178 protein-coding genes and 2 tRNA genes (1 of these 180 cut by a window edge) are annotated in these 210799 nt (G+C 33.9%); 124 read left to right on the top strand and 56 right to left on the bottom strand.

The window, feature by feature from the left end; genetic code table 11:
* Positions 1 to 163: 163 nt before the first annotated feature.
* Positions 164 to 1342: an acyl-CoA dehydrogenase family protein gene (locus tag ACYQ5R_RS04635; protein WP_460189744.1), complete on the bottom strand. Its 1179-nt coding sequence runs from the start codon at positions 1340 to 1342 to the stop codon at positions 164 to 166.
* Positions 1343 to 1452: 110 nt separating this feature from the next.
* Here ACYQ5R_RS04635 and rnpA point away from each other — a divergent pair, with 110 nt between their 5' ends.
* The 33 genes from rnpA (at position 1453) to ACYQ5R_RS04470 (ending at position 36444) form a co-directional block, all read left to right on the top strand.
* Positions 1453 to 1875: a ribonuclease P protein component gene (rnpA, locus tag ACYQ5R_RS04630; protein WP_460189751.1), complete on the top strand. Its 423-nt coding sequence runs from the start codon at positions 1453 to 1455 to the stop codon at positions 1873 to 1875.
* Positions 1875 to 2894 (top strand): dTDP-glucose 4,6-dehydratase, encoded by a 1020-nt coding sequence (gene rfbB, locus ACYQ5R_RS04625; RefSeq protein ID WP_460189743.1) that lies wholly within the window; start codon positions 1875 to 1877, stop codon positions 2892 to 2894. The genes rnpA and rfbB overlap by 1 nt, the downstream gene beginning before the upstream one ends.
* Complete coding sequence (gene rfbA / locus ACYQ5R_RS04620; RefSeq protein ID WP_460189742.1) at positions 2891 to 3754, top strand: glucose-1-phosphate thymidylyltransferase RfbA; 864 nt, start codon at positions 2891 to 2893, stop codon at positions 3752 to 3754. Before rfbB ends, rfbA begins: the two co-directional genes overlap by 4 nt.
* Before the next feature lies 1 nt (position 3755).
* Complete coding sequence (gene rfbC, locus ACYQ5R_RS04615) at positions 3756 to 4301, top strand: dTDP-4-dehydrorhamnose 3,5-epimerase (RefSeq protein WP_460189741.1); 546 nt, start codon at positions 3756 to 3758, stop codon at positions 4299 to 4301.
* Positions 4298 to 5167: a dTDP-4-dehydrorhamnose reductase gene (rfbD, locus tag ACYQ5R_RS04610; protein WP_460189740.1), complete on the top strand. Its 870-nt coding sequence runs from the start codon at positions 4298 to 4300 to the stop codon at positions 5165 to 5167. Before rfbC ends, rfbD begins: the two co-directional genes overlap by 4 nt.
* Positions 5168 to 5198: 31 nt before the next feature.
* Positions 5199 to 6848 carry a S41 family peptidase gene (locus ACYQ5R_RS04605; RefSeq protein WP_460189739.1) on the top strand — a complete coding sequence of 550 codons (1650 nt, stop codon included), beginning with the start codon at positions 5199 to 5201 and terminating at the stop codon, positions 6846 to 6848.
* A 46-nt stretch (positions 6849 to 6894) separates the two neighbouring features.
* A complete protein-coding gene (locus tag ACYQ5R_RS04600; protein ID WP_460189738.1) occupies positions 6895 to 8568 on the top strand; it encodes a DUF6909 family protein in 1674 nt (557 codons plus the stop codon).
* 39 nt (positions 8569 to 8607) lie between these two features.
* Positions 8608 to 9702, top strand: coding sequence for a hypothetical protein (locus ACYQ5R_RS04595; protein WP_460189737.1), 1095 nt, complete (start codon positions 8608 to 8610; stop codon positions 9700 to 9702).
* Between the two features lie 9 nt (positions 9703 to 9711).
* Positions 9712 to 10827, top strand: coding sequence for a GDP-mannose 4,6-dehydratase (gene gmd, locus ACYQ5R_RS04590; protein ID WP_460189736.1), 1116 nt, complete (start codon positions 9712 to 9714; stop codon positions 10825 to 10827).
* A gap of 5 nt (positions 10828 to 10832) precedes the next feature.
* Positions 10833 to 11882 (top strand): GDP-L-fucose synthase family protein, encoded by a 1050-nt coding sequence (locus ACYQ5R_RS04585; protein WP_460189735.1) that lies wholly within the window; start codon positions 10833 to 10835, stop codon positions 11880 to 11882.
* Positions 11866 to 12672, top strand: coding sequence for a 3'(2'),5'-bisphosphate nucleotidase CysQ (gene cysQ / locus ACYQ5R_RS04580; RefSeq protein ID WP_460189734.1), 807 nt, complete (start codon positions 11866 to 11868; stop codon positions 12670 to 12672). The genes ACYQ5R_RS04585 and cysQ overlap by 17 nt, the downstream gene beginning before the upstream one ends.
* Positions 12673 to 12809: 137 nt before the next feature.
* The gene (locus ACYQ5R_RS04575; RefSeq protein ID WP_460189733.1) at positions 12810 to 13052 is read left to right on the top strand and encodes a DUF2061 domain-containing protein; all 243 of its coding nucleotides are present in this window, start codon (positions 12810 to 12812) and stop codon (positions 13050 to 13052) included.
* Positions 13045 to 13644 (top strand): adenylyl-sulfate kinase, encoded by a 600-nt coding sequence (gene cysC / locus ACYQ5R_RS04570; RefSeq protein ID WP_460189732.1) that lies wholly within the window; start codon positions 13045 to 13047, stop codon positions 13642 to 13644. The genes ACYQ5R_RS04575 and cysC overlap by 8 nt, the downstream gene beginning before the upstream one ends.
* Entirely contained in the window at positions 13637 to 14542 is a 906-nt protein-coding gene (cysD, locus tag ACYQ5R_RS04565) for a sulfate adenylyltransferase subunit CysD (protein ID WP_460189731.1), read from the top strand. Before cysC ends, cysD begins: the two co-directional genes overlap by 8 nt.
* Positions 14543 to 14593: 51 nt before the next feature.
* Entirely contained in the window at positions 14594 to 15847 is a 1254-nt protein-coding gene (locus tag ACYQ5R_RS04560) for a sulfate adenylyltransferase subunit 1 (protein WP_460189730.1), read from the top strand.
* Between the two features lie 194 nt (positions 15848 to 16041).
* Positions 16042 to 16674: a hypothetical protein gene (locus ACYQ5R_RS04555; RefSeq protein WP_460189729.1), complete on the top strand. Its 633-nt coding sequence runs from the start codon at positions 16042 to 16044 to the stop codon at positions 16672 to 16674.
* 35 nt (positions 16675 to 16709) lie between these two features.
* Positions 16710 to 17960: an oligosaccharide flippase family protein gene (locus ACYQ5R_RS04550; protein WP_460189728.1), complete on the top strand. Its 1251-nt coding sequence runs from the start codon at positions 16710 to 16712 to the stop codon at positions 17958 to 17960.
* A gap of 332 nt (positions 17961 to 18292) precedes the next feature.
* Positions 18293 to 19564 (top strand): O-antigen ligase family protein, encoded by a 1272-nt coding sequence (locus ACYQ5R_RS04545; RefSeq protein WP_460189727.1) that lies wholly within the window; start codon positions 18293 to 18295, stop codon positions 19562 to 19564.
* A complete protein-coding gene (locus ACYQ5R_RS04540; protein WP_460189726.1) occupies positions 19545 to 20795 on the top strand; it encodes an O-antigen ligase family protein in 1251 nt (416 codons plus the stop codon). The genes ACYQ5R_RS04545 and ACYQ5R_RS04540 overlap by 20 nt, the downstream gene beginning before the upstream one ends.
* Before the next feature lie 317 nt (positions 20796 to 21112).
* Complete coding sequence (locus ACYQ5R_RS04535; protein ID WP_460189725.1) at positions 21113 to 22105, top strand: FAD-binding oxidoreductase; 993 nt, start codon at positions 21113 to 21115, stop codon at positions 22103 to 22105.
* A gap of 5 nt (positions 22106 to 22110) precedes the next feature.
* Positions 22111 to 22887, top strand: coding sequence for a glucose-1-phosphate cytidylyltransferase (gene rfbF / locus ACYQ5R_RS04530; RefSeq protein WP_460189724.1), 777 nt, complete (start codon positions 22111 to 22113; stop codon positions 22885 to 22887).
* Positions 22875 to 23948 carry a CDP-glucose 4,6-dehydratase gene (rfbG, locus tag ACYQ5R_RS04525; protein ID WP_460189723.1) on the top strand — a complete coding sequence of 358 codons (1074 nt, stop codon included), beginning with the start codon at positions 22875 to 22877 and terminating at the stop codon, positions 23946 to 23948. Before rfbF ends, rfbG begins: the two co-directional genes overlap by 13 nt.
* Positions 23949 to 23951: 3 nt before the next feature.
* A complete protein-coding gene (rfbH, locus tag ACYQ5R_RS04520) occupies positions 23952 to 25277 on the top strand; it encodes a lipopolysaccharide biosynthesis protein RfbH (protein ID WP_460189722.1) in 1326 nt (441 codons plus the stop codon).
* Between the two features lie 9 nt (positions 25278 to 25286).
* On the top strand, positions 25287 to 26162 hold the full coding sequence (locus tag ACYQ5R_RS04515; RefSeq protein WP_460189721.1) for an NAD-dependent epimerase/dehydratase family protein: 876 nt from the start codon (positions 25287 to 25289) through the stop codon (positions 26160 to 26162).
* 91 nt (positions 26163 to 26253) lie between these two features.
* On the top strand, positions 26254 to 27297 hold the full coding sequence (locus tag ACYQ5R_RS04510; RefSeq protein WP_460189720.1) for a glycosyltransferase: 1044 nt from the start codon (positions 26254 to 26256) through the stop codon (positions 27295 to 27297).
* Positions 27294 to 28202 carry a glycosyltransferase family 2 protein gene (locus ACYQ5R_RS04505; protein ID WP_460189719.1) on the top strand — a complete coding sequence of 303 codons (909 nt, stop codon included), beginning with the start codon at positions 27294 to 27296 and terminating at the stop codon, positions 28200 to 28202. Before ACYQ5R_RS04510 ends, ACYQ5R_RS04505 begins: the two co-directional genes overlap by 4 nt.
* Positions 28203 to 28560: 358 nt before the next feature.
* Positions 28561 to 29100 carry a WcaF family extracellular polysaccharide biosynthesis acetyltransferase gene (locus ACYQ5R_RS04500; RefSeq protein ID WP_460189718.1) on the top strand — a complete coding sequence of 180 codons (540 nt, stop codon included), beginning with the start codon at positions 28561 to 28563 and terminating at the stop codon, positions 29098 to 29100.
* A 3-nt stretch (positions 29101 to 29103) separates the two neighbouring features.
* Positions 29104 to 30279, top strand: a complete 1176-nt coding sequence (locus ACYQ5R_RS04495; RefSeq protein ID WP_460189717.1) for a glycosyltransferase — start codon at positions 29104 to 29106, stop codon at positions 30277 to 30279.
* Positions 30280 to 30297: 18 nt separating this feature from the next.
* A complete protein-coding gene (locus ACYQ5R_RS04490; RefSeq protein ID WP_460189716.1) occupies positions 30298 to 31296 on the top strand; it encodes an NAD-dependent epimerase/dehydratase family protein in 999 nt (332 codons plus the stop codon).
* Positions 31297 to 31304: 8 nt separating this feature from the next.
* Entirely contained in the window at positions 31305 to 32663 is a 1359-nt protein-coding gene (locus tag ACYQ5R_RS04485) for an undecaprenyl-phosphate glucose phosphotransferase (RefSeq protein WP_460189715.1), read from the top strand.
* A complete protein-coding gene (purD, locus tag ACYQ5R_RS04480) occupies positions 32664 to 33947 on the top strand; it encodes a phosphoribosylamine--glycine ligase (RefSeq protein WP_460189714.1) in 1284 nt (427 codons plus the stop codon).
* Complete coding sequence (locus ACYQ5R_RS04475; RefSeq protein ID WP_460189713.1) at positions 33947 to 35278, top strand: UDP-glucose dehydrogenase family protein; 1332 nt, start codon at positions 33947 to 33949, stop codon at positions 35276 to 35278. The genes purD and ACYQ5R_RS04475 overlap by 1 nt, the downstream gene beginning before the upstream one ends.
* Positions 35279 to 35622: 344 nt before the next feature.
* The gene (locus ACYQ5R_RS04470; protein ID WP_460189712.1) at positions 35623 to 36444 is read left to right on the top strand and encodes a glycosyltransferase; all 822 of its coding nucleotides are present in this window, start codon (positions 35623 to 35625) and stop codon (positions 36442 to 36444) included.
* Here ACYQ5R_RS04470 and ACYQ5R_RS04465 read toward each other — a convergent pair.
* Entirely contained in the window at positions 36418 to 37458 is a 1041-nt protein-coding gene (locus ACYQ5R_RS04465; protein WP_460189711.1) for a sensor histidine kinase, read from the bottom strand. The genes ACYQ5R_RS04470 and ACYQ5R_RS04465 overlap by 27 nt on opposite strands.
* Before the next feature lie 25 nt (positions 37459 to 37483).
* On the bottom strand, positions 37484 to 38167 hold the full coding sequence (locus ACYQ5R_RS04460) for a response regulator transcription factor (RefSeq protein WP_460189710.1): 684 nt from the start codon (positions 38165 to 38167) through the stop codon (positions 37484 to 37486).
* Positions 38168 to 38406: 239 nt separating this feature from the next.
* On the opposite strand from ACYQ5R_RS04460, the gene ACYQ5R_RS04455 reads away from it, so the two are divergent.
* Both ACYQ5R_RS04455 and ACYQ5R_RS04450 read left to right on the top strand, forming a co-directional pair.
* Complete coding sequence (locus tag ACYQ5R_RS04455; protein ID WP_460189709.1) at positions 38407 to 40143, top strand: T9SS type A sorting domain-containing protein; 1737 nt, start codon at positions 38407 to 38409, stop codon at positions 40141 to 40143.
* Positions 40144 to 40212: 69 nt separating this feature from the next.
* Complete coding sequence (locus ACYQ5R_RS04450) at positions 40213 to 40923, top strand: 3'-5' exonuclease (protein WP_460189708.1); 711 nt, start codon at positions 40213 to 40215, stop codon at positions 40921 to 40923.
* A 1-nt stretch (position 40924) separates the two neighbouring features.
* On the opposite strand, the gene ACYQ5R_RS04445 is transcribed toward ACYQ5R_RS04450, so the two are convergent.
* The gene (locus ACYQ5R_RS04445) at positions 40925 to 42784 is read right to left on the bottom strand and encodes an ABC-F family ATP-binding cassette domain-containing protein (protein WP_460189707.1); all 1860 of its coding nucleotides are present in this window, start codon (positions 42782 to 42784) and stop codon (positions 40925 to 40927) included.
* Between the two features lie 78 nt (positions 42785 to 42862).
* On the opposite strand from ACYQ5R_RS04445, the gene ACYQ5R_RS04440 reads away from it, so the two are divergent.
* The 5 genes from ACYQ5R_RS04440 to ACYQ5R_RS04420 all read left to right on the top strand — a co-directional run bounded on the left by ACYQ5R_RS04440 (position 42863) and on the right by ACYQ5R_RS04420 (position 48597).
* Positions 42863 to 44548, top strand: coding sequence for an ABC transporter ATP-binding protein (locus tag ACYQ5R_RS04440; protein WP_460189706.1), 1686 nt, complete (start codon positions 42863 to 42865; stop codon positions 44546 to 44548).
* Positions 44549 to 44618: 70 nt separating this feature from the next.
* The gene (locus tag ACYQ5R_RS04435; RefSeq protein WP_460189705.1) at positions 44619 to 45635 is read left to right on the top strand and encodes a sugar phosphate nucleotidyltransferase; all 1017 of its coding nucleotides are present in this window, start codon (positions 44619 to 44621) and stop codon (positions 45633 to 45635) included.
* A gap of 1 nt (position 45636) precedes the next feature.
* On the top strand, positions 45637 to 46611 hold the full coding sequence (locus ACYQ5R_RS04430; protein ID WP_460189704.1) for a tetratricopeptide repeat protein: 975 nt from the start codon (positions 45637 to 45639) through the stop codon (positions 46609 to 46611).
* Positions 46611 to 47381, top strand: coding sequence for a DUF4292 domain-containing protein (locus tag ACYQ5R_RS04425; protein WP_460189703.1), 771 nt, complete (start codon positions 46611 to 46613; stop codon positions 47379 to 47381). The genes ACYQ5R_RS04430 and ACYQ5R_RS04425 overlap by 1 nt, the downstream gene beginning before the upstream one ends.
* Before the next feature lies 1 nt (position 47382).
* A complete protein-coding gene (locus ACYQ5R_RS04420; protein ID WP_460189702.1) occupies positions 47383 to 48597 on the top strand; it encodes a murein hydrolase activator EnvC family protein in 1215 nt (404 codons plus the stop codon).
* Here the strand turns inward: ACYQ5R_RS04420 and ACYQ5R_RS04415 are convergent.
* Together ACYQ5R_RS04415 and ACYQ5R_RS04410 are read right to left on the bottom strand one after the other, a co-directional pair.
* Entirely contained in the window at positions 48594 to 49103 is a 510-nt protein-coding gene (locus tag ACYQ5R_RS04415; protein ID WP_460189701.1) for an acyl-CoA thioesterase, read from the bottom strand. The genes ACYQ5R_RS04420 and ACYQ5R_RS04415 overlap by 4 nt on opposite strands.
* Positions 49104 to 49233: 130 nt before the next feature.
* Positions 49234 to 50160, bottom strand: coding sequence for an HU domain-containing protein (locus ACYQ5R_RS04410; protein ID WP_460189700.1), 927 nt, complete (start codon positions 50158 to 50160; stop codon positions 49234 to 49236).
* Positions 50161 to 50278: 118 nt separating this feature from the next.
* Here ACYQ5R_RS04410 and dprA point away from each other — a divergent pair, with 118 nt between their 5' ends.
* The 7 genes from dprA to ACYQ5R_RS04375 all read left to right on the top strand — a co-directional run bounded on the left by dprA (position 50279) and on the right by ACYQ5R_RS04375 (position 60825).
* Entirely contained in the window at positions 50279 to 51385 is a 1107-nt protein-coding gene (dprA, locus tag ACYQ5R_RS04405; RefSeq protein WP_460189699.1) for a DNA-processing protein DprA, read from the top strand.
* 68 nt (positions 51386 to 51453) lie between these two features.
* Entirely contained in the window at positions 51454 to 52194 is a 741-nt protein-coding gene (locus tag ACYQ5R_RS04400; RefSeq protein ID WP_460189698.1) for a TerB family tellurite resistance protein, read from the top strand.
* Positions 52195 to 52262: 68 nt separating this feature from the next.
* Complete coding sequence (gene ileS / locus ACYQ5R_RS04395) at positions 52263 to 55664, top strand: isoleucine--tRNA ligase (RefSeq protein WP_460189697.1); 3402 nt, start codon at positions 52263 to 52265, stop codon at positions 55662 to 55664.
* A gap of 4 nt (positions 55665 to 55668) precedes the next feature.
* Positions 55669 to 56049, top strand: coding sequence for a TraR/DksA family transcriptional regulator (locus ACYQ5R_RS04390; protein ID WP_460189696.1), 381 nt, complete (start codon positions 55669 to 55671; stop codon positions 56047 to 56049).
* Between the two features lie 27 nt (positions 56050 to 56076).
* Positions 56077 to 56757 (top strand): lipoprotein signal peptidase, encoded by a 681-nt coding sequence (locus ACYQ5R_RS04385; protein WP_460189695.1) that lies wholly within the window; start codon positions 56077 to 56079, stop codon positions 56755 to 56757.
* A gap of 60 nt (positions 56758 to 56817) precedes the next feature.
* Positions 56818 to 58608: an excinuclease ABC subunit UvrC gene (gene uvrC / locus ACYQ5R_RS04380; RefSeq protein ID WP_460189694.1), complete on the top strand. Its 1791-nt coding sequence runs from the start codon at positions 56818 to 56820 to the stop codon at positions 58606 to 58608.
* Positions 58609 to 60825, top strand: a complete 2217-nt coding sequence (locus ACYQ5R_RS04375; protein WP_460189693.1) for a patatin-like phospholipase family protein — start codon at positions 58609 to 58611, stop codon at positions 60823 to 60825.
* 57 nt (positions 60826 to 60882) lie between these two features.
* Here the strand turns inward: ACYQ5R_RS04375 and ACYQ5R_RS04370 are convergent, their stop codons facing one another.
* Positions 60883 to 62421 (bottom strand): Rne/Rng family ribonuclease, encoded by a 1539-nt coding sequence (locus tag ACYQ5R_RS04370; RefSeq protein WP_460189692.1) that lies wholly within the window; start codon positions 62419 to 62421, stop codon positions 60883 to 60885.
* 268 nt (positions 62422 to 62689) lie between these two features.
* On the bottom strand, positions 62690 to 62980 hold the full coding sequence (locus ACYQ5R_RS04365; RefSeq protein WP_460189691.1) for an HU family DNA-binding protein: 291 nt from the start codon (positions 62978 to 62980) through the stop codon (positions 62690 to 62692).
* A gap of 144 nt (positions 62981 to 63124) precedes the next feature.
* On the opposite strand from ACYQ5R_RS04365, the gene mutY reads away from it, so the two are divergent.
* The 4 genes from mutY (at position 63125) to gldD (ending at position 66588) form a co-directional block, all read left to right on the top strand.
* The gene (mutY, locus tag ACYQ5R_RS04360; RefSeq protein ID WP_460189690.1) at positions 63125 to 64189 is read left to right on the top strand and encodes an A/G-specific adenine glycosylase; all 1065 of its coding nucleotides are present in this window, start codon (positions 63125 to 63127) and stop codon (positions 64187 to 64189) included.
* A 62-nt stretch (positions 64190 to 64251) separates the two neighbouring features.
* The gene (locus ACYQ5R_RS04355; RefSeq protein WP_460189689.1) at positions 64252 to 64692 is read left to right on the top strand and encodes a single-stranded DNA-binding protein; all 441 of its coding nucleotides are present in this window, start codon (positions 64252 to 64254) and stop codon (positions 64690 to 64692) included.
* A gap of 19 nt (positions 64693 to 64711) precedes the next feature.
* Complete coding sequence (gene gldE, locus ACYQ5R_RS04350) at positions 64712 to 66028, top strand: gliding motility-associated protein GldE (protein ID WP_460189688.1); 1317 nt, start codon at positions 64712 to 64714, stop codon at positions 66026 to 66028.
* 5 nt (positions 66029 to 66033) lie between these two features.
* The gene (gene gldD / locus ACYQ5R_RS04345) at positions 66034 to 66588 is read left to right on the top strand and encodes a gliding motility lipoprotein GldD (RefSeq protein WP_460189687.1); all 555 of its coding nucleotides are present in this window, start codon (positions 66034 to 66036) and stop codon (positions 66586 to 66588) included.
* Here gldD and ACYQ5R_RS04340 read toward each other — a convergent pair.
* Together ACYQ5R_RS04340 and ACYQ5R_RS04335 are read right to left on the bottom strand one after the other, a co-directional pair.
* Positions 66572 to 67600, bottom strand: a complete 1029-nt coding sequence (locus tag ACYQ5R_RS04340; protein WP_460189686.1) for a COX15/CtaA family protein — start codon at positions 67598 to 67600, stop codon at positions 66572 to 66574. The genes gldD and ACYQ5R_RS04340 overlap by 17 nt on opposite strands.
* A gap of 3 nt (positions 67601 to 67603) precedes the next feature.
* Positions 67604 to 68008 carry a heavy-metal-associated domain-containing protein gene (locus ACYQ5R_RS04335; RefSeq protein ID WP_460189685.1) on the bottom strand — a complete coding sequence of 135 codons (405 nt, stop codon included), beginning with the start codon at positions 68006 to 68008 and terminating at the stop codon, positions 67604 to 67606.
* Between the two features lie 91 nt (positions 68009 to 68099).
* Between ACYQ5R_RS04335 and ACYQ5R_RS04330 the strand changes: the two genes are divergently transcribed.
* Complete coding sequence (locus tag ACYQ5R_RS04330) at positions 68100 to 68984, top strand: DMT family transporter (RefSeq protein WP_460189684.1); 885 nt, start codon at positions 68100 to 68102, stop codon at positions 68982 to 68984.
* 33 nt (positions 68985 to 69017) lie between these two features.
* Here ACYQ5R_RS04330 and ACYQ5R_RS04325 read toward each other — a convergent pair whose 3' ends face one another.
* On the bottom strand, positions 69018 to 71096 hold the full coding sequence (locus ACYQ5R_RS04325) for a M16 family metallopeptidase (protein ID WP_460189683.1): 2079 nt from the start codon (positions 71094 to 71096) through the stop codon (positions 69018 to 69020).
* Position 71097: 1 nt separating this feature from the next.
* Complete coding sequence (locus tag ACYQ5R_RS04320) at positions 71098 to 72414, bottom strand: M16 family metallopeptidase (RefSeq protein ID WP_460189682.1); 1317 nt, start codon at positions 72412 to 72414, stop codon at positions 71098 to 71100.
* Between the two features lie 196 nt (positions 72415 to 72610).
* On the opposite strand from ACYQ5R_RS04320, the gene rplU reads away from it, so the two are divergent.
* The 9 genes from rplU (at position 72611) to ACYQ5R_RS04275 (ending at position 79822) form a co-directional block, all read left to right on the top strand.
* Positions 72611 to 73111 (top strand): 50S ribosomal protein L21, encoded by a 501-nt coding sequence (gene rplU / locus ACYQ5R_RS04315; protein ID WP_460189681.1) that lies wholly within the window; start codon positions 72611 to 72613, stop codon positions 73109 to 73111.
* 21 nt (positions 73112 to 73132) lie between these two features.
* Positions 73133 to 73393, top strand: coding sequence for a 50S ribosomal protein L27 (gene rpmA / locus ACYQ5R_RS04310; RefSeq protein WP_460189680.1), 261 nt, complete (start codon positions 73133 to 73135; stop codon positions 73391 to 73393).
* Positions 73394 to 73470: 77 nt separating this feature from the next.
* Entirely contained in the window at positions 73471 to 74706 is a 1236-nt protein-coding gene (locus ACYQ5R_RS04305) for a 3-deoxy-D-manno-octulosonic acid transferase (protein WP_460189679.1), read from the top strand.
* A 1-nt stretch (position 74707) separates the two neighbouring features.
* Positions 74708 to 75697, top strand: coding sequence for a GTP 3',8-cyclase MoaA (moaA, locus tag ACYQ5R_RS04300; protein ID WP_460189678.1), 990 nt, complete (start codon positions 74708 to 74710; stop codon positions 75695 to 75697).
* Between the two features lie 21 nt (positions 75698 to 75718).
* Positions 75719 to 76930, top strand: a complete 1212-nt coding sequence (locus ACYQ5R_RS04295; RefSeq protein ID WP_460189677.1) for a molybdopterin molybdotransferase MoeA — start codon at positions 75719 to 75721, stop codon at positions 76928 to 76930.
* Between the two features lie 16 nt (positions 76931 to 76946).
* On the top strand, positions 76947 to 77423 hold the full coding sequence (gene moaC / locus ACYQ5R_RS04290) for a cyclic pyranopterin monophosphate synthase MoaC (RefSeq protein ID WP_460189676.1): 477 nt from the start codon (positions 76947 to 76949) through the stop codon (positions 77421 to 77423).
* Positions 77416 to 78546 (top strand): molybdenum cofactor guanylyltransferase, encoded by a 1131-nt coding sequence (mobA, locus tag ACYQ5R_RS04285; RefSeq protein ID WP_460189675.1) that lies wholly within the window; start codon positions 77416 to 77418, stop codon positions 78544 to 78546. Before moaC ends, mobA begins: the two co-directional genes overlap by 8 nt.
* 11 nt (positions 78547 to 78557) lie before the next feature.
* Complete coding sequence (locus ACYQ5R_RS04280) at positions 78558 to 78746, top strand: hypothetical protein (RefSeq protein WP_460189674.1); 189 nt, start codon at positions 78558 to 78560, stop codon at positions 78744 to 78746.
* Positions 78746 to 79822: a HesA/MoeB/ThiF family protein gene (locus ACYQ5R_RS04275; RefSeq protein WP_460189673.1), complete on the top strand. Its 1077-nt coding sequence runs from the start codon at positions 78746 to 78748 to the stop codon at positions 79820 to 79822. The genes ACYQ5R_RS04280 and ACYQ5R_RS04275 overlap by 1 nt, the downstream gene beginning before the upstream one ends.
* Here the strand turns inward: ACYQ5R_RS04275 and rluF are convergent.
* Together rluF and ACYQ5R_RS04265 are read right to left on the bottom strand one after the other, a co-directional pair.
* The gene (gene rluF / locus ACYQ5R_RS04270; protein ID WP_460189672.1) at positions 79819 to 80541 is read right to left on the bottom strand and encodes a 23S rRNA pseudouridine(2604) synthase RluF; all 723 of its coding nucleotides are present in this window, start codon (positions 80539 to 80541) and stop codon (positions 79819 to 79821) included. The genes ACYQ5R_RS04275 and rluF overlap by 4 nt on opposite strands.
* Positions 80542 to 80543: 2 nt before the next feature.
* On the bottom strand, positions 80544 to 80969 hold the full coding sequence (locus tag ACYQ5R_RS04265) for a molybdenum cofactor biosynthesis protein MoaE (RefSeq protein WP_460189671.1): 426 nt from the start codon (positions 80967 to 80969) through the stop codon (positions 80544 to 80546).
* 84 nt (positions 80970 to 81053) lie between these two features.
* Here ACYQ5R_RS04265 and ACYQ5R_RS04260 point away from each other — a divergent pair, with 84 nt between their 5' ends.
* Positions 81054 to 81332: a DUF3817 domain-containing protein gene (locus ACYQ5R_RS04260; RefSeq protein ID WP_460189670.1), complete on the top strand. Its 279-nt coding sequence runs from the start codon at positions 81054 to 81056 to the stop codon at positions 81330 to 81332.
* 8 nt (positions 81333 to 81340) lie between these two features.
* On the opposite strand, the gene ACYQ5R_RS04255 is transcribed toward ACYQ5R_RS04260, so the two are convergent.
* Positions 81341 to 81580, bottom strand: coding sequence for a MoaD/ThiS family protein (locus ACYQ5R_RS04255; RefSeq protein ID WP_460189669.1), 240 nt, complete (start codon positions 81578 to 81580; stop codon positions 81341 to 81343).
* Positions 81581 to 81632: 52 nt separating this feature from the next.
* Between ACYQ5R_RS04255 and queG the strand changes: the two genes are divergently transcribed.
* From queG to ACYQ5R_RS04190, 13 genes are all read left to right on the top strand, one after another.
* The gene (gene queG, locus ACYQ5R_RS04250) at positions 81633 to 82565 is read left to right on the top strand and encodes a tRNA epoxyqueuosine(34) reductase QueG (RefSeq protein WP_460189668.1); all 933 of its coding nucleotides are present in this window, start codon (positions 81633 to 81635) and stop codon (positions 82563 to 82565) included.
* A 125-nt stretch (positions 82566 to 82690) separates the two neighbouring features.
* Positions 82691 to 84970, top strand: a complete 2280-nt coding sequence (locus tag ACYQ5R_RS04245; protein WP_460189667.1) for an NADP-dependent malic enzyme — start codon at positions 82691 to 82693, stop codon at positions 84968 to 84970.
* Between the two features lies 1 nt (position 84971).
* Complete coding sequence (gene ruvA, locus ACYQ5R_RS04240; protein ID WP_460189666.1) at positions 84972 to 85553, top strand: Holliday junction branch migration protein RuvA; 582 nt, start codon at positions 84972 to 84974, stop codon at positions 85551 to 85553.
* Positions 85554 to 85557: 4 nt separating this feature from the next.
* Positions 85558 to 92634: a T9SS outer membrane translocon Sov/SprA gene (gene sov, locus ACYQ5R_RS04235; protein ID WP_460189665.1), complete on the top strand. Its 7077-nt coding sequence runs from the start codon at positions 85558 to 85560 to the stop codon at positions 92632 to 92634.
* A 61-nt stretch (positions 92635 to 92695) separates the two neighbouring features.
* On the top strand, positions 92696 to 93076 hold the full coding sequence (gene gcvH / locus ACYQ5R_RS04230; protein ID WP_460189664.1) for a glycine cleavage system protein GcvH: 381 nt from the start codon (positions 92696 to 92698) through the stop codon (positions 93074 to 93076).
* The gene (locus ACYQ5R_RS04225) at positions 93042 to 93428 is read left to right on the top strand and encodes a VanZ family protein (RefSeq protein ID WP_460189663.1); all 387 of its coding nucleotides are present in this window, start codon (positions 93042 to 93044) and stop codon (positions 93426 to 93428) included. The genes gcvH and ACYQ5R_RS04225 overlap by 35 nt, the downstream gene beginning before the upstream one ends.
* Before the next feature lie 63 nt (positions 93429 to 93491).
* Positions 93492 to 94217: an energy transducer TonB gene (locus tag ACYQ5R_RS04220; protein WP_460189662.1), complete on the top strand. Its 726-nt coding sequence runs from the start codon at positions 93492 to 93494 to the stop codon at positions 94215 to 94217.
* A 105-nt stretch (positions 94218 to 94322) separates the two neighbouring features.
* A complete protein-coding gene (locus tag ACYQ5R_RS04215; RefSeq protein WP_460189661.1) occupies positions 94323 to 95075 on the top strand; it encodes an energy transducer TonB in 753 nt (250 codons plus the stop codon).
* Positions 95076 to 95208: 133 nt separating this feature from the next.
* A complete protein-coding gene (gene deoC / locus ACYQ5R_RS04210) occupies positions 95209 to 96105 on the top strand; it encodes a deoxyribose-phosphate aldolase (protein WP_460189660.1) in 897 nt (298 codons plus the stop codon).
* Between the two features lie 3 nt (positions 96106 to 96108).
* Entirely contained in the window at positions 96109 to 97566 is a 1458-nt protein-coding gene (locus ACYQ5R_RS04205) for an aldehyde dehydrogenase family protein (protein ID WP_460189659.1), read from the top strand.
* Positions 97567 to 97571: 5 nt separating this feature from the next.
* The gene (locus tag ACYQ5R_RS04200; RefSeq protein WP_460189658.1) at positions 97572 to 98432 is read left to right on the top strand and encodes an aldehyde dehydrogenase family protein; all 861 of its coding nucleotides are present in this window, start codon (positions 97572 to 97574) and stop codon (positions 98430 to 98432) included.
* Positions 98433 to 98446: 14 nt separating this feature from the next.
* Positions 98447 to 99025 carry an acyltransferase gene (locus tag ACYQ5R_RS04195; RefSeq protein ID WP_460189657.1) on the top strand — a complete coding sequence of 193 codons (579 nt, stop codon included), beginning with the start codon at positions 98447 to 98449 and terminating at the stop codon, positions 99023 to 99025.
* A 22-nt stretch (positions 99026 to 99047) separates the two neighbouring features.
* Positions 99048 to 101126 carry a gliding motility protein RemB gene (locus ACYQ5R_RS04190; RefSeq protein ID WP_460189656.1) on the top strand — a complete coding sequence of 693 codons (2079 nt, stop codon included), beginning with the start codon at positions 99048 to 99050 and terminating at the stop codon, positions 101124 to 101126.
* 13 nt (positions 101127 to 101139) lie between these two features.
* Here ACYQ5R_RS04190 and ACYQ5R_RS04185 read toward each other — a convergent pair whose 3' ends face one another.
* From ACYQ5R_RS04185 to ACYQ5R_RS04160, 6 genes are all read right to left on the bottom strand, one after another.
* Entirely contained in the window at positions 101140 to 102051 is a 912-nt protein-coding gene (locus ACYQ5R_RS04185) for a transporter (RefSeq protein ID WP_460189655.1), read from the bottom strand.
* A gap of 350 nt (positions 102052 to 102401) precedes the next feature.
* Positions 102402 to 102587, bottom strand: coding sequence for a hypothetical protein (locus ACYQ5R_RS04180; protein ID WP_460189654.1), 186 nt, complete (start codon positions 102585 to 102587; stop codon positions 102402 to 102404).
* Positions 102588 to 102983: 396 nt separating this feature from the next.
* Positions 102984 to 103595: a lipid-binding SYLF domain-containing protein gene (locus ACYQ5R_RS04175; RefSeq protein ID WP_460189653.1), complete on the bottom strand. Its 612-nt coding sequence runs from the start codon at positions 103593 to 103595 to the stop codon at positions 102984 to 102986.
* Positions 103596 to 104081: 486 nt separating this feature from the next.
* A complete protein-coding gene (locus ACYQ5R_RS04170; protein WP_460189652.1) occupies positions 104082 to 104261 on the bottom strand; it encodes a DUF1214 domain-containing protein in 180 nt (59 codons plus the stop codon).
* A 36-nt stretch (positions 104262 to 104297) separates the two neighbouring features.
* Positions 104298 to 104621, bottom strand: coding sequence for a cupin domain-containing protein (locus ACYQ5R_RS04165; protein WP_460189651.1), 324 nt, complete (start codon positions 104619 to 104621; stop codon positions 104298 to 104300).
* 20 nt (positions 104622 to 104641) lie between these two features.
* A complete protein-coding gene (locus ACYQ5R_RS04160) occupies positions 104642 to 105742 on the bottom strand; it encodes a hypothetical protein (RefSeq protein WP_460189650.1) in 1101 nt (366 codons plus the stop codon).
* A 159-nt stretch (positions 105743 to 105901) separates the two neighbouring features.
* Between ACYQ5R_RS04160 and ACYQ5R_RS04155 the strand changes: the two genes are divergently transcribed.
* From ACYQ5R_RS04155 to manA, 3 genes are all read left to right on the top strand, one after another.
* Positions 105902 to 106948 (top strand): XdhC family protein, encoded by a 1047-nt coding sequence (locus ACYQ5R_RS04155; protein ID WP_460189649.1) that lies wholly within the window; start codon positions 105902 to 105904, stop codon positions 106946 to 106948.
* Positions 106938 to 107537, top strand: a complete 600-nt coding sequence (locus tag ACYQ5R_RS04150; RefSeq protein WP_460189648.1) for a nucleotidyltransferase family protein — start codon at positions 106938 to 106940, stop codon at positions 107535 to 107537. The genes ACYQ5R_RS04155 and ACYQ5R_RS04150 overlap by 11 nt, the downstream gene beginning before the upstream one ends.
* Before the next feature lie 128 nt (positions 107538 to 107665).
* Positions 107666 to 108868: a mannose-6-phosphate isomerase, class I gene (gene manA, locus ACYQ5R_RS04145; protein WP_460189647.1), complete on the top strand. Its 1203-nt coding sequence runs from the start codon at positions 107666 to 107668 to the stop codon at positions 108866 to 108868.
* A gap of 62 nt (positions 108869 to 108930) precedes the next feature.
* On the opposite strand, the gene ACYQ5R_RS04140 is transcribed toward manA, so the two are convergent.
* Positions 108931 to 109015: transfer RNA gene (locus ACYQ5R_RS04140), tRNA-Leu, on the bottom strand.
* A 31-nt stretch (positions 109016 to 109046) separates the two neighbouring features.
* Positions 109047 to 109118: transfer RNA gene (locus ACYQ5R_RS04135), tRNA-Gly, on the bottom strand.
* A gap of 232 nt (positions 109119 to 109350) precedes the next feature.
* Here ACYQ5R_RS04135 and cyoE point away from each other — a divergent pair.
* The 10 genes from cyoE (at position 109351) to tsaB (ending at position 116681) form a co-directional block, all read left to right on the top strand.
* The gene (gene cyoE, locus ACYQ5R_RS04130) at positions 109351 to 110250 is read left to right on the top strand and encodes a heme o synthase (protein ID WP_460189646.1); all 900 of its coding nucleotides are present in this window, start codon (positions 109351 to 109353) and stop codon (positions 110248 to 110250) included.
* Between the two features lies 1 nt (position 110251).
* Positions 110252 to 110833 carry a cytochrome c oxidase subunit 3 gene (locus tag ACYQ5R_RS04125; protein WP_460189645.1) on the top strand — a complete coding sequence of 194 codons (582 nt, stop codon included), beginning with the start codon at positions 110252 to 110254 and terminating at the stop codon, positions 110831 to 110833.
* 54 nt (positions 110834 to 110887) lie between these two features.
* Positions 110888 to 111880, top strand: coding sequence for a cytochrome c oxidase subunit 3 (locus ACYQ5R_RS04120; protein ID WP_460189644.1), 993 nt, complete (start codon positions 110888 to 110890; stop codon positions 111878 to 111880).
* A gap of 20 nt (positions 111881 to 111900) precedes the next feature.
* A complete protein-coding gene (locus ACYQ5R_RS04115) occupies positions 111901 to 112257 on the top strand; it encodes a cytochrome C oxidase subunit IV family protein (protein ID WP_460189643.1) in 357 nt (118 codons plus the stop codon).
* Positions 112258 to 112316: 59 nt separating this feature from the next.
* Positions 112317 to 112955: a hypothetical protein gene (locus tag ACYQ5R_RS04110; protein WP_460189642.1), complete on the top strand. Its 639-nt coding sequence runs from the start codon at positions 112317 to 112319 to the stop codon at positions 112953 to 112955.
* A 1-nt stretch (position 112956) separates the two neighbouring features.
* A complete protein-coding gene (locus ACYQ5R_RS04105) occupies positions 112957 to 113685 on the top strand; it encodes an SCO family protein (protein WP_460189641.1) in 729 nt (242 codons plus the stop codon).
* Entirely contained in the window at positions 113678 to 114193 is a 516-nt protein-coding gene (locus tag ACYQ5R_RS04100; RefSeq protein WP_460189640.1) for a DUF420 domain-containing protein, read from the top strand. The genes ACYQ5R_RS04105 and ACYQ5R_RS04100 overlap by 8 nt, the downstream gene beginning before the upstream one ends.
* Before the next feature lie 2 nt (positions 114194 to 114195).
* Positions 114196 to 114411: a hypothetical protein gene (locus tag ACYQ5R_RS04095; protein WP_460189639.1), complete on the top strand. Its 216-nt coding sequence runs from the start codon at positions 114196 to 114198 to the stop codon at positions 114409 to 114411.
* Between the two features lie 100 nt (positions 114412 to 114511).
* Positions 114512 to 115912, top strand: a complete 1401-nt coding sequence (locus tag ACYQ5R_RS04090) for a TolC family protein (protein ID WP_460189638.1) — start codon at positions 114512 to 114514, stop codon at positions 115910 to 115912.
* Between the two features lie 97 nt (positions 115913 to 116009).
* Entirely contained in the window at positions 116010 to 116681 is a 672-nt protein-coding gene (gene tsaB, locus ACYQ5R_RS04085) for a tRNA (adenosine(37)-N6)-threonylcarbamoyltransferase complex dimerization subunit type 1 TsaB (RefSeq protein ID WP_460189637.1), read from the top strand.
* A gap of 1 nt (position 116682) precedes the next feature.
* Here the strand turns inward: tsaB and ACYQ5R_RS04080 are convergent, their stop codons facing one another.
* The 3 genes from ACYQ5R_RS04080 to ACYQ5R_RS04070 form a co-directional block, all read right to left on the bottom strand.
* Positions 116683 to 117282 carry a peroxiredoxin-like family protein gene (locus tag ACYQ5R_RS04080; RefSeq protein ID WP_460189636.1) on the bottom strand — a complete coding sequence of 200 codons (600 nt, stop codon included), beginning with the start codon at positions 117280 to 117282 and terminating at the stop codon, positions 116683 to 116685.
* Between the two features lie 79 nt (positions 117283 to 117361).
* Positions 117362 to 117715, bottom strand: coding sequence for a DUF1304 domain-containing protein (locus tag ACYQ5R_RS04075; RefSeq protein WP_460189635.1), 354 nt, complete (start codon positions 117713 to 117715; stop codon positions 117362 to 117364).
* Positions 117716 to 117717: 2 nt separating this feature from the next.
* Positions 117718 to 119835: a thioredoxin domain-containing protein gene (locus tag ACYQ5R_RS04070; RefSeq protein WP_460189634.1), complete on the bottom strand. Its 2118-nt coding sequence runs from the start codon at positions 119833 to 119835 to the stop codon at positions 117718 to 117720.
* 165 nt (positions 119836 to 120000) lie between these two features.
* Here ACYQ5R_RS04070 and ACYQ5R_RS04065 point away from each other — a divergent pair, with 165 nt between their 5' ends.
* Positions 120001 to 120717, top strand: coding sequence for a DUF2490 domain-containing protein (locus ACYQ5R_RS04065; protein ID WP_460189633.1), 717 nt, complete (start codon positions 120001 to 120003; stop codon positions 120715 to 120717).
* Between the two features lie 47 nt (positions 120718 to 120764).
* On the opposite strand, the gene ACYQ5R_RS04060 is transcribed toward ACYQ5R_RS04065, so the two are convergent.
* Positions 120765 to 121952, bottom strand: a complete 1188-nt coding sequence (locus ACYQ5R_RS04060; protein WP_460189632.1) for a pyridoxal phosphate-dependent aminotransferase — start codon at positions 121950 to 121952, stop codon at positions 120765 to 120767.
* Positions 121953 to 121962: 10 nt separating this feature from the next.
* Positions 121963 to 123051 carry a fatty acid desaturase family protein gene (locus ACYQ5R_RS04055; RefSeq protein WP_460189631.1) on the bottom strand — a complete coding sequence of 363 codons (1089 nt, stop codon included), beginning with the start codon at positions 123049 to 123051 and terminating at the stop codon, positions 121963 to 121965.
* 303 nt (positions 123052 to 123354) lie between these two features.
* Between ACYQ5R_RS04055 and rsmG the strand changes: the two genes are divergently transcribed.
* Entirely contained in the window at positions 123355 to 123984 is a 630-nt protein-coding gene (gene rsmG / locus ACYQ5R_RS04050) for a 16S rRNA (guanine(527)-N(7))-methyltransferase RsmG (RefSeq protein ID WP_460189630.1), read from the top strand.
* Here the strand turns inward: rsmG and ACYQ5R_RS04045 are convergent.
* Genes ACYQ5R_RS04045 through pruA form a run of 3 tightly spaced genes read right to left on the bottom strand, consistent with a single transcriptional unit; the run spans position 123981 to position 127359 of the window.
* Positions 123981 to 124814 carry an FKBP-type peptidyl-prolyl cis-trans isomerase gene (locus ACYQ5R_RS04045; protein WP_460189629.1) on the bottom strand — a complete coding sequence of 278 codons (834 nt, stop codon included), beginning with the start codon at positions 124812 to 124814 and terminating at the stop codon, positions 123981 to 123983. The two genes, rsmG and ACYQ5R_RS04045, sit on opposite strands and share 4 nt — an antisense overlap.
* A gap of 38 nt (positions 124815 to 124852) precedes the next feature.
* Positions 124853 to 125677 carry a polysaccharide deacetylase family protein gene (locus tag ACYQ5R_RS04040; protein ID WP_460189628.1) on the bottom strand — a complete coding sequence of 275 codons (825 nt, stop codon included), beginning with the start codon at positions 125675 to 125677 and terminating at the stop codon, positions 124853 to 124855.
* Between the two features lie 56 nt (positions 125678 to 125733).
* Complete coding sequence (pruA, locus tag ACYQ5R_RS04035; protein WP_460189627.1) at positions 125734 to 127359, bottom strand: L-glutamate gamma-semialdehyde dehydrogenase; 1626 nt, start codon at positions 127357 to 127359, stop codon at positions 125734 to 125736.
* Between the two features lie 134 nt (positions 127360 to 127493).
* On the opposite strand from pruA, the gene ACYQ5R_RS04030 reads away from it, so the two are divergent.
* On the top strand, positions 127494 to 128174 hold the full coding sequence (locus ACYQ5R_RS04030; protein WP_460189626.1) for an NRDE family protein: 681 nt from the start codon (positions 127494 to 127496) through the stop codon (positions 128172 to 128174).
* Here ACYQ5R_RS04030 and ACYQ5R_RS04025 read toward each other — a convergent pair whose 3' ends face one another.
* The 9 genes from ACYQ5R_RS04025 to ACYQ5R_RS03985 form a co-directional block, all read right to left on the bottom strand.
* Entirely contained in the window at positions 128175 to 129299 is a 1125-nt protein-coding gene (locus ACYQ5R_RS04025) for a DUF3667 domain-containing protein (RefSeq protein ID WP_460189625.1), read from the bottom strand. It lies immediately after the preceding gene.
* Between the two features lie 56 nt (positions 129300 to 129355).
* Positions 129356 to 129742, bottom strand: coding sequence for a Co2+/Mg2+ efflux protein ApaG (apaG, locus tag ACYQ5R_RS04020; RefSeq protein WP_460189624.1), 387 nt, complete (start codon positions 129740 to 129742; stop codon positions 129356 to 129358).
* 65 nt (positions 129743 to 129807) lie between these two features.
* Positions 129808 to 131058 carry a type IX secretion system plug protein gene (locus ACYQ5R_RS04015; RefSeq protein WP_460189623.1) on the bottom strand — a complete coding sequence of 417 codons (1251 nt, stop codon included), beginning with the start codon at positions 131056 to 131058 and terminating at the stop codon, positions 129808 to 129810.
* Positions 131059 to 131098: 40 nt separating this feature from the next.
* Positions 131099 to 133885: a TonB-dependent receptor gene (locus ACYQ5R_RS04010; RefSeq protein WP_460189622.1), complete on the bottom strand. Its 2787-nt coding sequence runs from the start codon at positions 133883 to 133885 to the stop codon at positions 131099 to 131101.
* Between the two features lie 87 nt (positions 133886 to 133972).
* Positions 133973 to 134395: a DoxX family protein gene (locus ACYQ5R_RS04005; protein WP_460189621.1), complete on the bottom strand. Its 423-nt coding sequence runs from the start codon at positions 134393 to 134395 to the stop codon at positions 133973 to 133975.
* Between the two features lie 95 nt (positions 134396 to 134490).
* Positions 134491 to 135261: an endonuclease/exonuclease/phosphatase family protein gene (locus ACYQ5R_RS04000; RefSeq protein ID WP_460189620.1), complete on the bottom strand. Its 771-nt coding sequence runs from the start codon at positions 135259 to 135261 to the stop codon at positions 134491 to 134493.
* A gap of 101 nt (positions 135262 to 135362) precedes the next feature.
* Complete coding sequence (locus ACYQ5R_RS03995) at positions 135363 to 136151, bottom strand: glycoside hydrolase family 16 protein (RefSeq protein WP_460189619.1); 789 nt, start codon at positions 136149 to 136151, stop codon at positions 135363 to 135365.
* A complete protein-coding gene (locus ACYQ5R_RS03990; protein WP_460189618.1) occupies positions 136148 to 137983 on the bottom strand; it encodes a SulP family inorganic anion transporter in 1836 nt (611 codons plus the stop codon). Before ACYQ5R_RS03990 ends, ACYQ5R_RS03995 begins: the two co-directional genes overlap by 4 nt.
* A gap of 58 nt (positions 137984 to 138041) precedes the next feature.
* On the bottom strand, positions 138042 to 139793 hold the full coding sequence (locus tag ACYQ5R_RS03985; RefSeq protein ID WP_460189617.1) for a serine hydrolase: 1752 nt from the start codon (positions 139791 to 139793) through the stop codon (positions 138042 to 138044).
* A 290-nt stretch (positions 139794 to 140083) separates the two neighbouring features.
* Here ACYQ5R_RS03985 and ACYQ5R_RS03980 point away from each other — a divergent pair, with 290 nt between their 5' ends.
* From ACYQ5R_RS03980 to nqrF, 6 genes are read left to right on the top strand one after another with little or no spacing between them, the layout of a single operon-like run.
* Entirely contained in the window at positions 140084 to 141436 is a 1353-nt protein-coding gene (locus tag ACYQ5R_RS03980; protein WP_460189616.1) for a Na(+)-translocating NADH-quinone reductase subunit A, read from the top strand.
* A 35-nt stretch (positions 141437 to 141471) separates the two neighbouring features.
* Positions 141472 to 142680, top strand: a complete 1209-nt coding sequence (locus ACYQ5R_RS03975) for an NADH:ubiquinone reductase (Na(+)-transporting) subunit B (RefSeq protein WP_460189615.1) — start codon at positions 141472 to 141474, stop codon at positions 142678 to 142680.
* Positions 142681 to 142682: 2 nt separating this feature from the next.
* Positions 142683 to 143432 carry a Na(+)-translocating NADH-quinone reductase subunit C gene (locus ACYQ5R_RS03970; RefSeq protein WP_460189614.1) on the top strand — a complete coding sequence of 250 codons (750 nt, stop codon included), beginning with the start codon at positions 142683 to 142685 and terminating at the stop codon, positions 143430 to 143432.
* A gap of 2 nt (positions 143433 to 143434) precedes the next feature.
* Positions 143435 to 144082, top strand: a complete 648-nt coding sequence (locus ACYQ5R_RS03965; RefSeq protein ID WP_460189613.1) for an NADH:ubiquinone reductase (Na(+)-transporting) subunit D — start codon at positions 143435 to 143437, stop codon at positions 144080 to 144082.
* 44 nt (positions 144083 to 144126) lie between these two features.
* On the top strand, positions 144127 to 144831 hold the full coding sequence (gene nqrE / locus ACYQ5R_RS03960; RefSeq protein WP_460189612.1) for an NADH:ubiquinone reductase (Na(+)-transporting) subunit E: 705 nt from the start codon (positions 144127 to 144129) through the stop codon (positions 144829 to 144831).
* 4 nt (positions 144832 to 144835) lie between these two features.
* A complete protein-coding gene (gene nqrF / locus ACYQ5R_RS03955) occupies positions 144836 to 146146 on the top strand; it encodes an NADH:ubiquinone reductase (Na(+)-transporting) subunit F (RefSeq protein ID WP_460189611.1) in 1311 nt (436 codons plus the stop codon).
* Positions 146147 to 146240: 94 nt separating this feature from the next.
* Here nqrF and ACYQ5R_RS03950 read toward each other — a convergent pair whose 3' ends face one another.
* The gene (locus ACYQ5R_RS03950) at positions 146241 to 146525 is read right to left on the bottom strand and encodes a T9SS type A sorting domain-containing protein (RefSeq protein WP_460189750.1); all 285 of its coding nucleotides are present in this window, start codon (positions 146523 to 146525) and stop codon (positions 146241 to 146243) included.
* A 392-nt stretch (positions 146526 to 146917) separates the two neighbouring features.
* Here ACYQ5R_RS03950 and ACYQ5R_RS03945 point away from each other — a divergent pair, with 392 nt between their 5' ends.
* The 14 genes from ACYQ5R_RS03945 to ACYQ5R_RS03880 all read left to right on the top strand — a co-directional run bounded on the left by ACYQ5R_RS03945 (position 146918) and on the right by ACYQ5R_RS03880 (position 175965).
* Complete coding sequence (locus ACYQ5R_RS03945) at positions 146918 to 148273, top strand: DEAD/DEAH box helicase (RefSeq protein WP_460189610.1); 1356 nt, start codon at positions 146918 to 146920, stop codon at positions 148271 to 148273.
* Positions 148274 to 148651, top strand: coding sequence for a Na(+)-translocating NADH-quinone reductase subunit F (locus ACYQ5R_RS03940; protein WP_460189609.1), 378 nt, complete (start codon positions 148274 to 148276; stop codon positions 148649 to 148651). It begins immediately after the preceding gene.
* Between the two features lie 58 nt (positions 148652 to 148709).
* Positions 148710 to 151526, top strand: coding sequence for a helix-turn-helix and ligand-binding sensor domain-containing protein (locus ACYQ5R_RS03935; RefSeq protein ID WP_460189608.1), 2817 nt, complete (start codon positions 148710 to 148712; stop codon positions 151524 to 151526).
* Between the two features lie 225 nt (positions 151527 to 151751).
* Entirely contained in the window at positions 151752 to 154796 is a 3045-nt protein-coding gene (locus tag ACYQ5R_RS03930) for a SusC/RagA family TonB-linked outer membrane protein (RefSeq protein ID WP_460189607.1), read from the top strand.
* Positions 154797 to 154806: 10 nt separating this feature from the next.
* On the top strand, positions 154807 to 156270 hold the full coding sequence (locus ACYQ5R_RS03925; protein WP_460189606.1) for a RagB/SusD family nutrient uptake outer membrane protein: 1464 nt from the start codon (positions 154807 to 154809) through the stop codon (positions 156268 to 156270).
* A gap of 20 nt (positions 156271 to 156290) precedes the next feature.
* Positions 156291 to 158852 (top strand): hypothetical protein, encoded by a 2562-nt coding sequence (locus tag ACYQ5R_RS03920; protein ID WP_460189605.1) that lies wholly within the window; start codon positions 156291 to 156293, stop codon positions 158850 to 158852.
* A 4-nt stretch (positions 158853 to 158856) separates the two neighbouring features.
* Positions 158857 to 160575, top strand: coding sequence for a family 16 glycosylhydrolase (locus ACYQ5R_RS03915; RefSeq protein WP_460189604.1), 1719 nt, complete (start codon positions 158857 to 158859; stop codon positions 160573 to 160575).
* Positions 160576 to 160702: 127 nt separating this feature from the next.
* Positions 160703 to 162823 carry a T9SS type A sorting domain-containing protein gene (locus ACYQ5R_RS03910; RefSeq protein WP_460189603.1) on the top strand — a complete coding sequence of 707 codons (2121 nt, stop codon included), beginning with the start codon at positions 160703 to 160705 and terminating at the stop codon, positions 162821 to 162823.
* 120 nt (positions 162824 to 162943) lie between these two features.
* Positions 162944 to 166402, top strand: a complete 3459-nt coding sequence (locus tag ACYQ5R_RS03905) for a hypothetical protein (RefSeq protein ID WP_460189602.1) — start codon at positions 162944 to 162946, stop codon at positions 166400 to 166402.
* A gap of 18 nt (positions 166403 to 166420) precedes the next feature.
* Positions 166421 to 167695 (top strand): glycosyl hydrolase family 17 protein, encoded by a 1275-nt coding sequence (locus tag ACYQ5R_RS03900; RefSeq protein ID WP_460189601.1) that lies wholly within the window; start codon positions 166421 to 166423, stop codon positions 167693 to 167695.
* Positions 167696 to 167712: 17 nt separating this feature from the next.
* Complete coding sequence (locus ACYQ5R_RS03895) at positions 167713 to 168723, top strand: glycoside hydrolase family 2 TIM barrel-domain containing protein (protein WP_460189600.1); 1011 nt, start codon at positions 167713 to 167715, stop codon at positions 168721 to 168723.
* A 92-nt stretch (positions 168724 to 168815) separates the two neighbouring features.
* Positions 168816 to 170243 carry an MFS transporter gene (locus ACYQ5R_RS03890; protein WP_460189599.1) on the top strand — a complete coding sequence of 476 codons (1428 nt, stop codon included), beginning with the start codon at positions 168816 to 168818 and terminating at the stop codon, positions 170241 to 170243.
* Between the two features lie 3 nt (positions 170244 to 170246).
* Positions 170247 to 171131: a glycoside hydrolase family 17 protein gene (locus ACYQ5R_RS03885; protein WP_460189598.1), complete on the top strand. Its 885-nt coding sequence runs from the start codon at positions 170247 to 170249 to the stop codon at positions 171129 to 171131.
* Positions 171132 to 171192: 61 nt separating this feature from the next.
* The gene (locus ACYQ5R_RS03880) at positions 171193 to 175965 is read left to right on the top strand and encodes a glycosyl hydrolase (protein WP_460189597.1); all 4773 of its coding nucleotides are present in this window, start codon (positions 171193 to 171195) and stop codon (positions 175963 to 175965) included.
* 55 nt (positions 175966 to 176020) lie between these two features.
* Here the strand turns inward: ACYQ5R_RS03880 and rseP are convergent, their stop codons facing one another.
* Positions 176021 to 177349: an RIP metalloprotease RseP gene (gene rseP / locus ACYQ5R_RS03875; RefSeq protein ID WP_460189596.1), complete on the bottom strand. Its 1329-nt coding sequence runs from the start codon at positions 177347 to 177349 to the stop codon at positions 176021 to 176023.
* Positions 177350 to 177523: 174 nt separating this feature from the next.
* Between rseP and ACYQ5R_RS03870 the strand changes: the two genes are divergently transcribed.
* From ACYQ5R_RS03870 to ACYQ5R_RS03855, 4 genes are all read left to right on the top strand, one after another.
* Entirely contained in the window at positions 177524 to 178198 is a 675-nt protein-coding gene (locus ACYQ5R_RS03870) for an SCO family protein (RefSeq protein WP_460189595.1), read from the top strand.
* A gap of 65 nt (positions 178199 to 178263) precedes the next feature.
* Positions 178264 to 178488, top strand: coding sequence for a FeoA family protein (locus ACYQ5R_RS03865; protein WP_460189594.1), 225 nt, complete (start codon positions 178264 to 178266; stop codon positions 178486 to 178488).
* Between the two features lie 4 nt (positions 178489 to 178492).
* A complete protein-coding gene (feoB, locus tag ACYQ5R_RS03860; RefSeq protein ID WP_460189593.1) occupies positions 178493 to 180601 on the top strand; it encodes a ferrous iron transport protein B in 2109 nt (702 codons plus the stop codon).
* A 41-nt stretch (positions 180602 to 180642) separates the two neighbouring features.
* A complete protein-coding gene (locus tag ACYQ5R_RS03855) occupies positions 180643 to 180765 on the top strand; it encodes a FeoB-associated Cys-rich membrane protein (RefSeq protein ID WP_460189592.1) in 123 nt (40 codons plus the stop codon).
* An 82-nt stretch (positions 180766 to 180847) separates the two neighbouring features.
* Here the strand turns inward: ACYQ5R_RS03855 and ACYQ5R_RS03850 are convergent, their stop codons facing one another.
* From ACYQ5R_RS03850 to ACYQ5R_RS03805, 10 genes are all read right to left on the bottom strand, one after another.
* On the bottom strand, positions 180848 to 182869 hold the full coding sequence (locus tag ACYQ5R_RS03850; RefSeq protein ID WP_460189591.1) for a S9 family peptidase: 2022 nt from the start codon (positions 182867 to 182869) through the stop codon (positions 180848 to 180850).
* A gap of 81 nt (positions 182870 to 182950) precedes the next feature.
* Complete coding sequence (locus ACYQ5R_RS03845) at positions 182951 to 184015, bottom strand: nuclease-related domain-containing protein (RefSeq protein WP_460189590.1); 1065 nt, start codon at positions 184013 to 184015, stop codon at positions 182951 to 182953.
* 37 nt (positions 184016 to 184052) lie between these two features.
* Positions 184053 to 184598, bottom strand: a complete 546-nt coding sequence (locus ACYQ5R_RS03840) for a DUF922 domain-containing protein (RefSeq protein WP_460189589.1) — start codon at positions 184596 to 184598, stop codon at positions 184053 to 184055.
* An 88-nt stretch (positions 184599 to 184686) separates the two neighbouring features.
* Entirely contained in the window at positions 184687 to 185241 is a 555-nt protein-coding gene (locus tag ACYQ5R_RS03835; protein WP_460189588.1) for a hypothetical protein, read from the bottom strand.
* 140 nt (positions 185242 to 185381) lie between these two features.
* Positions 185382 to 186116 (bottom strand): subclass B1 metallo-beta-lactamase, encoded by a 735-nt coding sequence (bla, locus tag ACYQ5R_RS03830; RefSeq protein ID WP_460189587.1) that lies wholly within the window; start codon positions 186114 to 186116, stop codon positions 185382 to 185384.
* Positions 186117 to 186125: 9 nt separating this feature from the next.
* Positions 186126 to 186668: a hypothetical protein gene (locus ACYQ5R_RS03825; RefSeq protein WP_460189586.1), complete on the bottom strand. Its 543-nt coding sequence runs from the start codon at positions 186666 to 186668 to the stop codon at positions 186126 to 186128.
* 70 nt (positions 186669 to 186738) lie between these two features.
* Positions 186739 to 187563 (bottom strand): ZIP family metal transporter, encoded by an 825-nt coding sequence (locus ACYQ5R_RS03820; protein ID WP_460189585.1) that lies wholly within the window; start codon positions 187561 to 187563, stop codon positions 186739 to 186741.
* Positions 187557 to 188024 (bottom strand): thioredoxin family protein, encoded by a 468-nt coding sequence (locus tag ACYQ5R_RS03815; RefSeq protein WP_460189584.1) that lies wholly within the window; start codon positions 188022 to 188024, stop codon positions 187557 to 187559. Before ACYQ5R_RS03815 ends, ACYQ5R_RS03820 begins: the two co-directional genes overlap by 7 nt.
* Position 188025: 1 nt before the next feature.
* Entirely contained in the window at positions 188026 to 190278 is a 2253-nt protein-coding gene (locus ACYQ5R_RS03810; RefSeq protein WP_460189583.1) for a TonB-dependent receptor, read from the bottom strand.
* A complete protein-coding gene (locus tag ACYQ5R_RS03805) occupies positions 190265 to 190924 on the bottom strand; it encodes a metal-dependent transcriptional regulator (RefSeq protein WP_460189582.1) in 660 nt (219 codons plus the stop codon). Before ACYQ5R_RS03805 ends, ACYQ5R_RS03810 begins: the two co-directional genes overlap by 14 nt.
* A gap of 137 nt (positions 190925 to 191061) precedes the next feature.
* Between ACYQ5R_RS03805 and ACYQ5R_RS03800 the strand changes: the two genes are divergently transcribed.
* The 5 genes from ACYQ5R_RS03800 to ACYQ5R_RS03780 all read left to right on the top strand — a co-directional run bounded on the left by ACYQ5R_RS03800 (position 191062) and on the right by ACYQ5R_RS03780 (position 197693).
* Positions 191062 to 191994, top strand: coding sequence for a ketopantoate reductase family protein (locus ACYQ5R_RS03800; RefSeq protein WP_460189581.1), 933 nt, complete (start codon positions 191062 to 191064; stop codon positions 191992 to 191994).
* A gap of 71 nt (positions 191995 to 192065) precedes the next feature.
* Positions 192066 to 195140: a leucine--tRNA ligase gene (locus tag ACYQ5R_RS03795; RefSeq protein WP_460189580.1), complete on the top strand. Its 3075-nt coding sequence runs from the start codon at positions 192066 to 192068 to the stop codon at positions 195138 to 195140.
* Positions 195140 to 195397, top strand: a complete 258-nt coding sequence (locus tag ACYQ5R_RS03790; RefSeq protein WP_460189579.1) for a SemiSWEET family sugar transporter — start codon at positions 195140 to 195142, stop codon at positions 195395 to 195397. Before ACYQ5R_RS03795 ends, ACYQ5R_RS03790 begins: the two co-directional genes overlap by 1 nt.
* A gap of 107 nt (positions 195398 to 195504) precedes the next feature.
* Entirely contained in the window at positions 195505 to 196899 is a 1395-nt protein-coding gene (locus ACYQ5R_RS03785; protein WP_460189578.1) for a sensor histidine kinase, read from the top strand.
* A 20-nt stretch (positions 196900 to 196919) separates the two neighbouring features.
* Positions 196920 to 197693, top strand: a complete 774-nt coding sequence (locus ACYQ5R_RS03780) for an enoyl-CoA hydratase/isomerase family protein (protein ID WP_460189577.1) — start codon at positions 196920 to 196922, stop codon at positions 197691 to 197693.
* Positions 197694 to 197707: 14 nt separating this feature from the next.
* Here ACYQ5R_RS03780 and ACYQ5R_RS03775 read toward each other — a convergent pair whose 3' ends face one another.
* The 4 genes from ACYQ5R_RS03775 to mfd form a co-directional block, all read right to left on the bottom strand.
* Positions 197708 to 198373, bottom strand: coding sequence for an HD domain-containing protein (locus tag ACYQ5R_RS03775; RefSeq protein ID WP_460189576.1), 666 nt, complete (start codon positions 198371 to 198373; stop codon positions 197708 to 197710).
* A gap of 97 nt (positions 198374 to 198470) precedes the next feature.
* Entirely contained in the window at positions 198471 to 198881 is a 411-nt protein-coding gene (locus ACYQ5R_RS03770) for a BrxA/BrxB family bacilliredoxin (RefSeq protein ID WP_460189575.1), read from the bottom strand.
* A gap of 54 nt (positions 198882 to 198935) precedes the next feature.
* The gene (locus ACYQ5R_RS03765; protein WP_460189574.1) at positions 198936 to 199796 is read right to left on the bottom strand and encodes a DMT family transporter; all 861 of its coding nucleotides are present in this window, start codon (positions 199794 to 199796) and stop codon (positions 198936 to 198938) included.
* Entirely contained in the window at positions 199796 to 203158 is a 3363-nt protein-coding gene (gene mfd, locus ACYQ5R_RS03760) for a transcription-repair coupling factor (RefSeq protein WP_460189573.1), read from the bottom strand. Before mfd ends, ACYQ5R_RS03765 begins: the two co-directional genes overlap by 1 nt.
* 54 nt (positions 203159 to 203212) lie before the next feature.
* On the opposite strand from mfd, the gene ACYQ5R_RS03755 reads away from it, so the two are divergent.
* The 4 genes from ACYQ5R_RS03755 to ACYQ5R_RS03740 form a co-directional block, all read left to right on the top strand.
* Positions 203213 to 203668 (top strand): tellurite resistance TerB family protein, encoded by a 456-nt coding sequence (locus ACYQ5R_RS03755; RefSeq protein ID WP_460189572.1) that lies wholly within the window; start codon positions 203213 to 203215, stop codon positions 203666 to 203668.
* 69 nt (positions 203669 to 203737) lie between these two features.
* Entirely contained in the window at positions 203738 to 206905 is a 3168-nt protein-coding gene (locus ACYQ5R_RS03750; protein ID WP_460189571.1) for a UvrD-helicase domain-containing protein, read from the top strand.
* Between the two features lie 170 nt (positions 206906 to 207075).
* Positions 207076 to 208446 carry an OmpA family protein gene (locus ACYQ5R_RS03745; protein WP_460189570.1) on the top strand — a complete coding sequence of 457 codons (1371 nt, stop codon included), beginning with the start codon at positions 207076 to 207078 and terminating at the stop codon, positions 208444 to 208446.
* Between the two features lie 74 nt (positions 208447 to 208520).
* A protein-coding gene (locus ACYQ5R_RS03740; RefSeq protein WP_460189569.1) for a PD-(D/E)XK nuclease family protein crosses the window boundary here: on the top strand, positions 208521 to 210799 show its 5' portion. It continues 451 nt past the right edge of the window; 2279 of the gene's 2730 nt are visible here — the first part of the coding sequence; it begins with the start codon at positions 208521 to 208523; its stop codon lies beyond the right edge, outside the window.

Below are 210799 nucleotides of genomic sequence, written 5' to 3'. Positions count from 1 at the left end.
GTGGGATATAGAAGATGGTTATAAGTCTGAAATACATCTAGACGTGCGCAATTTGGAAACGGCTATTTATGTAGCAAGAGTACAGACAGATAAGGGCAAGCTCACTAAAAAGCTACTTATCGAATAAAAGAAAAACCCGTGTCAGCAGCGGGTTTTTCTGTTTTTATTTAAAGGCATTTTCTCCAGTAATATCTAGTCCTGTAATGAGTAGGTGTATATCGTGTGTTCCTTCATAGGTGACGACGCTTTCTAAATTCATCATGTGTCTCATGATAGCGTATTCACCAGAAATACCCATGGCACCTAAAATTTGTCTTGATTCGCGAGCAATATTTAACGCCATAGCCACATTATTTCTCTTAGCCATTGATATTTGAGCAGAGGTTGCTTTTCCCTCTTCTCTTAAAACACCTAATCTCCATGCTAAAAGTTGCGCCTTAGTAATTTCGGTAATCATCTCTGCCAACTTTTTTTGTTGTAGTTGAAATGCAGCCAATGGTTTTCCAAATTGAGTACGTTCTTTAGCATAGCGTAAAGCAGTGTCGTAGCAATCCATAGCAGCCCCTATAGCACCCCAAGCTATACCAAACCTAGCAGAATCTAAGCAACCTAAAGGAGCGCCTAGACCATCTTTATTTGGTAAAATATTTCCTTTGTTTATCCTAACATTATCAAAAATTAATTCGCCAGTAGCTGAGGCTCTTAAAGACCATTTGTTATGGGTTTCTGGTGTAGTAAATCCTTCCATCCCTCTTTCAACAATCAGTCCTTTAATTCTTCCTTCTTCATTCTTTGCCCAAACAACAGCGATATCTGCAAATGGAGCATTTGAAATCCACATTTTTGCACCATTCAAAATATAATGATCTCCTTTGTCAACAATTCTAGTTTCCATTCCACCTGGATTTGAGCCATGATTAGGCTCTGTCAATCCAAAACATCCAATCATTTCTCCGCTCGCTAATTTTGGTAGATACTTTTTCTTTTGTTCTTCAGACCCATATTTAAAAATTGGATACATCACTAAAGAAGACTGCACAGAAGCTGTAGATCTTACACCCGAATCACCACGTTCTAGTTCTTGCATAATTAATCCATAGGATATTTGATCTAAACCTGCTCCTCCATAATTTTCTGGAATATAAGGCCCGAAAGCACCAATTTCTGCTAATCCATTTAAAATTTGATTTGGAAAAGTTGCTGTTTGAGCGGATTTTTCGATAATTGGAGAAATTTCTCTTTTCACCCAATCGCGTGCCGCATCTCTTACCAATTTGTGTTCTTCGGTCAAAAGATCATCAAGCTGGTAGTAATCAGGAGCTTGAAATAAATCTTGTGTCATAGTGAATTAATTTAGATTTGTCAAATGTACAAATAACAAGCGCTAAATTTTAATATTTAGCATAAAAAGAATTATAAAAAAGGAGTTATTTGAAGTATCTTAAATTTTTTATGATTAGTGAGTTTATGGGTTTGAAATTAAATTCTGTATTTCACTTGGGAATAGTATCTTTGTTGTACATGAATTTTAGATTTCCTTCCATACAAAAGCTAAAGAGCAAAAAACATATTTCGAATCTCTTTGAATCAGGAATAACTCTGAAGGAATTTCCTTTAAGAATGAAGTATATTGAGGCAGAAACAGAGGTTTCTAAAGTCGTTATTTCTGTTCCAAAACGTTTGGTAAAGAAGGCCGTAGATCGAAATAGAATTAAGAGGCAAATAAGAGAATCATACCGACTAAATCAGTACTTATTAAGTATGGAAACTAAGCTACATTTAATGTTTATTTTTACGAACTCGAAAGAAGTACCGTTTGAAACTATAGATAAAAAAATGAAAAAGCTTTTATCAGAAATAATGATTGAAATTTAATGAATACAAAGACCATCTTAATTACTGGTGGAGCAGGATTTATTGGATCCAACTTCATTCCATATTTTTTAGAGACAAACCAAAATTACAAGGTTGTCAATATTGACAGTTTAACATATGCTGGTGATCTTGCAAATTTGAAGGAAATACAGCACCATGATAGATACCATTTTATTCAAGGAGATATTTGCAATAGAAAGTTAATTGAGTCAATTTTTGCAGAGTATAATATATCAGATGTTATTCACTTTGCTGCTGAATCTCATGTAGATAATTCTATTGAAAAACCAGATGCGTTTATTCAAACAAATGTTTTTGGCACTTTTACATTGCTGGATGTAGCCAGAGGTTTTTGGATGGATGGCCCAAACACTTTTAAGCAAGGATTAGAAAACAATAGACTTCATCATATTTCAACAGATGAAGTTTATGGTACTTTAGGAGATACTGGGTTGTTCGAAGAAAGTACTCCTTACGCTCCAAATAGTCCTTACAGTGCCTCAAAAGCTTCTTCAGATTTTATTGTTAGAAGTTATTTTCATACCTATGGAATGAATGTAGTTACCACAAATTGTTCTAACAATTATGGGCCAAAACAACACGATGAAAAATTAATACCTACAATTATAAGAAAGGCCTTAAAGCAAGAATCAATTCCAATTTATGGTGACGGTCAGAATATTAGAGATTGGCTATATGTATTAGATCACTGTAAAGGGATTAACTTGGTTTTTGAGAAAGGAACTTCCGGAGAAACCTATAATATTGGAGGTAAAAACGAACGTAATAATCTGTATATTGCAAATACGATATGTGAATTGTTAGACGAACTAAAACCAAATTCTAATTCATATAAATCACTAATTAGCTTTGTTAAAGATCGCCCCGGACATGATTTTAGATACGCTATTGATGCCTCAAAAATTGAAAATGAATTAGGTTGGAATGCAGATGAAAACTTTGAATCGGGAATTAGAAAGACGGTAGAATGGTACCTTCAAAAATATAACGAAGAATGAAAGGAATCATATTAGCAGGTGGGTCCGGAACAAGACTTCACCCTTTAACGCTTGCAGTTAGTAAACAGTTGATGCCTGTGTACGACAAGCCAATGATATACTATCCATTATCAACTTTAATTTGGGCAGGAATCAGTGAAATATTAATTATTTCGACCCCTCATGATTTACCATTGTTTCAAAAGTTATTAGGAGATGGTAAGAAGTATGGGTGTAGGTTTGAGTATGCAGTTCAAGAAAAGCCTAATGGTTTGGCTGAAGCATTTGTAATTGGTAAAGAATTTATTGATAATGATAAAGTCGCTTTGATTTTAGGAGATAATATTTTTTATGGTACAGGTTTATCAGAATTATTAGAATCGAGTAACAATCCTGATGGTGGAATTATTTATGCCTATCATGTTCACGACCCTGAACGTTATGGGGTAGTTGAGTTTGATGATAATAAAACGGCTATCTCCATTGAAGAAAAACCAGAGAACCCAAAATCTAATTATGCGGTTCCCGGAATTTACTTTTATGATAATGATGTGGTGAAGATTGCTCAAAACATCCAGCCTAGTGAACGAGGAGAATTAGAGATAACAGATGTTAATCGTGTTTATTTAGAGCAAGGTAAATTGCAAGTTCAAATATTGGATAAAGGAACCGCATGGTTAGACACAGGTACTATAAACTCTTTGATGCAAGCGGCACAATTTGTTCAAGTAATTGAAGAGCGTCAAGGTCTCAAAATTGGTGCAATAGAAGAAGTGGCTTACCGAAAAGGCTTTATAAATAAAACTCAATTTGAAAAGTTGATTCAACCGTTGTTAAAGAGCGGTTATGGCAAACAGTTATTAAGTGTTTTAAATGAATAGCATGCAGGTAGAAAAAACTAATTTATTAAACTGTTTAGTGTTATTGCCAAATGTATTTAAAGATAAAAGAGGCTATTTTTTGGAGAGCTTTAATGAGAAAAAATTTAAAGAGTCAACAGGTTTAAAAGTAAATTTCGTTCAAGACAACGAGTCTTTTTCTTCTAAAGGTGTTCTTAGAGGATTACATTTTCAAAAAGGAGCATTTGCTCAAGCTAAATTGGTCCGAGTAATTAAAGGTGAGGTTTTAGATATTGCGGTTGATATTCGGCCTAAATCTCCCACCTTTGGTGAGCATTTTTCTATAGTTTTATCAGAAAAAAATAAAAAGCAATTATTTATTCCTCGAGGGTTTGCCCATGGATTTTTGGTATTAAGTGATACTGCTATTTTCAGTTATAAATGTGATAATTATTATAAAAAGTCATCTGAGGGCGGAATTATTTACAATGACCCTACCTTAAATATAGATTGGCAATTTCCTGAAGAAGATTTAATTATTTCTGAGAAAGACAAATTACTCCCGACTTTAAACGTGGCATTATTATGAAACGTATTTTAGTAACAGGTGCAAGTGGTCAGTTAGGTAAATGTATTCAAAATATATCAAATGAATTCAAGGATTTAAATTTTTTATTTACTGATAGAGAGGAACTTGACATTACTAATATAGCAGGACTTAAAAAGGTTGTAGAGAATAATAGAATTTCCCATATAATTAATTGTGCAGCTTATACAGCTGTTGACTTGGCGGAAAGTAACGAGAAAGCCGCTGTTAAAATTAACAGTGAAGCGCTCGCAGTTTTGGCGAAGGTGAGTTCGGAAAATGATGTTGAATTATTTCATATCTCCACAGACTTCGTATTTGATGGAGCAAAAGTATCACCTTATTTAGAATCTGACACACCAAATCCATTGGGAGTTTACGGTTCGAGTAAATTAAGAGGCGAGTTGGCTATTACAAAAAGATGGCATAAACACTTTATCATCAGAACTTCTTGGTTGTATTCAGAATTTGGAAATAACTTTATGAAAACCATGTTGCGTCTTGGATTTGAAAGAGAAGAATTAGGAGTTGTTTCAGATCAATTTGGAGCTCCTACCTATGCAAAAACATTGGCAAAAGTGATTCTTACGATAATTGTTAATAATAATTCGGATTACGGATTATTTCATTTTTCTAATAAAGGAGAAACATCTTGGTATGGATTTGCAAAATCTATTTTCGAGCTTTCAAATATTAATATTCATCTAAGCCCCATTAAAACTGAAGAATATCCAACGCCTGCTAAAAGGCCTGCATACAGTGTTTTAAATACTGAAAAAATCCAAAGTTTTATGGATTTTGAAATTCCGCATTGGCATGAAGATTTAAAACTAGCTTTGAACAATTTAGAAAGGATTAACACAAATTGATAACGGCAACACATTAAAATATGTACCTTAGATGCATAACATCAAAGTTGCAAATATGAGACGATTTAAAAAAATAGCTGGTGCAGTTTTGTTGACCGTTTTTATTGGTTCATCCATTGCCTATAAATCTGATTTTTTCGAAATAGCCAAACAGATAGAAATCTATACAACTCTTTTTAAAGAATTGAATCTCTACTATATAGATGAGCTTGATCCTGCAGAAGTTATGGACAATGCTATTGAGCATACTTTAAACAATTTAGATCCTTACACAAAATTTTACGACGAACAAGGTGTAATAGATGCTCGTATTGTGGCAGAGGGTCAATATGGTGGAATTGGGGCGTCGGTAAGATATAGAGAAGGAAATTTGATTGTAGATCAGATTTTAAAAGATTATGCGGCCGACGAAGCAGGGTTAAAAGTTGGAGATGTAATAGTTGCTATTGATAATGTAGAATTAATAGCTCTAGAAGAAGATTTTGTAAGAAGTTTGTTGAGAGGTTTACCAGACTCTGAGGTAAATTTGGAAATAAATAGAAATGGCTCTAGTATTTCTAAAACCATAAAGAGGGAAACTGTAGAAATAAATCCAGTACCATTTTACACGATGATAGATGATGAAGTGGGTTATATGGCTTTTATAAAGTTTAATAGAAAAGCTTCAGATCAAGTAAAGAATGCTTATGAAGCCTTGAAATCTCAGGGTATGAAACAGCTAATTATTGATGTTCGTCATAACCCTGGAGGCTTATTAAATGAAGCCGTTGAAATTGTTAATTTCTTTATTCCAAAAAATCAAGTGGTTGTTACTACTCGAGCAAAGATTGATAAATGGAGCTCAACTTTTAAAACTAAAAATAAACCATTGGACACAGAAATCCCTTTGGCGATTTTAATTGACGATCGTTCGGCATCAGCCTCAGAAATTTTGGCTGGTGCACTTCAGGATTATGATAGGGCAGTAATTGTTGGACAACGATCTTTTGGAAAAGGTTTAGTACAACGAAGCCGTAAACTTTCTTATGGGACACAATTAAAACTGACCATTTCAAAGTATTATACGCCTAGTGGCAGGTGCATTCAAGAACTTGATTACACGAATAGAGTTGGCGATAGCATTCCAAAATTTTCAGATGGTATTGTAAATGAATTTACTACTCAAAATGGCCGCAAAGTATATGATGGCGGAGGAGTGTCTCCTGATGTTGAAGTATCTGTAAATAAAAAATCTGAAGCAACGCAAGAACTTTTAAGGTCTTTCGGTCTCTTTGATTTTGCGACACAATTTTGCCTTGATAAAGAGACAATTGATGAAGCTTCGAAATTTAAATTACCAGAAAAAACATTTAAAGAGTTGCAAGACTTCTTAGAAATGTACCCAGAAAGTTTTGAATTGAATTCGGAAGAATTATTCGATAAAGCAATTTCTGAAGCCCAACAAGAATCGTTAGAACTGTCAAATGCTTATGATGATTTTATGAAGGTTTTGAATAAACAAAAAATCAATCAATTACAGAGTAATAAAGCTGAAATTTTGGATGCCTTAGAGGCTGAAATAGTCAGCAGGTACTACTATAAAGAAGGTGAGTACGAGCAAAAAGTATCCTTTGACAATTCTATTAAGAAAGCAGTTGAGCTATTGCATAATTCTCAAGAATATTTGGCACTCTTAAATTAGCCCAGTATTTATGGAATAAAATGTATCTTTGAGCGTTAAAAAACGTATGAAGAGCAAAAAGATAGAAGGGCGTACTAGAGCCCAAGAATCATCAGCCGCAATAGAAAGACTTTATATAGCCATGCGCCATTTGTTTAGTAGAGGGTTCTACAAACCGATGGGTATTTCAGGAGCGACTTTAAGAAAATCGCTTTTACAACTTCGTCCTGAAATTTATGGATCTATAGCAGAAGAGAAAATAGAACTTAATGGTTTAACGTATGTTATAGATAGATTGCCAATTGGCATTGAAGAATGTAGGTACATCAATTTAACTGCAGATGAGGGATATTCAAACTCTCATTTTGAATGTATCATACCACCTAAGAGAAGACGAAATTGTTATCGTATCGATAAAGATCAAATGAACATAGAGGTTACTCGAGGTCGCTCAGAGATTTATGATATGTTAACTCATTTGACATTTCTTTATATTGAATCTCATAAAATTATGAGTCGAGTTTTAATTAACAATACCAAAACTATTAGAGAGTGGAATGCGCTTGCGGACGTTGTTGTTCAGAATATGAAACAAAGTAGCGAAGAAAAGGAAGTACTCATAGCCCACCTTGGCAATATTTTAGGTAGAACTTTTGAAGAGGTTTCAGAAACCTATAAATACTTTAGCTCGGAGCAAAATCCAGATCGGTTTTTTCAAATAATTTACTGGTTAGGTCACCTTGCAATTAATGAGGTGACAAAAGCTCAAAAGAGAGAAATTACGTTTAGTCCACTTTTAAGAGAAAGAATTGGGCACCATTTATATGGAGATATTTGGGCTGAGAATATCAAGTCAGAATTAGAAAAACACAGTTTATTAGACAGGTCAATTCATATTATTAGTGCCAATATGCACAGTGTCATGAATTCTATTTATGCTCCAGTTGTATTGAAAGCTCAAATAACTGAAGACACTATTGAGTTATTTGAAACGTTGAGCGCAGATGCTTCTGAAGCCCAGCGAAAAAAAGTGAAAAACTATGCTTCTAAAAATGGTTTAATCTATATAAAGGACGAGTCAGGAACGAACATAAATGTACAAGTAATTGATACAGTCAAAATTGATTTAAAGCAAACAGATTATGTTTTAAAAAACAGTGATGAAGCTCCAGTGATTATTGTTATGGATTATGCCTTTGGTGAGCAGGCATATGAAACGATGGACGAATTGTTAAAACCATATGTATGTCAAAAAGGGAATAAGCATCATTTAGATGTTGTTTCTGTATCCATTATGGGTAAGGCGGGAATATTAGAAGGAGGAAAAGGAGATGTAATGATTCCATCATCTCATATTTTTGAAGGCACTGCAGACAATTACCCTTTTGAAAATGAATTAAAAAAAGAGGATTTAGAAGGATTGGGAGTTGATGTTTACGAAGGAGCCATGATTTCTGTTCTAGGCACATCACTTCAAAACAAAGATATCTTAAAGTTTTTCCATGAATCTACCTGGAGTGTGATAGGTTTAGAGATGGAAGGAGCGCATTATCAAAAAGCTATTCAGGCTGCCTCTAAAATCCGAGGTAATATTCGCCCCGATGTTAAGGTGCGATATGCTTATTACGCATCTGATAACCCTTTAGAGACAGGAAGCACATTAGCCTCTGGTGGTTTAGGAACCACAGGAGTACGACCAACCTACGTAATAACTCAAAAAATATTAGAACAAATCTTTTAAAAAACATATTTTTGCCCAATTCTGAAAAACTAGAAACTTATGAGCGATAAGAAACAAGACTCCCTCGAACAAGAATTTAAAAGCCCTATTACCGTAAAAGAAGAGGAGGTTGATTTAGGGAAATTATTTTCAGTCATTGGAAATGCCTTAAACAAAATATTTAAATTAATTGGTAAGATAATAAAAGGCATTTTTCACTTTTTTATTTTAATCTTAATTTATTTAAAAGAGCATTTTGTTAAGCTTATAATTGCTATGTTATTAGGTGGAAGCATAGGGTTTGTGCTTGATTATTTAACTCCAGATAAATATACTTATGATATGATTATTGAGCCTAATTATGGTTCGGTTTATCAAATATCAGAAAAAATTGAATATTATAATGTTTTAATTTACGAAGAAGACTCTATAGCATTAAGTAAAGAATTTAATATCTCCTATAAAGAAGCGAATAGTTTAGTGAGTTTTGATCTAATACCATATGAAACAAAAAAAGATCAAATATTAGCTTATGATCAATTTATTAAAACGACGGATACACTAACTCAACAGCATTTTACATTTAGAGATTTTGTTGGTGACGGACCATCAGAATTCGATTCTAAGAAATATGTTTTCAGAATTATTAGTGAAATGAATAATCTTTCATTATTTGGTGATTTAATTATAAAAGACATTGAAAGTAATACGACGCTTTTGAAAAAGAAAAGAATTGCTCTTAATACTTTAAAATTAGATTCACTTGCAGCCGTAAATTCTTTGAAAAAAATAGACGAATTAAGGGAGCTTTACGAAAAAGTTACGTTGCTTGAAGTCGAAAAAGAATCTACGCCGAGTAGTGGAACTTATGTAGATTTTTCAAAAGGAAATGAAATGAAGAATAATGACATCACATTATTTAATATTTCAAAAGATTTAAATGGTAGATTGATTGAAATTGAAAGAGAAAAAGAAACAAAAGGTGAAATAGTTAATGTTATAACTCCATTTAATCCCGTTGGTACAAATAGAGGTACTTTAGCGAATTCATTTATGGTTATTTTGGCGAGTATATTTGGCGGCGCTGTTTTGGCATTTTTTCTTATAGTAAGATTAAACCAATACCTCATACACTATAAAAACCGAATTTTATAATTTACTTTTATGCAAAAAATAGCCCTTATTACAGGAGTTACAGGACAAGATGGAGCTTATTTAAGCGAATTTTTATTAAAAAAGGGATATAAAGTACATGGTTTAAAAAGAAGGTCATCTCTGTTTAATACGGATAGAATAGATCACTTATACCAAGATCCACATGTAGAAAATCAAAATTTTTTCTTGCATTATGGAGATTTAACAGATAGTACAAATCTTATTAGAATAATTCAAGAGGTTCAGCCAGATGAAATTTATAATTTGGCAGCAATGAGCCATGTTCACGTTTCATTTGACACGCCTGAATATACAGCCAATGCTGATGGTATTGGGACGTTGAGAATTTTAGAAGCAATTAGAATTTTGGGGCTAGAAAAGAAAACCAGAATATATCAGGCTTCCACTTCAGAACTTTATGGTTTGGTTCAAGAAGTGCCACAAACAGAGACAACACCATTCTACCCAAGAAGTCCGTATGCGGTTGCTAAAATGTATGCATATTGGATTACTGTAAATTACAGAGAAGCATATGATATGTATGCCTGTAATGGAATATTGTTTAATCATGAATCTCCAATTAGAGGAGAAACTTTTGTTACAAGAAAAATTACAAGAGCGACTTCTAAAATTGCGCTAGGATTACAAGATAAGATATACTTAGGAAATTTAGATGCAAAGAGAGATTGGGGGCATGCTAAGGATTATGTGCGAATGATGTGGATGATTTTACAAGCAGATACACCAGAGGATTGGGTAATTGCTACTGGAAAAACAACCACAGTACGTGATTTTGTTAGAATGTGTTTTGAGCATGTTGGTGTAGAATTAGAATTTAAAGGAAAGGATGTAGAAGAAAAAGGGTTTGTTAAATCTTGTTCAAATCCAGAATTCCAACTTGAAATAGGTAAAGAAGTAGTTGCAGTAGATGAGCGTTACTATAGGCCAACAGAAGTTGAATTATTGATAGGTGATGCAACAAAGGCAAGAGAAAAATTAGGATGGGTGCCAAAATATGATTTAGCTGGCCTGGTTGAAGACATGATGACTAGTGATCTTCATTTAATGAAGAAGAAACAGTACCTGCAAGAAGGAGGATATCGTATCAAAAACTATTTTGAATAATATTCATGAATAAAGATGCGAAAATTTACATTGCTGGTCACGGAGGATTGGTGGGCAGCGCAATTGTAAATAATTTAAGATCTAAAGGGTATACTAATTTAGTAACCCGTACTCATAAAGAACTTGATTTAGTTAATCAAGTGGCAGTAGCTGATTTTTTTGAATTAGAGAAACCAGAATATGTAATTTTAGCTGCAGCTAAAGTAGGTGGTATTGTTGCAAATAATACCTTTAGAGCGGAGTTTATTTATGACAATTTGATGATTCAGAATAATGTAATTCATGAATCATATTTAAAGAAGGTTAAAAAACTATTGTTTTTAGGTAGTACTTGTATATATCCTAAGCAAGCACCTCAGCCAATGCCAGAAAACAGTTTGTTAACAGATGTATTAGAATACACAAATGAGCCTTATGCGATTGCAAAAATTGCCGGTATAAAAATGTGTGAAAGTTATAATTTACAATATGGCACTAATTTTATATCTGTTATGCCAACAAATCTATACGGCCCTAATGATAATTTTGATTTAGAAAAATCGCATGTTTTGCCTGCTCTGATTAGAAAAATTCATTTAGCTAAACTTTTAAAAGAGGAGGATTATAATGCGGTAATTGAAGATTTAGGAAAATCAAATTTGGAAGAATCTCTTGATTATTTAGATGATTATGGAGTCTCTAAGGATAGTGTTGAAATTTGGGGATCTGGAAATCCAAAAAGAGAGTTCCTATGGTCAGAAGATATGGCAGACGCCTGTATTTTTATGATGGAGCAGCGCAATTTTAAAGATACATATTTAAAAGGGCAAAAAGAAATTAGAAATACACATGTAAATATTGGCACTGGTGTAGAAATTTCAATAAAAGAATTGGCTGAAACAATTCGAGATGTTATTGGATTTACAGGAGCTCTTAAATTTAATGCCGATAAACCAGATGGGACCATGCGCAAACTTACAGATGTAAGTAAATTGCATAACTTAGGATGGAGTCATAAAATTAATCTTCAAGAAGGAATTAAAAAGATGTATAATTGGTATGTTGAAAACCGATAGTGATTTAAAAATTGCCATAAAGGCATCTTTGCATGCTGGTAAAGAGATTATGGCTGTTTATGATAGCGGTGATTTTAACATAGAATTTAAAGGAGATAATTCTCCTCTTACAATTGCTGATAAAAGAGCAAACGAAATAATTGTTGCAGAGCTTCAAAAAACAGGCATGCCGATTATAAGTGAAGAGAATAAACAAACTACGTATTCAGAACGTAAAATATGGAGTCAATGTTGGATTGTTGACCCTTTAGATGGGACTAAAGAATTTATTAAGAGGAACGGAGAGTTTACCGTAAACATTGCCTTAGTTGAAGAAGGAATGCCTATTTTAGGTGTGATTTACGCTCCGGTATTAGGCGAGTTGTTCTTTGGAGATGTTAAGAGAAAAAAGGCGTATAAAATTTTAATTCAGCCAGAAGAAAAAATAGATTACGATTTGCTAATTCAACGAGCCATAGAAATTAAACCCACCAAATCGTCAAATACAACCGTAAGAATAGTAGGTAGTAGATCTCATATGAATCAAGATACCCTTGATTTTATAGTAGGTATTGAAAATGAAGGGAAAAAAACTGAAGTTGTCTCAATAGGAAGTTCACTTAAATTATGTTTGTTGGCGGAGGGTAGAGCAGATATTTATCCAAGATTTGCGCCTACTATGGAATGGGATACCGCTGCAGGCCACGCTATTTGTAAAGCAGTAGGCTTAGAAGTAGTAAATCCAGAAAACAACAATCCATTAACTTACAACAAAGATAACCTTTTAAACCCCTATTTTATTTGTAAATAAAGGTGCGAAGAACTCTAGTAAAGTTAAAATCACCAATTAAACCCTATAAAACCGATAGGATAAAAAGAAAATATCGTTTTTATAGTAATTTTCTCAATTTGTTTTCTATTTTTGACCACTCTATTACTAGAATTATAATGAAAGATATAGCAAAGAAAAGACATATAGCTAAAACAATTACTTGGCGATTAATAGCATCTTTAACTACATTTGTGGTAGCAATGATTTTTTTTAGAGACGACCCACTTGCTACTCAAAAAGCAACTGGTGTTGCTATTACAGAATCTATCATAAAAATGATTTTATACTATTTTCATGAACGAGCATGGTATAAATCAAATTTTGGTTTAAAGAATAGAGAGGCAAAAAATAATGAATGAAAACCTATTTCTATCTAAGTTTGAGGTAACAAGAAAAGCAAAGAATAATTTAAACAATCACGCATCTTTTGTTGTATGGTTTACAGGATTATCTGGATCTGGTAAATCTACAATTGCGAATGAGGTAGAAAAGGTTTTGTTTGATTTAGGAATTAGATCAGCACTTTTAGATGGAGACAATATAAGAATAGGTATAAATAAAGATTTATGCTTTACGAATGAAGATAGAGAAGAAAATCTAAGAAGGGTGGCTGAAGTTTCGAAACTTTTTGTAGATGCAGGAGTTGTAGTTTTGGCGGCATTTGTTTCTCCTACAGAACTTATAAGAACAGAGGTTAAGAATATAATAGGTAAAGATGATGTTGTAGAGGTTTACATTAATACAGATCTCAATATTTGTAAAGAACGAGATGTTAAAGGATTATATGCCAAGGCAGCAAAAGGAGAAATTAAAAATTTTACAGGAATCTCTGCCCCATTTGAACCTCCTGTAAATCCAGATTTAGAAATTTGTACAGAGAAAAATACAATTAAGGATGCTGCAATGGAAATTGTTACATTTTTAAAACCCAAATTAAAGAAGTATGACTAAATATTATTTAAATTATTTAGATGAATTAGAAAGCGAAGCGATTTTTGTTTTGCGAGAAGTATGGGCTCAATTTCAGAACCCTGTCATTTTATTTTCAGGAGGTAAAGATTCTATTGTTGTAACGCATTTAGCTAGAAAGGCATTTTTTCCTTCAAAGATTCCTTTTTCATTAATGCATGTAGACACGGGGCATAATTTTCCTGAGACCATTAAATTTAGAGATGATTTGATTAAGGATTTGGGAGTGAACCTAATTGTAGGTTCTGTTCAAGAATCTATAGACCAGGGCAGAGTAGCAGAAGAGAAAGGTAAGAATGCAACAAGAAATGCACTTCAGATAACAACATTGTTAGATGCCATAGAAGAGCATCGTGTGGATTGCGCCATTGGTGGAGGAAGACGTGATGAAGAGAAGGCAAGAGCTAAAGAAAGATTCTTTTCACACAGAGACGATTTTGGGCAATGGGATCCAAAAAATCAACGTCCGGAGTTATGGAATATTTTTAACGGAAATCATTTTGAAGGAGAACATTTTAGAGCTTTTCCAATTAGTAATTGGACCGAAATGGATGTGTGGAATTACATTAAAAGAGAAAATATTCAAATCCCTTCTTTATATTATGCCCATGAGCGCGAAGTCGTTTGGCGTCAAAATTCATGGATACCAAACTCTGAGTTTTTAAAGCTTGAAGAAAACGAAGAAGTTGTAACTAAAAAGATTCGATTTAGAACTTTGGGTGATATTACAATTACTGGTGGTATAGAATCTGATGCTGATACAGTTGAAAAAATAGCGCTAGAAGTTTCCGCTATGCGACAAACAGAACGCGGAAATAGAAGTGACGATAAGCGATCAGAATCCGCCATGGAGGACAGAAAACGCCAAGGGTATTTCTAAAATAAGTATTAATCTTCAGTCTGAATATTTCAGCTTCATATAAAAAGAAACATGTTAGATAATAATCAATTATTACGATTCACTACAGCCGGTAGTGTAGATGATGGAAAGAGCACCTTAATCGGGAGATTGCTGTATGATTCAAAATCAATTTTTGAAGATCAATTAGAAGCAATTGAAAATACAAGTAAAAAGAAAGGTCATGACGGCGTAGATTTAGCACTTTTTACTGATGGCTTGCGAGATGAAAGGGAGCAAGGTATCACAATAGATGTTGCTTATCGTTATTTTACAACACCAAAAAGAAAGTTTATAATTGCGGATACTCCTGGTCATATTCAGTATACAAGAAATATGGTTACAGGGGCTTCTACGGCCAATGTAGCTACTATCTTAATTGATGCTAGGCATGGTGTTATTGAGCAAACAAAAAGACATGCATTTATAGCTTCTTTATTGAATATTCCGCATATCATAGTTTGTGTTAACAAAATGGATCTTGTTGACTATTCTGAAGAAATTTTTAACAATATTGTTGCTGATTTTGAGGAGATTTCATCTAAAATGTTAGTGAAAGATGTTCGATTTATTCCAATGAGTGCTCTATTAGGAGACAATGTTGTTAATAGATCTGAAAACATGTCTTGGTATCAAGGTGCACCGATGCTTCATACACTAGAAACAATGCATATTAGTAGCGATATTAATAAAATAGACGCACGATTCCCTGTACAAACAGTCTTAAGACCACAGAGCGAAAGCCATAGGGATTATAGAGGTTATGCTGGTAGGGTTGCTAGTGGTATTTTAAGACCAGGAGACGACGTTACAGTAATGCCATCTGGATTTACATCGAAAATAAAATCCATTGATACTTTAAATGGTAATGTAGAAGAAGCATTTGCACCAATGTCTGTTTCTATTACTTTAGAAGATGATATTGATGTGAGTAGAGGAGACATGATTGTAAGATCTAATAACACTCCTGAAGCGTCTCAAGATCTTGAGGTAATGTTATGTTGGTTAAATAATACTAAAGCACGCTCAAGGGCTAAATACACAATCAAGCATACTTCAAACGACCAAAAGGCGATGATTAAAGAAGTTGTTCATAAAATAAACATTGAAACTCTTGAAAGAGATTCCGATGATAAAGAGTTGAATATGAATGATATTGCCAAGGTTAAGATTAGAACAACAAAACCTTTAATGATTGATTCATATCGAGAAAACAGAACAACAGGAAGCATCATTTTAGTTGACGATGCAACTAATGAAACTGTGGCTGCAGGTATGATAGTTTAATTGCTAGAAAATGCTACCTCGATGAAAAATAAAACTATATTTGCCCTTTAAATATTTATTTGTAATTCATTTAAAATGGAAATTTTAATATATTCTCTCTTTTGGGTACTTTTATGGATTTAAAGCCGTTTTAAATAGAATTTAGCAATAAATAAAGTATATCTAATAACCTATCATAATTTAAACAATAGATAATGAAAAAAGTATTTTTAATTGGATTAGTTGGATTATTATGTTACTCGTGTTCAAGTAAAGCTAAAGATGAGACTAAAGTAAATAACAATTCGGTCAATGAAGTATTACAAGAATTACCTGCACCACCTTTTGAAAAATGGAAGTTTAAAAACTTATCTTATGAATTGAGTGATGATTATTATCAAGGTAAAAAGGTTATAAAGGTATTCAGAAATGATTTGACTAAACCTTATGGAACAGTAGCCTTTCCTAATGTGAAATTGGATTATGCTGGAGGAAAATATAGAATTTCAATCATAGTTAAAAAGGCTAATCATAGTAATGAATTTGCATTTCGTATTCAAGAATTATACCCTGTTAGGACTGATGTAGTTTTCGATTTAGATTCAATATCAGTAAAGGATATGTATAAGGTAGAAGATATTACAGATTTTGAGGAAGCTGAAATTGAGGATGTTGGAGAAGGGTTTTATAGATGCTCTTTTACGTCTGAGATATTTGCAAGTTATTTAAATCTCCAAATTGGACCTTGTATTACAAGTAATCATATTAAATCTTGGGAGGCAATACACAAAAAAAAGGCAGAAATATTCGTTGTGCCAGAAACGTTAAAGATAGAAGAGGTTAAATAGGGTTTTAAAAATATAGTACTCTATTAATTTTAATGATGAAACTATTGAATGAATTCAATTCAGAAAAAAAAGTAATCGCTGGTAATTTCCTTTCGTTGGTAATATTGCAAATAGCAAATTATGTTATACCCTTAATAATATTACCTTTTTTAGTAAGAAAACTTGGTACTGGAAATTTTGGATTAGTCATATTTGCTCAATCTCTAATGACATTTTACATTGTTTTCGTAGATTTTGGTTTTGATATTAGTGGTACAAGAAGAATTTCTATTTCAAAATCGGACAAATCAAGACTATCTGATATCTTTATTAATATACTTTTTGCTAAAATATTTTTATTAGTATTTGGTTTGATGTCACTTATTATTTTGGTTGAATTTATTCCAAAATTAAATGAAGACAGTACAGTTTATTATTATAGTTTTGGAGTTGTTATAGGTCAAGCAATTTTTCCAACATGGTTTTTTCAGGGAATTGAAAGGATGGGAATTATTACTGTATTTAACATTTTAGCGAAGACAATATTCGCAATTTTAATATTTCTATTGATTAACGATGAATCAGATTATTTGTTGGTTCCAATATTGAACTCTTTTGGTTTTGTTATTTCAGGCTTATTTGGCTTAGTTTTTAGTGCGAGGTATATTAAAATTGTAAAACCTAATTTAAATTCAATATTGTTTCATCTAAAAGAAAGTTTTAGTTTATTTATTGCTAAATTTTCTACATTATTTTATACCTCTTCAAATATATTTATTTTAGGGTTGTTTGCCTCTAATGAAGTTGTAGGTATTTATGGAAGTATCGAAAAATTAATTGTGGCAGTTAAAAATGGTTACTCCCCATTGTATCAAGCTATTTTTCCTTGGTTGTCAAAGCAAAATAATAAAAGAAATAGTACTAATAGATTGTTCCCATTAATTTTAACATCATCTTTAATTATTGCAATAATATTATTTGTTTTTTCAGAGGAAATATTGGAATTGATTTATGGTGATGTCTTAATAGTGAGAAATGCCTATATCTTACAAATATTGAGTTTTGTAGTAGTTTTGTCAGCAACGAATATGTTAATTACTAGTTTGTATTTCCCTGCACGTAGATTATATAATCTAAGAATGAAAATTTTTGCTATCTGTGGTGTTATTAGTTTGTTTTCATCCTTAATTTTAGTTTATAAATTTTCAGTTACAGGTCTTTCAATTTCATTCACTTTAATAGAATTTTTAATCTTAATAATGGCTGGAAGATATTATTTGAATGAGAATATTATAGAAAATGAATAAGTACAAATTTATCATGTTTGAAATCGAAATTGTGGTAAAGGTTATTTACATCAGGAATTAGATGATAAATCCAACGGAAAGCATGTAAAATAGGTGTGAGTAATTGGAAATGATTGTTTGTAAATTATTTTCCATTGAAGTAGTTGAAGAAGGCTACTTTGATTATGTTTGTGAAGTTTGAGTAACGTGGTTTCACGGATATACTTACAAGTGAAAAAGCAATAATAAATAATTACAATAAAGTTCATTAAAGAAGTTTTATTTAATTAAAATTTTGACTAAAGGATTAAAATTACATGTAGATTTGATACATCGGAAGAAATAAAAATTAAATGATTGCTGTAGTTATTATTTTCACAATACTGTTTTTGGGGTTTAAAAGACCGATTTATGCTATTGGTTTGTTACTTCAAATAAATATTATTAGATCTTTAAATGAACTGAATATTAGTGATCCTTGTTTGAGATGTTCTTATGAGTCTAGTTTTCTTTTGGGAGCACTTACTCCTTTAATGTCTTTTCTTGTAATAATTTTTGGATATTTTTTGAAAGGAAAGAGAAAAATTAAATTTATAAATTCTGAGTTTGATGTTTTTTTCTACATAACTATTTTTTATTCATTTGTAATTTCTTTTTTTTCCTTAGATATTTATAAATCGTTGGATTTTTCATTACGTTATTTAATATTGGGAAGTAGTTTTTACTTTATTTCAAAATTGATTCTTATAAACGCTAAGAAACCAGAGGAAGAAATTTACTCTTTAATGCGGATAACACTTAGATTGTCTATATTTTTCGGTAGTTTGGCCAGTATCTATTTCATAAAATATTATGGTCAAATATGGCGATTGACTCTACCCGGAGTTATCCCTATCCCGTTTAGCCAGTTATTAGGTTTTGGAGCTTTAATTTCCTTTGTAATTTTTATTTCTAATGGTAGATTTATGAATATTAAGTCAAAAAAAAGGTTAAAATTCAATTATTTGATTTTGCCTCTTTTAATTTTAATGTTAATGGCTACTAATACTAGAGGTGTAATGCTGGCATTATTTACAAGTGTATTTTCCTATGTATTCTTAGCTAAAATAAAAATTAGAAAACGAACTCTTTTCTTTATCGGAGGGTTAATGATTTGTGCTTTAATAGTCGCTATAAATTATATTGATTTCGAAGTTTTATTTAGTAGAATATTATTTAAGGGAACAAATAGTTCGGTAAGTGATCGATATATTGCTTATTTTGACACTATTAAGATTTTCATTAGAAACCCATTTGGAATTGGTCCCAATGTTTTTGATCAATATTCAATCTTACCCTACCCTCATAATTTTTTCTTAGAAAACATGTCTAGTTTTGGACTAGTTGGTTTATTTCTAGATTTATTTATGATATTGATGTTTGTTTATATGTTACTTACAACCTTAAAATATAGAAAAAATGATTTGATAATTGTTTTTCTTTTTTCATTAAATGTCTACTTTTTTGTCGAAACAATGTTTAGTTTTACTTTATGGATGCATAAAGGGTTATACTTGAGTTTAGGTCTTTTCATGGGGTATTTATATAGGTTAAAATCTAATTATTATGAATCAAAACCCTATTAATCAGTTGAGAAAATTCAGAATCAAATTGTTGAATGTGGGTTTTGTTATTTTTGGACTTTACCCTCTCATTCCAGGTAAATTTGAAAGTTTACTTGTTATTTTATTCATTATGATATCTTTTGTTGGGTTTGTTTTAGGGACTGATAAAACAATAAAAGTTAATTTTAAACATTTATTGATAGTATTGAGTCCTTTCTTATTATTAGTATTAAGCCTATTCTATTCAAGTGATTTGGATTTAGGGTTGAAAAAGATTGGAACAATGTCAAGCATGATTTTATTTCCGTTAATTTTTATTTTATTTTATTCGAATTTAGACCGTCGAGTGATAAAAGAAAAGTTGAATTTATTTGGAATGACCTTTGTTTTTTCTAATTTTTTTTATGTTTTAATATCAATTTATTTTTTGTTAAAATTTAGACACCCAAATTATTCTTTTTTTGATTCGAATTTTATAAGACTTGGAGTTTCTGACATTCCATTCATAGGAGAACATTCTATTTATTTGTCAGTTTTTATGTTTGTAGGAATTTTGTTTGGAATAAAACTTTTTAAAGAGTATAGTTATAATAAATTTCTGAGGTATTCGATTCTTGTAGCAATTTTATTCGAGGCTTTATTTTTGATTGCATTGATGAGTAAAGGCGTGATTTTGGCAAGTGCAATAACCTTTTTTATGATTGCTTCAAAAGGAGTAAAAATTAAGTTTGTTTCAACTTTATCTTTTGGTTTGATATTATTTGTTTTTATTACGCCTAAAGAAAATAATAGGTTTTATGAATTGTTTAATAAAGGGACTTATGTCACTTTGAATGAATTGAACTCAACTAGTACAAGACTAAATATTTATAATTGTTCATTAAATTCTGCTTTACAGGCTCCAATTATTGGTTATGGTATTGGTGATGTTCAGAATGTATTAGATTATTGTTATTTGGGCTTGAAATTGAATTTTGCCAAAGGCTTGTATAACACTCATAATCAATATTTATATTTTACTCTTTCAACTGGTTTTATTGGTTTAGTAGTTTTTTTATTATGGATAGCATACTCTTTTAGGTCTGCTGTATTTCTTAAGAATCAAGTTTTGTTTTACGTCATGTTTTTTTATTCGATAGTTTTTCTATTTGAAAATTTACTTAATAGACAATCAGGTGTAATATTATTTTCTTTTTTAACAAACCTTTTATTTATGGTAAATTCATATAGTATTAGTCAGCTTAAAAGATGAATTTGAATTGTTGAGATACAATAAAGGATGAGTTATTTAAATTTCAATAACGTGAAGTGGGGAAATATGTCCATTATAATAAAGAAAGTTTAATGAATTTCTTATTAAGGCAAGATTAATCTTTACGGGAACAGGTTAAAATTAGTTGGGACATAGAATTTATAATCTTATTTTAAATTATTAGTGATTGAAAATATTTGTTTCCTTCCTAATAAATGTCAATGACAAACATTTTAATAAAAGTAGGTAATTAGGTATATTTGCACCTTAATTGATTAAAAATTGAGTTTCATAGCGATTCAAAAACGTAATTATAATTGAAGAACTTTACAATTAAATTAAGAAATGATAAATCCTTCAAATGTAGCGATGACACTTCAATACTTCAAGCATCAATTGACGCAGGACTTACTTTAGAGCATAGTTGTAAATCAGGGAGATGTAGAAGTTGTGTTGTTAAACTATTAAAAGGTAAAACATTGGATATGCAAGATGATTTAATTCTGTCACAGGAAGAAAAGAATCAAGGAAAAATATTAAGTTGTATAACCAGTCCTTTAACTGATTTGAAACTTGATATTGAAGAAATTGGAAACACTTTTTTTGAGAAAGTCAGGACATTACCCGTTAAAATACATAAAATTGAAAAACTAACACTTGATGTTATAAAAGTTACACTTCGTTTTCCCCCAAAAGTTGAATTCGGTTTCTCTTCGGGACAATATGTTAATATTATAAAAGGTAGTATTAAAAGAAGTTATTCTATTGCAAATTTTAGAAGATCTGATGAAAAATTGGAATTTTATATTAAAAAGTACCCCAATGGTTTAATGAGCAAATATTGGTTTGAAGAGGCAAATGAGAATGATTTGTTGAGAATTGAAGGGCCGCTAGGTACTTTTACGATGAGAGATTCTAATTTTGAAAATGTTATTTTTTTAGCCACAGGAACAGGTGTTGCTCCAATAAAATCGATTCTTGAACAATTGAATGAACATTCTGAAAAATATAAGACAAAAAAAATACTACTCATTTGGGGCGGGAGACTGAAAGAAGATTTATTTTGGTTGCCAGAGTTTAAAAAACTAAATTTTAAATTCATACCGGTTTTATCTCAAGAAAATATTGAATCAAATTGCAAAAAGGTTTATGTTCAGGATAAACTTTTAAAACAAAAGATTGCATTAGAAGAAGCTCAGGTATATGCTTGTGGCTCCATAAAAATGATAGAATCATCGAGATCATTGTTGTTAAAAAATTCCTTATCTGAAGATCAATTTTATTCAGACGCGTTTGTGAGTTCAAATTAAACTATATGAAAGCAGTTATTTTGGCCGGTGGGCTTGGTACACGTTTAAGTGAAGAAACAGTTTCGAAACCAAAACCAATGGTAGAAATTGGCGGAAAACCTATTTTATGGCATATAATGAAAACTTATTCATATTATGGAATTAATGATTTTATAATTTGTTGCGGATATAAAGGATATCTTATTAAAGAGTATTTTGCCAATTACTTTAAACACCAATCAGATATTACTTTTTACATGAAAGATAATAAAATGATTGCGCATGAGAAAAGAGTTGAACCATGGACTGTTACATTAATTGACACAGGCGATAACTCAATGACAGGAGGACGGTTGAAAAGAGTGCATCCATATTTAAAAGATGAAGAAGCATTTTGTTTGACTTATGGAGATGGTGTAGCAAATATAGATATTCAATTATTATTAGATTTTCATAAATCTCACGGAAAAGACGCAACTCTCACTGCAACTTTTCCTCCTGGAAGATTTGGTGCGCTGGATATTGTTGATGCCGAGGTTCGTAGGTTTCAGGAAAAACCCAGGGGAGATGGAGCATTAATCAATGGTGGTTACTTTGTTTTATCACCTAAAGTAATAGAAAGAATATCTGGAGATGAAACTATTTGGGAGCAAGAACCATTAAAAGGTTTGGCAGCTGACAACCAGTTAATGGCTTATAAACATTCTGGATTTTGGCAACCGATGGATACTTTAAGGGACAAAAATTATTTACAAGAGTTATGGGAATTGAATAAAGCACCTTGGAAAGTATGGGAAAAGTAAAGGGAACAGTTGACCCAGAATTCTGGAAAAATAAAAATGTGTTTTTAACTGGCCATACTGGATTCAAAGGTAGTTGGTTGTCGTTATGGTTGCAATCAATGGGTGCTAAAGTAATGGGCTATGCTTTAGCTCCACCTACATCGCCCTCTTTATTTAATGTTGCAAATGTAAAGGACAATATGCAATCAAAGATTGGAGATATACGAGATTTGAACAGCTTAAAAGAAAGTATGATTCAATTCGATCCTGATATTTTGATCCATATGGCTGCTCAACCTTTAGTAAGATTATCATATTTTGAACCGATTGAGACCTATTCAACCAATGTAATGGGTACTGTAAATGTGTTGGAGTTAGCTAGAAGCTGCTCAAATTTGAGGGCTATTATTTCAGTTACAACTGATAAATGCTATGAAAATAAAGAATGGGAATGGGGATACCGAGAAAATGAGCCAATGGGTGGTCATGACCCCTATAGCAATAGCAAAGGTTGTGCAGAATTGGTAACTGCGGCATATAGAAATTCATTTTTCAACACTAATAATTCCGCTTCGTTGGCTTCGGCTAGGGCTGGAAATGTAATTGGAGGTGGAGATTGGGCAGAAGATAGATTAATTCCAGATATTTTAAGGGCATTTGAACAATCTGAATCGGTTGTAATTCGAAATCCTTTAGCAACAAGACCATGGCAGCATGTGCTGGAGCCGTTATCTGGTTATTTAGTTTTGGCTCAACATTTATATGAAAATGGAGATAAATATGCGGAGGCTTGGAATTTTGGGCCTAAAGATGAGGACTGTAAACCGGTTAATTGGATATTGGACACTATGGTAAAAGAATGGGGGCAGGGAGCAAATTGGAAACTTGATTTAAACAATAATCCTCATGAGGCAAGTTATCTTAAATTGGACTGTTCTAAGGCTGCTTCAAGATTGAACTGGCACCCTAGAAAGTCATTGGACTCAACATTAAAATCAATAATTCAGTGGCATCAGGACTGGCAAAATGGCAAGGATATGCAAAGTAGATGTTTGAAAGAAATAGCAGATTATATTAATTAAATTATGGATAATAAAGAAATATTGACTAATCTAAGAGCGGAAATAGCAGGATTAGTAAAAAAATACACACAAGAAATATATAAACATAAAGAATTTGTTCCGGGTGAGACAGTAATTCCTCCAGCAGGTAAGGTCTTAGGAAATGAAGAAATTCAAAACATGGTTGACGCGTCATTAGATGGGTGGCTAACAACAGGTAGGTTTAATGACCAATTTGAAAAGAAATTAGCTGATTTTCTTAACATTAAACATTGTATTTCGGTAAACTCTGGATCATCAGCGAATTTAGTAGCCTTCAGCACTTTAACTTCATCTAAATTAGGGGAGCGAGCAATAAAAAAAGGGGATGAAGTTATTGGTGTTGCAGCAGGTTTTCCAACAACAGTAAATCCTATTGTTCAATTTGGTGCAATTCCAGTATTTGTTGATGTTGATAAATATACACATAATATTAATGCAGACTTAATTGAAGCAGCTATTTCTCCTAAGACTAAGGCAATTATGTTAGCTCATACTTTAGGGAATCCTTTTAATTTAGAGAAAGTTAGAGAATTGTGTGATAAGCATGACTTATGGTTAATAGAAGATTGTTGTGATGCATTAGGCGCAACGTATAATGATAAATTGGTAGGTACATTTGGAGATATTGGAACCTTAAGTTTTTACCCAGCGCATCATATCACTATGGGAGAAGGAGGAGCTGTATTTACTAATAATTCTCAATTAAAATTAATAGCGGAGTCTTATAGAGACTGGGGAAGAGATTGTTATTGTGCTCCAGGGTGCGATAATACCTGTGGTTGTCGTTTTGAGCAGCAACACGGAGATTTACCTTATGGGTATGATCATAAATATGTTTATTCTCATTTGGGATATAATCTTAAAATTACTGATTTACAAGCAGCTTGTGGCTTAGCTCAAATTGATAAAGCAAATTTATTTATTAAGAAACGAAGAGAAAATTTTCAAATACTTTATGATAGATTGAGTAACCTAACAGATTTTTTACAATTACCATTACCAACTGAAAATAGTAACCCATCTTGGTTTGGGTTTGCAATTACTTTAAAAGAGACCTGTGGTGTAAATAGAGTTGATTTGCTTAAATTTTTAGATCAGAACAATATTGGTTCTCGGTTGTTGTTTGCTGGAAATTTAACTAAGCAACCTTATTTTAAAGATATAGAATATAGAGTTGTTGGTAATTTAATTAATACCGATGTAACAATGAATAATACTTTTTGGATTGGATTATATCCTGCATTGGGAAAAGAGCATTTTGATTTTATTGGGGAAAAGTTAGAAGAATTTTTCGGATTGAATTTTTAATATTGATTCGTGAGAAAAACGGTTTTAATAACAGGGATTAATGGTTTTTTGGGAAGTCAGTTAGCCAAAAAATTTAGTGAAAAGTATAGAGTTATAGGACTAGAATTTAAGTTAGATAACTTATTTAGAATTTCAAATGAAAGTTATAAGATTTATTCTTCGGATGTTGAGCATAGTTTAATTTTTAAAGAAAATGAAATTTATTGTATTATTCATGCTGCTACCGTTTACAATAGAATTGGAGAATCGATTAAAGATGTATTAAGAACAAATATATTTTTACCAATTAATCTTTTTGAAGAAGCAAATAATCATGGAGTTAAACTTTTTATTAATACTGATAGTTTTTTCAACAACCCTAGTTATAATTATTCATATTTGAGAGAGTATACATTATCAAAACGTCATGCAATTGATTGGCTTCAATTATTGGAATCTTCAAAATGTAAATTAGTAAATATGATTATTTTTCATATGTACGGCCCATTTGATTCAAGCAGTAAATTTGTAACATCTATAATAAATAAGCTTAAAAATAATGAGAAAAAAATTGAGACCACTTTAGGAGAACAGACTAGAGATTTTGTTTTTATAGATGATGTAGTGGATGCTTATGATTTTGTTTTAGAATCAATCGAGTTTCTTCCAGATTCGAATATGGAATTTGAGGTTGGTCTAGGAAAAGAAATAGCAATTAAAGACTTTATAATGACCATTAAGAATATTACTAAAAGTGAATCAAGAATTGATTTTGGAGCAATCCCTTATAGAGATAATGAAATTATGACTTCTAAAGCGGATAACTTGGAATTGATCAATTTAGGTTGGACTCCAAAATACTCAATAGATGATGGAATAAGAAGGATTTTAGAGGTGGAATTATGAATTAGCAATCAAAATGAGAGAAAAGTTTAGCAACAGTGTTGCGTGTATTTTTAATTATCCTTCACATTACAGGGAAAACATTTTTTTAAAAATGGAGAAAGAATTGAACTGTGATTTTTATTTTGGAAATATTGAAGAAGGAAGAATTAAAAGAATAGATGAAAAATTATTTACGAATTCTGTTGTTGATTTAAAGACATGGGTGTTTTTTGGAAAGTTAAATTGGATTGAAGGAATGATTCCAATTTTATTAAAAAAAAAATATAGAGTTTTTATACTTACTGGTGATGTATTTTGTCTTTCTAACTGGTTTTTTTTATTTATAAATATTGTCTTAAGAAAGGAAATTTATCTTTGGGGGCATGGTTGGTATGGAAGAGAGGGTGCTTTAAAATCAAAGATAAAAAGAGTATTTTTTAATTTAAGTACTGGAATTTTTCTGTATGGAAATTACGCGAAGAATTTAATGCTTAAGGAAAATATAAAATTAGAAAAGTTACATGTCATTTATAACTCCCTTGATTATGAAAAACAAAAGGAGATTCGAGAATCTTTGCGACCGTCCTTAGTATTTCAAAACCATTTCAATAATGTAGATCCGGTCGTTATATTTACTGGTCGTCTTACGAGTGTGAAAAAAATCGATTTATTAATTGAGGCTCATTATTTATTGCAATTGGACGGTAAAGAGTTTAATGTGTTAATACTCGGCGACGGTCCCAAAATGGATTATCTTAAAAATTTAGTATCGTCTAAAGGTCTCGAGGACAAATATTGGTTTTATGGGGCTTGTTATGATGAATATAGAATAGGTGAATTTTATTTTAATTCGACGGTATGTGTTTCACCTGGTAATGTCGGTTTGACAGCAATTCATTCCATGTCCTATGGTTGTCCTGTTATATCTCACAATAATTTTTCTAATCAAATGCCGGAATTCGAAATTATTAAGGAGGGTAGGAACGGACTTTTTTACGAACAAGATAATATCTTTGACTTAAGCAGATGTCTATTGAAATTTATTGAAAATTCATGGAATAAAGAAGAGTCCCGAAGAGAGTGTTTTAAAGTTATTGATGAATATTACAATTCAAATTTTCAATTAGAATTATTAAAGAAAGTTTTGAAAAGATGACAGCAAAGAAGCAACTTACAATTTGTATCCCCACATATAATAGGTTAGAATTTATTAAGAAGCAGCTTGAGTTTTTTTATAATGAATTTAAAGATGATAATCTTTTATTAAATCGCGTAAATATTATTATTGGTGATAATGCATCTACCGATCAAACCGCGGATTTTCTATCAAATTATAAACGTGAAAGGGATTTTTTCGATTTGGTTATAAATCCAAACAATTTGGGCATAGTAGGAAATATAAATAATTTACTTGAATTAGCGGAAACTGAATATGTTTGGTTCGTAAGTGATGATGATGAATTAAGGAAAGGGGTGGTTCGAAATATTTTTGAAATAATCGATGAGAATAAGAATCTGAATTTCATTTTTTTAAATTTCCTATTTTTTGGTAATAGAATTTTTTCGGGAAAGACAGGATTAAGGGTGGATTCCAAAGAAGCGGTTAATGAAGTTTTTAGAGAATATTACGGTTCCTTAATTTTAATTACGGCTTGTATTTATAAGAAGTCCAATTTGTTAGAGTTGAGAGAAAATGAAATGAAAAAATGGTTGTCAGCGCCTTTACTATATTCATTTTATTCAAGTAGTAAAGGCCCTGTTTATTTAACAAAAAAGAACTGGATTAATTACAGAGATGGGCAAGCCAGTTATGCCAGTTTTAAAAGGGTTTCTCGTTTAAAGTTTGAAGAATTTGTGCCAATTTTGGAGTCGCTACCAAAATATGGATATGATAGAAAAGAAAATATTAAAACGATTAAATTATTTTTTGAAAAACAGTCGCACGCACATTTTTTATATAATTTTTTAAATTTTACAAATTCTTTGAAATTATATAAATATTATGGTTTTAAAGCTTTTTTACAATTTCCTTTTAATGTGTTAGATTATCTAAGAAAATAGTTGTTTATTAGAAATAATTCAAAATCATTTGTTGCTCAAAAATATTTTAAAATGATAGACAATACTGTGAAAATTATAGACATATGAATTCATAAAACTGAAATTAAAATTTTTTATGAATCCTCAATTTTGGAAATCATCGACTATCCTAAAGTTAAACGAATTTTTAATTCAGAAAATCATATTGAATTTATAATGGTATCTCAATAATATTTTAACCGTAGAATCAAATGATTTAGAAGTTGTATTTGCGTTTGTGAAGCAATGTCCATACTTTAGCTTCTAAATAAAATGATATTAATATCTAGGTAATTTTAAGATAATATATTATTAATATACTCAAAATATATAAGGCAAAGTGATACAAGATTTAAGTCTATATAGAACTCCTGAAGGATTTAGAGGTCGATCGAAGTTTAGGGTTCAACTTTGGTGGTTAGTTCAAGGAACTTTGTTTAAACTATCTCCACAATTTCTTTACAATTGGCGAAGGTTTTTACTGCGGTTATTTGGAGCCAAAATTGGTCGAAAAGCAATCATTAGACCAAGTGTAGAAATAACCTATCCTTGGAAGGTAAATATTGGAGATTATAGTTGGATAGGAGATGGAGTGGTATTGTATTCATTGGGAGAAATAATTATTGGTAAGAATACAGTAGTTTCTCAAAAATCATACCTATGCACAGGTACTCATGATTATACTAAAATAGAATTTCCAATACTTTCTAGGAAAATAATAATTGAAGATGAGTGTTGGTTGGCAACTGATGTTTATGTTTCACCTGGAGTTCATATTGGAAAAGGAACAATTGTTGGGGCGAGAAGTAGCGTTTTCTCCGATCTTCCATCAGGAAAAGTGTGCTTAGGATCACCTGCTAAAATAATAAAAAATAGATAAGGAATGGTATCAGAAAATGTAGCCAAGAACTATTTTGTTTTATCACCATTTTTTTTTCCGGAACCAATATCAACAGGGAAATTTAATACAGATATGGTTCTTGCTTTAAGAGAAAAGGGTCATAGAATTACAGTAATATGTTCCCACCCTTTGTATCCATCTTGGAAACCAGTTAAAAGCACAAAAGAAATAGAGGGAATAAGGATAATAAGAGGTGGATCTTGGATCAAATACCCTGAAAGGCAGGTTTTTAGAAGAGTGGTTTTGGAGGTTTGGTTCAGTATTTTTGCAATTACCAAAATTATAAAATATAGAAAAGAAATTGATGTTCTAATACCTATTTTCCCTCCTAGTTTAGCCTTTTATTTTATTAGATTGTTTTTAAAAACCCAGACTACATCTATTGGAATTGTTCATGATTTGCAAGAAGTATATTCCAATAAATTAAAAGGAATTTTTAGTAGGATAATTGGCGCATTGATAAATTTTATAGAAGGTGCTAATTTGAGGTATTGCCATAAAGTTATTTTCTTGTCAAAGGAAATGATGATGAAGGCTAAAGATAATTATAAATTAGATTTGAGGAAATGTGAAGTACAGTACCCGTTTGTTTCGATAAATCAAAATGTAATTACTGATTGTTTGGGTGATTTAATTGATAAGAATGATATAAATATTGTTTATTCTGGAGCATTAGGAGATAAGCAAAATCCTAAAGGATTGAAAGCACTTTTCGACTATATTTCTAAATTGAAACCACAATGGAACTTTTTTATATTTTCTCAAGGAAATGTTTTAGAAGATTTAAAAAATGAGAACAAGAATAATAAGATAAAGTTTTTTCAATTAGTTGATAGGGAAAATATTGAAGAATTATATGATAAAAGTACTGTTCAAATTATTCCTCAGTTAGAGGGAACATCTAAGGGGTCTTTGCCTTCTAAACTTCCTAATATTTTAGCTTCTAGTTGTAAGGTATTAGTAATTACTGATGAAGACAGTGAGCTCAAACAATTTTTTGAAGAAAATGACTTGAAAAAGGTAGTAACTACATGGGATTATTCTGTTATTTTTGCAGCAATAATTGAATTAATTGAGAACCAAGCAAACGATTTAGAAACATTGAAAGAACTTACATCTAAATATTTTAGCTTGAACTCACTTATTAATAAACTATAATTTTTTAAATTAACCTTTGTGAAAGTTGCAATTATTTTTGGAGGTGCTGGTTATATAGGATCTTTTCTTGTAAAAAGATTTATTGAAATTAAAAGATTTGATAAGATTTATGTTTTTGACTTAAATATTAAGCCTTTTTTTGACATTCAATTTAAAGAAGGAAGGCTAGAATTCTTAAAAGGAGATGTCCGCAATCCTATTGAAATTAGTATTAATGAAAAAATTGATTTGGATGCAAGTTGGATATTTAATTTGGCAGCAGTGCATAGAGAACCCGGACATGAATTTAATGAGTATTTTGACACTAATATTGCAGGAGCGACAAATATTAATGAGTTTGCCATAAGTAATGGTTTTAAAAACATATTTTTTACAAGTAGTATTGCTCCGTATGGGAAATCATTGGAAGCTAGAAATGAAACTTCAAATTTATATCCTGAAACTGCTTATGGCATTTCAAAAGCGCTGTGCGAAAAGATTCATGAAAAATGGTTGGCAGGAGATAGTTCAAGAAAACTTATTATCGTTCGCCCAAGTGTAATTTTTGGGCCAGGGGATCCTGGAAATGTTTTTAGGATGATTAAGGGGATAAAAAGAGGTTCTTTTGTTTTACCCAATGGTGGAAATGTTGTTAAAGGCTATGGTTACATCTACGGCCTTCTGGACAGTATAAATTTTACAATGAGCAAGGAAGAGAATTTTATTATATATAATTATGCCGAAAACCCATTGCAAAACTTAAGAGGCATGGTAGATATAGTTAAGGATGAACTAAAATACAGAAAGCCAACCTTTAGTATTCCTGTAAGATTTTTATCTTTTGTCGCATTTTTTATTCAAATTATTTTTAAACTTCTAGGTAAGAAGACAGATATTCATCCAGTTAGGGTTAGAAAAGCAGGATTTCCTACGTATATTGTCCCTAAATATTTGATTGACAATAATTTTGAATTCAAATATGATTTTAGATCGGCTTTAAAACACTGGACTGATGAGAGTCCTAAAGATTTTGAATAGTTTGATTTTTGAAATATAGATATTCTACATACTTAAAGCCACTCTCAATAATTATTGATGTAATTGTTTTAAATGCTATTGCATTAATATATTCTAGAGAACTATTTTTTGATTATTCATATTTACTTTATATTAATTTTGGGTGGTTGATAATTTCTGGTTATACCAAATTTTATCAAGTATATAGATACACCAAACTAACTAGGGTTGTATCTAAATTATTAGTACAATTCGGTCTATTCTTTTTTATTTATTTCTCATACTTTACTTTATTCAAAGAAGGTAGTTCTGTCGGAAATCAGTTTTACTTTTTATCTATCTCTTTTGCGTTAATAACCTTTTTTAAATTAATCAAGGTTTATGTTCTTAGAAGATATCGCGTTTTTGGTGGAAATTATCGAGAGGTTGTAATTTTAGGAGGAAGTAGTGCGGTAAACTCTTTAAAAGAACTCTTCAAAGAAAGGCGTTATTTAGGATATCGTTTTAAAGGTTTTTTTTCAAATAAAGAAAAGCACAAATCAAAAGCAGAGTATCTCGGTACTATTATGGATAGTTTTGAATATGTAATGGAAAATTCAATTGATGAAATATATTGTTCCATAGAAGACTTTAAAAGAAAAGACTTAAATACCATTATTGAATTTGGAGAGAAACACAATATCAGTGTAAAACTTATTCCATCAACAATGGGCATGTTTCGTAATGGTATGGAAGTACAGTATTACGATTATGTTCCTGTACTTTCATTTAAAAAACTTCCTTTTGACGACCCTATAATCAAATATTCTAAAAGAGCTTTCGATGTATTGTTTTCGTCTTTTATTATTTTTTTTGTGCTGTCTTGGTTGAGTATTTTGTTATACATTATAATTAAATTGGAATCTAAAGGTCCTCTTATATTCAAACAAAATAGAGATGGGTTAAATGGTTCGCAATTTTTGTGTTATAAATTTAGATCTATGGCAGTAAATAAAGAGGCAGATAATAAGCAAGCAACTAAAGGTGATATTCGTGTTACAAAGGTTGGTAAGTTTATTCGTAAAACAAGTATCGATGAGCTACCTCAATTTATTAATGTATTTATGGGAGATATGAGCGTTGTAGGACCTAGACCTCATATGACGAGTCAATCGATTAAATATGCACAAGTGGTAGATAAATACTTCGTTAGAAACCTTGTAAAGCCTGGTGTAACAGGCTTAGCGCAAGTAAGAGGTTTAAGAGGAGAAATAGAAACCGACAACGATATGGAACACCGGGTAAGAATGGACATATTTTATATCAATAATTGGTCGTTTGTTTTAGATATTAAGATAATTTTGCAAACAGTTTTAAATGCCGTTAAAGGCGAAGAAAAAGCATATTAAATGAAGAACGTTTTAATCATAGGGTCTGGAGGTAGAGAACATGCTATGGCTTGGAAAATTGCGCAGAGCCCATTGTTAAATAACCTGTTTATAGCTCCGGGAAATGCGGGAACAGCTGAAGTTGGAACGAATATTTCTGTAGGGGTTTCTGATTTTGAAGGAATAAAGAAGACTGTTGTCAATAATAAAATTGATTTAGTTCTCGTAGGTCCAGAGGTACCTCTGGTAGAAGGAATTCACGATTTCTTTTTGGCAGACGAACAATTAAAACATGTTTTAGTTATTGGTCCAGAGAAATATGCTGCTCAATTAGAAGGTAGTAAAGAGTTTGCGAAAGAATTTATGAAACGTCATAACATTCCAACGGCGGCTTACGAAAGCTTTACAAAAGACAATCTTGAAGATGGATTTACATTTTTAGAGTCGTTAAAACCTCCTTATGTATTAAAAGCAGATGGTTTAGCAGCAGGTAAAGGCGTATTGATTTTAGAAGATCTTCAAGAAGCAAAAAATGAATTGCAAGATATGCTAACCAACAATAAATTTGGTGAGGCTAGTAATACCGTTGTGATTGAGGAGTTTTTAGACGGAATAGAAATGAGCTGCTTTGTGTTAACAGATGGTAATGCTTATGTTCAGTTACCTAGCGCCAAAGATTATAAAAGAATTGGCGAAGGAGATACAGGACTAAACACGGGTGGTATGGGAGCTGTTTCTCCAGTGCCATTTGCATCTGATGAATTCATGCAAAAGATTACGGATAGAGTTATTGAACCAACTATTAACGGATTTAAAAAAGACGGTATTCCATATAAGGGTTTTGTGTTTTTTGGTTTGATTAAAGTAGAAGACGAACCAATGGTAATAGAGTATAATTGCCGAATGGGGGATCCGGAAACAGAAGTTGTGATGCCAAGATTGAAGTCTGATCTTTTAGAATTGTTAATTGCATGTGTTAACAATACATTAAGTGATGTTAAGGCTGAGTTTGATGAACGATCGTCTACTACCGTAATGTTAGTTTCTGGAGGATACCCAGAACCTTATGAAAAAGGAAAAGTAATTACAGGTACAGAAAACGTATCTGATTCGCTTGTTTTTCATGCAGGTACTTCCATAAAAGATAACAGTGTTATTACTAGCGGAGGCAGAGTAATTGCGGTTACGTCTTATGGTCAAGATTTTGAAAAAGCTTTAAAGAAGTCATATAAAAATATAAAGAAAATATCATTTGAAAATATGAAATTTAGGAATGATATAGGCTTTGATCTAATAAATAATTAATGAGAATAACATTAGTTGGAACCGGATATGTCGGTTTGGTATCAGGAACATGTTTTGCTGAAATGGGGAACCATGTTACTTGTGTTGATATTGATAATCATAAAATAGAAAAATTAAAAAATGGAGTAATCCCAATATTTGAACCTGGATTGGAATCTATGGTTTTATCAAATATTGAAAGAGAAAACTTATTTTTTAGTACAGATTTAAATTCTTGCTTAAATTCTTCTGAGGCTGTTTTCATAGCGGTTGGCACCCCGATGGGAGAGGACGGATCAGCTGATTTAAAATATGTACTTACTGTTGCAAAACAAATTGGTCAACTGATGGATAAGCCAATGGTTGTTGTTGATAAATCAACTGTTCCAGTTGGTACGGCCGATAAAGTAAGAGAAACAATTCAAAAGGAATTAGACTCAAGAAATCTAGATTTTACTTTTGATGTTGTGTCAAACCCTGAATTTTTGAAAGAAGGAGCTGCCATCAACGATTTTATGAAACCTGACCGAGTCGTTATTGGTGCTGATAGCGAAAGAGCTTTAAACACTATGCAAAAATTATACGCACCATTTTTGCGTACCAACGATAGGTTTATTGGAATGGATATCCGTTCTGCTGAAATGACTAAGTATGCTGCCAATGCTATGTTAGCTACAAAAATCTCTTTTATGAATGAGATTGCAAATATTTGCGAGCTGGTTGGTGCTGATGTTAATTTTGTTCGAAAAGGAATCGGTTCTGACAATAGAATCGGTTATAGTTTTATTTATCCAGGGAGTGGTTACGGAGGCTCTTGTTTTCCTAAAGATGTTAAGGCATTGACAAAAATCGCAAGTGAAAACAAGTATGATGCTAATTTAATAGCTTCTGTAGAAAAGGTGAATGACCGTCAGAAATTAGTGATTGCTAATAAGATTGTAAAACGATTTGGTGAAGATTTATCGGTCTTAACATTTGCCCTTTGGGGATTAGCATTTAAACCAGGAACTGATGATATGAGAGAAGCACCTGCAATTTATGTGGTTAAGGAGCTTGTTTCTAGAGGGGCTAAAGTAATTGCTTACGACCCAAAAGCCATGCATGAGGCTGAAACGTTTTATTTAAAAGATGTAAAGGGAATTAGCTATGTAAATTCAAAATATGAAGTTTTAAATAATGCTTCAGCTTTGATTCTTTTAACTGAATGGAAAGAGTTTAGATCTCCAGATTTTGGGGTGATTAGGTCTAAACTTTTAAATCCGATCATATTTGATGGTAGAAATCAATACAATGTATTTGATTTGGAATCTCAAGGATTTGAATATTACCAGATAGGTAAAAAAAGAGGATAGTTTTAATTAACAAACAATCTCATTTTTAGCATATTTTTCTGCTTTAGATAAATTAGTTTGATATGCCATTCCGAGTTTGATAAAGTATATATCAAACTGACAATTTATTCTTTATTAATTCAGAGAATCAAAATACAAAAAACATACTCATCGCCCCATTAAATTGGGGTTTAGGTCATGCTACTCGGTGTATACCCCTTATACAAAAATTACTAAAAGAAGGGTTTAATCCTATTATTGCTAGTGATGGTAGTGCTTTAGATTTACTGAAAAAAGAATTCCCAAATCTTACGTTTGAAAAGCTCCCTAGTTATCAAATTAAATACCCAAAGAACGGAGCTTTTATGTTGCCATATTTGTTGTGGCAATCACCTAAAGTATTAAGAGCAATAAATTCTGAGAGAAAACGGGTTTCTGAGTTTCACGCTAAGTATAATTTTGCCGGAATTATTTCAGACAATCGATACGGTGTTTATCACCCAGATACGCCTTCTGTTTTTGTATCCCATCAACTGGAATTACCAAACAAAATAGCCTCTAAAATACAATCAAGATATATCCATCAATTTCATGAAATTTGGATACCTGATGTAAAAGAAAAAGTTCTAAGTGGAAATTTATCTAATTGCCGATATAATACTAATGTCAAGTTCTTAGGGGTATTAAGTAGATTTCAGAAAAAACAACTCGAGCAAAATATTGAAGTGCTAGTTGTTCTTTCTGGTTTGGAACCTTTACGCACACAAATGGAAGACAAATTACTACAAGAACTGTCAAAATTTAAAGGTTCGGTTACACTTGTTAGGGGTGTAGTAGAAAGCAAACAGTCAAATGAAGTTTACAATAGAATAACACGTATTAATTATTGTACAACAGAACAGTTAGATGAATTAGTAAATCATGCCAATTTGGTAATTGCTAGATCGGGGTATTCAACAATTCTTGATCTTGCAAAATTAGAAAAAAGAGCATTTTTTATTCCTACCAAAGGACAACCAGAACAGCAATACTTGGCAAAACATTTAGAAGAGATAAATATTGCGCCTTATTGCCAATTAAAAGATTTTAAAGTTGAACTTTTTAAAGAGTTAAAAAATTATACTGGATTTAAAAAATTAAATACTGCACTACCAGAAGAGTTATTTCACCTTTTTGAGCGTGAATGAAAACTCAGATCCTTTTCCATAAGTACTTTTTACAAGTATGGTTTCGTCATGGGCCTCAACTATATGCTTTACAATAGAAAGCCCCAATCCAGAGCCCCCTTGTTCTCTAGACCTACTCTGATCAACTCGATAAAATCGTTCGAATAATCGCGAAAGGTACTCTTTCTTAATTCCTTCGCCATTATCTGATACTTTTACCAACACTTTTTGATTTCCATAAGATTCAATACTTACCACAGTGGTGCCTCCAACTTTTCCGTATTTAATCGAATTAACTAAGAGATTTATAAGTACCTGCTCCATGCGAATAACATCTCCATACACCAAGATAGGGATGTCATATTTTTTATTAAAAGTAAGTGCAACGCGTTGTTTACGGGCTTTCATTTCTAACAAATCAAAAACGCCATTAATCAGCTCAATAATATTAAACTGTTGGATATTTAAAGACATTTCGTTAGACTCTAGTTTAGAAATCATATCTAAGTCTTTTACAATCGACACAAGTCTTTCAACACTTTTGTTTGCTCTATCTAGGTATTTTACACTAATCTCTTTGTCGTCTATGGCGCCATCAATGAGCGTTAATAAGTAACCTTGAACAGTAAATAGCGGTGTTTTTAATTCGTGAGAAACGTTACCTAAGAATTCTCTTCTATACGATTCTCGTTCGTTAAGGTTTGCAATCTCCACTTGTTTTTCTTCAGCAAATCGCTTAACCTCTTTAGAAAGCGTTTCCATATCCGTAGTTATAGTAGCTTTCGTTAGATCTTTAGAATCTAATAAAGAAACATTGTCGTATATACTTTTTATTCGTTTGTAAATAAAACGCTCAACACGTATTTGAACTACAATAAAAGAAAATATAAAACCTAAAAAGGCTGTAATAAGAATTATATTTGTCGGGACTTCTTGTTGAAGGATGTATTCTAATGAATATAATGCAAAAACAAAGAAAAGCGCAATGAATATAGAACACCGAAAAGCAAAAGAATAGGTCTTTTTGAACTTCATTGCCTAAAGTTTAATCTAAAATATTTTAATCAGATACAAATTTGTATCCCACTCCTTTAACTGTTTTAAAATAGGCATCACCTATTTTTTCACGAAGCTTTCTAATGTGCACGTCTATGGTTCTACCGCCAACCACAACTTCGCTACCCCAAACCTGATCTAAAATAACTTCACGTTTAAATACTTTACCCGGTTTTGAAGCTAATAAAGAAAACAGTTCAAATTCTTTTCTTGGTAAGAAAATATCTTTACCATTTTTAGTAACAATATATTCGTCTCTATTAATGGTAATAGAGCCTACAGCCATTTTTTCTACTGGGCCATCTGTTTTTAATCTGCGTAAAAGCGATTTTACCTTGCCTACCAATACCTTTGGTTTTACGGGTTTGGTAATATAATCATCAGCACCGGCATCAAATCCAGCAACTTGAGAGTAGTCTTCACCACGAGCCGTAAAAAATGCAATAAGCACTTCATCCATACCATTAATAGCTCTAATTTTTTCGCAAGCCTCTATACCATCCATTTCAGGCATCATAACATCTAATAAAATTAAATGTGGCCTCCATTTTTCTGCCTTTTCTATAGCTTCAACACCATTACTGGCAGTATCAATATGATAGCCCTCATTGCTTAAGTTAAAACCAACAATTTCTAAAATATCTGGTTCGTCATCAACCAATAAAATTTTAATGTCTTTTTTCTTCATGTGTATAGATGAAAATAAGTTCAGAGTATCAAAGATACATAAAGAAATCAAACGGTTGTTAAAGTAACTTTCACTTAACAATCATTTAATATAGCCATCCCTTCTCATTACTTTATTTTAACTGTATCGCTAATACCATTATCATATTGTTAAAATTAGCCCTTAAAAATAAAGATAATCAAAGATATGTCGTATATTTGGAAACCCAAACAAAAATTGTTAACTAAAAATTTTTTTACATGAAAAAACTTTACTTTTTATTTTCTTTTTTATTTGTTGCCGGAATTTCATTCGGGCAAGAATTATTATTAAACGGAGATTTTGAATCTTGGGATAATCCAAACAGCCCTACTAGCTGGACAAAAGCTGAAAGTGTTGATCAAGAATCTGCAGTAGCAAATGTAAATGGTGGCGCTTATTCGGCTAAACATACTGGTGGAACTTCAGATTTAACTCAAGAAGTTTCTGGGATTATTCCAGGAAACTCATACACTTTAACGTTATGGTATAAAGTTGATCCAGGATTTGGTGACGGTACTGATGCAAGAATATGGAGTTACTGGTTAAATGGTGCTTCTACTGTTACTGATGCAGCGACTGATGCTATTTTACGTGGTCCGAATAATAACTATTTTGATAATAATGGAAATATTTGGACAGAATATACGGCAACAATTAATGCTCCAGCAGGTGTAAATGGTTTTCGTTTTGAAGTACGTACTTATGGAACAGCTGTCGTATACTGGGATGATTTTTCTTTCTTTGCTGAAGCAGCCTCACCAGACCCAGGATTAACAATTAGTGCACCAACAGAAGGAGAAGAAATATTAACGGACGAAGTAGATGTTAGCTATATTGTGAGTAATTTTGATGTTCAAGATGGTACAGGTGATGGTAGAATTAGATATACTTTAGACTCAGATCCTGCAGTATTAGTATCAAACACAGACCCAATTTCATTAACTGGTTTAAGTGACGGAGCTCATACTATGTATATGGAGCTTGTTGACAATTCAAACAATGTGCTTTCACCCGAAGTAAATGCAACAGTTAATTTTACTGTAAATAATATTGTACAAACTTTGCCATTTCTTGAACCATTTAATTATACTGCGGGACAAACTCTAGGTGATCAAAATATTTGGGTAGATAATTTCTCAGGGACAAGTCCGGATATTGCTTCAGGTAGTTTAAATTATTCTACATTAATGGGTTCGGGAAATTCGGTATCATTTATTGGTTCTGGTGCAGATCCAACAGTCGATTATACGCCAACATCTTCTGGTAAAATTTATGCTTCTTTTATTATGGATGTAACCGATTTGTCTTCTGTTACAGGGAACGGTTATTTTGCCATTTTAAGAGCAGATGATGGGCAATATAGATGTAGGCTGTTTACAGAATATATTGACGCTGATACTTATAATATAGGAGTAAGTGCAAGTAGCACTCTTACAGTCTCAACAGGTCCATTTAACGATAATACTAGTATTTTTGTTGTTATGAGCTATGATTTAGATAATGATATAGTAAGTGCTTGGGTGAACCCTGCTTTTGGAGGCGCAGAACCAAGTGCGGATATCTCCGAAGCATCTGGAACTTCTGGTGTTACATTGTCTCAGTTTATGATAAGACAAGCAAGCGCTACTCAAACACCTGGTATTACACTTGACGAACTAAGAATTGGAACCTCATGGGCTGATGTCGCCGGAGCCACACTTTCAGTGCCAAGTAATAACCAAATAGAAGGCTTTGCAATGTACCCTAATCCAGTATCTAATGGGTATTTAACCATCCGTTCTAATAGCAATGCAGAAAAGTCTATTCAAGTGTTTGATGTAATAGGCAAACAAGTATTTACTACAACAACTAGAGGATCTGAGGCATTGGATGTTTCAAATATATCTAAAGGAGTTTATATTTTAAAAGTAAGTGAAGAAGGGAAAACTGCTACGAGAAAGCTGATTATCGAATAAGCTTAAAGATATTTATATATAAATTTAAACTCCCCCAAATTTGGGGGAGTTTTGTTTTTACATACAGCTATGAAATTAGATTTTAAAAAAATCCTGTTTTTAGATATTGAAACGGTACCTGAGGTAGCACAGTACGATATGTTATCGGATGAAAAGAAAGAATTATTTACTTTAAAAACGGCTTATCAACGTCAAGAAGAAGATAGCCCTGAATCGTTTTATGAACGCGCAGGTATTTGGGCTGAATTTGGTAAAATTGTTTGTATTTCAATTGGTTATTTTTCAAAATTCGATGCAGAGAGGTCTTTTCGTGTGACTTCATTTTATGGAGAAAATGAGAAAGAAATACTCTTGAGTTTCGAATCACTTTTAGAAAAGCATTTTGCAAATCCACAAGTGGTACTCTGTGCTCACAATGGTAAAGAATTCGATTTTCCTTATATCGCAAGAAGAATGATTGTTCATCAAATAGCGTTGCCTGAGAAGTTAAATCTATTTGGTAAGAAGCCATGGGAGGTACCCCATCTTGACACCATGGAACTCTGGAAATTTGGAGACTACAAACATTATACATCTCTTAAGTTGTTAACTCATATTTTGGGTATTCCATCACCAAAAGATGATATTGACGGAAGCAAAGTGGCTGACGTATTTTATGTTGAAAAAGACCTCGAACGAATCGTTCATTATTGTGAAAAAGATACGGTGGCGGTGGCCCAGTTATTATTACGTCTTTTCAATCATGAGTTGTTAAAAGAAACTGAAATTGTAAGTGTTTAATTTACGCTTCCATCTTCATACTCAATTCAAGCCAACGTTCTTCTTTAGTTGCGATATCTTGAATTATAGTCTGCAATTTTTGTGACACGGTTTGAATGTCCTCTTGAGCAACTGTACCTTCTACAAACATATTTTCAAGCTTTGATTTTTCTTGTTCTAAATCAGCAATTTCTTTTTCTATTGATTGAAATTCACGCTTTTCATTATAAGATAATTTTACCTTACTTGTGTTTTGACGTTGGGGTTTTTCTGTCTTTTCTTTGGGCTGTTCAATAGCTGGCGCAGAATCTTCATAAGCACGGTAATCAGTGTAATTTCCTGGGAAAGAATAAATAGAACCACCACCTTCAAATACAAAAAGTGAATCCACTATTTTGTCCATAAAATAACGATCGTGTGAAACAACAATTAAATTTCCAGGAAAATCAAGTAAGAAGTTTTCGAGTACATTTAAAGTAACAATATCTAAATCATTTGTAGGCTCATCAAGAATTAAAAAGTTCGGATTTTGAATCAAAACGGTACATAAGTACAATCGTTTCTGCTCACCACCAGATAATTTCTCTACAAAATCATATTGCTTTTTACGGTCAAATAAAAAGCGCTCTAACAATTGTCCCGCAGATATTTTGTGTCCTTTGGCTAAAGGAATATAATCTCCGTATTCTTTGATAACTTCAATGACCTTTTGACTTTCTTTAATTTGAATTCCTTTTTGAGAATAATACCCAAATTTTACAGTATCTCCCACAACTAACTTACCAGCATCAATAGGAATTTTACCGGTTAATATGTTGAGAAATGTAGACTTACCTGTTCCGTTTTTACCTACAATACCAATTCGTTCACCTTTTTTAAAAACATAGTCAAAACCACTGGCAATTTTTAATGAGTCAAAAGCTTTTGAAATTTTATGCAGCTCTACAATTTTATTGCCGAGACGCTCCATGTTAATTTCTAATTGCACTTGATGATCTGACCTACGTTGGTGGGCTTTTTTCTTTATTTCAAAGAAATCATCAATGCGAGATTTAGATTTAGTAGTGCGGGCCTTTGGTTGTCTTCGCATCCAATCTAATTCCTTTTTGTAAAGAATTTTGGTTTTATGCAATTCTGTTTGTTCGCGTAATTCACGTGCTTCTTTTTGCTCTAAGAAATAAGAGTAGTTCCCCTTGTATTTATAAAGCTGACCATTATCTAGTTCAAGAATATCATCACAAATACGTTCTAAAAAGTACCGATCATGCGTTACCATAAACAAAGTAATTTTTTCGCGTTGTAAATAATGCTCTAACCATTCAATCATTTCTAAATCTAGATGATTGGTTGGCTCATCTAGAATAAGCAAATCAGGTTTGTGAATAAGCGTAATGGCAAGGGCGAGTCGTTTGCGTTGCCCACCTGAGAGTACTTTAATAGACTGCTTTAAATCGTCAAATTTTAACTTTGAAAGAATTTGTTTGTATTGCGTTTCAAAATCCCAAGCTTGGTGCTGTTCCATTTGCTCAAAGGCCTTTTGGTATGCTTTTTCGTCATTGGGATTTTCTAAAGCTTTTTCGTAGGCTTCAATTACTTTTAAAATTGGATTGTCTGAATCAAAAATGGCTTCTTCAATGGAACTATCGGTTGGTAAATCATCTGTTTGAGCCAAATACGCCACTCGCAATCCTTTGCGTTTAGAAACAGTACCATTATCTGGTTGATCAATACCTGCAAGAATATTTAATATAGATGTTTTACCGGTTCCGTTTTTTGCAACAAATGCAATTTTTTGATCTTTATTAATTCCGAAAGAGATATTTTGAAATAAACTTCGTTCACCGTAACTCTTTGATATACTTTCTACAGTTAAATAATTCACTAGTACTATTTTTTGCAAAGGTCGTAAAAGAAATTGTCTTTTCTAACCTGAGTTAAATGTGTACCTTTGGTCAGCTTCATGAATCCTTTACTAGACATACAAAATCTCAATATTTCTTTTACTTCTGAAAATGAACACAATCAGGTAATTCATAATGTATCTTATTATTTAAATGAGAATGAAATATTAGGAATTGTGGGAGAGTCAGGTAGTGGAAAATCTGTAACCTCTATGGCAGTTATGGGATTGTTGCCTGAAAAAACTGCAAAAATTGAAGGCGAAATTTTATTTCAAAATCAAGATTTAAAAAGCTTAAGTAATAAAGCTTTTCAAGCTTTAAGAGGAAATCATATTGCGATGATTTTTCAAGAACCGATGACTTCCTTAAATCCGAGTTTGACATGTGGATTTCAGGTTATGGAGATTTTACAGCAACATACAGATTTGTCTCAAAAAGAAATCAATGAAGAAGTGATTTCTCTTTTCGAAAAAGTAAAATTACCCAGGCCAAAAGAAATTTTTAATCAATATCCGCATCAAATATCTGGTGGCCAAAAGCAACGCGTTATGATTGCTATGGCAATAGCATGTAAACCTCAAATTTTGATTGCTGATGAGCCTACTACTGCGCTAGATGTAACAGTTCAAAAAGAAATTATTGAGCTTCTTAAAGAATTACAGAAAGAAACGGGAATGAGCGTTGTTTTTATTTCTCATGATTTAGGCTTGGTTTCTGAAATTGCAAATCGTGTAGTGGTTATGTTTAAAGGTAAAGTGGTTGAAACAGGAAGCGCTAAAGAGGTGTTTTTAAATCCTCAAGAAGAATATACCAAAGCCCTTATTTATAGCAAACCATCTTTAAAAGAGCGCTTAAAAAAATTACCAACAGTTGCTGATTTTGTGAATAAGCAGGTAAAAAAAGAGATTTTATCAGCAGCAGATAGAAAAAAACGTCACGAAATTATATATAGTCAAAACCCAATTTTAGAGGTTAAAAATTTAAAGACGTATTATAAAAGCAAGAAGCCTTTGTTTGGTAAAGCAGCAAGTGATGTAAAGGCTGTGGATGATGTTTCATTTAAGATTTACGAAGGAGAAACAGTTGGATTGGTGGGAGAATCTGGATGTGGTAAATCCACGCTTGGTAGAACCATTCTCGGGTTGGAGCAGATTACAGATGGAGAGTTATGGTATAAAGGTAGCCCTATCTACAATATGACATCTTCAGAAAGAAAAGCATTAGGAAAAGAGATTCAATTAATCTTTCAAGATCCTTATTCTTCTTTAAACCCAAGAATACCTGTCGGAAAAGCCATATTAGAGCCTATGAAGGTTCATGGAATTTTGAATTCAGATAAAGAACGAAAGATTTATGTGCTTGAATTGCTGGAAAAGGTTGGTTTAGAAAAAGAACACTTTTACAGATATCCTCATGAATTTTCTGGAGGTCAAAGGCAACGAATAGGAATTGCACGTACTATTGCTCTAAAACCTAAATTAATTATTTGTGATGAGTCAGTTTCGGCATTAGACGTTTCTGTTCAAGCCCAGGTTTTAAACTTGTTGAATGATTTAAAAGAGACTTTTCAATTCACATATATTTTTATTTCACACGACTTGTCTGTAGTAAAATTTATGAGTGATCAACTACTTGTAATGCATCAAGGAAAGTTGGTTGAACAAGGAGATGCAGATAAGATTTACAAATCGCCAAAACAGGAGTATACAAGAAAACTAATTGAAGCAATTCCAACGGGAATTTAACGTTTCTAAACCTATTAGAATTGTATATTTGTGGCAAAATGAAAAAGAAAATCAAACTAAAAACAAAAGAATGAAAATTATAGTGCCTATGGCGGGAATTGGCTCACGCCTTCGTCCGCATACATTAACTACTCCAAAGCCTTTAACTTTAATTGCCGGAAAACCAATTGTACAAAGATTGGTAGAAGACATAGCAAAAGTTGTAAATCAGGAAATTGAAGAAATTGCCTTTATTATTGGTCCTGCAGCCAAAGGGTTTCCTAGCAATACAAAAGACAATTTATTAACTATTGCGGCTAACTTAAACGCTAAAGGAAGTGTATATGTGCAAGAAGAAGCTTTGGGAACAGCACACGCAATACAATGTGCAAAAGATGCATTAGACGGACCTTGTGTTGTTGCATTTGCCGACACTTTGTTTAGAGCAGACTTTACTTTAGATGCAGAAGCTGATGGCGCAATTTGGGTGAAACAAGTTGAAGACCCAAGCGCTTTTGGCGTAGTAAATTTAAAAGATGGATACATTACTGAGTTTGTAGAAAAACCAACAGAATTTGTTTCTGATTTAGCCATTATTGGAATATACTATTTTAAAGATGGTAGAATTTTAAGAGATGAAATTCAGTACTTGTTAGATAATGATATTAAAGAAAAAGGAGAATATCAATTAACGAATGCTTTAGAAAACATGAAGCAGAAAGGATTGAAATTTGTTCCTGGAAAGGTAGATGCATGGATGGATTGTGGTAACAAAAATGTGACCGTAGAAACCAATAGTCGTATTTTGGATTTCGCACAAGAAGATGGAGAAAATCTGACCTCTGATGATGTAAAATTGGAAAACGCTGAAATTATTCAACCTTGTTTTATCGGAAAGAATGTGGTGCTTAAAAATGCTACTATTGGGCCTAATGTATCTTTAGGAGAAGGAAGTGTAGTTGAAAATGCAACAATTAAAAACTCTTTGATACAAACCAACACTAAAATTAGCAATGCAAATTTAGACAATGCAATGATTGGTCATCATGCCGTTTATAATGGAGAGTATACATCTGTTAGTATCGGAGATTATTCTCAACTTATATAATATGATAAAACGAAGTTCGCAATATATAGGGTTAATTTTTCTGTTGAGCACTTCGTTTATTTGCTTTTCTCAAGATGACGGTCTTCAAATTGTTGAAGATGTAGACGATATTCAAATTAAGTTTGAAAATCATTATTTCGAGGCTCTAAAATATAAGGCTATCGGAAACTATTCTAGAGCAGTAACAGAACTAGAAACTTGCCAGCAGTTGATACCTAATGATGTTGCGGTGGATTTTGAATTTTCGAAGAATTATTTGCAGCTAGGTAAATTTAATGAAGCTGCTTTATATGTCGAAAAAGCACTTCGTAAAGACAGTCTTAACATTTGGTATTTAAAACACGCAAAAGGTATTTATGTAAAGCAATACCGTTATCCAGAGGCTATTGCGGCCCAACAAAAGATTATTACTCTAGACCCTAGAGACAAACCAGAATTGGTTTTGCTATATGTTATTTCTGGCGATAGGGATAGCGCTCAAATGTTATTGGATGAATTGAAGGCTTCGGGCATTTGGAATAGTAGACTAGAAAACTATCAAAAAACCATTGCAAATTATACCAAGAGAAATTCTAATGCCGTAAATGCAGACAAACATATACCTAAGAGTTTAAATGATTTAAAGAAAGATTTTACAGACACTAAATCTTTCAATTCATTAAAAGCTTTGATGCAATTATATTTTGAGAATGGGGAATTTGAGAGTTTACTTGATTTGTCAAACGAAGGCTTGGAGTTATACCCTGCGCAGCCAATCGTCTATTTATTAAACGGCACAGCTTTGAATGAAATTAAGAAATATAATAATGCAATTAACGTTTTAATGACAGGGCTAGACTTTATCATAGAAGACATTCCGCTTGAAATTAAGTTTTATAAAGAATTAAAAGTTGCTTATGTTGCAAGTAATGATGGTGCGAATGTTGAAAAATGTGATAAACGAATTAAAGAACTAGAAAAGCAGCAAACAAATTAATGAAAAGAGTAGTTGTATTTACATTAGTTATACTTGCGATTGTAGGGTGTAAATCTAATAAAGTGACTGTACCTGGCACTGCAGTTGCAATGTCTACAAAAAAGGTAATTAAAAACCATCAAGAAAATCATTTTGATGCAGAATTCATGTCTGCAAAACTAAAAGCAGTTTACGATGATGGTAAAACGAAACAAACAATAAGTGTTAAGTTTAGAATGCAAACTGATTCAGCCATTTGGATGAGTGGTACTGTGATGGGATATCCAGTTGCAAAGTTGCTTATAACTCCGGAAAGTGTTCAGTTTTATGAAAAATTGGACAAATCTTATTTTGAAGGAGATTTTGAGTTGTTGAGTAATTTTTTAGGTACAGATGTGAGTTTTAATTTAATGCAAAACCTATTACTCGGTCACTCAGTAAAGCCTTTAAAGAGTGCTAAATTTAGTGCGGTTGTAGATGATGCTAGTTATAAATTATCACCGAAAGAACAGGAAGCATTGTTTGATGTTTTCTTCTGGGTGTATCCCAATCATTTTCGACTAAAGAAACAGCAGATTAGTCAGCCAACTGAGCAGAAAAGATTGACCATAGAGTATGGAGATTATCAAAAAGTAGAAGAGCACTTGATACCAAAAGATGTAAGAATAACTGCGATTGAACAAACAGATAGAACTTTGTTAACTCTTGAATATAGAGGCGTCGAATTAAACAAAAAACAAACATTTCCATATAAAGTACCGCAAGGGTATAAACCTATTTCTTTTGAATAAAATGAAACTAACGAAACCCCAAAAATACTTTCATATCCTATTGTTATTATTTGTAGGAACAGTTGGTTATTCTCAAACCAAAGCAGAATTGGAGGCAGAACGTAAGGCTATTCAAAAAGAAATTACCACAATACGTGCTATTTTAAAAAGAACTGAAACGGAAGAACAGAATCAGTTAGATGTTTTAAACGATTTAAATATTCAAATTGCAACTCAAGAAAAATTACTTGCAGCATTTAAAAGAGAGTCAGCCGCTTTAAACTCTGAAATTAATACGAATGAAAAAGCAATAGAAAAGCTTGAAAAAGAACTACAAACTTTAAAGAACGATTACGCCGATATGATTTATCGTTCCTATAAAAGTAAATCACAGCAGAGTAGATTAATGTTTGTATTGTCTTCAGATAATTTTTACCAAGCGTATCAGCGTGTACAGTATATGAAGCAGTATACTGACTTTAGAAAAGCTCAAGGAGAACAAATTGAAATTAAGGCACAAGATTTAGAAAAGAAGAACGATACACTTCGGGTTCAGAAGCAAGAGAAAACAGTACTTCAAGACGAGGCAGAAGAGGAGAAAAAAGTACTAGACGTTGAAAAACAAAAGCAAGAAAAAATTATTACTGATATTCGTAAAAATGAGAAAAAGTACAAGCGAGATATAAAGAAAAAACAAGCAGAGCAACGTAAAATAAATGCACAGATTGAAAAAATAATTCGAGATGAAATTGCAAAATCAAATAAGGGATCTGGGAAGAAATCATCAACTTCATTTAAATTATCACCAGAGGCAAAAGAATTAGCTGTAAAGTTTGAGTCTAACCAAGGAAAACTTCCGTGGCCGGTAGAGCGAGGAGTTGTTTCTAGAAGATTCGGTAAACAAAAGCATCCAACTTTAAGCGGAATTTTTATAGAAAGTAATGGAGTTCGAATTACAACTTCTGAAGGTTCTGAAGCTAGAGCTGTATTTAATGGCAAGGTTTTAAGAATTCAATCTGTAAGTGGTAAAAAAGCCGTTTATGTGCAGCACGGAAATTACATTACCATTTATAACAATCTCGAGAAAGTATTTGTAAAACCGGGTTATGAGGTAGATACCAAACAATCAATAGGAACAGTTTATACAGATAAAGTAACGAAGAAAACGGTTCTAAAATTCCAATTATGGAAAAATATTACAAGGTTAAATCCTGCTTTATGGATTTATAAGCTTTAAGAGAATAAAGCTTTTAGTTCTGTAGCATCGTTTGGTTGCATTTTTCCAGAAAGCACTAAACTTAGTTGTTTTCTCCTTAATGCCCCTTCAAAACGCTCTTTTTCTAACTTTGTTTCTGGTATAACTTCAGGTACTTTTACAGGAGTACCAGTTCTATCAACTGCCACAAATGTGTATATACCCTCGTTTACTTTTGTACGCTCACCGGTTTCTCTATCTTCAATCCAAACATCTACATAAATTTCCATAGAAGACCTGAAGGAGCGAGACACCTTAGCCTCAATAGTAACAACACTCCCCACTGGCACAGCTTTATTAAATGCAACATGATTTACAGAGGCGGTAACAACAATTCTTCGAGAATGTCTTTGAGCGGCAATACTACATGCGCGATCCATACGAGCCAATAATTCTCCTCCAAATAAATTGTTTAGAGCATTAGTCTCTCCAGGCAAAACAATATCGGTCAATACTGCTAATGATTCTTTTGGATATTTCGCACGCATAGTTTTTATTTTTTCGCAAAGATACATGCTTTAGATGAACCTGTAATGAAGAATATTTATAAAAGCACAGAAATATTATAAAACAAAAAAGGGCGCATGGCGCCCTCAAAAAAATAATACTCCAAAGAGCTTAAAATGGTTTCACTAATAACCAAGCATCTTTAGAATCGGTTGCTTTAATTGTTTTTAAAGCCTTAATGGCTTCTGCTCGTGTGTCAAAACTTGCATAAGCAACTTGGGTCAACTCCCATTTATTTTTGCCAAGAATTTCGGCATCAAAACCTTTTTCATGTAATTGAGCTACTTTTTTTAATGCATTAGCAGGCTCTCTAAAAGCACCAGCAATTACATGATAATTTTTAATCTCTTTATCAACATTTAATGTAATAGTTGGCAATGGTTTATCTATAACAAAAGTAGCTTGTTGAATTTTTTGCTCAACCATTTCTTGTTCTTGCTGTTCAGCAGCAAGTTGATTATTGTACTGATTTACGTTGTATTCGTTCCATCCAAAGCTGCCTAAGCTAAACACTATAGCTGCTGTGGCTGCATATTTTAATAAAATTGGAGTACGCTTTTTACTGTTTGTGCTAACAACTAATTCGGTATTTAAAACGGCAGATTTTTGTTTGTATACTTCTCGTTTAATTGTTGTTGAACTGTAACCGCTTAAACCAAATGCACTTGTTAAGTAGTTTTCTGTGGTATTTGGTTCAAATAGCAATTGTCCTTCCTCATTTTTAAATAGGCTACCTATTTTAGGTAGGTCTATTCCATCTTCTTTTAGTTGTTGATTCCATATTTCTACAACCGCTTTAATTTTGTCTACAGCCTGTGCAAACGGTATTTGCTCAGCTGTGGCAATATAGTTAGCTAAAAGACCATCATTATTTGTTAAATGCCTATTAAAACTAATTTTTTTAGTAGGAGGATAAAACGTATGTGTATATTGATTCATAGTTGCAGAAACTTCATTGGTCACAAAACCGCCGAATTGAGGTACTATTACACAATCATATCTGTAAAGTAAGTCACTTATGTAGGTTGTTATAATCATTAATTCAAAGATAGAAAATAGCAAGAGCTGTTTTAAAAAGAAATGAATGAGTTATTAACAATTATAGTAACAATTTAATAGTGAATTAATTACGTAAATTAGTGTCAAATTTAATGCTATGAATGAGAGGGAATTACTCGCAGCCTTAGCTTTGCAAAAAGCCAAAGGTATTGGAGATATACTTTCTAAAAAATTAATTGTCCAATGTGGCGGTGCTGAGGCTGTTTTCAAAACAAAGCCTAGTGTACTTTCTAAAATCTCACAGGTTGGCACTCAAACTTTGCGATTCCTTCAAGATACGTCTCTTTTTCATATAGCTGAAAAAGAATTAAAAAAAGCGCAAAGCGAGAACTTGTCGTTGCTCTATTTTCTAAATGAAAATTATCCTGAGAAATTAAAACATTGTATAGATGGACCATTGATCTTATTTCAAGATGGAGCGGTTAATCTCAACAATAATCGAATTATAAGCATTGTTGGTACTAGACAAATGACCTTGTATGGTAGAGACATTATTCAAAAGTTGGTTTCAGAATTAAAAGAGTACAATCCTATAATTATAAGTGGTTTTGCCTATGGAGTAGATATTACAGCTCAAAAAGCTGCTTTAGAAAATAAGTTACAAACCATTGGAGTATTGGCACACGGATTTGGTCAAATTTATCCAAAAGCACATAAAAAATATGTACATCAAATAAATGAACAAGGCGGATTTTTATCAGAGTTTTGGTTTGATGATCCTCCAAATAGAGAACATTTCTTACAGCGAAATAGAGTAGTTGCAGGAATATCAGACGCAACTATTATTATAGAGTCTGGAGAAAAAGGAGGCTCTTTAGTAACAGCGGATATCGCCAATTCATACAATAGAGATGTGTTTGCTGTTCCCGGGAAAATAACAGATGGTTTAAGTGCTGGTTGTAATGCACTTATTAGTTCAAATAAAGCGGCACTTTTAACTTCAGCAAATGACATTGTAAGAGCACTTAATTGGGATATTCCAAATAAAGAATCTAATCTTAAGCAGCCAACATTATTTTTAGATTTAACTTCAGAGGAACAAGCCGTCTTTGATCATTTATTAATCAACGGGAAACAACATATAGATACTTTATCCCTTAAGCTTCAAATGCCGATATTTAAGCTATCTTCAACGCTTTTTAATTTAGAAATGAAAGGAGTAGTGAGAGCGCTTCAAGGCAAGCTTTTCGAAGCTTCAAATTAACAAACTTTTGACACTCTTAGTCTTGTTATTTTAGCTAAATTTGGTTTCTTTTTAATTTTTGAAATAGAATGGCGAATTTTTCGAAATGGCTTGGTGCTGCATTGGGTTGGTCTGTTGGTGGTCCAATAGGTGGAATTATAGGGTTTGTTGTGGGTAATTTTATAGATGGATTTAGTGCTTCAGATGTTAAAAATGCACGAGAGTTTCAAGAAGGTGCACGTTCAACACAATCTGGAGATTTCGAAATTAGTTTATTGATTTTATCTGCAGTTGTTATAAAAGCAGACGGTAAGATTGATCAACGAGAACTTAAGTATGTACGAAGTCATTTTGTACAGATGTACGGATACGAGAGAGCACAACACGCTTTTAAGTTGTTTAATGGCATCATTAAAAACAACAAAATTTCTACAAGGCAAGTTTGTATTCAAATTAGACAGCATATGACACATGCTACGAGATTACAATTGATACATTTCTTGTTTGGTATTGCAAAGGCAGATGGCCATGTGAATAAGGATGAAGTTGAAATGATTCATAAAATCGCGAATTATCTGTTTATCAATCAGAATGATTTTGAGTCGATCAAAGCGATGTTCTATGACGGTATAGGCAATGCTTACAAAATTTTAGAGATTGAAAAAACAGCTTCTGATGCTGATGTGAAAAAAGCATACAGGCGCATGGTTAAAAAACATCATCCAGATAAATTACAGCATTTAGGAGAGGAGCACGTAAAAGGTGCTGAAGATAAATTTAGACAAATACAAAAGGCATACGAAAGTATTCAGAAAGAACGAGGATTATAGGAGACTTAACCCTCTCAAATTCATACAAATTTCTTAATTTCGCAGCCTAATTCTTTTGAAGGTAAGAAATGAGTAAAAAATTCAGAGAGTATAAGGGATTGAACCTGCCAAAAGTAGCAGAAGAAACATTGTCGTTTTGGGAAGAAAATAACGTGTTTGAAAAGAGTATTTCTATACGTGATGGAGCTGCCCCTTTTGTGTTTTTTGAAGGACCTCCTTCAGCCAACGGTTTACCAGGAATTCATCACGTTATGGGGCGTACGATTAAGGATATTTTTTGTCGTTACAAAACATTGCAAGGGTTTCAAGTAAAGCGCAAGGCGGGTTGGGATACCCACGGTCTACCAATTGAGTTGGGTGTTGAAAAAGAATTAGGAATTACCAAAGAAGATATTGGCACTAAAATTTCGGTTGAGGAATATAACGAGGCTTGTAGAAAAGCCGTAATGCGTTATACTGATGTTTGGGAAAATTTGACCAAAACTATGGGGCATTGGGTAGATATGAATGACCCTTATGTGACCTATGAACCAAAATATATGGAGTCTGTTTGGTGGTTATTAAAACAGCTTTATACAAAAAACTTATTGTATAAGGGATATACAATTCAGCCGTATTCGCCAAAAGCAGGTACTGGTTTAAGTTCGCATGAGATCAATCAACCAGGTGCTTATCAAGATGTGACTGACACTACAATTGTAGCGCAATTTAAAATGGTTGATGGACAAACGTTACCATTTAACATACAACCTTCTGAAGTACATTTTTTAGCTTGGACAACTACTCCATGGACATTGCCAAGTAACACTGCTTTAACAGTGGGGCCAAAAATTGAGTATGTTTTGGTTCGTACTTTTAATCAATACACACACAAAGAAGTTTATTTAGTATTGGCTAAAGCTTTGGTAGGAAAACAGTTTTCTAAAAAATATTTTGAAGTTACTGATGACACTGAATTTGAGGCTTATGAAGCCGGTGCCAAGAAAATTCCATTTAGAATTCTTGATACTTGTTTAGGTTCAGATTTAGTAGGAAAAAGGTATGAACAGTTATTACCGTATACATTGCCTTATGAAAATGCGAATAATGCATTTATAGTAATTGCTGGTGATTTTGTAACTACAGAAGATGGTACTGGTATTGTTCATACAGCGCCAACTTTTGGTGCAGATGATGCTTTGGTTGCCAAACAAGCAACACCACCTGTACCTCCAATGTTAGTGTTAGACGACAACGACAACCCAGTTCCATTGGTTGATTTACAAGGGAGATTTACAAAACACGTGGGTGATCTTGCAGGTAAATATGTGAAGAATGAATACTATACAGATGATGAAGTTCCTAATAAATCAGTAGATGTTGAAATTGCCATTAAACTAAAAGAAGAGAATAAAGCATTTCATGTAGAAAAATACAAGCACAGTTATCCGCATTGCTGGAGAACAGATAAACCAGTGTTGTATTATCCTTTAGATTCTTGGTTTGTTCGTGTTACAGAGAAACGCGAGAGAATGTTTGACTTGAATGAAGAAATCAACTGGAAACCAGCTTCAACTGGTGAGGGTAGATTTGGGAATTGGTTAAAAAATGCCAACGACTGGAACCTTTCGCGCTCAAGATATTGGGGAATTCCTTTGCCTATTTGGAGAACTGAAGATGGCACAGAAGAAATTATTGTTGGTTCTGTAGAAGAATTAAAAGCTGAAATGGCAAAAGCTATGGATGCAGGTTTTTTAGAAAAAGATATTTATGCTGATTTTGTTGTAGGCGACATGAGTGACGCTAACTACGCAAAATTAGATTTACATAAGAATATAGTAGATCAAATCACTTTGGTTTCGGCTTCAGGTAAACCTATGAAGCGCGAATCTGATTTGATTGATGTTTGGTTTGATTCTGGATCAATGCCTTATGCACAGTGGCACTATCCTTTTGAAAACAAAGAGTTAATTGATGCCAATGATTTCTATCCTGCAGATTTTATTGCAGAAGGAGTTGACCAAACAAGAGGATGGTTCTATACGCTGCATGCAATAGCAACCATGGTTTTTGATACAAAGGCTTACAAAAATGTAGTTTCTAATGGACTAGTTTTAGACAAACATGGTAAAAAAATGTCTAAGCGTTTAGGTAATGCTGTAGATCCATTTGAAACCATGAAAAAATATGGTCCAGATGCTACGCGTTGGTACATGATTTCAAATGCAAACCCATGGGATAACTTAAAGTTTGATGTGGAAGGGATTGATGAGGTACGCCGTAAGTTTTTTGGAACATTATACAATACTTACTCGTTCTTTAGCTTATATGCAAATATTGATGGGTTCAGTTATGAAGAGGCTGATATTGATATTACAGATAGACCAGAGATTGATAGATGGATTCTTTCTGAATTAAATACATTGGTTAAAGGAGTTGAAGAAGCATTTAACGATTATGAGCCCACTAAAGCTGCTCGTAAAATTCAAAACTATGTAACTGAGAATTTAAGTAACTGGTTTGTTAGATTGAGTAGAAGACGTTTTTGGAAAGGAGATTATCAACAAGATAAAATTTCTGCCTATCAAACGTTATACACCTGTATGGAAACTGTTGCAATTTTAGGGGCTCCTATTGCGCCTTTCTTCATGGACAACTTATATAAAGATTTAACAGCTGCAACAGGTAGAGGAGTATCATCTGTGCATTTGGCAGATTTTCCTAAATACAATGCTATTTTGGTAGATATTGATTTAGAGCGAAAAATGCAAAAAGCTCAGAAAATATCTTCTATGATTTTATCATTACGTAAAAAGGAGATGATTAAAGTACGCCAACCTTTACAGCGTATTATGATACCTGTATTAGATAGTCAAGATAGAGAAGATATTTTAGCTGTTGAAAATTTAATTATTTCTGAAGTAAACGTCAAAGAAATTGAGTTGCTAGACGATGCATCAGGAATTTTAATTAAGAATATAAAACCGAACTTTAAAGTCCTCGGACCAAAGTATGGAAAAGACATGCGATTGGTAGGGGCAGCCATTCAAAAACTAAACCAAGATGATATTATTAACATCGAAAAGAATGGTGAAATTGAATTGCAACTTGAAGATAAAGTTGTTATTTTAACTATTGATGAAGTTGAAATTTCATCACAAGATATAGAAGGTTGGCTGGTTGCAAATCAAGGGGCTTTAACAGTAGCGCTTGATGTAACTATTACCGATACTTTGCGTAAAGAAGGGAATGCCAGAGAGTTGATTAATAGGGTTCAAAACTTGCGTAAAGATTCTGGATTAGATGTTACCGACAAAATTGTTTTAAGTATCGAAAATAATAGTATATTAGAACAGGCGGTGGCAGCTAATGAACACTATATTAAAAACGAAACCTTAACGGCTGATTTAAAGTTTGTTGAGCGTTTAGATAATGGAATAGCCATTGCTTTTGATGATGTAGAAACGAATATACTAATTGAAAAAATTTAAGGAAATGACTACAAATCCCCAAAAATACTCGGACAAAGACCTAGCGGAGTTTAAAGAAATTATCTTAAAAAAGATTGAACGAGCGCAGGAAGATTTAGATTTATTAAGAGGAGCTTTTAAGAATGATAGAAGTAACGGTACAGAAGATACTTCACCTACGTTTAAAGCTTTTGAAGAAGGTTCTGAAACAATGAGTAAAGAAGCTAATGTACAATTGGCTATTAGACAAGAGAAATTTATTAGAGATCTTAAAAACGCATTGCTTAGAATTGAAAACAAAACGTATGGTATTTGTAGAGTTACCGGTAATTTAATTCAAAAAGAGCGATTAAAATTAGTGCCGCATGCAACATTGAGCATAGAGGCAAAAAAAATGCAGAAATAATCTGCCCTCAATCTATAGCTATATTTCATGAAGCGATCACTTAAATGGTCTTTTCTAGTAATACTTGTTGTGTTACTCATAGATCAAATTTCGAAAATCTATGTGAAAACTCACTTTTATTATGGAGAAACTGTGCATATACTTGGTCTAGATTGGGCCCGCATTCAGTTTGTAGAAAACAACGGAATGGCTTGGGGTACTGAGTTTGGAGGTAAGGCAGGTAAATTAGCCCTAACTCTATTTCGATTGGTTGCAATTTCTGCTATTGGTTATTGGCTCGTGAGTTCTGCAAAAAAAGGAGCTCCAAAATTATTGCTATTTGCATCTGCTTTAATTTTTGCTGGGGCACTTGGTAATATTATTGATTCTGTTTTTTACGGTGTATTGTTTGATACATCAAATCCTTATACTCAAAACCTAGCTGTGCTGTTTGCAGAGAACAATTACGAATCTCTTTTCTATGGGAAGGTTGTAGATATGTTTTATTTCCCAATCATTCAGAATGGGATATTTCCGGAGTGGTTCCCTTTTGTAGGAGGAGAAACTTTTACATTTTTTAATGCAATTTTTAATGTAGCTGATTTTGCTATATCTTGTGGCGTAGGGATCTTGATTGTTTTTAATAAACAAGTTTTTCCAAAAGAGACTAAAAAATCTAATGTTACAGAAGAAGAGTTAAAGGAGAACCAATCTTCTATACTCGAATAGCATCCATATTGTTCTCTTTTTCTTTTTTTAGCTTTCCGAAATAATAGGTATTTTCGTTAGGTGCAAGCATCTTTAGAAATACAAATTAAAACACTACCTAATACACCCGGTGTATACCAATATTATGATAAGAACGATGTGATCTTATATGTGGGCAAAGCGAAAAATCTTAAAAAGCGAGTTAGCTCGTATTTTACTAAGAATTATACCTATGGAAAAACGAAAGTACTGGTTTCTAAAATCGCAAGAATAGAACATATTGTTGTTAATTCTGAAACCGATGCGCTGCTCCTTGAGAATAACCTAATAAAGAAATACCAACCTAGGTATAACGTCATGCTTAAAGATGACAAAACATATCCTTGGATTTGTATTAAAAAAGAGCGATTTCCACGAATTTTTTTAACAAGAAATGTTATAAAAGATGGCTCAGAATATTTTGGGCCATATACTTCTGTTAGAACTGCGAAGGCATTATTAGATTTAATTAAAGAGTTGTACCCTTTAAGAACATGCAACTACTTTTTGAGCGAAGTAAACATTGAATCAGGCAAGTATAAAAAGTGTTTAGAGTTTCATATTGGTAATTGTAAGGCACCTTGCGAAGGACTTCAAACAGAATTAGATTATAATAAATCTATTAAAGAAATTAAGCAATTAATAAAAGGAAATTTTAAAACTTCACTCAAAACATTTTCTGAACTCATGCAACTATATGCTGGTAATTTAGAATTCGAGCAAGCTCAAAAAATAAAGGAAAAATTAGATTATTTGTCGAATTATCAAGCCAAATCTACCGTTGTAAATCCGTCCATATCTAATGTAGATGTGTTTTCTATAGTTACTGATGAAAGCTATGGTTACATCAACTTTTTAAAAATCAATAATGGTTCTATAATTCAATCACATACAGCGGAAATCAAAAAGAAATTAGATGAGTCAGACAAGGAGTTGTTAGAATTAGCTATAGTTGAAATTAGATCTAGATTTAATTCTACCTCTAAAGAATTGTTTACGCCGTTTGAGGTAGAGGTTGGAGAAGGTGTGAAAGTCACAGTACCCAAATTAGGAGACAAGAAGCATATTGTAGACCTTTCTACTCGAAATGCAAAGTACTACCGTCAAGAACAGTTTAAACAAATTAAAATAGTTGATCCTGATAGACATGTTAATCGCATTATGGCACAAATGAAAACGGACTTGAGGTTATCTGAAGAACCAAGGCATATTGAGTGTTTTGATAATTCTAATATCCAAGGTACTAATCCTGTAGCTGCATGTGTAGTGTTTAGAAATGGAAAGCCTAGTAAAAAGGAGTATCGTAACTTTAATATTAAAACGGTTGAAGGGCCAGATGATTTTGCCTCAATGGAAGAAGTAGTTTTTAGACGATATAAGCGACTTTTTGAAGAAGGTGAAGAGTTGCCCCAATTAGTAGTTATTGATGGAGGTAAAGGGCAACTTTCTTCAGCATTAAAAAGTTTAGACATACTTGGGTTGAGAAATAAAATCGCAATTATTGGGATTGCGAAAAGATTAGAAGAAATATATTATCCAAATGATTCTATTCCATTATATTTGGATAAGAAATCGGAATCGTTGAAAATAATTCAACATATGCGTAATGAAGCACACCGATTTGGGATTACACATCATCGTAATAAACGCAGTAAAGCGGCAATTCAAACAGAGTTAGAGCAGATACCTGGTATTGGGCAGCAGACCATTGTAACATTATTACAACATTTTCGTTCTACTAAACGTGTTATAGATGCTCCTTATGAGGAATTAGTTGAAGTTGTTGGAGAATCCCGCGCAAAAAAATTGTTTAACTATTACCATTCTTCTTAAATGAAACAAGCAGTGTTTGCGTTGTTAATTCTGTGTTCCCTACATCTTGTAGGGCAACAAACTGCGAATACTACTGATGATTTAAAAGTTGGGCTAGTTCTATCTGGAGGTGGAGCTAAGGGATTTGCTCATGTTGGGGTATTAAAAGTTTTAGAGGAAGCAGGAGTTCGAGTAGATTATATAGGTGGTACAAGTATGGGGGCAATGATTGGATCTCTATATGCCTCCGGTTATTCTGCTCACGAAATTGACTCCATAATCAAATCAATAGATATCAATAAGGTTGTTAGCGACGAATCACCGCGGAAGTCAAAACCGTTTTACGAAAAAGAAAGTGGAGAAAAACACGCACTTACATTGCCTGTAAAAGATGGCAAATTAACGTTGCCTAAAGCTTTATCAAAAGGTCAAAACTTGTTGAATTTATTGTCTAGTTTGTTTGAGCATGTCGATACGATTTCAGACTTTAATCAATTACCAATACCGTTTTTATGTATTGCAACAGATATTGAAACAGGAAAAAAAATAGTTTTAAATGAAGGGTTTTTACCTAAAGCAGTTCAAGCATCAGGAGCTTTTCCAACATTGTTAGATCCAGTTGAAATTGGAGATAAATTATTGGTTGATGGAGGGATTGTAAATAATTTTCCAGTTGACGAAGTAAAGAAAATGGGTGCTGATGTTATAATTGGTGTTGAATTGGGCAATGATTTATCTACCAGGGAAGAATTAGAAACAGGAGTTGATATCTTAAACCAAATAGTAAGTTTTCAAATATATTCTATTTATGAAGAAAATATTGAGCTCACAGATGTTCATATTTCTCCAAATATGAAAGGGTACTCGGTTACTACATTTGATAAATACGATGAAATTTATAAAATTGGAGAAGAAGCCGCAAGAATGCAGTTTACCGCACTCGAAGAAATTGCCGAACAGCAGACATATAAAAGACCAATAGTAAATAAGACTCCAAAATCGGATAAAATTATTCTGCGCTCCATAAAAATGGAGGGAAACCAAGATTATACGCGAACTTATATAAAAGGTAAAATGGGGTTACAACAAAATGATACTATTTCTAAATCTGAGTTTTATGAGGGAATAAATAACTTATTTGCAACAGGTAACTTTACAGATATTCAGTACCAAATTTTAGATCACGAAGAAAGTGGTTCAGTTGTGCAATTAAAACTGAAGCAAAATGAAGTAAATACTTTTGTAAAACTAGCAGGACATTACGATGATTTGTACAAAACAGCTGTGTTGATTAATTTAACAACAAAGCACTTGTTAATCAAAAATGATGTTTTGTCAGTAGATTTGATTTTAGGGGATAATATTCGGTACAATTTTGATTATTTTATTGATAATGGCTCCAATTGGAGTTTTGGATTTAAATCGAGATTTAACCGATTTAATACCGATGTAAATTTAGAGTTTGTTCCAGACATTAATATGGTCGATTTGAAATATCGTGATTTTACTAATCAACTTTATGTACAGAATGTGTTGAATAGAAAATTTGCGATAGGTATAGGAGCGGAGCACAAGCAAATAAAATCTTATACAGAAACATTTATACGGGGTCAAAATAGTGAAGATGAAGACAGGAGTTATTTTGATAAATCAGACTATCTGAATTTTATTTCTTATGTAAAATTTGATACCAAAGACAAAAAGCATTTTCCTAAGCAAGGAGCATATTTAGCTGCAGATTTTAGATGGTATTTATTTTCAAGTGATTATTTAGGAAATTTTGAATCGTTTTCTCAATTAAAAGGTAAACTGAGTTATACCCATACGTTTTTTAACAAGTTAACAGCAGAATATATTAGTGAAGCGGGAACTACCATTGGAGAAAATAATAATCCAATATTAGATTACCATTTAGGTGGTTATGGTGAGAATTTTATCAATACGTTTATTTCTTTTTATGGGTATGATTATGCTTCTTTATCAGATAGTGGCTTTTTAAGATCTACGTTAAATGTGAGATATGAGTTATTTAAAGACAACTACTTAATGGTAGGAGCAAATGCAGGAAGAGTGGATAGTGATTTATTTAACGAAGGAAAGATTTTTGAAGACACCAAATTAGGATATAGTTTTGGGTATGGTGTCGATTCCTTTTTAGGACCAATAGAATTGAATTTTACATTTTCTCCTGATACTGAGGAGAGTTTTTGGTTCTTTAATTTTGGATTCTGGTTCTAAAAAAAAGTCCCACCACAATCTGTAGTAGGACTTTCATCTTTGATATTTTACAATGCCTTACTTGTTGGCGCCATTTTTAATTTCAAAATGGTACTCTAAGTATTGGTAAGCATCTCTAGGTAAAATTTTGATCCACTTTTTGTATTTCAAAAACCATCGAACTTGTATTGATGGGTACCCTTGTTTTAGGTACGATGCAATAAAAGGATGTACGCTTAATGCTATTTTTCCTTTTGCATTTTGATTTAATACTTTGTCTAATTCGTTTTGAATTTTGTCTACTAAAACAATTGGTGCTTCAACCTCTCCATTTTTATTTGGGTTGGGCTCTCTTGTTTTAATAATTAATTCCGGACGTACACGCTGTCTTGTAATTTGTACCAATCCAAATTTACTAGGAGGTAGAATTTTATGTTTTGTACGGTCAAATGCCATTTCTTTACGCAAATGCTCAAACAGTTTTTGTCTGTCTTCAACACGATGCATATCAATAAAATCTACTACAATAATTCCTCCCATATCACGCAATTGCAATTGTCTTGCAATTTCAGAAGCAGCAATTAAGTTTACTTCTAATGCAGTGTCTGCTTGTGACTTGGCTTTATTCGATCGGTTACCACTATTTACATCAATAACGTGTAACGCTTCTGTGTGCTCAATAACCAAATAAGCGCCCTTACTCATTGATACTGTTTTACCAAATGAGGTTTTAATTTGTCGCTCTATCCCGAATTTTTCAAAGACGGGAACATTGGATTTGTGCAATTTAACAATTGATTCTTTTTCGGGAGCAATTTCTTGAAGGTAGTCTTTAATCTCTACCATTAATTGCTCGTCATCTACAATTATATTTGTAAAAGAATCGTTAAATACATCTCGAAGAATAGATGATGCTCTGTTTAACTCACTTAAAACTTTTGTAGGGGTGCCTGAACGTTTTATCTGTTTACACATGGCCACCCAGCGCTCTAATGAATTTTGTAAATCTCTGTCTAGTTCAGCAACTTTTTTTTCTTTTGCTACTGTTCTAACAATTACTCCAAAATTCTTAGGCTTAATACTTTTAATCAATCGTTTTAGTCTATCTTTTTCGCTGTTGTCACTAATTTTTTGTGATACAGAAATACGATTTGAAAAAGGTACTAAAACCAAATATCTACCTGCAATAGATAACTCTGCATTAAGGCGAGGGCCTTTTGTAGAAATAGGTTCTTTTACTATCTGAACCAGAATATTTTGTCCAGTTTTAAGTACATCGTTAATCTTTCCATCTTTATCAATGTCCTTCTCGATTTGGAAATTTTTTAAAGTGAAATCTTTTTGTTTACCTGTGCTTACACCTTTAATGAATTTCAATAAAGATTTTAATTGCGCACCTAAATCATGGTAATGTAAAAAACCATCTTTCTGATAGCCTACATTAACAAAGGCAGCATTTAAACCGGTTAACGTTTTTCCTGTTTTGGCTAAAAAGATATCGCCAACAGAAATTTTGTTGTCATTGGTTTCTTTATTTAACTCCATTAATTTGCCATCTTTTAATAAGGCAAAATCAATATCAGAGGAACTAGATCTAATAATTAATTCTGTTTTCACTCCGAATTGTTTTTAAAACCCAAAATTGGGTATGGTTAAATAATGTTACACAGGGTGTTTAACCCTAAGAAACTCTCACTATGTAAGGTTTCTCTTTCAAAGAACGTTTGTGTTTTCAAAAGAAAAAGTAAGATTTAATCTTACTTTTTCTTTTTGTGTCTGTTTGCTCTAGCTCTTTTCTTACGCTTATGCGTCGAGATCTTAGCTCTTTTTCTTTTTTTACCGCTTGGCATAATTTATACGATATTAAATTAGAATTAACTGTAAATTACTTTACAGTAACTTTGCTTTTTACTCCTTCTACAAAAACTTTTGCAGGTTTAAAAGCAGGAATGTTGTGAGCAGGAATCTTAATAGTTGTGTTCTTAGAAATATTTCTTCCTGTTTTCTCAGCTCTTTGTTTGATAATGAAACTTCCAAAACCTCTTAAGTAAACATTCTCTCCTCCTTCTAAAGAGTCTTTCACTTCTTCCATGAACGCCTCAACAGCTGCTAATACATCACCTTTTTCAATACCAGATTTGTCAGCAATTTTTGATACGATATCTGCTTTTGTCATTTTTAATAGGGTTTTTAAAATTAAGACTGCAAATATAGAACATAATATCTTTAACCCAAAAGGTAATTGGTTAAAATTTAGGCGTATAAATGTAAAGTAGATGTATATTAATTACTGTATTTTAGTTGTTAGTAAATATCTTTTATGAAATTCTCCAAAACACTGATAGCGTGGTATTTAAAAAACAAAAGAGAACTGCCTTGGCGCCAAACAAACAACCCATATTTTATTTGGCTTTCTGAAATCATACTTCAACAAACAAGAGTTGACCAAGGATTGGATTATTATTTAAGATTTATTAAGGCGTATCCAACAGTTTTTTTGCTGGCAAATGCTAAAGAAAATGAGGTTTTAAAACTATGGCAAGGACTCGGATATTATTCGCGAGCAAGAAACCTGCATGCTTCAGCAAAGTATATAGTAGATGAATGCGAAGGCAAATTTCCGAATACCTATAATGATATTATTAAATTAAAAGGTGTTGGAGATTATACAGCTTCTGCCATAGCCTCAATTGCTTTTAATGAACCAACCGCAGTTGTAGATGGTAACGTATACAGAGTATTGTCGAGGTATTTTGGCGTAGAAACACCTATTAATAGTACAAATGGAATAAAGGAGTTTAAGTTATTGGCTCAAGAGGTTCTAAATCATAAAGATCCTGCAACACACAATCAAGCTATTATGGAATATGGTGCGCGTATCTGCACTCCTCAAAAGCCGAATTGTAGTACCTGTAAGTTAAGCGATAGTTGTATAGCTTATGCTAAGAATCAAATTTCTCAATTGCCTATTAAATTGAAGAAGCTAAAAATTAGAAAAAGACACTTTAATTATATTGTATTACAGACAAACGATGGCGATACAATAATTAAGGAAAGAACAGGAAAAGGAATTTGGCAAAATCTATATGAGTTTCCATTAATTGAAGCAGAATCTACCCTAAGTATAAAAGAATTGTTGAACCATAAAGAGTTTGAGGTATTAATAGGTGATGCAACCTCTTCGATAAAACAATTTAATTCAACACCAATAGTTCACAAATTGTCGCATCAACATTTATATACTACATTTTGGTTGGTAAAATGTAAGCAATTAGACACCGCAACTACTTCTTGGAAAAAAGTAGAGGATTATCCGGTGCCAATATTAATTCACAATTTTATTCAAGAACTAAAAGCAAGTGAATTTTTTAGTACATTTGGCTAAGACTCCTTTACGTATAAATAAAATGTAATAGATTTTTAATCAACTCAAAAGCAAATCTAAATATGGCTGGAACATTAAACAAAGTAATGCTAATTGGGCATTTGGGAGATGAGGTTAAAACGCATTATTTTGATGATAAAAATTGTATTGGTCGTTTTCCTTTAGCAACGAATGAAACATATACCAACAGGCAGACTGGAGAAAAAGTAACTACCACAGAATGGCATAATATAGTAGTAAGAAATAAACTTGCAGAGAATTGTGAAAAATACCTTACCAAGGGAGACAAAATATACTGCGAAGGAAGAATCAAAACACGCCAATGGGAAGGTGAAGGTGGTGTAAAAAGGTACACTACAGAAATTCATGTTATAGATTTAACATTTTTAACCAACAGGGCCAACCCAGCTGAGGGCTCAAATCCTTCTATTTCGCCTAGTCAAACTCAAAACCCTCAAATTTCTGAACCAACAACAGAAGAGGATGATGATTTACCATTTTAGTTAACCAAATTTATAGCCGTTGGACCTAAAACCCTCGAACTTAACAACCACTTTTGACGAATTTCTGATTATTCAATTAATTACCATTTTGGTTTTATTGGTTTTTTCCGCATTTGTTTCTGGTGCTGAAATCGCGTTTTTCTCGCTTTCGCAGACTCAGGTAGATGAGGCTTCAAATGCCAAATCGAAAAAACAAAATATGGTGGCAAAATTGTTGGATACTCCACAGCAATTGTTGGCAACAATCTTAATTTCTAATAACTTCATCAACATTTTAATTGTTTTACTATTTGCCTATGCAGGAGAACAGTTATTTAAATCACTTACCTACAGTTTAGATTTGTTTTTATTCAAACTGCCAGTTCGTTTTGTTTTAGAAGTAGGATTTGTAACATTTCTAATTTTGTTATTTGGTGAAGTTTTACCAAAAGTATATGCCAATAGAAATGCATTGAAATTTGCTTCTTTTATGGTATACCCTCTTTCGGTACTTTCAATTATTACAAAGCCATTAAGTGCTCCTTTACTCGGATTAACAAATATAATTGAACGAAAATTAGGGCAGAAGAATAGTAACTTTTCTGTTGAGAAATTATCACAAGCTTTAGAGCTAACTTCAGATGATGCAACTACTGAAGACGAACAAAAGATTTTAGAGGGAATTGTGAATTTTGGTAATACCGAGACAATTCAAATCATGAAACCACGAATAGATGTGTTTGCTATTTCTGACGATGAATCTTACGAAAATGTACTGAGAGAAGTAGTTAAGAACGGCTATTCTAGGAATCCTGTTTATCACGAAAATATAGACAATATTGTTGGTGTATTATACGCAAAGGATTTATTGCCACATTTAAATAGTAAAAATTTCAAGTGGCAAAATTTACTTCGCGAAACCATATTTGTTCCTGAAAATAAAAAGTTAGACGATTTATTAAGAGAGTTTCAAGAAAAGAAAATTCATTTAGCAGTTGTTGTTGATGAATATGGTGGTACCAGTGGAGTTGTAACTCTAGAAGACATTATTGAAGAGATTGTAGGGGATATTACAGACGAGTTTGATGATGATGACTTATCTTATTCTAAGATAGATGAAAACAATTATGTTTTTGAAGGAAAAACATCGATAAAAGATTTCTCTAAGGTGATTGATGTGAGTGAAGATTTGTTTGAAGAGCAAAAGGGAGAAACTGAAACCTTAGCGGGATTTATTTTAGAAATTTCGCGTAAGTTTCCTAAGAGGGGAGAAGTAATAAATTTTGAACACCTTACGTTTAAAATAGAAGCAATGGATAAAAGAAGAGTAAAACAGGTAAAGGTTACCATTAATTAAAAGGGATGAAGTTTAGTTTTTTTTGGAGTGTAATTGCAGTTCTTTTAATTGGTTGTCAACATGATCCGTTGCCTAAACCAAGGGCTGAATTAAAACTAGAGTATCCAATGGCAAAATACAACAAGGTACTTTCTGCGTGCCCTTATACATTTGAGATTTCAAGAGAAGCCGTTATTACCTTTGAAAATAATTGCGAAGCTCAAATTAAGTATCCCGATTTAAAGGCAACTGTTTTTTTAACTTACAGACAAATTCAAAACGGTTTACCTACGGCACTGCAAGAGGTTGAAAGGTTAACCTATGAACATGCGATTAAAGCAGATGCTATTGATGCTAGACCTTTTGAGAATGACAAAAAAAGTGTTTATGGTAAATTGGTTTATGTTGAAGGAAACGTAGCCTCAAATGTACAGTTTCATGTAACAGATAGTATTGAGAATTTATTGTATGGTGCTTTGTATTTTGAAGTACAACCAAATTATGACTCTATTTTACCTGCTGTAAAATATATTGAAAACGATATAAGAAATTTAATGGAATCTGTTACTTGGCAAGAGTAGTTGTATTCCTATTTTCAACAATTAAATAATACTGAATACTAAATAAGAATACACCCATCAATAAATGTACAGTTTGCGTTCCAATAGGAAAATCTACATAATACATTAATATACCACTAACAGCTTCAAGTACTAATAAATAAAGTATCCACTTTAATTTTTTTAATGGTGCACCAATTTTTCTTGCATAGTAAAATAACCAACTATTTACCAAAATAATTGCAATGGTAAAAGATCTATGAATATAGAATTGTAAATCTGGAGCAAGCAAACTCAATCGCTTATTGTCAAAGCCCAAAAGTTTTACCTGCTCATCTACATACTGTCTAACTTGGGTTCCCAGGGCAATTTGAATTAAAGTAAAAACTGCAGCTACCCAAAGTACATTAACAAATAATTTGTTGGGAGGTCTTGTTTGCGGTTTTTTGTGTGTTATATAATGTAGCTGTAACATGATCGCTACAATGATTAAACCTGCAACCATATGAGCTGTAATAATTGCCGGATTTAAAACAGAATCAACAACTGTTTTTCCTAACCATGCTTCAAATAGCATTAAAAAGAAAGCAATAAAAGATAGAATTGTAATTGTTTTGTTTTCTTTCCTATATTTTATTGCTCCAACAATTAAAAATAAAAAGAAAAATCCAGCAACTACTGTTGCTAATCTATTGATATACTCTGTCCAAGTGTGGAAAACATTAAAAGTGGCGTAGTCGTGTTTGGTATAAGCCTTCCAATTGGTAGCGTCAAATTTTAAGTTGGAAGTAAAGGTTGCTTTGGCTACTAGTAAAGCTTCGTTTTTAATAATAACAACACCTTCTTCATATTCATGATTTGGGTGCCATAGTAATTGCCCTTCGGTAATAGGAGGAATGTAATAACCAAAACATTTTGGCCAATCAGGGCATCCCATTCCAGACCCTGTCATACGAACAACAGATCCTGCTAAGAAAATCACATAAAGTGATATTAGGCATAGTGTAACAATTTTTGGAAATCGTTTTTTCATAGACTAATCAGTAACCTCTTCTTCAAATGTGGCCACTTCTTTAATAGTAGTTACCTTGTACAATTCACCTCCGGCAATACCATTAATGTGAGCCTCTATTTCTGAGGTGCTAATTTGGTCGTTATTAAATGTAAACCTTCCAATACCCTCTTCAAAACTTACATCTGCAAAAGTCAGCCCTGGTAATTTGTAGGTTTTAGATTCAATCAATTTTGCACATCCAATTTCACAAGTCATTCCCTCAATAGCGACCTCAATATTTACTGATTTAGCAACATTGTTGCTTGTGTTTATTTCTGAATTCTTAGATTGAACAGAATTTTCATTTGATTGATTATTCGTTGTTTTTGAGCAAGAAACACTTAATAAAACAACACTGATAAAAAAGGTAATTTGAACTAATTTCATATACATGAATTTGATGGCACAAAATTACTGACTACTTAAGACTTATCCGAATATTTTAACCGACTTTTGCAAGGTTGTTAAAAAGGGATGAATGCGATACAATCAGCTTAAATGGATTTTTTTATTTACGCTTTCAATTATTTGGGGGAGCTCATTTATTTTAATCAAAAAAGGGTTGATAGGTTTAACCCCGTTACAATTAGGTTCTCTAAGAGTAGTTTTTACAGCACTGGTTTTATTTATAGTTGGGTTTAAAAAACTTAAATCGATTAAAAAGGAAAACTGGAAATGGATTGTTCTATCGGGATTTATAGGCACCTTTTTTCCCGCTTTTTTGTTTGCATTTGCTGAAACTGAAGTGGATAGTGGTGTGACTTCAATTTTAAACAGCCTCACACCATTGAATGCAGTAATTATTGGTGGAATTGTATTTAAGATTATTGCTACTAAAAGGCAAGTTGTAGGCGTTTTAATTGGGTTTTTAGGTACGGCTTTACTAATTGTTCAAGGAGCACAATTAAATCCAGAACAAAATTATCTGTATGCCGGTTTTGTGGTTGCTGCCACTTTAATGTATGCAGTTAATGTAAATCTAATTAAAAAGTATTTGCAACACGAAAAGCCCTTGGCTATAGCAACTGGAAATTTTGTTGCGATTATAATTCCGGCCTTACTTGTTTTAATCGCAACAGGGTTTTTTAAACCTTCAAATTTTCAAGAAACAGATTTTTTAAACTCTTTAGGTTTTGTATTTCTATTAGCGGTGTTTGGCACTGCATTGGCTAAGGTTTTGTTTAATAAATTAATTCAAATTTCATCGCCTATTTTTGCTTCTTCTGTAACCTATGTTATGACAATTGTAGCTGTTTTATGGGGTGTGCTAGATGGTGAGAAACTTGGCTTTATGCAGGTATTGGGAGGTTGCATTATTCTTGTTGGGGTTTATTTGGCAAATAAAAAACCGACAACCAAGTAGGTTGCCGGTTTGATACATTATTTTTTAAACGTATTATTGAAAATCTTCATCTGAAACTCCTGAGTTAATCAAGGCTTCTTTTAAACTCATTTCAACTGTTTGCGGTCCAAACGATGCAGATCTTTTATTCGCAAAAAGAATTCCATCTACTTCTTTGTAGTCAGAGTAAGAAGCTTCAGAAGTTTGTTGTTGTCCTCCCATATCAATTACAGATACTTCCTTCACTTTTAAACCAGAAGCAGTATCGTAAAATACTTTGTTAGACATGCTGTTTCCTTTCCACTCAATAACATAAGCGTCGTTTCCATTTACCTTTTCTATTCCAACTAAAGTTGCACTATCACTTTTTAAAAGAGCTAATTCATAAAAAGTTCCCATAGTAGCTTTTGTATCGTCTAAGAATGATGGCGGTAACGGGATTTTTTGACCACCTTGTTTCATAAACATTTCTTCTTGAGTTGCAACTACTCCCATCATAGCATTACCGTTTACTAATGTAGATTGTGCATACTTATCAGAAACTCTTGTTTCAACAACAGCAATAGTTCCCATTGGCATAGTACCTTCGTAATTTGTAATAACAGATTCAACCGCTGCAATTTTATCGGCACCACCAATAGCATTTATATACCCTTCTAAAACTGTTTTAACTGTTACTCCATCTGGAATTGGAATATTAATTTCTGGTTTTTCAGTTGGGTTTGCATAAGCGTCATAATAATTAATTGGAACTCCAACTTTTTCGAGGTTTTCAAGAGTCTCACTTGCTTTACCTACAATAACAATACGTGCATTGTTGTCGGGAAAATAAGTTTTTGCTACCCTGTTTACGTCCTCAACGGTTACTTTATTTATGTTTTCTAAATACGTTGCATAAAAATCATCTGGTAGATTGTTTCGCTTTATGTTTAATGCATAGTTTGCAATAGTTTGTGGTCTTTCTAAAGACATCACAAAATTTCCAACATATTTAGCTTTTGCATCTTTTAAAGTTTGTGGATCTACGAGCTCAGTGCGAATTCGTTTTATTTCGTTCAAAAATTCTACAACAGCACTATCCGTAACTTCATTTCTTACCTTAGCACTTGCAGAAAAACGAGCAACTCCATAGCGATTTGCTCCTAAGCGAGAATAGGCACCATAAGTATAGCCTTTGTCTTCTCTTAGGTTTTTAAATAAATAGCCTTCTCCACCTCCACCTAGGATGTTGTTTGCCATTAAAACGGCAAAGTAATCGTTATCATTTTGTTTTAAATTAACATTGCTTGTAACAGTAATGTTTGATTGAGTTGCATTTGGCAAGTCGATAAAATCAATTTCCGTTATGTCCACATTTGGAGTTAATTGAGGGTCTTCAATCTCCAATAATTCGGATGACTCCCAACTTCCAAAGAATTTTTTCAGTTGTTTCTTTGCTGTTTTTACGTTAATATCTCCAATAACAACAATTGTGGCATTATTTGGTGCAAAACGAATTTTATATAAATCTAAAACATCTTGAAATGAAATGTTATTAATTGTTTCTTCAGTAATATACTCGCCATAAACATGATCTTTACCATAAGATAGTGCAGAACCAACTCTACTTGCTATAGCATCAAGACTTTTTTCATTACTTTTTAAATTTTCAATTAATTTATCCTTTTCTTTAATAAACTCTTCTTCAGTAAGAAGAGGATTAATAGTGGCATCAGCCATTAATTCTACAATTCGATCTGAATATTTAACTAGTCCACTGCCAAAACCTCCACTTGAGCTAAAACTAATGTTGGCTCCTAAAAAATCTACTTCTTCGTTAAAAGCATCCTTAGAGATTGAAGTTGTACCGTTTCCAAGCATAGCAGATAAAATACTTAAAACGCCTGCCTTTTCACCTTCTAAATAAGGTTTGTTGTCAATGCTTAATTGATACGAAACTCTTGGTAATTTGTTGTTTTCTACAACCATAACTGAGATGCCATTTTTTAATTTGAACTCATCAGGCTTCTCTAGATTTATTGTAGGTTCTGGTCCTGCTTTAGGCATCTTGGTTCGATCTAATTGAGCATGAGCCCCAAGAGAAATTAAAGCTATACCTACAAATGCAATTAATTTATATTGTAAAGTCTTCATCTTATTCTTCATCTTTTTTAGGTAAATATTGTATTTCAACACGTTGATTTGGGCTTAAATATTTTTTCGCTACATCTCTAATTTCTTCTCGAGTAATAGATCTGTATAAATCTAGTTGAGTGTTTATTAAGTTTACATCATCATAAAGCAGATAATAGGTAGCTAAAGAACTGGCAATACCTTCAACACTTGCATTTGAATTTACGAATCGATTTTCAAATTGATTAAGCAGTTTTTGGTAATCGCGTTCAGAAATTAAATCAGTTTGAATTTTAGCAATTTCTTCATCCATTTCTGAAAGTAAAGTTTCTAATGATACCTCTCCTTGAGGCAATGCAAACAAGGCAAAAATATTGTAGTCCACCTGTCCTAAATTAACTGCTGCTACTTGTAATGCTTGTTTATTATCATCAACCATTTTTTTATAAAGTACCGAGCTTTTTCCTCCACTTAAGTAAGTAGAAATCATATCTAGTACAAATGCATCTCTTGTAGATTGACCAGGTAGTCTATATGCTGCTAGAATAGCAGGAATTTGGATAAAAGAATCATACGCAGTAACTTTTTTAGTTTCTGTGATTGGAGTTTCTTTAGGAAAATCTCTTACAACTTCTGATCTAGATTTAACCTCACTAAAATATTGTTCTATCAACTTCTTGGTTTTAGAAACATCAATATCTCCAGCAACAATTAGCACGGCATTATTTGGCGCATAGTATTTGTCAAAATATGCATTAAACTCATCTAAAGTTGCAGCATCAAGATCTTTCATATACCCAATATTTGGGTCTTTATAAGGATGAACTTCAAATAAATTCGAACCAATTACTTCAAGTAATTTTCCGTAAGGGGCATCGTAGCTCTGTCTTTTTTCTTCTTTTACTACTTCATTTTGAGTATCTACACCAACTTGATCTATTACAGGATGCAACATGCGTTCAGATTCTAACCAAAGCCCTAATTCTAATTTGTTAGAAGGAAAAATTTCATAGTAGTATGTGCGATCCTGAGATGTATTAGCATTAAAAGTACCACCGTTTGCAGGAATAATTTTCATAAATTCACCGCGATCAATATTTTCTGAACCTTCAAAAAGAAGATGTTCGAAAAAATGAGCAAAACCAGTTCGATTTAATTCTCTGTCTTTTCCACCTACATCGTACATAACGGAGGTTATAACTACTGGAGCTGAATTGTCTTGATGTAAAATTACATGCAAGCCATTATCGAGATCAAACTCTTCAAATTTGACTTGTTGAGCATTTGCAAATGGGATAAATGCAAATAAAAGCGCAGAAAGCGCGAGATAGTTTTTCATAATTCTTTGGATTATTATTTAGCAATTCATTAGAACGTAAAAATACCAATTTGTTACAGTTTTTTTTGAGAAAATTTTAAAATTCACAAAGACAACATTTTTGATCTGTTAATAGTTTGTTGATAAGTAAAAAAGCCTTATATTTGCACCCGCCTAAATAAGGGCGAAGTAATAAGCGAAATTTAAATTTTAGATTATGTACGCAATTGTAGAGATAGCAGGGCAGCAATTTAAAGTAGCAAAAGATCAAAAAGTTTTCGTGCACCGTTTACAAGGTGAGGCAGGGTCAAAAGTAACTTTTGACAATGTTTTATTAGTAGACGACGGTAAGGTAACTATTGGCGCCCCGGCTATAGATGGTGCAGCAGTAACTGCAACTATCTTAAATCACTTAAAAGGTGATAAAGTAATCGTTTTTAAGAAAAAACGTAGAAAAGGATATAAAGTTAAAAATGGTCACAGACAAGCTTTAACTCAAATCCAAATTGAAAGTATTGCAGCTTCTGGAACTAAAAAAGCAACTGCTAAAAAAGCAGCTCCAAAAAAAGAAGAGGCAAAAGTTGAAGCTCCAAAAGCTGAAGCAGCTGTAGATTTAAGTTCTATGACTGTTGCAGAGTTAAAAGCTTTAGCGAAAGAAAAAGGAATTACAGGAATTTCTTCAATGAAAAAAGCTGATTTAATCGCAGCATTAAGTTAAACCTATTAAAATCGAAATAAAATGGCACACAAGAAAGGAGTCGGAAGTTCGAAAAACGGTAGAGAATCAGAATCGAAACGATTAGGCGTTAAGATTTTTGGAGGACAAGCTGCAATGGCTGGTAACATTATTGTTCGTCAGAGAGGAACAGCTCACAACCCAGGTGAAAACGTATATATGGGTAAAGACCATACGTTACACGCTAAAGTTGATGGCCTTGTAAAATTCCAAAAGAAAAAAGACAACAAATCGTACGTTTCAATAGTACCATTTGAGGCTTAAGAAACGACTTTAAAATAGTTTAAACTCCCAAGTATTTACTTGGGAGTTTTTTATGCGCTTTTGTTACCTTTGTTATAATGTATACACTTTATAATATTGGAATAACCATTGCAGGTTTTGTTCTAAAAATCATCGCTTTATTCAATAAAAAAATATCCTTGTTTGTTAAGGGTAGAAAAGGTGTATTAAAACAGTTGCAACAAGAAATTAAACCTTCTGATAAGGTTATATGGATGCACTGTGCTTCTTTAGGTGAATTTGAGCAGGGTCGACCTATTATTGAAGAGCTTAAAGATGCTTATCCTGCATATAAGTTGGTATTAACTTTTTATTCACCGTCTGGTTATGAAGTTCGTAAAGATTATCAAAACGCAGATGCAATCACCTATTTACCCTTAGATACCAATTCTAAAGTACAGGCCTTTCTAGATATTGTTCATCCGGACATGGCAATTTTTGTAAAGTATGAGTTTTGGCCAAATATGTTGAGAGCTTTAAAGCAGCGTTCTATTCATACCATTTTAGTTTCAGGAATCTTTAGAAAAGAACAGTCATTTTTTAAGAAACAATCATGGATGCGCAAAGCATTGTATTCGTTTGATCACTTTTTTGTTCAAAACGAAATCTCAAAATCGCTATTAGAAGGCATTGAGTTTACTAACGTTACTTTGGCAGGAGATACGAGGTTTGATAGAGTTGCGCAAATTTTAGAACAAGATAATTCGCTTGAATTTTTAGATAAATTTAAAGGAAGTAGTACATTGATTGTTGTTGGTAGTTCATGGGAGCCTGAAGAAAAAATGGTTGCAAACTTTCTAAAACAACACCATAACAAAGATGTTAAGGCCTTGATTGCGCCGCACAATATCAACTCAGATAAAATAAAGCAATTAAAAGAGCTGTTTTCGGATGGGGTTGTGTTATATTCAACTAGAGAAAATGAGAGTTTGGAGAAGGCTAAAGTATTTATTGCTGACACCATAGGAATACTCACCAAAATTTACAGTTATGCTGATATTGCGATTGTAGGAGGTGCTTTTGAAACAGGATTGCATAACATATTAGAACCTGCTACCTTTGGAGTTCCTGTATTAATCGGTCCTCATTATGAGAAATTTCAGGAGGCAATAGATTTAGTTGGCCTTAAAGGCGCCTACTCGGTTGAAAACGAAAAAGTATTTTTAACCCAATTAAATTCTTTAATAGAAGATAGATCTTTAAGGCTAGAAACAGGTAAAATAGCAGGTGCTTTTGTACAAGAAAATACAGGAGCAACCGAAATGATATTAAAATATATAAAGTCATATTTATAGAATGACACAGTTGGTAGACAGTTTTGGTAGACGCATAAATTACTTGCGATTGGCGGTAACAGACCGTTGCAATTTGCGATGCCAATATTGTATGCCTGCTCACGGAATTGATATTGTTGAGCGCAAAGAATTGTTGACCTATAAGGAAATGTACCGTATTACACGCGTGCTTTCAGAATTGGGTGTTGACAAGGTGCGTTTAACGGGTGGCGAACCATTTGTAAGAAAGGATTTTATGAGATTTCTTGAAATGCTTGATTACAATGATTTATTAAATGAAATTAACATTACAACAAATGGTGCTTTAATCAGAAAACATATCGATCGGATTAGTCAATTCAAGGTCAAGTCAATTAATTTGAGTTTAGACTCTCTTAATAAAGAGAATTTTGCAAAAATTACGAGACGTGATGTATTTGAAGAGGTCTATGAAACTTTGCAAGAACTCTTAGCGAGTGATTTAAAGATTAAATTGAATATGGTAGTGCAATCAGGTATAAATACTCATGAGATTGTTGATTTTGTTAAGCTTGCAGAAAAAAATAAGCTCTCTGTCAGATTTATTGAAGAGATGCCTTTTAATGGTGTTGGTCAAAAGCAGGTTGAAGAACATTGGAATTTTAACCGAATCTATCAAGAAATAGATACTGCTTTTGAAGACATTGTAAAACTAGATGACGGTATCTCATCAACATCTAAAAACTATACGATAATTGGTTATAAAGGCTCTTTCGGAATTATTCCGGCATTTACTAGAACCATTTGTCATGATTGCAACAGAATACGAATCACAGCTACCGGATTGTTTAAAAATTGTTTGTTTGATGATGGTGTTTTTAATCTACGAGACTTTTTGAGAAAAGGAGCAAGTGATAAAGATTTAAAAGAATTGTTTATTGAAACAATAGCTAAAAAGCCAAAAGATGGTTTTGTAGCAGAGGCACTTCGTGAAGGCAATGTATCAGAAAGCATGTCAACAATAGGAGGCTAATTCAATTTTGAATTTATTACAATGAATTTGATAAGTACGCAAGAAGCATTAAAAACCATACTAGACCATTCTCAAAATTATGGTGTAGAGAAAATTCCTTTTTTTGAGGCTTCGGGTAGGGTTTTAAAAGAAGAGGTTTATGCTGATAGAGATTTCCCGCCTTTTAACAGAGTCGCGATGGATGGTGTTGCTGTACAAACATCTCAATTTGAATCAGGAAGAAGAACTTTTGCAATAGAAGGTGTGCAACCTGCCGGTAGCCCACAACTTTCATTGTCAAATGAAGAGCACTGTATAGAAGTTATGACCGGTGCTGTTTTACCAGAAAATGTAGACGCTGTTATACCCTATGAATTAACGACAATTTCTAATGGCGTTGCTACTTTAAATATTGAAGAACTAACGCACTTTCAAAATATACATCCAAAAGGAAAAGATCAACAAAAAGATGCCGTAATTTTAAGAGAAAACACGGTATTATCTCCAGCTGAAATAGGAGTGCTAACTACAGTGGGTATTTCTGAAGTTACTGTAGCTAAAGTACCTAAAGTAATGATAGTTTCTACTGGGGATGAATTGGTAGATGTAAATGAAACACCTGCTGAGTATCAAATTCGAAGATCAAACGTTTATACGTTGCAAGCTATGTTAAAAGAGCAACACATACATGCAGATACAGCCCATATTGCAGATGACAAGCAAGCGCTTAAAAAGGCAATTTCTAGAATGTTAGATTCTTATGATGTATTGTTGTTTAGTGGTGCCGTGAGTAAAGGGAAATTTGACTTTATTCCAGAAATTTTAGATGAATTAGGTGTAGAAAAGTTATTCCACAAATTAGCTCAGAGACCTGGTAAACCTTTTTGGTTCGGTCAAAAGGTTGGTGAAGAAAATTCAAAAGTAGTTTTTGCTTTTCCTGGGAATCCTGTATCTACATTTGTAAGTTGTTTAAAATATTTTATGCCGTGGTATAGAAAATCGTTAGGATTAACTTTTATGAGCAAGTTTGCAGTATTGAACGAGACAATTTCATTTAAAAAACCACTGACGTATTTTTTACAAGTTGAAATTAAAAATGAGGCCGGTGTTTTAAAAGCCAATCCTGTTCAAGGAAATGGATCTGGAGATTTGGCTAATTTGGTATTGAGTAACGCTTTTATACAATTACCAGCCGATAAAACAGAGTTTAAAAAAGGAGAAGTGTATCCAATTATTCCTTTTCGAAGTTTTTAATGATTAGTTTTGAGTTATGAGCGACTTTTCACATATAAATAAAGACAATCAACCTAAAATGGTAAATGTTGGTGACAAAAAAGTTACCAAAAGAAAAGCCACTGCCAGTGCGCACATGTTTTTAGGTAAAGAAATTTTGCACCATTTTAAGAGTGACGATATCAGCACTAAAAAAGGACCTGTATTTCAAACGGCAATCATAGCAGGAATTCAAGCTGTAAAGAAAACGTCAGATATAATTCCAATGTGTCATCCATTGTTAATTAACGGAGTTGACATTAGCATTTCTGTAGTGAATGAAACAGATATAGAAATTCAATGTGAAGTTAGTATAGAGGGTAAGACAGGGGTTGAGATGGAGGCACTCACAGGTGCTTCGGTGGCTGCTTTAACCATCTATGATATGTGCAAAGCCATTTCACAAAAAATGGTGATTAAAGAGATTAAGTTGTTGGAAAAAACAGGAGGAAAATCAGATATTAAAAATGACTAAACATCAAAAACACGCAAATATAACTCGCAGAAATAATGGTAACTATGCACCGCATGAATTAGCTTTTGTCGGGGTTAAATGCAGTGTTATTAAAAACTTGGTTCACACCATTGCCGAAGAACTTAAAGGAAAAAGCAAATTAGCTTACTTAGATGCAAGTCACGCAGATGTTGTAAAAACTCCTGCAGTCTCGAGCTTTACTTATCATGAAAAAGGGGAGTTGGTATTGCACAGTTCAGACACACTAGATCCCTACAATAGTAAAATAGCATTGTCATCATTTGATTTGGTGTGTATTAATGGCAATCATTATCAAGGCAATCAACAGGTGCTGTTTTTAGATAAAGAGAAAGAAGCTTCAGTTAAAAAACGTCTATCGCAGTTAACGAACGTTAAGTTTGTAATTAAAGTTCAAGAAGACGCGCCTTATTTTGATTTTTTAGAAGCGGAGATTCCAAATATTCAGAAGTTGCCATGTTTTCATTTAGATGATATAAAAGCAATAGTTTCTGAGGTTGATAAAATTGTAGAAAGCACGGCCCCTGAATTACAAGGATTGGTTCTAGCAGGAGGTCAGAGTACCAGAATGGGAACCGATAAAGGTTTACTAGAGTATTATGGAAAGCCACAAAGAACCTATTTATACGAGGCAATGAAATCGCTATTTCCAATAAAAGACGAAGGTCAGTTGGGAACGTATTATTCTGTAAGACAGCATCAGGATATCGAAGGGAATCACATCATAGATAAATTTAAAGGCCTCGGTCCGTTTGGAGGTATTTGTTCAGCATTTCAAGAAAATCCAAATACAGCTTGGTTGGTTGTAGCTACAGATGTTCCTTTTGTTACAAAAGAAATTATGGAGTTACTTATTTCAAAAAGAAATCCATCTAAAATTGCGACTACATTTAAGGGTAAGTCCAAACAATTTCCGGAGCCATTAATTACAATTTGGGAACCAAAGGCATATCCAGTTTTATTGAGTTATTTAGCCCAAGGATATTCGTGTCCAAGAAAAGTACTTATAAATTCTGATGTAGAAATTGTTGAGATAGATGATGCAATTATTAGAAATATAAACACTCCTGAAGAATTGAAGGAAGTGAAAAATGAATTGAATTAAAGAGAAAAGTTATGTTAACGTTTGGTGTTTTATTTTTTGCAATAGGTTTTGTCTTGGTGGTATTTAACACTATTGATTTTAAATTTGTAAGAGATCAAGAAAAGAGTAAAGGACAAGCCATCGCTGGTTTTATTATAGGATTGATAGGGTTGTTTTTAGGAATTTGGGCAGTTATAAGAATGATGTCAGATGATATATAATGCAGATTAAAAAATCACATTTATACCAAAGACAAACTACATTAAAAGAGTTTGGTGAAATTGGGCAACAAAAACTTGCCGATGCTAAAGTAACGATTATTGGTTGCGGTGGATTGGGTGGTAGTGTTGCTGTACACTTGGCTACTAGTGGTGTTGGAAATTTAATTTTGGCGGATTTTGATGTGGTGTCTGTTAGCAATTTGCATAGACAAGTGTTTTACAAAATTGAAGACGTTGGAAAACCAAAAGTACAAGTGCTTAAGTCTTACTTAGAGCAGATCAATCCTTTTGTTGAAGTGATTGCTAAGGAGCAAGCAGCATCAAAAGAAACAATTTTTGAACTTATTGAAGGGGTAGATATTGTTGTTGATTGTACTGATATTCTCCCAATAAAATACTTAATTAATGATGCGTGTATTATAAAAGATACGCATTTAGTATATGGTTCTCTTTATAAGTTTGACGGATATGTGGCTAGCTTTTCTGGTAATACAACCAACCTTAGAGATGCGTTTCCTGAAATCCCAAAAGAGCACATTCCAAATTGTGCGGAATTAGGCACCTTAAATCCAATAGTTGGAATTATTGGATTAATGCAAGCGAATGAGGTAATAAAAAAACTTACTGGCCTCGGTAAAACAATTGAAAACGAACTTTTGATTTACAATGCGCTTAACAACACACAATTTAAAATGAAATTGCAGTCTAAGTTTTCAAAAGAAAAGATTGCAAGATTGTTTCAAGAAGAAAGTTATCTAGAAGCCTATTGTGATACTACCACTGAATTAGAAATTTCTCAAGAAGCGTTTGAAGAAGTTTTAGACAACGCAGAAAAGAAATTTGAGCTGATTTCTGTTATAGAAGATACATCACAACAATTACCTTTTGAGGTGGATGACCAGATTCCATTATCAACTTTTGATACTTGGTTAAAAGAAGGAGCAGACGCTTCTAAAGACTATATTTTTATTTGTAATAGAGGCGTTTCAAGTCTTATTGCAACTCAAAAATTTAAAGAAGTATATCCAACTGCAGAAGCCAAAAGTTTGGCGGGAGGTATTTTAGAATACGCTTAATTATGAGTTTTCTTAGAACCTACAACTAATCGATTAATTTCTTTTAATTCTTTACCTGTTAGATCTCGATATTCTCCAACCGGGACATCTAAAGAAACATTCATGATTCTTACACGTTTCAATTTTGTAACTCGATAACCTAGATATTCACACATCCTTCTGATCTGTCTATTCAAACCTTGTGTAAGAACAATTTTAAAGCGACGCTCGCCCAATTGCTCTACTTTACATTTTCTAGTAACAGTATCTAAAATTGGGACACCATTACTCATTTTTTGAACAAAAGATGCGTCAATCGATTTATCTACAGAAACGATATATTCTTTTTCATGTCCGTTTCTAGCGCGTAAAATTTTGTTTACTATATCACCGTCGTTGGTTAAAAATATGAGTCCCTCACTGGGTTTATCTAATCTACCTATTGGAAAAATACGTGTTGGGTAATTTATAAAATCAATGATATTATTTTTTTCGCGTTTTGTATCTGTGGTGCAAACTATGCCTCTAGGTTTATTAAATGCAATATAAACAGGTTTGTTTGAAGGTTGGGAAATTAGTTTTCCATCAACACGAACCTCGTCCATTTCGGTAATTTTAGTTCCTAACTCAGGAGCCTTTCCGTTTATAGTTATTCTGCCTTGTTCTAATAATTTATCTGCCGCCCTTCTTGAGCAGTAACCTACTTCGCTCAAGTATTTATTTATACGTGTTTCTTTCATAATTAGGGAGTTGCATTTACCCAAACCTCACCATCAACAAAATGTTCTTTCTTCCAAATAGGCACAGTTTCCTTTAAGGTATCAATAGCAAATTGACATGCTGCAAAAGCAGCTTTTCTATGCGGTGCAGATACAGCAATAATTACCGGTATCGCACCAATTTCAAGCTCTCCTTCTGCATGGTGAATTGCAATTGCATGAATGTCGAATTGATCAAGTGCTTTTTGCGCAATTTTTTCCATTTCTTTTATAGCCATAGGCTTGTATGTCGAAAAATCTAACAGTGTCACCTCTTTAAGTTGTGTACTATTTCTAACAGTTCCAACAAAGAGCGCAATACCACCACAACTAGGGTCTTGAACAAAGTCGTAACAGTTTTGCAAATTCAGTTTTTCTGATTGAATTAATACAGAGATATTTTTTGACATGAAAGAGGATATATTGCTTGTACAAAATTAACCAAATTAATTTTGGCAGCTGTATATTTGCATTCTAAATAAAACAGGTTAAGCATGCATCAAGTATTTAGAATAGTCGCATTTTTAGAAGGGGTTTCATACATTTTATTGCTCTTTATTGCAACACCGTTAAAGCACTTAGCAGACGATCCCACCTATGTAAAAATGTTAGGCATGCCACACGGAATGCTTTTTATAGGTTACATTATATTGGCTTTTTTGATACGTTCAGATTACGCATGGAACAACAGACAGTTTTCGGTGATTTTAATCGCATCACTTATTCCTTTCGGAACATTTTATGTAGATAGAAAATATCTTAAGAAGAAATAATTCAAGATTTATCCGCCACTAACAGGGGGTATTAGAGCAACAGTGTCGTTTTCACTTAGTTGAACTGCATTCTCTGCATAGTTTTCATTTACAGCAATAGCGTAATTTTTAAATGATTGTAATTTAGGAAAACGCATTTCTAAAGCATTTCTTAAATCTCCAACAGTTTGGCCTTGTTCAAGTTCAAAACTATTGATGGCACCTAAAATATCTGATGTAATTCCAAAAGCTAATAAACGTACTTGCATTGCTTAAATTTTCAGTAAAAATAAGCTTTTTGAGTATATTTGAACCATCTAAATGACGAGTTTAAAAGGTACATATACGCAAAGAATAAAGAAGGAAGCAAAACGATTGGGTTTTGCCACTTGCGGTATGGCCAAAGCAGCCTTTTTAGAAGATGAAGCTAGCAATTTAGAGGTATGGTTAAAGAATGGCTATCACGGTGAAATGCGTTATATGGAGAATCATTTTGACAAACGATTAGATCCTCGCTTATTGGTTCCCGGGGCTAAAACGGTTATTTCTTTAGCCTATAATTACTTTCCTGAAGAGGTTCAAAATGAGGGAACCTATAAAGTTGCTAAATACGCTTATGGTCAAGATTATCATCATGTCGTAAAGGGTAAGCTTAAGCATTTAATGAGCTTCATTCAAGAAGAGATTGGTGAAGTTGGAGGTAGAGCATTTGTTGATTCAGCTCCTGTTATGGAGCGCTCTTGGGCAGAACGAGCAGGATTGGGGTGGAATGGAAAACATGCTTTGCTCATTCAGAAAGAATTGGGCTCCTACTTTTTTTTGGCAGAATTAATAATCGATTTAGAATTAGAGTACGATCACCCGTTTCAAACCGACCACTGTGGAACCTGCACACGTTGTATAGATGCATGCCCAACAGAAGCAATATTACCAAACAACACCATAGATGGTAGTAAGTGTATTTCGTATTTTACTATTGAGTTAAAAGAATCTATTCCTTCAAGTGTAAAAGGCATGTTTCAAGATTGGATGTTTGGTTGTGATATTTGTCAAGACGTTTGTCCTTGGAATCGCTTTTCTTCACCACACCAAGAACCACTTTTTAATCCGCATCCTGATTTATTGCAAATGACCAAATCTGATTGGGAAGAAATTACTGAAGATGTTTTTAGAACTGTATTTAAAAAATCGGCAGTTAAAAGAACAAAATACACTGGTTTACAGCGTAATATATCGTTTATTAAAACTACATAAATAAGTTCTTAAACTCAGCTTATCACAAGACTTATCACCCCTGAAAAAAAGTTCAAAAAAGGTGCTTATTTTACAGGCTTCAAACAGATTAATTATATCTTTGTTAGTTATTAATTATTCCTACTATGTCAAACGAAAGACTACGAAGAGAAGCGTTATTATATCATGCAAAACCGAAGCCTGGGAAAATTGAGGTTGTACCAACAAAAAAATATGCCTCTCAAAGAGACTTAGCGCTAGCTTACTCTCCAGGTGTTGCAGAGCCTTGCTTAGAGATACATAAAGACATAAAAAATGTGTATAGATATACTTCCAAAGGAAATTTGGTTGCGGTTATTTCTAATGGTACTGCAGTATTAGGTTTAGGTAATATTGGTCCTGAAGCGAGCAAGCCTGTAATGGAAGGAAAGGGTCTTTTATTCAAAATTTTTGCAGATATAGATGTTTTTGATATCGAGGTAGATGCGACAGATGTAGACAAATTTGTCGAAACTGTTAAGGCCATAGCTCCTACGTTTGGCGGAATTAACTTAGAAGATATAAAGGCTCCAGAAGCTTTTGAAATAGAACGCAGGTTAAAGGAAGAATTAGATATTCCTGTGATGCACGACGATCAGCATGGTACTGCAATTATTTCTGCAGCTGCATTAAAAAATGCGGTTGAATTAGCCGATAAGAAAATAGACGAAGCTCAGATTGTAGTTAATGGAGCTGGAGCAGCCGCCATTTCTTGTGCCAGATTGTATTTAGCATTAGGGGCTAAGAAAGAAAATGTTGTGATGTGCGATAGTAAAGGCGTAATCAGGAAAGACAGAGAAAACCTTACTGAAGAAAAATCTGAATTTGCAACCTCTAAAGATGTAAATACTTTAGAAGAGGCCGTTAAAGGTTCTGATGTTTTTATTGGGCTTTCTATTGGAAATGTTTTCTCACCAGAAATGTTGTTGAGCATGACCGACAATCCTATTGTATTTGCCATGGCGAATCCAGAACCAGAAATTAATTACGATCTAGCTGTGAAAACCAGAGAAGATGTAATTATGGCTACGGGTAGGTCTGATCATCCTAATCAGGTGAACAATGTACTTGGTTTCCCATTTATTTTTAGAGGAGCTTTAGATGTTCGTGCAACTAAGATTAATGAAGAAATGAAAATGGCAGCGGTTCATGCCTTAGCAGATTTAGCTAAGCACCCTGTTCCGGAGCAAGTAAATATTGCCTATGATGAGGTCAGTTTGAGTTTTGGAAGAAATTACATTATTCCGAAGCCATTTGACCCTCGCTTAATTTATGAGATTCCACCAGCTATCGCAAAGGCAGCAATTGATTCTGGTGTGGCAACAGAGCCAATCCAAAATTGGGATAGATATCGCGATGAGTTGATGGAGCGACTTGGCACAGGTAACAAGATTATTAGAATGTTACACAATAGGGCGAAGTCCGATCCAAAGAAAGTTGTATTTGCAGAGGCAGACCATTTAGATGTGTTAAAAGCCGCTCAAATAGTATATGATGAGGGTATAGGACAACCAATTTTGCTGGGGAATAAAGAGATTATTTTAGAATTAATGCAGGAAATTGATTTTACTGCAGATGTACCAATCATTGATCCAAAATTAAGAGAGCAAGAAGAGAAATTAAACGAGTACGCTCAAGAGTTCTGGCAAACAAGACATAGAAAAGGGATAAAACTACTTGATGCTCAAAAATTGTTGCGCCAGCGTAATTATTATGCCGCTATGATGGTTAATTCAGGTGATGCAGATGCTCTAGTAACAGGTTATTCTAGAAATTATGCGTCTGTTGTAAAACCAATGTTGGAATTGATTGGTAAAGACAAAGGAGTTACTACTGTTGCGGCAACCAATTTAATGCTTACCAAAAGAGGGCCAATGTTTTTGTCAGATACTACTATTAATATCAATCCAAATGCAAAAGACTTAGCAAAGATTTGTCAGTTAACAGGCATGTTGGTTAAGATGTTTGGTATGACGCCTAATATTGCGATGTTATCGTTCTCAAACTTTGGTGCTTCAAAGGCTGAAGATGCGATTAAGATCAACAAAGCCGTAGATTATATTCACAAAACCTATCCTGAAGTAATTGTTGATGGTGAGATTCAGGCCAATTTTGCCTTGAATCCAGAGATGCTTAAAAAAGCATTCCCATTTTCTAAATTGGTAGATAAGAAAGTAAATGTCTTGATTTTCCCTAATTTAGACGCTGCCAATATTAGTTATAAAACAATGAAAGAGTTGTACGACGCAGAATCTATAGGTCCAATTATGCTTGGTCTTAAGAAACCTGCACATATTGTACAATTAGGAGCAAGTGTTGATGAAATGGTGAACATGGCAGCAGTAGCTGTGGTTGATGCTCAAAATAAAGCTAAGCGCAAAGACTAAAATGATAACACATATTAAAGGTAGACTTGTTGAAAAGAATCCTACGTACGTGATTGTTGAATGCAATGGCTTGGGCTATTACTTACATATTTCTTTAAACACATTTTCTAAACTTCTAGACGAAGAAGCTGTTTTTTTATATACGCATTTGGCTATTAAAGAAGATAGTCATACCCTGTATGGATTTGCGGATAAGGTAGAGCGAGAAATTTTTAGATTATTAATTTCGGTTTCAGGTGTTGGAACCAGTATTGCCAGAACCATGTTGTCTTCTATGACTTCTGAAGAAATTCAGCATGCAATAGCAGGTGCCGATGCTGTAAAAATTCAGTCAGTTAAAGGGATTGGTGCGAAAACCGCTCAAAAAGTTGTAATCGATTTAAAAGATAAAATAATTAAGACTTACGGAATTGACGAAGTTTCTGCAATTCAAAACAATACTAATAAGGAAGAAGCGTTATCAGCATTAGAGGTTTTAGGCTTTGCTCGTAAGCAGTCAGATAAGGTGTTAGAGCGTATTTTGAAACAAGATGCGAGTTTAACGGTGGAAGAGCTTATAAAGCAGGCGCTAAAAAATTTATAGTTTTTTGAGAAAAACGATACAAATATATCAACTTACTATTGTCGTATTTTTTTGTTTGGGTGTGGGGTTAAGTGCATTTGCACAAACTCCTGTGCCTCCCTCAATTCCTATTGATTCTATTCAAGTTGCTCAAGATTCTGTACCACAATTACCGTATCGATTTACCAATACGCAAAGTGGAAGTTTAAAGTTAAACAACCCTTCAACCATAACTGTTGAGTATGACCCTCAATTAAAAAGATATATCATAAGAGAAAAAATTGGTGATTACTATTTAGGAGATCCAGTTTATTTAACCTTTAATGAGTATATGGAATATCGATTGCAACAAGATATTCTATCAAATTATAAAGATAAATTAAAGGCGGTTGACGGTAGAACAGCTGATGCTAAAGACGCTCAGAGAGATTTATTGCCAACATATTATGTGAACTCAAATTTCTTTGAAAGTATTTTTGGAGGGAATACAATTGATGTAAACCCTACCGGTAATATTCAGGTAAAATTGGGTGTCTTACATCAAAATATTCAGAATCCTCAAATTTCTGAAAGAAATAGAAAGAGTACAACTTTTGATTTTGATCAACAGATTACAGCGAGTATCAACGCTAAAATTGGTACAAGATTGGCAGTTACTGCTAATTATGACACCCAGTCTACATTTGATTTTGAAAATCAGGTAAAATTGGAGTATACCCCTACTGAAGATGATATTATTAGAAAAATTGAAGTGGGTAATGTGAGTATGCCCATTCGAAATTCTTTGGTAACTGGTGCTCAGAATTTATTCGGTTTCAAAACAGAATTGCAATTTGGTGCCACTACTGTTACTGGAGTCTATGCAGAACAAAAATCGCAAACGCGTACCGTTGCTGCCGAAGGAGGAGCATCAATTAATGAGTTCGAGTTAAAGGCAACAGATTATGATGCAAATCGACACTTCTTTCTATCTCAAAAATTCAGAGATCAATACGATAGAAGCTTAGAAACATTTCCATTAATTAGTAGTCAGATTAATATTGTAAAAATGGAAGTTTGGGTTACAAACCGTCAAGCTTCTACGGCAGATTTTAGAAATATTGTTGCTTTAGCAGATTTGGCCGAAGGAGATGTTACCAATATTGGAGGTGGAAATATTAATCCAAACCCAGGGATGCCTCAAGATCCCTCGAATGGAGCAAACGATTTAGATGCATTGCTTACAGAAGACGGTCCTATTCGTGAAATTTCAACAATTAATTCAGCCTTAGCACCTTATTTAGTCACGCAGGGACGTGATTATTCAATTCTAGAAAACGCAAGAAAATTACAGCCTAATGAATACGAGTTTCATCCGCAATTAGGATACATTTCATTAAACAGAAGATTGGCAGATTCAGATGTGTTAGCGGTGGCTTATGAATATACAATTAGCGGGAGTGATCAGGTTTATAAAGTTGGAGAATTATCTACAGATGGTGTTTTAGCACCAAAGAATTTAGTAGTAAAATTATTGCGTAGTGAGATTATCAATACCGATATTCCTTTGTGGGACTTGATGATGAAAAATATCTATGCTTTAGGTGCCTATCAAATGACAAAAGATGGATTCCGTTTTGAATTATTGTATAGAGATGATGAAACAGGAGTTCCTATTAATGTGCTACAAAATGCAGAATCACCAGGTGTTGCCGATCGTACTTTATTAAATCTATTCGATTTAGACCGTTTAGACCAAAATGATTTTGAAGTGCCTGAGGGAGATGGTTATTTTGATTACATCGAAGGACAAACGGTGAATTCCCTCAACGGATATGTTATATTTCCAACAGCTGAACCTTTTGGAGAAACCTTAGCAGGGGATTTAGTAGACCCAGATGACGACATATTTATTTTTGAAGAATTATATGAGTATACCCAATCGGAGGCTCGAAATAATTTTCAGAATAAAGACAAATACTTTTTAAAAGGATATACGAAATCTGAAGCAGCTCAAGGTATAGCATTAGGTGCTTACAATATTCCTCAGGGTTCTGTAACTGTTACAACAGGAGGTAGAGTACTTGTTGAAGGGGTAGATTATGTAGTAGATTATCAAATAGGTAGAGTTCAAATAATTAATCCGGCTTTAGAGTCTTCTAATGCTCCAATTGAAGTTTCTGTAGAAAACAATACAGTATTCAATTTGCAAACCAGACGTTTTATGGGGGTTGATGTTGAGCATAAAGTATCTGAAAATTTTATTGCAGGAGCTACAATTTTAAATTTAAGAGAGCGTCCTTTAACTCAGAAATCTACAATTGGTTCTGAACCAATTAACAATACCATTTTTGGATTAAGAGGAGATTATGGTAGTGAAGTTAAGAAATTTACGAAATGGGTAAATAAGCTGCCAAATATTGATACTGATGTTGCATCAAATGTTTCTGTAAGAGGTGATTTTGCATATTTATTGCCAGGTGCTCCAAAACAAACAGAATTGAGTGGAGAACCTACTTTTTACATTGATGATTTTGAAGGAGCTCAAATACCGTTAGAATTAAAAACTCCTCAGCAATGGTATTTGTCAAGTGCGCCAATTGGCTTTGGTGGAGAGTTGGATGGCACAATTGATTATGGTAAAGATCGTGCTAAGTTGGCATGGTATATTATTGACCAAGTGTTTTATGGAAGCTCTACTTTGCAACCAGAGAATATTGATGATGTAGAGTTATCTCGAGCTGAGGTAAGAAGGGTAAGATACCAAGAACTATTTCCAGAAGAAGACAGAGACATAACGCAGACCTCAGTTATTAGAACTTTAGATTTGGCGTATTATCCATCTGAAAGAGGGAGTTATAATTACGATACAGATAATGTTGGAGGCGATGGTAAATTTATCAATCCAGAAGATCGTTGGGGTGGTATTACAAGACCTTTAACTGTTAATAATTTTGAACAAGCGAATATTGAGTACATTCAGTTTTGGATGCAGGATCCATACACGCAATATTCTATTAATCAAGAAGAAGGATTGCCATCAGGAGTTGATCCATCTGACCCATTTAATCAAGTAGGAGACCTTTATTTTAATCTAGGTAACATTTCTGAAGATGTTTTAAAAGACGGAAGAAAGTTATATGAAAACGGATTGCCTAGTGAAGGAGGAACGGAAAACACAGATCCATCCATATGGGGTAAAGTACCAAATTCGCAGTCGTTATTATATAGTTTCGATACAGACGATACAGCTCGTTTGAATCAAGATATTGGTATTGACGGTTTAAATGATGAGGAAGAAACTGCAATGTTCGGTACTACTTTTGGTCCAGACCCTTCATCTGATAACTACCGTTATTTTAGAGGTTCGCAATACGATGCCGACGATGCAACAATTTTGACGAGATATAAAGCCTTTAACAATACGCAAGGTAATTCTCCTACCGCAAGTTTATCCGAAGAATCTTTCCCAACATCTGCAACAAACTATCCAGATGTAGAAGATATTAATAAAGATCAAACAATGAATACGGTAGAGAGTTATTACCAATACCGTGTTTCTATGAACGCTGCTAATTTAGTTGTTGGTAGAAATAATATTGTTGATGAGAAGAATGTTTCTGTACAACTAGAAGATGGAAGCACTAAAGAGTTTAGATGGTTACAGTTTAGAATTCCTGTTAACGCACCTGATGATGTTATAAACGATATGAGCGGATTTAATTCAATTCGTTTCATGCGTATGTTTATGACCAATTTTAGAATGCCGGTGGTATTGCGTTTTGCAGAATTAGAAATGGTAAGAGGTGAGTGGAGAAAATACACTAGAGTTATTGATGAAACCAATAATCCAGCACCGCCGCCGCTAGATCCTGCAGAATTAGAAAACTTTGTTTCAGGAGTTGTAAATATTCAAGAAAATGAGGCTCGTGAGCCTATTCCATATGTATTGCCTCCAGGTATTCAACGAGAGCAGTTGCAAGGTAGTACAAGAATTCAGCAGCAAAATGAGCAATCATTGTCGATGAAAGTTGAAGATTTAGATCCGGGAGAAACAAGAGCAGTATATAAAAACGTAAGTACAGATTTACGTATGTACAAAAAACTAAAAATGTTTGTGCATATAGAAGAAATGGAAAAGTCTGTAGTGAATGATGATGATTTTGAAGCTATTATTCGATTGGGGAGTGATTTAAATGACAACTATTACCAAATAGAAATGCCATTGAAAGTGACTCCATGGGGTTCTACATCACCAGAAGATATATGGCCAAATGATTTTAATGTTATTCTAGAACAATTAGGACAATTAAAGTTACTGCGATTTGAAGATGGCACCTACGACGCCACAGATATTTATCCTGCATACGGAGAGCAATCTCCTATTGAAGGATTAGATGGGTATATGATTCGCGTTAAGGGTAATCCTAATTTATCTAATATTCGCACCATGATGTTGGGTACTAAGAATGTTTCTGATGTTAGAAAAAGTGCAGAATTGTGGTTTAACGAAATGCGGACCGCCGAATTTGACAATGAAGGTGGTTGGGCTGCGGTTATCGCTGCTGATGCAAACTTTGCAGATTTTGCAGATGTTTCGGTAACAGGTAGAATGGAAACTATAGGTTTTGGTAGTATAGAACAAACAGTTAACGAGCGAGCACAAGAGGAGTCAAAACTTTATGATGTTGTTACTAATGTAAATGCTGGACAATTACTGCCTAAAGATTGGGGCGTAAAAGTTCCTGTAAATTATAGTATTTCTGAAGAGTTTCACGACCCTAAATACGATCCGCAATATCAAGATGTATTATTTGAAGATGCCATAGATGTTAATCCCAATAGCGAAGCTTCTAGAGATTATACAAAGCGAACAAGTGTTAACTTAATTAATGTTAGAAAAGAACGTACAAACCCCGAGAAAAAGCAGCGCTTTTATGATGTTGAGAATTTCTCAGTCTCTTATGCCTATAATGAAACACAACATAGAGATTATAATGTTAAGAAATTTGTTGACCAAAATGTTAGGGCATCGGCAAATTATAACTATTCATTTCAACCTTGGAGCATTGAGCCTTTTCAGAATTGGGGCTTTATAACTAAGAGTAAATACTTGCAGTTTATAAAAGATTTCAATTTCAATTTATTGCCGTCAAATATTTCGGTCAACTCAAATATTATTAGAAGTTATAATGAGCAAACTTCTCGAACATTAATCGAAGGATTGCCAGAATTACCAACGTTAAAACAGAACAATTTTATGTTTGACTGGGACTATACCATTGGTTACAATCTTACAAAATCTTTACAGTTTACCTTTAGAGCATTAAATAATTATGTGTACGACGATTTTGATAATTCTGAAGATATTTCGTTATACTCGAACTTCTTCAATTTAGGTAGACCAAATCATTACCATCAAACATTAAATTTAACCTATCAAATACCAATTGATAAGTTACCTTATTTAGATTTTATTTCTTCTGATTACGCTTATTCTGCTGATTACGATTGGCAAGCAGCGTCTCAGTCGTATGTAGAGCGAATTGGTAATGTCGTGCAGAATGCAAATACACATAACCTTAGTGCAACAGCAGATTTTAATCGTTTATATAGAAATATTGGTTTAACCAAAGTAAGTACAAAGCGGGTGATTCCTGCTAAGGAAAAGAAAACGGGAGAAAAAGATGAAGAAGGAAATCATATAATGGAGACGATTCCTGCAAAGACCAAAAAAGGGAATAAAGCAGGAAAAGCGGCTATGGATTTTCTAATGATGGTAAAAAGAGCGCGTGTTACTTATACGGAGAGAAACGGAATTTTAATGGGCGGATTTATTCCAGAAACAGGATTTTTAGGTCGCGATAATTTTAGTGGTGGCGCAGCACCAACATTTGGTTTTGTTTTTGGTAGTCAAATTGATATTAGAAATCAGGCATTGCAAAACGGCTGGTTAATTACAAGAAACATTAACTACCAAGACGGTACTGAAGACGATTTATATTACAACCACACTTATTCACAAAACCATTATAATAAGTTTGATGTATTTGTAAACTTAAAACCATTTAGAGATTTAGAAATAGAGCTTTCGGCCAACAAGGCCTTCACAAAAAACATTATTCAACAGTTAGATGCTGTAAATGATTTAAGTACTGGAGAAACAAAGTTTCAAGAAAATCCAATTTCAGAAGTTGGAAACTTTAGTATGAGTTTTAATATGATTAAAACTGCTTTCGGAGATGATGCAGATGTATTATTTCAGGAGTTTAAAAATAATCGAGCAGTGATTTCTCAAAGGTTAGCAGATAATTCTGGAGCAGATATTAGTGGATTTGGTGAGAATAGCCAACAAGTAGTGTTACCCGCCTTTGTTGCAGCATATTCTGGTAAAGATGCGGGTAGTGTGAATTTAAACGCCTTTAGAGATACTCCTATGCCTAACTGGACATTAACCTATAAAGGTTTAATGCGTTTTAAATGGTTTAAAAAGAATTTCCAAAGCTTTACGGTTTCTCATGGTTATAGATCGCTTTATTCTATAAACAATTATTCCAACAACTTGCTGTATAATGAAAACGATCCTTATGGAGAAACAGATATCGCAGGCAACTATTTTAATGAGCAATTATATTCTGCGGTAAATGTGATAGAAGAGTTTTCACCTTTGGTGAAGGTAGATTTTAAAATGCGCAACTCATTGTCTTTAAAAGCTGAAATTAGAAAAGACAGAATGCTTAATCTAAATTTCAATAATAACACACTTACGGAAATTGAAGGACAAGAATTTATAGTAGGAGCTGGTTATCGCTTTAAAAATGTAAAATTGAGATTCAAGTTTGATCAAAAAAATCAAACAGTTAATGGAGATGTTAACTTAAGACTCGACTTTAGTTTAAGAGACAATTTAACCTTAATTAGAGATATAGACGAAGATAACGAACAGGTAACAGGAGGTCAAAAATTATTCTCATTAAAGTTTTTGGCAGATTATGCCCTCAGCAGAAATTTAACCGCTTCATTTTATTACGACCAAAATTCGTCGAGGTATGCCATTTCTACCTCTTTCCCAAGAAACTCTTTTAACACAGGGATTATGGTTCAGTACAATTTAGGAAACTAATTTTTTTTGTGCACACCATTTACTTTTTCGTTAAATTTGTGTGCAAACAAATTATACTGTTATGAACATACCTGCTGATTTAAAATACACTAAAGATCACGAATGGATTCGCATTGAAGGCGATGTAGCAATTATTGGAATTACTGATTTTGCCCAAGGCGAATTAGGAGACATTGTATATGTTGATGTAGATACACTTGACGAAACCGTTGAAAAAGATGAAGTGTTCGGGACCGTTGAGGCCGTAAAAACTGTTTCAGATTTATTTATGCCTTTATCAGGTGAGGTAATTGAGTTTAACGAAGAATTAGAAGACACACCAGAAGTTGTTAATTCAGATCCTTATGGGGGCGGTTGGATGATTAAAATTCAAATTGCTGATACTTCACAAATTGATGGTTTACTAGATGCTGAAGCCTATAAAGAAATTATTGGAGCGTAATGCATATGTTGTTGCGTTATTCCTAACCTTATTAATCACCTACTTAAGCTTATCGTCTTTGTCAGACCTGCCGGTAAAGATTAGTACATCTGACAAAATATTACATGGCTTTGCCTATTTTGCGTTGAGTTTAAGTTGGTTTTTTGCAATTAAAAATGCCCACTTTTCTTTTAAATACAAAATTGTTATTGCTCTATCTGTAATTTTTTATGGCGTAATTATTGAAGTATTTCAGGAGCAATTAACTGAAAATAGAATGATGGATTTTTTTGATGTAATTGCAAATACCATAGGTGTTTTAATAGCATTTTCGTCATTCAATTTTCTTTTAAAAGTATACAAAACTATTTAACATTAAATAGTTGCATAAGTCGTTTTATAATTATTAAATTAGCACACTGTAAATTTTTTGAGTATGGAAATTAAGAAAAGTCCTAAGGCAAATTTAGAGGGGTATACTAAAGTATTCTTTCAGTTAGGCTTGGTATTAACCTTGTTAACTGTTTATTTAGCCATTGAGCACAAAACCTATGAAAGAGACCTTTCTGGTTTGGAAGTTGTTGCTTCTGAACATGAAGATGAAGAAGAAATGGAAGAGTTTGTAATTGAGCAAATTACAACGCCACCGCCTCCACCACCACCAGCTCCAGAAGTTATTGAGGTTGTAGAAGATGAGGAGGAAGTAGAAGAAACAATTATTGAATCTACAGAAACAGACGAAAATGAAAGTGTTGAAGTAGAAGAAATTATTGATGTAGAGGAAGAAGAAGAAATTGATGAAGACATCCCTTTTGCCATTATTGAAGATGTTCCAATTTATCCTGGTTGTGAAAAAGAAAGAACTAAAGAAGGTAAAAAGGCATGTTTAAATAAAGCAATGCAAAAGCACGTAGCTAGAAAATTTAACGGTGAATTGGCTAGTGATTTAGGCTTGCCGCCAGGAAAACAAAAAATCTATATTCAATTTAAGATTACAAAAACTGGTACAATCGAAATTTTGGGGGCAAGAGCACCACACAAGCGTTTAGAAAAAGAAGCGAAACGTGTAGTAAGCTTATTACCAAAGATGACACCAGGTAAACAAAGAGGTCGTGCCGTAAACGTAACGTATATGTTACCGATTTCTTTTAACGTAGAGTAAGATTATTCAAAATAAAACATAAGTAAAGCGTCCGCAATTTGCGGACGCTTTTTTTTGGTATGTTTCTTGTATTCTTTAGGCTATTAATCTCTTAACTTTAATAGTATGAAAAACAAAAAGCATTCCGACAGGTTACAAAAAAGTTCTGGGCTGTTTATGCAGCTTGGTTTAGTGCTAACACTACTCACAGTATATGCACTTTTTGAACACAAAACGGAAAAAAACCAAAGTACAGTTTTGATCACCGTCTCTTCTGAACACGACACTGAGTTTATAATGAAGGATTATAAGATAGAAGAAAATAAAGTTGAACAAACTCAAGATCCTCAGCCAAGAAAAGAACAAGCTAAGCTGTATGATGAAATTGAAGAAATTGATAATGACGAAAAAGAAAAAGCAGAAAACGAAATTTTAACCAAACCCGAATCAAAAGAATCACCAGATATAGAAAGGCAATTGGTTGATGTGGGTGATGAACCAGAGGAGTTTGATGATGATACACACTTAATTAATACTGTACAGGAAGTTCCAATTTTTCCCGGATGTGAAAAAAAGAAGAGCAAAGTAGATAGGAGAGCCTGCTTTGAACAAAAAGTAGGGCGTTTTATCAATAGACGTTTTGATACAAGTATTGCAGAATCTTTATCCTTACGAGAAGGTAAGCAAAGGATATATGTTCAATTCTTAATCAATAAAAATGGACAGATAGAAGTAATAGATGCAAGAGCTCCACACAAACGACTTGAATCGGAAGGGAAACGAGTGGTAGATCAATTACCTCAGATGACTCCGGGTAAACAAAATGGTAAACCCGTAAAAGTATCTTATATGGTTCCTATTACATTTGAAATACAATAAATAGTAAAATTTTTGAGTCCCGCTTCGGCGGTTTTTTTTAAGACATAAACTTATAAACATTAGGTGGCTAAGTAATTTGAATTCAAAAAAGAACAAAGAATAATTTGTACATTTGATTCTCGAAAAAAAATAAATGCTACCAAATCTATCAAATTTACCAACTTATGATACTGTGGGTGTTCAAGAGCGTGTAAGTCGTTTTTGTAAACGCAGTATAAAAAAGTCGGCCAAAATAGAAGGACTTAAATTGGCTTTGAGTATGATTGATTTAACGACGCTCGAAGGAAAAGATACTACCGCTAAAGTGCAACAATTGTGTTATAAGGCAATGCACCCGCATGATACTTTAAAAGACATTCCAACTGTAGCTGCAATTTGTGTGTACCCTAATTATGTTGGAGTAGCCAAAAAAGCACTAGAAGGGAGTGTAATACAAGTGGCATCTGTTGCCACAGTATTTCCAAGCGGGCAATCTAAACTACAGGTAAAGCTAGACGATACCAAATATGCTGTTGATTTAGGAGCAGATGAGATTGATATGGTAATTTCTAGAGGTGCATTTTTATCTGGAGATTATCAATTTGTTTTTGACGAAATCGCAGCGGTAAAAGAAGTTTGTGGTAAGGCGCATCTTAAAGTGATTTTAGAAACTGGTGAATTAGAAACATTAGATAATGTCCGATTGGCAAGTGAATTGGCAATGTATGCTGGTGCAGATTTTATTAAGACTTCTACAGGAAAAGTACAACCAGCTGCAACTATGCCTGTATCTTATGTAATGCTAGATGCAATTAAGGATTTTTACTTAAAAACAGGTAAGATGATTGGAATGAAGCCTGCAGGAGGTATTTCAACATCTAAAATTGCATTACAATACCTTGTTATGTTAAATGAGGTGCTAGGAGAAAAATGGATGAATAAGGAATATTTTCGATTCGGAGCGAGTAGTTTGGCAAATGATGTTTTGATGCAATTAGTGAAAGCTGAAACTGGAGCCTATCAATCTGCTAACTACTTTTCAAAAGATTAACCTATGAGTGAAAAAGATATTTTTAAAGCGAGTTGGAGTTATGCTCCTGCACCTGAAAGTACGGATCATATACAGTTAAAAAAGCAATATGAATTGTATATTGATGGGGCCTTTGTGGCTCCAACAAAAGCAAAGTATTTTAAAACTACCAATCCGGCAACTGGAGAGGTTATCGCAAAGGTTGGTAATGCCGATAAATCTGACGTTAATGCAGCTGTAAAAGCTGCAAATAAGGCTTTTAAAAGCTGGTCAAAATTGTCTGGTAAAGAAAGAGGAAAATATATTTTTAGGATAGCCAGATTGATTCAAGAACGCGCAAAAGAGTTTGCGATTATTGAAAGTTTAGATGGTGGTAAGCCAATTCGAGAATCTCGAGACATTGACATACCATTGGCAGCGAATCACTTTTTTTATTATGCAGGTTGGGCAGACAAATTACAATACGCTTTTCCAAATAGATTGATTAAACCTGTTGGAGTAGCTGGTCAAATTATTCCATGGAACTTTCCATTATTAATGGCGGCTTGGAAAATTGCTCCAGCGCTAGCCACAGGAAATACGGTGGTATTAAAACCTGCTGAAACAACACCTCTAACAGCTTTAAAACTTGCAGAAATTATTCAAGAAAGTGGTTTACCTAAAGGTGTTGTAAATATTGTTACAGGAGCTGGTGATACTGGAGCACATATTGTGGAACACCCAGATGTGCAAAAAATTGCCTTTACAGGATCTACAGTTGTGGGCAAGTATATTAAAAAGGCAATCGCTCATACAGATAAGAAACTTACATTAGAACTAGGAGGTAAAGGAGCTAATATTATTTTTGAAGATGCAGCTATAGATCAGGCAGTAGAAGGTATTGTAAATGCTATTTTCTTTAATCAAGGACATGTATGTTGTGCAGGTTCTAGATTATTTATTCAAGAGTCTGTTGCCACTCAAGTAATTAATAAATTGAAGCACCGTATGGAGTCTTTAATTGTAGGAGATCCGCTTGATAAGAATACTGATATTGGTGCTATTAATTCAGAAAAGCAACTTAAGACCATTCAAGATTATATTCAGTTAGGTCAAGAAGAAGGAGGCGCGATATATCAGTCTAGCTGTGCATTACCGGAAAAAGGGAATTGGTGTCCACCAACCTTATTTTTAAATGTTTCGCAGTCGCATAGAGTTACTCAAGAAGAAATATTTGGCCCTGTTTTAACAGTACAAACTTTTAGAACAGTTGATGAAGTTATAGAAAAAGCCAATAATACGCCTTATGGTTTATCTGCTGGAGTTTGGACACAAAAAGGTGCTAAAATATTTGATGTATCTCAACGCTTAAATGCTGGTGTTGTTTGGGCTAATACCTTTAATAAATTTGATCCAGCTTCTCCATTTGGTGGGTATAAAGAAAGTGGAATGGGTAGAGAAGGCGGACTTCACGGATTAAAACCATATGTTTCATTTGAATAAAAGTTATGAGCAGAATAAACGTTTTAAAAACTTATAAACTCTATATAGGAGGTAAATTTCCAAGAACAGAATCTGGTAGGTATTATGCAGTAACAAATGATTCAGGTGAATTAGTCGCAAATATGTGTTTGTCTTCTAGAAAAGATTTTAGAAATGCAGTTGTAATCGCAAGAAAAGCACAGTTAGGTTGGGCAAAAGTTACTGCACTTAATAAAGGTCAAATCTTATATCGAATTGCAGAAATGCTAGAAGGGAGAAGTGCTCAGTTTGTAGCAGAGTTAATGCAACAAGGAGCTTCTAAAAAAGATGCCGAAGCCGAGGTTATAGAGGCAATAGATAGATTGGTGTATTATGCAGGTTGGAGTGATAAGTACCAACAAGTATTAAGTGCTGTTAACCCTGTTGCAAGTAGTCATTTTAGTTTTTCAAGACTTGAACCGGTTGGTGTGGTTGCAATAATGGCTCCGCAAGAGCAAAGTTTATTAGGTTTAGTTTCAGTTATTGCACCGGCAATAGTGGGAGGAAATAGTATTGTAGTACTTGCGTCTGAAACGCTACCATTAAACGCAGTTTCATTTGCAGAAGTTTTGCATTCTTCTGATGTTCCTGCAGGTGTTGTTAATATACTGACTGGTAAAACCGATGAGCTAATTGAGCACATGGCTTCACATATGGATGTTAACGCTATAGTTTATGCAGGTAGAAATGAGGATTACATCGCTCAAATTAATACCTTAGCAGCAGCTAACTTAAAACGGGTTATCATTCATAAGAAACACAATTGGTCTAATGAAAATTGTGCTTCTCCTTATATGATTGAAAAAACGCAGGAGGTAAAAACCACTTGGCATCCGACTAAAGTTTAGGTAATATTCAATTTATGGAACAACATTATTTCGCACACCCCACAGCTGTTATTGATGAAGGTTGCACTATTGGTGAGGGCACTAAAATTTGGCACTTTAGTCATATCATGAGTAATTGCGTAATCGGCGAAAAGTGTTCTATGGGCCAGAATGTTGTAATTTCTCCAAAAGTTGTCTTAGGGAATAATGTTAAGATTCAAAATAATGTATCTGTTTATACAGGTGTCTTATGCGAAGACGATGTTTTTTTGGGTCCTTCTATGGTTTTTACAAATGTGATTAACCCCAGAAGTGCAGTTGTTAGAAAAGAGGAGTTTAAAACTACCTTGATTAAAAAAGGTGCGAGCATTGGTGCCAATGCAACAATTATTTGTGGTATTACAATAGGGCAGTATGCTATGATAGGAGCAGGGGCTGTAGTGACCAAATCTGTTGTTCCGTATGCTTTGGTAGTAGGTAATCCTTCTAGACAAGTTGGATGGATGAGTGAATACGGCCATAAGTTAAAATTCGATGAAAAAGGCATTGCTATGTGTAAAGAATCGAACCAGAAATATCAACTTAAAAACAATAAAGTCACGCAAATTTCGTGATAGTTACAGTAATTCAACGTACATGAATAAACAAACTCTACTAACCCCAATATTACTTTTTTTCAGTATTGCATTCTTTGCACAAATGGAAAAATATCCTATTTTCCCTGGTTGTGAAGATACACCTTCAGACTCGCTAGAGATTTGTTTTAGAAAGCAATTAACTTCCGCAGTTATTCAAGAATTTAAAATGCCAGAAGAGGTGATTTCAGATAATTTTAAAGAAGAGGTTAGTGTGGTTTTTTATGTATCTAAAGAAGGAGTAATAGAAGTGCTGCATATCAACTCTTCTTATAAATCGATAGAATCGGAGGCAAAGAGAGTTTTTAAAACATTACCTGAGATTGTTCCCGCTAAATATAACAATGAAGAAATTGATATGCATTTTGTATTGCCTCTTAATTTTCCTTTAGGTGAGAGCACTTCTCAAGAACCAGAAACTAAAAAGGTGGCTGTAGCGGTAAATTACGCGGTTGAACAGGAAAATGAAGAAGATTGGATAAAACCAGACTCTCTTGAATTGTTAGAGCATCATAGTACGTTAAACGTACCTTATACACATCAACAATATGCGGTATTTGATTATTATTACAATTTAGCAGATAATTCGCATACCGCATCAAAGCCATTTATTTATACTGAGGTTGAGAATTTTGTTGATTTAGATGCAAAAAAATCTGATTTAATGCAAAAGAGAACAACCTGGTTTGGTAGAAAGTTTTGGAATGAGCATATGGTACAGGTACAAGGTAAAAAGTATTGGTTTACTATTGACCCGATAGTTGATTTACAAATGGGTAAAGACAATTCTGATGAGGTAGACTTTACTTATAATAACACCCGGGGTATTCAAATTCAAGGAGCTATTGGTAAGAAGTTTTCCTTTTACACCACTTTTTTCGAAAGTCAAGGTAGGTTTGCAAATTATGTAAATCAATATGCTGAAGCTCTTAAGCCTTCTGGAGGTAACCCTGCAATCATTCCTGGTAGAGGAATCGCAAAAGAATTTAAAGAAGATGGGTACGATTATCCAGTGGCTGAAGCATATATGTCTTTTTCACCTAGTAAGGTCTTTAACTTTCAGTTTGGACACGGTAAGAATTTTATTGGAGATGGATATAGATCTTTATTTTTATCGAACAATGCATCGCCATCGCCATTTTTTAAAATAAACACGACTTTTTGGAAAATTAAATACACTAACAACTGGATGTGGTTGCGCGATGTGAGACCAGAGGTTACTGAAGATGGCGTATACAAACCAAAATATATGGCAACGCATTATTTGAGCTGGAACATAACAAAACGATTGAATATTGGCCTATTTGAATCTGTTCTTTGGGAGGACTCAAACGGACGTGGATTTGACATAAATTACCTAAATCCGATTATATTTTACCGAGCCATTGAATTTTCTACCGGATCAAGAGGAGGTAATGCCATAATAGGTTTAAGTGGTAAGTATAAATTTAGTGATAGAGTTTCTGTCTATACTCAATTATTGATAGATGAGTTTACAACTGGAGAGATTGCAAAAGGTGATGGCTATTGGGGTAATAAAAATGGATTTCAAGTTGGTTTAAAATACCACCATGCTTTTGGTGTTCAGAACTTACATTTACAAACAGAATACAACTCCGTAAGACCTTTTACGTATTCTCATAATACACCATTATTAAATTATGGCCATAGCAATCAAAGTATGGCTCATCAATGGGGGGCAAACTTTTGGGAGATTTCTACAATTGCCCATTATGAACTACAGCGTTGGTATGGAAATGCAAAATTAATATTTGGTTCAAAAGGATTTGATATAGAGGGAGATCCAACTAATTATGGGGGTAATATTTATCGTGATTACGATGAACGTAACGGGGATTATGGTCATGAAATAGGACAAGGAAATACTACAAATAGATTTATTGGCGATCTGCAAGTGGGTTATTTGTTAAACCCAGCCACCAACTTAAAACTATTTGGTAACTTCACCTATAGGAGTTCTCAACCCGATATAATATCTGCTAATTTTGAATCGAATAATACAGTTTGGTTTTCGTTAGGAATGCGAACCGATTTATTTGATTGGAACTTTGAATTTTAAGACTACAGCTTAGTTACTTTCTGTCGAACCATATCAAAGAATAGGATACCAAAAAAGTCGAAAAATTGGCTCCTCTGCTTGTATATAATCCATTAGTTAACGATGTGTTTAAAGAACTTTGCTTTCCGATTTTATAAGAAGCTGTAAGCGCGTATTTAGAATTTTCTTGATGATTGTTTTGTGCAACATCATCTATAATCGTTTCTCCCCATGCAATTTGCCCGATGGAAGCAGACATCCACAATTTGGGGTTGAATATATAAGCGAAATGAAGTTGAGCGCTAAGCAAAGGTTCTTGTTTTAATGTGCTCCCGTTATTAAAGTTTTTGTTATTTGTGAAAAACCAAGATCCTATGTGCGCTTCAAGAATAATTTTTTGAGAAATATTATATGAGCTTGCAATTTTAAATTGAAAACTCCATCGATTGGCTCCAAAATTTATGAGCTTGGTTTCGTCGTAAGTTCCTATAGGAGCTCTAATTTTAAGTGCTGCCCCAAGTTTAAATTTAGCTGGTTCTCGAATTGCAAATTCCCTTTTAGTTAGTGCTTTTTCTCCCACTAAAATCATAGACAATCGTGCAGAGAGATCACCAAGTCCATTTTTGTATACACTAGTGTCTTTCTCATAAATAAAGGCCTGCAGATTTCCAAAAGAGTAGGGAATAGAAGTATCTATCTTTGCAGGTTTGTTCAAAATTTTAAAACTTCTTCCGTAAAACCCTGCAACAGTATTTAGTTTTGTATTTAGATTTTCAACTTCTTGAGAGTTTAAGAGAATATCTCCTGAAGAAAATCCATAAACAAGTCCACTAAAATTAGTCCCTAGGGGTGCTGATGACAGAAATCGGGGCTCTAAATCTTGCGTAAAAACCTTTGTTACATATATAAAAAAAGCGAAATAAAGTATCGTCTTTTTTCGAATCATGTTCAGTTATATTAATAGTACCTACTAATCTAAATTAATAAATTTCAAGGAGAATTGAGATACTGAATAAACTAAGATTTTATTAATGAATGGTTTAATAGTAAATAATCAGAATAGATTTAATAAAAAAGCCACTCCTAAGAATGGCTTTTTTATTTGTGGATCGGTTATTTTGTGCCGTTTAATTTATCGGACACAATATATTTTACTCCTGGCATAGTAGCTTATAAAGCTAGAACTTTATCTGGATATAACGTTACATCAAGAGAAACATTCATTCTTACAGCAACTGCCCCTCCTTCACCACCTTTAACTGTTTAAGCAGTTGCATTAGCTTGTCCATCTGTAGATCATCCTACTTTCAAAAAGTAATGGTAAGCTTCTTTATCTTCAAAAATAAATACTGCATGGCATTTCTTCAATGCTATTCCAGCACCAACTCTGTATGATATAATTTTTAGATATAACTCTTGTCCTGTAGTATTGTTATGAGCAACTCCTCCACCGTTTCTAGAAGCTAATACAAATAGATTCACTCCTCTATTACTGAAAGTAGCATAGCCATGTGTATTAGCTATTTTAGATTTTGATTCTGGGTAAGCTTATACATTTCTTGAACTGCTACACTTTGGTTTTTTTGAAAAGCTTTGCGCGTTTTTCAATTTTTTTATTTTTTTCGTCCTCGTTAGTTTCTCCTGCATGAGCGGTTAAAGTAAATCCTAATGATAATACAATTACTAATAATCCGCCTAATACTGTTTTGATGTTAATTAAATTTTCATGATTTTAATTTAATTTCTAGAATTTTTGTTTGTTGTTGTTTAATACTACAAATGTATTTCAGCCTCTAAGAAAATTGTAGGATACAAAATGTCGGGAATAAAAACCCTCCAAATATGGAGGGGTGTAACAATTAAATGAAATAAATCGAACTAGTTGCCATTTAATTCATCTGATACTATATATTTTACTCCTTGCACAGTAGCCTGTAATGCAAGACCTTTATCTGCAATTTGATATAAGGTAACTCCTCTAGATACATTCATTCCAACGGCTGCAGAACCTCCTTCTCCTTCTTTACCGGTATCTGCGGTGGCATCAGCTTGTCCATCTGCAGACCATCCTACTTCTAAAAAATAATCGTAGGCCGCTTTATCATCAAACAAAAATACTGCATAGTATTTTTTAAATCCTATACCTACCCCTGCTCCAATAGATATCATTTTAACATAATGTTCTTTGCCTGTTGATTTATTGTGAGCTACGCCACCTCCATTTCCAGATGACAGTAATAAAAGATTAACACCTGTATTTCCAAATGCCGCATATCCATAGGCATTCTTCATTTTGGATTGGGAATTAGGATAAGCTTTATACATTTCTTGAATAGCAGTAGATTTATTTTTTTGAAAAGCTTCACGTTGTTTTTCAATTTTATTTTGCTTTTTTGCTTCCTTTGAATCTTGAGCATAATTTGAAGACATACCCACAGTTAAAAAAAGGACTAATACTAAACTAAGCATGAGAATTGGACTTTTTTTCATAATGTAGAATTTTAATTGAACAATTTTTTTGAGGATCTTAAAATACAATTTTTTAAGAAACATTACTAAGAGGATCTAACTGTAAAATAACAGGTCCATTCTTCTGGACCTCAGCCTAAATCCATTGTACCTTATCTTTATTCTAATAACCTAAATATCCAAACCCTGCTAACAAAGAGTCGTTGGAAGTAAAACCAGTACCTCTAACAATCATATCTAGTTGTTCTGAGGGATCTTTTTAGGTATAAAAGATATTAATCTACCTGTTAGCCCAATTCCAACTGCTGGTTTAGTAATGGGTATTGCAATCGGAAGCGCTTTGTTTCCTTGACTTGTTGTATCTACACGTTTTACATTAGGGTTGTTTTGTGGCGCAGGGATACTATCGTTTTGAGTATTTATATAAAAAACCTATACTAACGCTGCTATTAAGGTTACTATAGGTTTTTTGATCATGCTCTGTTTTTAAGAGCAAAAATATATGATTTATTCTACTAATTCTGCATCTGAAGGATACCACGCTCCATCAAACCAATCTTCTAATGGGTCGTAAAGTCTAAATATAGTATTCCAACCTTTTCCAGGTACAGTTTGAATCCAATTGTTATCCATACCTTCTGGAGCTTCAGGACCAATATAGATATCCCAACAGTATTTATTATTCATTTTAATTTATCTCAAAGTTAATAAGGAGGTCACATTTTAAACACCACTTGTTGTGTTGTTCTTGTGCAAAGACAATCGTACAATACTTTTTTCTTTTGCTAAGAGATTATGCACAACATGAGGGTCTTGTGAAATCAAATCACCTTTGGTTAGGGTATAAACTCGTGTACCAATACCAAATTCTGTACAACCATCAAATACTTCAACCTTGAAAGGAAAAGCAGTTTTATGATCTTTCCTTATTTGATTTTTATCGAAAATAATGCGTAATTCTTTATGGTTTTTTGAATCGAATAATACCGTTATTATAGATTTTGATTTTCCAAATTGTACATTCTTAGTTGAAGATACAGTATTCATATATTAAAAGATAGGTTGTTTTATCTCCAAGAGGTGCCTGCTGTTACATAAAATGCCCACTCTTCTGGACCTCTTGCAACATCAACACCTAATCGCAAGCCAAATATTCTTGCGATTAAATATCTAAACCCCCCTCCAGCATTCCAAACAAATTCATCAGCATTAAAATTGTCGTAAGATTCAAAAGCAGTCCCACCTCCTGCAAAAGCAAGTACAGACCAGCGATTATTTAAATTATAATGATGTTCGGTTTCGAACAACGCGGTAGCGGAACCTTGGTAGCGCAATGCCGGTACACCTCTTAAGTCAACAAAAGGCTGTGCGTAAAAAGGTATATTTCCCGTAGCCCAATTAGATTCTAACCTAAAAGCCGCCATCCATTTCTCGTTAACAGTTTTGTAATGGTGCGTATGAAAATTTATAGTCCCCCAATTGCGGTCGCTCCCTAAAAACTGAAGATTTTGATCGTAGCTCAAATGAATTTTTGTACCTGCATTTGGGGACATAAAATTGTTTAGGTTGTCAAATTCTGTTATTAGAGAAACCCCGCTATTCCATAAATCAAAATCAATAGGATCAATAATGTTATTACCTTCAAAAATCGGAACATTGGTTTTTGTTAATTGATATTTACCTCCTATAAAAAAGGGACTTCCATTAATTCGAAATAGTATTTTCTGCATAAAAAAGAAACTATTGATTTCAAAGTCAAAAGCTTTGTTATTCCCAAATCCGTAGTATTCTAAATTGGCGTCCGCATATCCTGCAAAGCCTTGATAACGTTGGGAATCTTTTTTCCAAAAACCTATGTATCCTCCGCCAGCTAACCAAGTACCATTTGAGGTAATACCTGCTGCACCAATTATTAAGTCAGGTCTATCCCTAGGATCTTCTTTAGTAACAAAATAAACTCCGGCTAGTACACCACCATAACCAACAGCTGGTTCTGTTATTGGAGAAACTATAGGCAACACACCATTGTGATTAATTAAAAACTCACTCGCATCAAAAGCACCATCTAGAGTGTCTTTAAATCTTTTGACTTTGGTGTCGTCTTTCTGAGCAAAAGTACCTAATGATATTAGAATACAAATAGCAAAGCATATTGGTTTAATTCTCATAGCGTTGTACATAGGTTTAGGTCTTACGAAAATACGATTGCAAAGATTATAAAACAAACAAGCGTTAAAATGTATGAAACTTTCATGGCAAATTTCTTTTTTGACATTTGTTAAGTTATATTTGAAATGAACAAAGAAGTTTAAGCGATTAATTGATTTATGACTCACGAGTTTAAAAAAATTATTCAAGCTATAAAATTGGCGAATAAAGCGAATCAGAAAACTGTTTTAGCTACTGTAGTTGCTGTAGATGGATCTTCATATAGAGGTGCTGGAGTAAGAATGCTAGTATTGGAGTCCGGTAATATAGTTGGCGCAATTAGCGGTGGCTGTGTAGAGAAAGAAGTTGTACTACAAGCGGAATCAGTTTTGCGATCTGGTACTTCTAAAATCATGACATATGATGGTAGATTTAGGTTGGGTTGCGAAGGCACGTTATATGTTCTTTTAGAACTTGTGGATTTGAATATGAATCAATTGAACGAAATTGGCGATTTGCTTGATAATAGGATACCCTTTGATATATCTTCTAAATATTATTTAGAAGAGGGAGAAAAGCTTATGGGAAGCAATTTGATATTCAATGGAAAGACAATTAATTTATCGGAAAGTGCTAGTCTTAAACTATCAAACGCTATAAATTTTTCAGAAACTTTATATCCTTGTTTTAGACTGTTTATAGTGGGAACTGAACATGACGCCGCTAGTTTGAGTAAAGCTTCTAGTCAACTAGGGTGGGAGGTTACAGTAATTGCGGCTCCTGACTCACAGAAGTCTTTATCACAATTTCCTGGAGCAAAGTATCTAGAGAAATTAGGAAGTGAGGCATTTTCTAAATTGGTTTTTGATTCCCAAACTGCGGTTGTTTTAATGAGTCATAATTTTGCAAAAGATGTTTTGTATCTAAAAGCATTAAAAGATAAAGAACCTATGTATATCGGGTTATTAGGTCCTGCAAAGAGAAGAAACCAAATGCTAGATGCCTTTATAGAATATCACGTTGAGGTATCAGATGAATTTTTAGATACTATCTACGGACCTGCTGGTTTAGATATAGGGGCCGAAACACCAGAAGAAATTGCTGTTTCAATAATTTCTGAAATTGTGGCTGTTTCACGGAATATAAAGGCACTCCATTTACAAGATAAGAAAGGAGCAATTCACGATAGAGGAGACAGAACGTTGAAATCTATAAATGAAAAGTAAAATTGCTGTTTTAATTTTAGCTGCTGGCGCATCCACAAGAATGGGTTCACCAAAGCAATTACTTCCTTGGGGTAACACTACACTTTTGGGCAATGCAATAAGGCAATTTAAAAATTTACATGTTCATTGTTTCGTGGTGTTAGGAGCAAATAATAAAGAGATTTCAAATAGTCTATCAGGTTTAGATGTTTCTGTAATTATCAATAAAAATTGGGAAGACGGTATTGGGAGATCTATAAGTTATGGATTAAAAGAAATTTTATCAAAAGATAGCTTTAGTCATATACTTATTGCTTTGGGAGATCAACCATTAATTGGGTCCCAGCAAATACAAGTTTTGATAGATCAGTCTGAATTGTATGCTAATAAAATTATTGCTAATCAATATTCATCTGGATTTGGTGTACCTGCGATTTTTCCAAATCAATATTTTGAAGAATTAATCAAATTAACTGGGGATACAGGTGCTAAAAAGTTGTTGATGCACTTTCAAAATAATGTGGTAGGAGTTGATTCTGATATTGAATTGATTGATGTTGACACATTAGAGGAATACAATTCATTAATAAAAAAGTATTTTTCCAAATAGTGTTTTACCAATTTAATTAAGCAATTAATAAAGAATTAATTGGTTGAACTTGTCTGCTAATTGCTTTTGCGTTTATTTTACAACCTGATTACAACGATTAAATAAGTGCGCATCAACTAAACTTTTATATGTCAAAAATATTTCCATTAAAAGGAGTTATTCAAAACTATGCTTGGGGCGGAACAAAGTACATTCCTGCATTGTTAAAAAAAGAAGTCACAGATGAAAAATGTGCCGAGTATTGGTTGGGCGCGCATGATAAGGCCCCATCTCAATTAAAAACTTTAAAAGGAGACGAGGCATTAAATGACTATTTGAATAAAGATTTAATAGCAAGTTTGGGTGAAAATATCACAAATAAATTTGGGAGACTTCCATTTTTGTTTAAAGTCCTAGATGTACATGATATGTTATCAATTCAGGTACATCCTACCAAAGTTGAGGCAGAAAAAGGGTTCAAGCATGAGAATGAATTAGGAATCCCTTTGACCGCATCAAATAGAAATTACAAAGATGACAATCACAAACCTGAAATTATGGTAGCGCTGAGTGAGTTTTGGTTGTTACATGGATTTCAACCAAAAGTTAAATTGAAAAACATGTTGACTTCAGTTCCTGAGTTTGCTCATTTGATTTCAGTTTTTGAAGAGGGCGGATATTTTGGGTTGTATAAAGAAGTGATGCAAGAGTCACAGGAAAAGACGAATAGTGTTTTGCAACCTTTAGTTAATAGAATTTTGCCATTATATAAAGAAGATATTTTGTCAAAAGAGAGTCCAGATTATTGGGCTGCAAAGGCTTTTCAGCAGTTCTGTAAAGATGGGGTTTTAGATAAAGGGATTTACTCTATTTATTTTTTCAATATTGTGAAAGTCGAAAAAGGAGAAGCAGTTTTTCAAGATGCTGGAATTCCTCATGCGTATTTGGAGGGGCAGAATATGGAGTTAATGGCCAATTCAGATAATGTTTTAAGAGGAGGGCTTACACCGAAGTATATAGATGTTCCTGAATTGTTAAAACATGTGACCTTTGAACCTACGGAACCGAATATATTAAATGGAATACTCCAAGAAAATGGATTAGAGCGCATATACAAATCTACAGCTCCTGATTTTGAATTGAGCCAAATACAAATTTTAAATAATGATATGTATGCTCATAATGCAACCACAGCAGAAATTTTAATAGTGATAGAGGGTCATGTCACTGTAAAAGAAGAAACATCCGAAATACTTCTAGAAAAAGGGGGCGCTATTTTTATTAAGTACAATAGTTTCTATGAAATAACTAGTTCAAATAATGCTATTATTTATAAAGCAACTGCACCTTAGAATCTTTAAAAACTGAGTAAAAACAAAAAACCTCCAAAATCTTAACGATTAAGGAGGCTTTGTACTGAAGGCGGGACTTGAACCCGCACGCCCAAAATGAGCACAGGATTTTAAGTCCGGCGTGTCTACCAATTCCACCACTTCAGCATTGGACTTATATCTAATCTCTTAGGTATAGAGCGAAAGACGGGATTTGAACCCGCGACCCTCACCTTGGCAAGGTGATGCTCTACCCCTGAGCTACTTTCGCAGTTATTTTAATGAACTCCATTTGTTACTCAAACGGGTGGCAAATTTAAAACATTTTATACAATTGCAAAGTATTTTCTAAAAAAATATTCAACTTTTTATAAGAGCGATTTTTAGTGTCTTGTTTTTGGTTCTTTTTCAAGGGTTTATAAAGGCTTAAGTATTTAAAAAATGTGATGGTTATTAACAACAAATCAAATATCTTTGCAGCGATTTAAAAACAAGATTTAAAATTGAGCGTAAATAGTATAACAGAACAAGCTAAAACTACCTCTTTTATAGGTGATTTTAAGCAGCTTACAAAGGTTGGACTTTCAGTAAGTGTGGTGTTCTCTTCAATAGCAGGATATTTATTAGCTGCTGATACTATTGATTATTCAATTTTAGGGTTGTTAACCATAGGGGGTTACTTTATGGTTGGTGCGTCTAACGCGTTTAATCAAGTAATAGAAAAAGATACTGATGCCCTAATGAAACGAACTATGAACAGGCCATTACCAACAGGTAGAATGTCTGTTAATTTTGCGTTGACCATTGCATTTACTTTTACAATTCTAGGAATTGCAATATTGTATTATATCAATCCCAAGTGTGCATTGTTTGGTGCAGTTTCAATCTTTTTATACACTTGCGCCTATACGCCTCTTAAGCCTTTGACACCATTATCAGTTTTTGTTGGTGCCATACCTGGTGCCATTCCATTTATGTTGGGTTGGGTTGCAGCTACAAATGATTTTTCTATAGAACCGGGCACCTTGTTTTTAATTCAATTCTTTTGGCAGTTCCCTCATTTTTGGGCCATTGGTTGGTTGGGGTACGATGAGTACAAAAAAGCAGGTTTTAATATGCTGCCTATGGGAAAGAAAGATAAAGGAGCAGTTAAACAAATACTTTTATATACTGTTGTAATGATTCTTGTGTCAATAATTCCAGTTTTAAAATTGACTGGTGATTTTTGGATATACCCTATTACCGCTGTCGTTATTGCATTACTTGGTAGTGTTATGCTTTACTATGGTATAAAATTGTATTCAGATTCGTCTAATAAGGTAGCAAGACAATTAATGCTGTCCAGTGTATTATATATTACCCTGGTACAAATTATTTACGTAGTCGATAAATTTTTACATTAAAATGGAACAGACATTAGATCAAGAATTAATAACAGCTAAACGTAAATCTGCAAAACCGATGTTGTGGATATCTATGGTGAGTATGACCATGATGTTTATTGGTTTGACTAGTGCGTATTTAGTAAGTAGTAAAAGAGAAGATTGGGTCTCTTTTGATATGCCATCTTCTTTATACCTCAGCACGCTTTGTATTGTGTTAAGTAGTATGACTTATTTATTGGCTAAAAGAGCTATTTTAAAAGATAATAGAAATGCAACAAGTGCATTACTTTTGGCAACTTTAGTTTTAGGAGTTGCTTTTGTATATTTTCAATTCCAAGGTTTCTTTCAATTAAGAGAAGCAGGCTTATATTTAGCTGGATCCGGTAGTCAAGTTTCGGCTTCCCTCTTAATGGTTATCTCATTTGCACATTTATTGCACGTATTTGCTGGGTTTATAGTACTATTTGTAGTTATTTATAATCATTATAAAAAACGCTACAATGCCACGGAAACACTTGGTTTAGAGCTAGGTGGCATCTTCTGGCATTTTGTAGATGTATTATGGGTGCTACTCTTTTTATTTTTCTATTTTATAAAGTGATAGAAAACACGTAAATTTGGCCATTCAAAAAACTAAATAAATTTTATACTTTCTATGGGAGCAACTGCTGTAAGTTCTGATCACCATTCTTGGGATGACGACAAGACCGAAAAAAAACCTTTCGCGGTGAGCTATGGTAAAATGATGATGTGGTTCTTCATCTTGTCAGATGCATTGACTTTCTCTGGATTTATTGTAGCATACGGCGCAATGCGTTTCAAGTTTTTAGATACTTGGCCAATTGCCGATGAGGTGTTTACACACGTTCCATTTTTCCACGGAGAATACCCAATGTACTATGTAGCATTTATGACATTTGTACTTATTTTCTCTTCTGTAACTATGGTATTGGCTGTAGATGCAGGTCATAAAATGCAAAAGAACAAAGTAATTTGGTATATGTTTGCAACCATTATTGGTGGTTTAATCTTCGTTGGGTCTCAGGCTTGGGAGTGGAAAACATTTATTAAAGGTTCTTATGGAGCTGTACAAATGCACGATGGTAAAATCTTGCAATTTGTAAATGCCGAAACGGGCAAGCAAATTGCAATTGGTAGTGAAGACTTCCCCATTGAAAGACACCATTCTGACAGAACACAGCACCAACGTGATAACGGACTATGGTTTACAAGTGAAGGTTCGTTACCAGCATATACTGTTGCAGAAGTGCAAGAGGCATTTGCAAATAACTCTAATGTAACTATTAGAACTGAGCAAATGGATTTCTCAACTAAAAAGAAACAAATTCTATCTCGTGCAGAAGCTACAAGTTATTTAGCAGAAGGTAAGCAGGTAGTGGTTGGAGCAAATTTAAAAGCGAATGAATATGGGAATACATTGTTTGCAGATTTTTTCTTCTTCATTACAGGTTTCCACGGTTTCCACGTATTATCAGGAATTGTAATTAACATCATTATATTCTTTAACGTTATCATCGGTACATACGAGAGACGTAAGAGTTATGAAATGGTAGAAAAAGTTGGATTGTATTGGCACTTTGTAGATTTAGTGTGGGTATTTGTATTTACATTCTTCTACTTAGTTTAATAAAATAATAGCATTTAAAGATGGCACACGATAACGCAGAACATCACGATCACGTAGCATTAATTTGGAAAGTATTTGGTTTCTTATCTTTAGTTACCATTGTTGAGGTATGGTTAGGTATTGTAAAACCTGCTTCCTTACACTTAACTTCTTTCTTAGGAACAAGTCCGTTAAACTGGATATTCATCATTCTAACATTGGTAAAGGCATATGGAATTACATGGTACTTTATGCACATGAAAGATGAGAAAAAATGGTTACGTCGTTCAGTAGTTTGGACAGGTATTTTCTTAATCTGTTACTTAACTACTTTGTGTTTGATTGAGGGGAGTTACTTAAACGAAGTAATGACTCCTTATTTAAAATGGGACTATTAGTCTTTTAGACAAATAATATATAAGGTGGATTTATCCACCTTTTTTTTGATACACACTATATGGAAAGGAAGAAGATTTTAGTTTTGGTTGCACTATTTATTGTGCCATTGGTATTTTATATTTTCTTATCTCAGGGTATATATCATTATGCAAACTTACCTATTCTCACAAAAAAAGTAGTGAATATAAAAGGCAATACAACTTTTGAAGATCACTATTCTGTTGTTTGTTTTTTAGGGAAAGATATAGAAAACACCAAAGGAAAATTGTTCAACCTTAATGAAGTAATTTACAAGAATTACCATAAGAGTATGTTTTTTCAAACGGTGGTTATAGTGCCAGAAGAAGCTGCTTCTCAAATACCGGATTTAGAAAAAAGATTAGGCATGTATTCCGATGCTAGTAAATGGAAGTTTGTTGTCACATCTAAAGAAGATATTGTAACTGTATTTAATAGTTTCGATTCGCCGTATACGCTTGATGCTTCGTATGCATCAGACTATGCATTTATAGTAGATCGAGAACTTCGACTAAGAGGAAGAAAAGACGATGAAGATACAGCGGATGGTAAGCTTTATGGTTACGACCTGAATTCTGTGGCAATTCTTAAAAATAAAATGCGTGATGATATTGAAATAATCTACTATCAACTTAAGAAATCATTAGAGAAAGAAAAGAGAAGACAAAGAGAGATTTAAGATGAAGAATAAATCATATATAGGTATTGCATTTATAGTATTGATCTTTGGTATTTATACGGTGCCAAAAGTAATAGATAGATTTACTACAGATGATTTGGATGCTGTGGATAAGTCATCAATAAAAGATAAAGGATTAAGAAAACACGATATTAAGGAAAGTAAATCGAGAAAAGGTACTCCTTTATTCGCGTATACTCAAGTGCCTCCTTTTGAATTTATAAATCAACACGGTAAGACCATAACAAATGAGTCATATAATGGTAAGGTGTATGTAGTAGAATTTTTCTTTACTACTTGCCCTACAATTTGTCCAATAATGAATCGCAAAATGGTAAAGATTCAAAATGCTTTTGAAGGCAATGATGGAGTAGGTTTTGCCTCGATAAGTATCAATCCTAAATATGATACTCCAGAAGTATTAACAGAATATGCAGAAAAGTACGGAATTACCAGTCCGAATTGGCATATGTTAACTGGTAAAACTCAAAATACGGTATATACATTGGCGAATGATGGATTTAAGTTATATGCTGGTGAAGCAGGAGAAGAGGTTGGTGGATTTGAGCATTCAGGTCTCTTCGCCTTAATTGATCAAAACGGAACTATCAGATCACGAGTTGATGAGAATGGCAATCCTATATTATATTATCGTGCCTTAGATGAACACAATATGGGAGATCAGATTAATGAATTAATAGAAGATATAAATGTGTTATTAGATGAGTAAATTTGCATTAGAGAAAAAGTACAACCGCCTAATTTGGGTGTTATCAATAGTTATTCCTGTAGCAGTAGCTGCCTTATTTAGAATTAAGATAGAGGTTGAGTTGCCTGTGTTTTTACCACCAATTTATGCTACAATTAATGCAGTTACGGCCGTATTGTTAGTTTGGGCAGTTGTGGCAATAAAAAAAGGAAATAGAATTTTACATGAACGTATAATTAAATTGGCCATTACTTGTTCCGTATTTTTTTTAGTAATGTATGTGTTGCATCATATGACTTCTGACTCTACTTCTTATGAAGGTGATTATAGAACTCTTTATTTAGTTATTTTAATCAGCCATATTTTTCTGTCTGTAGGTGTTATTCCATTTGTTTTGGTTACCTATGTTAGAGGTTTATTAGGAAAATTTGAAGCTCATAAAAAAATTGCGAAGTTTACCTTCCCACTTTGGTTGTATGTAGCAGTAACAGGGGTTATTGTATATGTAATGATTTCGCCATATTACTAATAATGAAGAAGATTTCAGCGCTTGTAATAGTAGTTTTTTGTGGTGCTTTAAACAGTGCTGCTCAATGTGCTATGTGTAAGGCTGTAGTAGAGACTGGAGATGCAGAAGTGGCCGAAGGATTGAACAATGGCATTATGTATTTAATGGCATTTCCTTATATCTTAATTGGTGTACTTTTGTACTTTATATACCGCTACAAATTTAAATCCAAAAATTAACATTTTAATAAGAAGCGAATTTTGTAACATATTGTAGTTTTGTTCGTCATATCTGTACATTATTTTAAAAAATGTCGGACTAAGCAAACTTTTTAGCTCTATGAAAACAAAACTATTTGGAGTAGCAGCATTTATGTTCCTCTCCATTTTATCAACCAATGCGCAATCAAATAATTGGACACTTGTTGATTGTGTGAACCATGCATTAGAAAACAATATTCAAGTAAAACAATCAGAGTTAGATACGCTTATAGCTATTGAAGATATTCGCTCAAGAAAAATGAATTATTTTAATGGAGTGAATGCATCTGCATCTCAAAACTATAACTTTGGTACCTATATCGGTCAGTTTGGTACGCAGATTTCTAGTGATACAAGAGGTAATTCATTTGGATTAAATACTGGTTTTACACTATTTAATGGATTCCAGAATTTAAATCTAAAGAAACAAGCTGATTTAGGTCTTGAATCTAGTCGTTTACAATTAGAAATTTTACAGGATAATATTTCAATTCAGGTAGCAAATAGCTATTTGAATGTTTTATTCAATAAAGAAACGATGCGAATTGCCGAAGAGCAAATTGCCATAACTAAAGCTCAAGTTGAACAAACGGAAGAATTAGTAAATTCTGGGGTTCAGGCTAGAGCAACTTTATATGATATTCAAGCGCAATTGGCAAGTGATCAAGAATCATATGTAAATGCACAGAATAATTTAGAATTATCGTTATTGAGTTTAGCGCAATTGTTACAACTATCTCCTGTAGGATTTGATATTGCAGATGTGACTGTTGAGGTTCCAACCAAAGAATTAAAGTATAAAAACTCAGACGAGATTTTTGAGTATGCTGTTATTGATAGACCAGAAATAAGAAATGCTGAGTTAGATATTGAGAATTCAGAATTAGGTATCGATATCGCAAAAGGTAATTATTATCCTACATTAAGTTTTGGTGCAGGTTTGGGGACTTCTTATCAGCATCGTCAGGGGCAGAGTGATGAAATCATAATAGATGACCCTTTAAACCCTGGAAATCCAATTTTAATTGATAATAGTTTTTGGACTCAATTAGATAATAACTTAGGTTATAATTTAGGCTTTTCTTTAAACATCCCTATTTTTAATGGTTTTAGAACCAAAGCAAATGTAAATAGGGCTATTGTTAATCAAAAGAAAGCAGAATATAGATTAGAGCAGCAAAAACTAGATTTAAGAACGAATGTAGAGCAAGCATTTACTGATGCGAAAGCTGCTTTAAATCAATTTCAAGCCTCAGAAGCATCTGTTACAGCTCAAGAAGAAGCATTCAATAATGCACAACAGAGTTATGATTTAGGAGCAATGACTTTGTTTGAATATGAGCAGGTGAGAAACAGATATGTCAATGCACAATCAAATTTATTAAGAGCAAAATATAACTTTGTTTTTAGAACAAAACTTTTAGAATTTTATTACGGTATTCCAATTGTATCTGCATCACAAGGAATCACGTTTAATTAATCTCATATAGAAAAGGAAAGTTTGAGGCGTTCAGCACAATTGCGTGCTGAGCGCTTCTTTTTTTATAGCTATATTTGTGCCTTCAAAATCTTTAGAGTTGGGACTAATTTTAAATATAGAAACTGCTACAAAAAATTGCTCTGTTTCTCTTGCAGACAAAGGAAAACTATTAGCCTTAAAAGAACTAAACGATGGGAATTATTCGCATGCAGAGAAATTGCATGTGTTTATAAAAGATGTTTTAGAACAAGCTAATACGTCTTTCTCCAATCTTGATGCCATCGCCGTTAGTAAAGGTCCAGGTTCTTACACTGGGTTGAGAATCGGTGTTTCTGCGGCAAAGGGATTGTGTTTTGCTTTAGATATCCCGTTAATTGCTGCGCAAACTCTTGAAACCCTTGCAAAACAATTACAACCAAAAACAGATTATATTGTTCCAATGCTAGATGCTCGAAGATTAGAGGTGTATAGTGCAGTGTACAATTCTAAATTTGAATTGATTAGAGCGATTGAGGCGCAAGTATTAGGTGCTACTTCTTTTGATGAGTATTTAAATAAAGGTTCTATTAGTTTTATTGGTGATGGCGTTTCTAAAACCAAGGATATAATAAGAAATGAGAACGCCAATTATATTGAAGGTTGCTTACCATCAGCAAAAGAAATGGCACAACATTCATACGATAAATATTGTGCCAAGCAATTTGAAAATTCCGCCTATTTTGAACCTTTTTATTTAAAAGACTTTGTTGTAACTACCAAAAAAAAGTAGTTTACTTTAATACGGATTTTAACTCACTAATTAATTCTTCTTCACTGATTCTTTTTTTGAAATCAGGATTGACGTAGTCGTATAAAATCCTACCATTGGTGTCTAGAATGTAGGCTGCCGGCACAGGTATTATATGACTGTTTTTATTGTCAGAATGTTTTAAAAGCATTTTATTGTAGCGCTCAGGAGCTTCTATTGCAATCCCAAATGCTTGTATCGCTTCTGTAGAGCTATCAGATAGCAGAGTATAATTTAATTCTTTCTTGTCTATTGACTTTTTAAGCATTTCAGGAGAATCAGCACTCACTCCAATAATTTGAAAACCTAAATTTTTAATTTGTTCTTCTGCTTCCGCTAGGGCCGCCAAATGCGCCGTACAAAACGGGCACCAACCGCCGCGATAAAACACAAGAACAGTGCGTTGATTGATGATTATTTTACTTAGTTCTACTTCATCACCGTTAATAGTTCTTAGAGAGACATTGGGAATGAATTCACCAGATTTTAAAGGTTTAATATCGTTTGCTGAAGTTGCAACTTGACTAAAACTTTGTTGACCAACAAGGAATAAGAATAGCAAAACAAATGTAAATTTTTTCATTAATCGTATTTTGTAATTAACTGAAGTGATAGTCTGTATTCTATATAAAACTTACAAAATGTGCTGTAGTTTCTTGAAGTTAGAATAAGAAAAGACTTAGTAAAGCAGCTAAAGCAGGGACACCTTGTATGTAGAATAAACGAATTTTTCTGGTAGAATATGACCCATATAAACCTGCAATTATAACACAACTTAAAAAGAAAATGGCAATAGAAGTATCTTTTAATAAGATTCCCCAAATCAATCCAGCGGCTAAAAAGCCATTATACAACCCTTGATTGGCTGCAAGCACTTTACTTTTTTCGGCAAAATCCTTTTTTAGTCCAAAAGTTTTTAATCCTTTAGGTTTGGTCCATAAAAACATTTCGAGTACTAAAAAGTAAAGGTGTAAAAAAGCAACAAGAGCAATTAGAAAAATAGATGCAATATGCATATTTAAAAAGTTCGTTTAACTTGTTGAAGTGCTTTATTGACCTCTTTTTCTGGCAATCTACAAGCACCATCTACACAAATATAAACAAACGTATCTGCTTCATTATAACGTCCCTGCATTAATGGTATAGAGCTTTCTCCTACAGAGCCCGCAATTAATTTATTGGGAATATACGATTTGTTTACTTCCTTAAGTTTAGTTTGGGCATCTTTACCTGCAATGGCAATTTCGTAATAATGACTCGAATAATCAGCCATTAATTGCAGCCAATTTGAGTGACTTGTAGGAAACTTTAGAATATCATTTTGCACATTAATTAGCATTTGTTTGCTAGTTTTTAAATAGTGTTTACTATTAAAATAATGACTCAATTTTGCCAAATTTCTAGCCATGATAGAATTAGAAGCTGGAATTACGTTATCTGTTACTTCCATTTTTCTTGCGATTAGACTATCATCTTCATCAGAAGTAAAAAAGAACATACCGCTTTGGTCATCAAAAAAGTGATCAAAACTATAATCTGCCAATTGTTTCGCTGTTTTTAACCATTGCTCATCTAGGGTAACTTCGTACATACTAATAAATGCATCTATTACTGCGGCATAATCTTCTAAATATCCATTGATGGAACTTTTGCCATCTTTATAACTGTGATTCAATCCTCCATCTTCTCTTAGCTGATTTGCCACTAAAAATCGCGCATTAGTTAAAGCAGTTTCTAAATAGGCTTCATTTTCAAATACGCGATATGCATCAATATATCCTTTAAGCATAAGTCCATTCCAAGAGGTTAAGGTTTTATTGTCCAATCTTGGTCGATCTCTTTCTTCTCGAGCTTGAAATAAAACTTTTTTCCAAGTTGCAACCTTTGCTTTTACTTCATCTACAGTTAAATTGTGCTTTGATGCAAATTCTTCATCTGATTTAGTTCTTATCAGCACATAGTTATGGTGCTCCCAGTGACCGTATTCGTTAATATTATAATAATCGGACAACAAGTTATACTCTGTCGGAAGTAATGTTTGCAATTTACTTTCTGTCCATATATAAAATGCACCTTCTTCTAACTCTCCTTCAGGCGTTGTGCTATCTGCATCTAAAGATGAATAAAAAGCGCCTTCATTATTGGTAAGTTCTCTTTCAACAAAGGCCAAAGTTTCTTCTACAATTTCTTTATATAAAGGATCTTTAGTAACTAAATAAGCATCAGAATACAAGCTTACCAATTGCGCGTTATCATATAACATTTTTTCAAAATGCGGAACATGCCATTTTGCATCTACAGAGTAACGTGAAAATCCTCCACCAACTTGATCGTAAATTCCACCATATGCCATTTTTGTTAAGGTAAAGTTGGCAAAATTTAGAGCATCTTCATTTGCTCCCTGCACACCATAACGCAATAAGAAATGTGCGTTAGTTGGCATAGGAAATTTTGGTGCCCCTTGAGTTCCGCCCATATAAGTATCCATATACTGTTCCCATTTTACTACAGCATTATGTATGCTATCTGTTTCAAATATGGCCTCATTGGTATTAAGTGTTATCAACTCTGATTTTTGAACACCTTCGGTTAATTTTTCTGCATATTCAATGGCTTTATCCGGATCGTTTTTGTATAAATCTGATAACTGTGATAAGGCGCTTACCCATTTATCTGTTGGAAAATAAGTACCTCCCCAAATAGGGCGGCCATCAGGTAATGTTATACAGTTTAAAGGCCATCCTCCAGAACCCGTCATTAATTGAACAGCATTCATATACACTTGATCTATATCTGGTCTTTCTTCTCTATCAACTTTAATATTGATAAAATTTTCATTCATAATTTTTGCCACAGAGTCGTTTTCAAAACTTTCTTCTTCCATAACATGGCACCAATGGCATGCCGCATAACCAACTGAAATAATGATGAGTTTATTTTCTTTTTTGGCAAGTTCTAATGTTTCTTTATTCCAAGGTTTCCAATCAACAGGATTATGTGCATGCTGTAATAAATACGGACTGGTTTCGTTAATTAAATCATTAGTGTATTTGTGATTGCCCATATCTTGATTGGTTTTAGAACAGCTTGATAAAACTAGTAAAGAAGTAAGAAGTATACCGAGTAATCGAGGCATAAAATTAGGTTTTGTCAAATATAATGAAACTTACATGTACCTATCTATTTTTTAGATGGATTAACATAAAATAACTATGAATATCATTAGAATTTTGAAGCCATCATTTTTTGTCTATTTTTAGGGACTAACCAACGATTTATGAAGCGGATTTTTTTAATTTTTATGCTGGTTTCATCGACTTTGTTCGCCCAAGATTTTGAGCTTGAAGAGCAAGGTGTACATTTTATACAAAACACAAAATTTAGGGTACACGACAATTGGTCTTTAGACAACATGTTTCAATTTAGACGGGTTGATTTTATTGAAAACACGCAATTGTTTTTTGTAAGGCCTAGTGCAAATTATTTATTCGGAAATGGTTTTACATTAGGTGCAGGCTATTGGTTTTTAAAATTTCATAATGCGGGAGAAAATGGTCCTTTAATTACACAAAATGAACATCGTATCTACGAACATTTGACATATAAACATAATACTACCAAGTTAAATTTTGCGCATCGAATTATTTTTGAGCAGCGCCACAAACAAAAAATAGAATTAAGTACAGACCCTCCAATTACCTTTGGGCGATCATACAGACAACGGTTGCGTTACCGTATTTTGTTCAGTTTTAACCTCTTTAGTTTCTCCAATGAAAAACCTGTAAAATTTAGAATATTTGAAGAAGTAAGATTTCGATTTAAAGGTGGATTTAGTGAAGCAGAATTTGATCAGAATAATTTATACGGTCAGTTAGGATATAGCTTCTTTAAAAATTCTATGCTTTGGAGTGGTTGGGGAGTTGATTATTTTAAACTTTCGGATCATAGCTCTTTAAAAAACAATGTGCTATGGTTTCGATTGGATTATAAAGTAGATCTACGAAAGAAAAAGGCATAAATAAGCACCTCAATTGAGGTGCTGTAAATTTTTAAAAGAGGCATTATTTAACTTAATGCTTCTTTAATATTAGCTATTGCAGTTCTAATATTTTCTTCAGAGGCTGCATAAGAAATTCTAATACAATCAGGAGCGCCAAAAGCCTCGCCTGTTACAGTTGCAACATTGGCTTCTTCTAATAAGTACAAAGCAAAATCTGTAGCATTCGCAATAGTTTTACCTTTTAAAGTCTTGCCGAAGAATGAAGAAACATCAGGAAAAATATAAAATGCGCCATCTGGTACGTTTAATTTAATACCATCTATCTCTCCTAATAATTCCAAAATCATATCTCTACGTTTATGGAATTCTTTCACCATATATTGTATTTCAGAAACTGGTGCTAAAAGCGCAGTAATTGCTGCACGTTGTGCAATACAATTTGTACCGGATGTGATTTGACCTTGCATTTTAGTACAAGCCTTGGCAATCCATTCAGGAGCGCCAATATATCCAATTCTCCAACCAGTCATGGCAAAAGCTTTTGCTAAACCATTAACGGTAATTGTACGGTCGTACATAGATTCGATTTTAGCAAAGCTAAAGTTTTGTGCACCGTAATTAATGTGTTCATAAATCTCATCAGACAACACAAAAATATTTGGGTATTTTTCTAAAACAGCAGCCAAAGCACGGTATTCAGCTTCTGTGTAGATAGTACCACTTGGATTGTTTGGTGAGTTAAAGAAAATCATTTTCGTTTTGGGCGTGATAGCTGCGTCTAATTGCTCCGGAGTAATTTTAAAGTCAGTATCTATACTCGAGGGAATCTCAACAAAAGAAGCACCACACAAAGTTGCTATTGCAGAATAACTCACCCAATACGGAGCGGGTAATAATACTTCATCTCCAGGATTTAATAATACTTGAGCAACATTGGCAATAGATTGTTTTGCACCTGTAGATACAACAATTTGATTTGGGTTGTATTGTAAGCCGTTGTCACGTTCAAATTTAGTACAAATAGCCTCTTTTAATTCTCCATAACCATCTACTGGTGTATATGAGTTATAATTCTCTTGAATTGCTTTAATAGCGGCGTCTTTGATAAATTCTGGTGTATTAAAGTCTGGTTCTCCTAAACTAAGACCTATAATATCTTTTCCTTGTTGTTTTAATTCTCTGGCTTTAGCAGCCATTGCTAAAGTAGCCGATACTGGTAAACTTTGGATTCTGTCTGATAAGTGTGTTGACATGGTTTATTAATTATGCTAGTTGCGGTTTTCTGCCTAATATATCTAATTGCCTGTAGTGTTCTGCAATCGCTTTCCAAGTAGTTTTGTACTCATTATATGGTAAGCTAAATTCTTGCGCAGTCTCTTTTACGATTTTAGCCAGTTTTTTATAATGTATATGACTAATATGCGCGAATAGATGATGTTCGACTTGATGATTTAATCCACCTGTAAAAAATTCAGCTAACCAGCTTTTAGGAGCAAAGTTACATGTTGTATACAATTGGTGAATTGCCCATGTATTTTTCATATTACCATTTTTATCTGGTAATGGCATTTCTGTATTTGGCATTACATGAGCTAATTGAAAAATTACACTTAATATAATTCCTGCTGTATAGTGCATAATAAAGAAACCAATTAGTACTTGGTACCAAGCGAAGCCAACTGAAAGAGGTAATACAATCCAAAGTGAGTAATAAATTATTTTACCGATAACAAGCTTTGTCCATTGCGTTGCTGGATTAGGGAACTTACCATACGATAATTTTCTTTTAAGATACTGATACGTTTGTTTGAAATCAGTGGTGATTGCCCAGTTTAGGGTTAATAATCCGTATAAAAAGAACGAATAATATTTTTGATATTTATGAATTCTCAACCATTTTGCATGCTTTGAAAATCGAATGATTCTACCAGCTTCAATATCTTCATCGTGTCCTTGAATGTTGGTATATGTATGATGTAAAACGTTGTGTTGTACTTTCCAGTTATAGTCATTCCCAGCTAAAATGTAGATACTAGATCCCATTAACTTGTTGACCCATTTTTTACTTGAAAATGATTCGTGATTGGCATCGTGCATTACATTCATACCAACTCCTGCCATACCAACACCAGTAATAACCATTCCTAAAATTTGAGCCCAAGCTGGTAAATCAATGGTAAGGATTAATACTGGTGGCACTAATAATAAAGAAAACATTACGATCGCTTTTAAATAAAGCTTCCAATTTCCTGTGCGTTTAATGTTGTTATCTTTAAAATAATCATTAACACGTTTATTAAGGGTTCTGAAAAATTTGGCTTTGTCTACTCTCGAAAATTTTACTGTCGTCATCTAATCACTATTTATTCGTTACAAAACTACATTAAAAACTGCTAGAACCTACTTGAATCGTTCATTTTTTACAGTTAATTATATCTTAATTTGATTTGTTGTTAAATTATTAACGAAAGCTATTTAAAAGTATTTTAAATAACAGGTTTTTCAATGAATTTGGATATTCATCGTATTTGTTTTTGGTCGTTTTAAGCCCTTTTGATGCCGAAAAAGTCAATTATTATTAAATACTAGGAGAATATAGAATAATTTAATTCCCCCTCTAGAACTATGTTAAAAGTCTTAAATTTGCAACGAATTATGGAGCAAATAACGAGGTACTTTAATGATTTAACTGATACTCAGAAGGAACAATTTGAGCAGTTACAATCTTTGTATGAGCATTGGAATGCTCAAATAAATGTGATATCAAGAAAAGATATTGATGAACTTTATTTAAGACATGTATTACATTCTTTGGGGATTTCGAAAGTGCAACCATTTTTATCAGGGTCGCATGTTTTAGATATAGGTACCGGAGGAGGTTTTCCTGGGATTCCATTGGCGATTATGTTTCCTGAAACGAAGTTTTATTTAGTAGATTCTATCGGAAAAAAAATTAAAGTAGTTAATGAAGTGGCTACTGCTTTAAATTTGCAAAATGTTGAAGCTACGCACATGCGAGCTGAAAAAGTAAAAGGGCAATTTGATTTTATTGTAAGTAGAGCTGTTACTCGTATGGATGATTTTTACAAATGGACCAGAGGTAAAATTAAAAAGCAATCAAACCACGAGCTTAAAAACGGAATTCTATACTTAAAGGGAGGAGATTTAACAGAAGAATTACAAAAATTCCCCAAAGCAACTTTATATGATTTACAAAATTACTTTGAGGATGAATTTTTTGAAACTAAGAAAGTGGTACATATACCACTTAAGTTTAAGCCTTAATTAATAGCTAATAATTCTATATCAAAAATTAATACAGAACCTCCAGGAATACCATTGTAGTCGTAAATACCATACCCTAGATGCGATGGGATTATTAAGGTGCCTTTTCCATTTTCTTTAAAATACTGAATACCCTCTTGCCAACCTGCAATTACTTGGCTTAGGTTAAATGTTACACCTTCATCTCCACTTTGATCAAATATTTCACCATCTGTAAAATACGCAGTGTATTTTACGGTAACATTAGATGTAGATGTAGGATTTTCTCCTTGACCTTCCTCATCAATTATATAATACAAGCCAGTATCAGATCTAATAGCATCAGTAATTTGTTCACTTTCTAAATATGCTATTATTTCTTCTTCATTCTCAACTTCATAATCTACAAGCTCTACTTCAAAAACAACTACAGCACCGGGTGGAACACTACCACTACCTCGACTACCATAAGCTAGATGTGCAGGAATAAATAATAGACCGCTACCACCTTCGTTAAAATATTGAATGCCTTCTGCAAATCCAGAAATAACATTAACTAGATTAAATGAAATAATTTCATCATAAGAATCGTCAATTTCTGTACCATCTAAAAGGTATGCTTTGTATCTAACAGATACATCAGAATTATAAGTTGGTTGGTCTCCTGTACCTTGCTCTGTTATTATATAGTGTAAACCAGAGTTGGTTCTTGTGGCTGTTAAATTGTGCTGTTCTAAATACTCTTGTATTTGTTGTTCATTTTCTGCAGAATAATCTATTACTTCTGTAGTATCATCAGAATTACATGAAACAAAAAGAAAGAGCGATAAGGCGAATAAAAAATATTTCATTTTAGGGTTGAATTAATTAAAGGCAGCAAATATAGAATTTATTTCGATTGAATTTGTTTCCAATTTGTTAATTGAATCCCGTTTTTATCGATACTATTCTTACAACTTTCACTAGAAAAGAAGTCGCTGTCTATTTGACGCCACTCTGCACCAAAGTTTGGATGATCAACACAAATGCCTTGCATTTCATCACCATCAAAAGCTGGGTGAATGAGAACAATAGAAGTACCAGGTTTTAAATATTGAATAGATTTATCATAAAAATTGGCTAATCCACCTTTTTCAAAATCGTTCCAATCTCCCATGATAAAATGATCTATGCAAAAATCGGTTTCTAAAATATATTCACTCATATTTGGAGTGAAATGATTTATTAGTGCTTTGTTTAAGAAAATAGGGAGGTTGTATTTTTTACCTAAATCTCTGTAGACTTGCAATAACTCAGGACTTAACCCTAGTGTAAACATATGCGAATCTATATGAGTAAGTTGCACTCCGAGGTTTAATAAATAATCTATTTGAGCTTCACATTCTAATCGCACCTCATCAATTTTACAACGCTCTAAAAACAGATGTCTTTTTTTATGGAAAAATCCGTTTTCATCAACCAAACTGGGCACTACAGATTTACTTAGTATCGGACCAAACTTATAAGTATTCCACTCGCAAGTTAAGGTAAGATGCACACCACAATCGTATTGTGTATTTGCAATTGCAAATTGAGCCATTTCATAAGACCAGGCACAAGGGGCCATAATACTGTAAGAAGTAATGCATCCGTTTTTTAATCCGTTAATGGTGGCAAGATTTTCAGCATGAGATAATCCCGCGTCATCAGCATGAATAATGAGTTGCTTTTTCATGTATTAAAAATAAAAAAAGCCGCTCAATTGAGCGGCTTTCAAATTTATTTATCAATTTATCCTAAAAACGGATATCTGTAATCTGTTGGAGGTACTAAAGCCTCTTTCATAGTTCTAGGTGATACCCAACGTAACAAATTCCAGATAGAACCTGCTTTATCGTTAGTACCTGAACCACGACCACCACCAAATGGTTGTTGTCCAACAACTGCTCCAGTTGGTTTATCATTAATGTAGAAATTACCAGCTGCATTTTCTAATGCTTTAGTTGCAGTTTCAATAGCATATCTATCTTGACTGAATATTGCACCAGTTAATGCATATTCTGAGGTGCTATCTACCAATGCTAACGTATCTTCCCATGCGGCATCTTCATAAACATAAATAGTTAATACAGGACCAAATAACTCTGTACACATGGTTGTGTACTTCGGATCGTCTGCAACTATAACAGTTGGTTCAATAAAGTATCCTTTAGATTTATCATAGTTACCACCCACAATAATCTCAGCATTACTATCTGATTTTGCACCATCGATAAACGATGCTAATTTATCAAAAGAACCTTCGTGAATAACTGCGTTTATAAAGTTAGAAGGATCTTCTGGACTTCCCATTTTAAACGATTTTACGTCTGCAACAAGATGTTCTTTTACTTCGGCCCAAATACTTTGAGGTATATAAGCTCTTGAAGCTGCACTACATTTTTGACCTTGGTATTCAAAGGCACCTCTTGAAAGTGCTGTTGCCACTTGAACAGGGTGCGCGCTTGGGTGTGCCCAAACAAAATCTTTACCACCAGTTTCTCCAACAATTCTTGGGTACGAACGGTAGTTGTTGATATTATTTCCTATTTGTTTCCATAAATGACGGAATACATTTGTAGAGCCTGTAAAATGTAATCCAGAAAAGTCTTTATGACCTAAAACAGTATCACTAATCATAACTGGATCTCCGTATACCACATTTACAACACCATCAGGTAAACCAGCCTCTTTAAATAAATCTACAATTACCTTTGCAGAGTATATTTGACTGTCAGAAGGTTTCCATACAACTACATTCCCTAACATTGCTGGAGCCGCAAATAAATTGGCAGCAATGGCTGTAAAGTTAAATGGAGTTACTGCGTAAATAAAACCTTCTAAAGGGCGGTATGACATTTGATTCCAAATTCCTTTAGTTGAAATAGGTTGAGATTGGTAAATCTCTGTCATAAACTCTACGTTAAAGTTCAAGAAATCAATTAACTCACAAGCGGCATCAATTTCTGCTTGGAATACATTTTTACCTTGTGCCAACATGGTTGCAGCATTCATTTTTGCTCTATAAGGCCCTGAAAGTAATTCTGCGGCTTTTAAGAAAATAGCAGCGCGTTGTTCCCAAGGCATCCCTGTCCAGGCAGATCTTGCTTCTAATGCTTTTTCAATAGCTTGCTCCACGTGTTGCTTTTCAGCTTTGTGATACGTACCAATGATGTGTTGATGATCATGCGGAGGCGCCATAGTTGCAGTGTCCCCAGTTCTAATTTCTTCAGACCCAATGTACATTGGAACATCTACTGTTTCATTGTACATTTTTTTATAAGTTGCTAAAAGTAAGTCTCTCTCAGGTGTTCCTGGTGCATACGAATTAACCGGTTCGTTTACTGCTTTTGGAACTTGGAAAAATGCATTCGCCATGTCGTAAATATTTTAGTATTTTTGGACTGCAAATTTATGAAATTCTTAGTCAGATTCTCATTAACTATGGTACTTATTTATCAATTTTGCATTCATAGTTAACTAAAACGACCTCAAACTATTATTTTACTAAAATGTGTACTGTTTCTTTTCTCCCTTTATCGAACAATAATTTCATTCTAACATCAAATAGAGATGTGCCATTTTCTCGCAAAAGAGCTGACGCACCTCAAATGTATATAGAAGACGAAGTTGAATTGATATACCCTAAAGATGGTGACGCTGGAGGAACATGGATAGGAAGTAGTTCTAAAGACGTACTTATTTGTTTAATGAATGGCGGTTTTAGAAACCATATGCCAGCAAGTTCTTACAGAAAAAGTAGAGGACTGGTGGTAAAAGATTTGCTGAAATCTGATGAAATTGCTCATACTTTAACTTCGTATAATTTGGATGGGATTGAACCCTTTACATTGGTGGTTGTAGATTATAGTGACGAGCTGACTTTGTACGAATTTGTTTGGACAGGAAGTAAGCGACACCTATTTAATATTCCATTAATTCCACATATATGGTCGTCATCAACACTATATGATGATGCCACAAAAAAGTTGAGAGAATCGTGGTTTCAAGAATGGTTGAGTAAGCAAACCAATTTTAATAGATCATCTATTAAAGAGTTTCACAAAACTGCAGGTAACGGTGATTCAACAACTGATGTTTTAATGAAACGAAATGGGGGAGGTACAGTGAGTATTACATCTGTGCAAATGCAAGATACTACTATTGATTTTGAATACGAAGCTATTGTTTAGCTATTCCAACACAAAAGCAAACACCGACATAATAAATAATGCAATTCCCGCAAGATTGGCATACACAAAGTTGAGTAAGAAGAATTTTATAATTGTTTTAATTCTTCCTTGTTTGTAAAACTTTCTGAGAGCTTTATACAAATACAAAAGAAAAAGTAATAATAAAATCCACAACGACTTTGTATTAACTACAAAATCTGTTAGAATATATAAGGTCATTAATAGAAAGAAAACGGTTTGCGTATGAAACACAAAAACCAAATGTTCCATATAATTCATGCGCTTTCTATAATACAACATCATAAATGACAGAGTAAATAATGGCAAGAAAATAAACAAGCCAATGGACAGGTATGAAACCAATTTTTTAACAAAAGATTTTCCACGATCTTCTTCCATTTGTTTTAGATTTTGTCTAATTTTTACCAATTGCTCAAAATAGAAGGTATTCCAGAATGTCAATGGGTAATTAATTTCTGCGAGCGCTACAGAGGCATTTGTTTGATCAGGATTGAGATAAACATATGCATTAAAATCATTCATTCTATCAGAGAAGGATAGTTTTTTGATAGAATCATTCAAGCTTTTGTATTGATAAGATGAATCCACGAATCTATCTGTAAAACTCAATCCATTGTCAAGGTTGGTTTTTACTTTTTGATTGACTGAATCAATTTCTTTAGTATTTAATTCTGGGATTTCTTTTTTAAGTTCTGTAGTTGCAGAATCGTTTACAGCGGCTGTTTCAGGGGTGTTTGGCGGAGGTGTAAAACTCGCTTCATCTTTATTTGTTAAACCGAGGATTATAAAAAATATAATAGAAACATGTAAATACATTTGAAACGGATTTACATAACGTTTTCTTTTACCTTCAATATAATCTGAAGTTACTTTTCCTGGTGTAAGTAGTAAAGGAATAAAAGTTGTCCAGAATCTAGAATCGTAATTAAAAAATCCAGAGATTACTTGTCCAAGAAAACTACCAAAAGATAATTTTTCTACGTTTTTTTGTCCGCAATAAGAGCAGAAGTTATCATCAATATCTAAGGGTTTACCGCAATTTAAACAATTGGGTAAAATATAGTTTGAAGGTACTTTCTTTTTAAATAGGCGAATCTTTTTCACGCTACTTTGGCTTGGTTGAAGTCACTAAAATAAACAATACTGATACAAATAGAAAATTAGTTTAAGGCACCCGATACCATTAACTGAAACGTTGGTATATGTACTTTAAAGGTTTTAGTAGTAGTAAAGTTGACCATTTCGTAAAAACCGTTCATGGCACCAATATGCGATGTTAATAAACAATTAGAGCTATATTGATGCTTACCACCAGGTTTTAAAATTGGTTTTTGACCAACCACACCGTTTCCGTCTACAACCTCTGTATTGTTTAAAGAATCAAAAATATTCCAATGACGTCTTAATAATTGTACAGAATCGTTACTTTGATTTTCAATGGTAATCTTATAAGAAAAGGCATAGTGCAAACGCTCATGGTAATATGTAGTTCCCATGAATTTAGTCTCAACCGAAATTTTAATACCGTTTGTAACTTGTGAAACCATTGCTATAACTAGGGTTAAACCTCGACAAAGATAAAGATTTTTTTAAACTTGTGATTGGCAGGTAGTTAATTGAGGATATCTCTAGAATTTGCATTTCCAATTCCAATTACTCTATCAAATCTACCTCCAATTTGTCTATAATACACTAAAACACTATAATCGTTCTCAGTTTGATAAAAAGAACCATCAACTAAATGATTATTTATTAGTTGATTATCATCAAGAGTAACAAATTGATAATTGTTAAACCCTTGTTTCATTAATATTTTTGCCTCAAATAAATTAGTGTCTGGATTATACACCATTCTATTTTCTTCGTCATTTCGCCAATTGTTATAAGCTCCATTTACATAAATCTCTTGATCTTTAATTTCAGGAGTGGCTTGTAACGAGATAAATACCCAAGTATAATCTGCATCAATCCAAGGTTCACCACCTCCATCAATATTTCTGATTACGAATTGTCCATTGATATCTTGTTCAAAACTGTAGGTGTCAAAATTTCTAGGAATGTTGGTGTATAATATTGAGTGATATAAATGCGGGCCAGATTCAACCGAGGCTACATACAAATTACTAAATCGAGCTGCTTTTGTATCAAAAAACCAAAATTCATTTCCAGCCCAAAAACTTGATTCGTCTACATATTTGTAAAGCAATTGATTGCCCCTCATAAATTGAGGTTTTAAGTTATTTATTGCAGTTTCCCAGTTGTTGTTTTGCATTAAAACTGTTCTAATTTCTAAATTGGGGTTATTAACTCTAAAATTAGGGTGATGAATGCTGAATTGTATATTTTGATGCGTATCTAATGTTGCAATATTTTTACTTCTATGAACAGAAACTCCAACGTTTACCATGGATTCGTAAAGTACAAATCTACGGGTAAAGACGGTATTTTCATTTTCATCAAAAATGGACAACAAATAGTTTCCACTTAATAATAATTGTGTGCTCTCGTTGGGAAAACTAACAGAATAGTGCGTATAAAACTGCAAGGTATTAAACGAAGTTTCTTCGTTTCTAATACGATCATTATCATAGCCTTTTATATATTCTCTTGTAGATAATCCTGAGGGTTGCCAGTTGAAATCAAAGTGCTCTATTTTGTAATAGTAGTATTTCTGATCTGCCTCTAAATCGTCAAAAGAAAGTAGAAATCGCTCGCGAAGCTTAAATATATTGCTATAGTTTTCTCCATCTGCAGATCGTAATGCAATTGTTTTAATGTAGTTTGGTTCAACCACATCGTAATTTATTTGAGTATAACCAACCCAAACAAATAGACAAAAGAACATTGCATAAAACTTCTTCATACCTTGTTAACGCTAATAATTAGATTTAGGTGTAATGATACTAAAAATTATAACGCAAGGTGGCATGAATCATTCTTGCTTGAATTGGCGTTACTATAAAATCGCCATCAGGATTTGCTTCTATGTATTCTTTAGTAGCAGCATCTTTACTTCCACCAAAGAAATTAGGTCCGTAAAAATTCATCAATCCTTCTGAATTGAATATGTTTTTAACTTGTAACCCTACATTAAAATGGTTAGATAATTGATATGAAGCACCTGCATTAAATACACTGTATGATGGTAATTGAAATGAATTAGCCACATTACCTTCTCGTGCTCCCATAAACCTCCAATTGGCATAAAAAGCGGCCTTCTTAAGGTGGTATTCAGGTGTAATATCTAACATAAATGATGGATTAAACGGCAGTTTATTACCGTTGTATGAAATAATTTCATCGTCACTTGGGTCAATAGTTTCATTAGCATTATATACTGCAAAATCTAATGCTTTTGCAGATTGAATAGTTGCATTTGCTTTGATACTGAAATTATTTGTTGGATGATATACACTCTCTAATTCTAAACCAAAAGTTTCTGTACTGTTAAACTGCATCGGGGTGTAGAATATTTGATTGTTATCTGAATCAAACACGAAATTACTGAACCCAACATCTTGTAATTGACTGTAAAATAATGTTGGAATTGCAGTGAATGATTTACTCGCAAATTTAACACCTAATTCTGCTTGGTAAATTTGCTGCACTGGGCCCTCTTCATTAATTGGAACGTTTGCAAAGTTACTAAAGTAATAATCTAATTCAGGAGCTTTTGCTCCTTTAGAGAAACGTGCAAAAGCATTTAATTTGTCAGAAACCTTGTAGTTTGCACCTAGTGAAAAAGAAATCGTAGTGTAGTTATAGTCAAAATTATCTCTACTAAAAGGAGTCAAAATACCATTGTCATAACCTGTTAGCGGGTTGCCATCATACCCACCGTCTTGAGTAAATGGAACTGGATTATATTTACCACCATCGTGATTGATGCTGTTAATTCTTATACCACCGTCTACCAACCATTGCTCATTAATTTTCCATTGATCTTGAATAAAAAAATGAAGTTGGTTTACAGTAGCGTCTGCTTGTTCAAAAAATAATCCGCCATAGTTGCTATATCCATGCTCGTCTGACAGCTGAATGATATCTGAACCAGGATTTTCAATTGTAACCGTTAAACTTTTTGGTAATGCCTCATATGTGGCATAACCAAAACTTGCTCTTGTAACAGCATCTATTTTTGATTTAGCAGCAAAAATACCTGCCGTAATTTGGTGTTTATCTAAATCGCCAGAAAACGTAAGCTGATTCATGAATTCATCATTAGAGTCATCCTTATACCAAGCTGAAATACCTAAAATAGCATCATATGGTAACTTTCCCTCAGTTAAGTAATTAAAACTTGGAGGATTTCCAAAAATTCCGGAGTTATCAACTCGTGCAACTTCATTACCAGTGTCTGTATTTCTAAATACAATTTGCCCGATAGGAAAGCCATCGTAACCCGCAATAAAATAAGGTAAGAAACCATTTAAGTCTAATTTGGCACTGGATAAACTCGTATTCCAAAGTGCTGACTTAGCCGAATATTTAAAATTGTTTTCTAATCTCCATTTATTAGAAATATCAAATTTAGCTAAGGCACCAATGGTAAAATCTTTTGTTTGAATTCCTTTAGCAGGATCAAAAGTGTAAGTACCTCCTAATCCATCTGGAATTTCTTGCACTTGATTAGGTAGTAATTGCGTAGTAGTACGAAAATCTTGACCATAAGACTCAGTTGGATTATCCCAATTATGAGCAGTAACACCAGTGGCTCTATTTACATTATCATTTAAGTATTTACCATACAATTCTACATTTCCTGAATCGAATTTATAAGATAACCTATAAGTTATTTGACCACCATTGCCAAAATTGTAATCGACATCTCTACTCCCTTGATCATAACGATGAGTAATACCAAACTGATATCCTAAACGGTCTGTTATCGGCCCACTTACGCAGGCATCTATTTTATTATACACATTACCATTGTAATGAAATCCTGTATTCATCATGGCTTCGCCTTGAAAGTAAGAACTTACGGGTTTAGAAATAAAATTGAAAACTCCTCCTGGAGTATTCATTCCAGTAATAGCTGCACTACCACCTCTAACAGTTTCTACCTTTGTTAGCGTATTGTCTATTCTATGGAATAAGTCGGGTGAAAAAGACGCAAATTGGACAGCAGTTACAGGCAATCCGTTTTCGTGTAAACCAACATAATACCACCCTAAATCATCTTCTGCAGAAACAGAAACACCTCTAGTATATACTCTCGTAAATACTTCTCCAGCTGATGCATCAACATACATTCCCGGTACTCTCTCTAAAAGGGCAGCCGTACCATTTGTAGAAAATCGAGTGATTTCGGTACCATCCATAGTACTAATAGGTACACTTAAATCTTTATTGGTAACAGGTATATGGGTGCCAGTAACAACAACTTCTTCTAGGTTTAAGAAATCATAAACCAAGGTAACAGTAATTGGGATGTTAGAGGCAGTTATATTTAATTCTTGAGATTTATAACCTAAATGAGAAACTACAATAGTTACAACTTCTTGGGTGTCTATTTGTAATTGAAATTCTCCATTTTTATCAGAAATGGTGGCAGAATTTGAATCTACCAATTTAATATGAGCGCCAGCAATAATTTGCTGATCTGTATTTATAATTGTACCAGAAATGTTTTGAGCAAAATTTGATAGCCCTACAAAAAGAGCTAAAGTAACTACAAGGTTTTTCATTTATGTTAAGTCATTTTTCAATCGCTCAAAAATAGAGTAATTCCAAGGAAATAAAAACAACTTTAACCAATAGAATTTTGAGTGCGATTACATTTGCATTTTTAAGTCATAATCTACAGAATGTTTTCCTGATCCATATAAGATAAAGAAGATAGAAACAACCAATACAATTGCAGCTTCAATAAAACTTTGAGTACTAAACACACCAAAGAAATTAATGGCAACTGCACCTACAAAAATGGGTAATTGGACAACTAAAGACAATCTTGTCATTAATCCAAAAACAAGTAAGATACCACCAACAAAATGAAACATACCTACATAATGAACCATCCACATTATCATTCCGAAATCGTCTAATCCAACCAATAAACTTTCGAGGTAACTTGAATCGCGAATAAACGCAATTCCTTTAAAAATAAGAAACACACCTAAGCCAATACGCAATAAATCGATGGGGTAGTAGGTGTGAGAGTTGGCCCATTTGTTTAATCTTTTGATAGTGCCCATAACAATGCATTTTAAGTTAATAAACAACAGGATTTTTGTAAAATACAAATTACTTATTTTAAAAACAAGTTACTGACATTTAGTTTATTAACAATTTATTTGTCGTGGAGCATAATTTTGGTTAACACAGCAAAATGGTCAGAAAGAAACTTGTTCTGTATTTTATCGCTTAAAACTTCGTACGAAACTATTTCGATATTTTTTGCAGGGTCTGCTAAAATGTAATCTATTCGGTTTATTGCGGGAGTTGTTGTATCAAAGCCATTAAAAGTGCCAAAGGACCCTTTCGGTGTTTCCATGCTAGCCTCATAGGTGTCGATTAATTTTTGGTTAAATAGATCTATAACTTCATTCTGAGGAGTAACATTTAAATCTCCAATTACAAATACAGGATAATCATCATCATTTAATTCTTCAATCTTGTTGAGAATGATTGAAGTGCTTTTCAATCTAGACTGTTGCCCTATATGATCAAAATGTGTATTAAATACCCAAAAGAACTTGTTTGTTTCTTTATTTTTAAATAAACCATATGTGCAAATTCTTGGATAAGCTGCATCCCAACTCTTTGATGGTTTTTCTGGTGTAGTAGACAACCAGAATGTGTTTTCTTTAAGAAGTTCGACTTCTTTTGAATTAAAGTAAATGGCACTGTATTCACCTAAATTTCCGCCATCACGACCGAAACCAATACGTTTATAATTGTTAAGTTTTTTACTTAAAAACTCGACTTGATGTGGCATTCCTTCTTGAATACCGAGAATGGTAGGGTTTACTTCTGCTATTTGTGTTGCTAATGCTTCTTTTCTTTTGGGCCATGCATTCTCACCATCAGACGGTGTGTCTAACCTTATGTTATAGCTCATTAATTTGATTGTTGTTTCTTGCCCACTTACAGGAAATATAGTCAGTGCTGAAAAAAGAAAAAATAGTATTTGGTTCGAAATACCTGACATAAAGATTAAATTTATTGATATACCCTTATATAATCTATTATAAACTCTTGTGGGAAAACAGAATTGTTTATATCATAACCTCCAAATTTACCTCCAACTGCAGTATTAATTACAAAATAAAATGGCTTGTCAAAAGGCCAAATCTCTTCTGTTTTTTCTGATGGATTGAAAGTGTATAGGTGCTTTTTATCTACAAAAAATGAAATACTATCCACAGTCCAATTTATTTCATAAACATGAAACCCATCTTCTATAGCAGGAATTTCCGAGTTTTGAGTGTTGATTGTGTTTCCAAAACTATCTGCCGTATGGAGAGAGAAAAATACATTGTTAGGTTTTCTTCCAACGTATTCAACAATATCGATTTCTCCACACTTTGGCCAACCAACTTGATCTATATTGCCACCTAGCATCCATAGTGCAGGCCACAAACCCTTGCCTTGAGGCAATTTTGCTTTAATTTCTACTCTGCCATAAGTAAATTCAAATTTATCTTTTGAGTTAATTCTTGTAGAAGTATAAATAGAATCTTCCTTTCTAGTAGTTATTGTTAAAAAACCATTTTTTACAGAGTGATTGCTGTTTGTATAAATTTGAGATTCATTATTGCCCCAACCACATAAATGTGGGCATCCATCACCAATGTCAAAACTCCAATTTTCAGAATTGAGCACTGTTGTATCAAAATTTTCTTCCCAAATAAGTTGCTCTGTTTTTACATTACAAGAGGCACATATAACCAATAGTAAAGTTGGAATTACCCGTGTTAGATTTTTATATCGGTTGTATACTAAGGTCATATTGATTTTTTAATCCAATCTTTACAAGTTTCCATTGTTTCGAATATTAATTCGTTAGCTACAATATCAGGAATTAGATCGATTTTTTGCATTAAAAATTTGGGTTGTTTATGTAATCCAACAATACATATTTTTATATTTGTTTGAGCAAAATCAGCTAAAACATCTTCCATAGCATAAAGTCCTGATTGGTCTAAATATTTCATTTTTTCCAATCTAATTACGAGTATTTTGGCAGTTTCAGGAACCTGTTTTGCTAGTTGTTGAAACTCACTAGTAGATCCAAAAAATAGTGGGCCATTAACGTGTTTTATAAAAATCTGCTCTTTGATAGCTGTTGAAATATCTTTTTCATCATCCCAAATAGGCTCTTCATTGGTTGAAGTTATTGTAGATTCACTCGCTGTGAGATCACCCATTTTTTTCATAAAAATTAATGCAGAAATAATGAGTCCGATACCTACAGCATACACTAAATTCCATATTGAAGATAATATCATAACAACAATCATAACTACAACTTCACCCGATGGCATATGTGGTATGGCTTTTAAGCCTTTGTAATCCATTACTCCAATACCTACTGTAACCAATATACCAGCTAATACTGCGGCAGGAATAGTAGATGCAATTGGACCTAATGCTAATAAAACTAATAATAAAAGCACTCCAGCCATCATTCCTGATAATCGAGTTTTACCTCCTGCATTGATATTCACAACAGTTCGAATAGTAGCTCCAGCTCCTGGAATGCCTCCAAATAAACCTGCAATTCCATTTCCAACGCCTTGACCTACCAGTTCTTTGTTAGGATTGTGTTTGGTTTTGGTCATATTATCAGCTACAACAGAAGTTAGAAGAGAATCAATTCCTCCAAGGAGTGCTAAGGTGATTGCTGTAAAAATGTATGGTGCAATTAAAGAAAAATCAAATTGTGTAAAGACTTCTAAATGAGGAAGTGGAATCCCGCTAGGTATTGCATCAATTTTATCGTATTCAAAGTCAAATCCTACAGCAATTCCAGTCATAATAACAAGTGCAACCAAGGTGCTTGGTATGGCTGTTGTTATCCGCTTAAAACCATAAATTATAATGATGGTTCCCAAGGCCAATAGTAATTCTAACAGTTCAATTTTTTTTAGAGCGCGAGGCAATATTTTTATCGTACCTAAAACGCCTCCGGCAGAATTTCTAGCTAAGGATGTAGCTTCCTGTTGAATTTGAGCTTCAGTGATTTTATTCGCTCTTTTAATCGTTTCTTCAAAGTGATCTAAAACTAGTAAACCTTCTCCCGCTTCATCTTGTAAAATATCTTCTAGTAAATGTTCTTGAGCAAGTGGTTTAAAAGAGTCTATATATGCTTGGTCTTCATCTGCGTAATACCCTATAACTGGTAGTATCTGGGTTATAAGAATTATCAAGCCAATAGCTGTCATAAACCCAGAAACTACAGGGTAGGGAATGTATTTTATGTATTTACCAAGACCTGAAAAGCCTAAAAGTATTTGAAAAATTCCGGCTAAAATAAATACTGTTAAAATAGCGGGCAACGCTCGGTTAACATCACCATCATTGACTGCAATTAATCCTGCAATCATCACCATACTTACTGCAGTCATAGGTGCGGTTGGTCCAGATATTTGGGTATTTGTGCCGCCAAACATTGCTGCAAAAAAACTGATAAAAATGGCACCGTATAATCCGGCTGAAGGACCTAGACCAGAGCTAACTCCAAAAGCCAATGCTAATGGCAAAGCAACAATACCGGCAGTAATACCACCAAATAAATCGCCTTTAAAATTTGAGAAATCAAAGTTGAAAAAGTCTTTCATAAAAGTTGATTTTAGGAACGTCTACTAAAATACTCTTTTTTTGAAGGTAATAATATTTTTACTCTATTTTCTTAGCGTTATGATTACCACCTTGATGCAATGTCAAGCTTTCTACAATTCCCTCTTGATTGATGTTAAATGTGATTTGAGCATTTACTATTTTACTGTAGAATTTAGTTTCAGATGAAGCGTAGATTTCGCTTATACCTTGTCCAGTTGCTTGAATGAATAATTGTGATTCTTTTTTGGTTATTGTTAAAATAAAATTTGGCATTAATTCGTATTTACCAACATAGCTTTCTAGAACATTTTCTGGAATAATAATTTCTTTTTCAAATTGAGAAATATCGGCACCTAATTTTTTAAGCATATCAACACCGTTCTTATTATCAGGGTTCATTTTGACAGATTTCTCGTAATTTAAAATAGCTTTTTCATTTTCGCCATTCATCATATATGCTTCTCCAAGACTGTCAAAAGTGTTAAAAGACTCAGGATACTTTTGTGTGTTAAATTCAAATATAGTAATTGCGTTGGCAATTTGATTTGCATTTAATAGTTCGTACCCAAATCCGTTAATAGTATCTTCGCTTAATTGATATGAATTTGTATTTGCCAATGATTGCAAATCTGAAACTGAAAAACTTTTATTCTGATCCGTATATTTTTCAGCAATTGCCATTGTATAGTCTTTCTTTGGTAATTCGTATGGTTGTTTGTATAAAATGGCCATTATCTTTTGAGAGATTTCATTTAATGGTTTGCCCCCTGTATTATTCAGTAAAACAATTAAATGTTCTTCTCTAATATCTCTTAAAATAATAGTGTTGAAACCATTTATTCCGCCACCGTGTGTAGTTACCTCGGTTGAGATATCTGAATCGCCTATTTTCATTTCTCCTACCGCAAATCCATAAGCGTAATCTAAATTGCCGAAGGCTTTAATGTATGGAGCGAAATAGGTTTCCATGTTTTCTTTGGAGAGTAATTCGTTTCCATAAAGAGCGCGATCCCATTTATACAAGTCTTCTGCAGAGGCATACATAGATCCTGCAGCGTAAGGCAAGCTCATATCTAGGTAATTTGAGTTGCGAAAATTGTTGCCATTTTGATCGTATCCTGTGGCTCTATTTTTTAATATTGTATTGTGGTGATCGTAACCAGTATCATGCATTTTAAGGGGCTCGAGAATTAATTCGTGAAGATTTGATTCGTAACTTTTTCCTGATACTTTTTCTATAATTACACCAAGTAGAAAGTAGGCAGAATTGCTATAATTGAATTTTTCTCCTGGTTCAAATTCTAAAGGTAAATCTTTAAAAATTTCTATAAACTCATCTGGTGTTTTTGGATCACGACTTTTGGTTGAAAAAAAATCAGGAAATGATGTGTAATTTGGAATTCCAGAGGTGTGAGTCAATAGATGATGTGTGGTAATAATATCTCCAGACTTTTTCGGGTAATCAGGCAAATAGGTTGAAATTGGTTTTTGTACATCCAACTTTCCTTGTTCTACCAATTGCATAATTAGCATTCCAGTAAATTGTTTTGTTATTGAGCCAAGTCTGTGTTTGGTATCTGAGGCATTTTGTACATCCCATTCCATGTTGGCATATCCAAATCCGCCTTTGTAAATAACTTTGCCTTTTTTAGCAATAAGTGCAGAACCGTTAAATTGTTTGTATTCTGTGTATTGCTGTAAGAGGTTTTCAATTTTTTTAACATCAGATTGAGCGTGTAAATCTGATGCAGTTAACATTGTTGCGCTAAGAATAAAAAGCGCGAGGTAGTAGTTTAGTTTGGTTTTCATATTGCGATTTGTTTAGAGGTAAGACGATTTACATTGAGAAAAGTTTCAATAAAATTAATCAAATATTTAACCAAGTGAAAAAAAAGGTATTGATATAAGAAAAATTAGAGATTTTAACCAGAAATACCAGAGGTGAATGTTTTGTATAAAAATCTAGTTTTTAAGTTATTTAGAAAGAATATAAATAATAAATTATAGGGTTGATATATTGAGAGAAATTATATCAAAAGTGGGAAATTGGTTAAATTTGCATCGCTTTTTATTAAGAAAATTAATTTCAAATTAAAAATATGTCAACAGACATCCGAATCAAGAAAGGGTTAGACATTAAGTTGAAAGGTGAAGCAGAACAAATTACTACGAATGCTGTAGCCAGTAATGTGTATACATTGCTACCCGAAGATTTCCACGGAGTGACTCCTAAACTTGTTGCCAAAGCAGGAACAAAGGTAAAAGCAGGTGAAACTGTGTTTTACAATAAAGAAAATGAAGCAATGAAATTTGTTTCTCCTGTTAGTGGTGAAGTTACTGAGATTGTGCGTGGAGAGAAAAGACGAATAATGGCGATTAAAATAACCGCCGATAAAGATCAATCATATTTAGAAAGTAAATCTGTTGATGTTGCAAAAGCTGACGCTACTGCTATTAAAGAAGCTTTATTAGCTGCTGGTTGTTGGCCGTTTATCAAGCAACGTCCTTATGAAGTTATTGCAAATCCAGAAGGTTCACCAAAAGCTATTTTTGTTTCAGCGTATGCAAGTGCACCTTTAGCTGCAGATTACGATTACGTATTAGCAGGTAAAGAGGCCGAGTTACAAGCTGCCATAACTGCTTTAGGAAAATTGACTGATGGAGCTGTGCATGTTTCTGTAGGTAAATCTTCTAACTCGCCTATGGCTGGATTAGATGGTGTTACTTTACACAAGGTTTCAGGGCCGCATCCAGTTGGAAATGTTGGTACTCAAATTGCTCAGATTGATCCTATAAACAAAGGAGAGGTAGTTTGGACAGTATCTCCTCAAGATTTAGTGATTATTGGAGAGTTTTTATTAACAGGTAAATTTAATGCAGAGCGTGTAATTGCGTTAGCCGGATCAGTTGTGAAAAAGCCAAAATATTACAGAACCAAAATAGGAGCAGAAGTGTCAACTTTTGTTTATGATGCTGGTTTGAATAGCGATAACTTCAGAATTGTTTCTGGTAATGTGTTAACGGGTCGTAAAGTAAAACCAGATGGTTTCTTAGGGTTTTATAACAGTACAGTAACTGTGATACCTGAGGGAGATGACTATGAATTATTTGGATGGAATAAGCCCATCTTTAATAAGATTTCTACTACTCGAGCATTAACATTCTCTTGGCTAAATAAAAACAAAGAGTATGATTTAGATACCAATACCAATGGAGAGCATCGTGCATTTGTATTAACAGGTAAATATGAAGAAGTTTTTCCTCTAGATATTTATCCATTACAAATACTAAAAGCTTGTATGTATCAAGATTTAGATGAGATGGAAGCATTAGGTATGTATGAGGTTGCTCCTGAAGATTTTGCCTTAACTGAGTTTGTGTGTGTTTCTAAACAACCACACCAAGAGATTATTAGAAAAGGATTAGACTTAATGATTAAAGAAATTGGATAATTATTCATTTCGATGAAATGAAAAATATATAAGTCATGGGATTAAAACAAAATTTACATAATCTAAAAGAGAAATATAAAGGTACTAAGATGGCGCCGTTGTTTAACGGATTCCACACCTTTTTATATACCCCTAATGAAACTACACATAGTGGTGGTCATATACGTGGGGCAGATGATTTAAAAAGAACAATGAACACGGTTATTATGGCCTTGGTTCCTTGTTTGATTTTCGGAATGTTTAATGCAGGTTACCAACACCATTTAGCTACTGGCGAGGTTGGTCATGTTTCTGGAGGTTTCTTTAGTCCTGAATTCTGGACTTTATCTAACTTCTGGATTGGATTTGCAAAAGTAATTCCTTTAGTAATCGTTTCCTATGTTGTTGGTTTAGCAATAGAGTTTTTATTTGCTATTAAAAAAGGACATGAGATTGAAGAAGGTTACCTAGTTACCGGTATGTTAGTGCCACTTATTGTACCAATTGATATTCCGTTATGGATGTTAGCAGTTGCTGTTGCATTTGGAGTTGTAGTAGGTAAAGAAGTATTTGGAGGTACTGGTATGAATATCTTAAATCCAGCATTATTAATTAGAGCATTTTTATTCTTTGCTTATCCAACTTGGATGTCTGGAGATAAAGTGTGGGTGGCTGAAGCTGTTGAAAGAGCAGGAACTGCAGATGCCATTTCTGGAGAAACAGTTTTAGGTAGTTTAGCACAAGGGCAAGAATTTGCTTACAGTGTATCTGACATGTTCTACGGATTTATTCCGGGTTCTGTTGGAGAAACGTCTACTTTATTAATACTTTTTGGAGCACTTTTCTTGATTTTCTCTAAAATTGGATCTTGGAGAATTATGCTTTCAGCAGTTGTTGGAGCATTGGTAATGGGATTCATCTTTAATCAAGTAACTGCAGCAGGAATTATTGGAGAAAGTAGCAAATTCTACGCTTTGATGAATACAGAATTTTGGCATCACCTAGTATTAGGAGGATTTGCTTTTGGAGCAGTTTATATGGCAACAGATCCTGTAACAGCTTCTCAAACAATTAAAGGTAAATGGATTTACGGTTTCTTAATTGGGTTTATTTCAATCCTAATCCGTGTATTCAATCCTGCATATCCAGAAGGTGTAATGCTAGCAATCTTATTAATGAACGTATTTGCGCCAACTATTGACCATTATGTGGTTCAAGGAAATGTAAAACGAAGAATGAAACGTTTAAAAGCTAAAACTGCATAACAATGGAAAATAGAACAGATAAAAATTCATATACCGTCATATTTGCTACTGCAATGGTAGTGGTAGTGGGTGCTATTCTTGCTTTTTTGGCTACTGCTTTGAAACCGCAAATAGACTTAAATAAGAAATTTGAAAAGCAACAAAATATCCTATACGCCATGGGTGTGAATGAAAACGATGAAAAGAGCGTTTCATTTATTCCTACTGATAGAGTAGAAGGAGAGTTTGGAAAATATATTACAAAGCAATTGGTTTTTCAAGGTAGTGAAACTACAGAAGACGATGAGGCTTATTTAATAGATCTTAAAAAAGAAGCTGCTTTAGCTAAGAACGATTCTTATGAAAGAAGATTACCCTTATTTATTGGTGAAAAAGATGGAAAGACGTTTTACATCGTGCCAATGAGAGGTAAAGGTTTGTGGGATGCTGTTTGGGGTTATATTGCCTTAGATGAGAGTATGATTTCTCAAGGAGTTTTTTTCGATCATAAAGGAGAAACACCAGGTTTAGGGGCTAACATTAACCAACGCTTTTTTATGGATGACTTTACAGGAGAGCACATTTTAGATGAGAATGGAAATTTTGCAGGAATTGCAATTTCTAAATCAAATGCAGATCCAAAGAATGAGCGTAAAACTGATAATGCTGTAGATGCAATTGCAGGAGCAACTATTACTGGTGACGGCGTTGCAGCAATGATCAGAAAAGATTTACAAATGTATTTACCATACTTAAAACAAATAAATAACTAATTATGGGACTATTATCAAAAAAAGACGTAAAGTTAATTACAGATCCATTAGCAGATAATAACCCAATTACTATTCAGGTATTAGGTATTTGCTCTGCATTGGCAATTACAGCTGAGTTAAAGGCTTCTATTGTAATGTCTATAGCGGTATTGTTTGTATTAGGAGTTGGTAACGTGGTAGTATCTTTAATGCGAAATATCATTCCTTCAAAAATTAGAATTATTGTACAGTTAATTGTAGTTGCAACTTTGGTAATTATAGTTGACTTGGTATTAAAAGCATTTGCTTACGAATTAAGTAAAACCTTATCGGTTTTCGTAGGTTTAATTATTACCAACTGTATTATTATGGGGCGTTTTGAAGCATTTGCTTTGGGTAACGGACCATGGAAATCTTTCTTAGATGGTATTGGTAATGCAGCTGGTTATGCAGTAATCTTAATTATTGTAGGATTCTTTAGAGAGCTTTTAGGTTCTGGTACTTTATTGGGTATTCCAGTATTAGGAGACCCGATTGAAAAGACAGGATTGTATGCTACAGGATATGAGAATAATGGTTTTATGTTATTAGCGCCAATGGCCTTAATAACTGTTGGTATCATTATTTGGGTGCAACGTAACAGAAACAAAGCATTAATAGAAGATCATTAAAATTAGTGAGTAGTTCATTTACTACAAACTGAATACAATAACATATGGAACATTTAGAATTATTTTTCAAATCAATATTTATAGATAACATGGTGTTTGCTACGTTCTTAGGAATGTGCTCTTACCTTGCAGTATCTAAAAAAGTTTCTACAGCTGTAGGTTTAGGAGCAGCAGTAATCTTCGTAATGGCTATTACAGTACCATTAAACTGGTTATTAGACCAGTACTTATTAAAAGACGGTGCGTTGGTTTGGTTAGGAGAAGAGTATGCCTCTTTTGACTTGAGTTTCTTATCATTTATCATGTTTATTGCAACCATTGCGACCATGGTACAACTGGTAGAAATAGTAGTAGAAAAGTTTTCGCCATCATTATATAACTCATTGGGTATTTTCTTACCGTTAATTGCTGTAAACTGTGCCATTTTAGGTGGTTCGTTATTTATGCAATCTCGTGAGATTGAAACATTAGGCTTAGCATTTAACTACGGAGTTAGTTCTGGTATCGGTTGGTTCTTGGCAATTTTAGCTATTGCGGCTATCCGTGAAAAAATCCGTTACTCAAATGTACCTGGTCCATTAAGAGGTTTAGGTATTACCTTTATCATTACAGGTTTAATGGCTATTGGTTTTATGAGTTTTGGGGGTATGTTAACTGGAGGCGATGAAGCTCCTGCAGAAAGTGCAGAAGTTACAGAAGTTGCTCAAGCAGTTGAAGAAATAGACAGTAATACTAAAGTAATAGAATAACAAGATGATATTAGCAGCAAGTACAACAGGAACAATAGCTGTAACAGTAATTGCATTTTTACTGATTACAATTGCATTGGTAGCGCTTTTACTTTTTGTAAAGCAAAAATTATCACCATCTGGTCCAGTTAAGATTTTAATTAACGGTGAGCGTGAAGTTGAAGTAGCATCTGGTGGTTCTTTACTTTCAACATTAGGGAACCAAAAAATATTTTTACCATCAGCCTGTGGAGGTGGTGGTACTTGTATTCAGTGTGAGTGTCATGTAACAAAAGGTGGAGGTGAAGCTTTACCAACAGAAACACCGCATTTCTCAAGAAAAGATCTACAACACGGTGCTCGTTTAGCATGTCAGGTGAAAGTAAAGCAAGACATGGAAATTTCTATTCCAGAAGAAATCTTTGGAATTAAGAAATGGGATGCTGTAGTTGTTAGAAACTATAACGTCGCATCTTTTATCAAGGAGTTTGTTGTTGAAATTCCAGAAGATATGGGATATAAAGCTGGTGGTTATATTCAAATTGAAATACCAAAGTGTGAAGTAAAATATTCTGATATAGATATTACTGCGCATCCAGAGGAACACGAAACTCCAGATAAGTTTAAGGCAGAATGGGATAAGTTTAACTTATGGCCATTAGTGATGAAAAATAATGAAACTGTAGAGAGAGCATATTCAATGGCTTCTTTCCCTGCAGAGGGTAGAGAAATTATGTTGAATGTGCGTATTGCTACGCCACCTTGGGATAGAGCTAAGAATGGTTGGATGGATGTAAATCCAGGTGTTGCATCTTCTTACATCTTTAATCTTAAAAAAGGTGATAAGTGTACCATTTCTGGTCCTTATGGAGAGTTCTTTATTAATGAGTCTGATGCCGAAATGTTATACGTTGGGGGTGGTGCAGGTATGGCACCAATGCGTTCGCACTTATACCACTTGTTTAAAACATTAAAAACTGGTAGAACTGTTACGTATTGGTATGGAGGTCGTTCTAAGCGAGAGTTGTTCTATTTAGAGCATTTCTACGAGTTAGAAAGAGAGTTCCCTAACTTTAAGTTTTACTTAGCATTGTCTGAACCATTGGAGGAAGATAACTGGAAAGTAAAGAAAGATATTAATGATAAAGAAGGTGATGGTTTTGTTGGGTTTATCCACAATTGTGTAATCGAGAATTACTTAAATCATCACGATGCACCAGAAGATATTGAATTATACTTCTGTGGACCTCCATTAATGAATAACGCTGTTCAAAAAATGGGCGAGGACTTTGGTATTCCAGATGAAAACATCCGATTTGACGACTTTGGAGGCTAATAAGAAATTATTCCTAATAGTATAGGAGTCTAAATACTATGAGCCCAACATTTTATGTTGGGCTTTTTTATTTTAAAATGTAGATGGACGTCTATTAACGTTTAATCACTCTTTTTACCACAGAGCCATTTTGTAAACGAATGTTCACCATATAAATGGCGGTATCTAAAGTACTCAGGTCTACATTAATTTCTTCTTGTATATCATTAATTTTTAAATACTGTACAGTTCTTCCAGCTAAATCAAATACTGTTATATTTTCAATTTCTGTTTGGTAAGAATTCTTTACAGTAAGAATAGACTCAAACGGATTTGAGCTAACAGAGACACCGCTTGATAGGTATTGACTATCAGTTGAAAGTCCAGCGCTAAATGAAATATCATCTATTGCCTTGTCTTTAGCTCACCAACTCCCTATAATCCCAATAATTCTCAATTTAATAGAACTTATGAATCCGTTCAAAGAATTCAATTTGTAGTAAGCCAAATTGTATTTTGATTTCAAGTATTAATTTGCAGTGCAATTAAAATACCTAATACTACAAGTATAATTTCACCTAATACATAACACAAATACCTCCCTACTTTGTTTTTAGAAGCGAGAGTTCTCATAATTTTTCTAAAAAAGATATCACAATAGATTGATAGTTAGTTTATTGTTTTTTAAAGGGAGTTGTTTTTTTCTTTAGTATTCAATTTAAGATGCTTAAACCTAAAGATGTGATGACATTATCTACATAAATAAGCCTTATCTTTGCAAAAAATTACTGCATGAGCACCTTTCAAGATTTAAACCTCAGTAAACAACTTCACTACGGACTTGAAGACCTTGGTTTTGAGCATCCAACTCCAATACAAGAAAAATCATTTTCAGTAGTTCTTTCTGGTTCAGATATGGTGGGTATCGCACAAACTGGTACTGGTAAAACCTATGCCTACATGTTGCCTTTGTTGCGAGATTTAAAATTTTCTAAGCAGCTTAATCCAAGAATTCTAGTACTAGTTCCAACACGCGAATTAGTTGTTCAGGTTGTAAAAGATATTGAAGCGTTGGCTAAATATATCAATGTACGTGTATTGGGTATATATGGCGGAGTAAATATGAATACGCAAAAACAAGAAGTCGCGCAAGGTTGGGATATTATTGTGGCTACTCCAGGTAGAGTGTATGATTTGGTGTTGAGTGGTGCTCTAAAATTTAAATCTATTCAAAAATTAGTGATTGATGAGGTTGATGTAATGCTTGATTTGGGGTTTAGATATCAATTGCTTAATATTTTTGAGTTGTTGCCTCAAAAACGTCAGAATATCATGTTTTCTGCGACAATGACTGATGATGTAGATGCTTTGATTAACGATTATTTTACAGGTCCCAAAAAGATTTCTATTGCGGTTAGTGGTACGCCTTTAGAAAATATAGAACAGCAAGCTTTTAATGTTCCTAATTTTTATACCAAAGTAAATCTCTTAAACCATTTGGTTAAAGATAACAATGTCTATTCAAAGGTGTTGGTATTTGCACCAAATAAACGTCAAGCAGATAAGATTCATGAATTGCTAAATGAGCAGTATTACGGCCAAGTAGGAATAATTCACGGTAACAAAACACAAAATTTTAGACTGAATGCTATTGCACAATTTGAAAATGGTACACATCGCTTGTTAGTAAGCACTGATGTTATGGCCAGAGGATTGGATATAGAAAGCATATCTCACGTAATTAATTTTGACACACCTAATTTTCCAGAAAACTATATGCACCGAATTGGTAGAACGGGTAGAGCCGATAAAAAGGGGAATTCAATTCTATTTTCTACTGAAGATGAGCAAGAAGCGAAACTTGCAATTGAGAAATTAATGGACACAGAGATTCCAATTCAAGGGCTCCCATCAGAAGTTGAAATTTCTAAACAGCTAACCAAAGAGGAGCAGCCTGTAATAAAAGAGCATTATAATCCGACCAAAAGAACTCAAAATGATGAGCGAGGAGAGGCTTTTCATGAGAAGAAGAAGAAGAATCTAAAGGTAAATTTAGGAGGTTCGTATAAAAGAGAAATCTCAAAGAAATATAAAAAGCCAAAAACCAGAGGCGATAAGAATGCCAATAGACGTAAAAAAAGACGTTAAATGAGTAGACCTTTATCAAAGCAGGAATTGCATTATTTGGCAATGAATATTGTGGGTAAAGACCTTGAAAAAAGAGGTTTTGAATTTATTGCAATTGAGAGTGGTTTAAAAAAGAACCCTCAGTTTGTATGTATTGATAAAAACAATCAACGCTATTTTGTGATTGCTAAGGCAATACTTTTACCCAACAATCCGAATAATTATGATGTTATATGGATGGAGACATTTAAAACACATGCTCAGAAGCATAATGCAAAAGTATTATATGCAGGTGTTGGATTGGGTAACCCCGATGGAGATGATAAGCCTATAATTAAGGATCAGGAATATTTAATGCAATACGAAGGTATTCAGTTTTTAGATGTCCAACAGAATTGATTGAGGATTCTGTTGTAGATAATCAATATTCGTTAAATTAGCATACAGCTATTTAATTTTGAATAAAAGAACCCAGTTTTTAATATCCAGTTTTCTCTTAATCGCTTTTTGCGTTTCTTCGCAAGAATTGCCTCCTATTCAAAATTATTCTACAACAAGTTTAGATGGTGGGAGTCAAAATTGGAGCATTACACAAGATTCTCTGCAACATATTTTTGTAGCCAATAATGCGGGTCTCCTTAAATATAATGGTGTTGATTGGAAGTTGTTACCAGCACCAAATGGAGCACCTCTAAAATCTTTAAACTATCTAAATGGTTTACTTTATTCTGGTATGTATAAGCAGTTTGGTTATTGGAAACCAAATGAATATGGTCTTTATGAATATACATCACTCAGTGACTCCTTAAATATTGCATTGAAAGCAGATGAAGAATTTTGGAATATTGTTGGAGTCAAAAATTGGGTGTTGTTTCAATCTTTAGATAGAATTTATATTTATAATACTCAAAATCAAAAATTTGAAATCATTGAGCAAGAAGGTATCTCTAAAATTTATCAGATAGAAGAAGAAATATATTTTCACGCGGTAGGATTTGGTTTATTTACAATTAAAAATGGTAAAGCTGAGTTGCTGAATGATCAACCAGAAATTAAGCACAAACCCATATTAGGAGTTTTTAAAATCGATAAGCATTTGGTTTTGGTTGATGAAGATGCTGATTTTTATAGCCTACAGAATGGAGTTGTAGATAAGTTGTTGCAATTCGATTCATTCAAGACCGAAGGGGTAAAGGTGTACAACTCTATTATGTCTAAAGATGGTTCTTTTTTATTGGGTACAGTTTCTAACGGATTTATAAGAATTGCCCAAGATGGCACCTTGCTTGAAAATATAACCAAAGAAGATGGATTGAATAATAATACCATTCTTTCAGTTTTTGAAGATGACCATCTAAATATTTGGTTGGGGTTAGACAATGGTGTTAGCTTGTTGAATCAAGGATTCCCAATGAGAATTTTCGAAGATTTAGATGGAGATCTAGGAGCCACCTACACTTCACTGCTGTTTGAAGGATATCAATACATTGGTACCAATCAAGGGCTGTATTTTAGAAATGTCCAAAGTAAAGATAGTTTTAGTTTTGTTGAAGGTACAGAAGGGCAAGTCTGGAAGCTAGTGTCAATAGATGGCACTCTTTTTTGTGGACATAATGAAGGAACTTTTATTATAGATAAAAATAAGGCTGAACAAATTTCTACAAAACCGGGAACTTGGGATATCAAACCAATACCAGGAGAACAACATAAACTTATTCAAGGTAATTACAAAGGCTTTAGCATATTAGAGAAAAATGCTGCCGGTAATTGGTATTACAGAAATAATATTGAAGGGATAGAGATATCTACTCGATTTTTTGAATTTAGTTCCACTCGTTCATTATATCTAAATAATGAAAGTTACGGAATGTTTAAAGTTGAACTTAGTAGTGACTTGAAATCAGCTGAGTCTGAGTTTATACGTAATTTTGGTTACGGATCAAGTTTAGTGAGATATAAAAATTCGATTTATTATACGACCAATGAAAATCAACGAATTCACCTGATAAAAGAGAATGGTGAGCTCGAAATAGATAGTGTTTTATCCAATATTTTTTATAATTCTGATACTGGATTAAAGGGGCCATTGGTCTTAGAAACGATTACAAAAACTATTTGGGGAATTACAGACAATAGCATAATTGCCGTAAGAAAAGGGAATTTTGATGATTCGTGGAATTATCAAAATTTTTATGTTTCTCCTGAATTTCGTAAACAATTGGGAGTTACAGGTTTTGAGAATGTATCATACTTAGGGAATGATTTATTCTTAATAGGTACTACTAATGGTTACCTTACATTAAATCTTAGCGGGTCGATCGATTTGAATTATCCAATTCAATTAAACCAAATTGAAAAATCCTTTAGAGATGGTCGAACAGAAAAAGTTGCATTTAAGAATAAAGATGAAATACAACTTAAATCCAATGAAAATAATTTAAATTTTGGGTTCAATGCACCAAATTATTACAACCTAATAGATACGCAATACCAATATAAACTAAATGGTTATTATGATGAATGGAGTCCTTGGGCATCAGATAGCGAGGTGTCATTCAGTAATCTAAATTCTGGTAATTACACCTTAATGGTGCGTTCTAAAGTAGGTAATTCAATTTCATCAAATATTCTTCAAGTTAATTTTAAAATTGCCACTCCTTGGTATGCTACATTATTTATGATAACAGTTTATCTATTATCGGGAGTTATTTTGCTATTAATAGCACATAGAAAGTATACGAATTATTATAGAGAGCAGAGAGATTTGGCAATCAAACGAACCTACCGAAAACTAAGAATAGAAAACTTAGAGCGCGAAAAAGAATTAATGCAGTTTAAGAATGAGAATTTAAGATTAGATGTTGCTAGTAAAACTAAGGAGCTAAGTATTTCAACACATAGTTTGGTTAAGAAGAATGAACTGTTAAGTGATTTAAAATCTCAATTAAAAAAGGTAAATAGTAAAAAAGATGTAGGTGAAATAATTGATTTTATTGATTCTTATTTGAATGATTCAGACGATTGGGAACAATTTGAAAGAGCCTTTAATAATTCAGATAAAGAGTTTTTTATAAAGATCAAAGAGAGACATCCAGATCTTACTCCCAATGATTTAAAGATTTGTGCCTATTTAAGAATTAACCTCACCTCAAAAGAAATAGCACCACTTTTAAATATATCAATTAAGAGTGTTGAAGTTAAACGATATCGTTTGCGTAAAAAACTTGAATTAAATAAAAACACCAATCTGGTCACCTATATTTTGAGTATATAGACCACTACAATTTGTATTTTTACCCAAACATAACCTATACATATTAAATATTTTATAAAACTCACTTTATTTTTATAAAATACATAAAACATTGAAAATCAATAATTAAAAAATAGTTTTAAGTGGTAGGAAGTGGTATGTAGAATTTTTGTAGGGTATCATTTAAATGTAAAAACCACAACACAAAAGTAAATTTACACCTTAACAAAACTAATTATGTTAAGGATGGGAAAAAAAATTCTAAACCTTCTTGTTTGCTTTTTTTCAGTGGCCCTAATGGCCCAGAATTTAACAATACAAGGTACGGTAATTGATCAAGGGTCTAAAGAGCCTTTACCAGGTGTTAATGTTATTGTATTAAATACCAATCTCGGAGCTAGTACAGATTTCGATGGTAACTTTATTATTGATGGAGTTGCAGTAAATGCAATTCTTGAAATTAGTTCAATAGGTTATGAAACACAAACTGTTCAAGTTGTAGATGAAAGTCCAATGCAAATTGAGTTGGTCGAATCTGCTCAAACTTTAAATGAAGTCGTGGTTATTGGTTATGGTTCTCAAAAGAAAAGAGAAGTAACCGGTGCTGTTTCTGTAGTTGGTTCAGAAACATTAGACGAAATTAAACCAATAAAAGTTGAACAAGCACTTCAAGGTACAGTATCGGGTGTGAACGTAACCTCGCAGTCTGGAGCACCAGGTGCAGGTTTTGATATTCGAATTCGTGGTATTTCTACAAATGGTGCTAACGGTCCTTTGGTAATTATAGATGGTTATCAAGGAGACTTGAGTATCTTAAATCCAAACGACATAGAATCGATTACAGTATTGAAAGATGCGCAAGCAGCTATTTATGGTACGATCGGAGCTAATGGGGTGGTACTTGTAACTACTAAAAGAGGAAGGTACAATGCGAAGACAAAAGTATCTTATAATGTGTATACCGGTTTTCAAGAAAGTAGTAAAAAGTTAAGCTTATTAAATGCGACCGAATATGGCTTACTATTAAATGAAAGTTATGCAGCAGGAGGCCAAGATTTACCATATGATGATGTTTCTAATTTAGGTCAAGGAACAAATTGGCAAGACGAGGTATTAAATTCTGGTGTTCCAATTGTGAGTCATGACTTAAGTGTTTCAGGTGGTGGAGATAAAGTTTCTTATACTTTAAGTGGTTCGCATCTATACCAGCAAGGGATTATTGCTCCGAAAAAGTCAGACTTTAGAAGAAATACGGCGAGATTAGCAATGAATGCTGATTTGTATGAGAATTTGAAACTGTCTACTAATATTATTTACACCTACATAAATCGTGGATCTATTGCTGAGAGTGGTTTGGGTTCTGTGCTTTTTAATGCGTTAAACGCACCTCCAACTTTAAGTACTGTTGACGAAAATGGTGACTATACTTTAGTGCCAAGCACAACAGGATTGGGTATAGAAATCATTAACCCTTTAGCGCAGATTGCAAATACTTACAATGATTATGATTTAAACAAGTGGAACGGAAACGTTTCGTTAGATTATCAAGTTATTGATCAGATTAAATTAACAGGACGTGTAGGATTTAATACGGCGAATAGCCGAGGAAAAGATTTTGCCAAAGAAGTAAACTATGGAGGTAAAGTATTTGATGTAACTAGAAGCGCAGTTAATCAAAATGCAATAAACGATAACGATTATACATTTGACTTTTTCGCAAATTATAAAAATACATTTAACGAAAAGCATACGTTAGATGCTACTCTAGGTACTACTGTTTATAAACAATGGGGAAGCGGTTTATTTGCAACTGGTTTTGATGTGCCAAACAACAGTTGGGAGTTTGCAGATATTAGTCTAGCTCAGGGAATCGCAGAGTCTAGAGCTGTAGGGTCTTATGCATACGATGAGAGAAGATTATCTTTTTTTGGAAGAGTACAATACGATTTCGAAGGAAAGTATTTATTCTCTGCAATGATTAGACGCGACCTCTCTTCGAGATTCGGTCCAGATAATAGAGTCGGATGGTTTCCATCTGCAACTGCGGGGTGGGTAGTTTCTGATGAAGAATTCTTTGGAGAATCTAAGACGATAAACTTTTTTAAGTTAAGAGCGAGTTACGGGGTGTTAGGAAACGATCAGATTCCAAATAACGGATATATTGGAACCTTAAGTGGTGAAGGAACTTATGTGTTTGATGGTGTTTTGGTGAATGGTACCGCAATTGGTCAGTTACCTAACGAAAGTTTACAGTGGGAGGAAGCAAAGAAATTTGATGTAGGTATCGATTTAAAATTATTTGACAATCAAGTAGACGTTACGGCAGATTATTTTATTAACACAAGAGATAATTTATTAATTGCCAATATTCCAGTTTCTGGTATTTCTGGTGTTTATGCTCCTGGTGGTGCATCTCCAACGGTGAATGCTGGTGGAGTGCGTAATAAAGGTTTTGAATTTGCCATTGGTTACAAAAACACAGTATCAGAAGATTTTGATTTTTCTATAAACTATAACATTACAACTTTAAATAATGAAGTTTTAGAAGTTAACAATAGTACAGGTTTTATTGAAGGGGGTTCTTTTGGAGTCGGACAACCTGCACCTTCTAGAATGGAAGTTGGACAGCCAATAGGATATTTCTACGGATATAAAACAGATGGGATTTTTCAAAACCAAGCCGAAGTCGATGCACATCCATCTCAAATTGATTTAGGAGCAGAAGCTGTACCTGGAGATATCCGTTATGTTGATTTAAATAACGACGGTGTTATTAATTCTGACGATCGCACAAATATTGGAGACCCGATTGCAGATGTTACAATGGGTCTTAATTTAAGTTTTAATTATAAAAACATAGACTTTGTTGCATATACCTATGCTTCAATAGGTAATGATATGGTAAGAAATTACGAAAGAACATTGTCTGATGTAAATAGATTAAACTATGTGTTAGACAGATGGAGAGGTGAAGGTACGAGTAATTCCGTACCAAGAGTTACTACTGGCGCTACTTCTAATAATGTATTTTCAGATTACTATGTAGAAGATGCTTCATTTGTTAGAATCCAAAATGTTCAAATTGGATATTCAGTTCCTCCAAAATATTTAGAAAAAGCAGGTATTAGTAAGTTAAGACTATATGCAGGAGGAACCAACTTATACACATTTACAGACTATAAAGGTTATGACCCAGGAGCGTCTTCAGGAGCGCCTATAGGAGGTGGGATTGACTATGGATTTTACCCATTACCAAGAACGTATATCCTAGGACTTAACTTAAACTTTTAAAAGAACTACGATGAAAAATTTTATAAAAAATATTCTGGCAATTTCAATGCTTGTAGCGGTTACTTCTGCTTGTCAAGATGATTTTGTAGATAGAGATCCGGTTTATTCAATAGATTCAGAAAATTATTTTAATAACGAAGACGAATATTACAATGCCTTAGTTGCTGCATATGATTTATTACAGTCTACTTATGTGAATCAATTGTTAGGAGAAATTGCTTCTGATAATACATTATGTGGTGGAGAAAGCGCTACTGATGTTATAGGTTATCAGCAAGTAGATGATATGATTCATACACCTATAAACAATGATTTAAGAAATATTTGGAATTTCATGTTTGCTGGTGTTAATAGAGCGAGCTACATTTTAGAATTTCAAGATAAAACAGATTTTGAAGGGAAAGAGGTAATATTAGCTGAAGCCAAATTCTTACGTGCGTATTACAATTTTGAGTTGGTAAAATGGTTTGGTCCTATTCCAATAAAAGTTGATCAAAGATTTGCCTTAGACGATGAAAAGTCAATTCCGCGCTCTCCAGTTTCTGAGGTATATGCCTTTATTGAATCAGATCTTCAGTATGCAATTGCAAATTTATCTTATGATGCTCCACAAGTTGGAAGGGCAACCAAAGGATCTGCGCAAGCTTTATTAGGGAAGGTTTATTTATATCAAGAAAAATTTAACGAAGCAGCTACTACTTTAGAGAGTTTAATAACAAGCGGCCCTTATGATTTGGTTGCAGATTATGATGATTTATTCGAGGAGTCAGGCGAAAATGGTGTTGAATCTGTATTCGAAGTGCAATATACAGATGTAGAAGGTGCTGGTTTCGGATGTTTACAATGTAGCGAAGGTAATGTTGCTGTTGGATTTAGCGGTATAAGAAATTACTCTGGACCATTATTTTCTTCTGGATTTAGTTTTAACGTTCCTACAGCAGAAGCTTATGCTGCATTCGAGAGTGGAGATATTAGAAGAGATGTTGCCATTTTGGATATTGTTGCTTGGGCAAATCAAACTGGCGCTACTTATGGTGAAGGATTTGAACATACAGGATATTTTAACCGTAAATATATACCGAGAATAAGAAGCGCAAATGCAGCGCAAGATTTAAATCTTACAAATCCAAATAACTACAGAGCAATTCGATTTGCAGATGTGTTATTAATGGCGGCAGAAGCATTGAATAGAGGAGGTATAAGTGACGCTAGAGCTCAAACTTACCTCAATAGAGTAAGACAAAGAGCACAATTGTCAGATGTTGCGTTTACAGGCAGTAATTTAACTGAAGCAATATACCAAGAACGTAGAGTTGAATTGGTAGGAGAAGGACACCGATTTTTTGATTTGGTACGTATCGGAAGAGGTACGGTAATAGATGGTTTTACACCTAATAAACATGAGTTATTTCCTGTTCCCCTTGAAGAAATAGAATTTTCAAATGGTAATTGGGATCAAAACCCTGGATACTAAAAACTATGAAACTTAATCCTATGAAAACAATAAAATATAGCATCTTAATGTGCCTAATACTTCTTTTAGGCGCTGGTTGTGAAAACGAAATGAACGATCCAGATTTTATCAATGAAATCGCTGCACCTTCAAATGTGTCTGCATTGGTAACAATCACTCAAGATAATACTGGATTGGTAACAATTACTCCTTTGGGAGAAGGCGCAACTAGTTACACGGTAGATTTTGGTGATGGATCAGCAATGTCAGATAAATTTTCACCAGGAAACGCAATAGACCATACATATACAGAGGGTTCTTATGATATAATAATTACTGCTTATGGAGTAAATGGTTTAACAACAGAAGCAATGCAAACTATTGACGTTTCCTTTAGAGCACCAGAGAACTTAGAAGTAGTAATTGAAAATGATGCAGGAGTTTCAAGACAAGTAAATGTAACTGCTATTGCAGATTTTGCAATGACCTTTGAAGTCTATCCAGGTGTTAATCCAGATGAAACTCCAATTGAAACAAATATTGGAGAAACCGCTTCATACATTTATGAAGAGGCTGGAACATATACAATTAGAGTGGTAGCAAAAGGAGGTGCAATAGAAACTACAGAATACACAGAAGAGTTTGAGGTTACTGAAATTCTTCAACCATTAGAATCAGCTCCAGCGCCACCATTTAGAAACGATGTAGACTATATCTCTATTTATGGAGATACTTATACAAATGTAGCTGGAGTCAATGCATTTCCAGATTGGGGTCAAGGTGGTCAAGGTAGTTCTTGGGCAGAATTTGATTTAAATGGTGATAAAATGTTGCAATACATCAACATTAGTTACCAAGGTATTGAGTTTGGTGAAGAGGTTGATTTAACAGCAATGGAATCATTACACTTAGATATTTGGACAACGGATGTAACAACTTTAGAGGTATCATTAATTAAACCTGGTCCAGATGAAAGACCATTTAATGTTCAATTAACCGCAGATCAGTGGAACAGTGTAGATATTCCATTATCAGAATACACAGATCAAGGATTGACCTTAGAAGATATATTCCAAATGAAGTTTGTTGGAACACCTTGGGCAGAAGGTAGTGTATTTATAGATAATATTTACTTCCACAGACCACCAAGTTCTGCAGGTCCTTCAGGAGTAGAAGGTACATGGAAAATAGCGCCAGAGGCAGGATCGCTTAAAGTAGGTCCAGCCCCAGGTTCAGGTGAATGGTGGTCTATTGATGCAACAGGTGTTGCTCAAAGAGCATGTTACTACGATGATACTTATGTGTTTGGTAACGATGGATCATTTATGAATTTACTTGGCTCAGATACTTGGATTGAAGGTTGGCAAGGAGGAGGAGATGCATGTGGAGTTCCAGTTGCACCATACGATGGAACAGCCATGGCAACCTTTGTACATGATGATGCTTCAGGTACACTTACACTTAATGGTACAGGTGCCTATTTAGGATTGCCAAAAGCAAATAATGCAGGTGAATTGCCAGACGTACCGGTTCCAAGTTCAATAACCTATAATGTTGAATTAACAGATAATGATAATACGATGACTGTTTCTATAGAAGCAGGTTCAGGAGTGTTTTGGACATACAAATTCATTAGAGATGGAGCGCCTTCGCCAATAGAAGGTACTTGGGTTGTAGCGCCAGAAGCAGGTTCGTTACAAGTTGGTCCTGCTCCAGGTTCTGGAGAATGGTGGTCAATTGACGATGTAGGTGTAGCTCAAAGAGCATGTTATTACGACGATAAGTATGTGTTTAATGCAGACGGGTCATTTATGAATGTTCTTGGAGCAGATACATGGATTGAAGGTTGGCAAGGTGGAGGTGATGCCTGTGGAGTACCAGTTGCACCTTATGATGGAACCGCAATGGCTACATACTCTTACGGAGGAGGCACACTTACCTTGAATGGCACGGGTGCTTATTTAGGTTTACCGAAGGCAAACAATTCTGGAGAATTACCAGATGTTCCAGTGCCAGATATGATTACTTATAATATAGAACTTTCTAATAGCAATACGACAATGACAGTAACTATTGAAGCTGGTTCAGGAGTATTTTGGACATACAAATTAGTGAAAGAAGGTGTGACTCCGCCATCACCTGTTGAAGGTACTTGGCGTATAGCGCCAGAGGCAAGTTCACTTCAGGTAGGTCCTGCTCCAGGTTCTGGAGAATGGTGGTTTATAGATGATGCAGGTGTAGCGCAAAGAGCCTGTTATTATGACGATACTTATGTGTTCAATAGTGATGGATCTTTTGCCAATGTTTTAGGTACCGATACTTGGATTGAAGGATGGCAAGGAGGTGCCGATGCATGTGGTGCTCCAGTTGCTCCACATGATGGTTCTGTAGCTTCAACCTATACCTTATCCGGTAGTACCTTAACGATTAACGGAGCTGGTGCTTATTTGGGATTACCAAAAGCGGTAAATGCTGGAGAATTACCTGATGTCGCTTTACCAGATTCGATTACGTATGATGTCACATTTGAGAATGACAATACCATGATTGTTTCTATTGAAGCTGGGTCGGGAGTATTTTGGACATATAAATTAATAAAATAATACGATGAAAAATTTCAAATATATATTTCAAGTTCTTCTATTAATAATTGCAGTTAATTTAATTAGTTGCGAAGAAGAAAACAGTGAGTTTGGAGATGTTATCGCTCCTACAAATGTTCAGATTACTGCTGAAATTCAAGGTCAAGATTTAAATAATCCAGAATTTATGTATGGAGATGGAAGCGGATTAGTGACTTTTACAGTTAGTGCTGACGATGCAATTTCGTATCAGTTAAAATTTGGTGATAGTGAAGAAGAAGTTGCTCCCTCTGGAGTGTATACACATAGGTACACAAATCAAGGTGTAAATGAGTACACTATTACTGTAAATGCCGTTGGTACGGGTGGTGTAATGACTACGAGCTTTATGCAAATTGAAGTCTATGCACAGTTCTCAGATTTAGAGGCTGAGAACTTCTTAAGTGGTCCTAATGTAGGTGATACCAAGACATGGTATTGGGCTGCAAACTTACCAAGTCATGTTGGTTTAGGTCCGGTGACCGATGATTACGGTCAAGGTGAATTCGCGTGGCCAGCTTGGTGGAATGAAATTGGCCCTTGGGACGATGAAAAATCGTGTATGTATGCCAACGAATTTGTTTTTACAAGAGTAGAAGAAGGTTTGACATTTGAACAAACAGTTGGGCCTGCATTTATTCCAGGTGCTTATGCAGAAACGATTGGTGTTGCTGGTGACGTTTGTCATGATGAAACTATAGTTCCATCTATGTTTGGAGTGAAAAATTTATCGTTCTTCCCTTCTTCATCTAAAGCAGCTATAGAAGGTTCTTTTGATGGTGAACCTTACAGAGGAACATCGTTCAAAATTTCTGATGATGGATTTATGGGATGGTATGTTGGTGCAAGTACTTATGACATTGTTTATATGGATGCAGATCAAATGTATGTTAGAATCATTCAAGATGGAGACGGTTTTGCTTGGTATCAATTATTTACTTCAACAGATCCTGCATCTGAAACACCTCCAACAGGAGATTTAGTAACCTTTATTGCCGAAGACGATAACTTTGATACCATGGTTTGGTCTGACGAGTTTGATGTTGATGGAGCACCAAATGCAGATACCTGGGGCTATGATATAGGAGCTACAGGTTGGGGTAACGACGAAGATCAAAACTACACAGATAGAGCAGATAATGTAATTGTTGAAGACGGTGTACTAAGGATAACTGCTAAGACAGAATCTTACCAAGGAGCCAATTACACATCTGCAAGAATTAAAACTCAAGATAGATTTAGTTTCCAATACGGAAGATTTGAAATTAGAGCGAAACTTCCCGAAGGTGGAGGTACTTGGCCAGCATTATGGATGTTGGGTCAAAACTTTACTGATGTTGGTTGGCCAAAATGTGGTGAAATAGACATTATGGAGCATGTTGGTAACAATCAAAATAACATTTTAGGAACATTGCATTGGGAAGATACTTCTGGTGATTATGCAGGTTACGGTACAGATACAACCATTGCAAATGCCTCTAGTGAGTTTCATATTTACGAATTGGAATGGACAAGTACTTATGTAAAAATATTTGTAGATGGCAATGAGTATTTCGTTATGAATACAGATACTACTATGCCATTCTATGAGAATGATTTCTTCTTCATTTTTAATGTTGCAATGGGAGGAACACTAGGTGGAAATATAGATCCGAGCTTTACAGAATCTACTATGGAAGTAGATTACGTAAGGGTATATCAATAAGAAATGTTTTAGTGAGTATTGCCCCAGAGGAGGTGTTAAAGTAAAATCCTCTGGCAATGCTCGCTACATACAAACCAACCCCTTCTCATTAACTTAACTGTTTAATTAATTTTTAAATGTTTTAACTATGAAAAAAATTACTTTATTCTTATTCCTTTTGACAGTATCATTTGGATATTCGCAAATTGTAGAAACATTTGATCCAGTGCCTGCAGCTGGCGTATGGGAATCAAATTCCGGTGAACCAATGACTACTGTTGATGTGGTTGACGCAACTGTAGATTTTGGAACATATGGTAAAGTTGGACGTATGATTTCAGATGCTTCTGGATTGCCTTGGCAAAATGCTATACTGACAATGACAGATTTTAGTATAGATGTAACAACTACTAAAACCATTACTGCAAATGTTTACTATAATGGAGGTAGTGCCATAAATATTTTAGGTAAATTAACTGAAGGTATAGGACAGCCTAATCAAGAGGTAGGTGTAGATCATCCAGGTACTGGTTGGAGTTTACTTACATGGGATTTTACTGGAGTTGCTACTGGTGAGTATAATAAAATTTCATTTTTCATTAATAGAGCAGCTGGCGGTGCTTGGGAGGGTAGCCCAGGATCTACAGTATCAAGAGAAGTGTGGATAGATAATATTACGGCTCCACAGGGTAGTGCTGTTGTTGCGGATCCTGTACCAGCAACTGGACCAACTGATCCTATTGCAAGAGATGTTGCAAACTACATATCTTTTTATAATGGTATAGCCTCTCCTTCAGGAGATGAATATGTTAATGAATCAGGTGTGACTTTTGATAGTTTTGGAGGTTCTTCAATAGAGGGAGATGTTGTATTAGCTGATGGTAATACGGTAAAAAAATATAAAAATCACTTATTTTCAGGTATTGGTAATGGAAGTTGGGATGTGAGTGGAATGCAAAAATTGCATATTGACGTATGGTCTCCAGGGTTTACTTCTTTTAGAATAAAATTAGAAGATGGTTCTGGTGGGAACTTAGAGTTGGACGTTCCAGGATCAGAAGTTCAAAATTCTTGGAATTCGTATGATATTGATTTAAGTGCTTACAGCGGATCAGTTAATTTAGCAAATTTAAAATGGATTGTTCTTGTTTCATATACACCTCCAGGTGAACTTTTATATGTGGACAATGTTTATTTCTGGAAAGAAAGTGTTGACCCATCTACTGATGCTACATTAAGTGCCTTAGAAGTAGACAGTTCTCCTTTAGCTGGATTTAACGCTTCAACATTAGATTATGATTTTCAAGTACCTTCTGGTACAGTAGCTGTTCCACAGATAACAACTGCAACACCAACTCAAGTAGGTGCTTCAGTAGTTATTACACAAGCACCCAGTGTTCCTGGCACTGCTTCGGTATTAGTTACGGCAACTGATAATACCACTACAGCAACGTATACTATAAATATAATTGAAACTGGTCCATCAGCAGCAGCACCTGCTCCTCCAGCTCGTGCAGCTGGAGATGTGTTATCGGTTTTTAGTCCTGCATATACAGACGAAGCCTCAAGTGGAGTATTAACATTTGCTGGAGCAACTTTAGAAAACTTTACAGTTGATACGTTTGAAGATACTCGAGTGCTCACAGCTGGTCCTGGTGGAGGAGCTCAATATGGATATTTTTTCGGTAATGGTACTGGTTTTGATTTAACTGACTTTACTACGTTGCATATTGATGTTTGGGTAGATGATGCAGGTGATATAGGTTCTGTATTAACTATTCAGCTTCAAAATTTTGATAGTAGTACAGGAGCATTTCAGCATAATATATCTACAAACTTAGCAGTAAATACTTTAGGTGCAGGTGCATGGATTGGTGGCGATATTGATTTATCTACTTTCGCAAATATTGGTGCTGGGGCAGACAACATTCAGCAAATACAATTAATAGCTCAAGGCCCTGCTTTTGGCCCAATATACTTTACAAATCTATATTTTCATAAAAATACGACTTTAGGAACTTCGGAATTTGAGATTGAAGATTTATCGGTTTATCCAAATCCTACTACAAATGTTTGGAATGTAAGAACAACAAATGAAGGCATTGAAGACATCACAATTTTTAATGTTTTTGGTAAAGAGTTAATGCGTATCAACATTGAAAACGATCGTGAAGCTCAAATAAATGCAGAAAACTTTAAATCGGGGATTTATATGGCCAATATTAGAACAGCAAATGGTGTAAAGACCCTAAAATTAATTAAGAAATAACGTAGTTTTTAGTTAGGAGGTTCTGGTTTTAAGGCATTTCAATATAAGTTATCAGAGCCTCCTTTTTTAAACTGCAAATTTAACCCTAAATAAAACTGGTAAAAAGGTATACCGTAACGAATGAGTGAGCAAACTATGTACATAGCAAATGAAAAATCAACTTTCTCAAAGAAAGAGGTTAAAGGGAAGTTAATTCGTTTAGAAAAGGAAAGTTTCTATAAGATTAGTAACTACGATGCCATGAGACCTTTTTTTATGAGTATTGTTAGTGATTCGAATCATTGGATGTTTATTTCTAGTAATGGCGGATTGTCGGCAGGAAGAAAGAATAGTGAGAATTCTTTATTTCCTTACTATACTGATGATAAGATAACAGAATCCTCAGAAATTACTGGTAGTAAGACAATTTTAAGAGTATCTAGAAATGACAATTCATATTTGTGGGAGCCTTTTTCTGAAAAGTTCGAAGGCTTATATAATATAGAAAGAAACCTTTATAAAAACAGCTTTGGTAATAAGGTCATTTTTGAAGAAATAAATGAAGATTTAGGGCTTACTTTTAGATATCAGTGGAATTCAAGTGACTCTTATGGTTTTGTAAAAAAATCGGTGCTGATTAATAATACAGATGCAGCAATTAATGTAGAGCTCTTAGATGGTATTCAAAATATATTACCATATGGTGTTTCCTCCGCTCTCCAAAATGCATCAAGTAATTTGGTTGATGCTTATAAAAGAAGTGAATTAGACCCAACAGTTGGATTAGGTGTTTATGCTCTTAGTGCAATTATTGTTGACCGTGCAGAGCCAAGTGAGGCCTTAAAAGCTAGTATTGCTTGGTCATTTGGTGTCGAAAATGCCAAGTATTTAGTTTCTTCTTTACAACTAGAAAAATTTAGAAATGGGAACTCAGTAGAACAAGAAACTGATGTAAAAGCGGAAAAAGGTGCTTATTTTATCAATGCTACTATACAAATTGACCCTTCTGAAAGAAGAGAGTGGTTTACAGTGACGAATGTAAATCAATCTATAAGTCAAGTAAATAAGATAGTTGCAGAACTAAAATCGAATAAAGATTTTAAAATTGAAATTCAGAAAGATATAGATAACGGTACAAAGAACTTAGTAGCTCTTAATGCGGCTTCAGATGGATTACAAATGTCTGCTGATAAAATGAGAGATGCACGTCATTTTTCTAATACCCTCTTTAATATTATGCGAGGTGGTATTTTTGACAACAATTATTCAGTAGAACTTCAAGATTTCGTATCATATTTAAAAAAGGCAAACATTAATGTATATAATGCATTAAAGGAAAAATTAAATGAATTGTCAAGTGAATTTGAATTGGGTGTTTTATTACAATTAGCCAGCGATCAGTACAATCTTGATTTTAAACGCCTATGCTTTGAATACTTACCATTAAAATTTAGTAGAAGGCACGGAGATCCGAGTAGACCTTGGAATAGATTCTCAATTAATACTAGAAGTGAAGTAGATGGCTCTAAAATATTGGATTATCAAGGTAACTGGAGAGATATTTTCCAAAATTGGGAGGCTTTAGCATATGCATATCCCGATTTTATAGACAGTATGATACATAAGTTCTTAAATGCTTCAACTTTTGAGGGTTATAATCCTTATCGAGTTACCAAAGATGGATTTGATTGGGAGGTTGAAGACCCTCATGATCCATGGGCTTATATTGGTTATTGGGGAGATCATCAAATTATATATCTTTTAAAGTTTTTAGAATTTATTGAAAATCATTATCCAAATAAGTTATCCAAATATTTTGATGAAAATTTGTTTGTTTACGCCAATGTACCTTATAAAATTAAGTCGTATGAAGATACATTGAAGAACTCAAAAGATACGATAGTTTTTGATCAAAACATGCATAATGCCATTATGGCCAAAAAAGAAGAAATTGGTGCAGATGGTGCACTGCTATTGCGAGAAGATGGTAATGTAGTACGTGCCAATATGATGGAAAAATTATTGGTTACAGTCTTAGCTAAACTTAGCAATTTTATTCCAGAAGGAGGTATTTGGATGAATACACAAAGACCAGAATGGAATGATGCCAATAACGCCTTAGTTGGTAATGGAGTATCAATGGTTACACTGTACTATTTAAGAAGGTTTTTGAGCTTTTTTGGTGATGTAGTTTCAAAAAGTAGTACAAGTAGTTTTGAAGTATCAGAAGAATTATTTGAACTTTTTGCAGAAATCAATATTACACTAAAAAATAATGAGTCACTTCTAGAGAATCCTATCACTGATAAGTATAGAAAACTAATATTAGATGGATTAGGTACAGCAGGAAGTAATTACAGGGAACGTGTTTACAAGAATGGATTTTCGAATCAAAAGGATACGCTCTCTAAAGATGCGATAATTGATTTTATTAAAATTGCAAATACTTATTTAGAACATAGTATTCGTGCCAACAAAAGAAAAGATGGGCTCTATCATGCCTATAATCTAATGACAGTGGTTGGAAAAACAAAAGTATCTATTTCGTATCTAGATGAAATGTTAGAAGGTCAGGTAGCGGTGTTGAGTTCTAAATATCTAAATGCAAAAGAAGGACTTAAAGTGTTAGATGCACTTAAAAGCAGTGCTCTTTTTAGACCAGATCAATACAGCTACATTTTATACCCCAACAAACAACTCCCTGGTTTCTTTGAGAAGAATATCATACCTGAAGAAAGTGTGCAGCAATCTGAGTTATTGCAACTGTTACTTTTAAATAACAATACTCAGGTAATAGAAAAAGATATAAACGGTGTTTATCACTTTAATGGTACGTTCAATAATTCGAATAGCTTAGAGGAAGCTCTTGAAAATTTAGAGAAAGAACAGTTCGGTAAACTCGTTAAAAAAGATAAAAATCTGTTACTAAGAATATTTGAAGATGTTTTTAATCATAAGGCATTTACAGGAAGGTCTGGAACATTTTTCGGATATGAAGGATTAGGTTCTATCTATTGGCATATGGTGTCCAAATTGTTATTGGCTGTTCAAGAAATCTGTTTGTCTGCTATTCATAAGAGTGCCGATCAAGTTACTCTTGGAAAACTTTTAGAACATTACTATGAGATTAACGAAGGAATTGGAGTGCATAAATCACCAGAATTGTACGGAGCATTTCCTACAGACCCTTATTCGCATACACCGGGAGGTAAGGGCGCTCAACAACCTGGTATGACAGGTCAAGTTAAAGAAGATATCTTAAGTCGTTTTGGCGAGTTAGGTGTTGGTGTAAAAGAAGGCAGATTATTTTTCGACGCCCATCTTTTGCGCAGAGAAGAATTACTTAAAGAAGCAAAGACATTTCATTATATAACGGTGCAAGGAGAAGAAAAGGAATTAGAATTGAAAGAAAAATCATTGTGTTTTACTTATTGTCAAGTGCCTATTGTATATCAATTAGGAGATAATGAAAGTGCTCAAGTAATATTTAATTCAGGAGAAATATTGAATTATGAATATCCGATAATTGATGAATTGGTTTCAAAAAAGATTTTTGAAAGATCTGGAGAAGTTTCTCAAATAAATATAACTATTAACTAAAATCTAATCGCAACATATATGAAACAATTAATGTCAATACTTAGTTTATCGGTGCTTATTTTTTCATTAGTAAGTTGCTCAAATAACCAAAAAAAAGAATCCACTTTGAAATATAAAACCGCAGAAGAGATATTAGGAAACCCAGACTATATGGCAATGTCATATGGGGGCTATAGGCATGCAGATCATGGGATTGAGCCAACGCTCGAAGAGTTAAAAGAAGACATGAAACTATTAAGAGCTATGGGTGTAGGTATTGTTAGAACCTATAAGTTGCATTTGCCACATGCAAGTAATTTGGTTCGGGCCATAAACGAATTAAAAAAGGAAGATTCGAATTTTGAAATGTATGTAATGTTAGGAATTTGGATTGACTGTAAAAATGCTTGGACAGACCAACCATTAAATCACAATGAAGAAAGTGCTAGAAACCAAGTTGAGGTAGAAAAGGCAGTTGCGCTTGCGAATCAATATCCAGATATTATTAAAGTATTAGCTGTTGGTAATGAAGCAATGGTAAAATGGCAAGCTGGGTATTTTGTTGAACCATGGATTATATTGAAATGGGTAAAACACCTACAGCAATTAAAAGGCGAAGGAAAACTTCATAAAAACTTATGGATAACAAGTTCAGATAATTTTGCCTCTTGGGGAGGTGGTGAAGGACAGTACCATCTGCCTGATCTCGACGCTTTAATAAAAGAGGTTGACTTTATATCTATGCATACCTATCCTATGCACGATACGCATTATAACCCACAGTTTTGGGGGGTGTTAGAAAAAGAAGCTGAGCTTTCCGATACTGCTAAAATAGATGCTGCAATGCAACGATCTTTAGAGTATGCTCAGAATCAATTTAAAAGCGTGAAAGCCTATATGCAAAATTTAGGAATAGAGAAACCAATTCATATAGGAGAAACTGGATGGGCGACAATGTCGAATGGACTCTACGGAACCTCAGGATCAAAAGCAACTGACGAATATAAAGAGGCGAAGTTTCATGAATTAATGAGAGCATGGACCAATACAAATAATATTGCATGTTTCTATTTTGAAGGGTTCGACGAGCCTTGGAAAGACGCCCAAAATCCTAATGGATCAGAAAATCATTTTGGTTTGTTTACTGCTGATGGTAAAGCCAAGTATGCATTATGGGATTTGGTAGATAATGGTGTTTTTGATGGGTTAACTAGAAATGGAAATCCAATTGAAAAAACATTTAATGGAGATAAAGAAGTTCTTATGAAAAGTGTTGAAGTGCCTGGAGATATTGCTTTATCAATGCAAGATTAAACTATAAAGAATTGAAAATGATTAAAAATCTATATCTCGTAATTATGTTGTTTGCTTTGTTTGCTTGTGAGAAACAAGTGCAACAAACAGAGATGGCGGTAAATACCAATAGTCGCATTTTCAAGTTTCAAGGCGCTCCATATTTAATTAAAGGTATTTGTTATCATCCGGTACCAAAAGGATCAAATCAAAGAAGCTTTGAAAACATAGATCAAGATTTAAAGTTAATGTTAGAGGCAGGAATTAATACCATTAGAGTTTATGCCCCCATCGACAATATAGAAGTTTTAGACAAAATAAATACTGCTGGTTTAAAAGTTATTGTTGGCTTTGGTTACAATCAAAACGGCGTATATGATATTTTATCCGGTTCTTTTATAGAGTATGTAAAAAAGTATAAGAATCACCCAGCAATTTTAATGTGGGAGTTGGGTAATGAATACAATTACCATCCAGAATGGTTCTCAGACGATATTAAGAATTGGTATAATGTTTTAAATAAGGCAGCTGCTCTTATACATAAAGTAGACTCCCAACATAAAGTTACTACAGCCCATGGTGAATTACCAGATACCTTGGCAATGGGTATGTGCAATGAGATAGATGTTTGGGGGTTAAATATCTATCGATGGGATAATCCTGACGATTTGTTTCAGCAATGGAAAAGAATTAGTTCAAAGCCTATGTACTTATCAGAAGCAGGAGGTGATAGTTATATGACCATTTCAAAGAAAGGTTATGAAAAAGGTGTGAACGAAAGAGCGCAAGCCGACGCGAATGCCAATATTTTAGACCGCATTTTTGAGAATAGAGAAGTGTGTTCTGGAGTAACGATGTTTTCGTTTACTGATGGTTGGTGGAAAGCAGGTAACAATAATTCTCAAGATGTAGGAGGTTGGGCACCTAACAGTTCTGGTGTGCCATATGATGGAACTCCAAACGAAGAATTCTGGGGAATGGTAGATATAGATAGAAATAAGAAAAAAACATTTAACGTAATTAAAGAAAAGTACACAAGCATGAACTAGTAATTGTTTGTATAGAAATATGTGCTCTGGTGGTGAAAAACACGTTTAAAAAGGAATATCCTTTTAATTAACTTAACTAAAAACTAAAATTTATGTCATCAACTACGAAAAAAGTAGGCCTTGGTCAAAAAATAGCATTTGGAGTAGGCATGTTTGCCAATCAAATGTTTCCGGCAATACTTGGAATTTTTATGGTAGTCTTAGTAGAAGATTTAAAATTTACAGGTCTTATGTGGGGAATGATTTATTTGTTTCCGCGCTTATTTGATGCTATTACAGATCCTTTAATGGGCTTTATTTCAGATAATACCAAATCAAAATGGGGGAGAAGAAGACAATATGTTTTATTAGGTGGTATTGTTATGGGAGTTGCCTATGTTTTTATGTGGCACCTTTTTAAAGAAAATTCCGTTCAGTATAATTTCTGGTACTTCTTTACATGGTCTATCGTATTTTATTTTGGGTTAACTCTTTTTAGTGTGCCTTATGTAGCTATGGGTTACGAAATGAGTGATGATTTTCATGAGCGCACAAATATTATGGCGATTGCTCAATGGATTGGTCAGTGGGCTTGGGTTATTGCACCTTGGTTCTGGGTAATTATGTACGATCCAGAATGGTTTCCTTCGGCAGATGTTGCGGCAAGACAATTGGCAATTTGGGTAGCAGTTCCATGTGCTCTATGTGCTATTGTTCCGGCAATTTTTATAAAAAGCGAATCCACTTTAGATAAAGATTACGAACCTATTAATGCCTCAAATATAGGTGCAAGTTTCAAGAAAATTCTACTCAGTTTTGTAGAGGCATTTAAAATGAGAGAATTCAGAAAGTTATGTCTTTCTACCTTCTTTATCTATAATGCTTTTATGGCGGTATCATCCATCACATTTTTTGTAATTGTATATAAACTATTTAACGGAGATGCTGGTGCTTCAGGTATTTGGGTTTCCTTATTCGGCTGCTTAGGGGCATTAGGCACTACATTTATTGTAATTCCAATTGTTGCATGGCTCTCTAAAAAACTGGGAAAGAAAACGGCTTTTATGGTTTGTCAAAGTATTTCCATAGTAGGGTATGTCATGTTTTATTTTCTATTTATTCCAGGTAAGCCATGGATGTACATTATTGCATTGCCATTGTTTTCATTTGGTATAGGTAGCTTATTTACCATTATGATGTCTATGACAGCTGATGTAATTGATATTGACGAATTGAACACCGGAAAGAGAAGAGAAGGAATTTTTGGCGCGATTTATTGGTGGATGGTAAAAGTAGGATATGCAATTGCTGGTGCGCTGAGTGGCGTTATTATATGGATCGTAGGATTTAATGCAGATATACCTACTACAGCGCAACAAGGGCCTGTAGATGGATTGCATGCATTCTTTTGCTTTTTCCCAATCCTTGGAACATTAGCTGCTATGTATGTTATGAATGATTATGATGTAGATGAAAAGAAAAGTTCTGAAGTAAGAGCTGAATTAGAAAAAAGAAAGGCAAATACTAGTAAAAAAAAATAAATAATGTCGTACAGAGCTGATAAAGTGCTATCACTTTCGGGAATAAGAACAAAAGGGCAATCCATAGATGAGCTCAAAGAATTATTTGCAAAAGTTATGTTTAACGGTATGCATGGTATCTGTATTAGCCCATACGAAGAAGGGCAAGAACCAGGAGACATACTAACTGAAACTCAAGTAAGAAGAAGATTGGAAATACTGAAACCTTATACACAGTGGATTCGATCGTTTTCATGTACAGAGGGAAATGAATTAATACCAAAAATTGCAAAAGAGTTAGGACTCAAAACTATGGTAGGCGCATGGTTGAGCGATGATATTGATACTAACCAAAAGGAAATAGAAGGCCTAATCAAGTTAGCCAAAGAAGGGTACGTTGACATTGCGGCAGTTGGCAACGAAGTTATGTACCGTAAAGAGCTTTCAGAGGAAAATTTGATTGCATACATCAAAGAAGTTAAAGTTGCTTTACCTAAAATACCGGTAGGGTATGTAGATGCGTATTATGAGTTTTCAAAGAGACCTAATATAACAGAAGCTTGCGATGTAATATTGGCGAATTGTTATCCGTATTGGGAGGGTTGTAGTCATGACTATTCATTGGTGTATATGAAAGATATGTATCAACAAGCAATTAGAGCTGGAAACGGTAAAAAAGTAATTATTACAGAGACAGGGTGGCCAAGTCAAGGTGAAAATTTTGAAGGAGCTTTTCCGTCTTACGAAAATGCGCTAACCTATTTTATTAATGCTCAAAAGTGGTCAGCCGAAGAAGATATAGATCTTTTTTATTTCTCCTCTTTTGATGAATCTTGGAAAGTAGGAGATGAAGGAGATGTTGGGGCTTATTGGGGCTTATGGGATAAAAATGAACAATTAAAATACTAACCAATAGTAATAGGCTTTAAGAAGCCATATAGGATAAACTAACACTTTTAAACATACAATTATGAACAGCGTTACCAAAAGGCTGATAAGGATATTTTTTGCCTTAATCGTAGTATTTCAAGTGCAATCACAAACAACAAATGTGGGAATTGCGAGCTATACAAATACATTTCCAGGTACGGATTCTGCCGGTAGAAATGGTTTTCCTCCAGGATCACCACAATTAAGTGGAACCGTAGCTTCGAAACCTGTACCTACCAACGATTGGTGGTCAAAACTGGTATTTCTAGATCATGCTGATAACTTGTTTAATTATCCAATGACTATGAAAACCACCAACAACGGATTAATTGTAACTTATATTCCTTGGGGTGTTATTGGTGATTCAGCTCCTATTCAAGTGGGTCTTACAGGTTTGAGTGCAACTAAAACTACAGTGTCTGATTTTTCTGATTGGACAGTCACTATGAATTGGAATGATGGTTCACATGAATTAAAGGCAACTTCCGGAATAGGGATGCCCTTTTTGTATTTTGAAAAAGATCTAGATGATGAAGTCTCAATCCAAATCAACTCAGGTACTGTAACTGTAACAAATGAAATTATTACCATTGAAAACGCTGCAGGTGGAGCTGATTTTGCAATTTATGCTCCTGTTGGCAGTTCATGGACTGAAAGTGGAAACACATATACATCTACCTTAAATGGAGAAACCTATTGGTCTATGGCAATGCTGCCGCAGGCCACTACTAATGTTGCTTCTAAAGCAATCGCATATCAAGATTACGCCTATGTTTTTCCTACTAACACAACGGCAGATTGGAGTTTTAATGAAAGTACTTCAAAAGTAATCACATCATTTAACGTAACTACCGATGTAAAAGATGGTTCGGCCACTAATACGAATATACTCTTAGGTTTATTGCCGCATCAATGGGATAATTTGGCTGCAACTTCTGCAACACCAAATGGAGATAGTTATGACGGAGTTCGAGGTGAAATCAAAACATTAATTGGGAATTCATTTACTGTAGAAAATACCTTTAAAGGAATTCTACCTACCATGCCTGATCTGGCAAATTATAGTCCCGGATTTAGCCCTTCAGAATTGTCAAATAAAATTGCTTTAATTGAGAATGATGAATTGGCCACATGGACAGACTCATATAACGAGGGGCAGGTAATGAATCGCCTGATTCAAACTGCTAGAATAGCAGATCAAATGGGTGATACAGATGCTAGAGATACCATGATTGCAACCATTAAAGAGCGTCTCGAAGATTGGTTGACTTATCAATCAGGAGAAGTAGCATTTCTATTTTATTACAACGATACTTGGTCGGCAATGTTAGGTTATCCTGCAGGTCATGGGCAAGACACAAACATCAACGACCATCATTTTCATTGGGGGTACTTTATACATGCCGCTGCTTTTATGGAACAGTTTGAACCGGGTTGGGCCGATGATTGGGGTGATATGATTAATTTGTTAATTCGCGATGCAGCCTCAGCTGATAGAGATGATACTCAGTTCCCGTTTTTAAGAAATTTTAGTCCTTATGGAGGGCACTGTTGGGCTAATGGTTCAGCGTCTTTTCCACAAGGGAATGACCAAGAATCTACTTCAGAAAGTATGCAATTTAACTCATCTTTGATTCATTGGGGTACAATAACAGAGAATGATGCCATTCGTGATTTAGGGATTTATTTATATACCACAGAACAAACGGCAGTAGAAGAATATTGGTTCGATATGAACGAACGAAATTTTCAGCCTACTCAGCCGTATAGTTTGGTTTCAAGAGTTTGGGGTAACTCTTATGATAATGGTACCTTCTGGACTTCAGATATTACTGCTTCTTATGGCATTGAGTTATACCCAATGCATGGTGGCTCTCTTTACTTAGGACATAATACAGATTATGTTCAGACTATTTGGGATGAATTGCAAACCTACACAGGAATATTAAGTGATAATGATACTAACCCAAACTTATGGCACGATACCATATGGAAGTACCTATCATTTCTTGATCCTGAAAGGGCTATAGAATTATATGACGCCTATCCTGACAGAATTCTCAAGTTTGGTGTTTCTGATGCACAAACCTATCATTGGCTTCATGTAATGAATGCCTTAGGTCAGATTGATGCAACCATTACAGCTAATTACCCAATTGCCGCAGCGTTTTATGATGAAGACCTAGGTTTTCATACCTATGTAGCGCATAATTATGGAGATTCAGATATCACTGTAACATTTTCTGATGGTTTTATGTTAGATGTGCCAGCAAATACAATGGTTACCAGTAGAGATACAGATGTTAGTGGGGTGTTATCTTCAAACTTTACTCAAGCTTTTCCCGGGGGTAGTGTAGATTTATCTGTTGTTATTTCTGGGGCAGGAGTTACTAAGGTTGCCTTTTATGATGGCAATACCTTATTGGGTGAAGATACAACTGCGCCATACGAACAAACCGCATCAAACCTAACGCTGGGTGTACACGGTATGTATGCTCGCGTATATGAGGGAACGGCATTTTCAGTTACTAATATTGTAGACATTCAAGTTGGTGAGCAAGTTTCATATACGGGAACGCCAAGTGTTGTTCCAGGAACAATAGAAGCGGGTCATTACGATGTGTTTGAAGGAGGTATTGGTCAAAATATTGCCTATTTAGATTTAACGCAAAACAATCAAGGTGATTTTAGAACCGATGAATATGTTGATGCAGAAGAAATTGTTGCAGAAGGGGCCATAGTAGGTTGGGTTTCTGGAGGTGAATGGATTGAGTATTCAATCGATGTTCAAACTGCTGGAAATTACGATGTAGATGTTCGCTATGCTTCTGGTAATTCAATTGGAGGAGGTCCTATATATTTTGAAATAGAAGGAACAAAAGTGAGTCCAGATATATCTTTTAGTGATACCGGAGATTGGGATACATGGAGTACAAAATCTGTTAGCAATGTAGCTTTAAATGAAGGTCAGCATGTTTTAAGGCTGGTGTCAACCAATGGCGAGTTTAATATAGGAAGAATGACCTTTACTTATGGTAGCGCCTTGGGTTACAATCCTCCAGTAGCAAATGCAGGAGACAATGTATCGGTTATTTTACCAACAACTACTGCCACTTTAGATGGTTCTTTAAGTTCTGATATTGATACTCCTGTATTAAACTATCAATGGGAACAAATTTACGGTCCGTCAACAATTTTGTTTTCAGATAGTACAGTAGTATCACCAGATGTTTCAAATCTCGAAGAGGGAATTTATAAGGTTCAACTTACAGTAGACGATGGTACCTACTCATCTATTAGTACAACTTTAATAATTGTTACACTAACAGGAAATGTGAATCCTGTGATTACCCTAACCTCTCCAGAAAACGCAACAACTTATGTTGAAGGCGATAATATTACAATTGAAGCACAAGCCTCAGATTTAGATGGAACTATTAGTGTTGTAGAGTTTTATGAAGGTGCTACAAAAATAGGAGAAGATACAACAGCGCCTTATAGTTTTGAATGGGTTGAACCAGCTATTGGAGATTATGATATTTCTGCAAAGGCCATAGATAATGCTGGAGGAGAATCGACTTCTTCTATTGCTTCGGTTTCAGTTGAAGAATTAACCGCTTGTGAAGCAACCGGAACAGATGCACAACAAGGTTCATTTTCTATAGGCTATAAAAGTATGTTTGAAACGATAGGGAATGACGTTAAGATAACTTTTGAGTTATTAGATACCGATAAAACAGGAGTGGTGGCCTATTTGTGGCAAGAATCGCCATTTGCAGAAACAGCAATGGACCATGTATCTGGAAATATTTTTACTAAAACAGTAAGTGGTCATAGTCTTGGAGAAACCATTAGTTATGCCTGTAAGTTTGCTTTTGCCGGAGGGTTGGCAGTTACAGAATATATTTCATATGAAGTGGGATCTAATTGTAGTGGCGGAGGCGGAAGCGACTCAGTTGCTCCAACGAATTTTACGGCGCAATTGGGCACAGTTCAAGCGCGATCAGTGGAATTATTATTATCAGCAGAAGATGATTCTGGAAATGTAGTTTATGATATTGTTTATGGTACAGAAAATGCCACAGCTTCAGGAGCTTCGGGAGAAGAGGTTTCAAAAATCATTAACGCTTTAGAACCGGAAACCTCATATACTTTTTCAATTACCGCTAAAGATTTAGCAGGAAATATTGCTGCAAATAGTCCTATAGAGATCATGGTTACAACGGGATCAAATGTAAATACAGCTTGTTCTGGTACAGATTCAGAGGCGCAGCAAGGAAGTTTTGATGTAGGCTATACATATGATTTTTCTACATCAGGAAATGAGGTAACATTTACGTTTGAATTACTTGATGATAAAACCGGCGTAGTAGCTTATTTATGGCGAGAATCACCATTTGCTGAATTCCCTATGAGTTTGGTTTCAGGAAAAACATTCTCAACGACCATTAGTGGATTTACTCCAGGAGAAACGATTAGTTATGCGTGTAAATTTGCCTTTGCTGGAGGATTAGCCGTAACAAAGTATTTTAGTTATGAAGTTGGTCAAGACTGTGCAGGTTTGAGTGTTGACGGTGAAACGTTAAGTCGTGCAGTTAAGGTTTATCCAAATCCTGCTTCTAATAATCTATTTATTACTTCAGATATATTTGAAGTAGAAAAGGTTGAAGTTTATTCAACGCTCGGTCAAAAGATAGTGTTGAAAACAGATGTAAGAAGCGGTGTTGATGTTTCAAATCTGTCGAACGGAGTATACCTTCTAAAGGTGCACATAGATAATAGGTTTATTTATAAACGATTCATAAAGAACTAATAAACAAAAAACCCGATGCATTGGCATCGGGTTTTTTGTTATTCTATAAGTGTTTTTAACTACCAGCAAATAGTTTATATATATCATTTCCGTTGGCTAAAAGTAAAAGTCCCATTAGCAACACAAATCCTGCCACCTGTGCATACTCTAAAAATTTGTCACTTGGTTTTTTACCAGATAAAATTTCCCATAAAGTAAACATAACATGGCCACCATCTAAGGCAGGAATTGGTAATAGATTCATAAATCCAAGCATTATAGATAAGAATGCTGTGATGCTCCAAAATGCTTGCCAGCTCCAAGTACTTGGAAAAATACTACCAATAGCAATAAATCCTCCAATGCTTGTAGCACCCTTGGCAGTAAACACATACTTAAATTGTGTCATATAATCTCTTAGTGTCCAATACGCTTTAGAAGTTCCAGCAGAAACACTTTCTCCAAAAGTAAATGACTTGTCTGTAACAGTAGCTGCTGCCATGGCTGTAGTAGTTTGAGCTACACCAATTTTGTTTTTTTCATTTGGCACAACATTAATACTTGTTTTTTGACCATTACGTTCAACATCTACTACCTTTTCTTCACTACTTGATTGAATTGCTGTAGTAAATTCATGCCAATACGTAATTGGTGCTCCATTAACTGCAAGTACTTTATCTCCATTTTTAAATCCAGCTAATCCTGCAGCCATATCAGGTACAACTGTATCTAATACTGCTTCTGAGCGAATTACAAATGGTTCTTGAACACCATCTTGCCACATAAGCTCACCTATATTTTCTGGAATAGAAATAGTTTCTATAACACCATCTGTATGTTTTACTTCTAAAGATTGCACATCTCTTAAGAACAAATGCTTGTTAACAGTGGTAATATCTTCAAGGGGCAATCCATTCATTTTTAGAATTAAATCCCCTTGTTGAAATCCGTATTTTTCAAAAGTTTGATCTACGGCCATACCGTATTTTACATCATTCGGATTGATTTGCTTCTCCCCATATACAGCAAAAACCATGATGTAAATCAAGAAACCTAATACAAAGTTTACAAAAACTCCTCCTAGCATAATAATCAAACGTTGCCATGCTGGTTTAGATCTAAACTCCCACGGTTGTGCTGGTTGTTTCATCTGTTCTGTATCCATACTCTCGTCTATCATACCAGAGATTTTTACATAACCACCCAATGGTAACCATCCAATTCCGTATTCGGTTTCACCTTTTTTGTATTTAAATAGTTTCTTACCCCAGGCATCAAAAAACAAGTAGAATTTTTCAACACGGGTTTTAAATAATTTAGCAGGTATAAAATGCCCCAATTCGTGTAGTACAATCAAAAATGATAAGCTTAAAATGAATTGAGATGCTTTTATCAATATTTCCATAAAATCGTTCGTTCAAAGTATAAAAACGCACAAATGTACATTTTTATATAGAGTTGTGAAACAGTTGTTTTAGTTAACTCCTTTTATTTAACATAGTTTTTGGTCTCAATTGATTGAAATAGTTACAATTTTAATGCAAAAAAAGTATAAAGCGTAGTACCTTTGCAATCAGTTATGAAGTTGTCTTTTTTTAAAAAATCATTACCTACTATAATTATCATGTCTGTGTTTTCTGTGGTGGTAATTTTTACCATTTACAGTATTTTAAATCCAGATAAAAGACTCCCTGTGTACAATCCTGCCGATGTGAATCCGAGGTTGGTGGATGCTTCTGTAAAACATGTAAGATCTAACCATAAAATAGGTGATTTTAAATTGACCAATCAGAATGGTGAAACAATAACTCAAGAAGATTTTGAAAACAAGATTTACGTTGCAGATTTTTTCTTTACCCGATGTCAAACCATTTGCCCAATAATGACCAATAATATGGCTTTGGTGCAAGATGAATTTTTAAATGATTCTACCGTCATGTTGTTATCGCATAGTGTAACTCCCGTAATGGATTCGATACCTGTACTTAGAGAATATGCCGATATAAAAGGGGTAGACGATCGTAAGTGGCATATTACTACAGGAGATAAAAAACACATTTACGATTTAGCGCGTAAGAGTTATTTTGCCGTTTTGGATGAGGGTGATGGAGGAGAGCAAGATTTTATTCATACCGAGAACTTTGTTTTGATAGATAGTAAAAATCGTATAAGAGGATATTACGACGGTACTGATAGAGAAGAAGTAGAGCAACTTATAGAAGATATTAAATTACTTCAGTCTGAGAATAAATAATACGTTCTGCTCTTACTTTAGAACGATTCTAATTTAGTATATTTGAGCCCTATTTTAGTGACTGCATGCAAACAATCGCAACTTTAAAAAAAGGAGAACGCGGAATCATAGAAGATTTTGAAATTGAAGCGATTCCTTTAAAACTTATTGAAATGGGATGCCTACCCGGTAGCACTGTTGAAGTGGTGCAATTTGCCCCTAATCACGACCCTCTTTATTTAAATTTAAACGACAGCTATGTAGCGATTAGAAAGGCAACTGCTGAAAAAATAACGATTAAGCGCATCTAATTTTATGAGTACAGAGTTGTTAAAAGTTGCATTAATAGGTAACCCAAATACTGGTAAAACTTCAGTGTTTAATCACCTTACTGGGTTGAACCAACAAGTTGGAAATTATCCTGGTATTACCGTAGAAAAGAAAGTTGGGTATTGCAAACTAACCCGACATCAAAAGGCAAAAATTATTGATCTTCCAGGTACGTATAGTTTAAATGCCTCTTCGTTAGATGAAAGCGTTGTGATTGAGTTGTTAATGAATAAGAACAACGAAGATTATCCTGATGTTACAGTGGTAATTACAGATGTTGAAAATCTGAAGCGAAACTTATTACTATTTACCCAAATTCAAGATTTAGAAATTCCTACAATCTTGGCAATAAATATGTCAGACAGAATGAAACGCAAGGGTATTTCTGTTGATATAGAAGTTTTAGAAAAAGAGCTCAACACTAAAATAGTACTCATTAGTTCTAGAAAAAATGAAGGAATAGATGAGATAAAAGAAGGTCTTCAAAATTATCGCAATTTAAAACCTAATAAAGCATTAGATATTGCTACTATAGATAAGACGTATTTTGATGGATTAAAAAAAGCGTTTCCGAATCAGTCACTTTATAAATTGTGGTTGGTAATAACACAAGATATTAATTTTGGAAAACTCGATCGTAAAGAAATAGAAGATGCTACTTCCTTTGGAACAAAATCGGCTTCAGAGTTGCGAAGAATGCAACATAAGGAAACAATAGCGCGCTATAAATTAATTAATAACGCGCTTAAAAAGGGATATGAAGTTGACAAATCTAAAGCTACAGATTTACGAAGTAGACTTGATAGAATTCTTACCCATCGCATATTTGGTTATGTAATTTTCTTTGGAATTTTATTATTGATATTTCAGTCTATATTTGAGTGGAGTAGCATTCCAATGGACTTTATAGATGCTTCTTTTGCCTCTTTAGCAGATTGGACAAAAGATGTTTTACCTGAAGGTAAACTCACAGATTTAATTGCAGACGGAATTATTGCGGGCCTTGGTGGCGTTGTTATTTTCATTCCTCAGATTGCTGTATTATTCTTGTTTATTTCTTTGTTAGAAGAAAGTGGATACATGAGTCGTGTAGTGTTCTTAATGGATAGAATTATGCGCCGATTTGGATTAAGTGGTAAAAGTGTAGTGCCGTTAATTTCTGGTACTGCATGCGCAATTCCTGCAGTAATGGCAACAAGAAATATTGAAAGTTGGAAAGAGCGTTTAATTACCATTTTGGTAACTCCGTTTACTACTTGTTCTGCTCGTTTGCCAGTATATGCAATATTAATTTCACTTGTTATTCCAGATACAGAAGTTTTAGGTGTTTTTAATGCGCAAGGATTAACATTAATGTCTTTATACCTATTAGGATTTGGGATGGCTATTTTATCGGCATACATTTTAAATAAGACCTTAAAAATTAAAAGTAGATCGTATTTTGTAGTTGAGATGCCTGATTATAAAATGCCATTACCAAAAAACGTTGGAATAAACGTATTAGAAAAAACAAAGGCATTTGTTTTTGAGGCGGGTAAAATTATTTTGGCAATCTCAATTGTGCTATGGTTTTTAGCATCGTATGGACCTGGAGAAAATTTTAACAATGCAGAAGCTATTGTTACAGAAGCCACGGTAAATGATAATTTATCGGAAGTTGAATTAGAAGATGCCATTGCCTCATATAAGTTAGAACACTCATTTATTGGAATCGTAGGTAAAGGTATGGAACCTGTGATTACCCCTTTAGGTTATGATTGGAAAATCGGTATTGCACTTGTAACATCTTTTGCGGCAAGAGAGGTGTTTGTAGGAACATTGGCAACCATTTATAGTGTTGGTAGTGCAGATGAGGAAGGCGATACTATAAAAAATAGAATGGCACAAGAAACAAGAGCTGATGGTACGGCTGTGTTTAATATGGCCACGGGAGTTTCTTTGCTATTATTCTATGCTTTTGCAATGCAATGTATGAGTACATTGGCTATTGTAAAAAAAGAAACGAATAGTTGGAGATGGCCTATATTGCAATTGGTAGGAATGAGCGTGTTGGCATTTGTTTCTTCGTTGATTGCTTATCAAATATTAAGTTAAATGAAAGAATATTTTTCTTTTACGACAAACAAACAGTAGATATGATACAGGAAATAGGCGTATTTGTTTTAGTTGCTTTGGCTTTTGGTTTTTTGGTTAAAAAGTTTTTTTGGAAACCAAAATCTGCTAATGCATGTGATAAAGACTCATGCGGATGTCATTAAATAAAAGAAAAGCCATCAGAAATGATGGCTTTTTGACTTTTATAAAAGATTGAGAATTATCATACTGAGCTTGTCGAAGCATCTAATCTCTATACTTTTCAAACCATGCCAAGGTATGGGCTACTTTACTAATTAACTGACTTGGGCGTCTAGCAATACCATGTGATGCTCCAGGAATTTCAACCAACACCGTTTCAATCTTTCGCAATTTTAATGCGTGATAGAGTTGTTTGGCTTCACTAGGAGGCGTGCGTAAATCATTCATACCAACCATTACCATTGTTGGCGTTTCAATATTACCCACTAATGAAATAGGAGAGAATTTCCAATAGGTTTCAAAATTTTCCCAAGGTTGCCCAGGGTAACGCGAATTGGCATAGCCGTAGTAGTTGTCGGCAACCAGTGTTTTGCTAATCCAGTTCATCACTGGTTTTGCAACAACCGCTGCCTCAAAACGATTGTTTTTTCCAATCATCCATGCAGTCATAATACCGCCAGCACTACCACCAGTAACGTACAACTGATCTTCATGAGCAATGCCTTTCTCAATTAAATAATCAACTCCATCCATCACATCGTTGTAATCTTCACCTGGGTAGTTGTTGTATAATAAATTGGCAAACTCTTCACCATAACTTGTACTTCCTCTTGGGTTTGGATAAAAGACTACATACCCTGCCGCAGCATACAATTGTATTTCTGTTGTAAATCGATCGCCATAATTTAAAATAGGTCCACCGTGATTTTCAACTAAAAGTGGGTATTGTTTATTGGCATCAAAATGAGGAGGCTTTACAATCCAACCTTGAATTTTACGTCCGTCTACAGAAGATTCATACCACACTTCTTCTGTTGTTCCTAAAGTACGATGTCCTAAAATATCTTCGTTTAAAGCAGTAATTTTTGAAAGCTTATTTTCAGTAATAACAGCCAAATCAGCTGGTCTTTCGGGTGTAGTATGTGTAAACGCTATGGCGCCATTTGTGGCAACACTAAACGATCCAGAAGCGTAAGGTCTTCCCAATGTAGTGCCACCCATGTTATTGGTAATATCTGATATTTTACCATTAAGTGAGATGTAGGCAATTTTTGTATTTCCTAAATCATCGTATGAAAAATAAAGACCATTGCTTTTAGTATCCCAAGTAATGTTAGAGATGTTTCTATCTAATTTTTTTGAAAGTACTTTTTTACCACTTCCATCTAATTTCATTAAATGTAAATAAGTAGTTTGATGCGCTTGCACTTTATCTTCAAATCCTAGATAAGCAACCCACTTGTTATCTGGCGAAACTTTTGGACTGTAATCAGGACCTTGTTGATTTGTAATTTGATGGATCTCTTTAGTGGCAATAGCTACCTTATACACTTCACTGTTTCTAAAATCGTATTCCCAATCGTAATTTCTATTAGCAGAGAAATAAATGGATTTACCATCTGAAGTAAATGATAAAGCCCCGCCATGATTAAAGTTACCACTTGTTAATTGTCTTGCGGAACCTCCTTCTGCAGGTACCGTAAAAATATGTGTAAATCCAGGTTTGATATATCCTGCTCCATCGGCTTCGTGTTTTAAGCGGTTGGTAACTCGAGCACCTTCAGCCCATTTCGCACCTTTAGGTGCTTTCGGCATTTTTGCAATCACCGGAGATTTGGCAACGACTTTCATTGTAAAAGCCAATTGTTTCCCGTCTGGTGCCCAAGTTAGAGAACTAGGGGATGCCGGTAACTGTGTTAATTTGGCAATTTGCCCATTGGCAACCCAATACATATAAATTTCAGAACCCTCGGCTGTACTGCTTACAAAAGCAATACGGTCTCCAGTTGGCGACCAACGAGCTTGTGACTCGCTAACCTCTCTTGTGGTAAGTTTGCGATGATTACTGCCGTCAGAATTAAGAATCCAAAGATTGCCCTTTGGTGTATCTTTCATAATATCAAAACCATTACGACGATATACAATTTGAGAAGCATCTGGTGCTATTTGAGGATCAGAAGCAAACTCTAATTCAAATACATCTAAGGCTTGTAAAACTGGTTTTTCTTGTGCAATACTGGTCTGAACAAACAGCATTGCCACAGTAAATAATACTAGGCGATTCATATTGTAATTTTTAGAATTGTGAAATTACAAAATGTGTGATTGCTTATCAAAAAGGAGTCGTGTAAAAATTGAATTGTAAATCTAATAGCGATAATCACTTAGATAACTAGCAATTCGATCAACTTCGTTTTTAGTTAATATTGGATCAAAATATTGGATGTAATTATTCAATTCACTAAGTAACTTTATTTTGACATGTTTAAATTCTTTATTGGGTTTTGCATTTATCATTACGATAACATTTCTAATAGGAATTTGTTTTTCTCCCCAATGGTGATAGTTTAAACTAACATTGTTATTAACTAATAGAAAAACAGCAAAACTTGTTCTTTGAATTTGCTCTACTGGAGACCTTAAGTCAAGTGAATTTATCGAATCTCTACTCCAATTTTTTGTTTCTAATATGAATATGCCAGATTTTGAAATTAATAAATGATCAATTTGCACCGAATAAATTCTGTCATTTGTTCTTCTATTAAAAAGAGGCGGATTGAACGACTCATTGAAATCGTTTATTAAAATGTAATCATCTGAAAGCTTACGGATCTCTTTTTCTACTAAATTCTCACCAACAGCACCAGCAATTAGAGGTTTTAACTCTTCAATTGCTTCCTTTACTTTTTTTAACTTTTCAATTTTTAAACTCGATCTAAGTTTTAATTCCGAATCTATATTATCGGAAAGATATTCTAATCGTTGAGAGTCGTTGGTTATTTTATTTTGAATATTTTGAATTGACTTTTCTACTAAGAAATCAAAATTATCGGATAAATTATTTAAGCTTTTTTGAAGGGTCTTAATTTTGTAAGAAAGAATCCACTTATAAATAAGGTTGGCTTTAACTTTTCTCTTTTCTAGCTTTAATTTATTTTCTTTTTTCAGAGCAATTCTATTTTCAAAATCTTGAATTGCTTTCTCTTTTAAATCTGGAAGCTTTGAAGATTTTTTTTTTAAACGGAGATTTAAACTTCTAATTTCATCATTAATTTCATTCTCAAAATGATTAAAAATTTCATTTTTCTTACTAGAGTATGTTCTGGTAAAACTTTTAATATCATTTATAGAATTAAATAGATCTATATTTCTTCTATCTAATTCTGAACGCAAATTTTTAAGAGATTCTATTTGGCCTATTACAACTGCCATCAAGGTTTAATTGGGAGTACAAAGATACCAAATCAAATCATTTCAACGGTTTGTCTTCTAACTGGCTATGTATTTTTTCAGTCCATACGGCGTTGGCATCGGTATCTATACCATGATTGGTTTCATTGTCGTATTGCCCTTGTACTTTTCTACTTTCTGCAAATAGGTTTTCGTAAATGTTTAGATATGCATCAAAGTCTCGCACCTTATTGTTCTGTAACTTTTTAAAAGCTCTTTTTATTTTTTGGGCGTACAAAGCGGCTATATCAAAATGCAATTGTTCGTGCTTTAAAAGGTTGTCGTCTCGTTGTAAAACCCAAGATCTATTTTTTATAAAATAAACCTCCACTGTTAAGTCGCGATAATTTTTCATTCGATTGTTAGCATCTACCATTACCTGTTCTGGTACTACTTGAATCATGGTAGAAGTTACGGCATAAGCATCTATAGTTTCATCGGGTGTTGCTTCAAAATCAACCCAAGATAAACGTTGATCTGCGCGCCATGGAATTTCATTTTGAGCAAAAGTGAAACTAGAGAGAATTACTGCTACTACGAAAACTATAAGTTGTTTGATTTTCATTAAAAATATTTTGATGTATTACCTACAACGAATATATAGCAGAAGAATTGAGTTCAGTTGCTAGTTTCACTTTTGATTTAGACTTGTTTTAATCAATTCGTTCAAAAATCAACGCTTGATTATAGTCTCCTAGATATTCAGATTCTCTTACAAAAATCATTCTGTTTTCTGATAATTCTGCCAATTGATAATAGGTGAATGTGCTACCCATGGCCGTTTGATCTTCATTGATATAGCCCCTTGCAAAATGCAAATAAATAGAAGCTCTATCTTCTGGGTATAACATTAGTAAGTGACTTTCAAAAAACTCGTGGTCTGCTGTAAAAATACCATCCTCAATATCTTCAAAGCACAGAACATCACCATAGGTAATTGTCACGTCTTCTGTATCTGCATGAAAAGTATATACATCATCAGTCACACAATCTAAGGTAATTTCTAAATCGTAGTTGGGGTCGTAATAATTGTTAATTATTTCAGTAATGCGCCATGATTGTGAACTACCTCCATGTATCAATTGCATTTCTGATTCCGCAAAAAGTGGAATGGTTTGGGGAGAATCATCATCATCAGAACATTGTATGAATACCACAGATATGCATATGAGTAGTGTAGTTTGGAATAGTGATTTAAAGTTTTTCATTTTATTCAATTTTTAATTCGCAAAATAGACGCCAATATGATGCCGCTGTTACGCGTTTTAACTTAAATAAAATGTTAAAAAATCACTGGGTTGTAGCAACCAATAGGTTATCAATTGATTAGGAGCGGAATAAAGATGTTTTATTTAAACAAGTTTCTTGTATACTCTAAGAGTGCAGCATCGCCAGAAGGCCCATGACCCGGAATTACAAGTTGAATGTCAGGATATGTGGTTTGTATTTTTGCTACTGTTTCAGACCAAGATTGTGTATTGGCATCGGCTAAGTTGCCTTTGCCGGCTTTTAGTGTTTTAATCAAACAACCACCAAACAATGCTTGTTCGCTCGGTACATGCACAACGCAATTATCTATAGTGTGGCCTTCTCCAAAAAATTGCAAAGTTGCCGTAATGGCTCCAACGTCTATTTGCTGTATGCTATCGAACCCTATTTGTGGAATCGGAAATTGGGCTTCTTTTGCTAAAGCAATGGTTTTGTTAGAGGCATATGATGGAATCTGCTCTTGATGAAATGCATTTAGACCTCCCAAACAGTCTTCGTGAAAATGAGTTGCCACAACTGCCTTTATTTCATAGTTATTTAAAACTTGCAACCAGTTCATTAATTCAACAGTCACAGCATCATCTGTTGGAGTATCAACAACAATGGCTTGGTTCTGGTCTATAACCAACATACCGTTGCAAGGTACGTTCCCAAAGCTCTGTGTTTTTAAATACGATGTATGCTGATACACCTTTTCTGAAAGTTGAATGATTTTTAAAGTATCACTCTTATAGGCATACGTTATTTTATCTTTTATACAGCTTTGAAATAGCAAAGCAAATAGGGGAATATAAATGTAAAGATGACTTTTCAAAAGAATGATTTAAAGCACAAATTTATAAAATCCATAGCCCCAAACACAAATGAGTAAAATGTTAATATATATTAAGTTTAATCGAGCGTCTTCACTAATAGATTTTTTTAAAAGTGTATAGCAAATTGAAATTGTTGAGGAAATAAGAAAGCCTATCAGTAGTAATCCATTTATTCCCTCCAAACCAGATTGAACATCTAATTTTCTTTTACCCTTATGTACAGATTTTACTGTTTTGAAGATGGGTGTAATTTCAATCCTAATTCCACCTGGCAAAGGTGCTGCTTTTAAAGTTGAAAAATGATATCCTTTCTGTGTTGTAAAATCTTTCCCCACTTTTTTTTCTTGTCTCATAGAAGTGCCTCCAGCACTAGAACTGTGAGAAATATTGTTTGTTTCTACTATTTCGTCATCAAAAGTTCTTGCAGGAAGAATAGAGATGTCTATAAAATATATGAGAGAAATTAAAAAGGGAATTGAAATACTTAATAAAAACTTCTTTTTAAAATTTACATCGAAAAATGCAGTAATTGCATTGGCAGTCTTTTCCATTTAAGGGTTTGTTTGTTGGTTAGGTTTTAAACTTCATTTGAAGACCTTCCAAATATAATTGATTAAAATTTTATCCTAAACCAACATCTAAAGTCATCATAACGATAAATCCTAAAATAAAACCAAGCGTTGCTACATCTGTATATTTATCGCGCTGCGTTTCAGGTATTACTTCTTCTACCACAACAAATATCATTGCACCAGCTGCAAAGGCTAGGGCATAGGGTAAAATAGGTTGAAATGTAATTACTGCAACTGCACCAATAACGGCTGCAATAGGTTCTACAATCGCGCTCATTTGACCGTACCAAAAGCTCTTCCATTTGCTGTGGCCTTGTCTTCTTATAGGCATAGAAACTGCAAAACCTTCAGGGAAATTTTGCAAGCCAATTCCGATAGCTAATGCAACTGCACCACCAATAGACGCACCTTCAAAACCTGCAGCTACGCCTCCAAAAAGCACACCAACGGCTAAGCCTTCTGGTATGTTGTGCAGCGTAATTGCCAATACCAATAAGGTTGTTTTATGCCATGGTGTTTTTACACCTTCTTTTTCAGACTCTTTAAAGTTTACGTGTAAGTGCGGTAAAATTTTATCGAGGCCAAATAAGAACAAGGCACCTAAGGCAAATCCAACTGCTGCGGGAATTACTTTTACAAATCCCTCTCCCGGACTCATCTCAATTCCTGGTGATAGTAAACTCCAAAAACTCGCAGCTACCATAACTCCTCCGGTAAATCCTAATAGGCCGTCAAATAGGGCGCGGTTCATTCCTTTAAATAAAAATACCAAAGCGGCACCTGCTGCGGTGAGACCCCAGGTAAATAATGTGGCATATAAGGCTGCCAAAACGGGGTCTATAGATTCGAAATACGCAATAATTTGATCTACCATGTTGCTAATATTTTAGTAAAAATTGTGGTCAATTCTCTTTTAGTTAGTAATGAATTATGTTGAAATATAATTTCGTTTTCTGTATTTAAAATTGTGAGTGTGGGGTATGCCAATCCATCGTCCATCAGCCCTAAACTCACGGCCAATTCGTGCACGCCAGTAGTTGCACCAGTATGCTTGAACTGAAAAGTGTGATTGTTAAACGATATGGGGTTTTTATCCTCTGCGTTGAGAGGCACATAATAAAAAGATTCGTTTAATATTTTAGAAACCTTTTTTGTTTGTATGGCACTATGATCCATCAAATCACACACCTTGCACCAATCTGTGTGAATAAAAACAACCACCGGTTTTGGTTCAATTTTTTGCAAACTATCTAGTGCTTCAAAAGTATACGTTGAGGTTTGGGCCCATAAAAGGACGCCCCAAAAACAATAGAGTATACTTAGTACTTTTTTCATCTTAGTTTAAATTGTATCTAATACCAACAAATCCTCTGATGCCTTGATTTGGAGCATAAACATATGACGGGTCAAAGGTCAATGCATATGGATTATCTGGTGTTGGCACTACAGTACCATCATTATCAAAGATAACATCTTTATCAAATGGGTCGTTGGCTCTAGCAATTATAAATGGATTTCCTTTGTTTGGTGTCCAATTCAATAAGTTTTTTAAACCGCCATATATTTCAAAATCATTCCAACCATCATAGGTAAATTGTATGTTTTGAAGACTCCAATAGGGTGAGTATTCTTGCCTTGGGTCCAAATCCCCTAATAAAGGCAAACGCATTGGTCCGTAGATGTTACCTGTGTAATCTATGTTTAAATTCCAATCTTGAATTTTATAAGATATAGCCCAAGTACCAGAGAATTTTTCTGTAAGAATTTGTTGTTTGGTTACACCATCTTCGGTATTTGTAACACTCATATACGTTGCTCCTAAAAGGGCTTTAATACCATTGTTAAAAATGATATCTACATTCGCACTTACCCCGGTGGTTACCGCATGACCGTCTAGATTATCATAAATAATTTGATTCGGGTTGGTGTCGTAATCTGGTATAATTGCATTCTCAAAATAGGTATACCATGCAGAGGCGTCAAGACCTATAAAGGTGCCATTTTCAGCAAATATTTTTGTCAAGAAATTTAGGTTCGCGTTGTACGATTTTTCTGGTTCTAATTCTTCAGCAATTATTACATCGCGGGCACCTGTTAGTGCAGCGTGTTCTTCTGTAAATAGATTTACAACCCTAAATCCTGTCCCCGCATTTAAACGTAGGATACTGTTTTTTCCTGTATTCCATTTATACGCCAATCGCGGTGTAAAGATATTGCCATGTCTGCTATCGTAATCATAGCGCATACCCAATAGCAAGGTGTGCTTTTGAGATAGTTTGATTTCATCTTGAGCAAATAAACTTGGTATGGTTACCTCGTCATCCGTTTCGGTTGCCGGTGTATTGTCGTTATAAAATTGATAGCGAACAGCAGTTCCAAATAAAAGGTCGTGATTCTTTGTTGAGGTATCCCAAGTTAATTGACCAAAACCTATGCGCTGTTTGGCAAGGTATGGGGTGTCTCCATACACAGAGTTTTGATCGTGGTCTGTATAAGAAACGTTTAACATTAAAGGAGCTTTGGTTGGTAATTGATAGCTTCCTAAAAATTCCCATCTTGAGGTGTAGATTGATTCACCGTACACTTCATCGCCACCTCTATACGATTTGTTCCATTGCATTTCGCCTCCCCAACGATCTTCGTAAAAATAGCGACCTGCTAATGAGAATACCTTATTACTCTTTCGGGCAATATTCCACTTTTGAAAAACCGAAATACGATCTTGTAGAGTAACATCTGTAAAGTTGTCGTTGTTGTTATCTATTGGATTGTTGTAATTGTAATAATTAATCCCCGTTAGAACATCGGAATTGCCAAGACTAGCTTTCATACCCACATCAACATTGTATTCTAACCACGATGTTACATTCGCATCAGCAAAAAAGCGCGGTGCAGAACTTGGCTTTTTAGTTATAATATTAATCAAACCACCAACAGCTTCACTACCATATAAAGAAGAGGCAGGACCTTTAACAATTTCTACGCGCTCCATTAAAGCATTTGGAATACCAGACAAACCATATACTGTAGATAGTCCTGAAACAATGGGCATTCCATCAATCAATACTAGGGTGTAAGGACCTTCAAGACCGTTAATGTGAATATCACCCGTATTACAGACATTACAATTTAACTGGGGTCTTACGCCATTAACATTTTGTAAAGCGTCAAAAATATTTGGTGTTGGGTTCTTTTTAAAAAATGATGGTGCATATACTTCAACCGGTACTGGAGTAGAAGATCTAGAAACGGGTTTTAGAGTACCTGAAATTACCACTTCATCAAGAGATGAGGTAGCTTCAAACTCAAAATCTATTACCATGCTTCTATATACATTGACGTTTTTACGTTTTTCATTCAAGCCAGTAAAAGAGGCCACCAGTGTGTAATCTCCATTTGCAATATCCTCTAATATATAATTTCCGTATTCGTCCGCAGTGGTTCCGTAATTGGTGTTTTCAATATAAATATTGGCAAAAGGCAAAGGATCTCCTTTGGACGTAACAGTTCCTTTTATGGTGTTTTGAGCCATTAATTGCCCAAAGAATAAACACCCAATGCAGACTAAAAAGTGCTTAATTGAATTCATTTAAAAAAATGATATCTGTAAAATCTTGGTTTAATAATAAGGTGTTGCCATTCACAATAATCTGAGTCATCTTGCTGCTTGTGAATTGCTTTTGAACAGTAATTTCTGCTCCGTTGTTTAGATGATGTTCAACACAAAAATCGAAGAATTCTTTGTTGTCGCTAACCAATCGAGAAATTACATAGGTTTTACCCTCTAAAGCTTGAGACATTACCACAGAAGTATCTTTTGTTGTAATAACACCATCTTCATTTGGAATTGGGTCTCCGTGTGGATCAAATTTTGGATGACCTAAATATGCCGAGATTCTATTTGCTAATAAATCCGAAGTTTGGTGCTCTAATAATTCCGCTTCTCGATGTATGTCATGTAAAGACATATCAAATAGTTTGAACAACAACGACTCCCATAATCGGTGCTTTCGAATGACGTTCAAGGCCATTTTTTCACCTAATTCTGTTAGCTTTAGTGGTTTGTATTTTTCGTAAATCAACAAATCTTTGGTTGCTAATTTACGTGCCATATCGGTAGCTGCAGCATTGGTAATGCTTAGTTTTTTTGCGATATTACCTGGTTTGGTATCGGCATGATGTAAAACATCTAACTGATAAATTGTTTTCACAAAATTCTCTATAGCTACAGACATGGTAAAATAAAAATTTAAGTAAGCTTAAAAATTATACAAATTTAACTAAAAAATATAAATAGACAACCTTTAATAGCTTTGTCTTAAGATGTTTTAAGGGCTCCGTTTCTTTTGTATCTTGCATGTAAAATTTTAGAATGAAAATATTGGTTTTTGGCACCGGGGGTGTTGGGGGTTATTTTGGAGGTCGATTGGCACAAGTAGGTCATGAAGTATCATTTATTGCACGTGGTGCGCATTTAGAGGCGATCAAGCAAAACGGATTACAAATAAAGAGTATTGATGGCGACTTTTTGCTAAAGAAGGTGTGTGTAACCGCAAACCCTAAAGAACTCAAACCAGATTTTGATTTGATTTTATTGGGTGTTAAATCTTGGCAGGTGGCTGCGATTATTCCTGACATAAAAGCGTTGTTGCAAGAGCATACTATGGTATTACCACTTCAGAATAGCGTTGCACATATTGCCCAATTGCAAGAAACGATTCCAGCAGAGAATTTGTTAGGTGGATTTTGCAGAATTTATGCAAAAGTTGAAGCACCAGGTGTCATTAATCACTTTGGATTCCCTCCGGAATTGATTTTTGGAAACTTGACACAAGTAACAAATGATAAAGTAGAAAGCATTAATAGCGAACTCGAAAAGGCAAGTTTTAAAACCACACTATCACAAGATGTACTTTCTGATATGTGGAAGAAGTATATTTTTATTAATACCGTAAGTGGGTTAGGAGCTTTAACAAGAGTCTCAATCGGAGCGATGTTTGAAAATAAGGGAACAAGAACATTATTGCATCGAACCATAGAAGAGATGTTGGAGATTGCTAAGGCACTTCGAATAAACCTGCCAGATGGGTTTGACCAAACCATGTTGTCATTTATAGAGAGTCAACCCTACAAGGCTACCGCTTCTACACAACGTGATATAATGGAAGGAAGACCATCAGAACTAGAAAACTTTAATGGCTACATCGTTAAACAAGGTAAAAAACTAGGGGTTTTAACTCCTGTAAATGCATTTATTTACAATTGTTTATTGCCTCAAGAACAAATTGCAAGAGGGCTGAAATAATACTTTATTCTTTTCAAGATTAGCAGTATCTTTGCGCACTTAAAGAAACACGTCAAATTGTTGAGTGCGTTATGAGTTACAATCATCAGGAAATTGAAAAGAAATGGCAAGCTTACTGGGCAGCCAATCAAACCTTTAAAGCAAGTAATACTTTAGAGAAACCTAAATATTATGTATTGGATATGTTTCCGTATCCATCTGGTGCCGGATTGCACGTTGGGCATCCGTTAGGGTATATTGCCTCTGATATTTATGCACGTTACAAACGTCATAAAGGATTTAATGTATTACACCCACAGGGGTATGATTCTTTTGGATTACCTGCTGAACAATACGCTATTCAAACTGGGCAGCATCCAGCAAAGACTACAGAGCAAAATATTACTACCTATAGAAGGCAGTTAGATAGTATTGGTTTTTCATTTGATTGGTCTAGGGAAGTGCGAACTTCTAATCCTGATTATTACAAATGGACCCAGTGGATTTTTATTCAACTGTTTAATTCTTGGTACAACAAAAACGCAGACAAGGCAGAAGATATCTCAACCTTAATTGCAATTTTTGAGGCTGATGGTAATGGGCAAGTAAATGCTGCAAGTGATGAAGATGTAACTACTTTTTCTGCGGATGAATGGAAGGCCTATTCAGTTAAAGAACAAGAAGCTATTTTATTGCAATACCGTTTAACGTATTTATCTGATACAGAAGTAAACTGGTGTCCTGCTTTAGGAACAGTTTTGGCAAACGATGAGATTGTAAACGGAGTTTCTGAGCGTGGTGGACATCCAGTAGTTCGTAAAAAAATGACCCAATGGTCTATGCGAATTTCGGCTTATGCACAACGCTTATTAGATGGATTAAACGGTATCGATTGGCCACAACCTTTAAAAGATGCTCAAACCAATTGGATTGGTCGCTCGCAAGGAGCAATGGTATCTTTTGATGTAAAAGGTTACGATGCAAAAATAGATGTATTTACTACACGACCTGACACCATTTTTGGAGTGAGTTTTATGACTTTAGCTCCGGAGCATGAATTGGTGTCGAAAATCGTTACAGATGAGCAAAAGGAAGCTGTTGAGGCTTATCAAGATGCCACTGCTAAAAGAAGTGAACGCGATCGTTTGGCCGATGTAAAAACCATTTCAGGGGTTTTTACCGGAGCATATGCAGAGCACCCATTTACAAAAGAACCGGTGCCGATTTGGATTGGTGATTATGTGTTAGCTAGTTATGGTACAGGAGCTGTAATGGCCGTGCCTTGTGGAGACCAACGCGATTACGATTTTGCAAAACACTTTGGTATCGAAATTCCGAACATCTTTGAAGGTGTAGATATTTCTGAAGAAGCTTTTGCTGATAAAGACAATACTGTTATTGCAAACTCAGACTTTTTAAATGGCTTGAAGTATAAGAAAGCTATGAAAACGGTTATTTATGAGATGGAACAACGCGGTATTGGTTTTGGCAAAATAAACTATAGATTGAGAGATGCGGTATTTAGCCGTCAACGTTATTGGGGAGAACCATTTCCAGTGTATTACAAAGACGGAATGCCTCAAATGATTGATGCGGCACATTTGCCAATTGAATTGCCTGAAGTAGAAAAATACTTACCAACAGAAGATGGTAGACCACCATTAGGTAATGCCACAGTTTGGGCTTGGGATACTGAAACTGCTGAGGTTGTAAATAATGATTTAATAGATAATCAAACAATATTCCCACTAGAATTAAACACCATGCCAGGGTGGGCAGGTAGCTCACAGTATTTTAACAGGTATATGGACCCATCAAATAGTGAAGTTATTTTTTCTGAAGAAGCTATAAACTATTGGCAAGATGTTGATTTGTATATAGGAGGTTCTGAGCATGCAACGGGTCACTTATTGTATTCTCGTTTTTGGCAAAAATTTATGTTTGATAGAGGTTATGTACCAAAAGATGAGTTTGCTAAAAAGCTAATCAACCAAGGGATGATTACAGGGACAAGTGCTTTCGTTAAAAGACTTTCTAACATTGTGGTTTGGTCAAAAAACGAGGTGTATGAGAACCCTGGAAAAGCATTTACTAGATTAAGCAAAAAACAATTGAAAACTATTGAATTGCAAAAGCCAATTTATATTTCAGAATCTTTACTAAACTTAAAAAGATTTGCTGTAATATTTGGTTTCTCTAGGGAAGACATTATGAGTAGTTTTGAAATTCAAGAGAGATATTCAGAATTCATATTTAATTCGATTAAAGAATTTGTTGATAAGAAGGATTTGAAATATATTAATAGTGAATTGTATTGTGCTGTATTAGGAGATATATTTCCGATTCATTCAGACATTTCATTCGTTGACTCTTCTGATGTTTTAGACAAGGATGCTTTTAAAAACTGGAGAGAAGATTATAAAGACGCAGAATTCATAACAGAAGAAGATGGTACATTTAAAGTAGGTCGTGAGGTCGAAAAAATGTCAAAGTCTAAGTATAATGTTGTAAACCCAGATGACATTTGTGTTGAGTACGGCGCAGATAGTTTGCGTTTATTTGAAATGTTCTTAGGTCCGTTAGAGCAATCAAAACCTTGGAAAACATCTGGTATTTCTGGTGTGTATTCTTTCTTAAAGAAATTGTGGAAATTGTATCATGGAGGTGTAGAAGGTAGTTTCTTGGTTTCTGATGAAAAACCCACCAAAGATGAATTAAAGGTATTGCATAAAACCATTAAGAAAGTAGATGAGGATATTGCAAACTTCTCTTTTAACACCTCGGTAAGTTCATTTATGATTGCAGTTAATGAGTTAACGGCATTAAAATGTAACAAACGCGAAATTTTAGAAGGCTTGATTGTATTAATTTCTCCTTATGCTCCTCATATTGCAGAAGAGTTATGGCAAAAGTTAGGCCATCAAGATTCTATTGCTACAGCTGAGTTCCCAATATTTGAGGCGAGCCATTTGGTAGAGAGTTCTAAAGAATACCCAATTTCTTTTAATGGTAAAATGCGTTTTAAATTAGAGTTGCCGTTAGATATGAGTAAAGATGCTATTGAAGCGGCCGTAATAGCTCACGAAAAAACACAAGCACAGTTGCAAGGACGCACTCCTAAAAAAGTAATTGTTGTACCAGGTAAGATCGTAAATATTGTAGGCTGATGAATATTGAAATCATCGGACTTATAGCAGCTTTTTTGACGACTTCGGCATTTGTGCCGCAAGCGTTTAAAATATATAAAAGCAAAGAAGTAGATGATATTTCTCTTAGCATGTACATTGCAATGTTTGTAGGTATTTGTTTGTGGTTTTACTATGGGTACCACATCAATAGTATTTCTATAATGTTGGCAAATTTGGTTTCTGGTTTGGTAGTAATGAGCATTCTTATATTTAAAATCCGATACTCAAAAAAGTAGTTTAGGCAGTACTTTATTTCTTATTTTTACAGAAAGGAATGCTGCGCATGTTTACGAAACGTCTATCGACTAGAAGTCGTGTTTTTATCTCAATGGTATTACTAATTTTGATCTCTTCGATCCTAATTGGTATCGTAACGGTTATTCAGTATAACGAACAATCAAAAGAGTATAACGCGGGTAGATTAGAACGTAAAGAAGGTGCAATTTTACGTCATTTTGAATTGTCTATAGATACAGTAGCACAGCCATTGTCTTATGATGTTTTAAAACATGTTTTACTCGAGAATGTTGAAGAAGTTTCTGAGGTTCATAATCTAGAATTAGAACTTTACGATTTAATAGGCGATTTGTTAATTTCATCAAATCCATCGCTACCCGTAACCGAAACGCGAATTTCTGAAGACATCTTGCAGATTTTGAGAGAAAGCGGATCACATAGATTTGTAATTCAAGATGCGATTGGTGACAAAGAATACCAATCCTCCTATACGTATTTAAACGATGGTCAAGCGGCACCTGTAGCGATCTTACATATTCCTTATTTAGAGAATAGAACGGAGCAAGAAAATGAACTTCGAGAGTTTCTTTCACGTTTAGCATTAGGCTTCTTTATAATGTTTATCATCGGGATGGCTTTTGCCTTATTTATCTCAAAATATATAACGAGGTCTATTATTGCGGTATCTGAGAAAATGGCTCGAACGCGTTTGCACAAGCGCAATCAAAAAATTGATGCAAAGGCTTCGAGTAGAGAAATTCAAGTATTAATTGAGGCATACAATAGTATGGTCGATGATTTGGAGGAGAGTGCTGTAAAATTGGCCCAGAGCGAACGTGAAGAAGCGTGGCGTGAAATGGCAAAACAGGTGGCACACGAAATTAAAAATCCGCTAACACCAATGCGACTTACGGTGCAGAGTTTTGAGCGAAAGTTTGATAAAGACGATCCAGAAATCGAAACCAAAATAAAAGAGTTTAGTAAGACCATGATTCAGCAGATTGATGTTATGAGTACCATTGCCTCTGCATTTTCTGATTTTGCTAAAATGCCTACTCAAAAAAGAGAGCGTATTAATTTGGTGGAGGTTGTTAAGCATGCTACAGAGATTTTTACAGAACAAGCGATTAGTTTTCAATGCGATTCAGAAAGCATTATAATGAATCTTGATAAGTTGCAAGTAACACGAATTGTAACGAATTTAATAAAGAATGCCATTCAAGCTACTGAGAAAACAGAGCAACCTGTTGTACTTGTTCAGATTCAAGATCAAGAAAAAGAAGCTTTAATAGTTGTAACAGACAACGGTAAAGGGATTGAAGAGGCCTTAAAAGAAAAAGTGTTTGAACCTAAGTTTACCACCAAAACAAGTGGTATGGGCTTAGGTTTGCCAATGATAAAGAATATTATTGAAGCTTATGATGGCACTATTAGTTTTACATCAGAAGCGGGTAAAGGAACGGTGTTTACAGTTGCACTACCAAAGGATTTAGAAGCTTAAAAAGGAAAAAGATATAGACTATGGATTTTAAGAATATTGTGGTAACAAATAACGATGCTATTTGTACAATAACTATTACGAGACCAAATCAGTTAAACGCATTAAATATTACTACTATTTTAGAGTTGCATCAAGCACTAGCTGATGCTGATGCAGATAAACAAACACGAGCTATTGTAATTACAGGAAGTGGCACCAGAGCTTTTGTTGCAGGAGCTGATATAAAAGAGTTTGCTCATTTTGATGAAGAACAGGGTAGAACGCTGTCTAAAAACGGTCATGATTTATTATTTGATTTTGTAGAAAATTTGAAGACGCCCGTGATTGCAGCTATTAATGGATTTGCATTGGGAGGTGGATTAGAGTTAGCCATGTCTGCCCATTTTAGAGTAGCAAGTGACAATGCAAAAATGGGATTACCAGAAGTGTCGTTAGGTGTTATACCAGGTTATGGAGGCACGCAACGATTGACACAGTTGGTTGGCAAAGGAAGAGCCATGGAGCTAATTTTAACAGCCAATATGTTAACGGCCATTGAGGCTAAAGAATGTGGTTTAGTAAATCATGTGGTGCCTCAAGAAGAATTGTTACCATTAGCACATAAGTTGGCCTCTAAAATTGCAACAAATTCATCTACAGCAGTAGCGATGGCTATTGCAACTGTGAATGCTCAAGCAAATAAAAAGATGAATGGTTTTGAGACAGAAATAGAGAATTTTGGGAAGTGTTTTGATACTAAAGACTTCGCTGAGGGAACAACAGCATTTTTAGAAAAACGTAAACCGAAGTTTTAATTATGAATTCATAATTATTTGATTCCATTCCATTCATTATAAAATTGTTCGAGAAATTTTTCCATATACAGGTGCCTTTCTTTAGCAATTTTTCGACCCGTTTCGGTATTCATTTTATCTTTTAGCAATAACAGTTTTTCATAAAAGTGATTAATAGTAGGAGCAGCAGATTTTTTGTAGGTTTCTTTATCTTGATTTACGTTTGGTGAAATTGCTGGATTGTACATTGGTCTGTTTTTAAATCCACCATAATTAAAACAACGCGCAATACCAATAGCTCCAATTGCGTCTAACCTATCTGCGTCTTGTACCACTGCTAATTCTGGAGTTAGTTCAAGTTTAAAGTTTGGGTCTAATGAATTTTTATAGGAAATATTATCTATTATAAATACAACTTCATCAATAATCTCAGAGGCTACCTGCTGCGTTTTTAAAAACTCGGTTGCTTTTTTAGGCCCTACAGTTTCATCACCATCGTAAAACTTTGCATCTGCAATATCGTGTAATAACGCACCCAGTAGAACAACAAACTCATCCACTTCTTCAGAAGATGCAATGAGCTTTGTGTTGTTTAAAACACGTTCTATATGAAACCAATCGTGACCTCCTTCTGCATTTTCTAAAGTTTCTTTTACATAGTTAATGGTGGCTGTAATTATTTGTTGTTGGTTTGCAGTCATACTATAAAAATGAATAGTTCGAAAATAAAAAAATCCATTCAATAGAGAATGGATTTATAAGTGTTTTAAAACTCAAGTACTTGAGCATTGTCTTTATTTAGCAAAACTCGTCGTAAGCTGCTGCTAAGTTTAAGGCAATTGCCTGTGCAGAACGACCTTCAATGTGGTGGCGCTCTAGCATGTGTACTAATTGTCCATCTTTAAATAATGCAATTGCAGGAGAAGAAGGTGGAAAAGGAATCATGTACTGACGTGCCTTATCTGTAGCTTCTCTATCAACACCTGCAAAAACAGTTGTTAAATTTGCTGGACTTTTTTCGTTTCCTAAAGAAGCAATGGCTCCAGGACGAGCTGCACCTGCGGCACAACCACATACTGAATTTACCATAACCAAGGTAGTACCTTCTTTGGCAATTGCGCTATCTACTTCTTCTGTTGTATGTAATGATGTAAACCCTGCATTTTCTAACTCTAATGCCATTGGTTTTACGATTTCTTCTGGATACATAAATTCTAATTTTTTATAGGGTACAAAGATAATGATTTTTTAGGACGTACTGTATTAAGATTTCTTACTCATATAGCTTTCAATCAATACAGTTAAGAGTATTAAACTTCCACCGAAAATCGTATTTAAAGTCGGAATTTCTCCTAAAAAAGCTATGGCAATCAGAATGCCGAATATTGGTTGAATACTAGCGATTATACTGGCCGTTGCAGCACTAAAATACTTTAGACTTCTTACAAAAAGTGTGTGGCCGAGTGCCGTTGTTACTAGCCCCAGGAACAATATGTAAGGATATTGTGTTTGAATGTCTGAAATATCAAACACAAATAACACGGGAATTAAAACAACAGATAGAATTGCAAGTTGGTAAAACATTAAAATAGAACTGTCTAGTTTGCCTATAAATTGTTTGACTATTAACACGCGAATGCTATAGAATAAGGCTGATAGTAATCCGAGGAGAATTCCTTTAAAATAGGTATTTTCATAATCTACAACTGGGGCTAAAATGTAAATTCCGATTAATATTAGCACTGCTAAAAACACATGCATTGGTTTGAACTTCTCTTTTCCAAAAAATGGTTCTAGCAGGGCAGTCATAACTGGGAAAGTAAAAAGTGATAACATGCCAATGGCTACGTTTGAGGCTTTTAGTGATAGAAAATAGGTAATCCAATGCCCTCCTAAAAACAGTGCACTGGTTAGAAAAGGCAAGCGTTCTTTTGGTTGGAGTTTTACAAATTGCAAATGCTGACTTTTACAAAACAAAAACAACGCAACCATACCAATACTGCTTCGAAACCAAATAATAACTGGTGTTGGCATAGCGATGTATTTCCCTAATGCTCCAGATGTACCAATAAAGAGGGCAGAAAGAATTAAAACCGAAAGATGTTTACCGTGAGATTCTGACATTAGATTGATTGAAGCACTTGCAATGCTTTTTTAATAGTATCTATTTTGATAAATGTTATAAGAAGTCGTAACCCATTTTTGGTTTGTTTTTCTTTCATTACACAACTTTTGCTATGCTGCTGAACATATCGCAATACTTTTGTGAATTGTTCTGTTTGATAGAAATCGCTTTGTTGGTTAGATACAAAATAACCAATCATGCGTTTTTGTTTTAGTATTATACGTTCTAAACCATAAGATTTTGCCAACCATTTAATACGAACACTGTCAAGTAAGTCTTCTACCTGCGTTGGATATGGTCCGAAACGATCAATAAGATTTTGTTCAAACTCTTGCAACCCTTCTTCTGAATTAATAGTACTTAAAGTGTTGTATAAGCTCAATCGTTCAGAAATTACACTGATGTAATCATCAGGGATAAGAATTTCAAAATCAGAATCTATTTGAACTTCTTTTACATATTCTTTTGGACTGCCATCATCTCCATACAGTTCTTTAAACTCGTTGTCTTTTAATTCTTGAATGGCTTCTGTTAGTATTTTTTGGTAGGTGTCGAATCCAATATCGTTAATAAAACCACTTTGTTCTCCTCCTAATAAATCTCCTGCTCCACGAATTTCTAAATCTTTCATAGCGATATTTAAGCCACTTCCTAAATCAGAAAAAAGCACTAGTGCTTCAATTCGTTTTCTCGAATCTGTACTCATCATATGATAAGGGGGGGTAATAAAATAGCAGAAGGCCTTTTTGTTAGAACGACCAACTCTACCGCGCATTTGATGTAAATCAGACAATCCAAAATTATTTGCATTGTTGATAAAAATGGTGTTGGCATTTGGTACATCTAATCCGCTTTCAATAATAGTTGTTGAGACAAGAACATCGAACTCATTATTCATAAAAGAAAGCATTAATTGCTCTAATTTTTTTCCTTCCATTTGTCCGTGACCAATGCCAATTTTAGCATCCGGTACTAAACGTTGTAGCATACCTGTAACCTCTTTAATATTTTCAATTCGGTTGTGAATAAAAAATACTTGACCACCTCTTGAGATTTCATATTGAATGGCATCTCTAATAGTTTCTTCACTAAAGCGAATAACTTCAGTATCTATAGGGTGTCTGTTTGGTGGGGGTGTAGTAATAACAGATAAATCTCTTGCCGCCATTAAACTAAACTGAAGGGTCCTAGGAATTGGTGTGGCTGTAAGTGTTAAGGTGTCTACATTCGCTTTTATAGTTTTAAGCTTGTCTTTAACTGATACTCCAAATTTTTGTTCTTCATCAATTATTAGCAGTCCTAAATCTTTAAATTTAACCTTGTCATTGGTTAGTTGATGCGTCCCTATAACGATATCTATACTGCCTTCAGAGAGTCCTTTAAAAACTTCATTTCGTTGCTTGGTTGTTCTAAATCTATTGAGATAATCTATCGTAACTGGAAAGTTTTTTAGACGTTGGCTAAATGTTTTAAAATGTTGAAAAGCTAGTATGGTTGTTGGTACTAAAATGGCTACTTGTTTACCATTATCTACTGCCTTAAAGGCTGCGCGAATTGCAACTTCGGTTTTACCAAATCCAACATCTCCACAAACCAAACGGTCCATAGGTTGTTCTTTTTCCATGTCGGTTTTAACAGCTTCTGTTGCACTCGACTGGTCTGGAGTGTCTTCGAATAAAAAGCTAGCTTCTAATTCGTGTTGCATAAAGGTATCTGGACCATATTGGAACCCTTTCTGCATTTTTCTTTTAGCATACAATTGTATTAAATCGTAGGCTATTTCTTTTACACGTTTCTTGGTCTTTTGCTTTAGTTTTTTCCAAGCTCCAGAACCGAGTTTATACATTTTAGGTGCTTTGCCATCTTTACCGTTGTACTTAGAAATTTTATGTAAAGAGTGAATGCTTAAGTACAAAACATCTCGATCGCCATAAACTAATTTAATGGCTTCTTGTTGTTTTCCATCGACATCAATTTTCTGTAAACCTCCAAATTTCCCAATACCATGGTCTATATGTGTCACAAAATCTCCAATACTCAAATTGGTCAATTCTTTTAAACTAATCGCCTGCTTTTTGGCGTAACCATTTTTTAGTTTGAATTTGTGATAACGCTCAAATATTTGATGATCTGTATAACAAATAATTTTTTGCTGGTGGTCTACAAACCCTTGGTACAAAGGAAAAACAATGGCGTTGTATTGCACATCTTGATCTATGTCTGCAAAAATTTCGGCAAATCTCTGTACTTGTTTTTCGCTATCGCAACACAAAAAATTCTGGTATCCTTTTTCGGTATTTTCTTGCAGATTTTTAATTAATAAATCAAACTGTTTATTAAATGATGGCTGAGGTTTTGTGTTGTATACAATTGCATTTTCAGAAGGTTGCTGTTCTGTTACTAAAGAAATTAATTGCAAATCATCTAGCTGTTGTGCAAGCATAAATCCATCGCAAAAAAGATGTTTGGGTTCTGTTTTCTTAAGTGTACTTTCTAGCTTTTCGAAAGCAACTTCTGCTTTTTCAAATAGTTTATCTAGTCTTGCGTAACACCCCTTTGGATTTTTAGCAATTACTTTTGTCTTATTACTAATGTATTGTAAAAAGCTTTGTCTTTTTTCTTCAAGATGCTTGTCTTCAACATTAGGCATGATGTTGATTTTCTTAAGCTTCTCTAAAGATAATTGTGTTTCTATATCAAATGTTCGAATACTGTCTACTTCATCTCCAAAAAACTCGATTCTATAAGGTTCGTCGTTAGAATAAGAAAATACATCTATAATTCCGCCTCTTACTGAGAATTCACCAGGTTCTGTTACAAAATCAGAACGTTTGAAATTGTATTCAAAAAGCATTTCATTCACAAAATCAAGCGATAGCTGTTCGCCAACTGTAACTTTTAATGTACTGCGTTCAAGTTCTTTTTTGGTAATTACCTGTTCAAATAAGGCATCTGGATAGGTAACTATAAATGCAGGTTTTTTTCGAGAATTGATACGATTTAATACTTCTGCTCTTAGTAAGATGTTTGCATTGTCTGTTTCTTCAATTTGATAAGGTCTCCGGTAAGAACCAGGATAAAACAGCACATTTTTATCCCCTAATAATTGTTCTAAATCATTGAGATAATAGGCTGCGTCTTCTTTGTCTTCTGCTATAAATAAGATTGGTCTATCTGTCTTATTAAAGATAGTTGACATGGAAAAAGACAATGAAGATCCGACCAAATTCGCAATTTGAAAATGGTGTTCGGTGCTTTGTAAATGTGAAACAAACTGCTCAGTTGTTGCCGATTGTTCCAAAACTGAAACTAAAGAAGCTTTGTTCAATGAAACAAATTTTGGACAAAGATAACTTTTCATCTAAAAATATGACAATTATCATATGCTATAAATACTTAGTTTCGTTAAATTTGTATGAAACACAAACACAACAAGATGGCTATTTTTGATTTATTTATGAGCGGAGCTCAAAGAAGAAATTTGGGTCACTATGCAGGAATTGTAAGGTTGGCTCAAGCAGACGGTGTGGTAACAGATGGTGAGGAGATTTTACTTAAGCGTATGGCCAAGAAATTGCATATTTCTGATAGAAATGTGAAAAGGGTTTTTAAACATCCTGAGAAATTTCCAATTAACCCACCTGTAAGTTACGATGATCGAATCGAAAGACTATTTAATTTAACACGCATGATTTTTGCCGATAGTGAATCGGTAGAAAAAGAAGCAGCTATTTTAATTAAAGTAGCAGTAGGATTAGGTTTTCCGATACAAGATGTTGAAAAAATTACGCAAACGGCAATTGATTTGACTATGAAAGAAACTCCTTTAAAAGAGTTTTCTGAGAAAATAAAGGCTCTAGGGCCCGTATAGCATTTCTAAAAACACGTTAATAACCGTTCTTTTTAAGGGCGGTTTTTTTTGTTTATGTATTTTTGAATAATGACTAATTCAACCAATCAAAATTTTCAGGTTTACAACGCCTCAGCCGGAAGCGGTAAAACCTTCACACTTGTAAAAGAATACTTAAAAATTTTATTGAGTAGCACCGATGCTTATCGCTTTCAAAATGTATTGGCAGTTACATTTACCAATAAGGCGGCAGCCGAAATGAAGATAAGGGTGCTAGAGAATTTACACGCAATTTCCGAGGGAGAATCTTCGGATCTTGGAGTTGCGTTGGTAAATGAACTTGGATTGACTCAAGATACTATGCAGCAACGAGCTTCAAAGGTTTTATTTAATATTCTTCAGAGATATGGTGCTTTTAATATTACAACCATAGATAGCTTTACACATAGAATCATTAGAAATTTTTCTTTTGATTTAGGCCTAGATGTGAATTTTGAGGTTGAAATGGATGCAAATCAATTATTGAGTGATGCTGTAGATTTGTTGATTAGCCAAATAGGTTCTAATAAAGATTTAACTCAAGTTTTACTTGATTTTGCTTTAGAAAAAGCAAATGATGACAAGTCTTGGGATATTGCCATGGATTTAAAAAACATGGCCAATGTATTATTAAATGAAGACAATATAATTCAACTCAAAAAATTGGAGTCAAAGAGTTTGTCTGATTTTAATGCTTTAAAAAAGAATTTAAAAAGAGAGCAGAAAATCTTAAATAAAAGAGCCTTAGAAATTGGAGTTCATGCCATTGAACTTATTCAATCTAATGGTTTGGGTAAAGGTGTGTTTAGAGGAAATTATTTTGTGAAGCACTTTGAAAAGTTACAAAATGGAATTGAGGCAACAGCATTTTTTGATAAATCAAAGTTGAAACACAATATAGAAAACAATTCTATTTACAATAAGGATGTGCATTCAAAGTTTCCAAATCTGGCTGTATTAGAAGCTGTTTTATTCAAATTATACAATGAATCTGAACAGCTTTATATTTCTTACAAGCGAATGGGTTTAGTTTTAAAAAATTTGATTCCGTTGGCAACATTAAAATACATTAATGCTTCTTTGGAAGATTTAAAAAATAGGAATAACATTCGGTTGAATGCTGAGTTTAATCAAATGATTTCAAATCAAATAAAAGATGAACCGGCACCTTTTATTTATGAGCGTTTAGGAGAGAAGTTTCGCTATTACTTTATAGACGAAATGCAAGATACTTCTGCTTTACAATGGCAAAACTTAATTCCCTTAATTGAGAATGCATTGGTTTCTGAAACCTTAGATGAGCAAACAGGTAAGTTGTTGGTAGTTGGAGATGCAAAACAATCCATATACAGATGGCGTGGTGGTAAAGCGGAACAATTTATTGATTTGGCCGATCAAAATAGTAGCAGCCCTTTTAGTATAGAGAAATCTGTAGCGAATTTAGAAACGAATTATAGAAGTTACAGTGAAATTATAAAGTTTAACAATGCTTTTTTTAGTTATTTAAGCTCTTTTTTTAAAGATGATCAGTATCATAAATTATACAGTAAAGGGAATCGTCAATTAGAGAACTCCAAAAAAGGAGGTTATGTTTCTCTTTCTTTTATTTCGCCCAAGGGTGAAGATGGAGAGGTGTTATACCCGTCAAAAGTATATGAAACTATTCGTTCTTTACGCAATCAATTTCAATTAAGAGAGATGTGCGTTTTAGTTAGAAAGAAGGATGAGGGCAAAGCCGTTGCCGACTATTTGACTGAAAAGAATATTCCAATTGTTTCTTCTGAAACATTGTTGCTTAAAAGTAATACCGAGGTTCAATTTTTAATTCATCTACTAAAATATATTCATCACTCCGAAGATCAAGAATCATTGGTGTTAGCACTACTTTATTTAATCAATCATAAAAAACTTGAAGGTGATGTTCATGATTATGTTACGCGTTTGATATCTAAAGATGTAAACGAATTCTTTGAAAAATTAAAAGAAATTGAAATTGATTTTCAGATAGACTTATTTAATAAGCTCAGTCTCTATGGAGCGCTAGAATATATTATTAATGTGTTTAGATTAACTGAACTTACAAATGCTTATTTAATAGCATTTTTAGATGTAATTCTGGCCTGTGGTAACAAAAAGAATTATAGCTTAGAAGAGTTTCTAGAATACTGGGAATTGAAAAAAGACGCATTGAGTATCGCAATGCCAGATGATTTAGATGCAGTTAAAATTATGACCATACATAAATCAAAAGGCTTGGAGTTTCCTGTAGTGATTTATCCAAATCGTTTAACCTTAAAAGATACAAAAAGAGAAAAAGTTTGGTTCGAAGATTTAGATGCAGAGTTGTATCAAAATTTTCGAGCCGCTTATGTTAACGTTTCAAAAGATATTGCCAATTTAAATAATTATGGTGCCAGTTTATATCATTTAATTGAGCAGCAACAATATTTAGATAATATAAATTTGTTATATGTTGCCATGACACGTGCTTCTGAACAATTATATGTAATTTCTGATTATACATCTTTTAATGGCTCTTTAGAAACCTCTAAAAAAGGAACAGATTTATTTATCAATTATTTAACCACATTAGACGATGCAAACCGTTGGGTTGATGCAAGGATGGAGTATGAATTTGGAAGCAATCAAAGAGTTTCTCATTCAGTAGCTATAAAAAATAAAGTAGAAGAATTACCTTCAAAAATAATTATTGATTCAGCGAGAAATAATAGTATCTCTGTTGTGTCTAAGTCTGCTATTCTTTGGGATACAGATCAGGAGAAGGCTATTCATTACGGTAATTTAATCCATGAGCTGTTTTCGCAAGTTTATACCGTGTTGGATATTGATTTGGTTCTTGATAGTGCTCTAGAAGATGGATTAATTAGTAAGAATGAGATTGCAACTATTCGAAAAATGATGCTAACTGTTGTAAATCATCCGAGTCTCTCGGGGTATTTTGAAGATAGACTTGAAGTTTTGAATGAAAAAGAATTTTTAACGAATGAAAAAAGGTTGTTAAAGCCAGATAGAGTGGTAATTAAAGATGGAAAAGTAATTGTAATTGATTACAAAACCGGTATTGAAAAAGAAAGTTACGAAGCGCAAGTTCAGGCTTATATGAAATTGTTAGGTGATATTGGTTATCAAGTCGATAAAGGTCTTTTAGTATATCTAGATTCACAATTAAAAATTATTGAAGTGCCTTTTGATTTTTAGGAAACTAAACTGTTCCGCTTAAATTTGGTTAAAAAATTATGGAATATTTAGAATAAGTTTTCATTTTTTAGGTTATTTCATAATATTTTGTAGTTTTGTTTTTGAATTTGGGCTTATCAGGCTTAAGTTTGAACTAAAATTAGGAAACAATTAAATTTAAAATTTTTAAAATGAAACATTTAAGAATAGCTTTACTAGCTTTATTTGTTGTTGCTGGTTTCAGCAACGTAAATGCTCAGGATGCCGATAATCCATGGGTAGTTGGTTTTGGAATCAACGCAGTTGATTTTCATCCAACAGGTTATGATATGGAAGGCATCGGCGATTTCGGATCTCAGTTTTTTAATGCAGAAGATCACTACAACATTATTCCTTCTATTTCTAGAATTAATGTTGGACGTCACTTAAACGGTGGATTCTCTTTAGAATTAGCTGGATCTTTAAACAAGATTGAAAAAATAGGGAGAAATGAAGTTGATGACTTATCATACTTTGCTGCTGACTTAGCAATCAAATATTCTGTCTTACACAAGAAAGATCTATGGTTTGATCCTTATTTAGGTGTTGGTGGTGGATATACATGGGTTGATTCAAAGGGTACTGCCACAGTTAATGGTACAATTGGAGCAAATTTTTGGTTGAATGATAACTTAGGTTTTGTTGCGCAAACTTCTTACAAGCACGCATTTGATGATGATAACGTAATTCCTCATTTTCAACACTCAGCTGGTTTAAATATTAAATTTGGTGGAGTTGATACGGATGGTGATGGTGTATATGATAAAGATGATGCTTGTCCAGAAGAATTCGGTTTAGAAGAGTTTAATGGTTGCCCTGATACAGATGCTGATGGTATCATTGATTCAGAAGATGCTTGTCCTGAGGCTGCTGGTCCTGCAGAAATGAACGGTTGCCCTGATACAGACGGTGATGGTGTTGCAGATAACAAAGATAATTGTGTTAACGAGGCAGGTCCTGCTGCTAATAATGGTTGTCCTTGGCCAGATTCAGATGGTGATTCTGTATTAGACAAAGATGATAACTGTCCAAACGAAGCTGGTCCTTCTGCTAACAATGGTTGTCCTTGGCCAGATAGAGATGGTGACGGTGTATTAGATAAAGATGATAACTGTCCTGATACTGTTGGTCCTGCATCTAACAATGGATGTCCAGAAGTTCCAGAATCAGTAAAAGAAGCTTTAAGATCTTATGCTAAGACCATTGTTTTTGATACTGGTAAAACAACTATTAAAGAGCAATCGGCTGGTGTATTAAATGATATTATTGCAATCTTAAAAGATTACCCAGCTTCTAACTTTAATGTTGAAGGTCATACAGATAGTACAGGTTCTGCAGGCTTAAACCAAAAATTGTCTGAGGGTAGAGCACAAGCGGTTGTTGAGTACTTAACTTCAAACGGTATTGATGCTGGTAGATTAACTTCTGCTGGATACGGTGAAGAAAGACCAATTAGTACAAACGATACTGCTGCTGGTAGAAGAGCAAACAGAAGAGTTGAGATTACTTTAAAGAAAGACTAAATCTCACAATAAATTATAAGTAAAACCGCTGCACAGATTGTGTAGCGGTTTTTTTATTTTCTTAAATTGCATGTATGCAATCATTTTTATCTCAAGTTGTAGAATCTATTCTGCATGAGCATACTAACAATCTTCAACAAATTAAATTTATTCTCCCAAGTAGGAGAGCCTGTGTATTTTTAAAAGATTGCCTAATAAAACAACTTAATGGTGCTACTATTTTACCAGAATTACTAAGCATCGAGAATTTTGTTCAAGAGCTATCCGAATTAAAACCAATATCACAAGTCGAACTTTTATTTGAATTCTACACTGTTTACAGATCTATAACTCCTGTAGAATCCTTAGAGAGTTTTGAACTATTTTCTCAATGGGCCTCCATTGTATTACAAGATTTTAATGAGGTTGATAGGCATTTGGTTGAGGCTGTAGATCTATTTGCGTATGTTAGGGATATCAAAAGACTAGAAGGTTGGGAGCCAAATACAACTTTTACAAAAAAGTATTTTTCCTTTTTTGAGAAATTGGATACGTATTATATGGATTTGTATGACACTCTGAAATCTAAAAAAAAGGGCTATCAAGGTATTATTTATAGAGAGGCAGAGGCGAACATACATCATTACATGGATAACAATCCGAATACAGTTCATGTATTTGTTGGATTTAATGCCTTAAATAAGGCTGAAGAAATAATTATTCAAGAATTTCTTCATCATGGTAAAGCGAAGATTTTTTGGGATACTGATAGCGATTATTTGAATATGGAAAATGTTACAGGGGATTTCTTAAGAAGATATCAATCTAATTGGCCATATTTTTCTAATAACTCTTTTGATTGGGTAGAATCAAATCTAAATACAACTAAAAATATTCAAGTTATTGGAGCTCCAAAAAATGTAAGTCAGTTAAAATATGTTGGGCAAGTTCTTGAGGAGAAAGGCAGTTACGAAAGCACAGCATTAGTACTTGCAGATGAATCTTTATTGAATTTAGCACTCAATTCTTTGCCGGAGTCTGTAGGTAAAGTAAATATAACTATGGGAGCGCCCCTAGAAGAGCTTCCAATCGCCACTTTTTTTAAGAGCATTTTTAGTTTATTTACGCAGCAGAAAAAATTGAGTATAGATACAAGAGATAGTTATCATTATAAAGATCTGTTAAAACTTACTGAACAACTTTATTTCAAGAAAATTCTAGGAGACCAAATATCTTTCGTAAATCAGATTTCAAAAATTAATTCTAGTATCATTACACAAGAGCATTTAATTGTACTTGATTCTGATGGACGTTTACGTGAGAAATTTGAATTTCTATTTTCTTCAAAAATTGCCGTAAATGAACTAATAGAATACTGTGTTAATCTGTGTTTAGATCTTAAGTCTAAGGCGGATGGAATTGAACGAGAGTATGTATTTAGATTTTATCAATTGTTTCAACAACTCATGCATTTAAACAATACACATGGACACATAAATAGCATTACTACTTTACAACAATTCTTCTTACAATTATTAAAAAATGAAAAACTATCTTTTCAAGGAGAGCCTCTAGAGGGGCTTCAATTAATGGGAATGTTGGAAACTAGAGTTATAGATTTTGAAACTGTAATAATCACTTCTGTTAATGAAGGAGTGCTTCCAAAGTCTAGATCAGACCAGTCTTTTATTCCGTTTGATGTAAAGAAGCAATTCAATTTGCCAACCTATCATGAAAAAGATGCGATTTTCAGTTATCACTTTTTTAGGCTACTGCAAAGAGCTTCAAATATTTACTTATTGTACAATACAGAGAATGACGATTATGGAGCTGGAGAAAAAAGTAGATTTATCTCTCAGTTACTGCTTTCAAGAAAGGATGTGTCGCATAAATTAATAGCGCCAAAGGTTGATATTTCTATTACGAAAGCCAAAGAAATTATTAAATCAAGTGCATTACAAGGGCGATTGGAAGAAATTGGTCGAGAAGGTATTTCTCCTTCTTCTTTGGCAACTTTTGTTTACGATCCATTACAATTTTATACACAAAGGGTTTTACGAATTAATGAGGTAGAGGAGGTAGAAGAGAACATTGCTGCAAATACGATGGGAACTGTAATTCATGAAACGTTGTATGAATTGTATAAACCTCTTGAAGGTAAATTTTTGAGCGAACAATCACTCCAAGAAATGTTACCAAAAATAGAAGGGATTATGATTTCTCAATTCTCGAGATTTTATGTCAACGGAAATATTGAATTGGGCAAAAATAAATTGATTTACGAAGTTTCTAAATCGTATGTTGCTAAGTTTATTCAATTAGAATTAGAAGAAATTAAAAAAGGTGTAGCAATACAAATATTGAAATTAGAAGC

The sequence above is a fragment of the Urechidicola sp. KH5 genome (genome assembly GCF_054661455.1).
This window is presented reverse-complemented; position numbering and strand designations above follow the sequence as displayed.

Excerpts from the sequence above, each read along its gene's own strand:
- ACYQ5R_RS04110 (WP_460189642.1), top strand. The coding sequence starts at position 112,317 with ATGGAAAGGAAGAAGATTTTAGTTTTGGTTGCACTATTTATTGTGCCA.
- ACYQ5R_RS04595 (WP_460189737.1), top strand. The coding sequence starts at position 8,608 with ATGAGCGATAAGAAACAAGACTCCCTCGAACAAGAATTTAAAAGCCCT.
- ACYQ5R_RS03840 (WP_460189589.1), bottom strand. The coding sequence starts at position 184,598 with ATGAAAATCAAACAACTTATAGTTTTCGTAGTAGCAGTAATTCTCTCT.
- ACYQ5R_RS04105 (WP_460189641.1), top strand. The coding sequence starts at position 112,957 with ATGAAGAATAAATCATATATAGGTATTGCATTTATAGTATTGATCTTT.
- cysQ (WP_460189734.1), top strand. The coding sequence starts at position 11,866 with ATGTTGAAAACCGATAGTGATTTAAAAATTGCCATAAAGGCATCTTTG.
- rfbD (WP_460189740.1), top strand. The coding sequence starts at position 4,298 with ATGAAACGTATTTTAGTAACAGGTGCAAGTGGTCAGTTAGGTAAATGT.
- ACYQ5R_RS04115 (WP_460189643.1), top strand. The coding sequence starts at position 111,901 with ATGGCACACGATAACGCAGAACATCACGATCACGTAGCATTAATTTGG.
- ACYQ5R_RS04265 (WP_460189671.1), bottom strand. The coding sequence starts at position 80,969 with ATGTCAAAAAATATCTCTGTATTAATTCAATCAGAAAAACTGAATTTG.
- rfbG (WP_460189723.1), top strand. The coding sequence starts at position 22,875 with ATGGGAAAAGTAAAGGGAACAGTTGACCCAGAATTCTGGAAAAATAAA.
- rfbH (WP_460189722.1), top strand. The coding sequence starts at position 23,952 with ATGGATAATAAAGAAATATTGACTAATCTAAGAGCGGAAATAGCAGGA.
- ACYQ5R_RS04335 (WP_460189685.1), bottom strand. The coding sequence starts at position 68,008 with ATGAAATTAGTTCAAATTACCTTTTTTATCAGTGTTGTTTTATTAAGT.
- ACYQ5R_RS03915 (WP_460189604.1), top strand. The coding sequence starts at position 158,857 with ATGAAAAATTTCAAATATATATTTCAAGTTCTTCTATTAATAATTGCA.
- ACYQ5R_RS04495 (WP_460189717.1), top strand. The coding sequence starts at position 29,104 with ATGGTATCAGAAAATGTAGCCAAGAACTATTTTGTTTTATCACCATTT.
- ACYQ5R_RS03945 (WP_460189610.1), top strand. The coding sequence starts at position 146,918 with ATGAGCACCTTTCAAGATTTAAACCTCAGTAAACAACTTCACTACGGA.
- ACYQ5R_RS03765 (WP_460189574.1), bottom strand. The coding sequence starts at position 199,796 with ATGTCAGAATCTCACGGTAAACATCTTTCGGTTTTAATTCTTTCTGCC.
- ACYQ5R_RS04205 (WP_460189659.1), top strand. The coding sequence starts at position 96,109 with ATGAGTGAAAAAGATATTTTTAAAGCGAGTTGGAGTTATGCTCCTGCA.
- ACYQ5R_RS03920 (WP_460189605.1), top strand. The coding sequence starts at position 156,291 with ATGAAAACAATAAAATATAGCATCTTAATGTGCCTAATACTTCTTTTA.
- ACYQ5R_RS04365 (WP_460189691.1), bottom strand. The coding sequence starts at position 62,980 with ATGACAAAAGCAGATATCGTATCAAAAATTGCTGACAAATCTGGTATT.
- ACYQ5R_RS04245 (WP_460189667.1), top strand. The coding sequence starts at position 82,691 with ATGTCAAACGAAAGACTACGAAGAGAAGCGTTATTATATCATGCAAAA.
- ACYQ5R_RS04175 (WP_460189653.1), bottom strand. The coding sequence starts at position 103,595 with ATGAAAAAAAGTCCAATTCTCATGCTTAGTTTAGTATTAGTCCTTTTT.
- ACYQ5R_RS04560 (WP_460189730.1), top strand. The coding sequence starts at position 14,594 with ATGTTAGATAATAATCAATTATTACGATTCACTACAGCCGGTAGTGTA.
- ACYQ5R_RS03930 (WP_460189607.1), top strand. The coding sequence starts at position 151,752 with ATGGGAAAAAAAATTCTAAACCTTCTTGTTTGCTTTTTTTCAGTGGCC.
- moaC (WP_460189676.1), top strand. The coding sequence starts at position 76,947 with ATGAGCGACTTTTCACATATAAATAAAGACAATCAACCTAAAATGGTA.
- ACYQ5R_RS03970 (WP_460189614.1), top strand. The coding sequence starts at position 142,683 with ATGGAAAATAGAACAGATAAAAATTCATATACCGTCATATTTGCTACT.
- ACYQ5R_RS04090 (WP_460189638.1), top strand. The coding sequence starts at position 114,512 with ATGAAAACAAAACTATTTGGAGTAGCAGCATTTATGTTCCTCTCCATT.
- ACYQ5R_RS04045 (WP_460189629.1), bottom strand. The coding sequence starts at position 124,814 with ATGAAATATTTTTTATTCGCCTTATCGCTCTTTCTTTTTGTTTCATGT.
- ACYQ5R_RS04550 (WP_460189728.1), top strand. The coding sequence starts at position 16,710 with ATGAAACTATTGAATGAATTCAATTCAGAAAAAAAAGTAATCGCTGGT.
- ACYQ5R_RS04075 (WP_460189635.1), bottom strand. The coding sequence starts at position 117,715 with ATGCATATTGCATCTATTTTTCTAATTGCTCTTGTTGCTTTTTTACAC.
- ACYQ5R_RS04415 (WP_460189701.1), bottom strand. The coding sequence starts at position 49,103 with ATGCGTGCGAAATATCCAAAAGAATCATTAGCAGTATTGACCGATATT.
- ACYQ5R_RS04430 (WP_460189704.1), top strand. The coding sequence starts at position 45,637 with ATGATAAAACGAAGTTCGCAATATATAGGGTTAATTTTTCTGTTGAGC.
- ACYQ5R_RS03780 (WP_460189577.1), top strand. The coding sequence starts at position 196,920 with ATGGATTTTAAGAATATTGTGGTAACAAATAACGATGCTATTTGTACA.
- ACYQ5R_RS04455 (WP_460189709.1), top strand. The coding sequence starts at position 38,407 with ATGAAAAAACTTTACTTTTTATTTTCTTTTTTATTTGTTGCCGGAATT.
- ACYQ5R_RS03885 (WP_460189598.1), top strand. The coding sequence starts at position 170,247 with ATGTCGTACAGAGCTGATAAAGTGCTATCACTTTCGGGAATAAGAACA.
- ACYQ5R_RS04635 (WP_460189744.1), bottom strand. The coding sequence starts at position 1,342 with ATGACACAAGATTTATTTCAAGCTCCTGATTACTACCAGCTTGATGAT.
- ACYQ5R_RS04545 (WP_460189727.1), top strand. The coding sequence starts at position 18,293 with ATGATTGCTGTAGTTATTATTTTCACAATACTGTTTTTGGGGTTTAAA.
- ACYQ5R_RS03795 (WP_460189580.1), top strand. The coding sequence starts at position 192,066 with ATGAGTTACAATCATCAGGAAATTGAAAAGAAATGGCAAGCTTACTGG.
- ACYQ5R_RS03855 (WP_460189592.1), top strand. The coding sequence starts at position 180,643 with ATGATACAGGAAATAGGCGTATTTGTTTTAGTTGCTTTGGCTTTTGGT.
- ACYQ5R_RS03835 (WP_460189588.1), bottom strand. The coding sequence starts at position 185,241 with ATGAAAAACTTTAAATCACTATTCCAAACTACACTACTCATATGCATA.
- ACYQ5R_RS04375 (WP_460189693.1), top strand. The coding sequence starts at position 58,609 with ATGAAACAAGCAGTGTTTGCGTTGTTAATTCTGTGTTCCCTACATCTT.
- ACYQ5R_RS04555 (WP_460189729.1), top strand. The coding sequence starts at position 16,042 with ATGAAAAAAGTATTTTTAATTGGATTAGTTGGATTATTATGTTACTCG.
- ACYQ5R_RS04505 (WP_460189719.1), top strand. The coding sequence starts at position 27,294 with ATGACAGCAAAGAAGCAACTTACAATTTGTATCCCCACATATAATAGG.
- ACYQ5R_RS04195 (WP_460189657.1), top strand. The coding sequence starts at position 98,447 with ATGGAACAACATTATTTCGCACACCCCACAGCTGTTATTGATGAAGGT.
- ACYQ5R_RS04225 (WP_460189663.1), top strand. The coding sequence starts at position 93,042 with ATGCTGAAGCCTATAAAGAAATTATTGGAGCGTAATGCATATGTTGTT.
- ACYQ5R_RS04510 (WP_460189720.1), top strand. The coding sequence starts at position 26,254 with ATGGAGAAAGAATTGAACTGTGATTTTTATTTTGGAAATATTGAAGAA.
- ACYQ5R_RS03750 (WP_460189571.1), top strand. The coding sequence starts at position 203,738 with ATGACTAATTCAACCAATCAAAATTTTCAGGTTTACAACGCCTCAGCC.
- ACYQ5R_RS04095 (WP_460189639.1), top strand. The coding sequence starts at position 114,196 with ATGAAGAAGATTTCAGCGCTTGTAATAGTAGTTTTTTGTGGTGCTTTA.
- ACYQ5R_RS04385 (WP_460189695.1), top strand. The coding sequence starts at position 56,077 with ATGAAGCGATCACTTAAATGGTCTTTTCTAGTAATACTTGTTGTGTTA.
- ACYQ5R_RS04100 (WP_460189640.1), top strand. The coding sequence starts at position 113,678 with ATGAGTAAATTTGCATTAGAGAAAAAGTACAACCGCCTAATTTGGGTG.
- ACYQ5R_RS04475 (WP_460189713.1), top strand. The coding sequence starts at position 33,947 with ATGAGAATAACATTAGTTGGAACCGGATATGTCGGTTTGGTATCAGGA.
- ACYQ5R_RS03900 (WP_460189601.1), top strand. The coding sequence starts at position 166,421 with ATGAAACAATTAATGTCAATACTTAGTTTATCGGTGCTTATTTTTTCA.
- ACYQ5R_RS03990 (WP_460189618.1), bottom strand. The coding sequence starts at position 137,983 with ATGAAAGACTTTTTCAACTTTGATTTCTCAAATTTTAAAGGCGATTTA.
- ACYQ5R_RS03810 (WP_460189583.1), bottom strand. The coding sequence starts at position 190,278 with ATGAATTCAATTAAGCACTTTTTAGTCTGCATTGGGTGTTTATTCTTT.
- ACYQ5R_RS03895 (WP_460189600.1), top strand. The coding sequence starts at position 167,713 with ATGATTAAAAATCTATATCTCGTAATTATGTTGTTTGCTTTGTTTGCT.
- ACYQ5R_RS04605 (WP_460189739.1), top strand. The coding sequence starts at position 5,199 with ATGCATAACATCAAAGTTGCAAATATGAGACGATTTAAAAAAATAGCT.
- ACYQ5R_RS04080 (WP_460189636.1), bottom strand. The coding sequence starts at position 117,282 with ATGAAAAAATTTACATTTGTTTTGCTATTCTTATTCCTTGTTGGTCAA.
- ACYQ5R_RS03815 (WP_460189584.1), bottom strand. The coding sequence starts at position 188,024 with ATGAAAAAAGTACTAAGTATACTCTATTGTTTTTGGGGCGTCCTTTTA.
- ACYQ5R_RS04185 (WP_460189655.1), bottom strand. The coding sequence starts at position 102,051 with ATGATTCGAAAAAAGACGATACTTTATTTCGCTTTTTTTATATATGTA.
- ruvA (WP_460189666.1), top strand. The coding sequence starts at position 84,972 with ATGATAACACATATTAAAGGTAGACTTGTTGAAAAGAATCCTACGTAC.
- ACYQ5R_RS04325 (WP_460189683.1), bottom strand. The coding sequence starts at position 71,096 with ATGAAGACTTTACAATATAAATTAATTGCATTTGTAGGTATAGCTTTA.
- ACYQ5R_RS04000 (WP_460189620.1), bottom strand. The coding sequence starts at position 135,261 with ATGAGCTATAACATAAGGTTAGACACACCGTCTGATGGTGAGAATGCA.
- ACYQ5R_RS04400 (WP_460189698.1), top strand. The coding sequence starts at position 51,454 with ATGGCGAATTTTTCGAAATGGCTTGGTGCTGCATTGGGTTGGTCTGTT.
- ACYQ5R_RS04215 (WP_460189661.1), top strand. The coding sequence starts at position 94,323 with ATGAAAAACAAAAAGCATTCCGACAGGTTACAAAAAAGTTCTGGGCTG.
- ACYQ5R_RS04295 (WP_460189677.1), top strand. The coding sequence starts at position 75,719 with ATGAATTTGATAAGTACGCAAGAAGCATTAAAAACCATACTAGACCAT.
- rplU (WP_460189681.1), top strand. The coding sequence starts at position 72,611 with ATGTACGCAATTGTAGAGATAGCAGGGCAGCAATTTAAAGTAGCAAAA.
- ACYQ5R_RS03890 (WP_460189599.1), top strand. The coding sequence starts at position 168,816 with ATGTCATCAACTACGAAAAAAGTAGGCCTTGGTCAAAAAATAGCATTT.
- gcvH (WP_460189664.1), top strand. The coding sequence starts at position 92,696 with ATGAACATACCTGCTGATTTAAAATACACTAAAGATCACGAATGGATT.
- ACYQ5R_RS04170 (WP_460189652.1), bottom strand. The coding sequence starts at position 104,261 with ATGAATAATAAATACTGTTGGGATATCTATATTGGTCCTGAAGCTCCA.
- ACYQ5R_RS04065 (WP_460189633.1), top strand. The coding sequence starts at position 120,001 with ATGCTGGTTTCATCGACTTTGTTCGCCCAAGATTTTGAGCTTGAAGAG.
- ACYQ5R_RS03910 (WP_460189603.1), top strand. The coding sequence starts at position 160,703 with ATGAAAAAAATTACTTTATTCTTATTCCTTTTGACAGTATCATTTGGA.
- ACYQ5R_RS04410 (WP_460189700.1), bottom strand. The coding sequence starts at position 50,160 with ATGATTATAACAACCTACATAAGTGACTTACTTTACAGATATGATTGT.
- ileS (WP_460189697.1), top strand. The coding sequence starts at position 52,263 with ATGAGTAAAAAATTCAGAGAGTATAAGGGATTGAACCTGCCAAAAGTA.
- ACYQ5R_RS04460 (WP_460189710.1), bottom strand. The coding sequence starts at position 38,167 with ATGAAGAAAAAAGACATTAAAATTTTATTGGTTGATGACGAACCAGAT.
- rluF (WP_460189672.1), bottom strand. The coding sequence starts at position 80,541 with ATGAAAGAAACACGTATAAATAAATACTTGAGCGAAGTAGGTTACTGC.
- ACYQ5R_RS03800 (WP_460189581.1), top strand. The coding sequence starts at position 191,062 with ATGAAAATATTGGTTTTTGGCACCGGGGGTGTTGGGGGTTATTTTGGA.
- gldD (WP_460189687.1), top strand. The coding sequence starts at position 66,034 with ATGAAGTTTAGTTTTTTTTGGAGTGTAATTGCAGTTCTTTTAATTGGT.
- ACYQ5R_RS04275 (WP_460189673.1), top strand. The coding sequence starts at position 78,746 with ATGCAGATTAAAAAATCACATTTATACCAAAGACAAACTACATTAAAA.
- moaA (WP_460189678.1), top strand. The coding sequence starts at position 74,708 with ATGACACAGTTGGTAGACAGTTTTGGTAGACGCATAAATTACTTGCGA.
- apaG (WP_460189624.1), bottom strand. The coding sequence starts at position 129,742 with ATGGTTTCACAAGTTACAAACGGTATTAAAATTTCGGTTGAGACTAAA.
- ACYQ5R_RS04070 (WP_460189634.1), bottom strand. The coding sequence starts at position 119,835 with ATGCCTCGATTACTCGGTATACTTCTTACTTCTTTACTAGTTTTATCA.
- ACYQ5R_RS04165 (WP_460189651.1), bottom strand. The coding sequence starts at position 104,621 with ATGAATACTGTATCTTCAACTAAGAATGTACAATTTGGAAAATCAAAA.
- ACYQ5R_RS03775 (WP_460189576.1), bottom strand. The coding sequence starts at position 198,373 with ATGACTGCAAACCAACAACAAATAATTACAGCCACCATTAACTATGTA.
- mutY (WP_460189690.1), top strand. The coding sequence starts at position 63,125 with ATGAAATTCTCCAAAACACTGATAGCGTGGTATTTAAAAAACAAAAGA.
- ACYQ5R_RS03880 (WP_460189597.1), top strand. The coding sequence starts at position 171,193 with ATGAACAGCGTTACCAAAAGGCTGATAAGGATATTTTTTGCCTTAATC.
- ACYQ5R_RS03925 (WP_460189606.1), top strand. The coding sequence starts at position 154,807 with ATGAAAAATTTTATAAAAAATATTCTGGCAATTTCAATGCTTGTAGCG.
- ACYQ5R_RS04320 (WP_460189682.1), bottom strand. The coding sequence starts at position 72,414 with ATGAAAAACTATCTCGCGCTTTCTGCGCTTTTATTTGCATTTATCCCA.
- ACYQ5R_RS03805 (WP_460189582.1), bottom strand. The coding sequence starts at position 190,924 with ATGTCTGTAGCTATAGAGAATTTTGTGAAAACAATTTATCAGTTAGAT.
- ACYQ5R_RS03845 (WP_460189590.1), bottom strand. The coding sequence starts at position 184,015 with ATGGCAGTTGTAATAGGCCAAATAGAATCTCTTAAAAATTTGCGTTCA.
- nqrE (WP_460189612.1), top strand. The coding sequence starts at position 144,127 with ATGGAACATTTAGAATTATTTTTCAAATCAATATTTATAGATAACATG.
- ACYQ5R_RS03790 (WP_460189579.1), top strand. The coding sequence starts at position 195,140 with ATGAATATTGAAATCATCGGACTTATAGCAGCTTTTTTGACGACTTCG.
- ACYQ5R_RS04450 (WP_460189708.1), top strand. The coding sequence starts at position 40,213 with ATGAAATTAGATTTTAAAAAAATCCTGTTTTTAGATATTGAAACGGTA.
- ACYQ5R_RS03825 (WP_460189586.1), bottom strand. The coding sequence starts at position 186,668 with ATGGAAAAGACTGCCAATGCAATTACTGCATTTTTCGATGTAAATTTT.
- ACYQ5R_RS04585 (WP_460189735.1), top strand. The coding sequence starts at position 10,833 with ATGAATAAAGATGCGAAAATTTACATTGCTGGTCACGGAGGATTGGTG.
- ACYQ5R_RS04125 (WP_460189645.1), top strand. The coding sequence starts at position 110,252 with ATGGAACAGACATTAGATCAAGAATTAATAACAGCTAAACGTAAATCT.
- ACYQ5R_RS04390 (WP_460189696.1), top strand. The coding sequence starts at position 55,669 with ATGACTACAAATCCCCAAAAATACTCGGACAAAGACCTAGCGGAGTTT.
- manA (WP_460189647.1), top strand. The coding sequence starts at position 107,666 with ATGTCAAAAATATTTCCATTAAAAGGAGTTATTCAAAACTATGCTTGG.
- ACYQ5R_RS03965 (WP_460189613.1), top strand. The coding sequence starts at position 143,435 with ATGGGACTATTATCAAAAAAAGACGTAAAGTTAATTACAGATCCATTA.
- ACYQ5R_RS04600 (WP_460189738.1), top strand. The coding sequence starts at position 6,895 with ATGAAGAGCAAAAAGATAGAAGGGCGTACTAGAGCCCAAGAATCATCA.
- ACYQ5R_RS04540 (WP_460189726.1), top strand. The coding sequence starts at position 19,545 with ATGAATCAAAACCCTATTAATCAGTTGAGAAAATTCAGAATCAAATTG.
- ACYQ5R_RS03980 (WP_460189616.1), top strand. The coding sequence starts at position 140,084 with ATGTCAACAGACATCCGAATCAAGAAAGGGTTAGACATTAAGTTGAAA.
- ACYQ5R_RS04420 (WP_460189702.1), top strand. The coding sequence starts at position 47,383 with ATGAAACTAACGAAACCCCAAAAATACTTTCATATCCTATTGTTATTA.
- ACYQ5R_RS04440 (WP_460189706.1), top strand. The coding sequence starts at position 42,863 with ATGAATCCTTTACTAGACATACAAAATCTCAATATTTCTTTTACTTCT.
- gmd (WP_460189736.1), top strand. The coding sequence starts at position 9,712 with ATGCAAAAAATAGCCCTTATTACAGGAGTTACAGGACAAGATGGAGCT.
- ACYQ5R_RS03755 (WP_460189572.1), top strand. The coding sequence starts at position 203,213 with ATGAAACACAAACACAACAAGATGGCTATTTTTGATTTATTTATGAGC.
- mobA (WP_460189675.1), top strand. The coding sequence starts at position 77,416 with ATGACTAAACATCAAAAACACGCAAATATAACTCGCAGAAATAATGGT.
- ACYQ5R_RS04330 (WP_460189684.1), top strand. The coding sequence starts at position 68,100 with ATGCGATACAATCAGCTTAAATGGATTTTTTTATTTACGCTTTCAATT.
- ACYQ5R_RS03995 (WP_460189619.1), bottom strand. The coding sequence starts at position 136,151 with ATGACCTTAGTATACAACCGATATAAAAATCTAACACGGGTAATTCCA.
- pruA (WP_460189627.1), bottom strand. The coding sequence starts at position 127,359 with ATGGCGAATGCATTTTTCCAAGTTCCAAAAGCAGTAAACGAACCGGTT.
- purD (WP_460189714.1), top strand. The coding sequence starts at position 32,664 with ATGAAGAACGTTTTAATCATAGGGTCTGGAGGTAGAGAACATGCTATG.
- ACYQ5R_RS03975 (WP_460189615.1), top strand. The coding sequence starts at position 141,472 with ATGGGATTAAAACAAAATTTACATAATCTAAAAGAGAAATATAAAGGT.
- rfbA (WP_460189742.1), top strand. The coding sequence starts at position 2,891 with ATGAAAGGAATCATATTAGCAGGTGGGTCCGGAACAAGACTTCACCCT.
- ACYQ5R_RS04435 (WP_460189705.1), top strand. The coding sequence starts at position 44,619 with ATGAAAATTATAGTGCCTATGGCGGGAATTGGCTCACGCCTTCGTCCG.
- ACYQ5R_RS04340 (WP_460189686.1), bottom strand. The coding sequence starts at position 67,600 with ATGAAAAAACGATTTCCAAAAATTGTTACACTATGCCTAATATCACTT.
- rseP (WP_460189596.1), bottom strand. The coding sequence starts at position 177,349 with ATGGAAATATTGATAAAAGCATCTCAATTCATTTTAAGCTTATCATTT.
- ACYQ5R_RS04060 (WP_460189632.1), bottom strand. The coding sequence starts at position 121,952 with ATGTCAACACACTTATCAGACAGAATCCAAAGTTTACCAGTATCGGCT.
- ACYQ5R_RS03865 (WP_460189594.1), top strand. The coding sequence starts at position 178,264 with ATGCAAACAATCGCAACTTTAAAAAAAGGAGAACGCGGAATCATAGAA.
- ACYQ5R_RS04190 (WP_460189656.1), top strand. The coding sequence starts at position 99,048 with ATGAATAAACAAACTCTACTAACCCCAATATTACTTTTTTTCAGTATT.
- ACYQ5R_RS03870 (WP_460189595.1), top strand. The coding sequence starts at position 177,524 with ATGAAGTTGTCTTTTTTTAAAAAATCATTACCTACTATAATTATCATG.
- ACYQ5R_RS04305 (WP_460189679.1), top strand. The coding sequence starts at position 73,471 with ATGTATACACTTTATAATATTGGAATAACCATTGCAGGTTTTGTTCTA.
- rsmG (WP_460189630.1), top strand. The coding sequence starts at position 123,355 with ATGGAGCAAATAACGAGGTACTTTAATGATTTAACTGATACTCAGAAG.
- ACYQ5R_RS04200 (WP_460189658.1), top strand. The coding sequence starts at position 97,572 with ATGAGCAGAATAAACGTTTTAAAAACTTATAAACTCTATATAGGAGGT.
- ACYQ5R_RS04220 (WP_460189662.1), top strand. The coding sequence starts at position 93,492 with ATGGAAATTAAGAAAAGTCCTAAGGCAAATTTAGAGGGGTATACTAAA.
- ACYQ5R_RS04010 (WP_460189622.1), bottom strand. The coding sequence starts at position 133,885 with ATGAAAAACCTTGTAGTTACTTTAGCTCTTTTTGTAGGGCTATCAAAT.
- ACYQ5R_RS04005 (WP_460189621.1), bottom strand. The coding sequence starts at position 134,395 with ATGGGCACTATCAAAAGATTAAACAAATGGGCCAACTCTCACACCTAC.
- ACYQ5R_RS03745 (WP_460189570.1), top strand. The coding sequence starts at position 207,076 with ATGAAACATTTAAGAATAGCTTTACTAGCTTTATTTGTTGTTGCTGGT.
- ACYQ5R_RS03820 (WP_460189585.1), bottom strand. The coding sequence starts at position 187,563 with ATGGTAGATCAAATTATTGCGTATTTCGAATCTATAGACCCCGTTTTG.
- rnpA (WP_460189751.1), top strand. The coding sequence starts at position 1,453 with ATGATTAGTGAGTTTATGGGTTTGAAATTAAATTCTGTATTTCACTTG.
- feoB (WP_460189593.1), top strand. The coding sequence starts at position 178,493 with ATGAGTACAGAGTTGTTAAAAGTTGCATTAATAGGTAACCCAAATACT.
- ACYQ5R_RS03905 (WP_460189602.1), top strand. The coding sequence starts at position 162,944 with ATGAGTGAGCAAACTATGTACATAGCAAATGAAAAATCAACTTTCTCA.
- cysD (WP_460189731.1), top strand. The coding sequence starts at position 13,637 with ATGACTAAATATTATTTAAATTATTTAGATGAATTAGAAAGCGAAGCG.
- ACYQ5R_RS04465 (WP_460189711.1), bottom strand. The coding sequence starts at position 37,458 with ATGAAGTTCAAAAAGACCTATTCTTTTGCTTTTCGGTGTTCTATATTC.
- ACYQ5R_RS04030 (WP_460189626.1), top strand. The coding sequence starts at position 127,494 with ATGTGTACTGTTTCTTTTCTCCCTTTATCGAACAATAATTTCATTCTA.
- ACYQ5R_RS04015 (WP_460189623.1), bottom strand. The coding sequence starts at position 131,058 with ATGAAGAAGTTTTATGCAATGTTCTTTTGTCTATTTGTTTGGGTTGGT.
- ACYQ5R_RS04120 (WP_460189644.1), top strand. The coding sequence starts at position 110,888 with ATGGGAGCAACTGCTGTAAGTTCTGATCACCATTCTTGGGATGACGAC.
- ACYQ5R_RS04055 (WP_460189631.1), bottom strand. The coding sequence starts at position 123,051 with ATGACGACAGTAAAATTTTCGAGAGTAGACAAAGCCAAATTTTTCAGA.
- ACYQ5R_RS03770 (WP_460189575.1), bottom strand. The coding sequence starts at position 198,881 with ATGTATCCAGAAGAAATCGTAAAACCAATGGCATTAGAGTTAGAAAAT.
- ACYQ5R_RS04160 (WP_460189650.1), bottom strand. The coding sequence starts at position 105,742 with ATGAGAATTAAACCAATATGCTTTGCTATTTGTATTCTAATATCATTA.
- queG (WP_460189668.1), top strand. The coding sequence starts at position 81,633 with ATGACGAGTTTAAAAGGTACATATACGCAAAGAATAAAGAAGGAAGCA.
- rfbF (WP_460189724.1), top strand. The coding sequence starts at position 22,111 with ATGAAAGCAGTTATTTTGGCCGGTGGGCTTGGTACACGTTTAAGTGAA.
- ACYQ5R_RS04280 (WP_460189674.1), top strand. The coding sequence starts at position 78,558 with ATGTTAACGTTTGGTGTTTTATTTTTTGCAATAGGTTTTGTCTTGGTG.
- ACYQ5R_RS04040 (WP_460189628.1), bottom strand. The coding sequence starts at position 125,677 with ATGAAAAAGCAACTCATTATTCATGCTGATGACGCGGGATTATCTCAT.
- ACYQ5R_RS04150 (WP_460189648.1), top strand. The coding sequence starts at position 106,938 with ATGAAAAGTAAAATTGCTGTTTTAATTTTAGCTGCTGGCGCATCCACA.
- rfbB (WP_460189743.1), top strand. The coding sequence starts at position 1,875 with ATGAATACAAAGACCATCTTAATTACTGGTGGAGCAGGATTTATTGGA.
- rfbC (WP_460189741.1), top strand. The coding sequence starts at position 3,756 with ATGCAGGTAGAAAAAACTAATTTATTAAACTGTTTAGTGTTATTGCCA.
- ACYQ5R_RS03985 (WP_460189617.1), bottom strand. The coding sequence starts at position 139,793 with ATGAAAACCAAACTAAACTACTACCTCGCGCTTTTTATTCTTAGCGCA.
- rpmA (WP_460189680.1), top strand. The coding sequence starts at position 73,133 with ATGGCACACAAGAAAGGAGTCGGAAGTTCGAAAAACGGTAGAGAATCA.
- ACYQ5R_RS03940 (WP_460189609.1), top strand. The coding sequence starts at position 148,274 with ATGAGTAGACCTTTATCAAAGCAGGAATTGCATTATTTGGCAATGAAT.
- ACYQ5R_RS03850 (WP_460189591.1), bottom strand. The coding sequence starts at position 182,869 with ATGAATCGCCTAGTATTATTTACTGTGGCAATGCTGTTTGTTCAGACC.
- nqrF (WP_460189611.1), top strand. The coding sequence starts at position 144,836 with ATGATATTAGCAGCAAGTACAACAGGAACAATAGCTGTAACAGTAATT.
- dprA (WP_460189699.1), top strand. The coding sequence starts at position 50,279 with ATGAATGAGAGGGAATTACTCGCAGCCTTAGCTTTGCAAAAAGCCAAA.
- cysC (WP_460189732.1), top strand. The coding sequence starts at position 13,045 with ATGAATGAAAACCTATTTCTATCTAAGTTTGAGGTAACAAGAAAAGCA.
- ACYQ5R_RS04425 (WP_460189703.1), top strand. The coding sequence starts at position 46,611 with ATGAAAAGAGTAGTTGTATTTACATTAGTTATACTTGCGATTGTAGGG.
- ACYQ5R_RS04575 (WP_460189733.1), top strand. The coding sequence starts at position 12,810 with ATGAAAGATATAGCAAAGAAAAGACATATAGCTAAAACAATTACTTGG.
- ACYQ5R_RS04260 (WP_460189670.1), top strand. The coding sequence starts at position 81,054 with ATGCATCAAGTATTTAGAATAGTCGCATTTTTAGAAGGGGTTTCATAC.
- ACYQ5R_RS04155 (WP_460189649.1), top strand. The coding sequence starts at position 105,902 with ATGACTCACGAGTTTAAAAAAATTATTCAAGCTATAAAATTGGCGAAT.
- deoC (WP_460189660.1), top strand. The coding sequence starts at position 95,209 with ATGCTACCAAATCTATCAAATTTACCAACTTATGATACTGTGGGTGTT.
- ACYQ5R_RS04255 (WP_460189669.1), bottom strand. The coding sequence starts at position 81,580 with ATGCAAGTACGTTTATTAGCTTTTGGAATTACATCAGATATTTTAGGT.
- ACYQ5R_RS04470 (WP_460189712.1), top strand. The coding sequence starts at position 35,623 with ATGTTGCCATATTTGTTGTGGCAATCACCTAAAGTATTAAGAGCAATA.
- ACYQ5R_RS04355 (WP_460189689.1), top strand. The coding sequence starts at position 64,252 with ATGGCTGGAACATTAAACAAAGTAATGCTAATTGGGCATTTGGGAGAT.
- mfd (WP_460189573.1), bottom strand. The coding sequence starts at position 203,158 with ATGAAAAGTTATCTTTGTCCAAAATTTGTTTCATTGAACAAAGCTTCT.